Source organism: Curtobacterium sp. NPDC089185 (assembly GCF_040685235.1).
Classification (GTDB): Bacteria; Actinomycetota; Actinomycetes; order Actinomycetales; family Microbacteriaceae; genus Curtobacterium; species Curtobacterium citri.
The window spans coordinates 115,344-325,480 of record NZ_JBFBHK010000003.1; the positions used below are offsets into that span (position 1 = coordinate 115,344).

Annotated in this window: 202 protein-coding genes, 7 tRNA genes, 1 other RNA gene, 2 pseudogenes and 1 riboswitch (1 of these 213 only partly in view); of the genes and pseudogenes, 75 read left to right on the forward strand and 137 right to left on the reverse strand. The window is 72.4% G+C overall.

Features of this window, described 5'->3' with window-relative positions; genetic code table 11:
* The 7 genes from AB0N84_RS04065 to AB0N84_RS04095 all read right to left on the reverse strand — a co-directional run.
* Nucleotides 1–102: the start of a thymidine phosphorylase gene (locus AB0N84_RS04065; protein ID WP_363543919.1), read on the reverse strand. The gene continues 1,188 nt to the left of window position 1, outside the view; the window shows 102 of its 1,290 coding nt (coding positions 1–102); its start codon is at nucleotides 100–102; its stop codon lies beyond the left edge, outside the window.
* Nucleotide 103: 1 nt separating this feature from the next.
* A complete protein-coding gene (locus tag AB0N84_RS04070; RefSeq protein WP_363543921.1) occupies nucleotides 104–631 on the reverse strand; it encodes a cytidine deaminase in 528 nt (175 codons plus the stop codon).
* A 19-nt stretch (nucleotides 632–650) separates the two neighbouring features.
* Complete coding sequence (locus AB0N84_RS04075; protein WP_182046566.1) at nucleotides 651–1,940, reverse strand: ABC transporter permease; 1,290 nt, start codon at nucleotides 1,938–1,940, stop codon at nucleotides 651–653.
* Entirely contained in the window at nucleotides 1,937–3,187 is a 1,251-nt protein-coding gene (locus tag AB0N84_RS04080; RefSeq protein ID WP_182046605.1) for an ABC transporter permease, read from the reverse strand. The genes AB0N84_RS04075 and AB0N84_RS04080 overlap by 4 nt, the downstream gene beginning before the upstream one ends.
* Before the next feature lie 92 nt (nucleotides 3,188–3,279).
* Nucleotides 3,280–4,800, reverse strand: coding sequence for an ABC transporter ATP-binding protein (locus tag AB0N84_RS04085; protein WP_069712219.1), 1,521 nt, complete (start codon nucleotides 4,798–4,800; stop codon nucleotides 3,280–3,282).
* A 95-nt stretch (nucleotides 4,801–4,895) separates the two neighbouring features.
* Nucleotides 4,896–5,966, reverse strand: a complete 1,071-nt coding sequence (locus tag AB0N84_RS04090) for a BMP family ABC transporter substrate-binding protein (protein ID WP_182046567.1) — start codon at nucleotides 5,964–5,966, stop codon at nucleotides 4,896–4,898.
* A gap of 210 nt (nucleotides 5,967–6,176) precedes the next feature.
* Nucleotides 6,177–7,292, reverse strand: coding sequence for a mannose-1-phosphate guanylyltransferase (locus AB0N84_RS04095; RefSeq protein ID WP_182046568.1), 1,116 nt, complete (start codon nucleotides 7,290–7,292; stop codon nucleotides 6,177–6,179).
* Nucleotides 7,293–7,572: 280 nt separating this feature from the next.
* Between AB0N84_RS04095 and AB0N84_RS04100 the strand changes: the two genes are divergently transcribed.
* The 6 genes from AB0N84_RS04100 (at nucleotide 7,573) to AB0N84_RS04125 (ending at nucleotide 13,181) form a co-directional block, all read left to right on the forward strand.
* Nucleotides 7,573–8,811: a glycosyltransferase family 1 protein gene (locus AB0N84_RS04100; RefSeq protein ID WP_289457480.1), complete on the forward strand. Its 1,239-nt coding sequence runs from the start codon at nucleotides 7,573–7,575 to the stop codon at nucleotides 8,809–8,811.
* Between the two features lie 78 nt (nucleotides 8,812–8,889).
* Nucleotides 8,890–9,339, forward strand: coding sequence for a succinate dehydrogenase, cytochrome b556 subunit (sdhC, locus tag AB0N84_RS04105; protein WP_083263831.1), 450 nt, complete (start codon nucleotides 8,890–8,892; stop codon nucleotides 9,337–9,339).
* Between the two features lie 20 nt (nucleotides 9,340–9,359).
* A complete protein-coding gene (sdhD, locus tag AB0N84_RS04110) occupies nucleotides 9,360–9,806 on the forward strand; it encodes a succinate dehydrogenase, hydrophobic membrane anchor protein (protein WP_182046570.1) in 447 nt (148 codons plus the stop codon).
* 93 nt (nucleotides 9,807–9,899) lie between these two features.
* Nucleotides 9,900–11,693: a succinate dehydrogenase flavoprotein subunit gene (sdhA, locus tag AB0N84_RS04115; protein ID WP_069712215.1), complete on the forward strand. Its 1,794-nt coding sequence runs from the start codon at nucleotides 9,900–9,902 to the stop codon at nucleotides 11,691–11,693.
* Nucleotides 11,693–12,466 (forward strand): succinate dehydrogenase iron-sulfur subunit, encoded by a 774-nt coding sequence (locus AB0N84_RS04120; RefSeq protein ID WP_066655113.1) that lies wholly within the window; start codon nucleotides 11,693–11,695, stop codon nucleotides 12,464–12,466. Before sdhA ends, AB0N84_RS04120 begins: the two co-directional genes overlap by 1 nt.
* Nucleotides 12,467–12,536: 70 nt before the next feature.
* Complete coding sequence (locus AB0N84_RS04125) at nucleotides 12,537–13,181, forward strand: TNT domain-containing protein (RefSeq protein WP_182046571.1); 645 nt, start codon at nucleotides 12,537–12,539, stop codon at nucleotides 13,179–13,181.
* A 74-nt stretch (nucleotides 13,182–13,255) separates the two neighbouring features.
* On the opposite strand, the gene AB0N84_RS04130 is transcribed toward AB0N84_RS04125, so the two are convergent.
* The 3 genes from AB0N84_RS04130 to AB0N84_RS04140 all read right to left on the reverse strand — a co-directional run bounded on the left by AB0N84_RS04130 (nucleotide 13,256) and on the right by AB0N84_RS04140 (nucleotide 15,502).
* Complete coding sequence (locus AB0N84_RS04130) at nucleotides 13,256–13,864, reverse strand: DUF805 domain-containing protein (protein WP_363543926.1); 609 nt, start codon at nucleotides 13,862–13,864, stop codon at nucleotides 13,256–13,258.
* Entirely contained in the window at nucleotides 13,861–14,505 is a 645-nt protein-coding gene (locus AB0N84_RS04135; protein WP_363543928.1) for a DUF805 domain-containing protein, read from the reverse strand. The genes AB0N84_RS04130 and AB0N84_RS04135 overlap by 4 nt, the downstream gene beginning before the upstream one ends.
* Nucleotides 14,506–14,569: 64 nt before the next feature.
* Nucleotides 14,570–15,502: an NADP-dependent oxidoreductase gene (locus tag AB0N84_RS04140; RefSeq protein ID WP_182046572.1), complete on the reverse strand. Its 933-nt coding sequence runs from the start codon at nucleotides 15,500–15,502 to the stop codon at nucleotides 14,570–14,572.
* A gap of 52 nt (nucleotides 15,503–15,554) precedes the next feature.
* Here AB0N84_RS04140 and AB0N84_RS04145 point away from each other — a divergent pair, with 52 nt between their 5' ends.
* Complete coding sequence (locus tag AB0N84_RS04145) at nucleotides 15,555–16,235, forward strand: hypothetical protein (RefSeq protein ID WP_363543931.1); 681 nt, start codon at nucleotides 15,555–15,557, stop codon at nucleotides 16,233–16,235.
* 1,246 nt (nucleotides 16,236–17,481) lie between these two features.
* Here the strand turns inward: AB0N84_RS04145 and AB0N84_RS04150 are convergent.
* The 3 genes from AB0N84_RS04150 to AB0N84_RS04160 all read right to left on the reverse strand — a co-directional run bounded on the left by AB0N84_RS04150 (nucleotide 17,482) and on the right by AB0N84_RS04160 (nucleotide 18,413).
* Nucleotides 17,482–17,736, reverse strand: coding sequence for a hypothetical protein (locus AB0N84_RS04150; protein WP_363543934.1), 255 nt, complete (start codon nucleotides 17,734–17,736; stop codon nucleotides 17,482–17,484).
* A gap of 28 nt (nucleotides 17,737–17,764) precedes the next feature.
* Complete coding sequence (locus tag AB0N84_RS04155; RefSeq protein WP_363543937.1) at nucleotides 17,765–17,917, reverse strand: hypothetical protein; 153 nt, start codon at nucleotides 17,915–17,917, stop codon at nucleotides 17,765–17,767.
* A gap of 226 nt (nucleotides 17,918–18,143) precedes the next feature.
* Nucleotides 18,144–18,413: a hypothetical protein gene (locus tag AB0N84_RS04160; RefSeq protein ID WP_289457472.1), complete on the reverse strand. Its 270-nt coding sequence runs from the start codon at nucleotides 18,411–18,413 to the stop codon at nucleotides 18,144–18,146.
* A 583-nt stretch (nucleotides 18,414–18,996) separates the two neighbouring features.
* Between AB0N84_RS04160 and AB0N84_RS04165 the strand changes: the two genes are divergently transcribed.
* On the forward strand, nucleotides 18,997–19,638 hold the full coding sequence (locus AB0N84_RS04165; RefSeq protein ID WP_182046577.1) for a TNT domain-containing protein: 642 nt from the start codon (nucleotides 18,997–18,999) through the stop codon (nucleotides 19,636–19,638).
* 66 nt (nucleotides 19,639–19,704) lie between these two features.
* Here the strand turns inward: AB0N84_RS04165 and AB0N84_RS04170 are convergent, their stop codons facing one another.
* From AB0N84_RS04170 to AB0N84_RS04190, 5 genes are read right to left on the reverse strand one after another with little or no spacing between them, the layout of a single operon-like run.
* Nucleotides 19,705–20,265, reverse strand: coding sequence for a hypothetical protein (locus AB0N84_RS04170; protein WP_182046578.1), 561 nt, complete (start codon nucleotides 20,263–20,265; stop codon nucleotides 19,705–19,707).
* The gene (locus tag AB0N84_RS04175; RefSeq protein WP_363543942.1) at nucleotides 20,262–22,484 is read right to left on the reverse strand and encodes a TNT domain-containing protein; all 2,223 of its coding nucleotides are present in this window, start codon (nucleotides 22,482–22,484) and stop codon (nucleotides 20,262–20,264) included. The genes AB0N84_RS04170 and AB0N84_RS04175 overlap by 4 nt, the downstream gene beginning before the upstream one ends.
* A complete protein-coding gene (locus AB0N84_RS04180; RefSeq protein ID WP_363543945.1) occupies nucleotides 22,481–22,864 on the reverse strand; it encodes a DUF6507 family protein in 384 nt (127 codons plus the stop codon). The genes AB0N84_RS04175 and AB0N84_RS04180 overlap by 4 nt, the downstream gene beginning before the upstream one ends.
* A 1-nt stretch (nucleotide 22,865) precedes the next feature.
* Nucleotides 22,866–23,183, reverse strand: a complete 318-nt coding sequence (locus AB0N84_RS04185; protein WP_069712203.1) for a pore-forming ESAT-6 family protein — start codon at nucleotides 23,181–23,183, stop codon at nucleotides 22,866–22,868.
* Nucleotides 23,184–23,212: 29 nt separating this feature from the next.
* Complete coding sequence (locus AB0N84_RS04190; protein WP_069712202.1) at nucleotides 23,213–23,548, reverse strand: hypothetical protein; 336 nt, start codon at nucleotides 23,546–23,548, stop codon at nucleotides 23,213–23,215.
* A 159-nt stretch (nucleotides 23,549–23,707) separates the two neighbouring features.
* On the opposite strand from AB0N84_RS04190, the gene AB0N84_RS04195 reads away from it, so the two are divergent.
* Genes AB0N84_RS04195 through AB0N84_RS04230 form a run of 8 tightly spaced genes read left to right on the forward strand, consistent with a single transcriptional unit; the run spans nucleotide 23,708 to nucleotide 33,301 of the window.
* Nucleotides 23,708–24,799 (forward strand): FHA domain-containing protein, encoded by a 1,092-nt coding sequence (locus tag AB0N84_RS04195; RefSeq protein ID WP_363543948.1) that lies wholly within the window; start codon nucleotides 23,708–23,710, stop codon nucleotides 24,797–24,799.
* Nucleotides 24,796–25,917 carry a DUF6177 family protein gene (locus AB0N84_RS04200; RefSeq protein ID WP_182046582.1) on the forward strand — a complete coding sequence of 374 codons (1,122 nt, stop codon included), beginning with the start codon at nucleotides 24,796–24,798 and terminating at the stop codon, nucleotides 25,915–25,917. The genes AB0N84_RS04195 and AB0N84_RS04200 overlap by 4 nt, the downstream gene beginning before the upstream one ends.
* Complete coding sequence (locus tag AB0N84_RS04205) at nucleotides 25,901–26,149, forward strand: hypothetical protein (RefSeq protein WP_069712200.1); 249 nt, start codon at nucleotides 25,901–25,903, stop codon at nucleotides 26,147–26,149. The genes AB0N84_RS04200 and AB0N84_RS04205 overlap by 17 nt, the downstream gene beginning before the upstream one ends.
* Nucleotides 26,146–27,513 (forward strand): EsaB/YukD family protein, encoded by a 1,368-nt coding sequence (locus AB0N84_RS04210; protein WP_363543952.1) that lies wholly within the window; start codon nucleotides 26,146–26,148, stop codon nucleotides 27,511–27,513. The genes AB0N84_RS04205 and AB0N84_RS04210 overlap by 4 nt, the downstream gene beginning before the upstream one ends.
* Nucleotides 27,514–27,515: 2 nt before the next feature.
* Entirely contained in the window at nucleotides 27,516–28,355 is an 840-nt protein-coding gene (locus AB0N84_RS04215; RefSeq protein WP_289457467.1) for a hypothetical protein, read from the forward strand.
* Nucleotides 28,352–32,383 (forward strand): type VII secretion protein EccCa, encoded by a 4,032-nt coding sequence (gene eccCa, locus AB0N84_RS04220; protein ID WP_363543956.1) that lies wholly within the window; start codon nucleotides 28,352–28,354, stop codon nucleotides 32,381–32,383. The genes AB0N84_RS04215 and eccCa overlap by 4 nt, the downstream gene beginning before the upstream one ends.
* Nucleotides 32,373–32,720, forward strand: a complete 348-nt coding sequence (locus AB0N84_RS04225; protein WP_363543958.1) for a hypothetical protein — start codon at nucleotides 32,373–32,375, stop codon at nucleotides 32,718–32,720. Before eccCa ends, AB0N84_RS04225 begins: the two co-directional genes overlap by 11 nt.
* Nucleotides 32,717–33,301 (forward strand): hypothetical protein, encoded by a 585-nt coding sequence (locus tag AB0N84_RS04230; protein WP_289457464.1) that lies wholly within the window; start codon nucleotides 32,717–32,719, stop codon nucleotides 33,299–33,301. The genes AB0N84_RS04225 and AB0N84_RS04230 overlap by 4 nt, the downstream gene beginning before the upstream one ends.
* A 289-nt stretch (nucleotides 33,302–33,590) precedes the next feature.
* Here AB0N84_RS04230 and AB0N84_RS04235 read toward each other — a convergent pair whose 3' ends face one another.
* The 4 genes from AB0N84_RS04235 to ptsP all read right to left on the reverse strand — a co-directional run bounded on the left by AB0N84_RS04235 (nucleotide 33,591) and on the right by ptsP (nucleotide 38,541).
* Nucleotides 33,591–34,754 carry a mannitol-1-phosphate 5-dehydrogenase gene (locus AB0N84_RS04235; RefSeq protein ID WP_363543961.1) on the reverse strand — a complete coding sequence of 388 codons (1,164 nt, stop codon included), beginning with the start codon at nucleotides 34,752–34,754 and terminating at the stop codon, nucleotides 33,591–33,593.
* Nucleotides 34,751–35,188, reverse strand: a complete 438-nt coding sequence (locus AB0N84_RS04240) for a PTS sugar transporter subunit IIA (protein ID WP_022907882.1) — start codon at nucleotides 35,186–35,188, stop codon at nucleotides 34,751–34,753. The genes AB0N84_RS04235 and AB0N84_RS04240 overlap by 4 nt, the downstream gene beginning before the upstream one ends.
* A 75-nt stretch (nucleotides 35,189–35,263) precedes the next feature.
* Nucleotides 35,264–36,820, reverse strand: a complete 1,557-nt coding sequence (locus AB0N84_RS04245) for a PTS mannitol transporter subunit IICB (protein WP_182046590.1) — start codon at nucleotides 36,818–36,820, stop codon at nucleotides 35,264–35,266.
* A gap of 65 nt (nucleotides 36,821–36,885) precedes the next feature.
* Complete coding sequence (gene ptsP / locus AB0N84_RS04250; protein WP_363543966.1) at nucleotides 36,886–38,541, reverse strand: phosphoenolpyruvate--protein phosphotransferase; 1,656 nt, start codon at nucleotides 38,539–38,541, stop codon at nucleotides 36,886–36,888.
* Between the two features lie 283 nt (nucleotides 38,542–38,824).
* On the opposite strand from ptsP, the gene AB0N84_RS04255 reads away from it, so the two are divergent.
* From AB0N84_RS04255 to AB0N84_RS04295, 9 genes and pseudogenes are all read left to right on the forward strand, one after another.
* Entirely contained in the window at nucleotides 38,825–39,595 is a 771-nt protein-coding gene (locus AB0N84_RS04255) for a DeoR/GlpR family DNA-binding transcription regulator (protein WP_058728882.1), read from the forward strand.
* Between the two features lie 95 nt (nucleotides 39,596–39,690).
* Nucleotides 39,691–39,963: an HPr family phosphocarrier protein gene (locus tag AB0N84_RS04260; RefSeq protein ID WP_069712190.1), complete on the forward strand. Its 273-nt coding sequence runs from the start codon at nucleotides 39,691–39,693 to the stop codon at nucleotides 39,961–39,963.
* A gap of 122 nt (nucleotides 39,964–40,085) precedes the next feature.
* Nucleotides 40,086–40,928, forward strand: a complete 843-nt coding sequence (locus AB0N84_RS04265) for an exodeoxyribonuclease III (RefSeq protein WP_182046593.1) — start codon at nucleotides 40,086–40,088, stop codon at nucleotides 40,926–40,928.
* A 39-nt stretch (nucleotides 40,929–40,967) separates the two neighbouring features.
* The gene (gene trpS, locus AB0N84_RS04270) at nucleotides 40,968–41,978 is read left to right on the forward strand and encodes a tryptophan--tRNA ligase (protein ID WP_182046594.1); all 1,011 of its coding nucleotides are present in this window, start codon (nucleotides 40,968–40,970) and stop codon (nucleotides 41,976–41,978) included.
* A 2-nt stretch (nucleotides 41,979–41,980) separates the two neighbouring features.
* The gene (locus tag AB0N84_RS04275; RefSeq protein ID WP_363543970.1) at nucleotides 41,981–42,592 is read left to right on the forward strand and encodes a GNAT family N-acetyltransferase; all 612 of its coding nucleotides are present in this window, start codon (nucleotides 41,981–41,983) and stop codon (nucleotides 42,590–42,592) included.
* A gap of 120 nt (nucleotides 42,593–42,712) precedes the next feature.
* A complete protein-coding gene (gene ribD / locus AB0N84_RS04280; protein WP_363544172.1) occupies nucleotides 42,713–43,795 on the forward strand; it encodes a bifunctional diaminohydroxyphosphoribosylaminopyrimidine deaminase/5-amino-6-(5-phosphoribosylamino)uracil reductase RibD in 1,083 nt (360 codons plus the stop codon).
* A gap of 29 nt (nucleotides 43,796–43,824) precedes the next feature.
* A pseudogene (ribA, locus tag AB0N84_RS04285) lies at nucleotides 43,825–44,448 on the forward strand (GTP cyclohydrolase II); the annotation flags it as partial.
* Nucleotides 44,449–44,651: 203 nt separating this feature from the next.
* A complete protein-coding gene (locus tag AB0N84_RS04290) occupies nucleotides 44,652–46,070 on the forward strand; it encodes an MFS transporter (protein WP_363543972.1) in 1,419 nt (472 codons plus the stop codon).
* 172 nt (nucleotides 46,071–46,242) lie between these two features.
* Nucleotides 46,243–48,099, forward strand: a complete 1,857-nt coding sequence (locus AB0N84_RS04295; RefSeq protein WP_182046598.1) for an ABC transporter ATP-binding protein — start codon at nucleotides 46,243–46,245, stop codon at nucleotides 48,097–48,099.
* Between the two features lie 15 nt (nucleotides 48,100–48,114).
* On the opposite strand, the gene AB0N84_RS04300 is transcribed toward AB0N84_RS04295, so the two are convergent.
* The 4 genes from AB0N84_RS04300 to AB0N84_RS04315 form a co-directional block, all read right to left on the reverse strand.
* Nucleotides 48,115–49,542 (reverse strand): NAD-dependent succinate-semialdehyde dehydrogenase, encoded by a 1,428-nt coding sequence (locus tag AB0N84_RS04300; protein ID WP_259346144.1) that lies wholly within the window; start codon nucleotides 49,540–49,542, stop codon nucleotides 48,115–48,117.
* 122 nt (nucleotides 49,543–49,664) lie between these two features.
* A complete protein-coding gene (locus AB0N84_RS04305) occupies nucleotides 49,665–50,285 on the reverse strand; it encodes an isochorismatase family protein (protein WP_182046600.1) in 621 nt (206 codons plus the stop codon).
* Nucleotides 50,286–50,325: 40 nt separating this feature from the next.
* Complete coding sequence (dacB, locus tag AB0N84_RS04310) at nucleotides 50,326–51,822, reverse strand: D-alanyl-D-alanine carboxypeptidase/D-alanyl-D-alanine-endopeptidase (protein ID WP_363543975.1); 1,497 nt, start codon at nucleotides 51,820–51,822, stop codon at nucleotides 50,326–50,328.
* Nucleotides 51,823–51,880: 58 nt separating this feature from the next.
* Entirely contained in the window at nucleotides 51,881–52,891 is a 1,011-nt protein-coding gene (locus AB0N84_RS04315; RefSeq protein WP_363543978.1) for a Gfo/Idh/MocA family oxidoreductase, read from the reverse strand.
* A 165-nt stretch (nucleotides 52,892–53,056) separates the two neighbouring features.
* On the opposite strand from AB0N84_RS04315, the gene AB0N84_RS04320 reads away from it, so the two are divergent.
* Complete coding sequence (locus AB0N84_RS04320) at nucleotides 53,057–54,721, forward strand: HAD family acid phosphatase (RefSeq protein WP_363543980.1); 1,665 nt, start codon at nucleotides 53,057–53,059, stop codon at nucleotides 54,719–54,721.
* Nucleotides 54,722–54,873: 152 nt separating this feature from the next.
* Here AB0N84_RS04320 and AB0N84_RS04325 read toward each other — a convergent pair.
* The 9 genes from AB0N84_RS04325 to AB0N84_RS04365 form a co-directional block, all read right to left on the reverse strand.
* Nucleotides 54,874–54,946: transfer RNA gene (locus tag AB0N84_RS04325), tRNA-Thr, on the reverse strand.
* Nucleotides 54,947–54,990: 44 nt separating this feature from the next.
* The gene (locus tag AB0N84_RS04330; protein ID WP_182046018.1) at nucleotides 54,991–55,626 is read right to left on the reverse strand and encodes a TetR/AcrR family transcriptional regulator; all 636 of its coding nucleotides are present in this window, start codon (nucleotides 55,624–55,626) and stop codon (nucleotides 54,991–54,993) included.
* Between the two features lie 188 nt (nucleotides 55,627–55,814).
* On the reverse strand, nucleotides 55,815–56,957 hold the full coding sequence (locus tag AB0N84_RS04335; protein ID WP_289457452.1) for a DNA polymerase III subunit delta': 1,143 nt from the start codon (nucleotides 56,955–56,957) through the stop codon (nucleotides 55,815–55,817).
* Nucleotides 56,958–56,997: 40 nt separating this feature from the next.
* Nucleotides 56,998–57,648: a dTMP kinase gene (gene tmk, locus AB0N84_RS04340; RefSeq protein ID WP_289457451.1), complete on the reverse strand. Its 651-nt coding sequence runs from the start codon at nucleotides 57,646–57,648 to the stop codon at nucleotides 56,998–57,000.
* Nucleotides 57,645–60,419, reverse strand: a complete 2,775-nt coding sequence (topA, locus tag AB0N84_RS04345; RefSeq protein WP_182046030.1) for a type I DNA topoisomerase — start codon at nucleotides 60,417–60,419, stop codon at nucleotides 57,645–57,647. Before topA ends, tmk begins: the two co-directional genes overlap by 4 nt.
* 461 nt (nucleotides 60,420–60,880) lie before the next feature.
* Nucleotides 60,881–61,225, reverse strand: coding sequence for a TadE family type IV pilus minor pilin (locus AB0N84_RS04350; RefSeq protein ID WP_182046015.1), 345 nt, complete (start codon nucleotides 61,223–61,225; stop codon nucleotides 60,881–60,883).
* Nucleotides 61,222–61,491, reverse strand: coding sequence for a DUF4244 domain-containing protein (locus AB0N84_RS04355; protein ID WP_259346083.1), 270 nt, complete (start codon nucleotides 61,489–61,491; stop codon nucleotides 61,222–61,224). Before AB0N84_RS04355 ends, AB0N84_RS04350 begins: the two co-directional genes overlap by 4 nt.
* A gap of 84 nt (nucleotides 61,492–61,575) precedes the next feature.
* Nucleotides 61,576–62,361: a hypothetical protein gene (locus AB0N84_RS04360; protein ID WP_363543985.1), complete on the reverse strand. Its 786-nt coding sequence runs from the start codon at nucleotides 62,359–62,361 to the stop codon at nucleotides 61,576–61,578.
* Between the two features lie 92 nt (nucleotides 62,362–62,453).
* Nucleotides 62,454–63,587, reverse strand: coding sequence for an ATPase, T2SS/T4P/T4SS family (locus tag AB0N84_RS04365; protein WP_289457449.1), 1,134 nt, complete (start codon nucleotides 63,585–63,587; stop codon nucleotides 62,454–62,456).
* A gap of 553 nt (nucleotides 63,588–64,140) precedes the next feature.
* On the opposite strand from AB0N84_RS04365, the gene acs reads away from it, so the two are divergent.
* Nucleotides 64,141–66,093: an acetate--CoA ligase gene (acs, locus tag AB0N84_RS04370; RefSeq protein WP_289457448.1), complete on the forward strand. Its 1,953-nt coding sequence runs from the start codon at nucleotides 64,141–64,143 to the stop codon at nucleotides 66,091–66,093.
* Between the two features lie 78 nt (nucleotides 66,094–66,171).
* Here acs and AB0N84_RS04375 read toward each other — a convergent pair whose 3' ends face one another.
* Entirely contained in the window at nucleotides 66,172–66,633 is a 462-nt protein-coding gene (locus AB0N84_RS04375; protein ID WP_363543988.1) for a RidA family protein, read from the reverse strand.
* Nucleotides 66,630–66,788: a hypothetical protein gene (locus AB0N84_RS04380; RefSeq protein ID WP_182046010.1), complete on the reverse strand. Its 159-nt coding sequence runs from the start codon at nucleotides 66,786–66,788 to the stop codon at nucleotides 66,630–66,632. The genes AB0N84_RS04375 and AB0N84_RS04380 overlap by 4 nt, the downstream gene beginning before the upstream one ends.
* A gap of 50 nt (nucleotides 66,789–66,838) precedes the next feature.
* Here AB0N84_RS04380 and AB0N84_RS04385 point away from each other — a divergent pair, with 50 nt between their 5' ends.
* The 5 genes from AB0N84_RS04385 (at nucleotide 66,839) to AB0N84_RS04405 (ending at nucleotide 72,357) form a co-directional block, all read left to right on the forward strand.
* Entirely contained in the window at nucleotides 66,839–69,400 is a 2,562-nt protein-coding gene (locus AB0N84_RS04385; RefSeq protein ID WP_363543992.1) for a transglycosylase domain-containing protein, read from the forward strand.
* Complete coding sequence (locus tag AB0N84_RS04390; RefSeq protein WP_363543995.1) at nucleotides 69,397–70,353, forward strand: metallophosphoesterase; 957 nt, start codon at nucleotides 69,397–69,399, stop codon at nucleotides 70,351–70,353. The genes AB0N84_RS04385 and AB0N84_RS04390 overlap by 4 nt, the downstream gene beginning before the upstream one ends.
* A 109-nt stretch (nucleotides 70,354–70,462) precedes the next feature.
* Nucleotides 70,463–70,536, forward strand: a tRNA-Pro gene (locus tag AB0N84_RS04395).
* A 175-nt stretch (nucleotides 70,537–70,711) separates the two neighbouring features.
* Nucleotides 70,712–71,740 carry an ATP-binding protein gene (locus AB0N84_RS04400; RefSeq protein ID WP_363543998.1) on the forward strand — a complete coding sequence of 343 codons (1,029 nt, stop codon included), beginning with the start codon at nucleotides 70,712–70,714 and terminating at the stop codon, nucleotides 71,738–71,740.
* Entirely contained in the window at nucleotides 71,737–72,357 is a 621-nt protein-coding gene (locus tag AB0N84_RS04405; protein ID WP_289457443.1) for a response regulator transcription factor, read from the forward strand. Before AB0N84_RS04400 ends, AB0N84_RS04405 begins: the two co-directional genes overlap by 4 nt.
* A gap of 21 nt (nucleotides 72,358–72,378) precedes the next feature.
* Here the strand turns inward: AB0N84_RS04405 and AB0N84_RS04410 are convergent, their stop codons facing one another.
* The 12 genes from AB0N84_RS04410 to ffs form a co-directional block, all read right to left on the reverse strand.
* The gene (locus tag AB0N84_RS04410) at nucleotides 72,379–73,416 is read right to left on the reverse strand and encodes an LLM class flavin-dependent oxidoreductase (RefSeq protein WP_363544001.1); all 1,038 of its coding nucleotides are present in this window, start codon (nucleotides 73,414–73,416) and stop codon (nucleotides 72,379–72,381) included.
* Between the two features lie 94 nt (nucleotides 73,417–73,510).
* Nucleotides 73,511–74,146 carry a thymidine kinase gene (locus AB0N84_RS04415; protein ID WP_182046005.1) on the reverse strand — a complete coding sequence of 212 codons (636 nt, stop codon included), beginning with the start codon at nucleotides 74,144–74,146 and terminating at the stop codon, nucleotides 73,511–73,513.
* Nucleotides 74,146–74,847 (reverse strand): response regulator, encoded by a 702-nt coding sequence (locus AB0N84_RS04420; RefSeq protein WP_223246564.1) that lies wholly within the window; start codon nucleotides 74,845–74,847, stop codon nucleotides 74,146–74,148. Before AB0N84_RS04420 ends, AB0N84_RS04415 begins: the two co-directional genes overlap by 1 nt.
* Nucleotides 74,834–76,012: a hypothetical protein gene (locus AB0N84_RS04425; protein ID WP_363544003.1), complete on the reverse strand. Its 1,179-nt coding sequence runs from the start codon at nucleotides 76,010–76,012 to the stop codon at nucleotides 74,834–74,836. The genes AB0N84_RS04420 and AB0N84_RS04425 overlap by 14 nt, the downstream gene beginning before the upstream one ends.
* Nucleotides 76,009–77,247, reverse strand: coding sequence for an ATP-binding protein (locus AB0N84_RS04430; protein WP_363544005.1), 1,239 nt, complete (start codon nucleotides 77,245–77,247; stop codon nucleotides 76,009–76,011). The genes AB0N84_RS04425 and AB0N84_RS04430 overlap by 4 nt, the downstream gene beginning before the upstream one ends.
* A 158-nt stretch (nucleotides 77,248–77,405) precedes the next feature.
* Nucleotides 77,406–78,602, reverse strand: coding sequence for an Rv2578c family radical SAM protein (locus tag AB0N84_RS04435; RefSeq protein WP_289457439.1), 1,197 nt, complete (start codon nucleotides 78,600–78,602; stop codon nucleotides 77,406–77,408).
* Nucleotides 78,603–78,647: 45 nt separating this feature from the next.
* A complete protein-coding gene (locus AB0N84_RS04440; protein ID WP_289457438.1) occupies nucleotides 78,648–80,135 on the reverse strand; it encodes a malate:quinone oxidoreductase in 1,488 nt (495 codons plus the stop codon).
* A gap of 117 nt (nucleotides 80,136–80,252) precedes the next feature.
* On the reverse strand, nucleotides 80,253–81,302 hold the full coding sequence (locus AB0N84_RS04445; RefSeq protein ID WP_182046000.1) for an aspartate-semialdehyde dehydrogenase: 1,050 nt from the start codon (nucleotides 81,300–81,302) through the stop codon (nucleotides 80,253–80,255).
* A 70-nt stretch (nucleotides 81,303–81,372) separates the two neighbouring features.
* Nucleotides 81,373–82,638 (reverse strand): aspartate kinase, encoded by a 1,266-nt coding sequence (locus AB0N84_RS04450; protein WP_069712163.1) that lies wholly within the window; start codon nucleotides 82,636–82,638, stop codon nucleotides 81,373–81,375.
* A gap of 121 nt (nucleotides 82,639–82,759) precedes the next feature.
* On the reverse strand, nucleotides 82,760–83,359 hold the full coding sequence (gene recR / locus AB0N84_RS04455) for a recombination mediator RecR (RefSeq protein WP_069712162.1): 600 nt from the start codon (nucleotides 83,357–83,359) through the stop codon (nucleotides 82,760–82,762).
* Nucleotides 83,359–86,181 carry a DNA polymerase III subunit gamma and tau gene (locus AB0N84_RS04460; protein WP_363544011.1) on the reverse strand — a complete coding sequence of 941 codons (2,823 nt, stop codon included), beginning with the start codon at nucleotides 86,179–86,181 and terminating at the stop codon, nucleotides 83,359–83,361. Before AB0N84_RS04460 ends, recR begins: the two co-directional genes overlap by 1 nt.
* Nucleotides 86,182–86,287: 106 nt before the next feature.
* Nucleotides 86,288–86,384, reverse strand: an RNA gene (gene ffs, locus AB0N84_RS04465) — signal recognition particle sRNA small type.
* A 36-nt stretch (nucleotides 86,385–86,420) separates the two neighbouring features.
* Between ffs and AB0N84_RS04470 the strand changes: the two genes are divergently transcribed.
* Nucleotides 86,421–87,095: an SDR family oxidoreductase gene (locus AB0N84_RS04470; RefSeq protein ID WP_363544014.1), complete on the forward strand. Its 675-nt coding sequence runs from the start codon at nucleotides 86,421–86,423 to the stop codon at nucleotides 87,093–87,095.
* A gap of 124 nt (nucleotides 87,096–87,219) precedes the next feature.
* Here the strand turns inward: AB0N84_RS04470 and AB0N84_RS04475 are convergent, their stop codons facing one another.
* Together AB0N84_RS04475 and pta are read right to left on the reverse strand one after the other, a co-directional pair.
* A complete protein-coding gene (locus AB0N84_RS04475) occupies nucleotides 87,220–88,416 on the reverse strand; it encodes an acetate kinase (protein WP_363544175.1) in 1,197 nt (398 codons plus the stop codon).
* A gap of 52 nt (nucleotides 88,417–88,468) precedes the next feature.
* Nucleotides 88,469–90,577: a phosphate acetyltransferase gene (pta, locus tag AB0N84_RS04480; protein ID WP_289457434.1), complete on the reverse strand. Its 2,109-nt coding sequence runs from the start codon at nucleotides 90,575–90,577 to the stop codon at nucleotides 88,469–88,471.
* Between the two features lie 117 nt (nucleotides 90,578–90,694).
* Between pta and AB0N84_RS04485 the strand changes: the two genes are divergently transcribed.
* Nucleotides 90,695–90,779, forward strand: a tRNA-Ser gene (locus AB0N84_RS04485).
* 313 nt (nucleotides 90,780–91,092) lie between these two features.
* Nucleotides 91,093–91,737: a hypothetical protein gene (locus AB0N84_RS04490; RefSeq protein ID WP_182045996.1), complete on the forward strand. Its 645-nt coding sequence runs from the start codon at nucleotides 91,093–91,095 to the stop codon at nucleotides 91,735–91,737.
* Nucleotides 91,738–91,746: 9 nt separating this feature from the next.
* Here the strand turns inward: AB0N84_RS04490 and AB0N84_RS04495 are convergent, their stop codons facing one another.
* Both AB0N84_RS04495 and AB0N84_RS04500 read right to left on the reverse strand, forming a co-directional pair.
* Nucleotides 91,747–93,723, reverse strand: a complete 1,977-nt coding sequence (locus AB0N84_RS04495; RefSeq protein ID WP_363544018.1) for a helicase HerA-like domain-containing protein — start codon at nucleotides 93,721–93,723, stop codon at nucleotides 91,747–91,749.
* Between the two features lie 74 nt (nucleotides 93,724–93,797).
* A complete protein-coding gene (locus tag AB0N84_RS04500; protein ID WP_182045994.1) occupies nucleotides 93,798–95,054 on the reverse strand; it encodes a multidrug effflux MFS transporter in 1,257 nt (418 codons plus the stop codon).
* A gap of 266 nt (nucleotides 95,055–95,320) precedes the next feature.
* Here AB0N84_RS04500 and AB0N84_RS04505 point away from each other — a divergent pair, with 266 nt between their 5' ends.
* Entirely contained in the window at nucleotides 95,321–95,902 is a 582-nt protein-coding gene (locus AB0N84_RS04505) for a TetR/AcrR family transcriptional regulator (protein WP_069712156.1), read from the forward strand.
* 59 nt (nucleotides 95,903–95,961) lie between these two features.
* Here AB0N84_RS04505 and AB0N84_RS04510 read toward each other — a convergent pair whose 3' ends face one another.
* The 5 genes from AB0N84_RS04510 to AB0N84_RS04530 form a co-directional block, all read right to left on the reverse strand.
* Nucleotides 95,962–96,504, reverse strand: a complete 543-nt coding sequence (locus AB0N84_RS04510) for a hypothetical protein (RefSeq protein WP_363544022.1) — start codon at nucleotides 96,502–96,504, stop codon at nucleotides 95,962–95,964.
* A gap of 44 nt (nucleotides 96,505–96,548) precedes the next feature.
* On the reverse strand, nucleotides 96,549–97,937 hold the full coding sequence (locus AB0N84_RS04515; protein WP_363544025.1) for an MFS transporter: 1,389 nt from the start codon (nucleotides 97,935–97,937) through the stop codon (nucleotides 96,549–96,551).
* Nucleotides 97,938–98,059: 122 nt separating this feature from the next.
* Nucleotides 98,060–99,205, reverse strand: coding sequence for a cystathionine gamma-synthase (locus AB0N84_RS04520; protein ID WP_363544029.1), 1,146 nt, complete (start codon nucleotides 99,203–99,205; stop codon nucleotides 98,060–98,062).
* A 46-nt stretch (nucleotides 99,206–99,251) separates the two neighbouring features.
* Nucleotides 99,252–100,616, reverse strand: a complete 1,365-nt coding sequence (locus AB0N84_RS04525; RefSeq protein WP_363544032.1) for a cystathionine beta-synthase — start codon at nucleotides 100,614–100,616, stop codon at nucleotides 99,252–99,254.
* An 86-nt stretch (nucleotides 100,617–100,702) separates the two neighbouring features.
* A complete protein-coding gene (locus AB0N84_RS04530) occupies nucleotides 100,703–102,598 on the reverse strand; it encodes an ABC transporter ATP-binding protein (RefSeq protein WP_363544177.1) in 1,896 nt (631 codons plus the stop codon).
* A 117-nt stretch (nucleotides 102,599–102,715) separates the two neighbouring features.
* Between AB0N84_RS04530 and AB0N84_RS04535 the strand changes: the two genes are divergently transcribed.
* Together AB0N84_RS04535 and AB0N84_RS04540 are read left to right on the forward strand one after the other, a co-directional pair.
* Nucleotides 102,716–104,140: an amino acid permease gene (locus tag AB0N84_RS04535; protein ID WP_363544035.1), complete on the forward strand. Its 1,425-nt coding sequence runs from the start codon at nucleotides 102,716–102,718 to the stop codon at nucleotides 104,138–104,140.
* A gap of 267 nt (nucleotides 104,141–104,407) precedes the next feature.
* A complete protein-coding gene (locus AB0N84_RS04540) occupies nucleotides 104,408–105,235 on the forward strand; it encodes a hypothetical protein (RefSeq protein ID WP_363544038.1) in 828 nt (275 codons plus the stop codon).
* Nucleotides 105,236–105,382: 147 nt separating this feature from the next.
* On the opposite strand, the gene rplL is transcribed toward AB0N84_RS04540, so the two are convergent.
* The 4 genes from rplL to AB0N84_RS04560 form a co-directional block, all read right to left on the reverse strand.
* Nucleotides 105,383–105,766: a 50S ribosomal protein L7/L12 gene (gene rplL, locus AB0N84_RS04545; protein WP_069712149.1), complete on the reverse strand. Its 384-nt coding sequence runs from the start codon at nucleotides 105,764–105,766 to the stop codon at nucleotides 105,383–105,385.
* 51 nt (nucleotides 105,767–105,817) lie between these two features.
* A complete protein-coding gene (gene rplJ / locus AB0N84_RS04550) occupies nucleotides 105,818–106,333 on the reverse strand; it encodes a 50S ribosomal protein L10 (RefSeq protein ID WP_069712148.1) in 516 nt (171 codons plus the stop codon).
* Nucleotides 106,334–106,624: 291 nt separating this feature from the next.
* Nucleotides 106,625–108,085, reverse strand: coding sequence for an ATP-binding protein (locus AB0N84_RS04555; protein WP_363544042.1), 1,461 nt, complete (start codon nucleotides 108,083–108,085; stop codon nucleotides 106,625–106,627).
* A gap of 11 nt (nucleotides 108,086–108,096) precedes the next feature.
* A complete protein-coding gene (locus AB0N84_RS04560; RefSeq protein ID WP_182045986.1) occupies nucleotides 108,097–108,837 on the reverse strand; it encodes a response regulator transcription factor in 741 nt (246 codons plus the stop codon).
* Nucleotides 108,838–108,963: 126 nt separating this feature from the next.
* Here AB0N84_RS04560 and AB0N84_RS04565 point away from each other — a divergent pair, with 126 nt between their 5' ends.
* Genes AB0N84_RS04565 through AB0N84_RS04575 form a run of 3 tightly spaced genes read left to right on the forward strand, consistent with a single transcriptional unit; the run spans nucleotide 108,964 to nucleotide 112,093 of the window.
* Nucleotides 108,964–110,019, forward strand: a complete 1,056-nt coding sequence (locus AB0N84_RS04565) for an acyl-CoA dehydrogenase (RefSeq protein ID WP_363544045.1) — start codon at nucleotides 108,964–108,966, stop codon at nucleotides 110,017–110,019.
* Entirely contained in the window at nucleotides 110,016–111,365 is a 1,350-nt protein-coding gene (locus AB0N84_RS04570) for a bifunctional PIG-L family deacetylase/class I SAM-dependent methyltransferase (RefSeq protein WP_363544047.1), read from the forward strand. The genes AB0N84_RS04565 and AB0N84_RS04570 overlap by 4 nt, the downstream gene beginning before the upstream one ends.
* Nucleotides 111,362–112,093, forward strand: a complete 732-nt coding sequence (locus AB0N84_RS04575; protein ID WP_363544049.1) for a glycosyltransferase — start codon at nucleotides 111,362–111,364, stop codon at nucleotides 112,091–112,093. Before AB0N84_RS04570 ends, AB0N84_RS04575 begins: the two co-directional genes overlap by 4 nt.
* A gap of 39 nt (nucleotides 112,094–112,132) precedes the next feature.
* On the opposite strand, the gene AB0N84_RS04580 is transcribed toward AB0N84_RS04575, so the two are convergent.
* The 6 genes from AB0N84_RS04580 to AB0N84_RS04605 form a co-directional block, all read right to left on the reverse strand.
* Nucleotides 112,133–113,083 (reverse strand): biopolymer transporter Tol, encoded by a 951-nt coding sequence (locus AB0N84_RS04580; RefSeq protein ID WP_363544051.1) that lies wholly within the window; start codon nucleotides 113,081–113,083, stop codon nucleotides 112,133–112,135.
* Between the two features lie 112 nt (nucleotides 113,084–113,195).
* Nucleotides 113,196–114,035, reverse strand: coding sequence for a carbohydrate ABC transporter permease (locus AB0N84_RS04585; RefSeq protein WP_182045981.1), 840 nt, complete (start codon nucleotides 114,033–114,035; stop codon nucleotides 113,196–113,198).
* Nucleotides 114,028–115,023, reverse strand: a complete 996-nt coding sequence (locus tag AB0N84_RS04590) for a sugar ABC transporter permease (RefSeq protein WP_182045980.1) — start codon at nucleotides 115,021–115,023, stop codon at nucleotides 114,028–114,030. The genes AB0N84_RS04585 and AB0N84_RS04590 overlap by 8 nt, the downstream gene beginning before the upstream one ends.
* Before the next feature lie 173 nt (nucleotides 115,024–115,196).
* The gene (locus AB0N84_RS04595; RefSeq protein ID WP_182045979.1) at nucleotides 115,197–116,498 is read right to left on the reverse strand and encodes a sugar ABC transporter substrate-binding protein; all 1,302 of its coding nucleotides are present in this window, start codon (nucleotides 116,496–116,498) and stop codon (nucleotides 115,197–115,199) included.
* Between the two features lie 111 nt (nucleotides 116,499–116,609).
* Nucleotides 116,610–117,758, reverse strand: a complete 1,149-nt coding sequence (locus AB0N84_RS04600) for a Gfo/Idh/MocA family oxidoreductase (protein WP_363544054.1) — start codon at nucleotides 117,756–117,758, stop codon at nucleotides 116,610–116,612.
* A complete protein-coding gene (locus AB0N84_RS04605) occupies nucleotides 117,755–118,501 on the reverse strand; it encodes a sugar phosphate isomerase/epimerase (RefSeq protein WP_182045977.1) in 747 nt (248 codons plus the stop codon). Before AB0N84_RS04605 ends, AB0N84_RS04600 begins: the two co-directional genes overlap by 4 nt.
* A gap of 143 nt (nucleotides 118,502–118,644) precedes the next feature.
* On the opposite strand from AB0N84_RS04605, the gene AB0N84_RS04610 reads away from it, so the two are divergent.
* A complete protein-coding gene (locus AB0N84_RS04610) occupies nucleotides 118,645–119,856 on the forward strand; it encodes an ROK family protein (RefSeq protein ID WP_182045976.1) in 1,212 nt (403 codons plus the stop codon).
* A 59-nt stretch (nucleotides 119,857–119,915) separates the two neighbouring features.
* Nucleotides 119,916–120,617: a YqaJ viral recombinase family protein gene (locus AB0N84_RS04615; RefSeq protein WP_363544057.1), complete on the forward strand. Its 702-nt coding sequence runs from the start codon at nucleotides 119,916–119,918 to the stop codon at nucleotides 120,615–120,617.
* On the opposite strand, the gene AB0N84_RS04620 is transcribed toward AB0N84_RS04615, so the two are convergent.
* The 6 genes from AB0N84_RS04620 to AB0N84_RS04645 form a co-directional block, all read right to left on the reverse strand.
* Nucleotides 120,614–121,222, reverse strand: coding sequence for a Pr6Pr family membrane protein (locus tag AB0N84_RS04620; RefSeq protein ID WP_363544059.1), 609 nt, complete (start codon nucleotides 121,220–121,222; stop codon nucleotides 120,614–120,616). The two genes, AB0N84_RS04615 and AB0N84_RS04620, sit on opposite strands and share 4 nt — an antisense overlap.
* Nucleotides 121,223–121,307: 85 nt before the next feature.
* Nucleotides 121,308–121,997 (reverse strand): 50S ribosomal protein L1, encoded by a 690-nt coding sequence (rplA, locus tag AB0N84_RS04625; protein ID WP_069712137.1) that lies wholly within the window; start codon nucleotides 121,995–121,997, stop codon nucleotides 121,308–121,310.
* 89 nt (nucleotides 121,998–122,086) lie between these two features.
* Nucleotides 122,087–122,518 carry a 50S ribosomal protein L11 gene (rplK, locus tag AB0N84_RS04630; protein WP_017888638.1) on the reverse strand — a complete coding sequence of 144 codons (432 nt, stop codon included), beginning with the start codon at nucleotides 122,516–122,518 and terminating at the stop codon, nucleotides 122,087–122,089.
* Nucleotides 122,519–122,676: 158 nt separating this feature from the next.
* Nucleotides 122,677–123,729, reverse strand: coding sequence for a transcription termination/antitermination protein NusG (gene nusG / locus AB0N84_RS04635; protein ID WP_182045973.1), 1,053 nt, complete (start codon nucleotides 123,727–123,729; stop codon nucleotides 122,677–122,679).
* Between the two features lie 149 nt (nucleotides 123,730–123,878).
* A complete protein-coding gene (gene secE, locus AB0N84_RS04640) occupies nucleotides 123,879–124,157 on the reverse strand; it encodes a preprotein translocase subunit SecE (RefSeq protein WP_363544062.1) in 279 nt (92 codons plus the stop codon).
* Between the two features lie 21 nt (nucleotides 124,158–124,178).
* Nucleotides 124,179–124,251 (reverse strand) — tRNA-Trp (locus AB0N84_RS04645).
* A 129-nt stretch (nucleotides 124,252–124,380) separates the two neighbouring features.
* On the opposite strand from AB0N84_RS04645, the gene AB0N84_RS04650 reads away from it, so the two are divergent.
* The gene (locus AB0N84_RS04650) at nucleotides 124,381–125,631 is read left to right on the forward strand and encodes a pyridoxal phosphate-dependent aminotransferase (RefSeq protein ID WP_289457404.1); all 1,251 of its coding nucleotides are present in this window, start codon (nucleotides 124,381–124,383) and stop codon (nucleotides 125,629–125,631) included.
* Between the two features lie 85 nt (nucleotides 125,632–125,716).
* Here the strand turns inward: AB0N84_RS04650 and AB0N84_RS04655 are convergent, their stop codons facing one another.
* Genes AB0N84_RS04655 through AB0N84_RS04665 form a run of 3 tightly spaced genes read right to left on the reverse strand, consistent with a single transcriptional unit; the run spans nucleotide 125,717 to nucleotide 127,622 of the window.
* Nucleotides 125,717–126,736, reverse strand: coding sequence for a UDP-N-acetylmuramate dehydrogenase (locus tag AB0N84_RS04655; protein ID WP_363544064.1), 1,020 nt, complete (start codon nucleotides 126,734–126,736; stop codon nucleotides 125,717–125,719).
* 14 nt (nucleotides 126,737–126,750) lie between these two features.
* Entirely contained in the window at nucleotides 126,751–127,176 is a 426-nt protein-coding gene (locus AB0N84_RS04660; protein ID WP_182045971.1) for a MaoC/PaaZ C-terminal domain-containing protein, read from the reverse strand.
* The gene (locus tag AB0N84_RS04665) at nucleotides 127,173–127,622 is read right to left on the reverse strand and encodes a MaoC family dehydratase N-terminal domain-containing protein (protein ID WP_083263847.1); all 450 of its coding nucleotides are present in this window, start codon (nucleotides 127,620–127,622) and stop codon (nucleotides 127,173–127,175) included. The genes AB0N84_RS04660 and AB0N84_RS04665 overlap by 4 nt, the downstream gene beginning before the upstream one ends.
* Before the next feature lie 118 nt (nucleotides 127,623–127,740).
* Here AB0N84_RS04665 and AB0N84_RS04670 point away from each other — a divergent pair, with 118 nt between their 5' ends.
* On the forward strand, nucleotides 127,741–128,118 hold the full coding sequence (locus AB0N84_RS04670; protein WP_182045970.1) for a hypothetical protein: 378 nt from the start codon (nucleotides 127,741–127,743) through the stop codon (nucleotides 128,116–128,118).
* A 407-nt stretch (nucleotides 128,119–128,525) separates the two neighbouring features.
* Here the strand turns inward: AB0N84_RS04670 and AB0N84_RS04675 are convergent.
* The 5 genes from AB0N84_RS04675 to AB0N84_RS04695 all read right to left on the reverse strand — a co-directional run bounded on the left by AB0N84_RS04675 (nucleotide 128,526) and on the right by AB0N84_RS04695 (nucleotide 131,127).
* Nucleotides 128,526–128,602 (reverse strand) — tRNA-Met (locus tag AB0N84_RS04675).
* A 32-nt stretch (nucleotides 128,603–128,634) separates the two neighbouring features.
* Nucleotides 128,635–128,706 (reverse strand) — tRNA-Thr (locus AB0N84_RS04680).
* Between the two features lie 92 nt (nucleotides 128,707–128,798).
* On the reverse strand, nucleotides 128,799–129,974 hold the full coding sequence (locus tag AB0N84_RS04685) for a M23 family metallopeptidase (RefSeq protein WP_363544067.1): 1,176 nt from the start codon (nucleotides 129,972–129,974) through the stop codon (nucleotides 128,799–128,801).
* A gap of 144 nt (nucleotides 129,975–130,118) precedes the next feature.
* On the reverse strand, nucleotides 130,119–130,940 hold the full coding sequence (locus tag AB0N84_RS04690) for an inositol monophosphatase family protein (RefSeq protein WP_182045968.1): 822 nt from the start codon (nucleotides 130,938–130,940) through the stop codon (nucleotides 130,119–130,121).
* A gap of 105 nt (nucleotides 130,941–131,045) precedes the next feature.
* Nucleotides 131,046–131,127 (reverse strand) — tRNA-Tyr (locus AB0N84_RS04695).
* A gap of 162 nt (nucleotides 131,128–131,289) precedes the next feature.
* Here AB0N84_RS04695 and AB0N84_RS04700 point away from each other — a divergent pair.
* Both AB0N84_RS04700 and cls read left to right on the forward strand, forming a co-directional pair.
* Nucleotides 131,290–131,778 (forward strand): YajQ family cyclic di-GMP-binding protein, encoded by a 489-nt coding sequence (locus AB0N84_RS04700; protein WP_069712130.1) that lies wholly within the window; start codon nucleotides 131,290–131,292, stop codon nucleotides 131,776–131,778.
* Nucleotides 131,779–131,785: 7 nt separating this feature from the next.
* Entirely contained in the window at nucleotides 131,786–133,246 is a 1,461-nt protein-coding gene (gene cls / locus AB0N84_RS04705; RefSeq protein ID WP_069712129.1) for a cardiolipin synthase, read from the forward strand.
* A gap of 126 nt (nucleotides 133,247–133,372) precedes the next feature.
* Here the strand turns inward: cls and AB0N84_RS04710 are convergent, their stop codons facing one another.
* Genes AB0N84_RS04710 through AB0N84_RS04725 form a run of 4 tightly spaced genes read right to left on the reverse strand, consistent with a single transcriptional unit; the run spans nucleotide 133,373 to nucleotide 137,812 of the window.
* Nucleotides 133,373–134,491: a heparan-alpha-glucosaminide N-acetyltransferase domain-containing protein gene (locus AB0N84_RS04710; protein WP_363544070.1), complete on the reverse strand. Its 1,119-nt coding sequence runs from the start codon at nucleotides 134,489–134,491 to the stop codon at nucleotides 133,373–133,375.
* Nucleotides 134,492–134,501: 10 nt separating this feature from the next.
* Nucleotides 134,502–135,872, reverse strand: coding sequence for an FAD-dependent oxidoreductase (locus AB0N84_RS04715; protein ID WP_363544072.1), 1,371 nt, complete (start codon nucleotides 135,870–135,872; stop codon nucleotides 134,502–134,504).
* Nucleotides 135,873–135,912: 40 nt separating this feature from the next.
* Nucleotides 135,913–136,989, reverse strand: coding sequence for a polyprenyl synthetase family protein (locus AB0N84_RS04720; protein ID WP_363544074.1), 1,077 nt, complete (start codon nucleotides 136,987–136,989; stop codon nucleotides 135,913–135,915).
* Between the two features lie 31 nt (nucleotides 136,990–137,020).
* Nucleotides 137,021–137,812, reverse strand: coding sequence for a demethylmenaquinone methyltransferase (locus AB0N84_RS04725; RefSeq protein WP_069712126.1), 792 nt, complete (start codon nucleotides 137,810–137,812; stop codon nucleotides 137,021–137,023).
* 84 nt (nucleotides 137,813–137,896) lie between these two features.
* Here AB0N84_RS04725 and AB0N84_RS04730 point away from each other — a divergent pair, with 84 nt between their 5' ends.
* The gene (locus AB0N84_RS04730) at nucleotides 137,897–139,156 is read left to right on the forward strand and encodes an isochorismate synthase (protein WP_363544076.1); all 1,260 of its coding nucleotides are present in this window, start codon (nucleotides 137,897–137,899) and stop codon (nucleotides 139,154–139,156) included.
* Between the two features lie 60 nt (nucleotides 139,157–139,216).
* Here the strand turns inward: AB0N84_RS04730 and menD are convergent, their stop codons facing one another.
* Both menD and AB0N84_RS04740 read right to left on the reverse strand, forming a co-directional pair.
* Nucleotides 139,217–141,064: a 2-succinyl-5-enolpyruvyl-6-hydroxy-3-cyclohexene-1-carboxylic-acid synthase gene (gene menD / locus AB0N84_RS04735; RefSeq protein ID WP_363544078.1), complete on the reverse strand. Its 1,848-nt coding sequence runs from the start codon at nucleotides 141,062–141,064 to the stop codon at nucleotides 139,217–139,219.
* Nucleotides 140,949–141,314, reverse strand: coding sequence for a PLD nuclease N-terminal domain-containing protein (locus AB0N84_RS04740; protein WP_363544080.1), 366 nt, complete (start codon nucleotides 141,312–141,314; stop codon nucleotides 140,949–140,951). Before AB0N84_RS04740 ends, menD begins: the two co-directional genes overlap by 116 nt.
* 79 nt (nucleotides 141,315–141,393) lie before the next feature.
* Here AB0N84_RS04740 and AB0N84_RS04745 point away from each other — a divergent pair, with 79 nt between their 5' ends.
* The gene (locus AB0N84_RS04745; RefSeq protein ID WP_363544082.1) at nucleotides 141,394–141,762 is read left to right on the forward strand and encodes a DUF4229 domain-containing protein; all 369 of its coding nucleotides are present in this window, start codon (nucleotides 141,394–141,396) and stop codon (nucleotides 141,760–141,762) included.
* Between the two features lie 28 nt (nucleotides 141,763–141,790).
* Here the strand turns inward: AB0N84_RS04745 and AB0N84_RS04750 are convergent, their stop codons facing one another.
* From AB0N84_RS04750 to AB0N84_RS04765, 4 genes are read right to left on the reverse strand one after another with little or no spacing between them, the layout of a single operon-like run.
* Complete coding sequence (locus tag AB0N84_RS04750) at nucleotides 141,791–142,786, reverse strand: 1,4-dihydroxy-2-naphthoate polyprenyltransferase (protein ID WP_363544084.1); 996 nt, start codon at nucleotides 142,784–142,786, stop codon at nucleotides 141,791–141,793.
* Between the two features lie 24 nt (nucleotides 142,787–142,810).
* On the reverse strand, nucleotides 142,811–143,962 hold the full coding sequence (locus tag AB0N84_RS04755) for an AMP-binding protein (protein WP_363544086.1): 1,152 nt from the start codon (nucleotides 143,960–143,962) through the stop codon (nucleotides 142,811–142,813).
* A gap of 16 nt (nucleotides 143,963–143,978) precedes the next feature.
* Nucleotides 143,979–144,908 (reverse strand): 1,4-dihydroxy-2-naphthoyl-CoA synthase, encoded by a 930-nt coding sequence (locus AB0N84_RS04760; RefSeq protein ID WP_289457388.1) that lies wholly within the window; start codon nucleotides 144,906–144,908, stop codon nucleotides 143,979–143,981.
* Between the two features lie 56 nt (nucleotides 144,909–144,964).
* On the reverse strand, nucleotides 144,965–145,522 hold the full coding sequence (locus AB0N84_RS04765; RefSeq protein WP_363544089.1) for a hypothetical protein: 558 nt from the start codon (nucleotides 145,520–145,522) through the stop codon (nucleotides 144,965–144,967).
* 239 nt (nucleotides 145,523–145,761) lie between these two features.
* On the opposite strand from AB0N84_RS04765, the gene AB0N84_RS04770 reads away from it, so the two are divergent.
* A complete protein-coding gene (locus AB0N84_RS04770; protein WP_363544091.1) occupies nucleotides 145,762–146,742 on the forward strand; it encodes an o-succinylbenzoate synthase in 981 nt (326 codons plus the stop codon).
* A 71-nt stretch (nucleotides 146,743–146,813) separates the two neighbouring features.
* Here the strand turns inward: AB0N84_RS04770 and ccsB are convergent, their stop codons facing one another.
* From ccsB to AB0N84_RS04800, 6 genes are all read right to left on the reverse strand, one after another.
* Nucleotides 146,814–147,788, reverse strand: coding sequence for a c-type cytochrome biogenesis protein CcsB (ccsB, locus tag AB0N84_RS04775; protein WP_363544179.1), 975 nt, complete (start codon nucleotides 147,786–147,788; stop codon nucleotides 146,814–146,816).
* A 5-nt stretch (nucleotides 147,789–147,793) separates the two neighbouring features.
* Nucleotides 147,794–149,467, reverse strand: a complete 1,674-nt coding sequence (locus AB0N84_RS04780; RefSeq protein ID WP_363544181.1) for a cytochrome c biogenesis protein ResB — start codon at nucleotides 149,465–149,467, stop codon at nucleotides 147,794–147,796.
* A gap of 61 nt (nucleotides 149,468–149,528) precedes the next feature.
* A complete protein-coding gene (locus AB0N84_RS04785; RefSeq protein WP_182046021.1) occupies nucleotides 149,529–150,227 on the reverse strand; it encodes a cytochrome c biogenesis protein CcdA in 699 nt (232 codons plus the stop codon).
* Between the two features lie 45 nt (nucleotides 150,228–150,272).
* On the reverse strand, nucleotides 150,273–150,884 hold the full coding sequence (locus AB0N84_RS04790) for a TlpA disulfide reductase family protein (protein ID WP_363544093.1): 612 nt from the start codon (nucleotides 150,882–150,884) through the stop codon (nucleotides 150,273–150,275).
* Entirely contained in the window at nucleotides 150,884–151,540 is a 657-nt protein-coding gene (locus AB0N84_RS04795; protein ID WP_182045957.1) for a histidine phosphatase family protein, read from the reverse strand. The genes AB0N84_RS04790 and AB0N84_RS04795 overlap by 1 nt, the downstream gene beginning before the upstream one ends.
* An 80-nt stretch (nucleotides 151,541–151,620) precedes the next feature.
* Nucleotides 151,621–153,111 carry a SulP family inorganic anion transporter gene (locus AB0N84_RS04800; RefSeq protein ID WP_363544096.1) on the reverse strand — a complete coding sequence of 497 codons (1,491 nt, stop codon included), beginning with the start codon at nucleotides 153,109–153,111 and terminating at the stop codon, nucleotides 151,621–151,623.
* A 131-nt stretch (nucleotides 153,112–153,242) separates the two neighbouring features.
* On the opposite strand from AB0N84_RS04800, the gene AB0N84_RS04805 reads away from it, so the two are divergent.
* Entirely contained in the window at nucleotides 153,243–153,617 is a 375-nt protein-coding gene (locus tag AB0N84_RS04805; protein ID WP_363544183.1) for a MerR family transcriptional regulator, read from the forward strand.
* Here AB0N84_RS04805 and AB0N84_RS04810 read toward each other — a convergent pair.
* Together AB0N84_RS04810 and AB0N84_RS04815 are read right to left on the reverse strand one after the other, a co-directional pair.
* Nucleotides 153,614–153,832, reverse strand: a complete 219-nt coding sequence (locus tag AB0N84_RS04810; protein ID WP_363544098.1) for a hypothetical protein — start codon at nucleotides 153,830–153,832, stop codon at nucleotides 153,614–153,616. The two genes, AB0N84_RS04805 and AB0N84_RS04810, sit on opposite strands and share 4 nt — an antisense overlap.
* Nucleotides 153,786–154,166, reverse strand: a complete 381-nt coding sequence (locus tag AB0N84_RS04815; RefSeq protein WP_363544100.1) for a hypothetical protein — start codon at nucleotides 154,164–154,166, stop codon at nucleotides 153,786–153,788. Before AB0N84_RS04815 ends, AB0N84_RS04810 begins: the two co-directional genes overlap by 47 nt.
* A 141-nt stretch (nucleotides 154,167–154,307) precedes the next feature.
* Between AB0N84_RS04815 and aspS the strand changes: the two genes are divergently transcribed.
* On the forward strand, nucleotides 154,308–155,648 hold the full coding sequence (gene aspS, locus AB0N84_RS04820) for an aspartate--tRNA(Asn) ligase (RefSeq protein WP_363544102.1): 1,341 nt from the start codon (nucleotides 154,308–154,310) through the stop codon (nucleotides 155,646–155,648).
* Nucleotides 155,649–155,804: 156 nt separating this feature from the next.
* Here the strand turns inward: aspS and AB0N84_RS04825 are convergent, their stop codons facing one another.
* The 5 genes from AB0N84_RS04825 to AB0N84_RS04845 form a co-directional block, all read right to left on the reverse strand.
* Nucleotides 155,805–156,098, reverse strand: a complete 294-nt coding sequence (locus tag AB0N84_RS04825; RefSeq protein ID WP_289457376.1) for a Dabb family protein — start codon at nucleotides 156,096–156,098, stop codon at nucleotides 155,805–155,807.
* The gene (locus AB0N84_RS04830) at nucleotides 156,095–156,349 is read right to left on the reverse strand and encodes a glutaredoxin family protein (RefSeq protein ID WP_069712111.1); all 255 of its coding nucleotides are present in this window, start codon (nucleotides 156,347–156,349) and stop codon (nucleotides 156,095–156,097) included. Before AB0N84_RS04830 ends, AB0N84_RS04825 begins: the two co-directional genes overlap by 4 nt.
* A 78-nt stretch (nucleotides 156,350–156,427) precedes the next feature.
* A complete protein-coding gene (locus AB0N84_RS04835) occupies nucleotides 156,428–156,526 on the reverse strand; it encodes an AURKAIP1/COX24 domain-containing protein (RefSeq protein WP_003792170.1) in 99 nt (32 codons plus the stop codon).
* 112 nt (nucleotides 156,527–156,638) lie between these two features.
* Nucleotides 156,639–156,833, reverse strand: coding sequence for a helix-turn-helix domain-containing protein (locus tag AB0N84_RS04840; RefSeq protein ID WP_058729786.1), 195 nt, complete (start codon nucleotides 156,831–156,833; stop codon nucleotides 156,639–156,641).
* Nucleotides 156,834–156,966: 133 nt separating this feature from the next.
* Entirely contained in the window at nucleotides 156,967–157,482 is a 516-nt protein-coding gene (locus AB0N84_RS04845) for a metalloregulator ArsR/SmtB family transcription factor (RefSeq protein ID WP_363544105.1), read from the reverse strand.
* 73 nt (nucleotides 157,483–157,555) lie between these two features.
* On the opposite strand from AB0N84_RS04845, the gene AB0N84_RS04850 reads away from it, so the two are divergent.
* Both AB0N84_RS04850 and AB0N84_RS04855 read left to right on the forward strand, forming a co-directional pair.
* Nucleotides 157,556–158,989 carry a potassium transporter TrkG gene (locus AB0N84_RS04850; RefSeq protein WP_363544107.1) on the forward strand — a complete coding sequence of 478 codons (1,434 nt, stop codon included), beginning with the start codon at nucleotides 157,556–157,558 and terminating at the stop codon, nucleotides 158,987–158,989.
* Between the two features lie 40 nt (nucleotides 158,990–159,029).
* A complete protein-coding gene (locus AB0N84_RS04855) occupies nucleotides 159,030–159,686 on the forward strand; it encodes a TrkA family potassium uptake protein (RefSeq protein ID WP_141718877.1) in 657 nt (218 codons plus the stop codon).
* Nucleotides 159,687–159,773: 87 nt separating this feature from the next.
* On the opposite strand, the gene proC is transcribed toward AB0N84_RS04855, so the two are convergent.
* Nucleotides 159,774–160,604 (reverse strand): pyrroline-5-carboxylate reductase, encoded by an 831-nt coding sequence (gene proC / locus AB0N84_RS04860; RefSeq protein ID WP_289457368.1) that lies wholly within the window; start codon nucleotides 160,602–160,604, stop codon nucleotides 159,774–159,776.
* 41 nt (nucleotides 160,605–160,645) lie between these two features.
* On the opposite strand from proC, the gene AB0N84_RS04865 reads away from it, so the two are divergent.
* Entirely contained in the window at nucleotides 160,646–161,602 is a 957-nt protein-coding gene (locus AB0N84_RS04865) for a cation diffusion facilitator family transporter (RefSeq protein ID WP_182045948.1), read from the forward strand.
* A gap of 48 nt (nucleotides 161,603–161,650) precedes the next feature.
* Here the strand turns inward: AB0N84_RS04865 and AB0N84_RS04870 are convergent, their stop codons facing one another.
* Nucleotides 161,651–162,082, reverse strand: coding sequence for a nucleoside deaminase (locus AB0N84_RS04870; RefSeq protein WP_069712106.1), 432 nt, complete (start codon nucleotides 162,080–162,082; stop codon nucleotides 161,651–161,653).
* A 75-nt stretch (nucleotides 162,083–162,157) separates the two neighbouring features.
* Between AB0N84_RS04870 and upp the strand changes: the two genes are divergently transcribed.
* From upp to AB0N84_RS04895, 5 genes are all read left to right on the forward strand, one after another.
* Nucleotides 162,158–162,793, forward strand: a complete 636-nt coding sequence (upp, locus tag AB0N84_RS04875; RefSeq protein ID WP_069712105.1) for a uracil phosphoribosyltransferase — start codon at nucleotides 162,158–162,160, stop codon at nucleotides 162,791–162,793.
* A gap of 477 nt (nucleotides 162,794–163,270) precedes the next feature.
* A complete protein-coding gene (locus AB0N84_RS04880; protein ID WP_069712104.1) occupies nucleotides 163,271–164,041 on the forward strand; it encodes a winged helix-turn-helix domain-containing protein in 771 nt (256 codons plus the stop codon).
* 295 nt (nucleotides 164,042–164,336) lie between these two features.
* Nucleotides 164,337–164,837: a MarR family winged helix-turn-helix transcriptional regulator gene (locus AB0N84_RS04885; RefSeq protein WP_182045947.1), complete on the forward strand. Its 501-nt coding sequence runs from the start codon at nucleotides 164,337–164,339 to the stop codon at nucleotides 164,835–164,837.
* Entirely contained in the window at nucleotides 164,834–166,183 is a 1,350-nt protein-coding gene (locus AB0N84_RS04890; protein ID WP_289457365.1) for a deoxyribodipyrimidine photo-lyase, read from the forward strand. Before AB0N84_RS04885 ends, AB0N84_RS04890 begins: the two co-directional genes overlap by 4 nt.
* Nucleotides 166,180–167,661 carry a serine hydrolase domain-containing protein gene (locus AB0N84_RS04895; protein WP_363544112.1) on the forward strand — a complete coding sequence of 494 codons (1,482 nt, stop codon included), beginning with the start codon at nucleotides 166,180–166,182 and terminating at the stop codon, nucleotides 167,659–167,661. The genes AB0N84_RS04890 and AB0N84_RS04895 overlap by 4 nt, the downstream gene beginning before the upstream one ends.
* Before the next feature lie 57 nt (nucleotides 167,662–167,718).
* On the opposite strand, the gene AB0N84_RS04900 is transcribed toward AB0N84_RS04895, so the two are convergent.
* Nucleotides 167,719–168,690 (reverse strand): PfkB family carbohydrate kinase, encoded by a 972-nt coding sequence (locus AB0N84_RS04900; protein WP_363544114.1) that lies wholly within the window; start codon nucleotides 168,688–168,690, stop codon nucleotides 167,719–167,721.
* Nucleotides 168,691–168,811: 121 nt separating this feature from the next.
* Here AB0N84_RS04900 and AB0N84_RS04905 point away from each other — a divergent pair, with 121 nt between their 5' ends.
* The gene (locus AB0N84_RS04905; RefSeq protein WP_182045943.1) at nucleotides 168,812–169,384 is read left to right on the forward strand and encodes a hypothetical protein; all 573 of its coding nucleotides are present in this window, start codon (nucleotides 168,812–168,814) and stop codon (nucleotides 169,382–169,384) included.
* 93 nt (nucleotides 169,385–169,477) lie between these two features.
* On the opposite strand, the gene AB0N84_RS04910 is transcribed toward AB0N84_RS04905, so the two are convergent.
* The 5 genes from AB0N84_RS04910 to AB0N84_RS04930 form a co-directional block, all read right to left on the reverse strand.
* Nucleotides 169,478–170,092, reverse strand: a complete 615-nt coding sequence (locus AB0N84_RS04910; RefSeq protein ID WP_182045942.1) for a superoxide dismutase — start codon at nucleotides 170,090–170,092, stop codon at nucleotides 169,478–169,480.
* Between the two features lie 47 nt (nucleotides 170,093–170,139).
* The gene (locus AB0N84_RS04915) at nucleotides 170,140–170,649 is read right to left on the reverse strand and encodes a flavin reductase family protein (protein WP_069712098.1); all 510 of its coding nucleotides are present in this window, start codon (nucleotides 170,647–170,649) and stop codon (nucleotides 170,140–170,142) included.
* A 222-nt stretch (nucleotides 170,650–170,871) separates the two neighbouring features.
* Nucleotides 170,872–172,395, reverse strand: a complete 1,524-nt coding sequence (locus tag AB0N84_RS04920; RefSeq protein WP_363544117.1) for an MFS transporter — start codon at nucleotides 172,393–172,395, stop codon at nucleotides 170,872–170,874.
* Between the two features lie 202 nt (nucleotides 172,396–172,597).
* Nucleotides 172,598–173,689: a LacI family DNA-binding transcriptional regulator gene (locus tag AB0N84_RS04925; RefSeq protein ID WP_363544119.1), complete on the reverse strand. Its 1,092-nt coding sequence runs from the start codon at nucleotides 173,687–173,689 to the stop codon at nucleotides 172,598–172,600.
* Entirely contained in the window at nucleotides 173,668–175,701 is a 2,034-nt protein-coding gene (locus AB0N84_RS04930; protein ID WP_363544121.1) for an aldo/keto reductase, read from the reverse strand. Before AB0N84_RS04930 ends, AB0N84_RS04925 begins: the two co-directional genes overlap by 22 nt.
* A 136-nt stretch (nucleotides 175,702–175,837) precedes the next feature.
* On the opposite strand from AB0N84_RS04930, the gene AB0N84_RS04935 reads away from it, so the two are divergent.
* Both AB0N84_RS04935 and AB0N84_RS04940 read left to right on the forward strand, forming a co-directional pair.
* A complete protein-coding gene (locus AB0N84_RS04935; protein WP_069712096.1) occupies nucleotides 175,838–176,392 on the forward strand; it encodes a TetR/AcrR family transcriptional regulator in 555 nt (184 codons plus the stop codon).
* 91 nt (nucleotides 176,393–176,483) lie between these two features.
* The gene (locus AB0N84_RS04940) at nucleotides 176,484–176,654 is read left to right on the forward strand and encodes a hypothetical protein (protein WP_182048001.1); all 171 of its coding nucleotides are present in this window, start codon (nucleotides 176,484–176,486) and stop codon (nucleotides 176,652–176,654) included.
* A 176-nt stretch (nucleotides 176,655–176,830) separates the two neighbouring features.
* Here the strand turns inward: AB0N84_RS04940 and AB0N84_RS04945 are convergent, their stop codons facing one another.
* From AB0N84_RS04945 to AB0N84_RS04985, 9 genes and pseudogenes are all read right to left on the reverse strand, one after another.
* A complete protein-coding gene (locus AB0N84_RS04945) occupies nucleotides 176,831–177,418 on the reverse strand; it encodes a hypothetical protein (RefSeq protein WP_363544124.1) in 588 nt (195 codons plus the stop codon).
* Nucleotides 177,415–178,128, reverse strand: a complete 714-nt coding sequence (locus tag AB0N84_RS04950; RefSeq protein ID WP_363544126.1) for a TetR family transcriptional regulator — start codon at nucleotides 178,126–178,128, stop codon at nucleotides 177,415–177,417. The genes AB0N84_RS04945 and AB0N84_RS04950 overlap by 4 nt, the downstream gene beginning before the upstream one ends.
* Nucleotides 178,129–178,183: 55 nt before the next feature.
* Entirely contained in the window at nucleotides 178,184–178,663 is a 480-nt protein-coding gene (ribH, locus tag AB0N84_RS04955) for a 6,7-dimethyl-8-ribityllumazine synthase (RefSeq protein WP_363544128.1), read from the reverse strand.
* Between the two features lie 41 nt (nucleotides 178,664–178,704).
* A pseudogene (gene ribB, locus AB0N84_RS04960) lies at nucleotides 178,705–179,310 on the reverse strand (3,4-dihydroxy-2-butanone-4-phosphate synthase); the annotation flags it as partial.
* Nucleotides 179,311–179,351: 41 nt separating this feature from the next.
* Nucleotides 179,352–179,990: a riboflavin synthase gene (locus tag AB0N84_RS04965; protein WP_363544130.1), complete on the reverse strand. Its 639-nt coding sequence runs from the start codon at nucleotides 179,988–179,990 to the stop codon at nucleotides 179,352–179,354.
* An 81-nt stretch (nucleotides 179,991–180,071) separates the two neighbouring features.
* A riboswitch (FMN riboswitch) is annotated at nucleotides 180,072–180,205 on the reverse strand.
* Between the two features lie 268 nt (nucleotides 180,206–180,473).
* Nucleotides 180,474–182,918 carry a DUF2156 domain-containing protein gene (locus AB0N84_RS04970; protein WP_363544132.1) on the reverse strand — a complete coding sequence of 815 codons (2,445 nt, stop codon included), beginning with the start codon at nucleotides 182,916–182,918 and terminating at the stop codon, nucleotides 180,474–180,476.
* Complete coding sequence (locus tag AB0N84_RS04975; protein WP_363544134.1) at nucleotides 182,915–184,243, reverse strand: alpha/beta hydrolase-fold protein; 1,329 nt, start codon at nucleotides 184,241–184,243, stop codon at nucleotides 182,915–182,917. The genes AB0N84_RS04970 and AB0N84_RS04975 overlap by 4 nt, the downstream gene beginning before the upstream one ends.
* A 173-nt stretch (nucleotides 184,244–184,416) precedes the next feature.
* A complete protein-coding gene (locus AB0N84_RS04980) occupies nucleotides 184,417–186,120 on the reverse strand; it encodes a hypothetical protein (protein WP_363544136.1) in 1,704 nt (567 codons plus the stop codon).
* Nucleotides 186,121–186,206: 86 nt separating this feature from the next.
* Nucleotides 186,207–187,559, reverse strand: coding sequence for a hypothetical protein (locus AB0N84_RS04985; RefSeq protein WP_363544138.1), 1,353 nt, complete (start codon nucleotides 187,557–187,559; stop codon nucleotides 186,207–186,209).
* Nucleotides 187,560–187,670: 111 nt separating this feature from the next.
* Between AB0N84_RS04985 and AB0N84_RS04990 the strand changes: the two genes are divergently transcribed.
* Nucleotides 187,671–188,102 carry a GNAT family N-acetyltransferase gene (locus tag AB0N84_RS04990; protein WP_182048017.1) on the forward strand — a complete coding sequence of 144 codons (432 nt, stop codon included), beginning with the start codon at nucleotides 187,671–187,673 and terminating at the stop codon, nucleotides 188,100–188,102.
* Between the two features lie 25 nt (nucleotides 188,103–188,127).
* Here the strand turns inward: AB0N84_RS04990 and AB0N84_RS04995 are convergent, their stop codons facing one another.
* The 3 genes from AB0N84_RS04995 to AB0N84_RS05005 form a co-directional block, all read right to left on the reverse strand.
* Nucleotides 188,128–188,670: an Lrp/AsnC family transcriptional regulator gene (locus AB0N84_RS04995; protein WP_363544141.1), complete on the reverse strand. Its 543-nt coding sequence runs from the start codon at nucleotides 188,668–188,670 to the stop codon at nucleotides 188,128–188,130.
* A gap of 61 nt (nucleotides 188,671–188,731) precedes the next feature.
* Nucleotides 188,732–189,238, reverse strand: coding sequence for a hypothetical protein (locus AB0N84_RS05000; RefSeq protein ID WP_363544143.1), 507 nt, complete (start codon nucleotides 189,236–189,238; stop codon nucleotides 188,732–188,734).
* Nucleotides 189,239–189,253: 15 nt separating this feature from the next.
* A complete protein-coding gene (locus AB0N84_RS05005; RefSeq protein ID WP_182048020.1) occupies nucleotides 189,254–189,643 on the reverse strand; it encodes a DUF5997 family protein in 390 nt (129 codons plus the stop codon).
* Between the two features lie 33 nt (nucleotides 189,644–189,676).
* Between AB0N84_RS05005 and AB0N84_RS05010 the strand changes: the two genes are divergently transcribed.
* Both AB0N84_RS05010 and AB0N84_RS05015 read left to right on the forward strand, forming a co-directional pair.
* On the forward strand, nucleotides 189,677–190,456 hold the full coding sequence (locus AB0N84_RS05010) for a LysR family transcriptional regulator substrate-binding protein (RefSeq protein WP_363544145.1): 780 nt from the start codon (nucleotides 189,677–189,679) through the stop codon (nucleotides 190,454–190,456).
* Nucleotides 190,453–190,926 carry a GNAT family N-acetyltransferase gene (locus AB0N84_RS05015; protein WP_363544147.1) on the forward strand — a complete coding sequence of 158 codons (474 nt, stop codon included), beginning with the start codon at nucleotides 190,453–190,455 and terminating at the stop codon, nucleotides 190,924–190,926. Before AB0N84_RS05010 ends, AB0N84_RS05015 begins: the two co-directional genes overlap by 4 nt.
* Nucleotides 190,927–190,987: 61 nt before the next feature.
* On the opposite strand, the gene AB0N84_RS05020 is transcribed toward AB0N84_RS05015, so the two are convergent.
* Nucleotides 190,988–191,602 (reverse strand): DNA-3-methyladenine glycosylase I, encoded by a 615-nt coding sequence (locus AB0N84_RS05020; protein WP_363544149.1) that lies wholly within the window; start codon nucleotides 191,600–191,602, stop codon nucleotides 190,988–190,990.
* Between the two features lie 33 nt (nucleotides 191,603–191,635).
* Nucleotides 191,636–192,085, reverse strand: coding sequence for a VOC family protein (locus tag AB0N84_RS05025; RefSeq protein WP_259346278.1), 450 nt, complete (start codon nucleotides 192,083–192,085; stop codon nucleotides 191,636–191,638).
* Between the two features lie 77 nt (nucleotides 192,086–192,162).
* On the opposite strand from AB0N84_RS05025, the gene AB0N84_RS05030 reads away from it, so the two are divergent.
* Nucleotides 192,163–192,696, forward strand: coding sequence for a hypothetical protein (locus tag AB0N84_RS05030; protein WP_182048024.1), 534 nt, complete (start codon nucleotides 192,163–192,165; stop codon nucleotides 192,694–192,696).
* A gap of 234 nt (nucleotides 192,697–192,930) precedes the next feature.
* Here the strand turns inward: AB0N84_RS05030 and AB0N84_RS05035 are convergent, their stop codons facing one another.
* Nucleotides 192,931–193,257, reverse strand: a complete 327-nt coding sequence (locus AB0N84_RS05035; protein WP_069712085.1) for a hypothetical protein — start codon at nucleotides 193,255–193,257, stop codon at nucleotides 192,931–192,933.
* A 24-nt stretch (nucleotides 193,258–193,281) separates the two neighbouring features.
* Nucleotides 193,282–194,952, reverse strand: a complete 1,671-nt coding sequence (locus AB0N84_RS05040) for a sodium:solute symporter family protein (protein ID WP_363544152.1) — start codon at nucleotides 194,950–194,952, stop codon at nucleotides 193,282–193,284.
* 135 nt (nucleotides 194,953–195,087) lie between these two features.
* Between AB0N84_RS05040 and aroQ the strand changes: the two genes are divergently transcribed.
* The gene (gene aroQ / locus AB0N84_RS05045; protein ID WP_069712083.1) at nucleotides 195,088–195,573 is read left to right on the forward strand and encodes a type II 3-dehydroquinate dehydratase; all 486 of its coding nucleotides are present in this window, start codon (nucleotides 195,088–195,090) and stop codon (nucleotides 195,571–195,573) included.
* Between the two features lie 232 nt (nucleotides 195,574–195,805).
* Here the strand turns inward: aroQ and AB0N84_RS05050 are convergent, their stop codons facing one another.
* Nucleotides 195,806–196,402: an NAD(P)H-dependent oxidoreductase gene (locus tag AB0N84_RS05050; protein ID WP_182047786.1), complete on the reverse strand. Its 597-nt coding sequence runs from the start codon at nucleotides 196,400–196,402 to the stop codon at nucleotides 195,806–195,808.
* A gap of 87 nt (nucleotides 196,403–196,489) precedes the next feature.
* Here AB0N84_RS05050 and AB0N84_RS05055 point away from each other — a divergent pair, with 87 nt between their 5' ends.
* Nucleotides 196,490–196,981, forward strand: coding sequence for an MSMEG_6728 family protein (locus AB0N84_RS05055; protein WP_182047784.1), 492 nt, complete (start codon nucleotides 196,490–196,492; stop codon nucleotides 196,979–196,981).
* Between the two features lie 203 nt (nucleotides 196,982–197,184).
* Here the strand turns inward: AB0N84_RS05055 and AB0N84_RS05060 are convergent, their stop codons facing one another.
* From AB0N84_RS05060 to AB0N84_RS05085, 6 genes are all read right to left on the reverse strand, one after another.
* Nucleotides 197,185–197,457, reverse strand: a complete 273-nt coding sequence (locus tag AB0N84_RS05060; protein ID WP_182047782.1) for a hypothetical protein — start codon at nucleotides 197,455–197,457, stop codon at nucleotides 197,185–197,187.
* Nucleotides 197,458–197,526: 69 nt separating this feature from the next.
* Nucleotides 197,527–198,696, reverse strand: a complete 1,170-nt coding sequence (locus AB0N84_RS05065) for a cysteine desulfurase family protein (protein WP_182047780.1) — start codon at nucleotides 198,694–198,696, stop codon at nucleotides 197,527–197,529.
* Nucleotides 198,697–198,703: 7 nt separating this feature from the next.
* Entirely contained in the window at nucleotides 198,704–199,636 is a 933-nt protein-coding gene (gene nadC / locus AB0N84_RS05070) for a carboxylating nicotinate-nucleotide diphosphorylase (RefSeq protein ID WP_363544156.1), read from the reverse strand.
* Nucleotides 199,633–201,306 (reverse strand): FAD-binding protein, encoded by a 1,674-nt coding sequence (locus tag AB0N84_RS05075; protein WP_363544158.1) that lies wholly within the window; start codon nucleotides 201,304–201,306, stop codon nucleotides 199,633–199,635. The genes nadC and AB0N84_RS05075 overlap by 4 nt, the downstream gene beginning before the upstream one ends.
* A gap of 7 nt (nucleotides 201,307–201,313) precedes the next feature.
* A complete protein-coding gene (gene nadA, locus AB0N84_RS05080; protein WP_363544160.1) occupies nucleotides 201,314–202,585 on the reverse strand; it encodes a quinolinate synthase NadA in 1,272 nt (423 codons plus the stop codon).
* An 8-nt stretch (nucleotides 202,586–202,593) separates the two neighbouring features.
* Nucleotides 202,594–203,331 carry an NUDIX domain-containing protein gene (locus AB0N84_RS05085; protein WP_182047774.1) on the reverse strand — a complete coding sequence of 246 codons (738 nt, stop codon included), beginning with the start codon at nucleotides 203,329–203,331 and terminating at the stop codon, nucleotides 202,594–202,596.
* A gap of 130 nt (nucleotides 203,332–203,461) precedes the next feature.
* Here AB0N84_RS05085 and AB0N84_RS05090 point away from each other — a divergent pair, with 130 nt between their 5' ends.
* The 3 genes from AB0N84_RS05090 to AB0N84_RS05100 all read left to right on the forward strand — a co-directional run bounded on the left by AB0N84_RS05090 (nucleotide 203,462) and on the right by AB0N84_RS05100 (nucleotide 206,680).
* Nucleotides 203,462–203,743 (forward strand): acylphosphatase, encoded by a 282-nt coding sequence (locus AB0N84_RS05090; RefSeq protein WP_182047772.1) that lies wholly within the window; start codon nucleotides 203,462–203,464, stop codon nucleotides 203,741–203,743.
* A gap of 117 nt (nucleotides 203,744–203,860) precedes the next feature.
* On the forward strand, nucleotides 203,861–205,345 hold the full coding sequence (locus AB0N84_RS05095; protein WP_289457281.1) for an MDR family MFS transporter: 1,485 nt from the start codon (nucleotides 203,861–203,863) through the stop codon (nucleotides 205,343–205,345).
* 99 nt (nucleotides 205,346–205,444) lie between these two features.
* Nucleotides 205,445–206,680: an FAD-binding protein gene (locus AB0N84_RS05100; protein WP_363544163.1), complete on the forward strand. Its 1,236-nt coding sequence runs from the start codon at nucleotides 205,445–205,447 to the stop codon at nucleotides 206,678–206,680.
* Nucleotides 206,681–206,704: 24 nt separating this feature from the next.
* Here AB0N84_RS05100 and AB0N84_RS05105 read toward each other — a convergent pair whose 3' ends face one another.
* Entirely contained in the window at nucleotides 206,705–207,196 is a 492-nt protein-coding gene (locus AB0N84_RS05105; RefSeq protein ID WP_363544165.1) for a 2'-5' RNA ligase family protein, read from the reverse strand.
* Nucleotides 207,197–207,370: 174 nt separating this feature from the next.
* On the opposite strand from AB0N84_RS05105, the gene AB0N84_RS05110 reads away from it, so the two are divergent.
* The 3 genes from AB0N84_RS05110 to AB0N84_RS05120 all read left to right on the forward strand — a co-directional run bounded on the left by AB0N84_RS05110 (nucleotide 207,371) and on the right by AB0N84_RS05120 (nucleotide 210,026).
* On the forward strand, nucleotides 207,371–208,321 hold the full coding sequence (locus AB0N84_RS05110; RefSeq protein ID WP_363544167.1) for a MetQ/NlpA family ABC transporter substrate-binding protein: 951 nt from the start codon (nucleotides 207,371–207,373) through the stop codon (nucleotides 208,319–208,321).
* Nucleotides 208,321–209,361 (forward strand): methionine ABC transporter ATP-binding protein, encoded by a 1,041-nt coding sequence (locus AB0N84_RS05115; RefSeq protein ID WP_069712073.1) that lies wholly within the window; start codon nucleotides 208,321–208,323, stop codon nucleotides 209,359–209,361. Before AB0N84_RS05110 ends, AB0N84_RS05115 begins: the two co-directional genes overlap by 1 nt.
* A gap of 65 nt (nucleotides 209,362–209,426) precedes the next feature.
* A complete protein-coding gene (locus AB0N84_RS05120) occupies nucleotides 209,427–210,026 on the forward strand; it encodes an ABC transporter permease subunit (protein WP_083263845.1) in 600 nt (199 codons plus the stop codon).
* The last annotated feature ends 111 nt before the right edge of the window (nucleotides 210,027–210,137 follow it).

Sequence of the window (210,137 nt, forward strand, 5' to 3'; positions counted from 1 at the left end):
CGTGTAGGCGTCGACCAGCCAGTCGATCTCGGGCGTGCTCAGCGCGTCGCCGGAACGCTTCGTGCGGATGAGGTCGACGGTGTCGAACGGCTCGACGGCCATGTCAGTGCTCCTGCTGGTAGGTGGCGAGGGTGCGCGGCCCGAACGCGTCGGGCAGGACCTCGTCGATGGTGCGGATGCCCGAGACCGTCTCGAGCAGCATGCCCTCGGTCGAGTGCTCGAAGAGGAGCTGTCGGCAGCGTCCGCACGGCATGAGCGTCGCGCCGTCGCCGTCCACGCACGTGAACGCGACGAGCCTGCCGCCGCCGGTCATGTGCAGCTGCGAGACGAGCGAGCACTCGGCGCACAGGGTGACGCCGTAGGACGCGTTTTCGATGTTGCAGCCGGAGACGATCCGACCGTCGTCGGTGAGCGCCGCGGCGCCCACCGGGAACGACGAGTACGGCGCGTACGCCCGCCGCATCGCGGCGGTCGCGGCCTCCCGCAGGGCGGTCCAGTCGACGTCGACGCTCGCGTCGACGTCGACCTCGGTGTCGGCCTGGAGGGTCGTGGCCGGGTCCGTCCAGACCGGCTCGCCGGTCGCGCGGTCGGTGGTGACCCCCTGGTCACCCGTGTGGTCCGTGTCGGTCATGTGCCGTGCCTCCCGTCCGTCAGCTCTTGATGTACGGCTTGCCGGTGGCAGCCGGTCCCCGCGACTGTCCGACCAGGCCGGCGACCGCGAAGATCGTCACCACGTAGGGCAGCATGAGCAGGAACTCGCTCGGCACGGGCGAGTCGATCGCACCGAGGATGTTCTGCAGGTTCGACGCGAAGCCGAACAGCAGTGCCGCGAGCGTCGCACGGATCGGGTCCCACCGACCGAAGATCACGGCGGCGAGGGCGATGTAGCCCGCCCCCGCGGTCATGTCCTTCGTGAACGGTCCGACCGCGTCGAGCGTGAAGTACGCACCGCCCAGACCGGCGATCGCGCCGGCGAGCGAGACGTTCCAGAAGCGCGTGCGGGCGACGTTGATGCCGACCGTGTCCGCCGCCTGCGGGTGCTCGCCGACCGCGCGGAGGCGGAGGCCCCAACGGGTCTTGAACAGCGCGAAGGTGACGACCGCGACCGCGACGTAGGCCAGGTAGACCACGACGGTCTGCTCGAAGAAGACCGGGCCGATGACCGGGATCTGGTGCAGCAGCGGGATCTCGATCTTCGGGAAGCGGATGCCGATGTTCAGCGTCTGCTCGTTCGGCGACAGCACCTGCGAGTACAGGAAGCCGGTGAGGCCGGAGATGAACGCGTTGATGACGACACCGACGATCACCTGGTCGACCAGGTACTTGATGCTGAACGCCGCGAGGACGAACGACACCAGGACACCGGCGACGAGCGCACCGACGAGGCCGACCCACGCGGAGCCGGTGAGCGAGGCGATCATCGCCGACGTGAAGGCGCCGGCGAGGAACTGGCCCTCGATGGCGATGTTCACGACGCCGACCCGCTCGGAGATGACGCCGCCGAGGGCACCGAACACGAGCGGGACGCTCAGGCCGAGCGCACCGACGAGCAGGCCGGGCACGGGGATGGTGTCCCCCGCCGCCGACCACGTCAGGAAGCCGATGACGAAGAGGACCGCGAAGACCGCGGTGACCCAGAGCGGGACCCGGCGCGAGCCGCGGACCTCGACGACGGCGTACACCGTGACGAGGGCGAGCAGGACGATGACGACGATGCCCGTGCCGGTCGCCGGCAGGAGCACGTTCGGCAGCGCGAAGAAGTCGCCGCCGTTCGCGAGCCGGAACGTGGTGTCGCCGGAGCGGTGCAGGACGCCGAAGAACAGCACGGCCAGGACCGTGAAGACGGCGAAGCCGATCGGCGCCTTCCAGCTGCGGGTGGTCTCGACCGGACGGTCGGAGAGCGCGGGTGCGGATGCCGCGGTGGGGCTGATGGTGCTCATGCGGCGACCGCCTTCCGGGGGTTCTTCGCGCCACGGGCGCGGCGTCGGGCGCCCGGCTGCGGGATCCGGAAGATCGCGCGGACGAGGGGCGGAGCGGCGATGAAGAGGACGATGAGGGCCTGGATGACGCCGACGATGTCGATCGGGATGTCGTTCGCGGCCTGCATGGCGTAGCCGCCGTTCTTCAGGACACCGAACAGGATCGCCGCCCAGAAGACGCCCCACGGCTTGGAGCGGCCGAGCAGCGCGACCGTGATGGCGTCGAAGCCGATGCCGGCGTCGATGCCCGAGGTGAAGCCGGACGTGACGGCCCCCTGCACCTGGTAGGCGCCGGCGATGCCGACGAGCGCGCCGGAGATGACCATCACCCAGATCGTCAGGGCGGGCACGCTCATGCCGGCGACGCGGGCCGCACGCGGGTTCTCACCGATCGTGCGGAAGCGGAAGCCGAGCGACGACTTGTTGACGAGCCACCACACGACGACGACCGCGAGGAGGGCGACGACGAAGCCGAGGTCGATCCCGAAGCGCGGCCCGAACAGCGCCGGGAAGACGGCGCTCTCCTTCGTCGCGGGCGAGATCGGGTTCGAGCTGCCCGGTGCCTGCAGCAGCCCCGGGGTGCGGAGCAGGTAGCTCACCAGGTACAGCGCGACGTAGTTGAGCATGATCGTCAGGACGACCTCGTTGGCACCGGTGCGGGCCTTGAGGAGCCCGACGATGCCGCCCCAGATCGCGCCGCCGACGATGCCCGCGGCGACGGTGAGGGGGATGTGGACCACGGCGGGACCGTCGAACGAGAACCCGACCCAGCCGGCCGCCGCGGCGCCGACGAGGATCTGGCCCTGGCCGCCGATGTTGAACAGGCCGGCGCGGAACGACAGCGCGATGCCGAGACCGGCCGCGATCAGCGGTACGGCGTAGTCGACCGAGCGCGTGATCGGGGCGATCGCCTGCGCGAACGAGGCCGCACCGAAGTTGACGACCGATCCCTGGAACAGCGAGGAGTAGGCGCCGCCCACGGCCGTGCCGACCGCCCGGAAGGTGTCGGCGGGACGGGCGAAGAAGTAGCCGGCCGCGGCGCGGACGTTCTCGTCGGTGACGGCGATGAGGATGCCGCAGGCGACGAGCGCGAGCACGACGGCGAGGACCGTGACGAGCACGGACCCGTTGACGATGCTCTGCAGCGCGGTGCTCCAGCGGTCACCGCCGCCGGCGCGGCGCTCGGTGTCCTCCGCCGAGTCCGTCATGAGGTGCGGGGTGCCCTCGACGTCCTGCAGGCGGTCGTCGGTGGACGCCTCGGCCGGGGTCGCCGGCCGTGCGTCGTCTGGCGTGGGGGTGCTCACGCTGCCAGCTCCGTTCCTTCGGGGATCTCCCCGGCCATCATCAGGCCGAGGACGTCGCGCGGGGTGTCCGCGGGGACGATGCCGACGATGCCGCCGCGGTACATGACCGCGATCCGGTCGGCGAGCGCCACGACCTCGTCGAGCTCCGTGGAGACGACGATGACCGGGACGCCGGTGTCGCGGGTGGCGACGATGCGCTTGTGCACGAACTCGATCGACCCGACGTCGATGCCGCGCGTCGGCTGCGCCGCGACGAACAGCCGCAGCTCGCGGCTGAGCTCGCGGGCGAGGACGATCTTCTGCTGGTTGCCGCCGGACAGCCGGCCCGCCGCGGTGGTGCGGGACGGCGTGCGGATGTCGAACTCGGCGATCTTCTCGTCGGCGAACGCGTCGCGCTCGGCGGCCCGGATGGTGCCGGCTCGGACGAACTCGTCGTGGTCGGCGCGGTCGAGCATGAGGTTCTCGGCGATGGTGAACTCGCCGACCAGGCCGTCCTCCTTGCGGTCCTCGGGCACGAAGCCGACGCCGGCGTCGAGTACCTGCTTGACGGTGCGACCGGTGAGCTCCCGGCCGTCGAGCGTGATCCGCCCGGCGTGCACGGGCTCGAGCCCGATGATCGCCTCGGTGAGCTCGGTCTGGCCGTTGCCCTGCACCCCGGCGATGGCGAGGATCTCGCCGCGTCGTACGGAGAACGAGACGTCGTCCACGAGCACGACGCCCGAGGCGTCGGTCACGGTGACGCCGTCGACCACGAGGGCGTCCTCGCCCCCGGACGCCGGCGCCTTGTCGACGACGAGCGAGACCGCACGCCCGACCATGAGCGCGGCGAGCTCGTTGTTCGTGGCGGTCGGGGACGCCTCGCCCACGACCTTGCCGAGCCGGATGACGGTGATGCGGTCGGCGACCTCGCGCACCTCGCGGAGCTTGTGCGTGATGAAGACGATGGCGGTGCCGGCCGCACGGAGCTGGCGCATGATGCCCATCAGCTCGTCGGTCTCCTGCGGCGTGAGGACGGCGGTCGGCTCGTCGAAGACGAGCACCTTCGCGTCCCGCGAGAGCGCCTTGATGATCTCGACGCGCTGCTGCACGCCGACCGGCAGGTCCTCGACCCGGGCGTCGGGGTCGACGTCGAACCCGAAGCGGTCGCTGATGTCGCGGACGCGCTGCCGGGCGCCCGCCAGGTCGAGCCGACCGCCGAACGTGGTCTGCTCCTGGCCGAGCATGACGTTCTCGGCGACGGTGAACACCGGCACGAGCATGAAGTGCTGGTGGACCATGCCGATGCCCGAGCGCATGGCGTCGCCGGGACCGTCGAAGTCCTGCACGACGTCGTCGAGCAGGATCTCGCCCTCGTCCGCCTGGTACAGGCCGTAGAGCACGTTCATCAGGGTGGACTTGCCCGCACCGTTCTCACCGAGGAGACAGTGCACCTCACCGGGTTCGACGGTGAGGGAGATGTGGTCGTTGGCGACGAGCGGGCCGAACCGCTTCGTGATGCCGCGGAGTTCGAGCTTCATGGTGTCTACTGCGTTCCTGTTGGTCAGCACGCCACCCGTGGGCGGACGCGCGGAAACGCGGGCGGAGGATCGATCCCCCGCCCGCGTTCACCCGACTACTTGTTCGACTGGGTCTCGACCTTGATCGAGCCGTCGATGATGCCCGACTTGATCGTGTCGAGCTCGTCCTGCAGACCGGAGTCGACCTTCGACTCGTAGTCGTGGAACGGCGCGATGCCGACGCCGTCGTTCTTCAGGGTGCCGACGTACGGCTCCTTCGAGAACTTGTCGTCCGCCGCCTGCTCGACGACGTCCTTGACGGCCGGGCGCATGCCCTTCATCACCGAGGTGAAGGCGATGTCCTTGTAGCGGGGATCGGCCTCGTAGAGGTCGCTGTCCGCGCCGATGAGGACGGAGCCGTTGTTCGCGTCCTTGATCGCCTCGGCAGCCGACTGGTAGATCGGGCCACCGACCGGCAGGATCACGTCGGCGTCCTGGTCGAGGAGCGTCTGCGCAACGGACTTGGCCTGCGTGCCCGCCTCGAAGCCACCGGTGAAGGAGCCCTTGCCGGTCTCGACGTTCCAGCCGACGACCTTGACGTCCTTCTTCTTCTGCTCGTTGTAGTAGGCGACGCCGTCCGCGAAGCCGTCCATGAAGATGGTGACGGTCGGGATCTGCATGCCGCCGAAGGTGCCGACGACGCCGGTCTTCGAGTACGACGCGGCCGCGTAGCCGGCGAGGAACGCCGCCTGCGAGGTGTCGAAGGTGATCGGCTTGACGTTCTTGGCGTCGATCGAGTTGTCGTCGATGATCGCGAACTCGGTGTCCGGGTTCGCCGCGGCCTGCTTCTTCGTGGCGTCGGCGAGGTTGAAGCCGACCGTGATGATCAGGTTGCAGTTCTGGTTGACGAGCTGCTCGATGTTCGAGTCGTAGACCGTGGCGTCCTTCGACTCGGCCTTGTTCGAGTCGGCGCCGAGCTCCTTCGCCGCGTCGACCATGCCCTCGTAGCCGAGCTGGTTGAACGACTTGTCGTCGAAGCCGCCGGCGTCGGAGACCATGCAGGGGCGGAAGTCGGTCTTCTTCGCCGAGGCGGTGTCGGACGGGGCTGCCGAGCAGCCGGCCAGGACGGCCATGGTGCCGACGAGCGCGAGGCCGCTGAGCACGACCTGACGGGTACGAGATGTCACGGGTTGGTTCCTCCGGGGGGCGGTGCCCGGACCACGTGCTGTTCCGGGCGATCGTGGCGACAGTACACGACCGTCGAGCCGGTACAGAACGCCCCTGGAGGACTCCTGGGATCAGTTACGGGATCGCGACCCCGTCGAAACGCGCCCGTAACGCGGCGTCACTCCCGCGCCCCCACTCCGGGGGGTCCGGAGGCATTTCGTGGTGGAGCGCTACAGCACGTCGCCTCGACCGCTGATCTTCAGTGCGTCCACCACACCCTTGACCCGCTGCGCGTTCGCACTCGTCGTGACGAGCAGGGCGTCCGGGGTGTCGACGACGACGATGTCCTCGACCCCGATGAGCGAGATGAGCCGCTGGCTGTGGGCCACGACGATGCCGCTCGACGAGTCCGCGAGGATGCGTGCGCCGTCGCCGAGCACGGCGAGGTTGTTCGCCCGACCGCCGGACTGCAGCTTCGCGAGCGACGCGAAGTCGCCCACGTCGTCCCAGTCGAAGTCGCCGGGCACGACCGCCATGCGTCCGGCGGCCGCGGCCGGCTCGGCGACGGTGTAGTCGATCGCGATCTTCTCGAGCCCGGGCCAGACGGCGTCGACGACGGCCCCGCGGGACGAGGTGTCCCACGCAGCCGCGAGCTCCTCGATGCCCGCGAGCAGCTCGGGCTTCGTCCGGCCGATCTCGGCCAGCAGCACGTCGGCGCGGGCGATGAACATGCCGGCGTTCCAGAGGTAGTTGCCCTCCTCCAGGTACGCGGTGGCGGTCTCCAGGTCGGGCTTCTCGACGAACGACCGCACGGCGTGCACGGTCGCGGCGCCCTCGACCTCGAGCGCGACGCCGTCGGCGTGGATGTAGCCGAACCCGATCGCCGGCTCCGTCGGCGTGATGCCGATGGTGGCGATGTACCCGGCCCGGGCGGCGGCCACTGCTTCGCGCACGGAGCGGCGGAAGCCGCGGGCGTCCCCGATGACGTGGTCCGCCGCGAAGGACCCGATGACGACGTCGGGCTCCCGTCGGCGCAGGATCGCCGCCGCCAGGCCGATGGCCGCGGTGGAGTCCTTCGGCTCGCTCTCGAGCACCACGTTGTGGTCCGCGACGCCCGGCAGCTGCGCCTCGACCGCTGCGCGGTGCGCCCGGCCGGTGACGACCATGATCCGCTGGTCGCCGGCGAGCGGGGCGAGCCGGTCCCAGGTCTGCCGGAGGAGCGAGGCCCCGGAGCCGGTCAGGTCGTGCAGGAACTTGGGCGCGTCGGCGCGGGAGAGCGGCCACAGCCGGGAGCCGATGCCGCCGGCCGGGATGATCGCGTAGAAGTCCTCGAGTGCGTCTGCCACCCGCTCACCGTACCGGTGCGGCCGTCGGCCACCTGGACGTCCCCCGCACGTTCCCCGCACGCGTGGTGCGGGAGTCCGCAGACCGGCCGGACGCGACCCGGCCCGACGCGACCCCGGCCGACCCGACCCCGGCCCGACGGGACCCGTCGCTGACCGCACCCCGCGCGCCGGGCCCGCGCCGCGCCTCCCGGCCGCACCCGCCGTGTTCACCGCCTGCGCGCCGCGCGTTCACCCGCACCGCCCCGACCGGTCACGACGGCCGCGGACCATGGGCAGCACCATGAGCGCACGCAGCGTGGAGCGCGGCACGTCCCAGCGGACCGTCGCCGTCGTGACCGAGAGCTTCCTGCCCACCCTCAACGGCGTGACCACCAGTGTCCTGGCGGTCCTCGACCACCTGGAGCGCCGCGGCCACCGCGCGGTCGTCATCGCGCCGGACACCCCCGGCCTCGCACAGTTCCGCTCGAGGACCCGGGTCGAGCGGTACCGCTCCTTCGACGTCCACCGGGTGCCGGCGGTCGCGTACCGGCAGTTCCCGGTCGCCCTCCCCCACCCCGTGCTCGACACGATCCTGGCCGCCTCCGGCGCCGACGTGCTGCACGCGGCCAGCCCCTTCCTGCTGGGCGGACGCGCGATCACGGCAGCCGGGAGGCTCGGCATCCCCTCCGTCGCCGTCTTCCAGACCGACGTGGCCGGGTTCGCCCGCCGCAACGGCCTGACCGCGACCGTCCCGCTGGTCAGGAGGATCCTCGGTCGCATCCACGCCGGGGCGTCGCTGACGCTCGCCCCGTCCAGCGCGACCGCGGCGATGCTCGCCGAGGACGGCGTGCCCCGCGTCGCCCGCTGGGGCCGCGGTGTCGACACCGACCTGTTCCACCCGGACCGACGTCGCTCGGCGGCGGTGCGCGCGGCCCGTCGCCGGATCGCGCCCGGCGGCGAGACGATCGTCGGCTACGTCGGTCGGCTCGCACCCGAGAAGGAGGTCGAACGGCTCGCGGAGCTCGGCGGGATCCCCGGCGTCCGGATCGTGGTCGCCGGCGGCGGTCCGGCGCGGGCCTCCCTCGAGCGGCGGCTGCGCCACCTCGACGTCACCTTCACCGGCCCGTTGCGCGGGGAGGCCCTCGCCGACGCCTACGCGATGCTCGACGTCTTCGTGCACACAGGGCCCGCGGAGACGTTCGGACAGACCCTGCAGGAGGCGCACGCCAGCGGCCTGCCCGTGGTCGCCCCCGCAGCCGGCGGCCCGATCGACCTCGTCGCGCCCGGTCTCGACGGCGAGCTGTACGACCCGGACGCCCCGCAGGCCCTCCGCCGGGCCGTCCTCGGACTCCTCGGCGACCCGGACGCCGCCGCGCGCATGGGTTCCGCCGGACGGCTCCGGGTCGAGGGCACGACCTGGGAGGCCGTCGGCGACGAGCTCCTCGCACACCACGACACCGCCCGCACGATCGGCGCCGTGCCCACGGCGACGCGCGCGGTCCGTGCCGGGTGGGACGAGAGTGTCAGCGCACGCGCATAGGATGGGACGTGTTCCACACGAACACGAACGGCAAGGGCTCGCCGATCGGCGAGCCCGTCCTATGGGAGGGCCGAGCTCATGGCCGAGCAGACCGCAGGCGGGACGACGTTGGTCGAACCCAAGGTGACGATCGAGGCGCCCCGCGCCTCTCGGAAGCTGGAGGGGACGCTGTACCGCGGCTCCACGGGGATGTGGTCGTGGGTGCTGCACCGCATCACCGGTGTCGCGATCTACTTCTTCCTGCTCGTGCACATCCTCGACACCGCGCTCGTACGGCTGTCGCCCGAGGCGTACAACGCCGTGATCGGCACGTACAAGACGCCGATCATGAACCTCGGTGAGATCGCCCTCGTCATGGCGATCGTGTTCCACGCGCTCAACGGCCTGCGCATCATCCTGGTCGACTTCTGGTCGAAGGGCCCGCGGTACCAGCGCGCCATGTTCTGGATCGTCATGGTCGTGTGGGCCGTCCTCATCGCGGGCTTCCTCCCGCGCCAGCTCATGAACCTCGTCGCGGACTTCCAGTAGGCGAAGGGACGGAACCAGCCATGACCACACAGACCGTCGAGCCCCCGCGCTCCGCCGCCGCTGCCCGCCGCACCACCAACTGGGAGAAGTGGGGGTGGATCTACATGCGCGCCTCGGGCGTCCTGCTCGTCGTGCTCATCTTCGGCCACCTCTTCGTCAACATGGTCGCCGGCGAGGGCGTCAAGCAGATCGACTTCGCCTTCGTCGCCGGCAAGTGGGCCAACCCGTTCTGGCAGGTCTGGGACTCGCTGATGCTCGTCCTCGCCCTGGTGCACGGCTCCAACGGCATGCGGACGATCATCAACGACTACGTCGCGAAGCCCGCCGTCCGGAAGACCCTGCTGCTCGCGGTGCTCATCGCCTGCGTCGCGCTCGTCGTGCTGGGCCTGCTCGTCTGCTGGACCTTCGACCCGTGCCCCGCCGGCGCGGCCGCCGCGGACCTGCCGTCGTTCTGCCCCGCGCAGTAGCGCCCGCGCTGCAGCGAACGCACCAGCCGCCACGACCTCCGAGCACGCCGCGCACACCCCTGCCAGCGCGCTGACCCACCCTGAAAGGCCCCAGTGACCGAGACCACCGTCCACCACCACCAGCACGACATCGTCATCATCGGCGCAGGCGGCGCCGGCATGCGAGCCGCCATCGAGGCCGGCCCGAAGGCGAAGACGGCCGTCATCTCGAAGCTGTACCCGACGCGGTCGCACACGGGCGCGGCGCAGGGCGGCATGGCCGCCGCCCTCGCGAACGTCGAGGAGGACTCGTGGGAGTGGCACACCTTCGACACGATCAAGGGCGGTGACTACCTGGTCGACCAGGACGCCGCCGAGATCCTGGCGAAGGAGGCGATCGACGCCGTCATCGACCTCGAGAACATGGGGCTGCCGTTCAACCGCACGCCCGAGGGCAAGATCGACCAGCGGCGCTTCGGCGGGCACACCCGCGACCACGGCAAGGCCCCGGTGCGACGGGCCTGCTACGCGGCGGACCGCACGGGCCACATGATCCTGCAGACGCTGTTCCAGAACTGCGTGAAGCTCGGCGTCGAGTTCCACAACGAGTTCTACGCGCTCGACCTCGTCATGGTGGACGTCGTGGGCGAGGACGGCGTCACGCGCCAGCAGCCGGCCGGCGTCGTCGCGTTCGAGCTCGCGACCGGCGAGCTGCACGTGTTCCACGCCAAGGCCGTGATCTTCGCGACCGGCGGCTTCGGCAAGATGTACAAGACCACCTCGAACGCGCACACCCTGACCGGCGACGGCGTCGGCATCGTGTGGCGGAAGCGCCTGCCGCTCGAGGACATGGAGTTCTTCCAGTTCCACCCGACCGGCCTGGCCGGCCTCGGCATCCTGCTCACCGAGGGTGCCCGCGGTGAGGGCGCCATCCTCCGCAACGCCTCGGGCGAGCGCTTCATGGAGCGGTACGCCCCGACGATCAAGGACCTCGCACCGCGTGACATCGTCGCGCGCTGCATGGTGCAGGAGGTCGCCGAGGGTCGCGGCGCCGGACCGAACAAGGACTACGTCCTGCTCGACTGCACGCACCTGGGCGCCGAGGTCCTCGAGACCAAGCTCCCCGACATCACCGAGTTCGCCCGCACGTACCTGGGCGTCGACCCCGTCGTCGAGCCGGTCCCCGTCATGCCGACCGCGCACTACGCGATGGGCGGCATCCCGACGAACACCAAGGCCGAGGTGCTGTACGACAACACCACGGTCGTGCCCGGCCTCTACGCCGCCGGTGAGTGCGCCTGCGTGTCCGTCCACGGCTCGAACCGCCTCGGCACGAACTCGCTGCTCGACATCAACGTGTTCGGCAAGCGCTCCGGCAACAACGCCGCCGAGTGGGTGCAGACCGCCGAGTTCCTGCCCCTGCCCGAGGACCCGGCCGCCGGCGTTCGCGGCATGCTCGACCAGCTCCGCGCCTCGACCGGCACCGAGCGGATCGCGGTGCTCCGCAAGGAGCTGCAGGACGAGATGGACAAGAACGCCCAGGTGTTCCGCACCGACGAGTCCCTCGCGAAGATGACCGAGACGATCCACCAGCTGCGCGAGCGCTACCTGAACATCTCCGTGCAGGACAAGGGCAAGCGCTTCAACACGGACCTGCTCGAGGCGGTCGAGCTGGGCTTCCTGCTCGACCTGGCCGAGGTCGTCGTGTTCTCGGCGCGGAACCGCAAGGAGAGCCGCGGCGGCCACATGCGTGACGACTACCCGAAGCGCGACGACGAGAACTACATGCAGCACACCATGGCGTACCTGACGGGTGACCCGCACTCGTCGCTCGCCGACGACCACATCACGCTGGACTGGAAGCCCGTCGTGGTGACCCGGTACCAGCCGATGGAGAGGAAGTACTGATGACCGACACCCTGGTCTCCGACAGCCCGCGCACCGACACCGTGCAGAGCGCCCCTCCCGGTTCGTTCCCGGTCACGATCATCGTCCGCCGGTTCGACCCGGACGTCGACGACGAGCCGCGCTGGCAGGACTTCGACGTCATGATGCTCCCGACGGACCGCATCCTCGACGCGCTGCACCAGATCAAGTGGGAGCAGGACGGGTCGCTGACGTTCCGGCGCTCGTGCGCGCACGGCGTGTGCGGCTCGGACGCGATGCGCATCAACGGCCGCAACCGGCTCGCGTGCAAGACCCTGATCAAGGACCTCGACGTGTCGAAGCCGATCTACGTCGAGGCGATCAAGGGCCTGCCGCTCGAGAAGGACCTCGTCGTCGACATGGAGCCGTTCTTCCAGTCCTACCGCGAGGTCCAGCCGTTCCTGCAGGCGTCGAGCAAGCCGGAGAAGGGCAAGGAGCGCGTGCAGTCCGTCGCCGACCGCGCCCGCTTCGACGACACCACGAAGTGCATCCTCTGCGCCGCGTGCACCTCGTCGTGCCCGGTGTTCTGGACGGACGGGCAGTACTTCGGCCCGGCCGCGATCGTGAACGCGCACCGCTTCATCTTCGACTCCCGCGACGACTCCGCGAACGTGCGCCTCGACATCCTCAACGACAAGGAGGGCGTGTGGCGCTGCCGCACGACCTTCAACTGCACTGACGCGTGCCCGCGCGGCATCCAGGTGACGAAGGCGATCTCCGAGGTCAAGCAGGCAATCATGCGCGGCGGCGTGTGAGGCCTCCTCGCACCGCCTTCGCGGCGGCGTCTCGGCGAACGGCATGCAACCGGCCGGTAGGCTCGCGCGCATGACGTTCGCGGAGACCCGCCCCATCCTGGACCAGCTCGGCTACACGATCCGCTACGTGCAGCTCCCCGGCGAGACGCTCACCGAGCCGCCGGTCGAGGGGGCGCTCCGCGTCGTCCCCGCCGAGGAGCACGGTGACTTCGCGCTCGAGGTCGTCGACTACGGCACGGCCCGTCGTCTCGCCACGGCGCGCGGCGAGGCCGACGCGGTGGAGATGCTCCGCCGGTTCCTCAACCGGGCGTTCCCGGCTCCGCGGGACATCCCCCGGCACGAGCTCGACGGGTTCCGCGACCGTGCGGCGACCACGTACCCGCAGCTCGCGCAGCAGGTGGCGCAGGCCGGTCCGCAGGGGCTCACCATCCAGGTGCCGGCGGGTGTGCCCGTCGACCGCGTCGGCGGTCCGGACGGCTACCTCCTCCACCCGCTCGACACCCCGCTCCCCCAGCGGTCGCTGCCGCCGCACGTCGCGGCAGCGCCCGAGGTGCACCGCTACCTGGTGGAGCGGCCGTTCATGGTCACGGTCACGTTCGTCCAGCCCTGGTTCGACCAGCCGGGAGGCGCGCTCCGCTTCCAGACGGCCGACCGGTCCGTCACGGTGCGCGATCTCGTCGTGGACGGCTCCCTGGTCCGCCTCCGGGTGGTCTGAACGCCGCTCGACCCGCGACACGACGAAGCGGCCCACCCCTCTCGGGGCGGGCCGCTTCGTCGTGTCGCGGTCGGTCAGGCCGGCGGGCGGGGTGCGTCCGGCTGGTCGTACTGCGCCCCGGCGGGGCTCGGCTCGAGGCACCCGAACACGATGCCGGCGACCCCTGCCGCGAAGGAGATCAGCCAGAACGGCCCGGCGAGACCGGCGTCGTGCACGCGGCGCCACCCGAGGGCGAGGGACGGGATGAAGGTCGCGAGTCCCCACAGGCCGAGCAGTCCGAGGAACAGGAACGCGACGCCGGGGAACCCACCGGTCGAGGTCGTGGTCCCGTACTCGTCCGTCGTGGTGGCGTCGGACACCCAGACGATCAGCGAGGCGACGTACGCACCGAGCAGGACCACCACGACGATGGCGTTCGCCAGGTACCACCACCAGAACTCACTGCGGCTCGCGCGGCCGTCGAAGCGGGCGTACTTCTTCCAGAACCGGGTGAACGCGTCGAGGAATCCCGCTCCGTACCACGGCGCCCAGAGCGGCGGGGCTCCGCTCTCGTCCCGCGGGATCGGGAGCTGCTGCTGGTACTGCGGGTACGGCTGCGGGTAGGGCTGGCCGGACGGCTGCTGCTGGCCGGACTGCTGCGGCTGCTGGTACGGGTTCCGGTCGTGCTGCTCGCCGTTCGTCACCGCGATCCCTCCGGTCGGTCGAACCGGGCGCCCGCGGGCTTGGAGTCGAGCAGGTAGAGGACGAGGAGCGCGATGCCGCCGAAGAACGGGACCAGGCCGAGGAAGAAGAACGGACCCGCCAGGTTCGCGTCGTGCAGTCGTCGCCACGCCAGCGCGAGCGAGGGCAGCACGATCGCGAGGATCCACAGGGTCCCCACGTACCCCATGATCAGGTAGAGCGCGGACGGCTCGGTGACGACCGTCTCGACGCCGGACGGCGTCGTGTACGTCTCACGGCCGGACTGGGCGAAGCCGACGCCCCAGACCACTCCCAGCACGATCGAGATCCCGACGTTCCAGAGGTACACCCACCAGAACTCGCTCCGGCTCGCACGCCCGTCGAAGCGGACGTACTTCCTCCAGTAGCGCGCGTACGCCTGGACGAAGCCGATGCCGTACCAGGGCGCCCAGAGCGGAGGGCGCCCGTCCGACCCCACCGGCGCGGAGCGCTCGAACAGCGCCGCGTCCTGCGGTCGGTACTGCGGCGGCTGCTGGTACTGCGGCTGCTGGTACTGCGGCTGCTGGTACTGCGGCTGCTGGTACTGCGGTGCCGACGGTGGCTCGGTCGGTCCCGGTCGGTCGGACGGTCGTTGGTCGCTCACGTGATCCCCCTCGTGGTGTTCGGTCGTGCGACGTACCCGTCGAGTCAACCAGAACCGAGCACCCTCACGGGATCAGTGCGAGCTTCCCGCCCGGGTGCTGCGACTCGAGCACCTCGGCGGCGTCCTTCGCGTCGGCGAGCGGGAACGTGCGCGCGACGGGCACCTCGAGCTGGCCCGACGCGGCGAGGTCGATCAACCGCTGCCGGACCGAGTCCCGGAAGGCCTGGCTCTCCGGCTGCGAACCGCCCACGGCCGCGAACCCGTCCTGCTGCGCGCGGCCGAAGGCCGCGATCGTCACGATGCGGGACCGGTCCGCAACGAGTGCCAGCGAGACGTCGACGGCCTCGTCGGTCCCCACGCAGTCCAGGGCCACGTCGACACCGGAGGGTGCGAGGTCACGGATGCGCGCCTCCAGGCCGTCGCCGTACGCGACCCACTCGCCGCCGAAGCGGCGGACGGTGTCGGCGTTCCGCTCGGAGGCGGTGCCGATGACGCGCGTGCCGAGCGGACGGAGCAGCTGGAGGACGGCCACGCCCACCGCACCGGACGCACCGTGCACCAGGACGGTGTCGCGTCCCTCGGCGCGGGTGACGCGGATCATGTCGGCGGCGGTGGTGCCGGCGAGCAGCAGGTTCGCCGCCTGCGGGTGGTCGAGCGACGCGGGCTTGGCGAAGACGTCGGCGGCGGGGACGGTGATGCGCTCCGCCCAGCCGCCCTCGACGCGGAAGGCCAGGACCTCGTCGCCGACCGCTCCCCCACCCGACGCGATCTCGGTGTCGGGGCCGATCGCGCTGAGGACGCCGGAGACCTCGTACCCGACCGGGATCGGCAGGTCGGCCGGGTCGCCCTGGCGGGTGTGCTTCGTGTCGGCGGGGTTCATGCCGGCGGCGCGGACGTCGATCGTGACCTCGCCGGTGCCGGGGGCGGGCACCTCGGTGTCGACGTACTCGAGGACCTCGCTGCCGCCGAACTCGGGGGCGACCCAGTGCTTCGTCATGAGGGGGACGGTACGCCGCTATCCTGCTGGCGTGACGAGCCGCGATCGGGCCATGAGTCTCCAGTTCACGTTCCGGCACGACGGGGCGCTGCTCCTCGAGCTCATGCGGGACTGGTACGACGCCATCGACTCGACGGTCGTGCACGTCGACGACGAGGACCGGATCCGGGCAGTGCTCCGATGGTGGATCGCGTCTGCACCGCCGGTCGCGCAACGACGCGCATCGTTCCCCGCGTGGAAGAAGTTCGGATCCGGTCCGGCGTATGCCATCAGGGTCACGAAGGAACGCAGTGACGATGCGGTGCAGCTCGGCCAGGGCTCAGACGCCGCGTCGAGAGGCTTCGAGAAGTGCCTCGCACACGGGCCGGTGGACCCGACCTCGCCAGCGGCCGAGTCCTTCGTCGGTGCAGTCGCGCAGGGCGCGCCGCGGCTCTTCCGTACCGGCCAGCAGCGCGCCGAGAAGCGGCTGGCCGGCGGGATCTACGTGGAAGTCCTCCGCAGCTACCTCGAGGAGATGCAGCACTTCGTCGACGCCAGCGACCAGAACCACGCTTACCACGAGGTGCGGGCTGGCATCGGTTCGATCCTCGACGACGAGCGCTACCTGACGCTCTCGCCGCGGGGCGAGGTACGAGCGCTGTACGCGGCGCTGGTGGCGGAGCAGAGCAATCTGTACCAGTGGTACATGGATCTGGCGAAGGGCGGGAACCAGTGGTCCCGGGGCGCTCGCTGACCGAAGCTGCCCGTCGCCACACTCCGACGACAGGTTCTCCGTGGGCCGCTCAGATCAACGCTTCTCCTTACTCCGACGCCATTCGATGAGACTCACTGAAGCGTTCACCCGAGACACGAAGTCCTTCAAAGCCGACTCGTAGTCGGCGTGTTCGTGCACGGCTTCTTCCGACGCTCGTTCGTCGGTCGTCGAGACCACCCGACGCCCGTCAACCTCGTAGATGGATGACACATTCATGTCGTTGTGCGGGGCACGCAGCCAGTTGAAGCCGATTCCCGCGGACTCCGCCACGACCAAGTGTCGCGTTGCATCGATCTCGTCCGTGTGCCATGTCCTTCCTGGTCCAACTCGCGTGACAGGCCCAGTACTTCGAGCGTCTCTACCGGCAGGGGAAGCCTGATCTGGATCCCGCCGCCGGGACCGGCGAACCGGGCGGAGCCAGCAATCTCGCGCTGCAAGGTCGTCATGGCCGCAAGGTCATTCCTGGATCCTCCCCATCGGTCCCACTCTCGAAGGAGTTCAACAGTCTCGAGGAGGACCTGTCGTCCTCTCGAAAGGGTGCGCTTCCGACAGCAGAGCGGGTAGCGCGTCTCCGCTGAGCGGTGCCTTTCGCAGGCCGCACCGATCAGGAAGAACTCTGCACGATGTCGGCGGCAATGGCGTCGGCAAGCTCCCGGTCGATCACGTGCGAACCGCTGTTGCATGCGCGGGAGGCGCACGTACTTCTCCAAGGCCTCAGATTCATCGTCGAAGTACCGGATACCTTCCGCCGATCCGCGCTCCGACGTCACGTAGACCCTGAACTTGTTGTCGACCTCGTACACGACTACTCGATTCGGTGCCGCATGAGGGTCGGTGAACCACACGCCCGCACCAAGGCCCTCACGCGCGATCGGAGTTTCGCCTCAGCCCTGTTCACTGAATCCTCTCGATCAGTCCTAGCTCTCGAAGGAGTTCATTCGCTATCGACCGATCGAGGATCCCGAGTTTCTTGAGGTCGGTGACGATGGCGGAAGCAAGTGGATCGCTCTGCTTGAAGAATCGCAGGTGCAGTCCTCCGCCAGGACGCCCGAAAGACAGAACAATCTCACTAACGGTGACCCTTGCTTTCGTCCTCATCCCTTGAGCGCCAGGCTGCTCAGGATCAAGAAGCCGTCCTTCGGCACCCAGCTTGAGTGTCCTGAGCCGACCCCACCCACCGTCGCAGCGTGATCCGCCGCCTCGCCTCGCCTCGCCTCGCCTCGCGTCAGCGGACCACCCCGCTGGCGATCAACTCCTTGAGGTCGCGCAACAGCGTGATGAACATGTCGAGCGCTTCCGGCTCCTTCCCGTAATCTCGCGCTCCTACTTCCACCGCTCGTTCGTCCGTCGAGATGACTCGGAACCCGCCGCCCGTCTCGTAGATCGCGACGGCATCCGGCTCACCATTCGGTCGTCGGAACCAGATGGCACGCTCGAGACCCTCGCTCGCGATGATCTGCTTGGCTGAAGCCCGGTCCATGGTGTCCTCTCGTTGGCCTTCGCCGTTCTCAGAATTCTTCGATGAGTCCGAGCCGTCTCAGCAACTCGACCGTCATCGGCATCTCGACTTGGCGGCCGCCGCCGCGCGCACCGAAGCCTGGAGCGATCTCACCCTCCCACGCGCGCCCCAGGTCCTCGAACGAGGAGTTGAAGCGACGCATGATCCGGTCGACGTCGGCGCGAACTGCGTCCGGGGCCGCATCGTAGTAGTGCTCGATGTCCGAAAAGTCTCCGATGACGCGATATCGCCGGTACTGCGAAGGATCCTCAAGGTACGTCAGGGAGCGTTGATCGTACGTGTACGGCCCGGACGCGGGGGAGGATGGACCATCCCTTCCGGTGGCCGGTGCTGCTCACCGAGATCACCCAGGGTGGGCGTCGCCAGCCTCAACGACCAAGGAGCCTCTTGCGGAGTTCTCCGTACCGAACGAGCCCCTGGACACGGCTCACGAAGTCGTCCACGGCCGCTCGGCGGTCGACGTAGTCGTGCACGGATTCCTCCGTGGCCCGTTCGTCCGTCGTTGACACTCGCCAACCGTGGATCGTCTCGTAGATGCAGGCAGTGTTCACATCGTTCGAGGGCTGTTCCATCCAGCGGAAGGGCACGCCCGCGGCCTCCGCCGAGGAGAGCTCGCGCGTGGCGTCGATGTCATCCATGGGATTCCTTCTTCTCGTCATCAAGGGAGTTCGCGGAGTATGCCGAGGACCTGCAGGAACTCGACGGGCAGTGCGAGTTGCACTCGCACTGCACCTCCAGGAGAACCGAAGCGATCAACTGCTGCAAGCTCGCCTGGGTAGGTCTCGAGCGTCTCCAGGTCATCTGCGGTCTTGCCTCGACCTTGGAGGAATGCGTCAATCAGTTCCTTGTGGTCACCTTCGAGCGAATCGTACGCACCTCGGAGGTCACCGACACCGCGCGGGACTTCGTACTGGTGGTACTGCCGTCCATCTTCGAGGTGCCGAACTCGGGGGCGACCCAGTGCTTCGTCAGGAGGTGGACGGTGCGCCGCGAGTCTGCTTGCGTGAGGAACCTCCGTCGACCGCTTCGCGCGGGGAACGAGCCTCTGCGTGGCTGCGCGCTGCGTCGATGACCAACGAATGTCCTCGCCCCCAGGGTCCGCCGATTTCGTGAGCGCGCTCGTTCCCCAGAGCCGCGCCGGCAGCAGACCAGCCGCTCCGACGACGGCTGCCCGTTGCTGGGCTCGTTGGGTGACGTTTCAGCAGTCGCTACGCTGATCGGGTGGCATTCTCTTCGCTCCGCGAGCAACTCGATCGCTCCGGGTTCACCGCACGGTTCGTCGCGCTTCCCGGTGATGTCCTTGACGGGCCACCGTTGGAAGGGGCGCTCCGCATCGAGCCGTCCGAAGCTGGCTTCGAGTTGCAGTGCGTGGATTACGGCCAGGCGCGGCTGATCGGACGCGCAGAGGACGAGGACAGCGCAGCGGAGATGCTGCGGACCTTCCTCCGCCGGCCGATCCCTGCGCCCCGAGTGATGACACGCCGTGAACTCGACAGCCTCCGAGACTCGTCTGAGCGGTACCTCCCCGCACTGGCCGGACAGATCCAGTCCAGCGGCGGTGCGGTCCTCATTCAGCTCCCCCCAGGAATCCCCGTGGACCGAGTCGGTGGTCCCGACGGCTGGCTGCTCAACCCGTACGCTGCATCATTCGAATCGCGAGCGCTTCCGCCGACAGCGCTGTCACTACCCTCGACCGTGCACCCGTACGTGACGATGGACAACGTCCTCGTTCACGCTCAGATCACACTGCCCTGGTTCGGGCATCCCGGCGGCGCGATCCGCTTCTCGATCGCCGAGGGTGCAGAGACGATCCGTGACCTGCTCGTCAGCGGCGCGCTGCAGAGGATCGTGGTTCAGGACTGAACCGACGAGATCGCGATGCTTCCGTCACTCATGGCAGCATCGCGCTGTGCCGCGCGCTCCGGTGGATCAGCGGGACGACCGGGGCTCACAGCGCGAAGTAGGCGACACCGCGGCCGCGAACGCTGCGCGTGCATCGAGCTGGAGCGCGCAGTCTTCGATCTCATCCACGCGCATCCGCGCAACAGTCGAGAAGTGCAAGGCAGAGACGGTCGGGCTGGGGCCGCCGAATCGGGCGCAGCGTTCGATACCGGAAGCCGCCCAGGTGAGAAGGACACCGTCGCCGTCTGGTTGCAACGTGAACCCCTCCGACAGCTCATGCTCTTGGTCTGGAAGCCAGTGCGCGATGGGTAGGCCGAGGGCGTCACGGATGTACCCGCACGCGTCCGTGACGATCCAGCGTTCCGCGTCTGCGGCCGACTCGAAACGTGTACCGGTCAGCGCACCCGACCCCCGACTGCCACGCCATTCGATCACCTCGCCGTTCGACGGTGTGTATCGCTGCAGCGTTTCGTAGTCGCCGTACTGCACTCGCTGCGGCTCGCAGATGACGAGGTCGTTCCCCGCTCTCCGCAGCACGTCCTCAAGCAGGTCGAGGTCAACAAATTCCCCCGCTCCGTGCACCGTCATGACAGGATCCCTTCATTCTTGAGCTGCTTCACGGAGTAGAACTGCAGCGGATCTCCCGGCCTGAAGAACCGCACCTGCAGTCCACCGCCGGGATGTCCGAACGCCGGAGCGATCTTGCTGACCTCGATCTTCAGCCCCTTGCCTTCGAACGCGGCGGCATCGAAGTCGTACTTCGAGTACGCATCGCTGAGGTTGGACGGCGGCAACGCACGCTCTTCGAACGATGTCCCGGGGAAGGAGAAGAAGTTCCCGGACTCCTTGCCGAGCCGGTCCAGCTGCGAACCGTACTGCTGCACGAACAACTGCGGGTCCGTCCAGTCGACGCGGTGGCCGGCAACAGCTCCCGCGTTGCCCGGGTACTCCGGCGCGTAGGACTGGTACTGCCCGTTCCAGTCGATGTACCGGTCTTCCCAGTCATCCCGGGTGAGGTAGTTCCCGTCGGCGTCCTTGCCGTAGGCGCCGTTCGGGTTGCCCCAGTCATCGACGATGGCCCGGACCTCGTCGCTCATCCCGGAGCCCGTGTAGTTCGGGTCGTCCGGCGGTCGGTACTGCTCACCGAGATCACCCAGGTGAAGATGCGGCTGACCGTAATCGGCCCGCACTCCGTCCCCTCGGTTCGTGTCGTCGCGCTCCCAACCGGGTCCGCTGGCATCGTCGGAGAACACCGGGTCAGTGGACCGATCGTACTGGTGCGGGGGCGGCGGGTCGCCGGCTCCGGCATCAGTTCCGTGCTCACGGCCACCGGAGGATCCCCCGGACCCGTCCGTCGGCGCATCGGTCCCGTGACCACCGCCACCGCTCGATCCCGAGTCGGAGCCGCCGCCGTGGACCGCGGCGCTCTCACCGTGCCCGCCACCGACCAACGCCGGCTCGCGCACGGGTGCCGGCGCGTTCGACTCCACGCTGTCCGTGTGGGCGTGCGCATCAGCACCGACCGACGCGTCCGCGTTCCCCTCGGTCCGCACCGGAGGCCCATCGGCTCTGCTCTCCGCGTCGACGTGCGTCCCCTGCCGCCACTCCTTCAGGTTCGTCGTGAAGTCGGCGATCTTCGTCCTGAACCCGTCCGACACGTGTTCGAAGCCGCGTCCGAGCACCGACTTCAGATCGGTGAGCTTCGGCAGGACCTTCGTCAGGCCCTTCGACGCCCAGGCCCCGGCATCCGCGAGTTCGAGCAGCCGATCGGCCTTGCTGATCCCCGACGCGATCGATCCGACCCTGCCGGCGGTGCCGGCCTTGCCCGCGACGTTCGCCACGGGGATGAGGATCGATCCGACGTTCCAGAGGGACTCGCCGAACGCGGTCCCGGGGTCGTCAGCCCACTTGTCCCAGGCGACCGTGCCCTTTCCCATCGCCTTCCACGTCTCGCCGGCGAGGTCGCCGTCGCCCCACTCGCCGGTCTCCTTGTCGTAGCCGACCAGCCCACCGAGGCTCTGCCATGTGTCCGTGAAGTTGTCCGCGCTCCACTTCCAGTCGCGGATGCCGACCAGTTCGCCGAGCCCGCCGATGGTCCCCACGAGGACGCCGTCCCACACGACGCCCTTGACCATCTTCGGCAGGAACCACGTCGTCTTCTCCGCGCAGGACTCCTTGCGCGACTCCGCCGTCCCCCACGGCAGCTCGGTACCCATCGGGAGTTCGTCGTACCCGTAGCCCAGCGACTCGTTGCCCGCTGCACCGATGGCGTGCAGCGGCGGCAGGCCGTTGAGGGCGCGGATCGCGTTCGCGCACTTCCGCTCTGCCGCCTGGTACTCGACGACGCGGTTCGCCACCCCGTTGATGATGTCGTTGTTCTCGCCGTTGAGGGTCTCGTCCTGGTCCCACGACTCGGTCTGCGTGACCGGTCCGTCCATCGTCTGGAGCGTGACCGGCTGGAAGGCCGCGACGTCGCGCACCAGCTGCTCCGCGCGGACCTTGAACGCCTTGAGCTTCGCGACGATCGGGGTGACCTCGTCGACGAAGTCGTCGAGTGCGCCTGCGGCGGTGTCGAGGTCGTCCCCGAACGCGGTGCCCTGCGGTCCGATCGGGGTCATCACCGCGAAGAGCTCCTGGTCACTCGGCCCCTCGTACGAGCCGGAGATGCGCCCCCACGCGGTGACGATGTCCGCCGTCCCGTCACGGACCGCGGACGCGACCGTGCGGAGCTTCGTCGCGCCGCTCGTGATGCCACTGAGCACGACGTCGGTGTAGGGGATCGCCCCCGGCTCGACGACCGCGTTCACCGGTCGAACATCCCGTCGAAGGCGTCGAACTTCCCGTCCGAGGCAGCCGCGACCGCGTTCGCCTGCGCCGTCTCAGCACCCATCTCGTCGTCCCCCTGCACGATCGCCTGCGTGGCGCCCGCCGCGCCGTAGAGCGATGCCCTGATCCGGTCCTGGATCCCGGTCAGCGTGGCCTGCCGCTCCTCGAAGAACCCGGCGAGCGCCTCACCGATCACCTGGGACTGCGCCGCCGTCGCAGCGTCCTGCACGACCGCGCCGACGCCCTGCACGGATCCGTCCTCGGATCCGCCCAGAGCGTCGGTCATCGTCGTGCTCTTCGACGCGACGTCCTGCAGGACGGCCCCGACCCCCGCGGGGTCGACCCGCCAGCCGTCGACCACGTCAGCCGATGTTGCCGACGGCCGACTTCGCCTTGCTGATCGCCGACTGCGCCGACTCGTCGTTCGACTGCAGCGAGGAGCGCAGCGTGGCGATGATCTGCTTGACCTCGCCCGCGACGGTGTTCCACCGCTGTTCCTTGGCGTGGTACTCGTCCGACACCCCGTCGGCCTGGTAGTCCGCCATCGCGGCCTTGACGTCGGAGTCGCGCTGGGCGATGAGCGCCTCGAGCTGCGCCGCGACGGCGTTGAAGTTGTCCTGCGCGTTCTGCGACGCCGCCACGTCGTAGTCGCGACGATCTGCCTGGTTGCCACCGCTCATGGTGTGTCCTCCCTCTCCCCGGAGATCCGTCAGGCGCGACCGCTGAAGCGGGCCGCGTCGAAGTTGGAGCTGCCCTCGAGCGAGCTCGTGGACTGCGCCATGTCCTGGTCGCCCTCCTGGAAGGAGCGGTCCATGCCGGAGATGCCCTGCAGGACGCTCGCGAGGGCGCCGTTCAGCTCGTTGGCGATGGTGTCCGTCTCGGCCTTGAAGCGGTCGAAGGCGGCACGGCCGGCACCGTTGAACCGGCCCTGGAGCGGTTCGGCCGAGTCGGCGAGGCGACGGACGAGCGTGCCGAGGTCCCCCGAGGCACCGGACGTCTGCTTGGTCAGGTTGGTGAGGACCTGGGCCCCCATGGCGAACTTCATCGCGCATCCTCTCTGTCTGTTCCGTCATCCGTGCTCCGGACGACGGCTCTTCCCCCACCCCGTGAACGGGTGACAGCGAACGCCAACACCATAGTCCACAGGCCAGCACGAGTCACCCCCTCGGTCTGACATGATCGACGTGCCGATGGGAGGTGAGGCATGTCGTTCGTCGTCGAGACGGTCGTCCCCGTGACGACCTGCGGACGGTGCGGCGCGCCGTCGTCGCCCGGGCAACGGTTCTGCACCGACTGCGGTGCACTGCTCGGCCGTACGGTGAGCGGCGCCGAGCACGACGCACTGCGCGACGTGGTCGTCGCGACCACGGGAGCCGTCACCCTGGCCCGCCTGCTCGACGTCGTGACCTGCCTGCTCGGCGGTGCGCTCGGCGCACTCCTCCTCGTCCTCGCGCACGCGGTCGTGTCGCCGGCCGGACCCGTCGTGTCCCTCGTGGTGGGTGGAGTGGTGGGCGTCGTCGTGACGGCCGCGGTCGTGGTGGGCCGCGCCTCCAGGACGGGGCGTGGACCGGGTGGGCTGATCCTGCGGACCCGCGTCGTCGACGTCGACGACGCGCTGCCGGCCGGACCCTCCACGCAGGTGGGTCGTCTCCGACGTGGCCCGCACCACGTCGCCGCCGCCGGGCCCTGGGCCCGCGCGACCGGCACGCTGACCGCGTCCCTCCGTCGCGGACGTGATCCGCTGACGCCGTCGCTCCCGCCGCTCGGCACCGCCTTCGGCGCCGTCGCCGCGGCAGGGGTCCGCCCCGTCTCCGCACCGGCACACGACGCCGACGGCCGGACGGGAGGCCCGGGTGCGGCCCTCCACGACACCACCCGTCGCGCGGGTGCAGCGGACGGCACCACGGTCGGCCCCGCGACCGCCGCGTCGCCCGCGGCACCACCGACCGAGCCGGCGCCCGACGACGCCGTCGTGCTGCGCTTCGACTCGGGTACCGTGCACTGGTTCCACGGCACGTGCGTCGTCGGGCGCAACCCCGAGGCCGAGCCCGGCATCGCGGTCGTCGCGGTGCCCGACCTCTCGCGCACCCTGTCCAAGACGCACGTCGCCCTCGTGCAGTCGGGCAGCGGACTCCTCGTCCGCGACCTCGGTTCCACGAACGGCACGTCGGTGGTCCGCGTGGACTCCTCCTTCGAGGACCTCGTGGCCGGGGTCGACCTGGCCGTGTCGGCGGGCACGACCGTGCGCATCGGCGACCACGCGTTCGTCGTGGACCGGATCGGGAGCCCCTCGTGACCGCGTGGCTCGACCGACCCCGCCGGAAGGACGCCCGGGACGACCGGCCCGAGGCCCCGCACCCGCTGGTGGACTCGGCGGGTGACGGGAGCATCCGTACCGAGAGCCGTGCCGCCGTCGTCCGGCTCGGCCGCGCCCAGGCAGACCTGCTCGGACGGGCGGCGACCGAGGGGGCTCGCCCCGTGCTCGTCACCGACGGACTGTCCGTGCTGACCGAGGCCTACCGCCAGGCGCTGACCGACGCGGGCGGCGCGTGGGCGGTCCGCGGCGACGACGGCCTGCGCAACGGGCTCGACGGCGGACGGCTCGAGCACTTCACCGACGCCCTGCGGCTGCCGCCGCCGACGAGCGTCGAGGACGTCGCGGTCGGGTTCCTCCGGCCGCAGGAGCTCCGCACCGAACAGCTCGTCGTGTCGGTCTCCGTCCGACACCGTGCCGCTGCGGAGACCGTGCTCGGCACGACCGCCGAGCTGCTCGCGACCGAGCTCGCCGGCGGGGCACCGTCGGGATGGGGCACCCACGAGCCGGCCGGACGCCCGTGGGACCGTCGCGCCCTCACGGAGGCGGCGCGGAGTCGCATGCCGGACCCGACCCGGCTGGTGGTCGTCGGCTCCGCGGACGCGCCCGTCGCCCTCACCGTCACGGCCCAGCGCACCGACCTCGGCGTCGAGGAGCTCACGACCGGGCTCCTGGCGGTCGGACCGGTCGGCGGGGACGTGACGGCCGTCCGGGTCGCCGCGGTGCCGCAGGTGCTCGGCCGGCTCGCCGCCGCGCAGCTGCCGCTCTTCGCGCTCGTCCTCCGCCGCCCCGGGCGTGCGGACCTCGCCCAGGCACCGCGCCTGGCCGCCGCCCCGCGTCCCGTCGCGATGCTGCTCGGTGCCCCGGCAGTGCGGGACCTCGGCCTCGACGTCGAGGTGTTCCGCGAGCGCTTCGGCGCGATCGTGGCGGGCAAGCCCCGGATCCCCGCGCTCGTCCTGCCGTTCGGTCGACGCGACGGTGCGGACGCCGTCGAGGAGCTGGCCGCGGTCGTCGAGCACGTCGGCGCGGACCGGGTGGCCGATGCGGTCGGCCTGGACGACCGCACGAGGGAAGAGGTACGCCGTGCCACGGAACAGTGACGCCGTCCTGCTCGAGAGCGTCGCGACGCACCGACGCCGGCTGCGGCAGGCGTTCGTGCTCGGCCGTCTCGCCGACCGACGGGTCGTGAACGACAACGTGAAGCGCTTCGTCGGCAGCATCGTGCTCGCCGCGGTCGTCGGCGTCGGGTGCCTCGGGTACTCCTTCGTCACGAACGCGCTCGCCGAGCAGGCCGCCGCCCAGCAACGACAGCAACAGGAGATCGTCAAGTGACCGACTTCACCCGGGTGACCGTCGTCGGGGTCGGGCGTCGTGCCGACGTCGTCGTCGCCTCCGACGAGCCCTTCGCCGGACTGCTGCCGCGGTTCGTCGACATCCTCGACGAGCCCGTGGCGGACAGCGCGCAGCCGGTGGCGATCGTGCGCGTGACCGGGGAGGAGGTCTCCCTCGCCGAGGACGCCGCCGCGCAGGAGATCGCCGACGGCGAGGTCCTGCACCTGGTCCGTCGCGCGGACGTACCGCCGCCGCCCGAGGTGTCCGACGTGACCGACGCCGTGGCCGACTCGCTCGGCCGTCGGCAGGACGGCTGGGGCGACGCCGCGCGTCAGGCCGTCGCCGCCGTGGCCCTCGGGGCGTCGGCGTCCGTGGCCGGGCTGCTGCTCGTGGCCGTCTCCACCGTCGCGAGCATCCGTGCGGCGCTGGCCGGCGGGTCGGCGTCGCCGGCGGTGGTGCCCGCGGTGCTCGTCGTGCTCGGCGTGGTCCTGGCGCTGGCGGCGGTCGTCGCCGGCCGCGCGGGCGCTCGGTGGACCGGCATCGCCTGCACCGCCGCGGCGACCGGCCTCGGCCTGCCGCTGGGACTCGCCGTCGGGCCGCTCGTCGGTCGTGACGGCGACGGTCCGGCGATGACCGCTGCGGTGGTGCTCGTCTGGGTGTGGCTCGCGCTCGGACTCGGCCTCGGGGTCGGAGCGCGGAACCGCTCGGTCGGGGTCGCGTCGGTCGTCGGTGTCGTGCTGCCCGCACTCGGCATGGTCACGTGGACCACACCGGCCCCGCAGGCGGCCGGTTGGGGTGTCGTCGCGGTCGCCGCCGTCGCGGTGTGCGGCCTGCTGCCCGCCCTCGCGATGTCGTCGGCGGGACTGACCGGACTCGACGACCAGGTCGGTTCCGGCACCAGGGTGCAGCGCGAGCGCGTCGTCCGGGCCCTCGACGACTCCTACCGCGCGCTCGACTGGACGACCGCCGCGGTCGCCGCACCGCTGGCGCTGTCCGGCGCAGCGCTCCTGGCCGACGGCGACCCGGCGGCCGTCGGGCTCGGGACGGCGACGGTGCTCGTGGCGGCCCTGCGCACCCGCGCGTTCCCGCTCGCGCTGCAGGGCGTGCTGCTCTGGAGCGCCGTGCTCGTCGCCGCGGTCCTCGGACTCGTCGCACACGCCGTCACGCACCCGGTCCTCGTGCTCGCGCTCCTGGCGGGCGTCGCCGTCCTCGGTGCGGTGCTCGCCGGCGTCCGACCGGCGGCGCACACCCGGGCTCGGCTGCGCTCGGCCGGCAACGTCCTCGAGACGATCGCGGTGGTCGTCCTGCTCCCCCTGCTGCTCGGGACCTTCGGGCTGTTCGAGGCACTCCTGGAGACGTTCTGACGATGCGACTCATCGACGACGTGGTGCCCGCGCTCGGCCGGGCGTTCTTCGGCAGTGTCGCCGGCGGCGCACGCGAGCTCGACGACGCCCACCGCGCGATCTGCCAGGGCGTCCCCACGAGCCGCCGCATCGCCTTCGCCTCGCTGCGCGGGGGCACCGGCTGCTCGGCCACCGCGGCCGCGGTCGCGACGGTGCTCGCCCGTCGGCGCCCCGGACGTGTCCTCGGCGTCGACGGCGCGGCCGGGTCCCGGTCCTTCGCGGCGTACGCGGGATCGCCCGACACGGACCCGACGCCCGCGTCGGACCGCCGCCGGGTGGCACGCACGTCGTGGGACGCCCTCGACGGTCTGCCCGTCACCCCGGCGGGCCTGCACGTGCTCCGCACCGGCGACCCGCGCAGCCCGTCACGACAGGCCTCGCCGTCCGAGTGGGCGGCGGCGGTCGACCCGATCGCACGCTTCTTCGACGTCGTCGTCGGCGACTGGGGATCGCGGTCCCCCTTCGTCGACCTCGGGTCGGTGGCGGCGGACGCACACGTGGTCGCCCTCGTGACCGGTGCCGACCGCGCCGGCATCGAGGAGGGCGTCGCCCACGCCGAGGCCGTCCGACGGCACGCCGAGGGCACGCGCGTCCTCGTCGTCCCGGTGGACACCACGGGGACGGGCCTCCGCGCGGCCCGGACGGCGGCGGGCTGGCCGGGGCACGAGGTCCACCCCGTGGCGTCGGACCCGTCGCGCGCCGGCGGAACCCGACCCGCAGCCGTCCGCACGGCCCTCGTCCACCTGACCGCGGCCCTCGTCGACGCCGCCGTCGGTCGCCCCGCTCCGGAGGCACACCGGTGAACCGCATCGTGCACCGCCCCGCCCGCGTGTCCACGCCGCTCGTGCGACCGGAGGCCGAGCAGCTGGCACCGCCGCCGCAGCTCCCCGAGGGTCCGAGCGGCGGCCTGCCGCTGCAGTCCCTGCTCCCCGTCGTCGGCGCGGTGTCGTCCGTGGTGATGATGGTGGTGCTCCGCGGCAACAACCCGGTGCTCATGGTCGTCGCGGCGCTCGTCTTCGTCGTCGCCCTCGTCGGCGGACTCGGCATGGCCTTCACGCAGCGCGGCAACGCCGTCCGCAACCGTCGGACGCAGCGCGAGCGGTACCTCGACCACCTCGAGGAGCTCCGCGGCGACCTCCGTGCACGGACGACGGCGGTCCGTGAGCGGGCCGAGCACGTCGACCCGGCGCCGGAGACGCTGCCGCGCGTGGTCGCCGACCCCGCACGCCTCTGGGAGCGCCGGCGGACGCACGGCGACTTCCTGCGCGTCCGGGTCGGCTCCGGTGACGTCGGCTGGCTCGACCTCGTGGTCCCGCCGGACCAGAACCCGGTGCAGCCGCTCGACCCGCTGATGCTCGCCGAGCTCGAACAGGTCGCCGAGCACTACGGCACGGTCCACGCGATGCCCATCACCGTCCGTCTCGACGAGGCCGGCGACGTCTCGGTGGTCGGCGACCGGCAGGCCGTGCTCGCCGTCGCCCGGGCGCTGACGGTCCAGCTCGCGGCGCTGCACTCCCCCGAGGACCTCCACCTCGCCGCGGCCTTCAGCGAGGAGCACGCCGAGGACTGGGCCTGGTTCGACCTGCTGCCGCACGCCCGCATGGACCGGACCTTCGACGGACCGGTGCGTGCCCGCCGGGTCGCGCCGGACGTCCCCTCGCTGGCGCGCGTCCTCGGTGGCGAGCTCGGCGAACGGGCCCGCTCGGCGGCGATGTGGCGACGGTCCGGCAACGCCGGACGCCGCAGCGACCTGCCGCGTCTGGTGGTCGTCGCCGACGAGCACGGCGGCGTCGCCGTACCGCTCGCGCTGCCCGAGGGCGAGACCCGGCCGGAGGACCTGCGGGTCACCGTCGTGCACCTGGTCGCGGACCGACTCCACGAGCCGTCCGACGTCCGTGTCCGCATCACGGCGACGAGCCGCCCGGCAGACGACGCAGCCCGCGAGCGGACGACCCTCGAGATCGTCGATGCGCGGGACGTCGAGGAGGGCGAACCCGCTCCCGTCCAGCCGGCGGTCTGCGACCCGGTGTCCCCGTCCCTCGCGACCGCCGTGGCCCGCGCACTCGCGCCGCTGCGCCTGTCCGCCGACGCCGAGGAGCGCGCCGAGTCGGCGACCGCGCTCGGCGTGCAGGACCTGCTCGGCGTGACCGATGTCACCGCCGTCGACCCGGACCGCACCTGGCGTCCGCGCACCCCGCGGGACTTCCTCCGGGTGCCGATCGGCGTCGACGACTTCGGCGCCCCGCTGCTGCTCGACCTCAAGGAGTCGGCCCAGCTCGGCATGGGGCCGCACGGCATCTGCATCGGCGCGACCGGCTCCGGCAAGAGCGAGATGCTCCGGACGCTCGTCCTCGGCCTGGCGGTGTCGCACCCGCCGGAGGACCTCGCGATGATCCTCGTCGACTACAAGGGCGGCGCCGCGTTCGCGCCGTTCGCCCGGCTGCCCCACGTCGCCGGCCTCATCGACAACCTCGCCGACGACCCCCAGCTCACCCGTCGGGCCCGGGCGTCGATCGCCGGCGAGGTCCGGCGACGCCAGGAGCTGCTCCGCGACGCGGGCTCCTCGCCGTCGATCACCCACTACCGCGAGCTGCGCACCCGTCGCCCGGACCTCCCGCCGATGCCGCACCTGCTCCTCGTGATCGACGAGTTCGGCGAGCTCCTCACCGCCGAGCCGGAGTTCGTCGACCTGCTCCTCATGATCGGCCGCATCGGTCGGTCGATCGGCGTGCACCTGCTCCTGTCGAGCCAGCGCATCGAGGCGGGGAAGCTCCGTGGGCTCGACACCTACCTGTCGTACCGGCTCGGTCTCCGCACGTTCTCGGAGGCCGAGAGCCAGGTCGTGCTCGACACCGGCGACGCCTTCCACCTGCCGGCCGTCCCCGGCTACGGGTACCTGAAGGTCGACACGAGCGTCTACACGCGCTTCCGGTCGGGCTACGTCTCCGGCCCCGTCGACGAGGCCGTCCCCACCGCGGTGATCGCGACGCAGGACGACGCCCCCGAGCCCTTCGAGCTCCCCGTCCACAACACCGTCGCCGCCGAGGACGACGGCCCGGTCGAGGCCGTGCTCGAGACGCCCGATGTCGGTCGGAGCGTCGTGGACGAGGTGGTGGAACGCCTCGCCCGTGCCGACCGCGCGACCGCCCCCGTCTGGCTCCCCCCGCTCCCCGACCGGCTGGCGCTCGGCGCGGTGCTCGACCCGCAGGCCCCGACCGACCCCGCGGGACTCGCCGTGCCGATCGGCCTCCTCGACGACCCCGCCCGACAGCGGCAGCGCCCGTGGGTGCTCGACCTCACGCAGGGCGGCGGCCACGTCGCCGTGATCGGTGCGCCGGGCTCCGGCCGGACCACGTTCCTCCGCACCGTCGCGGCGTCCGTCGCGCTGACCACGACACCCCGTCAGGTGAGCGTGTACGGGATGGACCTCTCCGGGGGTGGGCTCGGGCGGCTCGAGGGCTTCCCGCACGTCGGTGGCGTCGCCACGCGAGCCGACCGCAACCGGCTCCTGCGCCTCGTCGAGGAGCTCCAGGCGATGATCCGCCTCCGCGAGCGCGTGTTCCGCGACCACGGCATCGACTCGCTCGCGATGCTCCGCACCCGGCACGCCGCCGGTCGCGTCCCGGAGCTCGGCTCGGCGGACGTCGTGCTGCTCGTCGACGGGTACGGCGCGATGCGCACGGAGTTCGAGGAGCTCGAGGACGCCTTCGGCGACCTGCTGCAGCGCGGTGGGAGCTTCGGCATCCACGTCGTGCTCGGCCTCACGCGGTGGAACGAGCTGCGCCTGGCCAACCAACCGCTCGTCGGGCAGCGCTTCGAGCTCCGCCTCAACGACCCGGCCGACTCCACCATCGCCCGCGCCGCGGCCGCGACCCTGAAGTCCGGCGAGCCGGGCCGCGTCCTCACGGGCGACGAGCGGTTCGGCCAGGTGGCGCTGCCGGTGCTCGACGACGTCGACGACGACGCCGTCGGAGACGCCCTCGAGGCGCTCGCCCGACGCGTGGCGGACAGCTGGGGCGGCCCGGCTGCGGCGCCGATCCGACTGCTCCCGGAGTCGTTCGACCCCGCGGAGCTGCCCGACCCGCTCGCCGTGCCCGACGCGGTCCCCTTCGCGCTCCGGCAGGACACCATGGAGTTCGTCGCGTTCGACCCCGCGCAGGACCAGCACCTGCTGGTGTTCGGGGACACCCGGAGCGGCAAGACCTCGCTGCTCCGCGGGCTCGCCGCCGGGTTCGTGGAGCGCGCCACGCCGGACGAGCTCGTGCTGGCGTTCATGGACGTCCGCGGTGCGGCCGCCGCGGGCACGCCGGACGAGTTCCTCGGCGGGCATGCCGCCAACGGCCGCGACGCCCGGGGCCTCGCAGCGGCCATCGCGGCAGAGCTCGAGCAGCGCGCCGCCGGGACCTCGACGGGCCCGCGGCCCCGCATCGTGGTGCTCGTGGACGACTACGACATCGTGGCGTCCGCCGGCACCGACCCGCTCGCTCCCCTGGTGCCCTACCTGCCGTCCGCGCGCGACCTCGGTCTGCACCTCGTGCTGACCCGACCGGTCGCCGGTGCGGCGCGCGCCGTGTACGACTCCGTGCTGCAGTCCGTGCGCGACTCCGGCGCGGCCGGACTGGTGCTCAGCGGCGAGCGGTCGGAGGGGCAGGTGTTCCCCAAGGTGTACGCCGAGCAGTTCCCGCCGGGACGCGGCCGACTGGTCCGTCGCGGGACGCCGCCGCGGATCGTGCAGGTCGCCCACTTCCCCGCGGCGGCACCCGAGGCTGCCGGTGCGACCGGTGCCGCGACCACCGTCCTCGACCCGAAGGGAGCGGCCGATGCCCCGTGACCTGCTCGTGCTCTCCACCACGGCGCCGTCGCTCGTGGACTTCGTGAACGCCGGCGCCTCGGTCGACCCGGAACTGCGCGTCCGGTCGCTGGACGGCGACGCCGTGGTCGAGGTCGTCGACGACCACGGCACCGCGCACGTCAGCGTGCAGCACCCGGAACGTGTCGACAACCAGGAGGAGGTCCGTCGCCTCGCGCCGTGGACCACGCTGCGGGCGCCGCTGTGGTGGACCGAGGCCTGGGCGCCCTGGGGCGCGCACGGCGAGGTCGGCGTCACGATCGCTCGGGCCCTCGCGGCCGAGGTCGACGGCGAACTGCTCGTGGAGGACGGCTCGTGACCGGACTCCCCCCGGTCCCCGGCACCCGCCGGGCAGCCGTCCAGCGCGCTCGCACCGTGCTCGTCGCCGGGGTGTCCGGCGGAACGGGCACGACGACGGTCGCCGCCCTCCTCGTCGACGCGGCCGGTGCACGGCGCGGTGCGGTCGTGCAGGCCTCGGACCACTCCGGCGGCGAGCTCGCGTCACGGCTGCCCCGGCTCGACCCGGCGACCACGCGCGACGCGGTGCACGACGCCGGCGCGCACGTGCTCCCCGCCGCACACCTGGCGGCGGCACCGGAGAACGCGCTCGTGGTCGTCGGACGCGCGTCCGACGAGGGTGCAGCGGACGCCGTCGCCGCGCTCGACACCGCCGCCACGGCCGACCCGTCGCTGCCCGCCCGCACGGTCGTCGTCCTCGTGGACCGCACGGCACGCGGTACCGCACCGGACCTCGGCACGCTGCGTGCCCGCGGCGTCGGCGCGGTCGTGGTCCTGCGGCGGGACCCGGCGCTCGGCCGCCCCGGCCGCATCGACCCCGGGCGACTCGCCCGTGCGACGGTCGAGGCCGCCGGGGCGGTCCTCACCGCACTCCGCTGGTGACGGCCGCCCTCGACGAGGGCCTCCCGACGCCGGCGTCTCCACGAGACGCCCGCAGGTCACCGAGACGCCGCGACGAGTGGCGGCGTCCCGCGCAGCGGACGGCGTCCCGCCGAGCGGACGGCGTCTCAGCGAGTGGCGGCATCCCGCCGAGCTGACGGCGTCCCGCGCAGCAGGGTGACCACGAACCGACGGGAGGCGGGGGGGGCGCCCGCCCCCCCCCCCCCCCCCCGCCGGGGGGGGGGGGGCCCGCCGCCCCCGCGCCTCCCGTCCGTCCGTGAGGATGGCGACGCTAGGAGCGCGCCGCGCGCACCCGGTCGGCGAACGCCGCGTGCAGCGGGTGCTCCGCAGCGAGCCCGGTGATCTCCGTCACGACGTCGGCGTCCGAGCGGTCGGAGCGCAGCAGCTGCTGCAGCTCGACGCTCTGCTCGTCGTCCGCGACGTCGAAGCGCAGGGCCGCACCCATCGCGTCGAGCAGCGCCGTCGGCTCGGTGCCGTCCTCGGCCAGGGCCGCCGCGGGCGAGACGAACCGCTCGTCACGCGACAGCTTGCGGAGCGGCTGCCGGCCGACACGGGTCACGGTGTCCGGCAGGTGCGGGTTCTCGAAGCGGCCGATGATGGCCTGGACGTACGAGCGGTGCACCTCGGGGTCGAGCTCGTGCCGACGGACGAGCAGGTCGCTCGTCTCGGCGAGCACGGACTCGAGCGCCGACCGGACCGCGGGGATCGCGATCGCGTCCGAGATCTTGTCCGCCCCGGCGAGGAAGCCGTGGTACGCGACGGTGGCGTGCCCGGTGTTCACCGTGAAGAGCTTGCGCTCGATCGACGCGGCCAGCCCGTCGACGTAGTGCGCGCCGGGGATCTCCGGCTCGTCCCCGCCGAAGGGGGTGCGGTCGATCGCCCACTCGAAGTAGGTCTCGACCGTCACGTCGAGGCCACCGTCCGCGGGCTGCTGCGGGACGATGCGGTCGACGGCGGTGTTCGCGAAGACCGCCTTGGCGAGCGCGGCGTCGCGCTGCTCCTCGGGGAGTGCGGCGACGATGAACTCGCGCAGCCGGTCGGTCGCGTTGATCGCGTTCTCGCACGCCATCACGGCGAGGGGAGCGGCGTCCACGTCGCGGGCGACGAGCCCGCGGGCGATGACGGGCGCGATGAACTTCAGGACGGTCGGGCCGACCGCGCAGGTCACGACGTCGGCGGCGGCCACCTCGGCGACCACCCCGTCCTCGTCCTGCGCGCTGTTGACGGCGCGGAAGGCCGTGACCTCGTGGTCCTGGGCGCCCTGCCCGACCTCGTGCACGGTGTACGAGTCGGCTGCCGCGAGGGCGTCGATCAGCGGGGCGGCGACGTCGGCGAAGACGACCTCGTACCCGGCCTCGTGGAGCAGGAGCCCGACGAAGCCGCGGCCGATGTTCCCCGCGCCGAAGTGGACGGCGGTGCGCGTTCCGGTGGTCACTCGTTGACCTCGCCGAGGATCGACAGGATCGCCGCCGTGTCCGGGGCGTCGGTGAGCTTCTGGACCTCGTCCTCGTCGGAGAACACGATCGCGATCTTGGACAGGATGTCGAGGTGCTCGTTGTTCACGCCGGCGATGCCGACGACGAAGCGCACGGGGTTGCCGTCCCAGTCGATCGGGGTGGCGTAGCGGATGAACGACAGGGCGGACGACTTGATGGCGTCCTTCGCGTCGTTGGTGCCGTGCGGGATCGCGAGGAAGTTGCCCATGTACGTCGAGACGCTCTTCTCACGCTCGAGCATCGCCGGGTAGTAGTCCGCCGTGACCGCGCCTGCAGCCTCGAGGATCTCGGCCGCCTCCTTCATCGCCTCCGACTTCGTCGGGGCGGTGTCCTCGGTGTGGATGCGGATCTGGCTCTCCTGCAGGACGGGCATGGGGGTTCTCCTTGCTGATCGCGGACGTGGTGGAGGGGGCGGACCGTGGTCCGCCCCCTCCGATACTGCACTTCGTTACTGGTTCTTGAGCTGCTCGACGACCTGGTCGTACTGCGGCGCATTCATGAAGTTGCCGACCGACACGTGCTGTGCGCCCGGGTTCTTCTGCTTGGCGCGGTCGGTGAGCTCCTCCTGCGTGATGATGAGGTCCTCGGTGCCGTCGAGGTTCGCGATCGCCTTGTTGACGACCGTGACGCCCTCGATGCCCGCCTTCTTGACCTTGTTCCGCAGGACGCTGGCACCCATGGCGCTCGAGCCCATGCCGGCGTCGCACGCGAACACGACGTTCTCGACGCGGGTCGCCGTGGTGGTCGACGCCGATCCGACGCCACCGAGCGAGGCCTCGGCCTCCTCCTCGTTGGCCGGGGAGTTGTTGCCGAGCAGACCCGAGGTCGCGGCGTTGACGTCGCGGCCCTTGTTGGCCTGGAGCTTCGCCATCGCGGCGCTCATGTCGCCGCCGTTGTTCGCCAGGTCGCGCTTGCGGCTGGCGAGCAGGAAGAAGGACGCCACCGCGAACGAGACCGCCGCGGAGAGGACCACCGAGAGGATGACGCCGACGTAGCTGTCCTTCGCCGTGGCGGTGAGGACGGCGATGATCGATCCGGGCGAGGCCGGGGCGACGAGGCCGGACTGGAAGGCGACGTTCGTGGCGACACCGGTCGCGCCACCGAGGATGACGGCGAGGAACAGCACCGGCTTCTGCAGCACGTACGGGAAGTAGATCTCGTGGATGCCACCGAAGAACTGGATGAGGATCGCGCCGGGAGCGGTCGAGCGGGCGATGCCGACACCGAAGAAGGTGAAGGCGAGCAGGATGCCGAGACCGGGGCCGGGGTTCGCCTCGAGCAGGAAGAGGATGCTCTTGCCGGACTCCTGGACCTGCTGGGCACCGAGCTGGTCGAGCACGCCGTGGTTGATGGCGTTGTTGAGGAAGAAGACCTTCGCCGGCTCGATGATGACGCTGGCGAGCGGCAGCAGGGAGCTGTCGACGAGGAACTTCACCGCGGCGCCGAGGCCCTCGGCGATGAGCTTGAACAGCGGGGCCAGCCAGAAGAAGCCGACGAGCGCGAGCGCGAAGCCGAGGATGCCGGCCGCGTAGTTGTTCACGAGCATCTCGAAGCCGGGCTTGATCTTGCCGTCCCAGATCTTGTCGATCTGCTTGATGAGGTACGCACCGAGCGGACCGCAGATCATCGCACCGAGGATCATGATCGTGCCGTTGGCGCCGATGATGACACCCATCGCCATGATCGAGCCCACGACGGCACCGCGGGTCTCGTAGATCATCCGGCCGCCCTGGAAGGCGATCGCGAGCGGGATCAGGTAGGTGAGGATCGGGCCGACGAGACCGATGTTGGCCACGCCGTCCGTCTCGCCGAAGCCGCCGAGGACGCCGACCGGCGTCCACCCGGTCTCGATGAAGAAGGCGGTGATGAGGCCCCACGCGATGAAGATCGCGATGTTCGGCATCACCATGCCGGAGAGGAACGTGCCGAACTTCTGGACGGCGACGCGTGCGCCGCCCCGCGACTTCGCGGGTGCGTCGGGCGCTGCAACGGACGACGTTGTCATGTGCCTGGCTTTCTGTGATGGGTGCTGCAGTGGTGGAGGGGTGTGGTGCTGCTGTGGTGCTGCGGCTAGGCGGCGTGCGCAGCTGCCGCGGCGGTCTTGGCCGCCGCCGCGGTGCTCGCGGCGAGTGCCGCCTTCGCCATCTCGCGGGCCTGCTCGAGCGTGTGCTGGCCGAGCTCGGCGCGCACGTCGGCCAGGGCCGCGGGGGTCATGGACAGGGTGGTGGCGCCGAGGCCGACGAGCACGACGGCGAGCAGCGGGTCGGCCGCGGCCTCACCGCAGATGCCGACGGCCTTGCCCGCGTCGGCGCCGGCCGCCCCGAGCTGCGCGACGAGGCGCAGGACGGCGGGGTGCCACGGGTCCTGGTAGGACGCGACGGTGCCGAGCATGCGGTCGGCGGCCATCGTGTACTGGGTCAGGTCGTTCGTGCCGATCGACACGAAGTCGGCGGTCGTGAGGACCTGCTCGGCCATCAGCGCGAGCGAGGGCACCTCGGCCATGACACCCGCGGTGCGGATGCCGAGCTCGCGGGCCAGGTCGACGAAGTACTCGGTCTCCTCGGCGTCGGCGACCATCGGCGCCATCACCCAGAGGTCCGCCTCGGTCGCGGCGTCGGCCTGCGCCAGCGCGGTGAGCTGGTCGCGCAGGACCTCCTCGTGGTTGCGGAGCGCCCGGAGACCGCGGCGACCGAGCGCCGGATTCTCCTCGTCCTTGTCCGTGAGGAACGGCAGCGGCTTGTCGGCACCGGCGTCGAGCGCACGGACGACCACCTTCTTGCCGGGGAACGCCTCGAGCAGCTGGCGGTACGACTCGGTCTGCTGCGCGACGGTCGGTGCCGTCGGCGAGTCGAGGAAGAGGAACTCGGTGCGGAAGAGCCCCACGCCCTCCGCACCGAGAGCGACGGCGCCCGCGGCGTCGGCGGGGCTGCCGAGGTTCGCGAGCAGCGGGACCAGGTGGCCGTCGGCCGTGGCCCCGGCGGTGAGCGGTGCGGCCGCGACGGCGAGACGGTCGGCGATCCGACGCTCGACGTCGGCGACGAGCTCGGCGGACGGCTCGGTCACGACGGTGCCGGCGGCCGCGTCCACGACGACGGGGGTGCCGTCGACGAGACCGTCGGCCCCGGTGACCCCGACGATCGCGGTGATGCCCTTGGCGCGGGCGAGGATCGCGGTGTGCGAGGTCGGGCCGCCGTCACGGGTGACGAGCGCGAGGACCTTGTCGAGGTCGAGCAGCGCGGTGTCGGCGGGGGCGAGGTCGCGGGCGACGAGCACGAACGGCGTGTCCGACTCGGGCACGCCCGGCGCGGGGACGCCGCGGAGCTTGGCGACGATGCGCTGGGCGACGTCGTCGAGGTCGGCGGCGCGCTCCCCCATGTAGCCGCCCATGCCGACGAGCAGGTCACGGAACTGGCCGAACGCCTCGAACACCGCGCGCTCGGCGTTCGTGCCGCCGTCGATGCGGGCGTGCACGTCGTCGAGGAGGGTCGGGTCCTGCGCCATCAGCGCCTGGGCCTCGAGCACCGCCTGGGCGTCGCCACCGGCGAGCTGCCCGCGCTTGTTGAGGTCCTCCGCCACGACCGCGAGGGCGTCGTGCACGGACTGCTTCGCGTCGTCCGCCGAACCCTCGAGCGGGGCCGTCGACGGTGCGCCGAGCGGGTCCGCCATCCGGAGCACGGGGCCGTGGGCGACGCCACGGCCGACGCCGGTGCCGAGCAGTTCGGACATTCGAGACTCCTTCATCTCACGCGGAGGTGCTTGGGGGTGCGAGCCGCGCGACGAATCGGGTCCGACCGCGGCGGCGTGCGATCACACTACCCCGATCCACGTTGACAAACAAACACATCCGGGGATAAAAATGCAGAAACAGGTGCCCGTTTGCGTCCGGCGGACGAACCGAACGGGCACGCTCCGCCGTGATCGTGTCCGAGCCGGTCCGTTCCGGCCCGACCGAGCAGCCCCGAGCGAGCAGCCCGACCGTTCCACCCCGACCGCGAGACGACGAGGTCCGATGTACGCACCAGAGCGCCACCAGCGCATCGTCGAGCGCGCCCGCTCGCAGGGGCGCGTCGACGTGAAGGACCTCGCCGAGCTGCTCGAGGTCACCCCGGAGACGATCCGGCGCGACCTCACGAGCCTCGAGCGGCGTGGGCTGGTCCGGCGCGCCCACGGCGGCGCGATCCCGGTCGAACGGATCACGCTGCACCCGGGCGTCGGCGACCGCGGCGGCATCAACCAGGCCGAGAAGATGGTGATCGCCGAGGCGGCCCTCGCCGAGCTGCCGGAGAACGGCTCGGTCATGATCGACGCGGGCACCTCGACGATCTGCCTGGCCGAGATGCTGCCCACCGACCGCGGCCTGACGGTCGTCACGCACTCGCTGCCCGTGGCCATGGCGGTCGCGAACCGGTCCGGCATCGACCTGCACCTGCTCGGCGGCAACATCCGCAGCGACTCGCTCGCCGGCGTCGGCACCTGGACCCACCAGCTGATCGGGATGGTCAGCGTCGACGTGGCGTTCATCAGCATCAACGGGATCACCCCCGAGCGCGGACTGACCACGCACAACATGGCCGAGGCGGCCGTCAAGAGCGCGATGATCAAGTCCGCCCGTCGCAGCATCCTGCTCGCCGACCACACGAAGTTCGGTCGCGAGGAGTTCGGGCGCGTCGCCCCGCTCGCCGCGATCGACACGATCATCACCGACCCCGGCGTGAACGCCGACCTCGTGCGCGAGGTCGAGGCCGCCGGCACCGAGGTCCTCTGGCCCGGCCGCGACTGACCGGACCACGGTCCGTCCCGCCCGGACAGCCCCCCGGAACCGCCCACCTCGCGCTCGCTAGCATGAGCGAACCACCCGTCGACAGGAGTCAACGCATGTCCGAAGCCACCCGCACCGTCACCGTCGCCAGCGCGTCCGGCCTGCACGCCCGCCCCGCGTCCCTCTTCGTGCAGACCGTCACCGCGTCCGGCCACCAGGTGACGATCGCCAAGGGCGACAAGACCGGCAACGCGGGCAGCATCCTCGCCCTCCTCGGTCTCGGCATCGAGAACGGCGACGAGGTCACCCTCACGGTGACCGGCGACGACGCCGACGCGACCGCGGACAGCCTGGTCGAGTTCCTGCAGACGGACCACGACGCGGCCTGAGCAGACCGGTCGCGCGACGCGACCACCTGACGGACGGGAGGCGCGGTGCCAGCGGGCACCGCGCCTCCCGTCCGTCACGGGTGCGGCCGGGCCTGTCCCCGCGCGTCGGTAGGGTGGTCGGCATGACACGCCTGCGCCTCGCATCCGTCAACGTGAACGGCGTCCGCGCCGCGTTCCGGAAGGGCATGGGCGACTGGCTCGACACGCGCGAGGTCGACGTGCTGGCCCTGCAGGAGGTCCGCGCATCGAGCGACGACCTGGCCGGGCTCCTCGGCGACGAGTGGGACATCGTGCACGACCCCGCCACGGCGAAGGGCCGCGCGGGTGTCGCGATCGCCTCGCGCCACCGTGCGCACATCCACCGCGTCGAACTGGGTCCGACGGACTTCGACTCCGCCGGACGCTGGATCGAGGCCGACTACGAGCTCGACGGCACCACCGTCACGGTCGTGTCCTGCTACGTGCACTCGGGCGAGGTCGACACCCCGAAGCAGGACGAGAAGTGGAAGTTCCTCGACGCGATGACCGAGCGGCTGCCGGCGCTGCGCGCGCACAACCCGCTCGCGGTCGTCGTCGGCGACCTCAACGTCGGGCACGACCAGCGGGACATCAAGAACTGGAAGGGCAACGTCAAGCGCGCCGGGTTCCTCCCGCGCGAACGTGCCTACTTCTCGCGGTTCTTCGGGACCGAGGGCGAACCCGTCGAGGGCGCGGACGGCTCGACCGGCCCGGGCCTCGGCTGGGTGGACGTCGGACGCGACCAGGCCGGTGACGTCGACGGGCCCTACACGTGGTGGTCGTGGCGCGGCCAGGCGTTCGACAACGACAGCGGCTGGCGCATCGACTACCAGGTGGCCACCCCCGACCTCGCCGCGAAGGTCACGCAGTACACGGTCGACCGCGCCGCGGCGTACGACCAGCGATGGTCCGACCACGCTCCCGTGGTCGTCGACTACGAGCTCTGACCCGCTCCCCCTCCGCTCTCGCAGTACAGGAACAGCACCATGACCACGACGCGCATCTTCTCCGGCATCCAGCCCTCGGCCGGGTCCCTCCACCTCGGCAACTACGTCGGGGCGCTCATGCAGTGGCGCGACCTGCAGGACGACCACGACGCCATCTACTGCGTGGTCGACATGCACGCGATCACGTCGCCGCAGGACCCCACGGAGCTCCGGGCGAGCACGCGCGCGACCGCGGCGCAGTACATCGCGTCCGGCATCGATCCGACCAAGTCGACCCTGTTCGTGCAGTCCCACGTGCCGGCGCACGCCGAGCTCGCATGGGTGCTCAACACCCTGACGGGGTTCGGCGAGGCCAGCCGGATGACCCAGTTCAAGGACAAGTCAGCACGCCAGGGCGCCGAGGCGGCCTCGGTCGGCCTGTTCACCTACCCGATCCTGATGGCGGCGGACATCCTGCTGTACGACACGGCGGTCGTGCCGGTCGGTGACGACCAGCGCCAGCACGTCGAGCTGACGCGCGACCTCGCCACCCGGTTCAACTCGCGCTTCGGCGACACCTTCGTCGTCCCGAAGGCACAGATCGGCACCGAGACCGCCCGGATCTACGACCTGCAGGACCCGACGAGCAAGATGAGCAAGTCCGCGGCGTCGGACAACGGGCTGATCCGCCTGCTCGACGACCCGAAGCGCACCGCGAAGAAGATCCGGTCGGCCGTCACCGACACCGAGCGCGAGATCCGGGCCGACCGTCAGGCCAAGCCCGGTGTGACCAACCTGCTCGCGATCCTCTCGGCGTTCACGCGCACCCCGGTCGCGTCGCTCGAGGAGCAGTTCGTGGGCAAGGGCTACGGCGACCTCAAGGGTGCGGTGGCGGACGCCGTCGTCGCCGAGCTCGAGCCGGTGCGCGCCCGGACGCTGGAACTGCTCGACGACCCGGCCGAGCTGGACCGGCTGCTCGCCGTCGGTGCGGACCGTGCCGAGGCGATCGCGCAGGCCACCCTCGCCCGCGTGTACGACCGCATCGGCTTCGTGCCGCGCCGCCGCGCCTGACGATGCTCCCCCTGACGCTGTCGTCGGACCGGGTGCGCCTGACGGTGCCCACCCGGGCCGACACGGCTGCGATCACCGAGGGGTGCCAGGACCCGGCCGTGGTCCGGTGGACGACCGTCCCGACGCCGTACACCGAGCGCGAGGCGCAGACCTTCGTGGACGCGCTCGTCGGCCCCGGCTGGGCGTCCGACCGCGAGTACACGTGGGGCATCCGGCGGGCCGGCTCGGACTGGCTCGTCGGCGTGGTCTCCTTCCGCACCGAGCACCGTGACCTCGGCTTCTGGCTCGCGCCCGCCGCCCGGGGTGCCGGGATCATGCACGAGGCCGTCGAACTCGTGGTCGCGTGGGCGTTCGACCGCGGCGCCCCCGACGTGTACTGGGAGTGCTACGAGGGCAACGTCGGGTCGGCGTCGGTCGCCCGCTCGGCGGGGTTCTCCTTCACCGGCACCGGGACCGCCCGCATCCCCGCCCGTGACGGCGGGCCGACGGTGGCGTGGACGGGGCTGCGTCGCGCCGACGGTGCACCGGCGTCGGAGCTGCCCTGGCCGGCTGCGTCGTTCCCGGACGGCACCGAGGGACCGGAGCACGCGGGCGTGCACCGGGGCGGTCGCTGACACGCGCGGGCGTTCGCTGACAGGGGACCACCGGGTGACGGGTCACCGACGGCCGGTCGGTAGTGTCGGAGCGTGACCACGAACCCCGATCCGTCGGTCCGACCCGCAGAGGGCCGAGCGATGCGCCGCGCGCTCGAGCTCGCCGCGCTCGGGCCGGCCGTCGGCGACCACGCCCGGGTCGGCGCGGTGATCCTCTCCCCCGCCGGCGACGTCCTGGGCGAGGGCTGGCACCGGGGCGCCGGCACCCCGCACGCCGAGGTCGCCGCGATGGCCGAGGTGCCCGCCGAGCAGCTCCGCGGTGCCACCGCGGTGGTCACCCTCGAGCCCTGCAACCACGTCGGCCGCACCGGACCGTGCGCCCTGGCCCTGATCGAGGCCGGCGTCGGACGGGTCGTCTACGCGGTCGACGACCCGGGCGAGCACGCGCACGGCGGGGCCGACCGGTTGCGCGCGGCCGGGGTCGACGTCGTGTCCGGCCTGCTCGCCGACGAGGCCGAGGCCTTCCTCGAGCGCTGGCTCCTCTCCGTCCGCACCGGACGCCCGTGGGTGACCGTGAAGTGGGCGTCGAGCCTGGACGGACGCGTCGCCGCGGCCGACGGCACGAGTCGCTGGATCACCGGGGCGGCCGCACGGCAGCACGTCCACGAGCAGCGGGCCGCGCACGACGCGATCCTCGTCGGCACCGGGACGGTGCTCGCCGACGATCCGAGCCTGACGGCGCGCGGCGACGCGGGCGAGCTCCTCGCCGACCAGCCCCTCCCCGTCGTGGTCGGCGACCGCGCGGTGCCCGACACCGCCGCCGTCCGACAGCACCCGCGCGGCCTGCTCGCGCTCCCGGGGCACGACCTCGCGGACGCGCTCCGCACCCTGCGCGACCACGGCGTCCACTCGGTGTTCGTCGAGGGCGGTCCGACGGTCGCCTCGGCGCTCATCGCGGACGGCCTGGTCGACGAGGTGCTCGTCTACCTCGCCCCGGTCCTGCTCGGCGGCCCCCGGGTCGCGATCGGCGACGTCGGGGTGGGAAGCATCGGCGACCGCCGCCAGTTGGACGTGACGTCCACCACCAGCCTGGGCCCCGACCTCCTGGTCCGCGCTCGTCCCCACCGCCCCCGGACCGGCTCCGGCCGGCCGGCGGAGGGGACCGCGCCCACCGGAGCGGCGACGACAGCAGACCAGGCACAGAACGACCGGAGCACCGCATGACCGACGCCCTCACCTCCCCCACCCCGGGCAGCCCGGTGCACTTCGAGGTCGCGACCGACGTCCCGACGACGCACGGGACGTTCGAGATGCGCGCCTACCGCGACCTCGTGACGAGTGCCGAGCACGTCGCGATCATCGCTCCCGCGCCCGACGGGTCGGCACCGGGCGACGACGCCCTGGTCCGCGTGCACTCGGAGTGCCTGACCGGCGAGGCGTTCGGATCCCTGAAGTGCGAGTGCGGCCCGCAGCTCGATGCCGCGCTCGACACGATCGCCGCCGAGGGCGGTGTCGTGGTGTACCTGCGTGGTCAGGAGGGCCGCGGCATCGGGCTCATCAACAAGCTCAAGGCGTACCGCCTGCAGGAGGACGGGCTCGACACCCTCGACGCGAACCTCGCGCTCGGGCTGCCGGCGGACTCCCGCGAGTACGGCGGAGCCGCCGGGATCCTCGCCGACCTCGGCATCACGCGCGTCCGACTGCTGTCGAACAACCCGGAGAAGCGCCGCCAGCTCGAGGAGCACGGCATCACCGTGTCCGCGCTCGTGCCGCTCGTCGTCGGGATCTCCGCGCAAAACGCCGGGTACCTGGACACGAAGCGTGACCGCATGGGCCACCAGCTGCCCCCGCACCTCGAGGCCGACACCACCAGCTGAGCGCAGGGCACGCACCGGGGACCCTCGGTGGATTCGCAGGTGGACGACATCTGTCGTACGCTGGGTGCTCCGTCACGAGCGGGACCACCCACCGAACGCACCCGACCGAGAGACGCGCCACCCCGCGCGGACCGGTCGGTGTCCGCAGCTTCGGCAGCCACCGCCGCGCTCGAGAGAGCGCTCCCCTCGGAGTCCCCCGCACCATGTCCGCCGCACCGGCACCCACGTCCGCCCCCACCCCGGCATCCGCGCCGGCCGAGAACCCCCGGTCCCGCGTCGTCATCGCGAGCCTGGTCGGCACCTCGATCGAGTTCTACGACTTCTACGTCTACGCGACCGCCGCCGTCCTGGTCTTCCCCGCGCTGTTCTTCCCGAACGAGGACCCGACGGCCTCGCAGCTGTCGTCCTTCGTGACCTTCGCGCTCGCCTTCTTCGCCCGCCCGGTGGGGTCGATCCTGTTCGGCCACTTCGGCGACCGCGTCGGCCGCAAGGCCACCCTCGTCGCGTCGCTCCTCGTCATGGGGACCGCGACCTTCCTCATCGGCTGCCTGCCGACCTTCGGCACCATCGGCATCTGGGCACCCGTCCTGCTCGCCGTGATGCGCTTCGCCCAGGGCGTCGGACTCGGCGGCGAGTGGTCCGGGGCCGCACTGCTCGCGACGGAGAACGCGCCGAAGGGCAAGCGCGGCGTGTTCGGGTCGATGCCGCAGCTCGGCGCCCCGATCGGCTTCCTGCTCGCCAACGGCCTGTTCATCGCGATCAACGCCGCGATGCCCGCCGGCGCGGACGGCACCCCGAACGCCGACTTCCAGGCGTGGGGCTGGCGCATCCCGTTCCTGCTCTCCGCGGTGCTCGTCATCGTCGGGCTCTACGTCCGGTTCAAGCTCGTCGAGTCGACCGTCTTCCGCGGCGTGCAGGAGACCGGCAGCGTCGCGAAGCTCCCGCTCGGCCGGGTGTTCCGGACCTCGTGGAAGGCCGTCATCGTCGGCACCTTCGGCATGGTCGCCACGTACGTCCTCTTCTACTTCATGACGACCTTCACGCTGAACTACGGCACCACCGGTGCCGAGGCGGGACCGCTCGTGCCGAAGATCGGCCTCGGCTACAGCCGCGGCGAGTTCCTCACGCTGCTCATGATCGGCGTCGTGTTCTTCGGCATCTTCACGCCGATCGCGGGCTGGCTGGCGGACAAGTACGGCCGTCGCCGCACCCTCATCCCCACGACGATCGGCATCGCGCTGTTCGGCCTGACGTTCCAGCTGTGGTTCGCCGCGTCGACGGGACCGATCACGGTGGTCACGTTCCTCGTCGTCGGGCTGTCGCTCATGGGCCTGACCTTCGGCCCGATGGGGGCGCTGCTGCCGGAGCTCTTCCCGACGAACGTCCGCTACACCGGCTCGGCGATCGCCTACAACGTCGCGTCGATCCTCGGGGCGTCGCTCGCGCCCACGATCGCCCTGGCGCTCTGGCGGCCGGACGGGAACATCTTCCTCGTCGGCCTGTACCTGACGATCGCCGCGGTCGTGACGCTCGTCGCCCTGCTGTTCGTGCGCGAGACGAAGAGCCGCGGGCTCGCGGACGCAGACGCAGACGCGACCGCAGCCACGGACGTGCGCGCCTGACGGGTCGCCCAGGCGACCACCCGCCGGACGGGAGGCGCGGTGCCGGCTGGTACCGCGCCTCCCGTTCCGTCGTCCCCAGCACCACGGACGGCGCAGCACGCACCCACGTGACGGTGGGAGACTGGACGACGGCCGCCAGCACACCCCGCACGGGCGGCAGGAACCAGGAACGATGAGCCTCCCCTTCGTACGACGCAAGCAGTCCGACGGCCCCCGCGCGAGCTTCGGACGACTGCTGACCTACCTGTTCGAGAACAAGCCCGCGATGGTCGTCATCATCGTGCTGAGCGTCCTCGGAGCCGGCGCCTCGCTCGCGCAGCCGCTGCTCGTCAACCAGGTCGTCACCGCCGTGCAGCGCGGTGACACGCTCTCGGTCCTGGTCTGGGTGCTCGTCGCGCTCGTCCTCGTGTCGGGCGTCCTGAACGGCGTCCAGCACTTCCTGCTCCAGCGCGCCGGCGAGGGCGTGGTGCTCTCCACCCGTCGCAAGCTCATCGCGCGCATCCTCAACCTGCCGATCTCCGAGTTCGACACCCGGCGTACCGGCGACCTGGTGTCCCGGGTCGGCAGCGACACCACCCTCCTGCGGGCCGTGCTGACGCAGGGGCTCATCGAGTCGATCGGCGGCGCACTGACGTTCGTCGGCGCCGTCATCGCGATGGCGGTCATCGATCCGCTGCTCCTCGGCATCACGGTCGTCATCGTGCTCGTCGCGATCGTCGTCGTCGGCGGGCTCAGCCGGCGCATCCGCGTGGCGTCGAAGCGCGCGCAGGAGAAGGTCGGTGACCTCACCGCCGCGGTCGAACGCGGCATCGGCGCCGTCCGCACGATCCGCGCCGCCGGTGCCACCGAGCGCGAGGTCCGCGAGGTCGACGGCCACGCCACCGAGGCCTACCGCCGCGGTCTCGACATCGCCCGGATGTCGGCGTTCGTCGTCCCGGTCGCGAGCATCGTCCTGCAGGTCGCGTTCATCGCCGTCCTCGGCGTCGGCGGGGCGCAGGTCGCCGCGGGCACCATCACGATCGCCACCCTCATCACCTTCATCCTGCTGCTCTTCATGATGGTCATGCCGCTCGGCCAGGCCCTCGGCGCGGTCGTCGCCGTCGCGCAGGCCCTCGGGGCGCTCGGCCGCATCGAGGAGGTCCTGCACCTGCCGACCGAGGACCAGGACGACGCCGCGGTCCGGGTCGCCGCAGCGATCGAGACCGACGACGCGATCGCGTTCGAGCACGTCACGTTCCGGTACGCGCGTGCGGCCGACGCGTCGGGTGCGGACGGCGCGACGGGCGCGGACGGCGCGACGGGCCGGTCGGGAGGCCCGGGTGCCGTCGACGACGCACCCGCCGCCGGCGACGTGGTGCTGGACGACGTGTCGTTCCGGGTCCCGCGCGGCGCGCGCGTCGCGCTGGTCGGCCCGTCGGGCGCCGGGAAGTCGACGACCCTCGCCCTGATCGAGCGGTTCTACGACCCGACCGACGGGGTCATCCGGCTCGGCGGTGTCGACGTCCGCGGGCTCGACCGCGCCGAGCTCCGCGCACAGATCGGGTACGTCGAGCAGGACGCTCCGGTGCTCGCGGGCACGATCCGGGCGAACCTGCTCCTCGGCTCGCCCGACGCCTCCGAGGAGGACTGCGTCCGCGTGCTGGAGGCGGTCAACCTCGGCGAGGTGCTGCACCGCGACCCCCGGGGCCTCGACGCGCAGGTCGGCGAGGACGGCGTCATGCTGTCCGGTGGTGAGCGGCAGCGACTCGCGATCGCCCGCGCGCTGCTGGCCGCTCCCCCGATCCTGCTGCTCGACGAGTCGACGTCGTCCCTCGACGGCGTGAACGAGCAGAAGATGCGGCTCGCGATCGACGCCGTCGCCGAGGACCGCACCCTGCTCGTCATCGCGCACCGGCTGTCCACCGTCGTGGACTCGGACGTCATCGTCGTGCTCGAGCACGGCCGGGTCGTCGGCACGGGCACGCACTCCGAGCTCGTGCAGTCGACCCCGCTCTACCGGGACCTCGCGAAGCACCAGCTGCTCGTCTGACCCCGGCCCTGCGGGTCAGGCGGCGAAGGGGTCCGGGGTCAGGACGTAGACCGACTCCAGGTACTCCTCGATGCCCTCGTGCGAGCCCTCGCGACCGAGGCCCGACGACTTCACGCCGCCGAACGGGAACGCGGCGTTCGACACGACGCCCGTGTTCAGGCCGAGCATGCCCGTCTCGAGGCGTTCGGCGAGCCGCTGGCCCCGCCGGAAGTCCGTCGTGAAGGCGTAGGCGACGAGCCCGTACTCGGTGTCGTTCGCGAGCCGGATGCCCTCCTCCTCGGTCGTGAAGCGCGTGATCGACACGACCGGTCCGAAGATCTCCGTGGTGAGGATGTCCGACCCGGGCTGCACCTCGTCGAGCACGGTCGGCGCGTAGAACGTGCCCGGGCGGTCGACGCGCTGCCCACCGGTCACGAGGGTCGCGCCCCGCTCCACCGCGTCGTCGACGAGCCCAGCGGCCTTGTCCACCGCACGGTCGTCGATGAGCGGGCCGAGCGTCGTGCCGTCCTCGGTACCCCGGCCGACCCGGAGCTCCTCGACCTTCGCGGTGAGGGCCGCGGTGAACGCGTCGGCGATGCCCTCCTGCACGAAGAAGCGGTTGGCGGCCGTGCAGGCCTCGCCCACGTTGCGGAACTTCGCCTGCATCGCGGCGGCGACCGCCTCGTCGAGGTCGGCGTCGTCGAACACGAGCAGCGGGGCGTTGCCGCCGAGCTCCATGCTCGTCTTCAGCACGTTGTCGGCCGCCTGCTTGAGGAGGGCCGACCCGACCGGGGTCGACCCCGTGAAGGTGAGCTTGCGGAGCCGGCGGTCGGCGATGATCGGCTCGGACAGTGCCTTCGCGTCGCGCGACGGCACCACGTTGAGCACGCCGTCCGGCAGACCCGCCCGCCGGAACAGCTCGACCAGGAAGAGCGTCGTCAGCGGGGTCAGGTCGGCGGGCTTCAGCACGACCGTGCAGCCGGCGGCGAGCGCGGGCCCGATCTTCCGGGTGGCCATCGCGAGCGGGAAGTTCCACGGCGTGATCGCGTAGACCGGTCCGACCGGACGGCGGAGGACGATGCCGCGGCCCGTCCCCTCGGGGTTCGTGCGGTAGTCGCCGTGGATGCGGACGGCCTCCTCGGAGAACCACCGGAGGAACTCGCCGCCGTACACGACCTCGCCCCGCGACTCCGCGAGCGGCTTGCCCATCTCGAGCGTCATCAGGGCGGCGAGGTCGTCCTCGTGCTCGTGGACCAGGTCGAAGGCACGGCGCAGGACGTCCGAGCGCGTCCGCGGCGCGGTCGAGGCCCAGCCCTCCTGCGCGGCCACGGCGGCGTCGAGGGCGGCGATGCCGTCCTCGGGCGTCGCGTCGGCGACCTCGGCGAGGACCGCGCCGGTGCTCGGGTCACGGACGGGGAATGTCGCGCCGCCGCTCGCGGGGCGCCACGAGCCGCCGATGTACAGGCCGGTGGGGACGTCGGCGACCGAGACGTGCTCGTCGCGGACGGTCGTGGTGGTGCTGGTGGTGCTGGTGGTGCTGGTGGTGCTGGTGGTGCTGGTGGTGCTGGTGGTGCTGGTGGTGCTGGTCACAGTACTGCTCCTCCGGGGCTCGCGAGCCCCTCGTCCGTGTCGCTGCGGTCGACGTGTCCGCCGGCCGCGCTGATCTCGGCCAGGGCACGCGCGCTCCGCTCGGGGTCGACGCCCGCCACGAGGTCCTCGTACACCGCGACGTCGAAGCCGGCCGCACGCGCGTCGAGCGCCGACGCCCGGACGCAGTGGTCCGTGGCGATCCCGACGACGTCGACCGTGGTCACGCGTCGGTCCGCGAGCAGGTCCGGCAGGGTCGTGCCGTCCTCCGTGGACGCCTGGAACGCCGAGTAGTCGGGACGCCCACGGCCCTTGAACACGTGGACGTCGACGACGCTCGTGTCGAGGTCGGGGTGGTAGTCCGCCCCGGGCGTGCCGCCGACGCAGTGCACCGGCCACGTGTCGACGTAGTCGGGTCCCTCGGGGCCGGCGAAGTGTCCGCCGTTGTCGTCGTCCCCGTGGTGCCAGTCCCGCGAGGCGACGATCAGGTCGTACTCGTCGGCGTGGCGGCGGAGGTAGACGGTGATGCGCTCCGCGACGGCAGCGCCCCCGTCGACACCGAGTGCACCGCCCTCCGTGAAGTCGTTCTGGACGTCGACGACGAGCAGTGCCCTGGCCATGTCCCCATCCTGCACCCCGAGCCTCCGGGCGCGGTGAGGCTCAGGACGAGGTCAGGCTGCCGCCGCAGGAGTACGTCGCCGCGGTCACGGCGTCGAGCGCCGGCAGGGCGGCCGCTCGCGACGAACCGATGGCGTAGAAGGCGAAGGTCAGCCGGGTGCCGTCCGCGGCGTCGATGTACCCGCCCAGCGTGTTCGCGCTGTCGATCCAGCCCGTCTTCGCGTGCACCTTGCCGCGGGCGACCGCGTTCGCGCCCGTGAAGCGGCTCGACAGCGTGCCGGACACCCCCGCGACCGGCAGCGACTCGGCGAGCACCCCGAGGCCCTTCGCGCCCGCGGCGACCTGCACCATGAGGTGGGCGACGAACGCCGGCGACACCGCGTTCGACGCGCTCTCCCCCGAGCCGTCCCGGATCACGATGCCGGCCGGGTCGAGCCCGTAGCCCGCCAGGGCCCGCTGGTACACCCCGGTCAGGGACGCAGCGGAACCGCCCGCGCCGGACTCCCGCGACGAGACCCGGGCGAGCATCTCCGCGAGGGTGTTGTCGGAGTTCGGGATCATCTGCCCGATCAGCGTCGAGACGGGCTGCGACGACACCGACGCGATCGTGTCCGAGCTCGTCGTCGCACGGTGGACGACCTGCGCGTTCCCGGCACCGACGACCCCGGCGGCCGCCAGCGCGGTCCGGAACGCCGCACCGGCGCGGCCGACCGGGTCGGTGGAGCGCGGCGACGTGGCCGCGGCGGGGTTCGCACGGTCGCCGTCGACCATCAGCGCGGTGACCCGCGGCTGGTAGCCGATCGTCCGCTCGGTCTCCGGCCAGGTCGGGTCCCACGCGTCGGCGTCGTCCCAGTAGCTGTCGTCCGCGACGATCGTCGTGACGGGGGCGTCGCCGAGCGCCGCCTTCACCTGCTGGGCGAGCTGCGCCAGGGTCGGGGCGCCCGGGTAGACGGTGCCGTTGCCGGCCGACAGCGTCGCGTCGCCGTGCCCGACCAGGGCGATCGTGCCGTCCGCCTCCTTCGTCACGGTGGTCGGGATGCGGTGGTCACCGCCCAGCACGGCCAGCGCGGTGGCGCTCGTGAGCGTCTTCATGACGCTGCCGGTCTGGGCGGCCTCCGTGCCCTTCCTCGAGAACAGTGTCTCGCCGGTCGCCGCGTCCATCACGAAGCCCTCGAAGTCGCCGAGACCCGCGGCGGACGCGGCGGAGTCGATCGTGCACGTGCGGAGTGCCGACGGACCCGCGGGGTCGGCGGGGACGGCCCGGGCGTCCGGGGTCGGCGTCGCGCTCGGGGTCCGCGACGCACGCGGCGTCGCCGGGGCGGAGGACGCGCTCGCGTCGACGGTCGGCGCCGCGGCCGGGCGCGACGGCATGGTCGCGGCGGCGACCGCGACGGCCCCGCCGGAGCCGAGCACCAGGACGCCGGCCAGGCCGCCCGCGATCCACGGCACGGGACGTCGGGCCGCCGAACGGCGCACGGCGGCGGCCGCGTCGCGGAGGCGCGTCGGGAGGGACTTCGACGAGGGCTGCTGGTCGGACATCGCGAACGATCCTACGGAACCCGGCCACGGGCCTCCAGACACGATCCGCGACCGGGGGTCAGGCGACGGAGGCGGGAGCCGGACCGTCCTCGTCGTCGGCCGCGTAGCGGACGCCGACCTGGCGTCGGGCCTCGTCCATCACCGCCATGACGGCCACCGTCTCCTCGGGGTCCATCGGGCCGCCCTCGTGCGTGCCCGAGGTGATCATCTCCTCGAACGCGCGGGCCTCGTGCGCGTACCCGGCGAGCTGCTCGCGGGAGTCGTACTCCTCGACGACCGCGCCGTCCCGGTCCCGCAGTCGCCAGGTCGTCGGGGTGTACCAGGTGTCGTCGAGGTCGATGCGGCCGTCCTCGCCGATCACCGAGGCGGTGTTCGGGCTCCGGAGGTCGAGGGCGAAGTGCACCGTCGACTGCGCACCGCCCTCGTGCGTGAGCACGAGACCCACCTGCGTGTCGACGCCCTGGTCGCTCAGCGTGCCCGCGGCGGTCACGGCCGTCGGAACTCCGAGGACGTCGACCGCGAACGAGATCGGGTAGACGCCGAGGTCGAGCATCGCGCCGCCGCCCAGCGCGGGGTCGTTGAGGCGGTGGTGGGGGTCGCTCGGCAGGGCCTGGTGGTGCGACGCCTCGACGAGTCGCGGTCGGCCGATCCGCCCCTCGGCGATCAGCTCGCGGATCATCCGCATCTGCGGGAGGAACCGGGTCCACATCGCCTCCATGACGGCGACGTCGGCGCGACGCGCCGCGTCGACGACCCGGCGGGCCTCGGCTGCGGTGATCGTGAACGCCTTCTCGACGAGCACGTGCTTGCCCGCGGCGATCGCGAGGAGGGCGTCCTCGGCGTGCCGCGAGTGGGGCGTGGCGACGTAGACCGCGTCGACCCCCTCGTCGGCCACCAGGTCCTCGTAGGAACCGTGGGCGCGGGCGATGCCGTGCTCGGCGGCGAAGGCCTCGGCGCTCGCACGCGTGCGGCTGCCCACCGCGACGAACTCGATCCCCGCGGCGGTGCAGTCCACCACGAAGGAGCGGGCGATGCCGCCCGTGCCGATGACTCCCCAGCGAACCGTCATGGCCCCTGTCTACCAGCGGTCGGCCCCGCGCCGTCCGCGGGACCGCTTCCCGGGCAGTACTCGCTTCCCGTGCGGACCCACATGGACCGCTCGGCGCACGGCCAGTTAGCGTGCTCGTGTCCCCCGACCGGGGGCGTTCCCCGACTCGAAGGTGATCCCGTCTCCATGCGCCGATCAGTCCTCACCGCCGTCGCCACGAGCGCGGCCGTCCTGCTCACGACGACGCTCGTCGGCGCCGGCCCCGCCGCAGCCCACGGCTGGGGTCCGCCCGGGCACGACCACGGGCACGACACCGCTCTCACGCCCCGCACGCAGTTCACGATGGCTGCCGACGGCTCCTCCGGCGCGACGCAGGGCGGTGATGGCATCCCGAACATCGACTCGGTGAAGAAGACCATCGCGACGTACTACGGCGACCCCGGCACCGGGATCGCGGACGAGACCGACTCGCCCTACATCCGCGAGATGCGCTCGATCGTCGACCGTGAGACGCGCCAGCTCCGCCGCATGCACGACACCGCCGTCCGGCACGGGCAGCGTCCGGCCATCGTGCTCGACGCCGACGACACGACGCTCTGGACGTACGACATTGAGGTCGCGGACATGCACTTCGTCTTCGACCCCGCCCGCCAGGACGAGTGGGTGCAGGACGAACGCTTCGCCGCCACGCCCTCGATGGTCGGCTTCGTGAACCGTGCCCAGGCGATGGGGTTCACCGTCTTCGGGCTCACCGGTCGCAACGACGACCAGAAGACCGCCACCGTGCAGAACCTGACCAAGGTCGGCTACACCGCGTTCGCCCCGGACCGGTTCTTCACGAAGTGGACCGGCGTCGGCGCCTCGCAGCAGCCGTCGTACATCACGTGCGCCACCGCGAAGTGCACGACGGCCGAGTACAAGGCCCTGACGCGCAAGCACATCGAACAGGACCTCGGCTACGACATCACGCTGAACGTCGGCGACCAGTGGAGCGACCTGCAGGGCGGGTACGCGGACCGCTCCCTGAAGCTGCCGAACCCCACCTACTTCCTCCCCTCCGCCGACCTCCCCGGCGTGTCCGAGCCACGGCTGACCCCGCGCACGCGGTTCACCATGGCGGCGGACGGCTCGTCCGGCGCGACGCAGGGCGGTGAGGGCATCCCGAACATCGACTCGGTCAAGAAGACCATCGCGACGTACTACGGCGACCCCGGCACCGGGATCGCGGACAAGACCGACTCGCCCTACATCCGCGAGATGCGCTCGATCGTCGCGCGACAGGCGCCCGTCGTCGCCGCCCAGTGCTCCGTCGCGAGCCGTCAGCACCGCAACCCCGCGATCGTGCTCGACGCCGACGACACGACGCTCTGGACCTACGACATGGAGGTCGCGGACATGCACTTCGTCTTCGACCCCGCGCTGCAGGACGAGTGGGTGCAGGACGAGCGCTTCCCGGCCACCCCGTCGATGACCTCGCTCGTGTCCGTGGCCGAGCGCTCCGGCTGCACGATCATCGGGCTCACCGGCCGCAACGACGGCCAGGAGGAGGCGACCATCGCCGACCTGAACAAGGTCGGCTACCCGCAGTTCAGCGCCACGAAGCGCGGCACCGAGACGTACTACACGAAGTGGACCGGTGTCGGCGCCTCGCAGCAGCCGTCGTACGTCACGTGCGCCGCGGCGAAGTGCACCACCATCGAGTACAAGGCGCAGACCCGGGCGCACATCGAGTCTCGTGCCGGCGGTCGGTACGACGTCGTCGCGAACTTCGGCGACCAGTACAGCGACCTCATCGGTGGGTCGGCGGACCGGAGCGTCAAGCTGCCGAACCCCACCTACTACCTGCCGTGACCACCCGTGCCCCTGCCGGACGCCTCGGTCCGGCAGGGGCCCGGCGCAGGGCTCCCGTGTGCGCCGGACGGGTCGGCCTGAAGGGTCGGCCTGACGGGTCGAAACGACGGAACCCCCGGTCGGACATCGTCCGACCGGGGGTTCCGGTTGTGAGCCGCCTGTCGGAATCGAACCGACGACCTATTCATTACGAGTGAATCGCTCTGCCGACTGAGCTAAGGCGGCGGACGCTCCGTTCCCGGAGCGGCACGGGTAACGACTATACAGGTTCAGACGAGCGAACGCGAAACGAGCGCGCCGAGCTCGTCGAAGGAGCGCTGCAGCTCGTCCACGAGGAGCGTCTCGGAGCCGCCGTCGGACCACTCCCACCAGGCGTGCCGGAGCGCCGCGAGCGCGACCACCGACGCCAGGCGTGCCCGCCTCCGGAGCACCTCCGGTGCCTCGTCGACGTCCGCCCCGGTCGCCGTGAGTCGTTCGGTGACGGCGTCCTCGATCTGCGCCTGGAACTCCTTCATCGATGCCATCCGCCTGCTGAACAGCTCGGGCGCGGCACGGAGCACCTGCTGGCGCTCGGCGAGCAGCTCGCGGTCGTCGACGAGCTCCTCGGCCGCGTGCACGAGCAACACCCCGAGGTCGGACAGCAGCTCCCCGGTCGGTCCCCCCGCCCGGAAGGCGTCGAGCGCCGGCCCCGCGGGCAGCGTCGGGTCGTCGCCGAGCAGCGCCTGCTCCTTGCTCGGGAAGTAGTTGAAGAAGGTGCGCGGCGAGACGTCCACCCGGCGGGCGATCTCGTCCACGGTGACCGCCGGCCAGCCGGACTCGATCGCGATCCGGAGAGCCGCCTGCTGGATCGCGAGACGGGTGGCGCGGCGCTTGCGTTCACGCAGGCCGGGTGCAGCGTCGGGCATGGCGCGATCTTCTCACGGCCGGTGCAGCAGCCGGCTGCGGGTGTGCGCAGGCTGCCGGGTTCGGACGGTGGAGACCGACCCGCCGGGGTCGGACGACAGCGGCGGGTCGGCCGGGAGGCGCGTGGTCGGCCCGTCGGGGACGCCTGCGTCCGTCGGTGCCCCCGTCGGGCGACGGGGCGATCCGTCCGTCAGCGGGTCGCGCGGGCGATCGTGACGAGCAGCGCCTCGAGTGCCAGCAGAGCGGCGACGTTCGCCGCGATCCGCTGCCGTGCCAGGGCGACGGCGTCGAGCACCTCGAGGGCAGCGGCGGGCGGGACGACCTCGAGCGCGCGGTCGAGCTGGTCGCGCATCGCGAGGTTCACGGGTTCGGCCGGCGCGCCGAGACCGAGCAGGAGCAGGTCGCGGTACAGCGAGGACACGTCGACGAGGATGCGGTCGAGGCCGTCGCGGAGGCTCCGGGTCGCCCGGCGCTTCTGGTCCTCCTCGAGTGCGCGGAGCTGCGACCGCAGCGCGGGCGGCACGGTCCCGCCCGGTGCCACTCCGAGTGAGCGGAGTGCGGCGTCGCGTTCCTCGCTGTCCCGTTCCACGGTGATCGCCTTGGCGTCCTCGTCGGCCACGGCGAGCAGGTCCGCAGCGGCCATCACCGCGTCGCCCACCGAGCGGATGCCGAGCACCGTCTCGAGCGTCCGTCGACGGCGGCCACGGGCGTCCTCGCTCGTCGCCAGGCGTTGTGCCATGCCGATGTGGCTCTGGGCCTGCCGGGCGGCGTCGGTGGCGAGGTCCCGGTCCACCCCGGTGCGGGCGACGATGAGGTCCGCGACGGACGCCACGTCCGGCACGCGCAGGCGCACCGAACGGACCCGCGACCGGATCGTGGGCAGCAGGTCCGCCTCGCTCGGGGCGCAGAGGATCCAGACCGTGCGCTCCGGCGGTTCCTCGAGCGCCTTGAGCAGCAGGTTCGAGGTGCGCTCGGTCATGCGGTCGGCGTCCTCGATGATGACGACGCGGTAGCGACCGACCGACGGCGAGTAGTGCGACGACGTGACGAGGTGCCGGATCTCGTCGATGGTGATGATCACGCGTTGCGTGGTCAGCACGGAGACGTCCGGGTGGGTCCGTGCCGCGATCTGCTGCAGGGTGTGGTCGTCGTCGGCGCCCGAGCCGACCAGCGCGGCCGCGAACGCCGCCGCGACGTTGGACCGACCGGACCCGGGCGGGCCGGTGATGAGCCACGAGTGGGTCATCCCACCCGTGGCCTCGGGGCCCTCGGCCGCGCTGCGCAGCGCGGCGACCGCCTCGTCCTGCCCGGTCAGGCCGTCCCACACGCTCACGGGGTCATCCTCGCAGCAGCCTCCGTCACGCGGGCGGTCGTCACGATGCGCTCGGGTCCGGGGCCGGGATCCCGACGAGCGCGCCGACGGCGGTGCGCACGGCGCGTTGGACGTCCTCGGCAGGAGCCGACGCGTCGACGACCAGGAACCGGGCCGGTTCCGCGGCGGCCGCGTCGAGGAACGCGCCGCGGACGGTCTCGTGGAAGGCGGCGGCCTCGGACTCGAGCCGGTCGAAGGTGTCGCCCCGCGCCGCGGCCACACGGGCGCGGCCGACCGTGACGTCGAGGTCGAGCAGCACGGTCAGGTCAGGCGCGAGGCCGTCGGCGGCCCACTCCGACACCGATCGGATGCGGTCGGCCCCGAGGCCCCTCGCGACGCCCTGGTAGGCCACGGAGGAGTCGATGTAGCGGTCCTGCAGCACGACCTCGCCGCGCTCGAGGGCCGGCCGGACGACCGTCTCCACGTGGTGGGCACGGTCGGCCGCGTAGAGCAGGGCCTCCGCACGCGGGGCGACGTGGCCCCGCTCGTGCAGCACCATCTCGCGGATGCGCTGCCCGAGGTCCGTGCCCCCGGGCTCACGCGTCCGCACGACCGTCCGACCGCTGGCCTCGAGCCAGTCGGTGAGCAGTGCGGCCTGGGTGGTCTTGCCCGCGCCGTCACCGCCCTCGAGGGTGATGAACCGTCCGGTCACTTCTTCTTGGCCGGCGCCTTGCGGGCCGGGGCCTTCTTCTTCACCGGACCCTTGGCGCGCTTGTCGGCGATGAGCTGCACGGCGCGCGCGTGGTCGACCGTCTCGATGTCCTCGCCGCGCGGGATGGTCGCGTTCGTCTCGCCGTCGGTGACGTACGGACCGAAGCGGCCGTCCTTCATCTTGATCGGCTTGCCGGACACCGGGTCGGCGTCGAACTCCTTGAGCGCGGCACTCGCGGTCCGCTTCGCACCGTACTTCGGCTGCGCGAACAGCTCGATCGCGCCGGGGAGGTCGACGTCGAAGATCGCGTCCTCGCTCGGCAGCGTCCGGGTGTCGGTGCCCTTCTTGATGTACGGGCCGTAGCGACCGTTCTGCGCCGTGATGTCCTCGCCGGACTCCGGGTCCTTCCCGACGACGCGGGGCAGGTCGAGGAGCTTGAGCGCGGTCTCCAGGTCCACCGTCTGCGGATCCATCGACTTGAACAGGGACGCGGTGCGCTCCTTGGGCGCCGCGGCCTTCTTCGTCGTCTTCTTCGCGGGGGCCTTCGCCGTGGTCTTCGAGGCGGCCTTCGTCGTGGTCGACGTCGGAGCCTGCTCGGCGGCAGCCTCGACGACCTCGCCGGTGGACGGGTCGACCGTCGGCTCCGGCTCCGGGGTGCGCTCCGTCACGTAGGGGCCGAAGCGGCCGTCCTTCGCGAGGACCTCCTTGCCGGTCTCGGGGTTGATGCCGACGACGCGGTCCCCGACGACGGGCGCGTCGACGAGCTCCTGCGCCTTCTCGACGGTGAGCTCGTCGGGCGCGAGGTCCTCGGGCACGTTGACGCGCCGGGGCTTCTCCGGGTCGTCGCTCGGGACCTCGATGTACGGGCCGTAGCGGCCGATGCGCAGGGTGAGACCGGGCGCGAGCTCGACCGAGTTGATGTCGCGCGCGTCGATCTCGCCGAGGTTGTCGATGACCGTCCGGAGCCCACGGTGGTCGTCACCGCCGAAGTAGAACCCCTTGAGCCAGTCGATGCGGTCGGCGTCGCCGCTCGCGATCCGGTCGAGGTCTTCCTCCATCCCGGCGGTGAAGTCGTACTGCACGAGGTCGCCGAAGTGGTCTTCGAGCAACCGGACCACGCTGAACGCGATCCAGTTCGGCACGAGGGCGCTCCCCCGCTGGGTGACGTACCCGCGGTCCATGATCGTCGAGATGATCGCCGCGTACGTCGACGGACGACCGATCCCGAGCTCCTCGAGCGTCTTCACGAGGCTGGCCTCGGTGTAGCGCGGCGGCGCCGACGTGTCGTGCCCCTTCGCCTCGACGTCGCTCACGCCGAGGTGGTCGCCCTCGGCCATCTGCGGGAGCTTGGCGTCGCCGTTGTCCCCGCCGTGGCGGTCCTCGTCGCGGCCCTCTTCGTAGGCGTTGAGGAACCCGCGGAAGGTGATGACGGTGCCGGACGCCGTGAACTCGGCGTCGGTGCCGGTGGCGGTCGCGGCGATGCCGGCGACCGGCTCCGTCGACGTGATGCCGAGCACGACCGACGCGGTCGAGCCCTTGGCGTCCGCCATCTGCGAGGCGACCGTGCGCTTCCAGATGAGGTCGTAGAGCCGCCAGTCGTTGCCGCGCAGCACGCCCTCCATCTCGGACGGGGTGCGGAAGGTGTCACCGGCGGGGCGGATCGCCTCGTGCGCCTCCTGCGCGTTCTTGCTCTTGCCCGCGTAGCTGCGCGGCTTCTCCGGGATCGTCTCCGGGCCGTACAGCGCGGAAGCCTGCTTGCGGGCCGCGGTGACGGCCTGCTGCGACAGGGACGACGAGTCCGTTCGCATGTAGGTGATGTGGCCGTTCTCGTAGAGCGACTGGGCCACGCTCATGGTCTGGCGCGCGGAGAACCGGAGCTTGCGCGCGGCCTCCTGCTGCAGCGTCGACGTCGTGAAGGGCGCGGCGGGTCGACGCGTGTACGGCTTCGACTCGACGCTCCGCACGACCGCGTCGCCGGCGCCCTCGAGCACCGCAGTCAGGGCGGCGGCGGACGCCTCGTCGAGACGGACGGCCTCACCCTTGAGCGCACCGCGGTCGTCGAAGTCGCGTCCGGAGGCGACCCGTGTGCCCTGCAGGCGGGCGAGCCGCGCGGTGAAGGCGGTGTCGCCGACCTTCTCGAAACGGGCGGACAGGTCCCAGTAGTTCGCGGAGACGAAGGCGAGCCGCTCGCGCTCCCGGTCGACGACGAGACGGGTCGCCGCGGACTGCACGCGACCCGCCGAGAGTCCGGGGCCGACCTTGCGCCAGAGCACCGGCGAGACCTCGTACCCGTAGAGACGGTCGAGGATGCGGCGGGTCTCCTGCGCGTCGACCAGCGCGGTGTCGAGCTCGCGGGTGGCCTCCTTCGCGCGCTGGATGGCCTCCTTGGTGATCTCGTGGAACACCATGCGCTTGACCGGCACCTTGGGCTTGAGCACCTGCAGGAGGTGCCACGCGATGGCCTCGCCCTCGCGGTCCTCATCGGTTGCGAGGAAGAGCTCGTCGGCTTCCTTCAGCGCCCGCTTGAGCTCGGTGACCGTCTTCTTCTTCGCGTCGGAGACGACGTAGTAGGGCTCGAAGCCGTTGTCGACGTCGACCGAGAACTTGCCGAGCGAACCCTTCTTGAGCTCGGCGGGCAGGTTCTTGGGCTCGACGAGGTCACGGATGTGTCCGACGGACGCCTGGACCTCGTATCCGTCACCGAGGTATTGCGCGATCGTCTTCGCCTTCGCGGGGCTCTCGACGATCACGAGCTTCTTCGTGCCTGGCACGTGTCTCCTTGATCGATGGTGCGTGCCGGCCCTGGACGCCAGCGGAGTCCGGGTCGACCGGGACGACGGTGACCGGGGGCCGACGTGCACACCATACACACCCTGTTCGGACGTGCTGGTCGCCGGACCGGCGACGGCGACCGCGCTCACGGCGAACGGTCCCGGGGCGACGACGACCCGCACGCGGGCGGTCGCCGACCGTGTGGCGCAGGAGCCGAGCGCCGCGCCGTTCGCGGCCGCCACCCGGCCGGCCGTGGCGCAGGGCGTCCCCGCGACCCGACCGACCAGCACCGCCGCCGCGGCGAGCGCAGCGGCGTCGGCCGCGGTGCGTGCCCGGACGTCGCCGACGCGCATCCGCGCCGCTCCCAGGGCCGCCGTGGCCACGACGAGGACGACGGCCACGGCGGCGACGAGCAGGACGGTCGCCGTCCCGTGGTCGTGCCGTGCTCGTGCACCGGCGGTCACCGCCCGCCCTCCGCGGCACAGCCGGTCGCCCGGAGCGGCAGGAGGGCGAACGGCCCGGGAGCGGCCGCCCGGAGATCGACGCACACGAGGCCGTCCGAGCGGCGGATCGACGACGACGCCCCGGGCGCGCCGGACGACACCGCGGTCGCGGCCGCCCCGTCGTCCCCGCGCCCGAGGGCCCGCGCTGCGGCACCGGCGGTGTCCTGGAGTCGCCCGGCTCGGTCGGCGAGCACGACGCCCGCGACGAGCGACACCAGGACCAGGGTGACGACGGGCAGCGCGACCGCGAACTCGACGGTCACGCTCCCCCGGTCGCCCTGCCCGCGGTCGGAGGCGATCACGGGACCAGCGCCCCGCGGACCAGGTCGGTCAGGACCTGCTGGACCTCGCCCGAGCGCATCACCGCGACGAGGACGCCCGCGAAGGCGACCGCGGCGAGGATGACCACGGCGTACTCCGCCGTCGCCGATCCGCGGTCGCCGGCGAGCCGGCTGCGGACCGCCCGCTCCCAGCGCCGCCCGGCGCGGACGCGGACGCGCCGCCGCTCCCGCTCCCGCTCCCGCCCTCGGCCTGTCGCGGTCCGTCGTGCTGCCCTGGTGTCGGTCATCCCGTTCCCCTCTCTCCTGTCGTGCTCCAACGGTCGTGCACCGCGGCGGCCCGCACCCCGTCGATGCGTCGGTCTGTGGACGCCTCACCCGAGTCCGCCGACGGTGGAGGACAGGACCCCGACCACGACGGGCACGACCCCGACCAGGACGAACGCCGGCAGCACGCAGGTGCCGAGCGGCAGCACGAGCCGCACCGCCAGCCGCTCCGCCCCGGCCAGTCCCGCCGCGGCCGCGTCGTCGCGGACGTCCTCCGCCGCTGCACGCAGCAGTCCCGCCGCCGGTACCCCCGCCCGTCGCCCCAGGTCGAGCGCCTCCCGCAGCCGTGCGGCGACCTCCGGCCCGGGCTCGGTCGGCAGGCCGGCGTCGGCGAGCGCCGCACGCACGGTCTCCTCGGCCGTCTGCCACGACCCGCCCCCGGTCAGCGCCACCGCCCACGCGTCCAGCTCGATCCCGGGGATCCGTCCTTCGGGGACGGTACGGAGCACGAGGAGCCGTGTCCAGCGTCGACCGACCGCGACGAGGCCGGCGGCGAGGGCCGAGCACGCCCAGCCGACCGGCCGCGTCAGCAGGACCTCGGCCGCGCCGGCGTCCCACGCCCAGCCGAGCCCGAGACCCAGGAGCGGCAGCGCGAGCACGACGCGCGCACTCGTCCGGGGCCCGGCGAGCGCGACGCGCACCGCTCGGTCCGCCGCGGCGCTCCTGCGCATCGCGGCCGAGAGCGCGCGGAGCGCCTCGGCGGACGGCGCCCCGCTCCGGGCCGCGACGTCGAGGACGACCCGCACGTCCCGCCACGCCGGATCCGCGGACGCCGGACGGCCCCCGACGAGTGCCCAGGCGCGGGGTGCCGGGACCCCCGCGGCGACGAGCACGGCGACGCGGTCGAGGACCCGCGCGGCCGCCGACGCGTCGTCGGTGCCCGGGACCCGACCAGGAGGACCGCGACGCGCAGCCGGCCGGCCGGTCACACCCGGCCGACGCCCCGGACCGGACGTACGGCGAGCCGAGCGTCGCCGTCGACCACGCAGGAGCCCACCGCGGCGAGACCCCGCCTCGACCCCGAGCGTTCGAGGTGCACGACGAGGTCCACCGCGCTCACCACCTGCCGGGCGAGCGCCTCCGGCCCGAGCCCGGCGAGTGCACCGAGGGCCTCGAGCCGGGCCGCGACGTCCTGCAGGCCGTTGGCGTGCAGCGTCCCCGCACCGCCGTCGTGCCCGGTGTTGAGGGCGGACAGCAGTTCCCGCACCTCCGCGCCCCGGCACTCGCCCACCACGAGCCGGTCCGGCCGCATGCGCAGCGCCTCCCGCACCAGCCGGTCGAGCCCGATCGCGCCCACGCCCTCCGCGTTCGCCTGCCGCGCCTCGAGCGCGACGACGTGCGGGTGGTCGACGCGGAGCTCCGCGACGTCCTCGACGGTGACGATGCGCTCGTCGTGCGGGACCGCCGCCAGCATCGCCGCCAGCACCGTCGTCTTGCCGCTGCCGGTGGCGCCCGTGACGAGCACGTTCCGCCGCTCGGCCACCGCGCGCTCAAGCACCGCGCGCGGGACGGCCCGGAACGCACCGCGGCGTTCGAGGGACGCGAGCGTCGGTCGGTCCGGCGACGGGAGCCGCACCGACAGTGCGGTGCCGCCCACCGAGACCGGCGCGAGCACGACGTGCACCCGGACGCCGTCGCCGTGCCGGACGTCGGCGCACGGTGTCGTCTCGTCGACGTGTCGTCCGCCGAGGGCCACGAGTTCCGCGGCGAGCGCCCGGACACGCCGCTCGGGCAGGTCCGGTGGGACGCGCTCGAGGCCGCGCCCCCGGTCCACCCACGTTCCGCGACCGCCGACGACGAGGACGTCCGTGGTGGCGGCGTCCGTGACGAGCGCGGCGAGTTCCTCGAACGCCGCGGCGTCCACCGCCCTGCGGCCCCGGGTGGGGAGCCGGTGTGCGCCCGGCAGGAACGGCTCGTCGACCACGGACGCCAGGTGCGCGGCGGGCGGACGGCGGACGGGCACGGCGGGCGGAGACGACCCGGCCGCGGCCCGGTCGAGCGGGAGCCCGCCGTCCGGGGACCGACGGGACCTGGGGAGCTCGGCTCGGTGACGGTGCATGGCGACGACGGTAGGGCGGCGGCGTGCTCGGGTGTCCGCCGTCTGCGCACCCTTGTTGGTAGCGGCGACCATCCACACCAACGGCGGGTTTTGTACCCCGCGACGGAATCCCGTACCCCGTTCGGCTCCGGCCCCGTCAGCACGTCGCGCGACCGTCTCCCGGCCCGGTCCGCAGAACGCCGCACCGTCCCGATCACGACCGCTCGGGGCAACGTCTGCAACGAGCGCGTGGACAGGTCTGTCCACGGTTCGGCACCAGCACGCGGATCGCTGCGACCCTGCCCGGAGCACTCCGCGACACCCGTCGGACAAAAAGAAGAGGCGGCACCGGTTGGGGGGAACTGGTGCCGCCTTGACATCGGTGGATTGGGGGGAATCCGACCCGGTGCCGCCGGAAACGAGTCCGGCAGGAACCACTGTACCCCATGAACACCCGTGCTCGGCAACCCCCGCGACCGGATGTCCGAGCGGCGCCCGCCCGGGTCGCTGCGGCGCGCCGACCGAGGGGTAGTCTCCGACTGCACCCCTGCCGCACCGACGCGAGAGGACACCGATGTCCACACCGATCCGGGCCGACGAACGCCACGACGACGGCCCCACCTTCGCCCCCACCGCGGCCTTCGTCGCCGACGCCGTCGCCGGCGAGGACCTGCACACGGCCGCCACCGCCGACCGCGAGGCCTTCTGGGCCGACCAGGCACGCAGCCTGCTGGACTGGCGGACACCGTTCACCCGGACGCTCGACTGGTCCGACGCCCCGTTCGCCAGGTGGTTCGACGACGGCGAGCTCAACGTCGCCGAGAACTGCCTGGACCGCCACGTCCGCGCCGGCAACGGGGACCGGGTCGCGATCCACTTCGAGGGCGCCCCCGGCGACACCCGCCGCATCACCTACGCGGAGCTCACCGCCGAGGTGCACCGCGCCGCGAACATGCTGACCGACCTCGGCGTCGAGCAGGGCGACCGCGTGGTCGTCTACATGCCGCTCGTGCCCGAGGCCGTCGTCACGATGCTCGCCGTCGCCCGCATCGGCGCGGTGCACTCCGTCGTCTTCGGCGGCTTCAGCGCCGAGAGCCTCCGCGCCCGTATCGAGGACGCCGGCGCGAAGCTCGTCGTCACCGCCGACGGCGGCTGGCGACGCGGAGCGGTCTCGCCGCTCAAGCCCGCGGTCGACGAAGCCCTGACCGGCGCGGGCACGGACACCGTCGAGCACGTCCTCGTCGTCAAGCGCGGCGGCAACGACATCGCCTGGACCGACCGCGACCTGTGGTGGCACGACGAACTGGCGAAGGCCGCTCCCGAGCACGAGGCGCAGGCGTTCCCCGCCGAGACGCCCCTGTTCATCCTCTACACCTCGGGCACGACCGGGAAGCCGAAGGGCATCGTGCACACCTCCGGCGGCTACCTGACCCAGGCCGCGTACACGCACCGGAACGTGTTCGACATGCACCCGGAGAAGGACGTCTACTGGTGCACCGCCGACATCGGGTGGATCACCGGACACTCCTACGTCGTCTACGGCCCGCTCGCGAACGGCGTCACGCAGGTGCTCTACGAGGGCACGCCCGACGAGCCGCAGCCCGGTCGCTGGTGGGACATCGTCGACTCCTACGGCGTCACGGTCCTCTACACCGCGCCGACCGCCGTCCGCGCCGCCATGAAGGCCGGCCGGCAGATCCCCGAGGCCCGCAGCCTCGAGTCGCTCCGCCTGCTCGGCAGCGTCGGCGAGCCGATCAACCCCGAGGCCTGGCAGTGGTACCGCCAGGTCATCGGGCACGACCGCACGCCGATCGTCGACACCTGGTGGCAGACCGAGACCGGCGCGATCATGATCTCGGCACTGCCCGGCGTCACGAAGCTCAAGCCCGGCGCCGCGCAGACCCCGCTGCCGGGGATCGTCGCCGAGATCGTCGACGAGGAGGGCCACCGCGTCGACCCGGGCGAGAGCGGCTACCTCACCGTCACCGAGCCGTGGCCGTCGATGGCCCGTGGCATCTGGGGCGATCCGGACCGCTTCGTCGAGACCTACTGGGACCGCTTCCCCGGTCGCTACTTCGCGGGCGACGGCGCACGCCTCGACGGACAGGGCGACATCTGGGTGCAGGGACGCGTCGACGACGTCATGAACGTGTCGGGCCACCGCCTCTCGACCGCGGAGATCGAGTCGGCACTCGTCGGTCACGAGGGCGTGGCCGAGGCGGCCGTCGTCGGCGCGGCCGACGAGACCACCGGTCAGGCCGTCGTCGCGTTCGTCATCCTGACCGCCGAGGCGGCGGAGGGCGTCGACCGCGACGCGGTCGCGAAGGAGCTGCGCGACTGGGTCGGCAAGCGGATCGGCGCGATCGCGAAGCCGCGGCAGGTGGTCGTGGTCCCGGAGCTGCCGAAGACCCGCTCCGGCAAGATCATGCGGCGCCTGCTCCGCGACGCGGCCGAGGGCCGCCGCATCGGCGACACGACCACGCTCGCCGACCCGACGATCATGGCGACCATCGCGGAACTCATGTGACGCGCGGAACGTGGGCAGGGCCTCCAGTCCGTCCGAACTGGAGGCCCTGCCCACGTGACCTGGATCGCTGACGGTCCGTCAGTCGGTCAGCTCCACGACCAGCTCGACCTCGACCGGCGCGTCCAGCGGCAGCACCGCGACGCCCACCGCACTGCGCGCGTGGACGCCGGCATCCCCGAGGACCTCCCCGACGAGGGTGGATGCCCCGTTCGCGACGCCGGGCTGCCCGGTGAACGACGGGTCGGACGCGACGAAGACCGTGACCTTCACGACGCGCGCGACGCGGTCGAGCGACCCGGCCACGGACGCGACGGCCGCCAGCGCGTTCAGGGCGGCGACCCGGGCCTGGGCGGTCGCGGTGTCCGCGTCGACCCCGGCCCCGACCTTGCCGGTGACAGGCAGCGCACCGTCGACGAAGGGCAACTGGCCGGCCGTGTACACGTACTTCCCGGTGGCGACGGCGGGCACGTAGGCGGCAACGGGCGCCGCGACGCCGGGGAGCTCGATGCCGAGCTCCGCGAGCCGGTCGGCGACGCTCACGCGTCGGCCTTCGGGCGCTTCAGGTAGGCGACGAGGCCGCCCTCGGGGCCGCTGACGACCTGGACCAGTTCCCACCCCTCGGAACCGAAGTTGTTCAGGATCGCGGCCGTGTTGTGGATGAACAACGGAGCGGTGAAGTACTCCCACTGAGTCATGCGGTTCCTTGCCAGCCTTTCAGTCGTGGGCGTCGTTTAGGCTGCATCCTATGTCTGCCCAGAAGTCTGCCTCGCGGACCAAGCCCGTCTCCGCGATCGGCGCCTTCGTCGGTTTCGTCGGTTTCAGTGCGCTCGCTGGTCTGCTGGTCACGATCGGGGTCACCCCGGCCATCGCCGTCGCCGGTGTCACGACCACCTCGACGATCGGCGTGTTCGAGTCGCTGCCGGAGTACATCGAGATCGGTGACCTCCCGCAGCGCAACGAGATCTACGCCTACGCCAACGGCAAGCCGGTCAAGCTCGCGACGGTCTACGACCAGAACCGCGAGGAGCTCAAGTACGACCAGATCAGCGACCAGCTGAAGAACGCCGCCATCGACGGCGAGGACAAGCGCTTCTGGGACCACGGTGGCGTGGACATGACCTCGCTCGTGCGCGCCGGTGTGGGCAGCATCGCCGGCGGGCTCGGCGAGTCCGGCGGTGGCTCGACGCTCACGATGCAGCTCGTGCGCAACATCAAGATGCAGCAGGCCCTCGAGCTCCCCACGCAGGAGGAGCGCGAGAAGGCGTACAACGACGCCGTCGAGCAGACCATCCCCCGCAAGCTCGAGGAGATGAAGCTCGCGATCGGCCTGGCGAAGAAGTACTCGCACGAGGAGATCCTCACCGGGTACCTCAACATCGCCTACTTCGGCGACCAGACGTACGGCGTGCAGGCCGCCGCGCAGCACTACTTCAACAAGTCGGCGACCGACCTCACGCCGGCCGAGGCCGCGTCGATCCTCGCGATCGTGCAGTCCCCGAACACGCGCAACCTGGCGTCGGAGAAGAACTACGAGGCCAACAAGGCCCGCCGCGACGTCATCCTCAAGTCGATGTACGCGCAGAAGCACCTGTCCAAGGCCGACTTCGACCAGGCGATCGCATCGAACCCGAAGGACTACGTCCACCTCACCGAGCCGAACCAGGGCTGCCAGTCGGCCGCGGGCAACGGGGCGCAGTTCTTCTGCGACTACGCGGTGAAGGTCGTGAAGAAGATGTCGCAGCTCGGCGGCACCCAGAAGGAACGTGACCAGGCCTGGCGCAACGGTGGCTACACCATCCAGACGAGCCTCGACATCAACCTGAACGGGCAGCAGAAGGACCTGCTGAACACGTACGACCCGAAGACCGAGTCGCGCCTGCAGCTCGGCAGCGCGCTCAACTCGGTCGAGGCGTCGACCGGTCGCATCCTGACGATGGCCCAGAACAAGGACTACGACCAGTCGCTGCAGTCGCCGCCCACCGCGACGTCGATCAACTACAGCGTCGACAAGGAGTACGGCGGGTCCATCGGCTTCCAGGTCGGCTCGACCTACAAGGTCTTCACGCTGCTCGACTGGCTGAAGGCCGGGCACGGTCTCAACGAGAGCGTCAACGGCACGCCGCACAACACCTCGCAGTGGACGCAGTGCGGGTCGACGATCACGTCGCCCTGGGCGCCGAAGAACGACTCCGCGGGTGAGAACGGCAGCTTCACGGTCGCCCGCGCGACCGCGCTCTCCGTGAACGCCGCGTTCGCCTCGATGGCCGCGAAGCTCGACCTCTGCGACATCCGGCAGACCGCGCAGGACCTCGGCGTGCACTCCGCCGACGAGAAGACGGAGCTGAACGCGTACCCGTCCTCGATCCTCGGCACGAACAACATCGCGCCCCTGACGATGGCCTCGGCGTACGCGACCATCGCCAACGGCGGGACCTACTGCGCGCCCATCGCGATCGACCAGATCACGGACGCCACGGGCAAGAAGCTCGGCGGCCAGACGAAGCAGTGCAAGCAGGTGCTCGACCCGGCCGTCGCCGCGACCGCCGCGTTCGCCATGCGTGGGACGATCCAGTACGGCACCGCCGTGGGGGCGCAGACGCCGGACGGCACGCAGCTCTTCGCCAAGACCGGCACCACGGACGACGCGGACCAGATCTGGCTCGTCGGCGGGAGCTCGAAGGTCGCCACCGCCTACTGGCAGGGGAACACCGACGGCGCGAAGAACAACCTGCGGCACTACTACTCGGGTGCCGGCTACGGCTCGTACGCCGGTCAGCGTGCGCACGTCTGGCAGCAGGCGATGATCCCGATCAACCAGCTGCACCCGGCGGACCCGTTCCCGGCACCGTCCCAGACCGCCCTGCGCGGCAACTCGCTCAACGTCCCCGACGTGAAGGGCAAGACCGCGGACGAGGCACGGGCGACGCTCGCCGGCGCCGGCTTCACCTACGTCGACGGCGGCACGCAGCCCGGTGGGGGCGCTCCCGGCACCGTCTCGTCGACCTCACCGGGAGCGGGGACGCTCCTGTCGCAGGGTTCGAGCGTCACCGTCTACACGACGGACGGCACGCAGACGACCGTGCCCGACGTCGCCGGCAAGTCCTTCGACGAGGCGCGCGGACTCCTGCAGCAGGCCGGCTTCGCGAAGGTGTCGACGACGAACCGCTACGCCAAGGGCGACGACGGCAAGAAGTGCACCGTGGCGAACGTCCGGCCCCAGGTCGGCGCGGCCGCGAGCAAGGACACCACCGTGTCGCTGCAGCTGTTCGGTGACCAGGACGGCAAGGCGCCGAAGGAGTGCCGGTGAGTCGGGGCCGCGCCGCGCTGGGGGTCATCGCAGCGGGCGCGGCCGTCGGAGCGGCGACGGCGACGTGGGGTTCCCTCGTCGAGCGTCGCCGCTTCGGCATCCGCTGGGAGACCGTGCCCGTGCTTCCCGAGGGCTCGCGTGACGTCACCGTCCTGCACCTCTCCGACATCCACATGGCGCCGTGGCAGGCCGACAAGCAGCAGTGGCTGCGCGACCTCAGCCTGGTCGAGCCGGACTTCGTGGTGAACACCGGCGACAACCTCGGTCACGAGACGGCGAACGCGGCGGTCGAGTACGCGCTCGAGCCCTTCCGCGGCATCCCGGGTGCCTTCGCGCACGGGTCGAACGACTTCTACGGCCCCTCGCCCCGGAACCCCTTCAAGTACTTCACCGGGCCGAGCAGCACGCACTCCGACCGGCGCCCGGTCGGCCTCGACATCGACCGGCAGACGGCGTTCTTCGAGTCGCTCGGCTGGCTCGACGTCAACGACCAGGCGCACGCGATCGAACTCCGGGGATCGCGGTTCGAGCTCTTCGGCACCTCGGACGCGCACCGCGACTGGGACCGGCTCGACCTCCTGCCGACGAACGTCGACGAGATGCGCAGCACCGTGCCGTGGACCGAGGACGAGGACGGCCCCGCCCCGGTCGCGATCGGGATCACCCACGCGCCGTACCGCAGGGTCCTCGACGCCTTCGTCGACCAGGGTGCGGACATCGTCTTCGCCGGGCACACCCACGGCGGACAGGTGCAGGTGCCGGGCGTGGGCGCGCTCGTCACGAACTCGGACCTCCCCCGCCGTTACGTGAGCGGTCTGCACCAGTGGCAGCACCGCGGGCACTGGTCGTGGCTCGAGGTCTCCGCGGGGATCGGCACGTCCATCTACGCCCCGGTGCGGTTCTCCTGCCGCCCGGAAGCCGTCGTCGTGACCCTGACCGCGAAGACCGCCTGAGCCCGGCACCGACCGGTGCGACGCGCCCGGGTGTTCGCTCGATGGTCGTGAGCACCCTCGAACGTCCGGTAGACTTTCCTGGTCGCTCCGGTTCGGGGCGATCACACCGCGGGGTGTGGCGCAGCTTGGTAGCGCGCCTCGTTCGGGACGAGGAGGTCGCAGGTTCAAATCCTGTCACCCCGACACTGTGTTGAGACAGTGATGAAGCCCGGGTCCTCGGACCCGGGCTTCTGTTCTTCCCGGGCTCCTGGACTGCCCCGGATCATCGCCGGATCCGCGGTCCCTCCTGTGTCCGTCGACACACACCGCTGTCCCGACCGCTGCTGCGCTGCACTCCCCCGCTACGCTCGCAAGCGTCATGACGATCCCCGCCCCGCTCGCCGCCGTCCTCTCGGAGATCGGTGCCCGCTTCCCCCACCTCGCCGACGACCCGGTGATGGCCCGGAGCCTGCTCGAGAACGTCACGTCGATGGTGGCCGAGGCGCACGAGCGCTACGCCTCGGGTGACGGCGTCGGGAGCATCGTCAGCGACCGCTACCTCGACCCGGACCACCTGGCCACGGGGGCGCTGCACGCCGAGCACGCCCAGCACCCCGCCGGGGCGATGCTCGCCGCCGAGATGCTGTTCGACGCGTACCTGCCGGTCTTCGTGGACGAGGTCGGCGCCAGCACCACCGCCGAGGTCCTGCGGGCGACACGGGCGTTGCACGCCGGGGTGTGGAGCCGCTTCCCGGCCGGCGCCATCGCCTACACCGAGGCACTCCGGCAACGGGTGACGACGGCGAACCTCGACTCGCGGACGCAGATCGCGCGGGACCTCCACGACCGCGTCGCCCACGGGGTCCTCGCCGGCCTGCAGCGGCTCGACCTCGTGCTGCTCACCGACCCACCGCCACCGGAACGCTCCGAGCAGCTCGAGGGCGCCGCGCGCCTGCTGCGTGCCGCGTTGACGGACGTCCAGGACCTCGCGGTGACGCTGCACGCACGCGTCGGCGACGACCGGCTCGACGACGCCCTGCGACGGCACGTCGACGACCTCTTCCCGGGCGACGACCGCCTGACCGTCACCACGACGGGCGTCGGTGGCACGCTGCCGAACTGGAAGGCCGAGGAGGCCCTCACGATCCTGCTCGAAGCGCTCACCAACCGCCGGAAGCACGCACCGGGATCCACCGCGTCCGTGAGCTTCGCGTGGTCCGAGACGGCCGTGGTCGTGACCGTCCGCGACGACGGACCCGGCTTCACGCCCGGCTCGGGCGCGGACGGCCGGCTCGGCCAGCAGACCATGCGCGAGCGCGCCGGGGTGCTCGGCGCACGACTCGACGTCGAGAGTGCGCCCGGAGCGGGCACCACCGTCCGCCTGACCGTCCCGCGGGGGTCGATGTGACCGGCATCACCCACGTCGCACTGGTCGACGACCACCGGCTGTTCCGGGAGGGGCTCGCGACGATCCTGTCGTCCGTCCCGACCATCCGCGTGGTCGCGCACGGCGAGCGACCGTCCGACGTGCTCGACTCCCCCGAGGCGAACGCGATCGACGTCCTCCTGCTGGACGTCGAGCTCGACGGCCCGCCCGCACGCACCACCATCGCGACCGTCCGGCGGAACCACCCGCGGATCGCCGTGGTGGTGCTCACGATGCACCGGGACGCCGTGCTCCGCCGCGCGCTGCTCGACGCGGGCGCCGTCGACTTCCTGACGAAGGACACACCGAGCCGCGAGCTCGTCGACCGCATCGTCCGAGCGACCCGCACCGACGCCGCACCGGTGACCTTCCCGGTCGACCTGGTGACCGACGCCCGGGCCGGCTCACCGCTGAGCGACCGCGAGCTCGAGGTGCTCCGTCTCGTGGCCGCAGCCCGGTCCAACGCCGAGATCGCCGCCGAGCTCGGTCTCGCGGTCGGCACCGTCAAGCGGCACGTCTACAACGTGTTCCGCAAGCTCGACGTGGGCACGCGGGTCGCCGCCATCACCGCTGCGGCACGGCTCGGCCTGCTCGCCTGACGGCACCACGCGAGCGCGACGTCAGACGGTCGCGCCCGCCGGGACCAGCCGGCCCTCGGCCTGCAGCGACGCGACGACCTCGAGCGCCTGGTGCCGGTACCGGGCCTGCGCCGCACCCGGTGCCACGATCACGCCGTCGGCACCGGTGGACGCGACGAGCTCGTTGATCTTCGCCGCGACCTGCTCCCGCGTCCCGTACGCCTGGCGCTCGGTCCGCGCGGCGATGAACCGACGCTCGAGGTCCGAGAACTCGTACGCGCGCGCCTCGTCCATCGACACCGGCTCGGGCTTCGCGCCCTGCCGCATCCGGATGAACGAGATCATGCCGGGAGCGCTCTGCTCGTCGACGATCGCGGGGTCCTCGTCGGTCACGACCTGCACGCCGATGAGCGCGTTCGGCGTCTGCCGGAAGCGCGACGGGCGGAACGAGTCGCGGTACAGCGCGAGGGCCGCCTCGGTGTTGTCGGAGGCGAAGTGGTGCGCGAAGGCGAACGAGACACCGAGGGCACCGGCGACCTGCGCGCTGTAGCCGGAGGACCCGAGCAGCCAGAACTCCGGCACGTCGCCGTAGCCCGGCACGGCCCGGATGCGCGAGAGCGGGTTCGCCTCGTCCATGCCGGTGAAGAAGCCGATCAGGTCGGCGAGCTGCTGGGGGAAGTCGTCGACGTCGAGGCGGTCCGTCCGGCGCAGGGCCATCGCGGTCGCCCCGTCGGTCCCGGGTGCGCGGCCGATGCCGAGGTCGACCCGGTCGCCGTAGAGCGCCCGCAGCGTGCCGAACTGCTCCGCCACGACGAGCGGCGCGTGGTTCGGCAGCATGACCCCGCCGGAGCCGATGCGGATCCGCGAGGTCGCGGCACCCACGGCGCTGAGCAGCACCGCCGGCGCCGAGGACGTGATGCCGGGCATGCCGTGGTGCTCCGCGACCCAGATGCGCTCGTAGCCAAGGCGCTCCGCGTGGACCGCGGTGTCGATGGTGCCCTGCAGGGCCTCGGTGTTCGTCTGGCCGTACTCACGCGTGGCCAGGTCGAGGACGGACAGGTGCAGGGTTGCGTCGCTCATGCGGGGCACAACCGACGCCGGGGCGCGCACATTCCGCGACGGGAGGCGCGTGGCGGGCCCGCCACGCGCCTCCCGTCCGGTCACACGGTCGCGCTCAGTGCGCGAGCGCACCGTCCAGCCGCCCACCCGACTCCGTCAGGTAGCAGTTCGCGCAGAGCGACTCGTAGGTGACACCCGCTCCGTCGATCGCGACCTGCGAGCCGTCGAAGACGAACCGCCCGTCGACCTTCCGCGGGTTGAACACCGCCTTGCGTCCGCACCGGCAGATCGTCTTGAGCTCCTCGAGGGAGTGCGCGATCTCCAGCAGCCGGGCGCTCCCCGGGAACGCCTCGGTGCGGAAGTCGGTCCGGATGCCGTACGCGAGCACCGGGACGTCGTCGAGCACGGCGATCCGGAGCAGGTCGTCGACCTGTCGCGGTGTGAGGAACTGTGCCTCGTCGACGAGGACGCAGCTGACCGGCCGGACCATGCCGTCGAGACGAGCCGACTCCGGGTCGGTCGCACCGGCGTCCGCGACGGCCGCACGGACGTCGTCGTCCGGCGCGAACACGACGTCCACCGCCCGCGTCACCCCGAGGCGCGACACGATCTCGCGGTCACCCTTGGTGTCCACCGACGGCTTCGCGAGCAGGACCCGCTGCCCGCGCTCCTCGTAGTTGTAGGCAGCCTGCAGGAGCCCGGTGCTCTTGCCGCTGTTCATGGCGCCGTACCGGAAGTAGAGCTTCGCCACTACGCGAGGAACCCGTCCTCGGCCGCACGGCGGATGAGGTCGGACTTCTTCGACGCGGGCCGACCGACCTTGCTGTACTTCTCGCGGACCCGACGCAGGTACGTCTTCGCGGTCTCGTACTGCACGTTCATCTGCGCGGCGACCTCGTTCGTCGAGTAGCCCGACACGTACAGGCGCAGCGCTTCTTCCTCACCGGCGCTGAGCTTCGGCCGCTGGTGCGCGTTCGCCCCGGTCGGCAGCGGACGCCAGTCGCGCTGGACCGGGGTCTCGCGGGACACGCCCATGACCTCGCGCGCCACGTCCATGACCTCGCGCATGGGCAGCGACTTCGACAGGAACGCCGCGGCGCCGGCGGCCAGCGCGCGGTCACGGGACTCGCGGCTGTCGACGCTCGACAGGACGATGACCTTCGCGCCCGCGGCCCGGCAGGTGCGCACCCGCGCCTCGATCGACACCGGCTCCTTGAGCTGGAAGTCGAGGAACACCAGGTCCGTCGGGAAGTTCTCGCTGTGCACCATCTCGAGCCACGTGTGGGCCGTCAGGGCGAGGTCGAAGTCGAAGGCGTTCACGGCGATCCAGCTCGACAGGCTGTCGAGCAGCACCTCGTGGTCGTCGAGGATCGCCAGCCGCACGCGTCGGGTGCCGGCCTGCGGGAGCGGGGACCCGCCCTCCGTGGTCCGGGTCGGATCAGTGCTGGTCATAGGAGAACCTTAGTGCGAGGGACGATGGTCGGACCGCGACGTCGAGGTCGTGGAAGGTCACGCGGAGCACCGCGAAGTAGGGGTCGAAGGTGCGGTGGATGCCCACGTCGGAGTCGTCGACGGCGAGCTCCATGCGGACGGCGACGCGGCCGGCGGGAGCACCGGGCTCGTCGGCACGGCGGACCGTCGCGCGGAAGCGGGCGGGGTCGACCGTCGCCGCCCCGAGCGCCGCGCGCAGGAAGGTGCGGACGACCGTGCGCTGGTCGGCGTCGAGCGTCGCGATGAGCCCGTCCGGGTCGTCCACGGCCTCCGCCGGACCGCCGTCGACCACGACCGCGTACTCGAACCACGTCCGGTCGGCGTCCGCGACCATCGCCCGGCGGATGCCGTCGGCGATCGCACGGGCACGGGCGCGGTCGGCGTCGGTGATCACCTCGCGGGTGCGGAGCTCGGCGAAGAACGGCGCGACGTCGCGCGCGAGGATTACCGAGCGGTCCTGCTGCACGCTCGCGGCGATGCCGTCGCGCTCCGCGCGGGCCACCGAGTACGAACCGGCACGGATCTGCACCCGCTCGGCCAGGCCGCCGAAGGTCCACGCGAACACCACGGCCGCAGCGGTGAGCACGAGCGTCGGTGCCGCCGCGAGGAAGGCGGCCACCGCCACGGGCACCTGGTGCGGGAACACCGACGCGGAGACGCCCCAGGTCGCCGCGTCGACGGCGGCGAGCACGAGCCCGCCGACGGCGAGGTCGCGCCACGGGCGGTAGGGCGCGACGACGACGATCCCGGTCGCGGTCAGCAGGCACATGAAGTCGTTCAGGGCGTTCCGGTCAGGACCCCACTGGGCGGCGACGCTCGACACGGTCGCGACGGCGAGCAGGGCAACGTGGACGACGTACGCCCACCGCGGGAACGGCGCCCGGAAGGGTGAGGACGCGGTGACGACCACCGCTCCCGAGGAGGCGAGGACCAGCACGGTGAGCGCACTGAGCGTCGGGCTGCCGGGGACGTCACGGTCGAGCAGCGACACGAGCAGCGCCCACAGGACCCCACCGGCGCCGAGCACGACCGCGAGGGGCCGCGACCCCATGGCGCCGAGGGGGTCGTACTGCTGGGCGGTCCGGGAGCCCCGCGCGGCGGCGCGCACGACGTCGACGCGGCTCACCGGGTGTTCCCCCGGTCGGACTCGCCGGTCACGGCAAAGGCGTCCACCGTGTCCGCTCCAGCGGCCGGGTACGGCACGGACATCATCACGCTCGTGCCTGACCCGGGCGAGGACCACACCTGCACGTCACCGCCGACCCGGCCGATGCGCTCGCGGACCGATCCGCGCAGGCCCATCCGGTCGGCCCCGGTCTCCTGCTCGTCGAACCCGCGGCCGTCGTCGACCACCATCACGGTGCACGAGGCGCCGTCGTCGAACACGCTGACCTCCGCGGCATCGGTGCCCGCGTGCTTCCGCACGTTCGACAGGCACTGGCCGACCGCGCGGAGCATCGCCGTCGACCCGGCGGCGTCCAACCGGCCCAGGGCACTCGTGTCCCCGGTGACCGCGACCCGCAGGCCCTCGGTCCGGTGCTCGTCGACCATCGCGTCGAACGCCGTCGTCGTGGCGTCCGGGTCCGCGTCGGCACCGGTGTCCGGCGCGGCGAGCCACTGCCGCCCGGTGAGCATCGCGACGTCGGTCTCGACGGTCCGGGCGAGCTGGGCGTCCATCGGGCCGTCCGGGGCGAGGGCGATGGCACCGAGGTGGTTGAGGACCGTGTCGTGCAGGATGGCGGCGGCCTCGGCCTCGACCCCCGCGCGGTAGGCCGAGACGTGCTCCTCACGCGCGGAGCGGAGGAGTTCGGGCTGCACGCGCTCCGACCGGGCGGTGTTGCGGCTCGTGAACAGCACGAGTGCGACCACGAACCCGAGCGTGATCCACGCGAGGACGAGCGGCCTCGGGGGTGCGTCGGCCTGGAGCACCGCGAGTGAGGTCGCGAGCCGGCCGACCAGGAACCCGCCGAACGACCAGAGCACGACCCGGCCGGCCACGGCCCCCGCGCCGCCGACGAGGACGAGCGGGATCACCGCCAGCGAGAGAAGGTAGCTCGACACCCAGGCCGTCGGGACCTCGCGCTGCACGACGGTCGTGAACCACCAGGTGCACACGCCGCCGACGGCGAGGAACGCCACGGCGGAGCGCCAGGTGCCGAACTGCACGTGCACACCGATCATCGCGAGCATCGGCAGCAGCGCGAGCACCGCCCCGGCGACGCGGACGTCCGGCTCGGCCAGCCGGTAGAGCAGCAGGGTGACGGCGGCGGCGACGACGGACCCCACGGCAGCGGCGTGGAACGCCCGCACGGTCGACCACGCGTTCACTCGCGGTGCGAGGTGCGTGGGGATGCCGAGCACGGGTCCGTGGTCCTTCCGGGAGTCGTCCGGCCGCCGGTCTACACGAGCACCCGCGGGGCGATCGTGTACCCCGAATCGAGCGCGGTCCGGCGACCTGTCCGATGCTACCGCCGATCACCGACACGAGGTGTCCCCCGGACGCGGATCGCGGATGCTGCTCAGAAGAGCGTCGGCACCGCCTGCCCCGCAGCGGTCCGGGCCGCACCGGCGCGACGGTCCCAGTCCGGGTCGGCACGCTTGAGCGGTGAGGACGTCGGTCGGGACTGCTCGTCGAGGGACACGGGCACGCGGTACCCGTTCGTGATGGCCGGAGCCGCCCCGGCGTGCGCCGGCTCCGCCGTGGGGACCAGGTGCGCCTGGCGGTCACTGAACCCCATCGAACCCGTCGCCGGGTCGACCCGGCCGAGGCCGAGCCCGTGGTCGCGGAGGATCGGCCGTACCCGCTCGGCGAGCCAGCGCCGGTAGTCGGTCGGCGCGTAGGTGTTGTCGAGGTACATCGACCGGTAGCGCGCGACCAGGTCGGGACGGGTCCGGTCGAGCCAGGAGAACCACCACGGCTTCACACCCGGACGCAGGTGGAGCGCGGAGTACATCACGCTCGACGCGCCGGCGTCGGCCGCGCGCCCGATCGCGTCGTCGAGGTGCGCCCGCGTGTCCGTGATGAACGGCAGGACCGGCATGAGGAACACCGAGCACTCGAGCCCGGCGTCACGGATCGCCCGGACCGTGGCCAACCGCGCGGCCGTCGTCGGCGTCCCGGGCTCGACCTGCTGCTGCAGTTCGTCGTCGTAGACCGCGATCGACATCGCCAGGTCGACCGGCACCGAGCGGGCCGCCTCGACCAGGACCGGCAGGTCCCGACGCAGCAGGGTGCCCTTGGTGAGGATGCTGAACGGCGTACCCGACTCGGCGAGGGCGCGGATGACGCCCGGCATCAACCGGTACCGCCCCTCGGCCCGCTGGTAGGGATCGGTGTTCGTGCCGAGCGCCACCGGGTGCCGGTCCCAGCTCGGGCGGCGGAGCTCACGGCGCAGGACGTCGGCGACGTTCGTCTTCACCACGATCTGCTGGTCGAAGTCGGCGCCGCCGTCGAACTCGAGGTAGGTGTGCGTCGGCCGCGCGAAGCAGTACACGCACGCGTGGCTGCAGCCGCGGTACGGGTTGATCGTCCACCCGTAGGTGCCGCTGCCGTCGGCCGCCGGCACACGGTTCAGCGCGCTCTTCGCGAGGACCTCGTGGAACGTGACGCCCGCGAACTCCGGGGTCGTGACGCTCCGGACGAGTCCGCTGTTCGACTCGAGACCCGGCAGCGCGTCACCGCGCTCCGCTCCGATCGCCTGTCCGCTCCACCGCATCGCCCCATTCGAACACACGTTCGAACGGAGGGCAAGCCGGGTTCCTCAGTGGTGCAGCCCGAGGACCTTCGCCGTGCGCGCGAGCGTCTCGTCCGCCAGTCGTGCGTCCGATCCGAGATCCGTGCCGTACGTCGGGACCATGGTGCGCACCGTCGGCGCCCACCCGTCCCAGCGGTCCGGGAAGCACCGCTGCAGCATCGCGAGCATGATCGGCACCGCCGTGGACGCGCCCGGGCTCGCACCGAGCAGACCCGCGATGGAGCCGTCGGCCGAGGTGATGACCTCGGTCCCGAACTGCAGCACGCCGCCCTTCTCACGATCCGGCTTGATGACCTGCACCCGCTGCCCGGCCGTGATGCGGTGCCAGTTGTCCGGCTCCGCGGTGGGCATGAAGTCGCGGAGCGCCTCGAACTTGGTCTGCTTCGAGGCCATCAGCTGCCCCACCAGGTAGCGCACGAGGTCGAAGTTCGAGAACGCGACGCTGAGCATCGGCCGCAGGTTGTGCGGCCGGATCGACCGGAACAGGTCGAGGACCGACCCCTGCTTGAGGAACTTCGGGCTGAACCCGGCGTACGGGCCGAACATCAGCGAGGCAGAGCCGTCCACGATGCGGGTGTCGAGGTGCGGGACCGACATCGGGGGTGCGCCGACACTGGCCTTGCCGTAGACCTTCGCGGCGTGCTTCTGCACGACCTCGGGCTCGTCGGTGCGGAGGAACTCGCCGGACACCGGGAAGCCGCCGTAGCCGCGGATCTCCGGGATGCCCGACTGCTGGAGCAGGTGCAGGGCACCGCCACCGGCGCCGACGAAGACGAACTTCGCCGCGATGCGCTGGGTCGAGCGGCCGATCTCGTTCCGGACGTCGAGGACCCATCCCTCGGTCACCTTCGACCGTGTGATCTTCCGCACCTGGTGCGACGGCTCGAACTCGACGCCGGCGATCTCGAGCTCGTCGAAGAGCTGCTGCGTGAGGGACCCGAAGTCGACGTCCGACCCGGCCGCCGAGTAGGTCGCCGCGATCGGCTGGTCCTTCTTGCGACCCGGGATGAGCGCGGGCGCCCACTTCCGGATCTGCGCCGGGTCGTCGGAGTACTCGATGCCCGCGAAGAGCGGGTGGTCCTTGAGCGCCTCGTACCGCTTCCGCATGTACTCGACGTTGTCCGCGCCCCACACGAAGGAGATGTGCGGGGTCGGGTTGATGAAGTTCGACGGCTGCGGCAAGGCGCCGGTCTCGACCAGGTGCGCCCAGAACTGCCGTGAGACCTGGAACTGCTCGTTGACCGTGACCGCCTTGGCGATGTCGACGTGGCCGTCGGGCATCTCCGGCGTGTAGTTCAGCTCGCAGAGTGCCGAGTGCCCCGTCCCGGCGTTGTTCCACGGGTTCGAGGACTCCTGCGCGACGGACCCGAGCCGCTCGTAGACGCGGATCTTCCAGGTCGGTTCGAGGCGGTGGATGATGGCGCCGAGCGTGGCGCTCATGATCCCTCCCCCGACCAGGACGACGTCGATCGGGTCCACCTGCTTCACTGCCACCCGTCGATCCTACCGGCGCACCGCTGACAGGTGGGCGCACGACGGACTGGAGGCGCGGTGCCGACCGGCACCGCGCCTCCCGTCCGTCGGGTGGTCGCGATCGCGACCCGGACCCGCCTACGCGGCGACGGTGCGCCGCGCGAGGATGGTCTCCGCGATCTGCACCGCGTTGAGCGCGGCGCCCTTGCGGAGGTTGTCGTTGCTGACGAACAGCGCCAGGCCGTGCCCCTCGGGCGCGGACTGGTCGGCGCGGATGCGGCCGACGAAGGACGGGTCCTGGCCGGCGGCCTGCAGCGGCGTCGGCACGTCGGACAGCTCGACCCCGGGGGCCGACGCGAGGATCTCGGTGGCGCGCTCGGGCGACAGCGGCTCCGCGAACTCGGCGTGCACCGAGATCGAGTGCCCGGTGAAGACCGGCACGCGGACGCACGTCCCGGCGACGAGCAGGTCCGGCAGCTCGAGGATCTTGCGGCTCTCGTTGCGGAGCTTCTTCTCCTCGTCGGTCTCGCCCAGACCGTCCTCGACGATCGAGCCGGCGAGCGGGACGACGTCGAACGCGATCGGGCGGACGTACTTGACCGGCTCGGGGAAGGTCACGGCCGACCCGTCGTGCGTCAGCGCAGCGGTGTCCTGCTCGAGCGCCGCACGGGCCTGGCCCAGCAGTTCCTCGACCCCGGCGAGCCCGGAGCCCGAGACCGCCTGGTACGTGGTGGCCACCAGCCGACGGAGTCCGGCCTCGGTGTCGAGCACCTTCAGCACGGGCATGATCGCCATGGTCGTGCAGTTCGGGTTCGCGATGATGCCCTTCGGGGCCTCGTCGATCGCGTGCGGGTTGACCTCACTGACGACCAGCGGCACGTCGGGATCCATCCGCCACGCGCTCGAGTTGTCGACCACGAGGGCCCCGGCCGCCGCGAAGCGGGGCGCCAGCGCGCGCGATGCCGTCGCACCAGCCGAGAACAGTGCGATGTCGATGCCCGAGGGATCGGCGGTCTCGGAGTCCTCGACGACGACCTCCTCGCCGCGGAACGGCAGGGTCGTGCCGGCGGACCGGGCGCTCGCGAAGAACCGGACCCGGTCGGCCGGGAACGCGCGCTCCTCGAGGAGACGACGCATGACGGCGCCGACCTGGCCGGTGGCGCCGACGACGGCGACGGTGGTGCTCATGTGGTGCTCCTGCTCGTGGGTCGTGCCGTGCGTGCTCGTGGGCCGCGTCGGTGCGTGCTGGGGGCGCTGCTCAGCGGCCGGTGCCGGCGTAGACGACGGCTTCCTGGTCGGCGTCGAGGCCGAACGCCTGGTGCACGACCCGCATGGCCTCGTTCAGGGTGTCGGCGCGGGTGACGACCGAGATGCGGATCTCCGAGGTGGAGATCATCTCGATGTTGATCGAGGCCTCGTGCAGGGCGCGGAAGAGCGCCGCGGAGACCCCCGCGTTCGTGCGCATGCCCGCGCCGACCAGGGCGAGCTTGCCGATCTGGTCGTCGTACTGGATGCCCTCGTACCCGATGTCGGCCTTCGCGACCTCGAGCGCCGTCAGGACGCCCTGGCCCTGGTCCTTCGGCAGCGTGAAGGAGATGTCCGTGCGGCCGGTGACGGCCTCGGACACGTTCTGCACGATCATGTCGATGTTCGCACCGGCGCGGGCCACGATCGTGAAGATCTCGGCGGCCTTGCCGGGGGTGTCGGGCACGCCGACGACGGTGATCTTGCCCTCGGAGAGGTCTCCGGCGATCCCGGTGATGATCGGTTCTTCCACGGTTTCCCCCTCGGCAGGGTTGTAGACGATGGTGCCCTCGGCGTTGCTGAACGAGGAGCGGACGTGCAGGGTGACGCCGTGCCGTCGGGCGTACTCGACGGCACGGATGTAGAGGACCTTGGCGCCGGACGCGGCGAGCTCGAGCATCTCCTCGCTCGTGATCCGATCGACCTTCTGCGCCTTCGGCACGACGCGGGGGTCCGCGGTGAAGATGCCGTCGACGTCGGTGTAGATCTCGCACACGTCGGCGTCGAGCGCGGCGGCGAGGGCGACGGCGGTCGTGTCCGACCCGCCGCGTCCGAGCGTCGTGATCTCGCCCGTGGTGCGGTTGAAGCCCTGGAACCCGGCGACGATCGCGACGTGTCCGGCATCGAGCGCCTCGCGCACGCGCTTCGGGGTGACGTCGACGATGCGGGCCTTGCCGTGCTGGGCGTCGGTGAGCATGCCGGCCTGGCTGCCCGTGTACGAGGACGCCTCGACCCCCAGGCTCTTGATCGCCATCGCGAGCAGCGCCATCGAGATGCGCTCCCCCGCCGTGAGCAGCATGTCGAGCTCACGACCGGCCGGGATCGGGGTCACGGAGTGCGCGAGGTCGACGAGCTCGTCGGTGGTGTCGCCCATCGCCGAGACCGCCACGACCACGTCGTTGCCGGCCTTCTTCGTCTGGACGATCCGCTTCGCCACGCGCTTGATGCTCTCGGCGTCCGCGACGGACGATCCACCGAACTTCTGCACGATCAGGGCCACTGGCTGGTACTCCCGGGGACGACGGTTCCGCGACGGTCACGCGGTCTGACAATGCTAGAGGGTGTTCCGCGGATGTTGCGTGCGAGCGGGCACCGACGCAACGATCCTGCGTGGCCCGGGGTCAGTTCCCGACCACGCGACGGCCCTCGAAGGCGCGTCCGAGGGTCACCTCGTCGGCGTACTCCAGGTCGCCGCCGACCGGCAGGCCGGAGGCGAGACGGGTGGTGCGGATGCCCATCGGGACGAGCAGACGGCTGAGGTAGGTCGCCGTCGCCTCACCCTCGAGGTTCGGGTCGGTCGCGATGATCACCTCGTCCACGGTGCCGTCCGCCAGCCGCGTCATGAGCTGCTGGATGCGCAGGTCGTCCGGACCGACGCCGTCGATCGGGCTGATCGCGCCGCCGAGCACGTGGTAGAGCCCGCGGAACTCGCGGGTGCGCTCGATCGCGGCGACGTCCTTCGCCTCCTCCACGACGCAGATGACGGCCGGCGAGCGTCGGGGATCGCGGCAGATGCTGCACTGAACGTTCTCGGTGACGTTGCCACAGATCTCGCAGAAGCGGACCTTCTCCTTGACCTCGGCCAGGAGCTCGGACAGCCGTGCGGGGTCGAACGACTCGGTCTGCAGGATGTGGAACGCGATCCGCTGCGCCGACTTCGGCCCGATGCCGGGGAGCCGGCCGAACTCGTCGATGAGGTCCTGGACGATGCCGTCGTACATCAGGCGCCTTCCTCGTGCAGGGCGGTCTCCTCGATGAACTGCGCACCGAGGATCTCACGGACGACGGCCTCGCCGTAGCGGCCCGCGACCGGGGCGCGCCGGACCTGTGGCGGGGCCGTCCGCTGCTGGGCCGGGGCGGTCCGCTGCGGTGCGGTGGCCGCCTGGGGGCGGTCGTGCGTCGGGCTGCCCTGGCCCGGGGCGCGGGTCGACGGCGCGGGGGTCGACGGTGCTGCGGATCCGGCACCCGGGTCGGGGAACGGGGCGCCGTCGTCGTACGGCTCGTCGTCCAGCGGGTAGTCGTCGACCGGGACCTCGGTGCTCGTTCCTGCTGCAGGGCTCGATGCTGCTCCCTGGCCGGACACCACAGGAGCCGACGTCGCGGGAGCTGCCTCGGCGGTGTCCGGTGCCGTGCCCGCCGCCGCGCCGGTCGTCCCGGTCGCGGGCTGCTCGCTCGGTGCTCCGGTCCGCGGGCGCGCTGCTGCTCCGCCGAGTGCCGAGGCCGGTCGCAGCTGTGCCGCGAGGGCCGCGTCGGCAGCCGGGTCCGACACCGGTGTGACCGGTGCGACGGGCTCCCCCGTGTCGGTGGTGCCGAACGGTGCGGACCAGCCCGGCTCGAGGTGCTCCGGGACCGCGCCCGCGGTCGGGTCGGTCGCGGGGATGGTCGCGACCGCCCAGTCGGTGACGGGCCCCGTCGACGCGGGTGCCGTCGTCGGGGCGGTGTGCTGCGGCTCGGACTGCGTCGGTCGCTGCTGCTGGGGTGCCTGCTGCGTCGGTGCCTGCTGCGTCGGCGCCTGCTGCGGCGCCGCCTGCTGCGGTGCCGGACGGTCCGAGGTCACCGACGGCGCGTCCTGTCGCGGAGCCGGTCGCTGCTGCGGCGCCTCCTGCCGGGGTGCGGCCTGCTGCGGGGCCGCCGGCTGCGGTGCCGACTGCGGTGCCGCCTGCGGTCGGCCCGCCTGCTGCTGCTGCCCCGGGCCGCGCGCCACGAACTTCACGCGCAGGCCGAGCACCTCGATGATCGCCGAGCGCAGGAGCTCGCTCACGCTCGTCGACGGGTCGGACATCTCCTTGAAGGACGCCACGTCCTGCTGGCTCGGGAAGGTCAGCGTGAGCACGTCCTCACGGAGCGCGGTCACCTGCGCGGTGACCACGACGGACCAGGCCGACCGTCGGGAGCGCTGGACGTGCTCGACGACCTCGGGCCAGGCGTCCTTGAGCTGCTGGAAGCCCACCGGGGTGACCGGACGCACGACGGGTTCGTCCCCGACGGCGGTCCCCTGCCCGGTGGACGAGGCGTTCGCCGTCCCGGAGGGCTCGTGCCGTTCGGGTGCCGACGCTTCCGGTTCCTCCGCGGGCTGCCGGGCGGCGGCCGGTGCTGCGGGCGCGCTCGGTGCCTTCGCACCCGGCGCCACCGCTGCCCACGAGGCGGCGGCGTCGCGCACGGCCGTCCCCGGATCGTCCGACCCGGACGATGCAGGCGCCGCGGCAGCCGGAGCGGTGGTCTGCTGCTGCGCGGGAGCCGTCCGCACAGCGGGAGCGGTCCGTGGCGCGGCCGACGGCCCGGGCTCCGGGGCACCCGGACGTGTGGACGGCACAACGGCGCGCGCGGCAGCAGCACCGGCACCGGCGTCCGTCGTCGTCCCCTCGTGCCCGCTGACCTCGCCGACACCCACCCGGCGCTCGAGCCGCTCGACCCGCGCGAGCGCGCCGCGCTGCGTGTCGTCCGCCTCGGGCACCAGCATCCGCGCCGTCATCAGCTCGAGGTGGAGTCGCGGTGAGGTGGCGCCGGTCATGTCCGTCAGGGCCTTGTTGGCGATGTCGGCGGACCGCGAGAGGGCGGTCGCGCCGAACACGCCCGCCTGCCGCGTCATGGTGTCGAGTTCCTCGGGCGAGATGCCGCGCAGCACGGCGGCGGCGCTCTCGTTCGTCGCCGCGACGACGATCAGGTCGCGGAGGCGCTCCAGCAGGTCCTCCACGAAGCGTCGCGGGTCCTGGCCGGTCTGCACGACGCGGTCGATCGCGGCGAAGGCGGACGCCGGGTCGGCGACGGCGAGCGCGTCGACCACGTCGTCGAGGAGCGCGGCATCGGTGTAGCCGAGCAGTGCGACCGCCCGCTCGTACGCGATCGCACCGTCCTCGCTGCCCGCCATGAGCTGATCGAGCAGCGACAGGGTGTCGCGGACCGACCCGCCGCCGGCCCGCACGACGAGCGGCAGGACGCCGGGCGCGACCGAGACGGACTCCTGCGCGCAGAGCTGCTCGATGTACTCGAGCATCGTCGCCGGCGGGACGAGTCGGAACGGGTAGTGGTGGGTGCGGGACCGGATGGTGCCGATCACCTTCTCCGGCTCGGTGGTCGCGAAGATGAACTTGACGTGCTCCGGCGGTTCCTCGACGAGCTTGAGCAGCGCGTTGAAGCCCTGCGGCGTCACCATGTGCGCCTCGTCGAGGATGAAGATCTTGTAGCGGTCGCGAGCCGGTGCGAAGACGGCGCGGTCGCGCAGGTCACGGGCGTCGTCGACACCGTTGTGGCTCGCGGCGTCGATCTCGATCACGTCGAGCGACCCACCGCCACCGCGCGCGAGTTCCACGCAGCTCGGGCACACACCACACGGCGTGTCCGTGGGGCCCTCGGCACAGTTCAGGCACCGCGCGAGGATGCGCGCGGACGTCGTCTTGCCGCACCCGCGCGGTCCGCTGAACAGGTAGGCGTGGTTCACGCGGTTCGTCCGGAGCGCGGTCCGCAGCGGGTCGGTGACCTGCGACTGCCCGATCAGCTCGGCGAAGTTCTCGGGCCGGTAACGGCGATACAGGGCGGTGACCACGCGACAAGGGTAGCCGGGACAGCCGACAGCGCGACGCCTGCGCGACGACCTGTGGAGGCCGTGCACGACGTGGTCTCGCCGCGGTACGGCGATGAGGTCCCGGGAATGCAAAGACTCCTCACGCACCCGCCAGAGCCCGGTTACCCTTGCTGCGTTTCCGCCCTGGGGGAGTTGGCCTGGATGGCGTCACGTGAGGAGCCTCCGGAAGCATACCGGACGCGACGGGCAGTATCGGACACATGAAGATCGCCATCGCCGGAGGACACGGTCAGATCGCCCTGCTCCTCGCCCGACTCGTCACCGATGCCGGACACGACGCCGTCTCGATCATCCGGAACCCCGCGCACGTGACCGACGTCGAGCAGCAGGGCGCCACCGCGATGGTCGTCGACCTCGAGCAGGTGGACGACGACGAGCTCGCGCTGCGCCTCCGCGGTGTCGACGCCGTGGTCTTCGCCGCCGGTGCCGGCCCGAACAGCGGCGCGGAGCGCAAGGAGACCGTCGACCGGGATGCCGCGATCACCCTCGCCGACGCGGCCGAGCGGATCGGCATCCAGCGCTACGTGATGATCTCGGCGATGGGTGCCGACGCCTACGACCGCGAGCGGGCCGTCGTCCCGGCGCAGACCGAGGCGGACGTGTTCCAGGTGTACCTGCGCGCGAAGTCCGAAGCCGACGCGAACATCCGCATGCGGAACCTGCGGTGGACGATCATCCGCCCGGGCGGGCTGCTCGACACCCCGCCGCAGGGCACGGTCGCCGTCGGCCGGACGGTGCCGCGGGGATCGATCCCCCGCGCGGACGTCGCTGCACTCGTGCTGCACGCCCTGCTCGACGACGCCGCGGTCGGCGTGCAGTTCGAGGTCACGAGCGGGGACACGCCGATCCCGGCCGCCCTGCAGGCCATGAGCTGACCCGGGCGGCCCGCGCCTCGGCGGGACACGCCGTCCGAGCGACGAGACACTGCCGGATCCGGGGGCGTCTCGCGCACTCGGCGGCGTCTCGCCCACCGGACGGCGTCCCGCACCCGGCAGCGCCCTACAGCGCGACCGCCGCCGACTGCCGAGCGATCTCGAGCTCCTCGTTCGTCGGGATGACGAGCACCGCGACCCGCGAGCCGTCCGTGGAGATGCGCCGTGCCTCCTTCGAGTGCAGCTCGTTCCGGTCGGCGTCGACCTCGATCCCGAGGTGCTCGAGGCCGGCGAGCACGCGCCGACGCAGCAGGGCGTTGTTCTCCCCCACGCCCGCGGTGAAGACGACCGCGTCGAGCCCGCCGAGCTGTGCCGTGTAGGCGCCGACGTAGCGACGGATCCGGTGCCGGTACACGGCGAGCGCCGCCTCCGCGTCCTCGTCGCCGGCGAGCGCCGCGTCCTGCACGTCCCGCATGTCGCCGTTGCCCGTGAGCCCGAGCAGCCCGGACTCCTTGTTGAGCATGGTGTCCAGCTCGTCGAAGCCGAGCCCGGCCTCGCGGTGCAGGTGGATCAGCACGGCGGGGTCGAGGTCGCCGGAACGGGTGCCCATCACGAGCCCCTCGAGCGGCGTGAGGCCCATGGACGTCTCGATGGACCGCCCACCGTCGACGGCCGCCGCCGAGGCACCGTTGCCGAGGTGCAGCACGATGGTCTTCAGCTCCGCCAGCGGCCGGTCGAGGAACACCGCGGCCTGCTCGGAGACGTACTTGTGGCTCGTCCCGTGCATGCCGTAGCGGCGGATGCGGTACCGCTCGGCCAGGTCCGCGGGGATCGCGTACGTGTACGCGTGCGGCAGCATGGTCTGGTGGAAGGCGGTGTCGAACACGGCGACGTGCGGCACGTCCGAGAAGACCCGCTGCGCGGCCCGGATGCCCTCGAGGTTCGCGGGGTTGTGCAGCGGCGCCAGGCTGCTCAGCTCGTCGATCTGCCGCTCCACGTCCTCCGTCACGACGGTCGCGCGGTCGAAGGTGGTCCCGCCGTGCACGACGCGGTGCCCGACCACGGCCGGCGGGTGCTCGTCGAACGACGGTCCGACCTTCGCGAAGGCGTCGATCATCGCCTGGAAGCCGGCGGCGTGGTCGGGCACGTCGGCCGCGTCGTTCGACGAGGTCTCCCCCGTCACGGCGTTCGTGTGCTTCCAGGCGCCCGACGACTCCCCGATGCGCTCGACCAGGCCCGAGGCGAGCGTGCGCTCGCCCTCGAGCTCGATGAGCTGGTACTTGAACGAACTCGAACCGGAGTTCACGACGAGGGCTGCGGTCACGTGGGTGGTCACTTTCTGGATCGGACGGGAGGCACGGTGCGGGTCCCCGGGGTCAGGCTGCGTCCGTCGCGGTGCCGGCCTGGATGGCCGTGATGGCGACGGTGTTGACGATGTCGCTGACGAGCGCACCGCGGGAGAGGTCGTTGATGGGCTTGCGCAGGCCCTGCAGCACGGGACCGATGGCGACGGCACCGGCCGAGCGCTGCACGGCCTTGTACGTGTTGTTGCCGGTGTTGAGGTCCGGGAACACGAAGACCGTCGCGCGGCCGGCGACCGGCGAGTCCGGCATCTTGGTGCGGGCGACGGTCGGGTCGGCGGCGGCGTCGTACTGGATCGGTCCCTCGACGAGCAGGTCCGGACGGCGCTCGCGCACGAAGGCGGTGCCGGCGCGCACCTTGTCGACGTCCGCCCCGGTGCCGCTGTCGCCCGTCGAGTAGCTGAGCATCGCCACGCGGGGGTCGATGCCGAACTGCGACGCGGTCTCGGCCGACGAGATCGCGATGTCCGCGAGCTGCTCGCTCGTCGGGTCCGGGATCACCGCGCAGTCGCCGTAGACGAGCACGCGGTCCGCGAGGGCCATGAGGAAGACGCTCGACACGATGGACGTGTCCGGACGGGTCTTGATGATCTCGAAGGACGGGCGGATCGTGTGCGCCGTGGTGTGCTTCGCACCCGAGACCATGCCGTCGGCGAGCCCGAGCTGCACCATGAGCGTGCCGAAGTAGGACACGTCGGTGACGGTGTCGCGTGCGAGTTCGATGGACATGCCCTTGTGCGCCCGCAGCCGCGTGTACTCCGCCGCGAACCGCTCCCGCAGCTCGGGGTCGAAGGGGCTGACGATCCGGGCGCCCTCGAGGTCGAGGCCGAGCTCCGTCGCCCGGGCACGCACCGCCGCCGGCTCGCCGAGGACCGTGAGCGCGCAGACCTGCCGTGCGAGCAACGTGGACGCAGCACGGAGGATGCGGTCGTCGTCGCCCTCCGGCAGCACGATGTGCTTGCCGTACCCACGGGCCCGGTCGAGCAGGCCGTGCTCGAACATGAGCGGTGTGACGACCCCGGACGGCGTCAGCTGCAGACGGTCCCGCAGGGCGTCCGCGTCGACGTGCTGCTCGAAGAGCGCCAGCGCGAGGTCGGCCTTCCGCGGCGAGTCGGCCGCGAGCCGACCGCGGGTGTGGGTGATGCGCAGCGCGGTGTCGTAGGTGCCGAGGTCGTTCCGCGCGATCGGCAGCGAGCTCGACAGGCCCTCGAGCAGGCGCGTGATCTGCGGCGACGTCTCGAACCCGCCGTTGAGGATCACGCCCGCCAGGCTCGGGAACGTCTCGGACTGGTTCGCGAGGACGGTCGCCAGGAGCACGTCGCTGCGGTCCCCGGGGACGACGACGATGCCGCCCTCGATCAACCGCGGGAGGACGTTCTCCATGCTCATGCCGGCGACGACCGTGCCCAGTGCCTCGCGGTCGAGCAGGGCCTCGTCCCCGCGCACGAGCGTGGCGCCGGTCGCCTCGAGGAGTGCCCGCACCGTCGGCGCCACGAGCACGCGGTCCTCGGGGATGGCCCACACCGGCGTGTCCGGGTGGTCGTCGCGCACGGCGGTCTCGACGCTCTGCACGATGGCCGGGAGGGCGTCCGGGTCGGCCCGGTTCACCACGACGCCGAGCAGCTGCGCGTGCGCCGCCCGGAGCTCGCTCGTCGTGACGTCGGCGACCTGCGCCATCGCGTCGGGCGTCCGGACCCCGCGCTCCGCCGCGTCGCGACCCCCGAGCACGAGCAGGACGGGTGCACCGAGGTTCGCGGCGACCTTCGCGTTGAACGACAGCTCCGTGGGGCTGCCGACGTCCGTGTAGTCCGACCCGAGCACGACGACCGCGTCACACTGCCGCTCGACCTCGGCGAACCGGGACAGGATCGTGCCGAGGGCGGCGTCCGGGTCCGCGTGCACGTCGTCGTAGGTGACGCCCACGGCCTCGTCGTAGGACAGCCCGACCGCGCTGTGCTGCAGCAGGAGCTCGAGCACGTAGTCCGGCTCGACGACCGACCGGGCGACCGGGCGGAACACCCCGACCCGTCCCACCGAGCGTGCGAGGGTCTCGAGGACACCGAGGGCGACGGTGCTCTTGCCCGTGTGTCCTTCTGCTGACGTGATGTAGATGCGGGTCGACACCCCTCCAGGCTAGTCGGGCGGGTGTCGGGCGCTCTGGGAACCCGACGATCTGTGGAGGGTGTGGTCATCCGCACGCTCCGGAACCTGTACCATGGGGTGTCGTCGCGAGACGGCACTGGAGAATTCGCCTAGTGGCCTATGGCGCACGCTTGGAAAGCGTGTTGGGTGCAAGCCCTCGGGGGTTCGAATCCCCCATTCTCCGCAGAACGACTGGCACGACAGCAAGCACCGTCAGCAAGCACCGACAGCAGGCACCGACAGGCGCGTCCGGATCCCGGACGCGCCTGTCCTGCTTCCCGGTCCCCCACCTGCCCGACCACGACGCCCCCCGTCGCACCGGTCCTGGCCGGGAAACGCTCATCGGGGGTGGAACGCGCTGTCCTCCACCCCCGTTCGCCCCTATCCTGAGCAGACGGTCGCCCCCGGGACGGGGCGGTCGCGGTGCAGCGGACGGCAGGGGCGTCGTCCGCGGCAGGACTCTCGCCTGCCCGCGCCCGAGGGGTGAGGAGACCCACGTGGGGGAAGCGACGATGCCGACCGCAGGACGACTGCGGACGCCCGTCTTCGACGTCCTGCTCCGTCCGCGGCGGTCGCTGGTCCGCTCGACGGTGCTGAGCGTCGTGTGCTCCGCCGTCCCGCTGGCGGTGGCCCTGGCCTGGGTGTCGCTGCCGGTGCGGTGGTGGACCCTCGTCGTCCCGGTCGTCCTGGTCCTCGCCGTGCTCGTCTGCGCGCTGTTCGTCCGGCTCGGGCAGGCGTACCTCGGCATCGACGCGCAGTCGGTCGTCCTCCGCGCGGTCCTCACGCCGAACCGGCACGTCGCCCGCGACCGGCTCCACCGGCTCGTGGTCGCGACGACCTACGGCGCCTCCGCCGACCGCACCACGCGGGAGCTCCTGGCGTTCGACGCCGAGGGCGGCCACCTGTTCCGGATGCGCGGCGACGTCTGGGGCGAGTCCGCCCTCGACCGGGTGCTCGAGGCCCTCGACCTCCCCGTCGAGCACGACCGTCGTCCCGTCCACACGCGCGAGCTCGCACGCCGCTGGCCGGCGAGCCGCACCTGGTACGAGCGTCGTGCCGGTGTGCTCGTGGTGGCCCTGCTCACCGTCGGGATCGGTGTCGCCCTCCTGGCCGTCGAGACCGTGGAGCTCCTGGCCCGCTGACACGGGTCCTCAGCGACGCCGCCGGAGCGTCGAGAAGATCCCGCGCACGACCTCCTTCGCGATCGCGCCGCCGATCCCCGGACCGAGCAGGTCGGCCAACGGGTCGTCGGTCACCCGCCTGGTACGCGTCCGCGTGGACGAGCGCGACCGCCGCGCGGTCGCAGCCCGCTCGGCCCGCTCGAACTCCCGCTGCGTCCGCTCGACCTCGGCCTGGGCCGCCGCACGCTCCCGCTCGTCGCGCCGCGCCTGCGCGGCCGCCTCCTTCGCCGCCGCGGCGGCGGCACGTGCCGCCTCCTGCTCCGCCTCGGCCTGCGCCTGGGCTGCAGCGGCCTCCGCTGCGGCTGCCTCCATCCGGGCCGCGAGGATCTCGCGGGCCGACTCGGGGTCGACCGCGGTGCCGTAGGTGGCGAGCAGCGGGGAGGAGGCGACCCGTGCCTCCAGGACGGACGACGGCAGGGGGGCCATCGATCCCTGCGGAGCGCGCAGTCGCGTCCACGCGACCGGTGTCGGCGCACCGCGCTCGTCCATCACCGTGACGATCGCCTCGCCCGTGGCGAGCGACGTCAGCACCTCCGCCAGGTCGTAGTCGCTCGTCGGGAAGGTCGACACCGTCGCCCTGAGCGCCTTCGCGTCGTCCGGCGTGTGCGCCCGGAGCTGGTGCTGCACGCGCGACCCGAGCTGCGCGAGCACGTCGTCCGGCAGGTCCTTCGGTGTCTGCGTCACGAAGACGATGCCGACGCCCTTCGACCGGATGAGCCGGACCGTCCGCACGACCTGCTCGGTGAAGTCGTCCGACGCGCCGCTGAAGAGCAGGTGCGCCTCGTCGAAGAAGAACACGAGCTTCGGCTTCTCGGTGTCGCCGACCTCCGGGAGCTCGTTGAACAGGTCCGCGAGCAGCCACATGAGGAAGGTCGAGAAGACCTCCGGCTGGTCCTGCACGCCGGGGACCTCGAGCAGGTTCACGATCCCGCGTCCGTCGGCGGCCGTGCGGAGGAACACCTGCGTGTCGACCTCAGGCGCCCCGAAGAACCGGTCGGCCCCCTTGTCCGCGAAGGTCACGAGTTCGCGGAGGATCACGCCGGCCGTCTGCTTCGACAGGCCACCGAGCTCGGCCAGCTCGGCCTTGCCCGCGTCGCTGACGAGGAAGGTCAGCACGGCACGGAGGTCGGCCAGGTCGACCAGGGGCAGTCCGGCGCGCTCGGCGTGGTGGAACACGAGACCGAGCGACGACTCCTGCGTCTCGTTGAGCCCGAGGACCTTCGACAGCAGCAGCGGACCGAACCCCGAGACCGTGGCACGGATCGGCACGCCGACGCCCTGTCCGCCGAGGGACCAGAACTCCGCCTGGCTCGCCAGGCCCTCCCACCGCTGGCCGATGCCGGCCGTCCGTGCGAGCAGCTTGTCGTTCGGCTGTCCCGCCTCGGCGAGCCCGGACAGGTCCCCCTTCACGTCGGCGGCGAAGACGGGGACGCCGGTAGCCGCGATCTGCTCGGCGAGCACCTGCAGTGTGCGGGTCTTGCCGGTCCCGGTGGCGCCCGCCACGAGGCCGTGGCGGTTGAGCATCGCGAGCGGGATCCGCACCGGCACGTCGGGCAGGGGTGCGCCGTTGACGAGGGCGCCGAGCTCGAGGGCGGTCCCCTCCAGGGCGTAGCCGGCACGGACGGCGGCGACCGCCTCGGGGCCGAGGGGACCGGACGGCGCGGGCGCGGACGGCGCGGGCGCGGACGGCGGGGTGTCGGCCGGAGCGGTGTCCGGTGTTGCGGTGCTGCCGGGAGGCTCGGTGCCCGTCCCCGACGTCGGCTCCGGCTCGCGGGTGGCCGGGTCGACGCTCGGCGCGGCCGGCTCCGCGGTGTCGGCCGCCTGCTGCAGCGCGGCGGCGAGTTCCTCGGCTCGACGAGCTGCCTCGTCGGCGAGCCGACGCGCCTCCTCCGCCGCGGCCTGCGCCGCCGCTGCCGCCGCCCGTGCCTGCTCCACCGCGTCGCTCATGCCCGCAGCCTACGGACGCAGCGACGACCCGGTCCGGTCTCGGCGGTCGGCCAGCGCGTCAGTGCTGCGGTCGGTCAGTGCGAGAGCGCCGGGACCGTCCTCGGCCGCACGACGACCCACAGCACGAGGACCGCGACCGCCGCGGTGCAGCCCATCACCGCGGCCATCGGGGTCGCGGCGTCGATGCCGATGATGCCCACGATCGGCGACACGAGGCCGGCGACGCCGAAGTTCAGGGCACCGAGGAGCGACGCGGCGGTGCCGGCCTCCTTGCCGTGCGCGGCGAGCCCGATCACCTGCACGAGCGGGAAGGTGAAGCCGCAGGCGGCGATGAAGAACCACAGCGGCACGAGGACGCCGACGAGTCCGGCACCGAGCTGGTCGAGGACGACGATCGCCGCCGCCGACACGAACAGCGTCGCCGTCGAGCAGGCCAGGATCCACTGCGGGCCGACCCGCTGCGCGAGCCGCGAGGACACCTGCACCCCGACCACGACACCGATCGAGTTCACCGCGAAGAGCAGCCCGTACTGCTGGGCGTCGAGCCCGTAGACGGTCTGGAAGAGGAACGGCGACGCGCTGAGGTACGAGAACAGGCCGCTGAAGACCATCGCGCCGATGAGCGCGACCCCCACGAAGATCCGGTCGGAGAGCAGCGCGCGGTAGCGCTGCCCGATCGTGGAGTGCCCGGCCTCGTGCCGGCGGGCCTTCGGCAGCGTCTCGACGATGAGCAGGGACGAGGCGATCACGACCGCGGCGCCGTAGCAGGCGAGGAAGACGAAGACCCCGCGCCAGCTGACGAACTGCAGCATCTGCGAGCCGATGAGCGGTGCGAGGATCGGCGCGAGGCCGTTCACCATCGCCAGGCGCGACAGCATCCGCACGAGCGGCTTGCCGCCGAACAGGTCGCGCACGGTCGCCATCGCGACGACGCCGCCCGCGGCCGCCCCCATGCCCTGCAGCACGCGGAAGAGCGCGAGGACCTCGACGTCCGGCGCGAGCGCGGCACCGACGGACGCGGCGACGTGCACCGTGGTCGCCACGATGAGCGGGAGCCGTCGGCCGACCTTGTCGCTCCACGGACCGACGAGCAGCTGCCCGACGGCGAAGCCCAGGGTGGTCGCCGTCAGCGTGAGCTGCACCGCCCCCTCGCTGATGCCGAACTCGCGCTCGAGCGACGGGAACGCCGGCAGGTAGAGGTCGATGGTGAACGGCCCGAGCGCGGTGAGCGCGCCGAGCACGAAGACGTAGACGAGTCGCTGACGCCGGGTGAGGGCGTCACCGGGGTGCAGCACGACGCGGAGCGATCCGGTGGTGGCGGGCGCGGTCACGAGCGGTCCTTCACGGGAGGAGGGGTGCAGGAGAGACGGGTGCGGGGCTCGTCACGTGACTCGGCAACGGCTGCGTCGACGCGGGTCGAATCGATTCGGCCCCGGAACCATCGTAGGGCCTGCACGCCCGCTCGTGGAACGCCCACCGACGGAGGGGCCCGTCACACTGCGCTCTCCGACCCGTCCGCGCGGTCGGCGTGCGGTAGCGTCGGACTGCTCGGGCACGCGTCGGTGACCGGGCCGACGCAACAGAAGGGGGTGGTGTCGTGGTCGACGCCCGCATCCTGCACACGACGGCAGCGCTGCGCGAGGCGATCCTCCGACTCGCCGCCGATCGCCCCGTGTCCCGGATCACCGTCGCCGACGTCACCCGCGCCGCGGGGATCAACCGCGCCACCTTCTACTCGCACGCCGTCTCCCCCGGGTCCCTGCTCGCCGACGTGCTCACGCCGGAGCTCGACCGGATCCGCGAGGAGGACGTCGAGGCCCGCCGCACCGCCGCCGCACGCGGAGCCGACACGGACGAGCTCGCCGCGATCACCCGACGGGGCATCGACGCCGTCGTCGAACACGTCGTCGCGCACCGCGACATCTACGCGCGGGGGCTCCCGGACACCGAGGACGCCTCGCTGCACCGGCTGCTCGTCGAGCACTTCACGGTGTCGAGCGCGCAGCACATCCGCGAGCTCGACGCCGCGGCCCGCCCGGCGATGCTCGACGACGTCGCCGCAGGGTTCGTCGCACAGGGCTTCGTCGGCGCGATCGGCGCCTGGCTCGCCGGACCACGGCGCTCCCGCAAGGCCCTCGTCGAGACGATCACGCTGTCGTTCCCGGCGTGGTGGCACTGACCGACCGTCGTCCCGCCTGAGCGGCACCGTCCCCGGGCTCGGGCACTGGCGCGCCCGTATCAGTCGTCCGCGTCCGGCTGCTCGCCGCGCTGCAGTGACCGGACCACGTCGACCGCGGTGCGCGCGGTCGCGCCGGGGTCGTCTGACGTCGTCACCCGGTGGTCGGCCGAGACGCCGTCGCCCCCGGTCCCGCTCGCCGGCACCGCGTCGCCGAGCGAGACGACGACCACGCCGGCGTCGTGCGCCGTCTGCACCGCACCTGCGAGCGACCCCGCGTCGACGGCGCGGACCAGCAGCGCCTTCGCCCCGTCGCGGACGAGCCCGTCGACGGCCTGCCGCTGCGCCGTCGCGGCGTCCGGCCGGGGCGCCACACGGACGTCCGGCCGGAAGCCCGCGTCACCGAGCCCGTCCTCGAGGTCTGCCGCGAGCGCGTCGTCGCCCGGCGCGAGCACCACACCGACCACGGCGTTCCGGTCGAAGCCACCGTCGGAGCTCGTCAGGTCCGTGCTGCGCACGGGTGTGGGTGCCGCGGTCGTCGCACCCTGACACCCGGTGAGGGCGAGGGCGGCGCCCACCAGGACGGCGACGACGGTGATGCGCACTCCGGTCCTCCACTCGGTCGGTGTGCCACGCTACCGCCGGGACGTCAGCTCCGTGCGGGCCCCGCCGCGGGTGCCGGCACCGGACCGAGCCGGTGGACGGCGACGGCCGCCACGAGCGCGATGCCCGTCATCGCGACGAACACGAGCGGGAACGACCAGTCGCCGTCCGCTCCCCCGCTCCCCACGAACAGCAGGCCCGTGACCGCGAGCCCGACCACGCTGCCGGACGCGTCGGCGATGGTCAGCGCGGAACTCGCGAACCCGTCGTCGCCCTCGCGGGAGAAGCGCAGCGTGAGCATCGAGAGCCGCGGGTACATCGCGCCCATGCCCGCGCCGCCGACGAACCACCCGGCGACGAGCACCGCCCACGGCAGGTCCCAGAGCGCGACGGCGAGCGCCGTCAGCAGGCTCACCAGGACGAGCGCGAGCCCGGCGCGGAAGGTCCGGGCCGCGGTCAGGCGGTCCTCCCCGAGCCGCCCGTGCAGCCAGCTCGCGCCGGCCCAGCTCAGCGCCGCGACGGTGAGCGCCAGCCCCGCGGCCGACGCCGACAGCCCGTGGCGTTCCTGCAGCAGGAACGGCACGTACGCCTCGCTGCCGAAGAACGCCGCCGCGACGAGCCCGCGCAGCAGCACCACCGACGGCAGGCCGGGCGCGGCGCGGAAGGTCCCCGTCGGCAGCAGGGGCCGCAGCGCCGCCCAGGCCCCGACGACGCCGATCACGACCGCGGCGATCCGCGCCCCGACCCCGAGGTCCGGCGCCACGTTGAGCAGCAGGATCGCCACCGCCGCCCCCACCGACCAGGCGATCCGGCCGCGCTGCCACGCCGGACGACGCTCGACGGGCGGGGCGTGCAGGCGCGAGAGTGTCGGCACGAGCAGCGCGAACGCGACCAGTGCGATGACGAGCGCCCCGGCGAAGACCCAGTGCCACCCCCACACCTCGGTCACGATGCCGGCGAGCGCGGGTCCGATCAGCGCGGGCACCACCCACGCGGCCGCGAACCCGGCGAACACGGGGCCGTGCAGCTCCGCCGGGAAGATGCGGGCGACGAGCACGTACAGCACGACGTCGACGGCCCCGGCGCCGAACCCCTCGACCAGGCGCCCGACGAGGAAGACCTCCATCGTCGGTGCGAGCATCACCACGGCCGTGCCGATCGCGAAGAACGCGGCGGACACCCAGGCGACGATGCGGCCGCCCGAGCGGTCCGACCAGTTGCCGGCCAGCACCATGCCGGGCACCCCGGCGGCGAGCGGCGCGGCGAACGCGAGCGCGTAGAGGGTCTGCCCGTCGAGGTCGCGACTGATCTCCGGCATCACCGTGGTCATCGCCAGGTTCTGGAACGCGGCGACCCCGACGATCGCGACCATGCCGAGCGTCGCGAGGGCGTACCGCCCACCGAGGATCCCCGACCTCGTCGCCACGCTGCTCACCGGACCAGCCTAGGGGCCGGCACCGACGGTCCGACGGGCACCACGACGGACGGGAGGCGCCCCACCGGTCCGGTGGAGCGCCTCCCGTCCGTCGCCCTGTCGGTGCACGGCCCGTGGCCGCGTCAGCGGGACAGCGCCTGCAGCACGTCGGCGACGAGGTCGCCGCGGTCCTCGATGCCCACCGACAGCCGGACCACGTTCTCCGGCACCGCGAGCTCGGTCCCCTTCACCGACGCGTGCGTCATCTCGCTCGGGTACCCGATGAGCGACTCGACGCCGCCCAGGGACTCGGCGAGCGTGAAGACCTCGGTCGACTCGACGAACCGCTTCGCGGCCTCCGGCCCGCCCGTGAGGGCGACGGACAGCATGCCGCCGAAGCCGCTCATCTGCTTCGCCGCGACCTCGTGCCCGGGGTGGTCGGCGAGGCCCGGGTAGTACACGCGCTCGACACCCGGAGCGGACACCAGGGCCTCCGCCACGGCCTGCGCGTTCGACGAGTGGCGCTCCATGCGCACCGGGAGCGTCTTGATGCCGCGGGTGGTCAGGAACGCGTCGAAGGGCGAGCCGATCGCGCCCGCACCGAACTGCAGGAAGCCGACCTGCTCGGCGAACTCCTGGTCACGCAGCACGACGGCACCGCCGACCACGTCGGAGTGGCCGCCCAGGTACTTCGTCGTCGAGTAGGACACCGCATCGGCACCGAGCGACAGCGGCCGCTGCAGGTACGGCGAGGCGAAGGTGTTGTCGACGACGACGAGCGCGCCGGCCTCGTGCCCGACCTCGGACAGGAGCGTGATGTCGGCGATCTTCATGAGCGGGTTCGTGGGCGTCTCGACCCACAGGACCGTCTTCGCCGGGGCGCCCTCGAGCGCGGCGCGGACCCGGTCGACGTCGCTCATGTCGACCACCACGAGCTCGACACCCCACGGCACGTGCAGCCGGTTCACCAGGCGGTGCGTGCCGCCGTAGACGTCGTTGCCCATCACGACCCGGGAGCCGGGCTCCAGGTACGCGCGGAGCAGGGCGTCCTCGGCAGCGAGGCCGGACGCGAACGAGTACGCCGCGACGCCCCCGTCGAGGTCGGCGAGCAGGGTCTGCAGGGCGTCCCGCGTGGGGTTGCCCCCGCGGGAGTACTCGTAGCCGTTCCGCATGTTGCCGACGCCGTCCTGCACGTAGGTGCTGGTGACGTGGATGGGCGGGATGACGGCGCCGGTGGTGGCGTCGGGGTCCTGGCCGGCGTGGACGGCGCGGGTGGCGAACTCGGTCATGCGTGCTTCGGTTCCTCGGGGGTCGGGGGTCACTCGGCGAGCGGGGTCACTCGGAGAGGGAGGTCAGGAGGTCGTGACGGGTCAGGACCGTCACGGGCTTGCCGTCGTCGACGACCAGGAGCGCGTCGACCGTCTCGAGCGCACGGCGGGCCGCCGACAGCGACTCCCCCACGCCGATGAGCGGCAGCGGGTCGCCGACGGAGCCGCTGACCGCGTCGGTCATGGCGACGACGCCGGTGAAGACCTGCTCGAGCAGGTCCTTCTCGGCGACCGCACCGACGACCTCGCCGATGACGACGGGCGGTTCGGCGCTGAGGACGGGCATCTGCGAGACGCCGTACGTCGACATGATCTCGACCACGTCGCGGACCGTGTCCGACGGGTGCGCGTGCACGAGGTCCGGCAGGCGGCCGTCCTTGCCGGCGACGACCGACCCGACGGTCCGGGCGTCGTCGGTCTCGGCGAAGCCGTACGAGCGCATCCAGCGGTCGTTGAAGATCTTGCCGAGGTAGCCACGTCCGCCGTCGGGCAGGAGCACCACGACGACGTCGTCCTCGGTCAGGTCGCGGGCGGCGCGCAGTGCGGCGACGACGGCCATGCCGCTCGAACCACCGACCAGCAGCCCTTCCTCGCGCGCCAGGCGACGGGTCATGGCGAACGACTCCGCGTCGTTCACCGCGATGATCTCGTCCGGCACCTCGGGGTCGTAGGCGGGCGGCCAGATGTCCTCGCCGACGCCCTCGACCAGGTACGGCCGGCCGGAGCCGCCGGAGTAGACGGAACCCTCGGGGTCGGCGCCGACGATCCTGACGCCGCCGTCCGACACCTCCTTGAGGAACCGGCCGGCACCGGTGATCGTGCCGCCGGTGCCGACGCCGGCGACGAAGTGCGTGAGACGCCCCTCGGTGTCGCGCCAGATCTCCGGACCGGTCGTCTCGTAGTGGCTGCGCGGGCCGTTCGGGTTCGCGTACTGGTTCGGCTTCCAGGCGCCCGGGATCTCCTCCGCCAGGCGGTCCGACACCGAGTAGTAGGACTCCGGGTCGTCGGGTGCCACGGCGGTCGGGGTGACGACGATCTCGGCACCGTAGGCGGTCAGGACGTTCCGCTTGTCCTCGCCGACCTTGTCGGGCAGGACGAACACGCAGCGGTAGCCGCGCTGCTGGGCGACGAGCGCGAGCCCGACCCCGGTGTTGCCGGACGTCGGCTCGACGATGGTGCCGCCCGGACGCAGCTCACCGGATGCCTCGGCGGCGTCGATGATCCTCGTCGCGATCCGGTCCTTCGCGGAGCCACCGGGGTTCAGGTACTCCACCTTCACGAGGACGGTGGCCCGGATCCCCTCGGTGACACGGTTCAGGCGGACGAGCGGGGTGTCGCCGACGAGGTCGACGACGGAGTTCGCGTAACGCACGCCGCAGAGTCTAGGCGGCACCCCCGGCGGTGCGCCGGGATGCGACGCCGGATTGCGCGGCGGTCCCTCGGTCGTCGGCGCGCAGCTCAGCGCCCGGCGTCGACGGGCGCGTCCTGCTGGTGGAAGGCGTCCTGCTGGTGGAAGAGGGACGCGTAGACGCCGTCGCGCGCGAGCAGCTCGTCGTGCGACCCCCGCTCGACGATCTGCCCGTGGTCGAGCACGAAGATGACGTCGGCGTCGCGGACCGTCGACAGCCGGTGCGCGATCGAGATCGTGGTCCGTCCGGCGGCAGCGGTGTCGAGCGCGGTCTGCACGACGTGCTCGGAGATCGAGTCGAGCGCGCTCGTCGCCTCGTCGAGCACGAGCACCGGCGGGTCCTTGAGCAGCACCCGCGCGATCGCGATGCGCTGCTTCTCGCCGCCGGAGAGCCGGTAGCCGCGCTCCCCCACGACGGTGTCGTAGCCGTCCGGGAAGGAGGCGATCGTGTCGTGGATGTTCGCGGCCCGCGCGGCCCGCTCCAGCTCGGCGGCGGTCGCGTCCGGCTTGGCGTACCGGAGGTTGTCGCCGATCGTCGCGTGGAACAGGTACGTCTCCTGGCTGACGATGCCGACGTGTCGCATCAGGTCCTCGTGCTCGAGGTCGCGCACGTCCTGCCCGGCGAAGCGCACCGAGCCCGCCGACGCCTCGTACAGCCGCGGCACCAGGTACGAGATCGTCGTCTTGCCCGCGCCCGAGGGACCGACGAATGCGGCGAACTGGCCGGGCTCGAGGTCGAAGGAGACCCCGCGGAGCGTCGGCTTGTCCGGCTCGCCGTCGGGGTAGGCGAAGGTGACGTCCTCGAACGCCACGTGCCCGACCCGACGCTCGTCGACCTTCTGGGCGGTGGGCGCGTCGGTGATCGCCGGCCGCAGGTCGAGGTACTCGAAGATGCGGGCGAACAGCGCGCCCGAGGTCTGCAGGTCGAGGACCACGCGGAGCAGGCCGACCGTCGGGAACAGCAGCCGCGACTGCACCGTGGTGAAGGCCACGATCGTGCCGGCGGTGATGGGGACGTCGCCGATGATGAGGTACGCGGCGACGACGTAGATGACCGCGGGGATGATCGACAGGAAGACCTGGACGATGGCGAAGAACCACTGTCCGGACATCTGCTGGCGCACCTGCAGCTGGATCTGGTTCCGGTTCTCGTCCCCGTAGCGCTGCGTCTCGCTGCGCTGCTGGTTGAAGGACTTGGCGAGCAGGATGCCGGAGACGCTGAGGGCCTCCTGGGTGATCGCGGTCATGTCCGACAGCGACTCCTGCGTCTGCCCCGCGATGCGCGCGCGGACCTGACCGACCCGACGCTGCGCGATGACCAGGAGCGGCAGCAGGACCACCGCGACGATCGTCATCTGCCAGCTGAGCAGGAGCATCGCGACCACGGCGGCGATGACCGTGACGGTGTTGCCGAGCACGGACGAGATCGTGTTGTTCAGCACGCTCGCGACCCCGCCGACGTCGTTCTGCAGACGCGACTGGATCACACCGGTCTTCGTGCGCGTGAAGAACGCCAGTTCCATGCGCTGCAGGTGGGCGAACAACCGCATGCGCATCGCGCCCATGACCTTGTTGCCCACCGTCGCGGTCAGGTACGTCTGCCAGATGCCGACCCCGGCGCTCGCGATCCAGAGGGCCACCATGCCGCCGACGAGCTCGAGCAGCACGGGGACGTCCGGCCGTCCCGAGGGCGGGAACAGCCCGCGGTCGAACGCCTGCTGGGTGAGCAGCGGGGGGATGACCGACAGAGCGGCGCCGACCAGGACGAGGGCCACCGTGAGGACGATCGCGCGGCGGTGCGGCACGAACAGGCCGGCGATGCGGCGGACCAGGTGCGGGATGCGCGGCGCCTCGGCGTTCGCGGCTCGCTGCGCCTGGACGTCCCCGCTCGAGATGCGCCCGCCGCCGCGCGGACCGCCTCCACCGACCCGCGCGCCGTGCCCCATGCTCATGCGCCCAACCTAGACCCGGCTCCGGACACCGGCGGTGTGCGACGTATTTGACCCCGTTCAGGGGCCGTGCCACCATCAGCAGTCCCCTTCCCCCGCTCCACCAGAGGTCCCATGACGTCCGCGCCCACCCGCCCCACGTCCCTCCGTCAGCAGCTCGCGCGGCGCAAGCCGATCGAGCAGCTGCAGGCCGAGGCCGCGCGCGGGGTGGACGGCGCACCGCTCCGCCGGTCGCTCGGCGTGTGGCACCTCACGATGATCAGCGTCGGCGCGACCCTCGGCACCGGCATCCTCGTGGTGCTCGGCACCGCGGTCCCGCTGGCCGGCCCGGCGGTCTGGATCTCGTTCGTGCTCGCGGGCGTCGCGGCCCTGCTCTCGGCGCTCTCCTACGCCGAGATGGCCGGCGCCGTGCCGACCTCGGGCTCGAGCTACTCCTACACCTACGCGACCATGGGCGAGGGCATCGCGTGGGTCTGCGGGTGGTGCCTCGTCCTCGAGTACGCCGTCTCGGTCGCCGCGGTCGCCGTCGGCGCGAGCGAGTACGTCGACGAGACCCTGCGCGTCTTCGGGCTGCACCTGCCGACAACCATCGCCGCACCACCCGGGGACGGCGGCGTCGTCAACCTTCCGGCGGCGGTCCTGGTGCTCCTCGCCACGGCGGTCCTGCTGCCCGGCGCGCGGGAGAGCGCCTGGGTGAACACGCTGATGGTCGTCGTGAAGATCGCCCTGCTCGTCTTCTTCGTCGTCGTGGCGTTCACGGCGTTCCGGGCGCAGAACTTCGAACCGCTCGCGCCGATGGGTGCCGCCGGGGTGACGGCCGCGGCCTCCCGTCTGTTCTTCTCGTACATCGGGTTCGACGCCGCGTCGACCGCCGGCGAGGAGGCGAAGGACCCCCGCCGCGACCTCCCCCGCGCCATCATCGGCTCGATCGCGCTCATCACCGCGCTGTACATCCTCGTCGCGATCGCCGCGATCGGGGCCCGTGCCTGGACGTCGTTCTCGTCCGACGAGGCCTCGCTCGTCCGCATCGTGGTCGACGTCACCGGCCGGCCGTGGGTCGCCCTGGTCTTCTCCGTCGGTGCGGTCGTCGCGATCGCGAGCGTCGTGCTCACCGTGCTCTACGGGCAGACCCGCATCCTGCTCACCATGGCCCGGGACGGCCTGGTGCCGAAGCTGTTCGGCCGGGTCTCGCACCGGACCGGCACGCCCGTCGCCGGCACCCTGGTGGTCGGCGTCGTCGTCACCGTGGTCGCCGCCCTGGTGCCGCTCGGCGAACTCGCCGACGCCACGAGCATCGGCACGCTCGTCGCCTTCGCGCTCGTGAACGTCTCGGTGCTCGTCCTGCGCCGCAGCCGACCGGACCTCGAGCGCTCGTACCGGGTGCCGCTGTTCCCGGTCGTCCCGGTCCTCGGCACGCTCTGCTGCGTCCTGCTCGCGGTGTTCCTCGGCGCCGGGACGTGGATCGCGTTCGGCGTGTGGATGCTCGTCGGCGCCGCGCTCTACCTGGCCTACGGCCGCCGCCACAGCACGCTGCGCTGACGCGCTGCCGGCGGCCGAGCCTCGTCTCAGCGGACACTTTCGCAGTCCCGAAGCCGCGAAAGTGTCCGCTGACACGAGCCTCGCGATCCCTCCCCACGCGCGAGTCGCAGCGTCGCCGTCCACAAGTCGGCCGACGCGTACCCGGGCGAGCCTGCTCTGCACGACCGTGGCGGAATGCGACACCACCGAGAACGTCCGGCGCTCCTCCGCGCCGAGGACGACGCATCGTCCCGGACGCTGCGGCGGCAGCACCGTGCGGGTTCAGTCGTGCGACTGCGCGCGGGCGTGTACATCGCCCGATCGTCATGGGAGCAGCTCGACGCGAGCGACCGGCACCTCGTCCGGGCCTGGGCCGTGGCCCCGGCGGTCCCGTCCGGCGGCGTCTTCTCGCACCTCACCGCGGCGCTGATCCACGGCTGGCCGGTCATCGGTCCCGTCCCCGAACGCGTCCACGTGACCGTCCCCGCCCTGGACACGACCGTCCACCGCGCGGGCCTCGTGCTGCACGCGCCCGGGATCGGACCGTTCGACCTCGCTCGCGCCCGGTTCGACGGGGTCGCGGTCACCGCTCCGACGACCACCGCCTCGGCCGTCGCGCGTTCAGCGCCCGTCCACGTCGCCGCCGTGGCCGTGGACGGGGCCGTGCGGACGGGCGCACTCGACGTCGCCGCCGTCGAAGCCGCGCTGCCGCCCGGCTCACACCGAGGCTCGAGGCGAGCCCGCGTGGTGCTCGCAGCGCTCGACGCCCGACACGAGTCCGTCGGCGAGTCGTACACCGCGGTCCGACTGGTCGAGAGCGGGTTCACCGCGGTCGTGCCGCAACACGAGTTCCGCCACGGTCGTGGTATCGATCGCGTGGACTTCTGGCTCCCGGAGACCGGCGTCGTCGTCGAGTTCGACGGCAAGCAGAAGTACGTGGACCGTGCGATGCTCGCCGGCCGTGATCCGGCAGAGGTGGTCTGGCAGGAGAAGCTGCGCGAGGACCGGATCCGACGACGACAGGAGGTGCGTGCCGTCGTCCGGGTGACCTGGTGGCACCTGGAGCGGCTCGACCGCTTCCAGGCCCTGCTCCGCTCGCACGACGTGTTCGGCTGAGACGAGACTCGCCTGGACGGACACTTTCGCGGTCCTCGAAGCACGAAAGTGTCCGCAGAGCCGAGTCTCGCGCCCACGCCCCCGCCCCGCACACGACGAAGGCCGCCGCCCCGAGGGGCAGCGGCCTTCGTGACCAGAAGGAACGAACTACGCGAGCTCGACCGTGGCGCCAGCAGCCTCGAGGGACTCCTTGGCCTTGTCAGCGGTCTCCTTGTTGACACCCTCGAGCACCTTGGCGTCGGGGGTCTCCACGAGCGCCTTGGCCTCGCCGAGGCCGAGCGACGTGAGGCCACGGACCTCCTTGATGACCTGGATCTTCTTGTCACCGGCCGACTTGAGCACGACGTCGAACTCGGTCTTCTCCTCGACCTCCTCGGCGGGGGCAGCAGCGCCACCGGCCGCGGCGACCGCGACGGGGGCAGCAGCGGTGACCTCGAAGACCTCCTCGAACTTCTTCACGAAGTCCGAGAGCTCGATGAGCGTGAGCTCCTTGAAGGCCTCGATGAGCTCGTCCTGCGAAAGCTTCGCCATGATTTTCTCCTACTACTAGCTAGAACGTGTGGTTGATGAACGCGTGCCTGGTCAGGCCGCGGACTCCTGCTTCTCGCGGAGGGCGTCCACGGTGCGGACGGCCTGCGAGAGGGGTGCCTGGAACAGGTACGCAGCACCGAACAGCGAGGCCTTGAAGGCGCCGGCGAGCTTGCCGAGCAGGACTTCACGGGACTCGAGGTCGGCGAGCTTGTCCACCTCGGTCGCGGTGAGCGGGTTACCGTCGAAGTAACCGCCCTTCACCACGAGCTGGGGGTTCGCCTTGGCGAATGCACGCAGCGACTTCGCGACGGCGACGGTGTCACCGTGGACGAAGGCGAGAGCGGACGGACCGGCGAGCTCGTCGTCGAACGACGAGATGCCGGCGTTGTTCGCCGCGATCTTGGTCAGCGTGTTCTTCACCACGGCGTACGTGGCGTGCTCACGGATCGAGTTGCGGAGCTCCTTGAGCTGCGCGACCGTGAGACCGCGGTACTCGGTGAGCAGGACGGCGTTCGAGCTCTGGAATGCATCCGTGAGCTCGGCGACCGCAGCTTCCTTGTTCGCCATGGTTCTCCTTGGGGGTTTCTTGCCGGCTAGCCCCAGGTCGATGACTGTGACGAGCACAGTCCACACACGAAAAAAGCTCCGGCGCAGAGGCTCGGAGCTGCTCCCCCGCGAACGGGAGGAGTGGTTCTGAACACCTGCGCTGGACTCCCCACGGGTGAGGACCTTCGGTCTGCGCGCAAGCGCACAGACGACCGGCGGTCTTTGGCTTCGAAGAAGGTACCACAGGATCCGGACCGCGACCAACCGTCGGACGGGAGGCACGGTGCGGGCCCGCCCCGCACCTCCCGTCCGTCACGCGGTCGGGACCGCCGTCGCCGAGCCGTCGGCGGTCGCCACCGCCGGCCGTGTGGTCGGCAGGTGCACCGTGAACACGGTGTCCCCCGGCACGCTCGCCACCGCGACCCGACCGCCGTGCGCCTGCACGACCGCGTCCACGATGGCCAGGCCGAGCCCCGTCGACCCCGCGCTCCGCGACCGCGAGCTGTCCGCCCGGGCGAACCGCTCGAAGAGCTTCGGCAGGAACTCCGGGTCGATCCCCTGCCCGTCGTCGCGCACGGTCAGGTCGACCCCGTCCGCGACCCGGTGGATGCCCACGGTGATCCGGGTGCCCTCCGGGGTGTGCGTCCGGGCGTTCGTCACGAGGTTCACGACCACCTGGTGCAACCGCGCGGCGTCCCCGGGCACGACGACGGGCTCGGACGGCACGTCGAGCGCGATGACGTGGTCGGGCGATGCAGCGTGCGCGTCGTTCACGGCGTCGAGGACCAGACCGGTCAGGTCGACGTCGGCGAACTGGACCTCGCGGCCCTCGTCGAGCCGCGCGAGGAGCAGCAGGTCCTCGACCATGCTCGTCATCCGGACCGACTCGGACTCGATCCGGCTCATGGCGTACACGACGTCCGGCGGCAGGTCGGCCCCCATCCGGCGGGTGAGCTCGGCGTACCCGCGGACCGACGCGAGCGGGGTGCGCAGCTCGTGCGAGGCGTCCGCGACGAACTGCCGGACCTTTTGTTCGGAGCGCTCACGCGCCTGCATCGCCCCGGCGATGTGCCCGAGCATCCGGTTGAACGCGGTGCCGACGCGGCCGACCTCGGTCCGGGGATCGGTGTCGGGGACGCGCACGCCGTCGAGGGTCTCGCTGCGCTCCAGCGGCATCCGCGCGACGGCCGACGCGGTCTCGGCGACGCGGTCGAGCGGCCGGAGGGAACGACGGACCGCGGCCGCGGCCACCGCCGACGCGGCGAGCAGGGCGACGGCGGTGACGACGAGCACGACGCCGAGGAGCTTCCAGACGCTCTCGTAGACGGGTGCCATCGGCAGGCCGACGACGAGCACGGCGGGTCCGACCGGGGCGGCCGTGACGCGGTAGCGGCCGAGCTCGCTGCCGAGGTCGACCGTGTGCGCCGCACCGTCGACCGTCACCTCGCCGAGCGGCCGGGCGGCGGCGCTCGAGATCCGGTCCACGTCGCCGGCGTTGTCGAGCACGCTGCCGACCGCCGCGTTGCCGTTCAGGAAGTAGACGGTCAGGGTGCCCGCGGCCTGTCCGGAGGGCCGCCCGATCTCGAGGCTCGGGCCGTTCGGGCCCTGGTTCTGCAGGGACTTCTGCGCCCGGCTCGTGGCGTACTGCAGCTGCTGGTCGATCGCCGACCGCTGGATGGAGAACAGCGCGATGATGCTCCCGGCACCGATCACCGCGCTCACGGCGACGACCAGCGCCACCGTGCTCAGGACGAGCCGTCGACGGAGGGTCACGTCGCCGCCCCTCAGGACGTCGGCTTGATGACGTACCCGACGCCCCGCACCGTGTGGATCATCGGGGTCTCGCCGGCGTCGATCTTCTTGCGCAGGTAGGAGATGTAGATCTCCACGACGCTGGACTTGCCGCCGAAGTCGTAGGACCACACGCGGTCGAGGATCTGCGCCTTGCTCAGCACCCGCCGCGGGTTCCGCATGAGGAAGCGCAGGAGCTCGAACTCGGTCGCGGTCAGCTCGACGGGCCGCCCGGCGCGGGAGACCTCGTACGACTCCTCGTCGAGCACGAGGTCACCGACCACGATGCGGGAGTCGCCGGCCTCGGACACCGAGATCTGCGAGCGGCGGATGAGTCCGCGGAGCCGGGCCACGACCTCCTCGAGCGAGAACGGCTTCGTGACGTAGTCGTCGCCGCCCGCCGTGAGGCCCGTGACGCGGTCCTCGACGGAGTCCTTCGCGGTGAGGAAGAGCACCGGGGTGTCGTCGTCGGCCTGTCGGAGCCTGCTGAGGACCTGGAGGCCGTCGAGGTCCGGCATCATCACGTCGAGCACCATCGCGTCGGGCTTCCACTCGCGCGCGGTGGCGAGGGCGTCCTGCCCACCGTTCGCGCTCTTCACGTCCCACCCCTCGTACCGGAGCGCCATCGAGAGCAGGTCCGTCAGGCTGGCCTCGTCGTCGACGACGAGGATGCGCAACGGGGTGCCGTCGAGGCGGGTGAGACGTGGGGCTGCGGCGGGCTGGGAGATGGTCACGTCTTCGAGTATCGAGGGATTCCTATGAGGCGTCTGTGGAGCGCCCCTCTGCGTTCTGTGGATCGCACGACAGGAGCCGGAGGAGTCCGGGTACGCCCTCGGCACGCACCCCGTAGCGTCGGGGTCATGCTGCGTTCCCCCGCCTGGCCACCGTCCGCTGCGGCGGTCCGGACCGCGGACGTCGAGGCGTCTGCCGGGAGGCCCGGTGCGACCCCGTCCGAGCGGCTCACCGTCGCGCGGACCCTCGCGTCCACCACCCCGCTCCTGACCTCCGGCACCGCCGGTGCCGTCCTCGCCACGCTGGCGGCGGTCGCCGCAGCGGACGTCGCGACGGCCCGCACCGTCGAGCCGCACCTCGACGCGCTCGGCATCCTCGCCCAGGCCGGGGTCCCCGTGCCCGACGACTCGACGTGGGGAGTGTTCGCCGCGGAGGCCCCCGGCCTCCGACTCGAGGCGACGAGGGACTCCTCGGGCGGCGTGCGGCTGCACGGGGTCAAGCCGTGGTGCTCGCTCGCCTCGTCGCTGTCCCACGCCCTCGTCACCGCGCACGTCGGCGACGAGCGGCAGCTGTTCGCGGTCGACCTGCGGCAGCCGGGCGTCACGGTGCACGACGAGTCGTGGGTCGCGCGCGGGATGCCCGACGTGCCGAGCGGGCCGGTCGAGCTCGACGGTGTCGCCGCGGAGCCGGTCGGCGACCCGGGGTGGTACCTCACCCGACCGGGCTTCGCCTGGGGCGGGATCGGCGTCGCTGCCTGCTGGTGGGGCGGTGCGGTGGGCCTGGCCCGGCTGCTGCGCGCGACCGCCGCGGCCCGTCCGTCGTCCGAGCTGCTGCAGGAGGCCCTCGGCGCCACCGTCCTCGACCTCGCCGACGCGGAGGACGCCCTCGCGACGGCGGCGGCCCGCATCGACGGCAGCGCGCACGGTGCGGACACCGACCCCGGTGCTGACACCGACCCCGACTGGTCGCTCCTGGCGCAGGTCACCCGCTCCCGGGTGCGCCGCGCGGTCGACGCCGTGCTGCAGCGTGTCGTGTCCACCGTCGGACCGGCACCGCTGACCCGGGACGTCGAGGTCGCCGCCCGCGTCGCCGACCTCGGGCTCTACGTGCTGCAGGACCACGGGGCCCGGGACACCGCCCGGGTCGGCCGGATCGTCGTCGAGCGCGGCGGTGTCGCGTGGTGAGCTTCGACCACCGGGAGCCCGGCACGGACCCCGCGGCGTGGACGGCGTTCCTGGCGGCCGTCCCCCCGACGCCCGTCGACCTGCGCGGTGTCGGCGCGGTCGTGGTCGTCGCGCCGCACCCCGACGACGAGACGCTCGGCGCCGGTGGGCTCGTCGCGGTGGCCGCGGACGCCGGGATCCCGGTGCACGTCCTGCTCGTCACCCGCGGGGAGCGCTCCCACCCGGACTCCCCCACGACCACACCCGAGGAGCTCGCGCCGCGACGGTCCCACGAGTTCCGCGCGGCGCTGCGCACCCTGCACCCCGCGGCGAGCGCCACCGAGCTGGACGTGCCGGACGGCGGCCTCCGCGAGCACGTCGACGTGCTCCGGACGGCCCTGGAGCACCGGCTCGCCGGGGCACCACGCCCGACGCTCGTGGTGGCCCCCTGGCGGGGCGACGGGCACCGTGACCACCGCATCGCCGGCGAGGTCGCCGAGCAGGTCGTCGCCGCGACCCCCGGCACCGACCTGCTCGCCTACCCGGTCTGGGCCTGGCACTGGGACGACCCCGCGGCCCCGGTGGCGCCGTGGGACCGGGCACGCGCGCTGCCGCTCGACGCCGACGTGCGCGACCGGAAGGCCCGGGCGCTCGCGGCGTACCCGTCGCAGACCGAGCCCCTGTCGGACGCCCCCGGGGACGAGCCGATCGTCGACGACCGGCACGCCGCACACCACCTGCGGGCCGAGGAGTGGTTCTTCGCACCGCTGCGGTCCCGGTCGGCGGAGTCGTTCGACGCGCACTACGCCCGGAAGCCCGAGGGGTGGGACTTCGACGGCTCCTGGTACGAGCAGCGGAAGCGCGCCGTCACCCTCGCGGCGCTGCCCCGTCCGCGGTTCCGCTCGGCCCTGGAGCTCGGCTGCGCGACCGGTGTCCTCACGGCGGCGCTCACCGAGCGGGCCGACCGCGTGACCGGCACCGACGTCGCGGCCGCCGCGATCGAGCAGGCACGCCGACGCGCTCCGGCCGCCCGGTTCGAGCAGGCCGCCTTCCCCGCCGAGTGGCCGTCCGGCCGGTGGGACCTCGTGGTCCTCTCCGAGGTCGGCTACTACCTGTCGCCGGACGACCTCGACCGGACCGTCGACCGCGTGCTCGACTCGCTCGACGACGACGGCGTCCTCGTCGCCTGCCACTGGCGGCACCCCGACGACGAGGCGGTGACCGACGGCGACACCGTCGACGCGCGCATCGCGGCCCGGTGGCCGCGCCCGGCGATCGTCCACCACGTCGAGGACGACTTCGTGCTCAGCGTGTTCCCCGGACCGTCGGTCGTGTCGGTCGCCCGGGCGCAGGGACTCGTCCGGTGAGCACCGCCCGCATCGACGTCGTGGTCCCGGTGCACGACGAGGAGGACTCGGTCGGCCGGTCGCTCGACGCACTGTCGGCGGCGGTCACGTCGCTCGCGCGCGACCGCCCCGGCGTCGCCGTCGGCGTGACGCTCGTGCTCGACGGCTGCACCGACGGCACCGCGGCGGTCGTCGACCGTGCGCGCCGGACCGACCCGACGTGGTCCGGTGGTGCCCTGCACGTCCGGACCTCCGCGCACGTGGGCGTCGGCCGTGCCCGTGCCCTCGGGACCGCGCACGCGCGGCTCCTCGCCGACGGGGTCGTCCCCGGCCGCCACTGGTTCGCGCACACCGACGCCGACTCCCGTGTGCACCGCGACTGGCTCGTGCAGCAGGTCGACGCGATGCTCGCCGGGGCGCACGTGCTCGTCGGCGCGGTCGTCCCCGACCCGGACGACCTCGACCCGGTCGTCCTCGAACGCTGGCGTCGGGCGCACCCGCCGGGGGCCACCCTCGGGCACGTGCACGGCGCCAACCTCGGCGTCCGGGCGGACGCCGACGCCGCCCTCGGCGGGTTCGACCCCGTCCCGGAGCACGAGGACGTCCGGCTGGTCGAGCGCGCCCGGGCGCTCGGTCTCGACGTCCGTGCCACGACCGAGCTGCCGGTGGTCACGAGCGGGCGCTTCGCCGGCCGCACCCCCGGCGGCTACGCCGAGCACCTCCGCCGCACCTACGGCGACGCCGTCTGATCCTCCCCCTCCGCAGGACGGGGCGGGACGGGGTCGGCGTCAGGCGACCGGGTAGTCGCAGTACGCGAACCAGCGCGAGCCCGGCGACCACGGCGGCACGTTGACGGTGCCCTGTCCGCCGTCGAGCGCGACGAGCGTCTCCGGCACGACGGCGATCCGTGCGCCGCGGACGAGCGACCCCGGGAGCAGGCGCAGCTCCACCCGGTGGTCGGCCGGGTGACCCTGCACGCCCGGCTCGTACGACAGGTAGAGCAGGTGCGCCCCGTCCGGGGAGACGTGCGGGAACCAGTTCACCCGGTCGTCCCCGGTGATCTGGACGAGGGTGTCCACGACGGCGTCGCCGGCCCCCGGTCGCAGCCACGCGAGCTGCGCCGTCCCCGGGGTGAAGCGCTCGGTGTTGAACACGACGACGTCCCCCACGACGGTGCAGCCGTCGTCGGGGTGCTCGTCGCGCGTCAGGAACGTCGTCGCCCCCGAGGCCGGGTCGACCAGGGCGACGTCGGTCGTCCAGACGCCCTCCGGCGTGCGCTCCCCCACGATCGCGGCGAGCGCCGAGCCGTCCGGGGCCACGCCGTGCAGGTAGTACTTCCGGACCACGGGCAGCACGGCGGCGGTGTCGGTGATGCGGTCCGCCGCCCCGCCGTCGGGCAGGGGCACCCGGTACAGCTCGCCGTCGCGGGCGCTCACCACGACGGACTCCCCCGAGGGGTCGAGCACGTGGTCGTTGTTGATCTCGTCGACCCCGGGCATCGGCACCCGCACGAGTGCGGTCTCGTCGAGCACGGTACCGCTGCCCGGCGCCGGCGGCGTCAGGAGCCAGAGGTCTCCGTCCCCGTTCAGCACGAGCGTGCCGTCCGCGCGCACGTTCGGTGCCTCCACGAGCACCGAGCGCGACTCGAACACGAGCCGGCTCGTCCGCGACGCGACGTCGTACACGTGCACACGGCTGGTCTGTCCGGGCAGCAGCTGGCGCCCGCGGTCCCCTGTCATGCGTCCATCCTGTCGGTCGTCGATCGGGCGAGGCTCGGACAGGCGGACATCTTCGCGGGCATGTCGCCGCGAAGATGTCCGCCGAGCCGAGCCTCGGGCACGCAGCCTCCGCCTACTTCACCGCACCCGCGGTCAGGCCGGCCACGAACTGGCGCTGCACGATGAGGAACGCGACCACGACCGGGATCGACACCACGAGCGACGCCGCCATGATCTGGTTCCAGTACACGTTCGTCTGCGTGGAGTACTGCTGCAGGCCGTTCGCGAGCAGCTGCCCGTCGCCGTTCGTCATGACCGAGGCGAAGAGCACCTCGCCCCACGCCGTCATGAACGAGTAGATCCCGACGGCCACCAGGCCCGGGCGGGCCGAGGGCAGGATGACGCGGAACAGCGCTCCCATCGGGCCGGAGCCGTCGACCATCGCGGCCTCGTCGAGCTCGCGCGGGATCGTCTCGAAGTACCCGGAGAGCATCCAGATCGAGAACGGCAGCGTGAACGTCAGGTAGGTGATGATCAGGCCGAGCCACGAGCCGACGAGCTGGATGCCGAGCGCGTTGCCGAGGTTCGTGAAGATGAGGAACAGCGGCAGCAGGAACAGCACGCCGGGGAACATCTGCGTCGAGAGCACCGCCGTGGTGAACGTGCTCTTGCCCTTGAAGTTCCACCGCGAGACGCCGTAGGCGGCGAACGTCGCGATGATGAGCGAGAAGACGGTCGCCACGGTGCAGACGACGAGCGAGTTGACGAAGTACTTCGCCAGCGGGACGGTCGACCACATGTCGATGAACGGCTGGAAGGTGATGTTCGTCGGGATCCACGTGAAGTTGTTCTGCACGTCGCCGAGCGGCTTCATGGCCGTGGTGACCATGACGTAGAGCGGGACGACCGTGAAGAGCGTCAGCAGGACGATCGTGACGATCTTGAACGACTTGGCGCCGAGTGTCTCACGCACGGACGGACCTCCGGTTGGTCACGGCCAGGTAGATGCCGGTGACGATGAGCAGGAAGAGCAGGAGCAGGACGCTCATCGCGGCCCCGGAGCCGAAGTTCCAGGTGATGAACGACGCGTTGTAGATGTGGAAGCTGAGGAGGTCGGCGGCCGGCGGCTGCGCGGTCGAACCGAACAGCACGAACGGCGTGTTGAAGTCGTTGAACGTCCACAGGAACATCACGAGCACGAGCGTCACGTTGACCGGACGGACCATCGGGAGCGTGATGGAGCGCCACTGCCGGAACGCCTTCGCCCCGTCGACCGAGGCGGCCTCGTAGACGTCGTTCGGCACGGACTGCAGACCCGCCATGAGCATCAGGAACGCGAACGGCCACGTCTTCCAGATCGCCACGACGACGACCGAGACGAACGCGTTGCTGCCGATGAGCCAGAAGGGGCCCTGTCCGCCGAACAGCCCGAGCTGGTCGACGAGGACGTGGTTCACCGCGCCGGAGTCGCGCTGGAGCATGAACTTCCAGGTGATGATGCCGGCGTACATCGGCAGTGCGTAGGGCACGAGGAACAGCGTGCGGAACAGCCCCTGTCCCTTGAACGGCTTCTGCAGCGCGACGGCGGCGGCCATGCCGAAGGTCCACGAGAGCGCCACGACGATGATCGTGTAGCCGCAGGTGATCAGGAACGAGTTGAGGACGCCCTGGCCGATCGCCTGGTCGAAGTCGACCGCGACCGAGTAGTTGCGGAGGCCCGCGAACGGCGCTGCGCCCCAGTTCGCGATGAAGTACTTGGTGAGCTGGACGAACGAGATCCAGATGCCGGTGAGCATCGGCACGATGTGGATGAGCAGTTCGAAGAGGATCGCGGGCGCGACCAGCGCGTACGGCAACCAGTGGCGCTTGGGCTTGCGCCCCGGCTGCGGCCCCGAGAGCGTCGGGGCCTTCGTGCGGGTCAGGTCGATGCGCTCGGATTCGGGCAGGACCGAGGTGGTCATGGGTGGGGGCCTTCCGGCAGGAGGGGGATCGGTGCTTCGCGACCCGGGACCGTGGCAGCGGTCGGGAGGCGCGGCGTGCGTGAGCCGATGCGCTCACCCCCGGCACGGGGCCGGGTGCGGGAGGAGGAGGCCCGGACGCGTCCTGGCGGACGCGACCCGGGCCTCCAGGCCGACTAGCCGACCGACTGCGAGACCTGGTCCTGCGCGGTCTGCAGCGCGGTCTTGATGTCGCTGTCCGACACCGTGCCGCCGGTCGCGATCTTGGCGAACATGTCGTTCATCGCCTTGCCGACCGTCGACTCGAACTGGTCCTCGGCGGGCACCAGCGGGAGCGGCTTCGCCTTGTTGTTGTAGATGTCGAGGAACGTCTTCGTCTGCTCGTCGGTGACCGAGTCGGCAGCGGAGGCGAGCACCGGCAGTGCCGAGTACGGCTTGTCGAGCGTGGTCTGGGTCTCCTCGCTCGTCATGAACTTGACGAACTTCAGCGCACCGTCCTTGTTCTTCGTGTTCTTGAAGATCGACAGGTTGATGCCGGCCGGGAAGGACGCGATGTCCTCCGCACCCTGCGGCGCCGGGAAGGGCACCACACCGAAGTCGTCGGCGGACATGCCGTTCGACGTGATCGTCGCGTTGGCGTTGTTCTGCGTCAGCATCATCGCGGCCTTCTTGTTCGCGAAGTCCGAGACCGCCTGCGTGCCGTTGTCGTACTGGGCGTTCGAGGTGTTGACGACCTTGTCCGACTGCATCAGGTCGAGGTAGCGCTTGATGCCGTCGACGTTCGCCTTCTGGGTGAACGTCGGCTTGCCGTCCTTGTCGAACCACTCGCCGCCGTTCTGCGCCGAGTTGATGAACGCGAAGTGCGCGTTCTCGGTGTACGAGCCACCGGCGATGGTGAAGCCGTAGGTGTCACCCGAGGTCAGCTTCTTCGCGTCCGCCGTCAGGTCCTCCCACGAGGTCGGGGCCTCGAGACCGGCGTCCTTGAACATCTGCTTGTTGTAGTAGAGCCCGTACGCGAGGCCGTAGAGCGGGACGCTCGTGACGGTCTTGCCCGGAGCGCCACCGGTGGACAGCGCGACCTTGCCGAACTTGTCGGCGCCGCCGATCGCCTGCATCTCCGAGTCGCCGAAGTCCTGGAAGGCGCCGGTGGCCTGGAGCGAGGTCGCCCAGGTGTTGCCGATGTTGACCACGTCGGGGCCCTGGCCCGAGGTGACGGCGGTGGTGATCTTCGTCTGCAGGTCGTTCCAGCCGATGACCTGGAGGTTCACCTTGATCCCGGTCTCCTTGGTGAACTTCTCGAGGACGGGGGTGAGCACCTCCTTGTCGTTCTGCAGGGACGTGCCCTGGTTCGACGCCCAGTACGTGAGCGTCTTCGAGTCGCCGGAGGATCCGGACGACCCGGAGGAGCAGGCCGCCAGACCGGTCACGGTGAGTGCCGCGGCCGCGGTGATGGCCAGTGCGCGGATGGCAGTGCGCATGACTCTCTACTTTCTCGTCGTTGAGATGGTGCTGAGGGTGGTGCTGCTGTGTCGGGTGCGGGGTGCAGCCGGTCCCGCGTGCGGACCGCGACGGTGCGGTCCGCGGGCGGGTCAGAGGGTCTGCTCCGCGGGGTCCCAACCCTCGGGGAGGGTCGGGGAGGGCTCGACCGTGCTCTCGACGAGCACGGTCTCACCACGTTCGGCGGCCTCGGCGATGGAGACCATCACGTCGAGGACGTGGAAGGCGAGGGCACCGGGGACCCGGTTCTCCCGCCCGGCACGGATCGAGCGGGCGAGGTCGACCACGCCCGTCCCGCGGGTGTACGTCGACCCGACGGCCGGGATCGTCTCGGGGCCGTCGGCACCGTGCGCGTAGAGCTCGGTGTCGCCGTCGAAGTCGTTCGGGTCCGGGAACACGACGGTGCCCTGCTCCCCCGCGATCTCGACGAAGCCGGTCCGGCCCCGGTCGGACTCGAACGAGAACACGCTCTGCGCGCTCGCGCCGCTGGCGAACTGGATGAGCGCGGAGTGGTTCGTCGGCACGTCGACGGGGAACTCGGTGCCCGCCTTCGGGCCGGAGCCGATCGTGCGCGTGGCACGGGACTTCGACGCGGTGGCCGTGACCTTCTCGACCGGACCGAAGACCTGCACGAGCGTGGTGATGTAGTACGGGCCGATGTCGAACAGCGGACCCGCGCCGTACGCGAACAGGAACTCGGGGCTCGGGTGCCACGACTCCGGGCCGGGGCTCTGGAAGAGCGTCAGACCGTTGAGCGGGGCGCCGATCCGGCCGTCGCGGATCGTGCGGAGCGCGGTCTGCAGGCCGGCACCGAGGAAGGTGTCCGGTGCGACGCTGACGGTCTTGCCTGCAGCGGCCGCGGCGTCGCGGAGCTGCGCGGCGCTCGTGCGGTCGAGCGCGTAGGGCTTCTCCCCCCACACGTGCTTGCCGGCGGCCAGCACCTGCAGCGCGACCTCGACGTGGGCGGCGGGGATGGTCAGGTTGACGACGATCTCGATGTCGTCGTCGGCCAGGAGCTGCTCGACGGTGCCCGACGAGGGGACGCCCCACTTCTCGGCCTGGGCGGCCGCGCGGTCGAGGTCGATGTCGGCGATGAACCGGACCTCGACGTCGGCGAACACGGTGAGGTTCGACAGGTACTGGTCGGAGATGACGCCGGCGCCGATGACGCCGACCCCGACCGGACCGGTGCGCTGCGTGGTCGTCCCCTGCTCGGCTGCCGCCGTGGTGGTGTCGGTCATGCGCGGACGCCCTCGAGGAACGTGTACGAGTCGGTGACGGCCTGGAAGACGTCGCCCTCGTGGTCGTCGAGCTCGACGACGTGCTGCGCGTCCGGTGCCGCGGCGACGATGTCCCGGATCGGCATGACGCCGTTGCCCACGGCGACCTGCCGCTTGTCGTCGTGCGAGCCGTCGCCGTCCTTGACGTGCAGGAACCGCACCTTGTCGCCGTACCGGCCGATGACCGCGACCGGGTCGTCGCCGCCGACCGTGACCCAGTAGGTGTCGAGTTCGAGCACGACGTCGTCGGACAGGGCGTCCGCGAACACCTGGTAGGCGCTGACCCCGTCGATGCGGTTCGAGAACTCGAACGCGTGGTTGTGGTAGCCGAGCACGAGCCCGTGGTCGGCGGCACGGGGGGCGAGGGCACTGAGCTCGCGGGCGATCGCCTCGACGTCCTCGCGGGTCGTCCAGCGGGCCTCGTCGATGTGCGGGTCGATGAGCGTCTGCATCCCGATCGTCGTGCTGGCGTGCATGATGCGCTCGAGGTCCTGCTCGCCGGCGTCCAGCAGCCGGGCGTGCCCGCTCGGTGCCTGCAGGCCGGCGTCGGCCAGGGCGTCGCGCAGTTCCTCGGCGTGCTCGACGTAGCCGAAGGCCTCGACGTTCGTGTAGCCGATGGAGGCGATGCGGCGGAGCGTGCCGGGCAGGTCTGCCGAGAGGGCGTCGCGCACCGTGTAGAGCTGGACCGAGAGGGGTTGGGTCACCAGGGGTTCTCCTCGTCGAGATGGTGGATCGTCACTGATCGAGGGGAACACTATGGCCGCTTCTGTCGGCGGTCAAGCAGAAGTTGCGAGCTCCTCGACAACCTTCGTTGCGTGGCGCGATCGATGTGTGCTTCACTCCCGGCATGGTCGACTTCACCCGGACGGCAGCGTCGCCTCCGGTCGGGACGAGCGAGCTCTTCCAGATCCTCCGCGACGGCGTGCCGCGGACCCGGGCGGAGCTGGCCGCCCTGACGGGACTCGCGCGCTCGACGATCGCCGTGCGCCTCGACGCCCTCATCGACGTCGGACTCGTCGGACCGGTCGAGACGGCAGCGTCCACCGGTGGTCGCCCGCCCGCGCGGGTCGCGCTGGTGCCGGGCGCCCGACTCGTGGTCGCCGCCGACCTCGGAGCCTCGCACGGACGCGTCGCGGTGACGGACCTCACCGCCACCACCCTCGCCGTGCGCGAGGCCCGCATCGACATCGCCGCCGGCCCCGTCCCGACGCTCACGTGGCTCGTCGAGACGGTGGACGTGCTGCTCGACGAGGTCGGTCGGTCGCGCGACGACGTCATCGCGATCGGCATCGGCGTCCCCGGTCCGGTCGAGTTCTCCACCGGACGCCCGGCGAACCCGCCGATCATGCCCGGGTGGGACGGCTTCGACGTCCCCGGGTGGCTCCGCGGACACGTCGCGGCCCACGTCCTGCTCGACAACGACGTCAACATCGCGGCGCTCGGGGAGCGCCAGCACGGCTGGCCGGACGTCGACCACCTGCTCTTCGTGAAGGTCGCCACGGGCATCGGCTCCGGGATCGTCTCGGACGGCCAGCTCCGCCGCGGCGCGCAGGGCACCGCCGGCGACATCGGGCACGTCCGGGTCTCGCGCGCCGGGGACGTGCCGTGCCACTGCGGCAACACCGGCTGCCTCGAGGCCGTGGCGTCCGGCCCCGCCATCGCCCGTGCCCTGCGGGCGAAGGGCCACGACGTGCACACGAGCGGCGACGTCATCGACCTGGTGAACCGGGCCGAGCTCGACGCCATCGGCGCGGTGCGGCAGGCGGGCCGCGACATCGGCGAGGTCCTCGCCACCTGCGTGTCGCTGGTCAACCCGTCGGTCATCACGCTCGGCGGGTCCATCACGCGCGCCGGGGAGCACCTGCTCGCCGGCGTCCGCGAGGTCGTCTACGCCCGCTCCACGCCCCTCGCCACCGAGCACCTCGTGATCGCGCAGTCGCGTGCCGGCTCCGTCGCCGCACTGCAGGGCGCGGCAGCACTGGCGATCGGCTACGCGCTCTCCCCCGCCGGGGTCGACGAGCTCGTGGCGTACGCCGAGGGACGCGCGCTCGTCTCCTGACGGCGGAAGGAGCGCGCGTCGGTTACCACCGTGTCGGCGCGCGGGGTGAGAATCGTCGGGTGACGATCGTGCAGCCCACCCTGTGGGGCGACCTGGACCCCGGCCTGGAGGAGGGCCCCGTGCCCGCCTCGCCGGTCACGTCCGGTACGCGGTCCGCCGCGGCCTCCGGTGCGTTCACCGCGCTCCGCGGGCACACCGACCGCATCGTCGCGCACTCGTCGGACCGCGTCGCCTGGCTGCGCGCCCGCGCGATGGGCATCACCGCGACCGACGTCGCCCGGCTCGCCTCGCTCCGCGCCGTCGAGGCCGTCGTCGCCGACAAGCGCTACGGCTCCCGGTTCTCCGGCAACGCGTTCACCGAGCACGGCAAGGACCGCGAACCGGTGATCGCCGCCTGGGTCGCGGCGACGCACGGCATCGAGCCCTCGGCCCACCTGTTCCACGCGAGCACGAACCGCGCGCACCTCGCCACACCGGACGGGGTCGGGTACGACGCCTCGCAGCGGCTCGTCCTCGCCGAGATCAAGACCACCGGCAAGGGCTGGCGCAGCATCCCGCGGCACTACCTGCGCCAGGTGTGGTGGCAGCAGTACGTGCTCGGCGCCGACCGCACCCTGTTCGTCTGGGAGCGTCACGACGAGTTCGTCCCGGTCGCCGATGAACCCGAGTGCCGGTGGGTCGACCGCGACGACGACCAGATCCGCGGACTCGTCCAGCTCGCCGACCTGGTGCTCGACAAGCTGCGGGCGTTCCGCGTCTAGACCCGCAGGGTCCGCAGGCGGCTGATCCCGATCACGAGGATGCCCGTGAGCGCGATGAACACCGCGATCCCGAGGCAGTACAGCGCGACCACGCCGTAGCCGAGGGACGGCGACAGGAACGGGTACGGCACCCAGCCGTCGGTCGCGCCGCGGACCAGCACGACGACGAGCCACACGGCCGGGTAGACCAGGAACCACCAGACGTGCCGGAGCCGGAGCCGGGCACGGTCGGAGAAGAGCAGCCAGTCGAGCACGACCCAGACCGGCACGACCCGGTGCAGCACGTCGTTCGACCACGACACCGACGTCGAGACGTCGACGTTCGTGAGCAGGGTGTTGTACACGATGCCCGTCGTGGCGATGTACACCGTCGCCGCCCCGCGCAGCAGGCTCACGCCGAGGTCGGCGCGCTTCCGACGGGCGGCGGACACGAGGGCGACGGCGAAGGCGACCGCCACGATCACGTTCGACTGGATGGTGAAGTACCCGAAGAAGTTGAACGGCGAGTACTGCGGCGTGCGCATGCTGACGAGCCACTGCGCCACGATCGCGACGACGACGAGGATGACCACGACGAGGCGCAGGGAGTTCACGAGGGTCCGCACGCACCCACGCTATCCGGCCCGGGCCCGGGAACGCAGGAAGGCCCGCACCGTGGTCGGTGCGGGCCTCCTGGGACTGATCAGTGGATCAGATGGCGTTGACGTCGAGCGGGATGCCCGGTCCGAAGGTCGTCGAGACGGCGCCCTTCGTGATGTAGCGGCCCTTCGAGGCGCTCGGCTTGAGGCGGACGATCTCCTCGAGCGCGGTCGAGATGTTCTCGTCGAGCTGCTCCGGGGTGAACGAGGCCTTGCCGACGACGAAGTGCACGTTGGCGTGCTTGTCGACGCGGAACTCGATCTTGCCGCCCTTGATGTCGCCGACGGCCTGCGCCACGTTCGGCGTCACGGTGCCGGTCTTCGGGTTCGGCATGAGGCCACGCGGGCCGAGCACCTTGCCCAGACGACCGACCTTGCCCATGAGGTCCGGCGTCGCGACGGCGGAGTCGAAGGCGGTGTAGCCCTCGGCGACCTTCGCGATGAGCTCGTCGCCACCGACCTCGTCGGCGCCGGCGGCGATGGCGGCCTCGGCCGCAGCGCCCACGGCGAAGACGATGACGCGGGCGGTCTTGCCCGTGCCGTGCGGCAGGATGACCGTGCCGCGGACCATCTGGTCAGCCTTGCGCGGGTCGACGCCGAGCTTCAGCGCGACCTCGACGGTGGAGTCGGTCTTCGCCGAACCGGTCTCCTTCGCGAGGGCGACTGCCTCGCTCGGGGTGTAGAACTTGTCGGCCTCGATCTTCGCGGCCGCGGCCTGGTAGGCCTTGGACTTCTTCGCCATGGTGTTCTCCTTGCAGAGCTACGTGGTTGACGAGCCGGCGAGGCTCTCCCACGGAAGGGGTGAGGGGGTGTGCCTGGTCAGGCGGAGACTTACGCCTCGACCGTGATGCCCATCGAGCGCGCGGTGCCGGCGATGATCTTCGCGGCCTGCTCGATGTCGTTGGCGTTCAGGTCGGCCTGCTTGGTCTCGGCGATCTGACGGACCTGGTCCATCGAGATCTTCGCGACCTTGACCGTGTGCGGGGTCGACGACCCCTTCTGCACGCCCGCAGCCTTCTTGATGAGCTCGGCAGCCGGCGGGGTCTTGAGGACGAACGTGAACGAACGGTCCTCGTAGACGGTGATCTCGACCGGCACGACGTTGCCACGCTGCGACTCGGTCGCGGCGTTGTACGCCTTGCAGAACTCCATGATGTTCACGCCGTGCTGACCGAGCGCAGGACCGATCGGCGGGGCCGGGTTGGCGGCGCCCGCGTTGATCTGCAGCTTGATCAGGCCCGTGACCTTCTTCTTCGGTGCCATGGTGTGCTTCCTCCTGGAATCGAACGCACGGGGTCCCGTGCACTCTCCCGCTGGTCCGGCGGATCCGGACCGCGGTGAAGCCCCGCACGCTGGGCGCGCGGGGCCAAACCTCAGTAGTCTACCCGATCCTCCAGACCGGGTCGACGGGTGGGGACGACCTAGAGCTTCGTGACCTGGTCGAAGCTGAGCTCGACGGGGGTCTCGCGCTCGAACAGCGAGACGAGGACGGTGAGCTTGCCGCTCTCCGGCTTGATCTCGGAGATCGAACCCGGCAGGCCCGCGAACGAGCCCTCCTTGATGGTGATGGTCTCGCCGATCTCGAAGTCGACCTCGGCCTGCGGCTGCGCCTGCACGGCACCGCCGGACTTGCCGCCGCCCTTGGTCGGGGCCGCCTCGGCGACCTGGACCAGCGACTTCAGCATGCCGAACGCCTCGTCGAAGCGGAGCGGGGTGGGGTTGTGCGCGTTGCCGACGAAGCCGGTGACACCCGGCGTGTGGCGCACGACAGACCACGAGTCCTCGTCGAGGTCCATGCGGACGAGCACGTACGAGGGGATCCGGACGCGGGTGACCAGCTTGCGCTGCCCGTTCTTGATCTCGACGACGTCCTCCATCGGGACCTCGACCTGGTAGATGTAGTCCTCCATCGACATCGAGACCATGCGGTTCTCGATGTTCGACTTCACGCGGCGCTCGAAGCCCGCGTAGGAGTGGATGACGTACCACTTGCCCGGCTTCATCCGCAGCTCGGCCTTGAAGGCCTCGTACGGGTCGACCTCGGCGGGCTCCTCGTCGGCGTCGTCTGCATCGAGGGCCTCGTCGGCGGCGAGCGTCTCGTTCGCCTCGGCGGCGGCGGCGTCCTCGAGCTCGGACTCCTCCTCGTCCTCGACCGCCTCGACGGCGGCCTCGGCCTCGTCGGCGGAGTCGATCTCGAGCGCGTCGTCCACGACGGCGTCGGCCTCGGGGTCGCGGGACTCGGCCAGGGCCGTCAGGGCCTCGTCGATCGAGGTGTCGACCGTGCCGTCGTCGGGCTCGTCGCTCAGGCCGAGGGAGTCGTCGTCCTCGTCCTCGACGGAGATCGCACGCTCCTCGGCGGACTCGACCGAACGGGCCTCTGCGGTCTCGACGTCGCCTTCCTGGTTCTCCTCGACCTCGGAGGACTGCTCGGCAGCCGTGGCGAGGTCGATGTCGTCGCGGGAGTAGTCAGACACTGCGGTTCTTTCCGTTCGGTGGTGCGGATCGGGTGGTCGGCCGGAGCGGTGCGCATCGGTCGACGTCTCGGTGGCGACCGTACTCCTGTCGGGATCCGGTCAGGCCAGCCGCCGTCGGACCGACCACCATCGGGCCGGCCGCCGTCGGGTCAGACCGTGGGACCGTTGCCGAAGACGTAACCGACGCCGAGACCGAAGACGAAGTCGAGGATCGAGACGAGGATCATCATGACGACGACGAAGACGAGCACGACGCCGGTGTAGCTGAAGAGCTCCTTGCGCGTCGGCGTGACGACCTTGCGGAGCTCGCCGACGACCTGGCGGATGAAGAGCGCGATGGCGGCGAACGGCCCTCCGCGCGCGGCGCGGTCGGCCTTCGCCTTCGCGACGACGTCGTCCGTCGTCGTCTCCATGTCCTTGCTCGCCAACTTCACACCTTCCGGAACTTGCAGGGCGGACAGGACTCGAACCTGCAACCTGCGGTTTTGGAGACCGCTGCTCTACCAATTGAGCCACCGCCCTAGAGGGGACGAACCCCTCGGGGCACGGAGCGAGACCGTTCCGTGCGCCGGTGGTCGAGTGTACGGGAGTCCGTCACACGCTGTCCACTCGGCCCCCGCCACGGCGTGCCGCGTCGGTAGGCTGGGGACCGTGAGCACCGCAGCCCCCGGCCCCGAGTCCACCGCCCCCGAGTCCGCGACCACCGACCACCCGCGCATCGCCTCGCGCATCGCCGCGATCGCGGAGTCGGCGACCCTCAAGGTCGATGCCAAGGCCAAGGCGCTCAAGGCCGCCGGCCGCCCGGTCGTCTCGTTCGCCGCGGGCGAGCCCGACTTCGCGACCCCGCAGCACGTCGTCGAGGCGGCCGTCCTCGCCGTGCAGGACCCGGCCAACCACCGGTACACGCCGGCCACGGGTCTGCCGGAACTCAAGCGCGCCGTCGCCGAGAAGACCGCGCGCGAGTCCGGCGTGACGGTCGACCCCGCGCAGGTCATCGTGACGAACGGCGGCAAGCAGGCCGTCTACCAGGCGTTCCAGACCGTCGTCGACACCGGGGACGAGGTCCTGCTCCCCGCGCCGTACTGGACCACGTACCCGGAGGCGATCCGGCTCGCGGGCGGCACCCCGGTCGAGGTCTTCGCCGGCAGCGACCAGGAGTACCTGGTCACCGTCGAGCAGCTCGAAGCCGCCCGGACGCCCCGCACCAAGGCCCTGCTGTTCTGCTCGCCGTCGAACCCCACCGGGTCGGTGTACTCCGCCGAGCAGACCCGGGCGATCGGCGAGTGGGCGCTCGAGCACGGCATCTGGGTGATCAGCGACGAGATCTACCAGGACCTGGTCTACGACGACGTCCGGTTCACCGGCATCCTCGAGGCGGTCCCCGCCCTCGCCGACACCACCATCCTGGTGAACGGCGTCGCGAAGACCTACGCGATGACCGGCTGGCGCGTCGGCTGGTTCATCGGCCCGGCCGACGCCGTGAAGGCCGCGTCGAACCTGCAGTCGCACCTGTCGTCGAACGTCGCGAACGTGTCGCAGCGTGCGGCGATCGCCGCGCTCACCGGTCCGCAGGAGCCGGTCGCGGCCATGCGCGAGGCGTTCGACCGCCGTCGCCGCGCGATCGTCGAGGGGCTCAACGCGATCCCGGGCTTCGTCACGCCGACGCCGAAGGGCGCCTTCTACGTCTACCCGGACGTCACCGCGCTGCTCGGTCGCGAGTGGGCCGGCACGACCCCGACCACGACCCTCGAGCTGGCCGACCTGATCCTCGAACACGCCGAGGTCGCGGTGGTCCCGGGCGAGGCGTTCGGCCCGTCGGGCTACCTCCGCCTGTCGTACGCGCTGGGCGACGACGACATCGCCGAGGGCGTGCGTCGCCTGGCGGCGTTCTTCTCCGCGTGACACGGACGACGGCCCGCCTCCGGCAGGGGGCGGGCCGTCGGTCTGCGCCGTCGTCCTGCCGGGAGGCGCGTGACCGGCCCGGTGGTCAGCTCGCGGCGAGCAGGTCGCCGACCACGACGGGCTCCGGCACCAGGGATACCCCGAAGCGGTTGAGCACCGTCACCTGCACGTAGCGGGCCAGCTCCGCGACCTGCGCAGCCGTCGCGTCACCGCGGTTCGTCAGCGCGAGGGTGTGCTTCGAGGAGATCGCGGCGCGCGACCCGGGCACCGCGTACCCGCGGTGCACCCCGGCGTGCTCGATGAGCCAGGCGGCGCTGAGCTTGACGTCGTCGCCGGCCGGCCACCGGGGTGCCTCGGTCGGCAGCGTCTCGGCGAAGGCCGCGGACACGATCGGGTTCGTGAAGAACGACCCCGCGCTCCACGTGTCCGGGTCGGCGTCGTCGAGCACCATCCCCTTCGAGGACCGCAGGCGCAGCACCGTCCGCCGGATCGTGAGCGGGTCGACGGGCGTGCCGAGCTCGACGCCGAGCGACCCGGCGAGCTGGGCGTAACGGACCGGGACACCGGCGTCCGCCGCGGCCCCGAGCCGGAACTCCACGGTCAGCACGACCCCGCGCCGCCCGTGCTTCAGGGTCGAGGTGCGGTAGCCGAGCGCCAGCTCGGCCGCGTCCACCCACGCGCGGTCCCCCGTCGACGCGTCGAGGAACTCGATCCGGGTGAGCACGTCGGAGAGCTCGACCCCGTAGGCGCCGATGTTCTGCACGGGGGCGGCACCGACCGTGCCCGGGATGCCGCTCAGTGCCTCCAGGCCGGTCCAGCCGTTCTCGACGGACGTGGCGACGAACCGGTCCCACGGCTCACCGGCCGCGACGCGGACGGTGACGCCGTCGTCGTCGGGATCGGCCTCGAGCCCGTGCGTGCGGACGAGCACGACCGTGCCGGCGAAGCCGTCGTCGGCGACGAGCAGGTTGCTGCCGCCGCCCACGACCAGCCACTCGTCGTCCTGCCACGCGGTGTGCGCGTGGGCGACGAGTTCCTCGGTCGTGTCGGCGGTCAGGAGCGTCGCGGCGGGTCCGCCCACGCGGAACGTGGTCAGGTCGGCCAACCGCGTCGACACGGTCAGCGGAACACCACCGTGACCTGCGCCTTGCCGAGCACGGTCTGCCCGGCGGCGGTCACGGTCAGGTCGATGCGCTGCGGACGACCCTGGTCGTCGACCGTGCCGACCTTGGCGACGACGCCGACGGTGGCGCCCTGCTCCGGGTCGACCACGACGGGGCGGGTGAACCGGACGCCGTAGCGCGCGACCCACCCGGTGTCGCCGAGCCACTCGGCGACCGGCTGCACGGCGAGGCCCATGGTGAGCATGCCGTGCGCGAGGACGCCGGGGAGCCCGACCGACGCGGCGACGTCGTCGCGGTAGTGGATCGGGTTGAAGTCGCCCGAGGCGCCGGCGTAGCGGACGAGGGCGTCGCGGGTCAGGTGGACCTCGCGCTCGGCGACGACGGTGCCGACCTCGAGCGCGGTGGCGGGTGCGGCGGTCATGCGTCGTCTCCTCGGACCACGAGGGTGGAGGTCGCCGTGACGACGTGCTCCCCCGTGGCGTCGTCCATCGTGCTCTCGGCCGTCACCATGGCGTTGCCGCCGAGGGTCTTGACGCTCGTCACCGTGAGGGTCGCGGTGAGCTCGTCGCCCGCCACGATCGGTCGGTCGTACGTGAAGGACTGCTCGCCGTGCACGACGCGCGAGAAGTCGATGCCGGCGTCGGGCTCGGCGAGGAGTTGCGCGAGGGTGGCCTCCTGCACGACGACGGCGAAGGTCGGCGGCGCGACGACGTCGGCGTACCCGGCGGCACGGGCGGCCTCGGGCTCGTGGTGGATCGGGTTCGTCGCGAACACGGCGCGCGAGAACTCACGCACCTTCTCGCGACCGACCAGGTAGGGCTGGGCCGGCGGGAACGTCCTGCCGACGAGCTCGGGGTTCACTGACACGGACGGCAGTCTACCGAGCGCCCGCGACACGCCCCCGGTCGTGAGGTTGCATCGGCTATGCTCGTCGCACGGCTTCCGGGGGGAGGTCGGGGAGGACTCCGGGTTCGGGGAGGAACACATGGAGCACACGACGCAGTACGCCGTCCACACGGGAGACCGCTGCACCGCCATGGAGGTCGCCGGTGCGGCGCTCCGGCAGAGCGGCCACCGGGTCGAGTCGACCGGGGGCACGATCACGGCGACGACGGGGAACCGCCTGCTGACCATCCTGCTCGGGGCGATGGTGCACCCGTCGCGGGAGTTCCGGCGGTACGAGCTGTCGACGACCGTCACGGGGACCTCGACCACGATCACGCTCCGCCACGCGCAGCACGCCACGGCGGTGTCCGGCGGCAGCATCGGCGCGGGACGGCGGCGCACCGCGTGGCGGCAGGTCTCGACGACGCTGGAGCGGGCGCTCCGCGCCGCCGGGCTGCTGACCACTCCCACGCGCTGAGGGGCGGCGGGGCGGGCCGGTGCGGCGCTGTGCGGCTCCGGCGCCCCTGGCGAGTTCGGGCGTGCCTGGCGGGATCGGGCGTACCTGGTCGCAACGGACGACCAGGCATGCCCGGTTCCGCTCGGTACCGCGCCTGTCATGGGAAGGAACGGGCAGCGGGAGCGGGCCCGGCCGTGCTGTCGTCACGGGAGTGCGGGCGGTCTCCGAGCGCTCCGGCGCTTCTGGCGAGATCGGGCGTACTCGGCGGATTCGGGCGTACCTGATCGCCACGGACGACCAGGCATGCCCGGTTCCGCTCGGTACCGCGCCTGTCATGGGAAGGAACGGGCAGCGGGAGCGCCGGGCGCAGCGGGAGGGCGGACGCGCCCGGGAACGACGAAAGCCCGGCGAACTGATCGCCGGGCCCGTGGTAGCGAGGACGGGACTTGAACCCGTGACCCCACGATTATGAGTCGTGTGCTCTAACCAACTGAGCTACCCCGCCAGAGATCCGGAGCGACTGCCGCTCCGGGTCGGAGCCCCGAGTCAGGATTGAACTGACGACCCCTTCCTTACCATGGAAGTGCTCTACCACTGAGCTATCGGGGCGAGTGCCGCTCGGCGGCACCACACGAGAGTAGCAGACGCGCGGCGGTGGTCAGGAACCGGGCGTGACGCCCGGGCGTGCCGCCGCTCCCCCGCTAGTTCGCGTTGGCGCGGAGCCAGGTCAGCGGGTCCACCGGGACACCGTCGACGTGGATCTCCAGGTGCAGGTGCGGGCCCGTCGAGTTGCCCGTCGAGCCGACCTCGCCGAGCTCGTCGCCGACGGCGACCTGCTGCCCGGTGACGACCTTGAACGTGCCGTCCTTCATGTGCCCGTAGACGCTGACGAACTGCTTGCCGTCGACGTCGTGCTGCACCCAGACGTCGTTGCCGAAGCCGCCGTCGTGCGCCTGCACCTTGATGACCGTGCCCGCGGCGACGGACCGGATGGGCGTGCCCTCGCCCGGGGCGAAGTCGACGCCCATGTGGTTCGTCGAGCAGAACGAGCAGCCCTCGACCTGCCGACCGCCGAAGCCCGACGTGATCGGGACCCCCGTGAGGAACGGCCACTGGATCGTGCCGTTCGGGTCGTTGGAGAACGAGGACGAGTCGACGTTGGCGTACTGCGTGGCCGCGGTCACGGAGTACTGGTCGCGCGCGGTCTCCGCGTCGCCGGCGGCCTGTCCGACGCTGAGCGACTGGGCGTCGCCCGCGGTCGTGCGGAGGGCGGTCGTGTCCGCCGGCGGGACCCAGAGCGCCTGCGCCGGCAGGGACGTCGAGACGACGAGCCCGGCGGCGAAGAGGAGTGCGCCGACGGCCGTCACGCGCGAGGCGGTCCGCCGGAAGGACACGCCCCGGTCGACGTGCGGAGCTGCCGCGGGTGCCTTCGGCGTGGCCGGGATGTGCCGGGTGGCCCGGTCGACGTGCACGGCGGCGGCGGCCCGGGACGCACGCGGCGGTCGGTCGGCTGAGGGCGCGCGTCCGGTCCCGCGACGCGCCCGCTCGGGCGCCGGGGCGACGGACGTCGGCGTGTGCGTCGCATCGGCCGCCGGGACCGCGTCGAGCACCGGCGCCACGTCCGGCGAGACCGGGGCCGGCGGCGTCACGGCGCCCGCCGAGGGGGCGGGGCGGACGGGCGAGGCCGGCGCGAGATCGATCGGCGAGACCGGGGCGGCAGGCGTCACCGGCGCGGCGGGACCGTCGATGGACGGCTGTACCGCGGCCGCAGCAGCCCGTCGCTCCGCTTCGATGCGTGCACGTCGGGTGAGGTGCACCACCGGCTGGGGACCGGTCGTGACGTCGGGCGAGGTGAGCGTTCGGGGAGCGTGGGGCATGTGTTCGGTGGAGATCCTGATCGGGGCGCGAGGCGCTCGTTGGTAACGAGCAGGTAACGGGACTGCAGCACGCTAGCAGGGGCCGCCGCGCGCCGCCAGTCGGGTGCACGTCGGTGCAGTGCCCAGAGGGAGAGCCGTCGGCGGTCAGCCCCCGAGGACGTCGGCCTCGAGCCGCCGGACCAGGGCCTCGAGCTCGTCGGCCACCGCGGGGGCGGCGAACAGGAAGGAGCGGGTGCCGCCGGCCTCCCACACGCGGACGACCGCACCGGCCTCGGCCGCCACGACCGCACCGGCCGCCATGTCCCACGGGTTGATGCCGCGCTCGTAGTACGCGTCGACCGTCCCGGCCCCGACCGCGCAGCAGTCGAGCGAGGCCGCTCCGGCACGCCGGACGTCGCGGACCTCTCCGATGAGCCCCGCCAGGACCGCGACCTGCTCGCGCCGCCGGTCGGCCGTGTAGCCGAAACCGGTCGCGACGAGCGTCTCCGCCAGCGACGCCGGAGCGGCGACCCGGAGCGGTGCGCCGTCGCGCGTCGCACCCTCGCCGCGGGCCGCCCGGAAGACGGTGCCGGTCGCGGGGACCACGACCACCCCGGCGAGTGCCTCCCAGGTCGTCGGGTCGGCACTCCCCCGCACGACGCCGATGCTGACGCCGTACTGCTCGCTGCCGTACAGGTAGTTGACCGTGCCGTCGATCGGGTCGACCACCCACGTGATGCCCGTGGTCCCCGCGCCCGACCCGGACTCCTCGCCGTGGAAGCCGTCGTCGGGTCGCGCCTCGGCGATGCGGGACCGGACGAGTGCCTCGACCTCACGGTCGGCGGCCGTGACCACGTCGACGATGCTCGACTTCCGGTCCGCGACCTCGACGCCCTCGGCCCGGCGGCGGGCGGCGAGGGCCGCGGCCTCCCGGGCGATCGACTCGGCGAGGTCGGCGAACTGCGTGGGCGTCAGCATGTCGGACATGCGACCAGCCTGCCCGAACGACGTCGTGCTCGCCGGGATCGCAACCGGTGGAACGAGAACAGCCCCGTCCGATCCGGACGGGGCTGTTCGATCCGTTGCGGACCGTGGCAAGTGAGGGATTCGAACCCCCGAAGGCTACGCCGGCTGATTTACAGTCAGATCCCTTTGGCCGCTTGGGTAACTTGCCGTGTGCGCACCCAGCCGGTGTGATCACCAACCGAAGGCGCGGTGAAGAGCATAGCCGATCCCGGAGGGTGCTCGTGACCACAGGGGGACGTGACGAGGCGCTCGTCCACAGCCGCCGGGAGTGACCGAACCGGGCCCGGCGTGCGCCGTTAGGCTGTCCGGCATGGCAGACAGTTCCTTCGACGTGGTCAGCAAGGTCGACAAGATGGAGGCGGAGAACGCCCTCAACCAGGCCGCCAAGGAGATCGAGCAGCGGTACGACTTCAAGGGCGCCGACGCGTCCATCGCCTTCAGCGGCGAGGACGTGCTCATCAAGGCGAACTCCGAGGAGCGCGCCAAGGCCGTCCTCGACGTGCTGCAGAGCAAGGCGATCAAGCGGAACATCTCGCTCAAGAGCCTCGACGCCGGCGACCCGTACCCCTCGGGCAAGGAGTACCGCATCGAGGTGAAGTTCAAGAACGGCATCGAGCAGGACGTCGCGAAGAAGATCGGAGCGTTCCTCCGGGCGAACGCGCCGAAGACCGTCAAGAACCAGATCCAGGGCGACGAGCTGCGCGTCTCCTCCAAGAGCCGCGACGACCTGCAGAACACGATCCAGCTCCTCAAGGGTGAAGAGTTCGACGTGCCGCTGCAGTTCATCAACTTCCGCTAGCGCCCCCGTGGAGCACTGGCTCGGCGTCGCGATCACCGTTCTCCTGGTCCTGCTGGACCTGGCGATCCGTGTCTTCTCGATCATCTACGTCCCGTACAACCGGAAGCCGCAGACCGCGACGGCCTGGCTGCTCGCGATCTTCCTCATCCCGTACATCGGGTTCATCGTCTTCCTGATCATCGGGTCGACGAAGCTCCCCCGGGCACGACGCGAGAAGCAGACCGAGATCAACGCGTACATCCTCGAGCAGACCGAGGGCATCGAGCGCGTGCGTCGCGACCACCCGTGGCCGCCGTGGCTGGAGAGCATCACGAAGCTCAACCGCGGGCTCGGCGCGATGCCCCTCGTGGGCGGCAACTCGGCCGAGCTCTACCCGGACTCGTACGAGTCGGTGCAGGAGATGACGCGGGAGATCGACCGGGCGCGGCGCTTCGTGCACGTCGAGTTCTACATCGCGACGCTCGACGACACGACCCGGCCGTACTTCGAGGCACTGGCCCGGGCGCAGGCCCGCGGGGTCACGGTCCGGTTCCTCCTCGACCACTGGGCGAGCCGCGGGTACCCGGGCTTCAAGGACACCCTCGCGTTCCTCGACCGCGCGGGCATCGAGTGGCACCTCATGCTCCCGCTGCAGCCGCTCCAGGGGAAGTTCCAGCGCCCGGACCTCCGCAACCACCGGAAGATCATGGTGATCGACGGGTCGGTGGCCTTCACCGGGTCCCAGAACCTGATCGACCCGTCGTACGACCTGAAGTCCCACATCGAGCGGGGCATGGTCTACAAGGACCTGTTCGCCCGGTTCGAGGGCCCGGTCGTCGCCGGCCTCAACGCCCTGTTCGTCACCGACTGGTACAGCGAGACCGACGAGCTCCTGCTCCGCGAGAGCGATCCCGTGCAGCGCGCGGACCGCGGGGACGCCCTCGACTGCCAGGTGGTCCCGTCGGGCCCCGGCTTCGACGGCGAGAACAACCTGCGCCTCTTCAACGCCCTGCTCTACGCCGCGCAGGAGAAGGTGTCGATCACCTCGCCGTACTTCGTGCCGGACGACTCGATGCTCTACGCCATCACGACGACGGCGCAGCGCGGGGTCGAGGTCGAGCTGTTCGTCGGCGAGATGGGCGACCACGCCATGACGTGGCACGCCCAGCGGTCGTACTACGAGGAACTCATGCGCGCCGGGGTCCGGATCTGGCTGTACCGCGCACCGACGATCCTGCACGCGAAGCACTTCACGATCGACGACGACGTGTCCGTGATCGGGTCGAGCAACATGGACATGCGGTCCTTCAGCCTCAACCTCGAGGTGTCGGTGATGGTGCGCGGCCGCCGGTTCGTCGACGCCCTCCGCGAGGTCCAGGACGCCTACAAGGAGGCGTCCTTCGAGCTCACGCTCGACTCGTGGCTCGAACGACCGCGCCGGTCCCAGGTGCTCGACAACATCGCGCGCCTGACCGCCGCCCTGCAGTAGCGTCCGGCCGGGAGGCACCTGCGCGCGTCCGTCACGCGGGTCGCGGGACGACGTGCCCGCCTGACGGCGTGGGACGGCGTGCCCACGGACGACGCGGGACGACGTGCCCACGGACGACGCGGGTCGTCAGCGCGGCGCCGTGACGACGTCCGCGACCCAGGCGACGAGGCGTTCGAGCGGGCCCCGTCCGAGGAACGCCCGCCACGTCATCGCGAACAGGACCGACCCGATCGCGAACCAGGCCCACGCGGCACCGGAGTCCGGGTACCCGGGCAGGCAGGCGATGACGACGATGTGGCCCGCGTAGACCGTCAGCGGCATCGAGCCGACCGCAGCGAGGGGGTACGCGATGCGCGCGACCAGCCGCCCGCGGCCGTCGACGAGCAGTGTGCAGAGGGCGACCACCGCGACGGCGACCCCCGCCGTCCCGACGACGTCGACGATCGACGACGAGTGGGCCCGCGGCGACAGGAACAGCTGCGCCAGCGCCGCCGACGGCGAGCTGCCGTCCGGCGCGTACGGCACGCCGGGGAAGGCCAGCCCGGTGCTCGCGGGCACCGGGGCGAGCGCGTTCCCGACGGCGTACGCGGCGGCGGCGGCCACCGTGCCGGACGCGAGGAGCGCGACCTGCGCACGCCGTGCCTCCAGACCGACCCGGGCGACCGCGAGTCCGACCAGCACGTACGCCAGGAAGGTGACCACGGGGTAGACGAGGCCCAACTGGACCTCCCACGTGCCGGCGCCCGCGTAGAGGGGCGCGACGGCGATCGCCACGAGTGGTGAGACCACCGCGCAGACGACAGCGAGCAGGACGAGCCAGACCGGGCGCACCCGGAGGACCGGCAGCACGAGCAGGAAGAGCGCCCCGTAGGTGGGCAGGATGACGTAGATCGGCGTCTCGAGCGCCATCAGGGCCAACCCGATCGCCACCACGACGATCGCGCGGACCGCGAGCCGGGCGCGGACCAGTCCGATCGCCGGCGGCCCGGGCGGACTGGTCCGACCGCTGGTGAGGCCGACCGAGACACCCGCGAGCACCGCGAACAGCGTCGAGGGCCGGCCGTGGGCGACGGCGGACCACGTGCCCGGGTCGGACCAGTCGACCTCGTCGGCGATCCCGCCGATGTGCGCGGCCATCATGCCGAGCAGCGCGAGCGCGCGCGCGACGTCGACCCCCTGCAGGCGTCCGGGAGCGACGAGCACGCCCCGCATCGCGGTGGACGGTGCGGGGCGTGCGGTGGTCATCGTGCGGCGCTCAGCTCGTCGCCGAGCCGACCCGACGCAGCGAGACGTCGACCATCTCGTCGCGCGGCACGACCTTGATGCGCTCCCGCCCCTCGGGGGCACCGAGCGCCTGTTCGTGCTCGTCGAGGGCGTGCCAGCCGGCGAGGTCGGTGAAGTCGACACCGCGGTCCCGGAGCAGCGCGGGGACGGCCTCGGGCGAGGGGTCCGCCGGGGTCCACCAGGACGCCTGGTCGTTCACGATGTGCTGCACGGTCTCCATCGCGTCGGACTTCGTGTGGCCGATCAGCCCGACCGGTCCGCGCTTGATCCACCCCGTGGCGTACACGCCGGGCACCTGGGAGCCGTCCTCGTCGAGCACCTGTCCCCCACGGTTCGGGATGACGCCGGTGCGCGCGTCGAACGGGACACCGGGCAGCGGTGACCCGAAGTAGCCGACGGCGCGGTAGACGGCCTGCACGGCGAGCTCGCGCACCTCGCCGGTGCCCTCGACCCCGCCCTGCCCGTCCGGTCGGGTCCGCTCGTACCGGATCGCGGTGACGTGGCCGTCCTCGCCGACGAACTCGAGCGGCTTCGCCCAGAAGTGCAGGTGGAGCCGGCGGCTCGCCCGGCCGACCTCGCGCGTGCGCCACTGCTCCAGGACCCGGTTCATCACCATGACCTGCTTGTTCGTCTGGATCGCCGTCAGCGATGCCTCGTCGTGGTCGAAGTCCTCGTCGTACACGACCATGTCGACGTCGCGGAGCTCGCCGAGTTCGCGGAGCTCGAGCGGCGTGAACTTCACCTGCGCCGGACCGCGGCGGCCGAAGACGTGCACGTCGGTGACGGGCGACGCCTTGAGCCCCTCGTACACGTTCGCGGGGATCTCGGTGGGGAGCAGGTCGTCGGCGTGCTTCGCCAGGATGCGCGAGACGTCGAGGGCGACGTTGCCGTTGCCGATCACCGCGACGCTCGACGCCGTCAGCGGCCAGGTGCGCGGGACGTCGGGGTGGCCGTCGAACCAGCTCACGAAGTCGGCCGCACCGTACGAGCCCTCGAGCTCGACGCCCGGGACGTCGAGCTCGGCGTCCTTGATCGCCCCCGTGGAGAACAGCACGGCGTGGTAGTGCTGCTTGAGGTCGTCGAGCGTGATGTCCTCGCCGAAGCGCACGTTGCCGAAGAGCCGGACGACCCCGCGGTCGAGCACGTCGCGCAGTGCGTTGACGATGCCCTTGATCCGCGGGTGGTCGGGTGCCACGCCGTAGCGGACCAGGCCGTACGGCGCCGGCAGCTGCTCGAAGAGGTCGATCGACACGTCGGTGCCGTGGGCCTCGCGCAGCAGGATGTCGGCGGCGTAGATCCCGGCGGGACCGGCGCCGACGATGGCGAGTCGGAGGGTTGGCACGGATGGCTCCAGTTCGTTCGGGCGGGATGCTCCCGGTGGGTCAGCGGCTGCGTTCGACGACGGACTCGGCGAACCGGGTCAGCGCCCGCTTCACGGTGCCGCCGGGCAGCGGTTCCAGGGCCGCGACGGCCTCCTCCGCCCAGCGCACGGCGACGGCCCGGGTGGCCGTGGTCGCCTCGTGCTCGCGCAGGGCGGCGACGGCGGACTGGTACGGCGACGAGTCGACGGCGTCGTCGGGCGCGTCCTTGACGTCGTGCTCGATCCGGGCGACCAGCGCCGCGGCACCGTCGTCGCGCGAGGCGAGCCGGCGGAGCTGCAGCAGCGGCAGCGTGTCCACGCCAGCGCGCAGGTCGTTGCCGGCGATCTTGCCGGTGCGGGCTCCGGCCGGAGCGAGGTCGATGACGTCGTCGACGAGCTGGAAGGCCACGCCGACCTTCTCGCCGAACGTCCCGACCGCGTCGAGCCATGCCCGGTCCGCACCCGAGAACATCACGCCGGCGCGGGCCGCGGTCGCGATGAGCGACCCGGTCTTGTCGCTGAGCACCTGGATGTAGTGCTCGACCGGGTCGTCGTCGGGCTGCGGGCCGGTGGTCTCGTGCAGCTGCCCCATGCAGAGGCGCTGGAACGTCTCCGCCTGCATGCGGATGCCCTCGGTGCCGAGGTCGGCCGTGATGAGGCTGGCCCGGGCGAAGAGGAGGTCCCCCGTGAGGATGGCCACGTTGTTGCCGTAGGTCACGTGCGCGGCGGGGACGCCGCGGCGCACCGGCGCCTCGTCCATGACGTCGTCGTGGTACAACGAGGCCAGGTGCGTGGTCTCGATGCTCACGGCGGCCTTGACCACCGCGTCGGTCACGCCCTCGCCGAGCTGCGCGATGAGCAGCGTGAGGGTCGGACGGATCCGCTTGCCACCGGCGGAGAGCAGGTAGCGGCTCGTGGTGTCGGCCAGCGTGTCGGTCGACCGCATCGCCTCCTCGAGGCCCCGCTCGACGAGCTCGAGCCCGTCGTCGACCGCGGCGATGAAGCGTCGCTCGGACGGCGTGGCGAACAGTCGCTCGCCGATGCCCAGCGAGGCGCGGAGGCTCGGTGCGCGGCGTGCGACCGGGACGCTCGGGTTCAAGTGCTGCTCCGTGTTCGGGGTCGAGGACCGGTCAGGCGTCGGTCGGGTCGACGCTCGGCTGCTCACCGGTGTGCTGGTGCTCACGGCGTGCCCGGGCCCGTCGGGCGACGGACTCGCGGACGGTGCCCTCGACCGGCTTGCGCCCGCGGTGCAGGGCCACGATCCCGGCCGTCAGGTTTCGGTGCGCGACCATCGTGAAGCCGACGCCGCGCAGCCACTGGCTGAGGACGTGCTGGTCGGGCCACGCCTCGATGGACTCGGCGAGGTAGCGGTAGGCGGCCGGGTTGCTGCTCGACAGCCGCGCGATGCCGGGGAGCACGCGCTTGAGGTACGTGCCGTAGCCGAAGCGCAGGAGCGTCATCGGCGGCGTGGAGAACTCGCAGATCACGACGCGGCCACCGGGCTTGAGCACCCGGAGCATCTCGGTGATCGCCTGCATCGGGTCGTTGACGTTCCGCAGCCCGAAGGAGATGGTGACGGCGTCGAACGTGTCGTCGTCGAAGGGCAGCTGCTCGGCGTCGCCCTCGACGAAGGTGATCTCGGGGTGCCGCTCGCGTCCGACGGCGATCATGCCGGCCGACAGGTCGAGCGCGGTGACCTCCGCGCCCTTCTTCGCCAGGGCCGCGGCGCTCGTGCCCGTCCCGGCGGCGATGTCGAGGACACGCTCCCCCGGCTGCGGGTCGACCGCACGCACCGTCGCGACGCGCCACAGCGGGGCGTTGCCCGCCGACAGGATGTCGTTCGTGAGGTCGTACTTCGCGGCGACGTCGTCGAACATTGCCGCCACCTCGTCCGGCCGCTTGCTCAGGTCCGCTCTGCTCACCGCACCATCCTAGAGGTCCCGGGCCGACGGTGGCCGGACGCCCGGCCGGGGTCCGGCCACCGGCCGCGCGCGTACGATCGGTCCGTGACCCGAACCACCACGGCGGCCCCCTCGCTCACGGTCTCGACCCGGATCCTCGACGACCCGGGGGACGTCCTCCGCCACACCCTGCGGGACACCCCGTTGGCGTTCGTCCGGGGCGGCGACGGCATCGTCGGGATCGGCGAGGCCCTCCGCTTCACGTTCTCGGGTCCGGACCGCATGCGCCGGGCGTCCGCCGTCTGGCGCGACCTCGTCGGCAGCGCCCGGGTGGACGACCCGGTGCAGCTGCGCGGGACCGGTCTCGTCGCGTTCGGGTCGTTCACGTTCGCCGACGACTCCGCCGAGGAGAGCGTGCTCGTCGTCCCGCGGGTCGTCATCGGCAAGCGGCGCGGGAAGGCGTGGCTCACCGCGGTCGACACGACCCCGGACCCCGAGCCCCTGGCGTTCTCCCGCACCTCGGCCCCGGTGCCGAGCGTCGGCGGCCACGTGTCGGTCGCCCTCCGACCGGGGAGCATCGACGAGGACGCCTACGCCGCCGCGGTCGCCGACGCCGTCCGCCGGATCGCCGCCGGCGAGGCCGACAAGGTCGTCCTCGCCCGCGACCTCGTGGGCACGCTGCCGCCCGGTGCCGACCGGCGCGCGGTCCTGCTGGACCTGGCGGCGGCCTACCCGCAGTGCGTGACGTTCGCCGTCGACGGGCTGGTCGGGGCGACGCCGGAGACCCTGGCGCGCACCGACGGCACCGAGCTGTCCGCGCGGGTGCTCGCCGGGAGCGCGGCCCGCGGGACCGACCCGGCGTCGGACCGTGCGGCCGCCGAGGCACTGGCGTCGAGCGCGAAGGACGTCGAGGAGCACGGCTTCGCGATCGCGAGCCTGCTGAAGGCGCTCCGGCCGATCGCGACCGACCTCCGCGCCGACCCGGAGCCCTTCCGCCTGCAGCTGCCGAACCTCTGGCACCTCGCCACCGACGTACGCGCGACCCTGCCGGTCGGGACCACGTCGCTCGACGTCGCGGACGCCCTCCACCCGACGGCAGCCGTGGCGGGCACCCCGACGGACGTCGCGGTGCGGCTCGTCGCGGAGCTCGAGGGCGTCGACCGCGGCCGCTACGCGGGACCGGTCGGCTGGCTCGGGGCGAACGGCGACGGCGAGTGGATGCTCGCGCTCCGCAGCGCCCGGATCGACGCCGACGGGACGGTCCGGGCATGGGCCGGTGCGGGGATCGTCGCCGGTTCGGACCCGGCGCGCGAGGTCGCCGAGACCGCCCTCAAGTTCCGTCCGGTGCGCGACGCCCTGGCCTGACGCAACGCACCGCAACGCACCGCACCGCACCGACCCGACGCAACCGACGCCGGCCGCCCGTCAGTCGGTCAGCGGCACCTCGACCACGAGTCGCTGCGCCGGGTCGGTGAGCACGGCCTCCAGGTCGCCCCAGGTGGTCGCGCGCCGGTACTCCCAACCGAGTCCGGTGACGACCCGCTCGACGTCGACGTGCTGCGGCGTGGTCATCATCCGGCGCATGTCCTCGTCCGGCGTGGTGCGTGCGACCTCGAGCCCGCGGAAGATCGCGCCGCCGGCGTCGTTGCCGACGACGACCTGCACGCGGTGCGTCCGCTCCTCGGTCCCGGTGACGAACGCACCGAGGTCGTGCAGGAACGTCAGGTCACCGACGAGCACCCGCGTGGTGCCGACCGAGTCCGCCGTCCGCTCCAGGGCCGCGGCGATGCCGAGCGCCGTCGACACTGTGCCGTCGATCCCCGCGAGGCCGCGGTTGGCGTGCACGCGGAGCTTCTTGCCCGCGACGTGCGCGTCCGCGACGCGGATGAGCTGCGACGCCCCGAGCACGAGCCGGTCGTGCGGCCAGGTGACGCCCCACACGGCCTCGACCAGCATCGTGCGGTCGACGGCCCGGCGACGCAGTGCGACCTCGTCGCGCAGGAAGCGGTTCCGCTCCGCGCGGTCGCCCGAGCGCTTCGCGTCGAGGTCGGGACCGGCGTCGCCGTCGCCGAGCACCGCCCGGCTCGTCGTCACCCACCGGCCGACCCACGCGCGGTGTGCCGGGGTGGTCCGGCCGGTCACGCGGACGTCGGACACGAACGTGGTCGCCGCGTCCGGACGGGAGGCGCGTGCCGGGTCGTACGGGTCGGCTCCCGCCCCGCGGACCACGATCGTCTCGACGTCGGGTCGCTGCAGGAGCGCGGGGACCTCCCGGCTGAGCGTGGGGTGGCCGAGCACGACGGCGCGGCGGACCGCACCGCCGAGCTCCGCGTCACGGAGCAGGTCGCGGTAGGCCACGACCAGGTTCCGGCCGAAGCGCGCACCGCTCGAGACCTCCGCCAGCAGCGGCGCACCGAGCTCCCACGCGATGCGCTCGGCGTCCGGCCCGGCGTCGTGCCCGGCGATCACGACGGTCGCGGGCTCGTCGTCCGGCGTCAGCTCGACGACCGGGAGTCCGGCGTGCACCCGGCGCTGCGCGTGTTCGAGGTCGACCTCGTCGTCCGGCACGCCGTCGACGTCCTCGGCGCGGAGGCCGGCAGAGAGCGGTTCACGGAAGGCGACGTCGAGCTGCACGGGCCCGGGCTGGCCGGTGTGCCCCGCGGCGACCGCGACGGCCTCGCGCGCCAGCGAGCGCACCGCGTCGACGTCGACGCTGCCGGCCGTGGGTGCCTGGACGTCGCGCACGAAGGAGACGGCCGGTCCGAAGAGTCCGGGCTGCACGGTCGTCTGGTTGCTGCCGATGCCCCGGAGCTCGGTCGGCCGGTCGGCGCTCAGCACGATCATCGGCACGCCGGAGTGGTGCGCCTCGAGCACGGCCGGGTGCAGGTTCGCCACCGCGGTACCGGAGGTGGTGACGACGGCGGCGGGCCGACCGGACTCGACGGCGAGCCCGAGCGCGAAGAACCCCGCGGTCCGTTCGTCGAGCCGGACGTGCACGGTCACGCCGCCCGCGCGCTCGAGCGCGACCGCGGCCAGGGCGAGCGCCTGCGAGCGGGAGCCCGGACTGACCACGACGTCGGTGACGCCCGCGCGCGCGAGCTCCTGCAGCAGCGCCAGGGCGAAGTCGGTCGCCGGGCTGCCCGATCCGGCGGACCCGTCAGCGATCGGCGGTGCTGCCGTCGTCGCGTTCGTCCCGCTCGCGGAGTCGGTCTTCGAGGTCTCGGAGGGTTGCGTCGTCCTGGTCCGTTCCGGTGCGGGGTGACCCGGGGGCACGGGGGCCACCGAGGAAGTCGGGGTCGTCTTCGGGACCACGGTACCGGGGCGTCGGTCCGGGCGTCGCCGGGGCACGGCCGAGCACGAACCAGAGCAGTCCGCCGAGGACCGGCAGGACGATCACGAGCAGGATCCACCAGCCGCGACGCAGTGAGCGGATGCGTTCCCGGGGCATGGTCGCGCAGTCGATGGCCGAGTACACCGTGAACGCCACGGCGGCGACGGCGAGGACCAACCAGAGACGGACCATCCCAGGAGCCTACGGACTGCGCCTGGGACGTACCTGCCGGTCAGCCGTTCCCCCACCGCGGGTTCCGTAGACTCGTCGGGTGAAAGCGTGGCTCGTCTACACCCTTGCCCGACTCGGCATCTTCGCCGCGGCGCTGGCCGTCCTGCTCGTCATCGGCCTGCGGTGGTACTGGGCGGCGATCGGTGCGGCCCTGATCGGTCTGCTCGTGTCCTACATCGCCCTGCCGGGGCTGCGCGGCCGGGTGACGTCGAGCATCGCGTCGCGTCGCGCCCGACCGGAGCACGACGCGGACTCCGACTTCGAGGACGGCTTCGTCGACGCCGCGGACTCGGACGCCGCTGACACCGCCGCCGCTGACACCGCCGCTGCCGAGCACGCCGCGCCGGCCACGCGTCCGGTCTCCGACGCCGAGCGTCACCGCGTCCGTCACGAGCGCGACGAGGACTGACCCGGCACCCGACGGCAGGACCGAGCGGCTACGGCAGGAGCACGAGCGTCAGGCCGAGCACGACACCGAACGCCAGCGACGCGAACGACGACAGCTGCAGCGCGGTGACGAGCTCGCGGGGCTTCCGCGTGGAGACGCCGATGACGAGCGCCGGCAACGCCAGCAGCAGTGAGAAGTAGGCGAACCCGGTGCGGAAGTAGAGCAGGACGAACCAGAGCAGCACGACGTACGGCAGCATGAGGAACAGGCCGTACAGCACCCGGGCGACCGGACGTCCGACCACGACGGCGAGCGTCCGCTTGCCGGCCAGTCGGTCCTCGTCGATGTCGCGGATGTTGTTCACCATGAGCACGGCGCAGGCGAAGAAGCCGGCCGCGACCGCCGCTGCCCAGCCGCTCGTGGTGACCTCGCGGATCTGCACGTACTGCGTCCCGAGCACCGCGACCAGGCCGAAGAAGACGAAGACGAAGACCTCGCCGAGCGCGTTGTACCCGTACGGCTTCTTCCCGCCGGTGTAGAACCACGCGGCGACGATCGCGGCCGCGCCGACGACCAGCAACCACCACAGCCCGGTGAGCGCGACGATGACCAGGCCGGCGAGCGCCGCGAGTCCGAAGAACGTCAGCGCGACGGTGAGGACCGTGCGGGGCTTCGCGAGCCCGGCCCCGGTCAGACGCGCCGGTCCTACGCGGAACTCGTCGGTCCCCCGGACACCGTCGGAGTAGTCGTTGCTGTAGTTCACACCGATCTGCAGGAAGAGTGCGACACCGAGGGCGAGGAGCGCGACCGCCAGGCGGTGGTCGTGCCCGAGGTAGGACCCGAAGTCGCCCGGCTCGCCGGAGTCGACGAACGCGACACCGGTGCCGAGCACGACCGGGACGACACCGAGCGTCAGCGTGCGGAGCCGGGCACCGCCGATCCAGTCACGAGCGGTCGCCCGCTGCTTGCCGCGCTGCGGTCGGGCGGCCTTCGCGGGGTTGCCGCTGCGGCCCTTGGTCCGGTTCGTGTTCTTCGTACGTGCCACGGCCGACCATCGTATCCGCGCTCGCTACGCCGGCGGTGCACCGTCGGGGTCGGCGAGCACGCGGACGGCCCGTCGGTCGGGCTTCCCCGTGCCGAGCATCGGCACCGCGTCGACGACGAGGACGTCCGCCGGTCGGGCAGCCCGCCCGAGGAGCTCCCCGACGTGCGCGCGGACGGTGTCGAGGTCGAGCGGCTGCTCCGTGACGACGACCGGCACCTCGCCCCACTCCCCCGACGTCCGACGCGTCACGACCGCGGCGTCCTGCCCGGGGAGCTCGCGGACCCGCCGTTCGACCGCGCCGAGCGGCACCTTCTCGCCGCCCGACACGATGACGTCGTCGAGTCGGCCGAGCACCCGGAGCCGGCCGTCGTCGTCGAACGCCGCGGCGTCGCCGGTCCGGTACCAGCGGAGCCCGTCCCGCTCGGTGAACGTGCGGGCGGTGCGGTCCGGGTCGTCGAGGTACCCCTCGGCGAGCATCGGGCCGGCGAGCTCGAGCGCCCCGTCGACGAGTCCGGCGCGGACGGTGCCGAAGGGGGTGCCGTCGTAGACGCAGCCGCCGCTCGTCTCGCTCGCCCCGTAGGTGGTGACCACCCGGATGCCCGCCTCGAGCGCCCGCCGGCGGAGCGGTGCCGGGGTCGCCTGACCGCCCACGAGGACGGCGTCGAAGCGGGTCGCCGCGGCCCGGGCACGCGGATCGTCGAGCACGCGGGCGAGCTGCACCGGGACGAGCGAGGTGTAGCGCCGCGGGGCCTCGGGACCGACGTCGAGCCGGTCGACCGCGTCGGCGAACGCGGCGGCCTCGAAGTGACCGGGTGGCACCACGACGGGCGAGGTGCCCGAGGCGATCGACCGCGTCAGGACGTTGAGGCCCGCGATGTAGTGCGTCGGCAGCGCGAGCACCCAGCGCCCCGGGCCGCCGAGTGCGGCGTCGGCCGAGGCGGCTCCGGCGAGGAGCGCATCGGCGGACAGCGCCACACGCTTGCCGGTGCCGGTCGACCCGCTCGTCTCGACGACCAGGGCGACCCGCTGCGCGACGTGGGACGGTGGCGGCGTCGGCAGCGCCGGGGTGTCCACCGCGACCGGCAGGAGTGCGGGGCCGCCGGCGAGGGCGGCCTCCAGTCCGCGCAGCACGGCCGTCGGGTCCGACGCGCCCAGCGCGACCAGCGGACGGGTCACCGCAGGTCCCCGGGCCTCAGTAGTGCCACGGGAAGGCGGTCCAGTCGGGCTCGCGCTTCTGGAGGAAGGAGTCGCGCCCCTCGACCGCCTCGTCCGTGCCGTAGGCGAGCCGCGTCGCCTCGCCCGCGAAGACCTGCTGACCGACCATGCCGTCGTCGACCGCGTTGAAGGCGTACTTCAGCATCCGGATCGCCGTCGGCGACTTGCCGAGGATCGTCTCACCCCAGCGGAGCGCCTCGCGCTCGAGGTCGGCGTGCGGCACGACCTTGTTCACCGCACCCATCTCGTACGCCCGCTGCGCGGAGTACTCCTCCGCCAGGAAGAAGACCTCGCGCGCGAGCTTCTGCCCGATCTGCCGGGCGTAGTACGCGCTGCCGTAGCCGCCGTCGAAGGACCCGACGTCGGCGTCGGTCTGCTTGAAGCGCCCGTGCTCGGCGCTCGCGATGGTGAGGTCGCAGATCGCGTGCAGGGAGTGCCCGCCACCAGCGGCCCAGCCGGGCACGACCGCGACGACGACCTTCGGCATCATCCGGATGAGGCGCTGGACCTCGAGGATGTGCAGGCGGCCCATCGAGGCCTGCGCGGCGGCCGGGTCGACCCCCTCGGGCGGAGCGCCCTCGTCGCCGACGTACTGGTAGCCGCTCCGGCCGCGGATGCGCTGGTCGCCGCCGGAGCAGAACGCCCAGCCGCCGTCCTTCGGGCTCGGACCGTTGCCGGTGAGCAGGACGACGCCGACGCGCGGGTCCTGCCGGGCGTCGTCGAGGGCGCGGTACAGCTCGTCGACCGTGCGGGGACGGAAGGCGTTGCGGACCTCCGGGCGGTCGAACGCGACCCGGACGATGCCCTGCGAGACGTGCTTGTGGTACGTGATGTCGGTGAACTGCGCCGCGACCGGGGCCTCGGTCCAGACGTCGGGGTCGAAGAGGTCGGAGACGGGAGCAGCCATGCCTCCACCGTACCGCCGGCGGATCACGTGCCACCGGTGCCACCGGCGCCACCGGGCTACATGCCGGTGAGTGCCTCCGGCGCGACGACGACGAGCAGCACGATGAGGATCACCGGGTTCGCGAAGAACGCCAGCACCACCCCGACCGCGCCGTACCACCGGCCGAAGGAGCCGACCGCGGCGATGAAGCCGAGCACCGCGGCGATGAGCGTGAGGAACACGACCACGAAGCAGATGCCGAACGCGAAGGTGGTGTCGCCGCCCATGAACACCGCGAAGGCGCTGGCGTCGACCGCGGCGGACACCACCGCGAGACCGAGCGCGATCTTGCCGATGACCGGGTTGCGGCGCCGACGGCTCTGCGCGAGGGTCCGGGTGTCCACCGAGCCCCGCTGCAGCATCCGCTCGAAGTCGCCGTTCGCAGCGGTCGTGCCCGAGGTTCCTCGTCCGCGGGGCGACGCCGCAACCCCCTCGGCCCGCTGCGGGGTGCGTTGGGCCGGACCACGCGGAGCGGCGGCACGCTGCGGGGCTGCGGGACGCTGCGGCGCGGTGCGCTGGGCTGCGGCGCGCTGGGCGGCTGCTCGCCGGGCAGCCGCTCGCTGCTGGGCGGTCACGGGGTCGTCCGACGTCGGGCGGCCGGTTCGCTGGCCACGCTGCTGCGGATCCGACGCCACCGGCCCTCCCTCTCCTCGGTCGCCACACGTCCGTGCCGCGAGCTGCCGCGGCACCGCCGACGCTGGGCCGACCGGTGCATGCTAGTGCCCGGCCCTGGCGGTCGGCTCCGAGGTGTCGGCGCGAGCGCTGGGTGCCGTCGCGGTGGCACCGACCCCGACCGCGCGGGTGATGATGGGGTGTGCTCCCCGACCTCGACGACCTGACCGCCGACGCCCACGTCGTGGCCCTGCCGATGCGCGTGCGGTTCCGTGGCATCACCGTCCGCGAGGCCCTCGTCCTCCGCGGTCCCGTCGGCTGGACGGAGTTCTCGCCGTTCGTCGAGTACGACGACGCCGAGGCCGCCGCATGGCTCCGCGCCTCGGTCGACTTCGGGTGGACCGACCACGAGCCGGCCGCGGACTCGGTGCCCGTCAACGCCACCGTGCCCGCGGTCGCCCCCGACGAGGTCGCCGGGCTCCTCGCCCGCTACCCCGGCTGCACGACCGCGAAGGTCAAGGTCGCCGAACCCGGCACGACCGTCGACGACGACGTCGCCCGGGTGGCGGAGGTCCGCCGGGTGATGGGAGCCGACGCGGACGTCCGGGTGGACGCGAACGGTCTCTGGAGCGTCGACGAGGCCACCCGGGCCCTCGAGCGACTCGCGCCCCACGGCCTGCAGTACGCCGAGCAGCCCTGTCGGACCGTGCCGGAGCTCGCGGCCCTGCGCTCGCGCACCGCCGGGCTCGGCGTGCCGATCGCCGCGGACGAGAGCGTGCGGAAGGCCGCCGACCCCCTCGCCGTCGCGCGCGCGGGAGCCGCCGACGTGCTCGTCGTGAAGGCGCAGCCGCTCGGCGGCGTGACCGCGGCGCAGGCCGTGGTCGCGGACGCGGGCCTGCCCTGCGTGGTGTCCAGCGCGCTGGACACGTCGGTCGGACTCGGCATCGGGGCGTTCCTCGCGGCGGCGGCGATGACCCCGGGCTACGCGGCCGGGCTCGGGACGGCGGCGATGTTCGCGTCCGACGTCACCGCGTCACCGCTGCTGCCCGTCGCCGGGCGGGTGCCGGTCCGGCGCGTCGAGGTCTCGCGGGACCTGCTGGAGCGGAACGCGGCGTCGCCCGAACGGACGGCGTGGTGGCTGGCGCGGCTCGCGCGCGTGTACGCGCTGCTCGCCGCGGCCTGACGACGGACGGGAGGCGCGGTGCCAGCTGGCACCGCGCCTCCCGTCCGTCGTGTCGTGACGTGGTCAGCGACTCACAGACCCGAGTAGCTGTGCAGGCCCTTGAAGAAGACGTTGACGACGGAGAAGTTGAACATCACCGCGGCGAAGCCGATGAGCGCCAGCCACGACGAGCGGGCCCCGCGCCAGCCGCGCGTCGCGCGAGCGTGGATGTACCCGGCGTAGACGACCCAGATGATGAATGTCCAGACCTCCTTGGTGTCCCAGCCCCAGTAGCGGCCCCACGCACGCTCGGCCCAGACGGCGCCGGCGATGAGCGTGAAGGTCCACAGCACGAAGCCGACCAGGACGACCCGGTAGGTCAAGACCTCGAGCCGGTCGGCGTCCGGCAGCGTCTCCATGAAGCGGAGCTGCTTGGACACCGGGCGGCCCTGCCGGTAGGTCTGCACGAGCTGCGCCACCGCGAGCCCGGCGCCGAGCGCGAAGAACCCGGTACCGGCGATCGCCACGAAGACGTGGATGACGAGCCAGTAGGACTGGAGCGCGGGCTGCAGCGGGACGACCGGGACCCAGTAGTTCACGGTCGCGATGCCGAGCAGGATGATCGTCAGGCCCGTGATGAAGACGCCGAGGAACTTCAGGTTCTGCCAGAGCTGCACCAGCAGGAAGATCAGCGTGATGAGCGCCGTGCCGGTCAGCGAGAACTCGAACATGTTGCCCCACGGCACACGGTCGGCGGCGATGCCCCGCAGCACGGTGGCCGCGACGTGCAGCACCAGCGCGAGGATCGTCATCGCCATGCCGACCCGCTCGAACTTCGTGCCGCCGCCGCCCGACCGACCGGAGGTGGTGCCGACCTTCTCGAGCACGACGGTCCCGCCCTGGACGGTCGCGACGGTCCGCTCCTCGGGCGCTGCTGCACCGGCAGCCGCCGTCACCTCACCCGCGCGCTTGGCCATGTCGAGCGCGAACGAGATGAACGCGATGACGTAGACCGCCATGGCCGAGTACGTCAGCACGACCGAGTAGGTCGCCAGGTTCGTCGTCATGTCGTTCACGCAGGAATCCTAACTCCGAGGTCCGACAGGTGCCGGCGGGCGATGTCGTCGACGGCGCGCTCGAGGTTGGGGTCCTCGCCTCGCGCCAGGCCGGCGTACTCCAGGTCGTACTCGCCGTGCTCCGCGCCGCGGCGCGGGACGGCCTTCACCCACACGCGGCGGCGCGGGACGAACAGCGACACGAGCAGGCCGAGGGTGGAGAGCAGCGCGAAGCCCGCGACGTACGCCTGCGACGGGTCGTGGTGCACGTCGAGCGAGACGTAGCGCTTCACCCCGTCGAACGTGATCGAACCGGTGCCGTCGGGCAGGGTCGTCGTCTGACCGGGCTTGAGCTCGATGCTCGCCGTCGACGACTGCCGTCCGGCGATCTGCTCGAGGCCGCTGGTGTCGAGCGAGTACACGCTCTGCGGGACCCCGCTGTCGAGCCCGAGGTCGCCGCGGTAGACCTGCAGCGTCAGGAGCGGGTTCTGCGCGTCCGGGTAGGCGCTCGCGAACGCCCCGGTCGAGAGCTTCGACGCCGTCGGGTAGAAGAAGCCGACCATGCCGAGCTGCGACGGCTTCGCGTCGGGCACCTTGAGCACACCCGTCGACGTGTAGTTCGCGTCCTCCGGCAGGAAGGGCACGACGTCCTGGAACGCGACGTTGCCCTGCCCGTCGCGGACGGTGACCTGCATGGCGTAGCCGTTGCCGAGCAGGTAGACGTTCGTGCCGCCGACGGCGAGCGGGTCGTTCACCCCGATGCGGCTGGTCTTCGCGGCCTGCCCCTTCTCCTGGCTCGTGACGGTCGCCGAGTAGTCGAGCGCCTGCCCGAGGGCGTCGAGGTTCTTCTCCTCGTACGTCGTCGTGAACTTGTCGAGCGTCAGGTTGTAGCCCTGCAGGTCCGTCTGCCGGAACCACCGACCCGGGTTGAACGAGTCGTAGGAGCCGAGCACGTTCGAGAACGTCTGCCCCTCGACGAGCAGTCGCTGGCCCGTGTAGCTGAAGCCGCCGCCCATGCCCACCGCGACGAGCACCCCGACGAGTGCCGCGTGGAACACGAGGTTGCCGGTCTCGCGCAGGTAGCCGCGCTCCGCGCTCACCGAGTCGCCGAACCGCTCGACGCGGTAGCCGGAGCGCTTCAGGAGCGCCATGGCACGCGTCACGGCGTGGTCGACGGACGGGAGGCCCGTGGCCGCGTCCGTCGCACCGCTCGCGCGGGTGGCGGGTGCGGTCAGCGCGTCGGCGTCCACCGGCACGGACCGGTAGCCCGCCAGGCGGCCGAGCCGCACCGGTGTCCGCGGCGGGCGCGTCCGGAGCGCCTGCCAGTGGTGCTTCGTCCGCGGGACGATGCAGCCGATGAGCGAGACGAAGAGCAGCAGGTAGATCGCCGAGAACCACACCGAGGTGTAGGTGTCGAAGACCTGGAGCGCGTCGAGCACCGGGAAGAGCTGCGGGTGGTCCGACTTGTACTGAACCACACCGTTCGGGTCCGCCGTGCGCTGCGGGACGAGCGAGCCCGGGATGGCCGCGAGGGCGAGCAGCATGAGCAGGAACAGCGCCGTGCGCATGCTCGTCAGCTGCCGCCAGGCGAAGCGCAGCGACCCGACGAAGCCGAGCTTCGGCTGGGTCACGCCCCCGTCGTCGCCGGAGGCCGCCGGGGCTGCGCTGTCGACGTGGTCGGACGGCCGCATCGGGTCGCCGCCGGAGGTCGTGTCGTCGACCGGCGCCGGACCGGCGGGCGTGGTGTCGTGCTCAGACCGCGGGGACAAAGCTCTGGATCACCGCCCCGACGCTCGACATGACGGCCGACCAGATGCCGGTGACCATGAGCAGACCGATGACGATCAGGATTGCTCCTCCGATGATGTTGACGGTGCGCATGTGGCGCTTCACGGCGCGGATCGCACCGGTCGCCCAGCCCGCACCGAGGGCGACGAGGACGAACGGGATCCCGAGGCCGAGGCAGTACGCGACGCCGAGCCACATGCCCTGCCACGCGCTGCCCGATTGGACGCTGAGCAGGTTGATCGCGGCCAGGGTCGGTCCGAGGCACGGGGTCCAGCCGAGCCCGAACACGATGCCGAGCAGCGGGGCGCCGACGAGCCCGGTCGCGGGCGTCCACGACGGCTTGATCGTGCGCTGCAGGAACGTGAACCGACCGACGAACACGAGGCCCATCGCGATCACGACGACGCCGAGCACCTGCGTGATGAGGTCACGCCAGCGGACCAGCCAGAACCCGAGCGCGCCGAACACCGTGGTGTACGCCACGAACACGGCGGTGAAGCCGAGCACGAACAGGAGCACCCCGAGCACGACCCGGCCGCGACGCTGCCCGCCCTCGGCGATGCCGCCGACGTACCCGAGGTAGCCGGGCACCAGGGGCAGCACGCACGGGGACAGGAACGAGACGAGCCCGGCGAGTGCGGCGACGGGGAGCGCCACCAGCATCTGGCCGCTCAGGATCGCGTCGGCGAAGGGGTTGCCGGGCACGGGTCAGGACGCCTTGCCGGAGAGCTCGTCGGTGACCAGGGTGTCGAGGATGCTCTTCCCGTCGATCGCACCGAGGACGCGTGCGGCAACCCGGCCCTGCTTGTCGAGGACGATCGTCGCCGGCACCGCGTTCGGGGCGATCTGGCCGGACAGCGCCAGCTGCACCGTGCCGTCGCGGGCGTCGAGCACGGTCGGGTAGTCGACGCCGAAGGTGCGCTCGAACGCCGCCGCCGTCCCTTCCTCGTCACGGACGTTGACGCCGACGAAGGCCACGTCGTCGTCCGCGTGCTCGTCGTGCACCTGGTTGAGGTACTTCGCCTCGGCACGGCACGGCGGGCAGCCGGCGTACCAGAAGTTGAGGACGACGACCTTGCCGCGCAGGGCCTTCGCTGAGACGGTGTCGCCGTCGGTGTCCTTCGTCGTGAAGTCCACCGGGTCTGTCCGCTTGTCCACAGCGACCTCGGTCACCGCGCCGGTACCGGAAATGTAGTTCTGGGTCGTCCCGCTGCCGTACTGCTCGGACAGCTTGTCGTTCGACGACGAGCACCCGGCGAGCGCCAGGGCTGCGATCACCGCCGTCGCCGCGAGGGTGGCGAACCGGGTCCGGGTGGGCATCAGACTGCTCCTTCGTCGACGGCGGACACGCGCAGGGACTGCGCCGGGTCCGCGTACCCGACCTCGGTGAAGCGACCGGACGAGGTGGCGGGCACACGCTCGAGGGTCGTGATGCTGGAGAGGTCGCACCGTCGCTTGCGCGGGTCGTGCCAGAGCGGCTCCCCCGCGAGCTTGCGGTGCACGGTCCAGATGGGCAGCTGGTGGCTGACGAGGACGACGTCGCCGCCGTCCGTGCTCTCCCACGCCGACGTGACCGCGGCGAGCATCCGGGACGCGATGGACTCGTACGCCTCGCCCCAGCTCGGGCGGAACGGGTTCGCGATCCACGGCCACTCGGTCGGGCGGCCCACCGAGCGCTTGGTGAAGCCGGGCCGCTGCCCCTCGTAGCGGTTGGTCGGCTCGATGAGTCGTTCGTCGAGCGTGACGTCGAGCCCGTACGCGGCAGCCCACGGTGCGGCGGACTCCTGCGTGCGCTGGAGCGGCGAGGCGACGATCCGGCGGACGTCGACCCCGGCGTCGTGCCACGCGGTCGCCGAGGCGGCGGCCATCCGGGTGCCGAGCTCGCTCAGGCCGAAGCCGGGCAGTCGGCCGTAGAGCACTCGCCCCGGGTTGTGGACCTCGCCGTGCCGGACGAGGTGGATCCGTGTCGCGGGCATGGGTTCCAGTGTAGGTCGCTCCACCGACCTCACCCGCCCCACAGCGGATCCACGGCATGTGCGACCGTTCAGCCCCGCCGTCAGTCGAGACGGCCGGTCAACCTGCCGTGCAGGGCGACGGAGCCGGTGTTCAGGTTCACCACCTCGACGGTCGAGCCGTGCCGCGCGTACCGCTGCTCGATGCCGTCGAGCGCCGCGACCGTGCTCGCGTCGAAGACGTGGGCGTCGGACATGTCGACGACGACGTGCTGCGGGTCCTCGGCGTAGGAGAAGCGGGTGACGAGGTCGTTGGACGAGGCGAAGAACAGCGCACCGCGGACCCGGTAGCGCACCGTGTGCTCGTCGACCGGCTCGCGCACGACCGAGACGACGTGGGCTGCCCGCCGGGCGAAGACGAGCGCGGCCACCACGACGCCCACGATCACCCCGGTGGCGAGGTTGTCCGTCGCGACGACGACCACGACGGTGATCACCATGACCGCGGTCTCGCCGAGCGGCATCCGGCCGAGGGTGCGCGGTCGGACGCTGTGCCAGTCGAAGGTCGCGACGCACACCATCAGCATGACGGCGGTCAGGGCGGCCATCGGGATCTGGGCGACCAGGTCGTGGAGCACGATCGTCAGCACCAGCACCGAGGCACCCGCCGCGAAGGTCGACACCCGTGTCCGCGCCCCCGCGGTCTTCACGTTGATGACGGTCTGCCCGATCATCGCGCACCCGCCGGTCCCCCCGAAGAAGGCCGAGGCGATGTTCGCGATCCCCTGGCCCCACGACTCGCGCCACGCGCTCGACCGGGTCTCGGTGAGCGAGTCCACGAGCTGCGCGGTGAGGAGCGTCTCGATGAGCCCGACGATCGCGACGCCGAACGCGTACGGTGCGACGATCTGCAGGGTCTCGAGGGACAGGGGCACGGTGATGCCGCCGAAGCCGGGCAGCGCGGTGGGCAGGGACCCCTCGTCGCCGACGGTCGGGACCGCGACCCCGAAGACGATCGTGATCGCGGTGACCACGACGACCGCGATCAGCGGCGCGGGGACGGCCCTGGTGAGGAACGGGAAGCCGATGATGATGCCCACGCCGAGCGCGGTGAGCGGCCACACCACGAACGGGACGTCGGGTCCGAGCAGGTTCGGCAGCTGCGCGGTGAAGATGAGGATGGCCAGGGCGTTCACGAATGCGACGTTGACGCTGCGCGGGATGAACCGCATGAGCCGGGCCACGCCGAGGAACCCGAGCACGACCTGGAACACGCCGCCGAGCACCACGGCGGGGACGAGGTAGGCGACGCCGTGGTCGCGGACGAGCGGTGCGATGACGAGTGCGACGGAGCCCGCCGCCGCGGAGATCATCGCCGGGCGGCCGCCCACGATCGAGATCACGACCGCGATCACCACGCTCGAGAACAGCCCGACGGCCGGATCGACGCCGGCCACGACCGAGAACGAGATCGCTTCGGGGATGAGGGCGAGCGCGGTGACGACACCGGCGAGGACCTCGCGCGTGAACAGGCGGGGTGACCGGAGTGCACTGAGGACGCTGGGTGCCGCGGGGGCGTGGGGTGCGATGGACATCGCGGGAAACCCTACCCTGACGTGAGGGTAGGGTTGCCGCAGGGACCCGGGGACAGCCGGGAGGAAGGTCTGCGAGCATGACGTCCGTGAGCACCACCGAGCCAGGCGACGCGACCGAGAGCGCCGACACCATGCACATCGGCGAGCTCGCCGAGCGCGCCGGCATGTCCCTCCGCACCATCCGCCACTACGACGAGGTCGGCCTGCTCGTGCCCAGTGGACGGACCACCGGCGGGTTCCGCGTCTACACGATCGGGGACCTCGAACGGCTGCTCGTGATCCGACGCATGAAGCCACTCGGCTTCACGCTCGACGAGATGGCGGAACTCCTGCGCGTGGTCGACGCGCTCGCCACGGCCGACCCGGAGGGCCGCACGGCCCTCGCCGCCCGTCTCGACGGGTACCTCGACGACGCCCGCGCCCGGCACGCGAAGCTCGTGGAACGCGCGGGCATGGCCGAGGAGTTCATCGGCACGCTCGGCACCCTGCGCGCCTCGCTCCCCTAGTTCCGGCGGTCCACCTGCAGTTCACCGGACTCGATGAGCCGAGCCCGCTCGCGTTGCGCCGCCCGGAGTTCGTCGCGCCACCGGAGCAGGTCGTCGTGGACCCGGATGATCCGTCGGGCCTCCCAGGGTCGGAAGCGGTACTGCCGCCGGATCAGCTGCCGCCACTCTTCACGATCGCGTTCGATGAGCGCGACCACCGGGTCTTCCACTGCCATCTGCGTTCCCTTCCGTGATGAGATCGAGCACGATCTTGCCGATCGCGGCGTCGCCGGCGCGAAGGATCTGCATTCTGGACATCGCCCGAGCACTGAAGCGACCGATCTCGGCGCGGCCGACATCCGCATCACAGACCTGCTCGACCGTCCACACGAACCGCGCCCAGGCCCGGTCGCGTTCCTCCCGCGCCACGTCCCGCCGCCACCGCAGCACGGCCCACAGCCCGCCGACCAGTGCGCCGACCAGCGTCAGCGCCGACCCGACCGCCGCGGCCAACACCGCCGCCACCGCGGCGGGTGGCCAGGCCGCGAGTCCCACTCCCGTCGCCGTCATCCGGGACCCCCTCTCGACTCGCGACCCGACCACGCAGACGACGGTACGGATCCGCCGGACCCGACCCAGGCCTCCCGGCCGTGTCTGTGGAGACGACCCACGAAAGCAGCCCCTGTTGAGGAGGCCGTAGACTCGACGACCGTGATCGAACGCACCCGCATCGCCGACCTCGCCGCCCTCCCCGACGGCCCCGTTGCCGTCGCCGGCTGGGTGGAGACCGTCCGCGACCAGAAGAAGGTCCAGTTCGTCGTGCTCCGCGACGAGACCGGCGCCGCCCAGCTCGTCAACCCGGCGACGCGCGAGGCCGAGGACGGTGACGACGACGCCCAGGCACGGCTCACCATCACGAACGACATCTCCGGGCTCGCCCACGGCACCTTCGTGCACGTCCGCGGGACGCTGAAGCACGACGAGCGCGTGAAGCTCGGCGGGCTCGAGGTGAAGGTCGGCTCGCTCGAGGTGGTCAGCGCCGCGAAGCCGGAGACGCCCATCGCGGACGACTCCTCGCTCGACAAGCGCCTCGACTGGCGCTTCCTCGACCTGCGCAACCGCAAGCAGAACCTGATCTTCCGCATCCAGACCACGATGGAGCACGCGTTCCGCACCTACTGGGTCGAGCGCGACTACATCGAGATCCACACCCCGAAGCTCATGGCGTCGGCGTCCGAGTCGCGCGCCGAGCTCTTCCAGCTCGAGTACTTCGAGACGACCGCCTACCTGGCGCAGTCGCCGCAGAACTTCAAGCAGATGGCGCAGCCCGCCGGCTTCGGCGCGGTGTTCGAGATCGCCGACGCCTTCCGCGCGGACCCGTCCTTCACGAGCCGCCACGCCACCGAGTTCACGAGCGTCGACGCCGAGATCTCGTGGGTCGAGTCGCACCACGACGTGATGGCGATGCACGAGGAGCTCCTCGTCGCCGGGTTCACCGCGGTCAAGGAGAAGTACGGCAAGGAGATCGAGGAGGTCTTCGGCTTCGAGTTCGTCGTGCCGACCGCCCCGTTCCCCCGCGTGACGCTCGCCGAGGCCCGGAAGATCGTCGCCGACAGCGGACACGACGTCGTGCGGGCGGACGGCGACCTCGACCCCGAGGGCGAGCGCCGCGTGAGCGCGTGGGCGAAGGAGACGCACGGCTCCGAGTTCGTGTTCGTGACCGACTACGACGCCACGATCCGGCCGTACTACCACATGCGGCACGCCGACGACCCGACGCTGACGAACAGCTACGACCTGCTGTTCAACGGCGCGGAGATCTCGACGGGCGCCCAGCGCGAGCACCGTGTGGAGACCCTCGAGGCGCAGGCCGTCGAGAAGGGTCTCGACCCGGAGGAGCTCGGCTGGTACCTCGACTTCTTCCGGTACGGCGTCCCGCCGCACGGCGGGTTCGGCATGGGACTGGCGCGCGTGCTCATGCTCGCGCTGCACGAGCCGTCGATCCGCGAGGTCACGTACCTGTTCCGCGGCCCGACGCGCCTGACCCCGTAGACAGCGGGCGCGGCGCGACCTGCCGTCGCACAACAGGAAGCGGCTCGAACCGGGGAATCCCGTGGTTCGAGCCGCTTTCCGTTGTGCGGAGCGCGCAGCGGCGCAGCGGCGCAGCGCGGCCGTCGCAGCCCGAGGCCGCCGGCCGGGAGGCGCGCCTCACCCCTCCCAGTCGATGGCGGCCCGCCCCGTGACGAGTTCGCGGATCTGCGCGGCCGCAGCCTGGTGCTCCGGGTGGAACTGGTACTCGTCGAGCCCGGCGAGGTCGTCGAACGTCGCGACCACCGCGACGTCCTGGTTCTTCCCCGGGTAGGCGACGTTCTCGACCACCTCGAGCGAGCGGATCGACCCGATCGTGCCGACGAGGCCGGTCAGCAGCTCGCGGATGCGCGTGGTGACCTCCACGCGGTCGAGGTCCTCGCGGACGGTCCAGGAGACGACGTGGTGGATCATGCGCGGGCCTCCGCCTGCTCGAGGGCACGACGGAGCCGGTCGGCGTCGACGTGCCAGTTGCTGTGGACCCGGCCGTCGACGAGCACGACCGGGATGTCCTCGGCGTACTCCTCGCGCAGCGCGTCGTCGTCGAGGATCGACCGCTCCTCGAGGGTCGCGCCGGGGTGCGCCGCCACGACCTGCTCGACGACCGGTCGGGCGTCGTCGCAGAGGTGGCAGCCGGGCTTCGTCAGGAACGTCACGGCGGGCATGGCTCCATTATGACCATTCCGGGGAACACGAAAGCCCCGGCGGACCGGGGCTTCGGGTGCAAGTACTGGACTTGGCGCTTACTTCTTGTTGCGACGCTGGTGACGCGTCTTGCGAAGGAGCTTGCGGTGCTTCTTCTTCGCCATGCGCTTGCGACGCTTCTTGATGACAGAACCCATAGTGGACCTCGCTCGGAACGATGCTGATGTGTGGACACCGGGCCCGAAGAGACCGCGGAAAATCAACCCGGCCGAGTCTAGCGGAGCGCAGCGGTCCTGTCGAACGAGCCGCTCAGCCGACGTCGGCGATGCCGCCGCGCAGGAGCTCGGCGACCGCCGACTCGGGCACGCGGAACGAGCGGCCGAACCGGATCGCAGGGAGCTCGCCGGCGTGGACCATGCGGTAGACCGTCATCTTCGAGACGCGCATCATCTCGGCGACCTCAGCGACGGTGAGGAAGCGCACGTCGTCGAAACTGCCGGTCATGGTCCGCCTTCGGGTGGCCGTGCGCGTTCGGTTGGGCGCACGGATCGGTGTGACCTGTGTGGTCAGGGGTAACTGTAGGGGCGCGTGGGACCGCGTGTCCAGGAGACTCCGAGCGGACGCACGACCGGGTGCGTCAGTCGTCCTCGCCCTTGCGCGTGAAGCGCTTGCGGCTCCGGTCGACGACACGCTCCCAGCCCTGCTGCGCGCCCGTGAACGCCGCGGTCGCGCGGTGCGACGCCTCGGCCATCACCCGTCCGAGCTCGGTCCCGACCTCGATCCCGGACCGGCTCGGCGTGCCCGTCCGGCGGAACGACACCGGCTGGCCGTCGAGCGTCCAGGACGTCGTTGCCGGGGTGCCGTCGGCGTCGACGGCGCCGGTGAACGGCACGACCCACTCCTCGAGCCGCACGAGCGGTTCCGGGTCGAGGCGGTAGAAGCGGTGCTGCCCCTCCTCGCGACTCGACACCAGCCCGTGGTCGCGCAGGACCCGGAGGTGCTTGGACACGGTCGGCTGGCTGACGCCGATCTTCGCCACGAGCTGGCCGACGCTGAGCTCCCCGCCGGTCGCGTCCGACCCGTACGCCGTGAGCAGGGCGCCGAGCAGCTCCCGCCGGGTCGGGTCCGCCACGACGGTGAAGATGTCGGCCATGCGGCAAGGCTAGCCGCGCCGTCACGGATGTACCATGACCGCTGTCCGACGCCCATGTCCCCGGAGGCATACGATGCTCGACCGCACCGAGGCGCTCCCGCCGCAGGTGAGCGACTCCCGGCGGCAGGCTGGCCGGATCGCCGCCGTCCTCCGGTCGTCGCCGTCGCGGCTCGCGATCCTGGTCTTCGTCGCGCTGATCCTCGTCTTCACCGTGCTGTTCATGACCCCGCTGGCCTCGGCTGACGGCACCACGACGCACTTCGCGGACGCCCTCTTCACCGCGGCGTCGGTGGTGTGCGTGACCGGTCTCGCGACGGTCGACATGGCCACGCACTGGTCCGTGTTCGGCAAGGTCCTCATCGTGGTCGGGACGCAGATCGGCGCCGTCGGCGTGCTGACCTTCGCGTCCATCCTCGGGCTCGTCGTCACGCGGCGGCTCGGCCTGCGCGCGAAGCTCATCGCCGCGGGCGACTCGAACCCGCTCCGCACCCACAGCGGCGCGGTGCCCGAGGGACAGGCCGTCCGCCTCGGCGAGGTCGGCACCCTGCTCCTGACCGTGGCCGTCAGCACCCTGACCATCGAGGCCGCCGTCGGCCTGCTCCTCCTGCCGTCGGTGCTCGTCGCGGGCTACCCCTTCTGGACGGCGGTCGGCGACTCCTTCTACTACGCCGCGATGGCGTTCACGAACACGGGCTTCTCGCCGAACGCCGAGGGGCTGGCGCCGTTCGCGAACGACTACTGGTTCCTCACCCTGCTCATGGTGGCGGTCTTCGCCGGGTCCATCGGGTTCCCGGTGATCCGGGCGCTGACCAAGCAGTTGCGCACCCCGCGACGCTGGCCCATCCACGTCAAGCTGACGCTGACCACGAGCGCCGTGCTGCTCGCCCTCGGCGCCGTGGTCTACACCGCGCTGGAGGCGTCGAACCCCCGGACCCTCGGCGACGCGGGAGCGGGGCACACGGCGTTCCAGGCGCTCTTCTTCTCGATGATGACCCGGTCCGGCGGGTTCGCGACGATCGACGTCGAGCAGATGCACGGCGCGAGCCTGCTCGTGACCGACATGCTCATGTTCATCGGCGGTGGATCGGCGTCGACGGCGGGCGGCATCAAGGTGACCACCCTCGCCGTGCTGTTCCTCGCCGCCGTCGCCGAGGCCCGCGGACGCCGGAGCATGGAGGCGTTCGGGCGCCGGATCCCGAGCGACGTGCTCCGCGTGGCCGTGGCCGTCGTGCTCTGGGGCGCGACCATCGTCGCCGTCATGACGATCGTGCTGCTGCAGATCACGGGCGACTCCCTCGACCGGGTGCTCTTCGAGGTCATCTCGGCCTTCGCCACCTGCGGACTGAGCTCCGGCATCTCCGCCGAGCTGCCGGAGGCCGGCAAGTACGTGCTCGCGGCCACGATGTTCCTGGGCCGGGTCGGTACAGTGACGATCGCCGCCGCGCTCGCCGCCAGTCAGAGCCGGCAGTTGTTCCGCCGTCCCGAGGAGAGGCCGATCGTTGGCTGACCGCCGTCCCCGCAGTGCACCCCACCCCGCCACCGGAGCCGTGAGCCACGACGCGCCCGTGCTCGTCCTCGGTCTCGGCCGGTTCGGCGCCGCGACCGCTGGGCAGCTCGAGCGCCAGCACCGCGAGGTGCTCGTCGTCGACACCGACGCGGGGCTCGTGCAGAAGTGGTCGGACCGGGTCACCCACGCGGTGCAGGCGGATGCGACCGACATCGACGCCCTCCGGCAGATCGGCGCGCAGGACTTCGCCATCGCCGTCGTCGCGGTCGGCTCGCACCTCGAGTCGAGCGTGCTCATCACGTCGAACCTCGTCGACCTCGGCATCCCGCAGATCTGGGCGAAGGCCGTCAGCCGCTCGCACGGCACGATCCTGTCGCGGATCGGGGCGAACCACGTCGTCTACCCCGAGCGCGAGGCCGGCGAGCGGACCGCGCACCTCGTGTCCGGTCGGATGCTCGACTTCATCGAGTTCGACGACGACTTCGCCGTGGTGAAGATGTTCCCGCCGCGTGCCGTGCGCGGCAAGGACCTCGCCACGACCGTCATCCGCACGCGGCACGGGCTCACCGTGCTCGGCATCAAGTCACCGGGTCGCGCCTTCGTGCCGGCGACGCCGGAGAGCGTCATCGGCGAGGACGACGTCATCATCGTCTCGGGGACCGAGACGGACCTCGAGCGGTTCGCGGCGCTCGAGTAGCGACCGCGAACGCACGGGCGGACGGACGGGAGGCACGGTGCGGGCCCGCACCGCGCCTCCCGTCCGTCGGTCGGCCACCGCGGCCCGTCACGACGCGGCGATCTCCTCGGCACGCGCGATCGCCGCGTGCGACGCGCGTGTGAAGGTGCCGGCCAGGTCGGCGTCCTGCAGGACGGCGATCGCCCGCTCGGTGGTGCCCTTCGGGCTGGTCACCGCGCGTCGGAGGTCGGCGGGCTCGCGTCCCGACGCGGCGAGGAGCTCGACCGCGCCCCGCAGCGTGCCCTGGACCATGACCGCCGCCTGCTCCGGCGTGAAGCCGAGGCCCTCGGCGGCCTGCTGCCACTGCTCGACGAGCAGGAAGACGTAGGCCGGGCCGGAACCCGACACGGCGGAGAGGGCGTCCAGTCGCGCCTCGGGCACCTCGATGACCTGTCCGGAGGCGGTGAAGACGGACGAGGCGAGGGCGACCGCTCCGGCGTCGGCGGTCGAGCCCGCGCTGATGCCGGTCACGCCGTGCCCGACGCCGATCGGGGTGTTCGGCAGGGCCCGGACCACGCGCACGCCGGCGGGCACGCGGGCTTCCATCGACGCGGTGGTGGTGCCGACCGCGACGCTGACCACCACGGCGCCCGGGTGCAGGGACGCGGCGACCTCGTCGAGGACCTCGCCGACCAGGTACGGCTTCACGCCGAGCACGACGAGTCCGGCGTCGCGGACCGCCGCCCGGTTCGCATCGGGGTCGGTCTCCGTGGCCGCGGCGTCCAGCCCACGACCGCGCCAGGCCGCCGCGGAGCCCTCGGACCGGGTGGTGAGCGTCACGGTCGCGGGGTCGAGGCCGGCCGCGAGGAGACCGTCGAGGACACTGCCGGACATCGACCCGACGCCGAGCATGGCGGTGCGGGGCAGTTCGATCGTCATGCTCCCGACCCTATCCACCGCCCGCGCCTAGGATCGGTGCCGTGAGCGCATCAGGAGGCACGCGGGCGATCTTCGCCGCACTGGCCGCGAACATCGGCATCGCGATCGTGAAGTTCGTCGCGGCGGCGATCAGCGGGTCGGCGGCGATGCTGGCCGAGGGCGTGCACTCCCTCGCCGACTCGGTGAACCAGCTCCTGCTCCTGCTCGGCGGGCGCCGTGCGCGCCGTGCCGCGGACGAGGAGCACCCGTTCGGCCACGGTCGCGAGCGCTACGTGTACGCCTTCGTCGTCTCGATCATCCTGTTCAGCATCGGTGGGGTCTTCTCGCTGTACGAGGGCATCGAGAAGCTCCGCGAGCCGCACCCGCTGACGAACTGGTGGCTCCCGGTCGCCGTGCTCGTGATCGCGATCGGGCTCGAGGGCTTCTCGCTCCGCACCGCCCTGCGCGAGGCGCGACCGCAGAAGGGCTCCCAGTCGTGGGTGCAGTTCGTGCGTCGCGCGAAGGCTCCCGAGCTCCCCGTCGTCATGCTCGAGGACACCGCTGCGCTGACCGGCCTGGTGTTCGCCTTGCTCGGCGTCGGCCTGACCGTCGTCACCGGCGACGGCGTGTTCGACGCGATCGGCACGATCCTCATCGCCCTGCTGCTCATCGCCGTGGCCGTCGTGCTCGGCATCGAGACGAAGAGCCTGCTCGTCGGCGAGGGTGCGACCGCCGCCGACGTCGAGCGGATCAAGGCCGCCGTGCTCGACGGGCCCGAGGTCGACTCGATCGTGCACCTGAAGACCCTGTACCTCGGGCCCGACGAGCTGATGGTGGGCATGAAGGTGGCCGTCGACGGCGACCGGCGGCTCGGCGACGTGGCGGCCGGGATCGACACCGTGGAGCAGCGGGTCCGGGAGGCCGTGCCGATCGCCCGCGTCATCTACATCGAGCCCGACGTGCTCCGGACCGGGCCCCGGCCACCGACCGAGGCGATCGTCATCCGCGCGGCCGACTGAGGGCTCGGCGTCGGTCTGTCGGCGCCGCTCGCGCCGGCGCCGCTCGCGTCAGCGCCGCTCGCGGAAGAACGCGTCGAGCAGGTCGGCGCACGCCTGCTCCCGGACCCCCGCCACGACCTCGGCGCGGTGGGGCAGGCGGCGGTCCCGCGCGATGTCGTACAGGCTGCCGCTGGCGCCCGCCTTCGGGTCCCAGGCACCGAAGACGATCCGCGGGACGCGTGCGGCCAGGGCGGCGCCCGCGCACATCAGGCACGGCTCGAGCGTGACGACCAGGGTGTGCTCCGCCAGGTGCCGGTCCCCCGTGACCGCCGCAGCGGCGCGGAGCGCGAGCACCTCGGCGTGCGCGGTGGGGTCCTGGCGAGCCTCGCGCTCGTTCCGCCCCACGGCGACGACCGCACCCGAGGCGTCGACGACGACGGCACCGACCGGCACGTCACCGGTCACCAGGCACGCGCGGGCCTCGTCGAGCGCGCGGTCCATCGCGGCGGTCCAGGGGCGGGCGGCTGGGTGTTCCACGCGTCGATCCTGCCCCATCGGCACGGTACGCTCGACTCCATGCGAGTCCACGTCGCCGACCACCCGCTCATCACCCACAAGCTCTCGGTGCTCCGCGACCGGACCACACCCTCCCCGACCTTCCGGGCCCTCACCGAGGAGCTCGTCACGCTCCTCGCGTACGAGGCGACGCGGAACGTCCGGGTGACGGCCACGCCGATCGACACCCCGGTCGCGCACACGATGGGCGTCTCGATCGCGAAGCCCCGCCCGCTCGTCGTCCCGATCCTCCGCGCCGGCCTCGGCATGCTCGAGGGCATGGTCAAGCTCGTCCCGACCGCTGAGGTCGGGTTCCTCGGCATGGCGCGCAACGAGGAGACGCTCGAGCCGCAGACGTACGCGGAGCGGCTGCCCGACGACCTGTCCGGCCGCCAGTGCTTCGTCCTCGACCCGATGCTCGCGACCGGCGGCACGCTCGCCGCGGCGATCGACTTCCTGTTCGACCGCGGTGCCGAGGAGGTCACGTGCGTGTGCATCCTGGGCGCCCCCGAGGGCCTCGCGATGGTGGAGCAGGCCGTCGGCGACCGCAACGTGTCGATCGTCCTCGGCGCGCTCGACGAGAAGCTCGACGAGAACGGCTACATCGTCCCCGGTCTCGGCGACGCCGGCGACCGCCTCTACGGCCTGGCCGAGTAGCACCGCTTCCCCTCGACGCCGTCGTCCCGCGATCGCCCGCGCCGGGACGACGGCGTCGTCGCGCGCGGCCTGTCCACTCCGCCGCCACCGTCCGGTCGGACGGTTGACACCGCGTTGGTATACCGCCGATACTCGTGGCATGACTGCAACCGTGCCCACCCGAGTCCTCTGCGAGGCCCTGGGGACCGCCGGCACGATGATGCCGGCGACGGCGGTCATGCGTTGTCGAATGTGTGCCTGATCGGTACCCGTTCCAGCCGGATCCCCCGCGACACCACCCCGGTCGCGAGCGTGTGATCCCCGGGTGACGCCACCTCGTCGACGCGCAGGCATCGCGTCCGACGTGCCGGTCACCCTCCCGGAGGCCCCGGTCCACCGCAGGACCGCAGGGCGACACGGCGATCAGCCGTACCCGGACCGACGCATTCGACACCGCCGCGTTGCACCGCACCGCGACCACCCGCCCGGAGAACCACCATGTCGCTCACCATCGCCCAGCCCCGCACCACGCTCCGCACCGCCCCCGCTGCGCCGACCGACCTCGGCACGGTGACGCCGATCCGGGCTCGACGGCAGCCGGTGGCCCCGCCGGTGCCGACCGGCGTCCCGACCAGCCCGGTCGTCGCGCCGCAGCGGAACCGCGCGCTGCCCGAGGGCACCGAGGCCCGCGGCTTCGCGCTCTACGTGGGCATCGACGAGGCAGCGGCCGCGGCCGCCGGCACGACCCTCGCGGCCGTGGTCGAGCAGCTCAAGGCACTGACGGCACAGCTCGTCCCCTCGTCGGAGACGTACGCGGCCGTCGCGGTCGCCGCGGAGGGGTCCGGGGGCCGTGACGTCGACGTCGTCCGCCTCGCCCTGCAGGACCGGTCCGCGGTCGCCGCTCGGAAGCAGGCGGAGAAGCCCGAGCCCGAGGAGACCGGTGTCGTGATCGACATCTCGCGCAAGCGCGTGACCCTCGACGGTGAGGCCGCTCCCCTGACGTACAAGGAGTTCGAGCTGCTGCAGTTCCTCGTGCTGCGCGAGGGCCAGACGGTCGACCGTGCCGCCATCATCGACGGCCTGTGGTCCGACGACGAGGACGAGACCCCGAACGAGCGCACGATCGACGTGCACGTGCGACGGCTGCGGTCGAAGCTCGGTGCGTTCGAGGAGATCGTGCGCACGGTCCGGGGCGTCGGGTACCGCTTCGACCGCCACGCGGACGTCGCCGTGCGGTACGCGTCCACCCCGTCGCCCGACCTCTTCTGACCCGCTGAGCAGACGGTCAGCGAACTCGCAGCGATCGGTTCCAGGACACGCTGGCGCACCGTTACCGCGTCGTTATACAGTCGTCCCTGCAGGCAGTGTTTGCTGTGGCACGGCCTGCGGAATGTGATTGCAGGACACTCTTGGTGCAAGGGAAGAGGCCGGTCGCCCAGAAGGCGACCGGCCTCTGTCGTTCCCGAGGGCTCCCCCGTGTCCCCCACGGGCGGTCCACGCTCCGCGCGGTGTCCCCGCCCGTCGGTAGTGTGGCTGGACCGCACGACCGAGAGGGACGACGACCGTGGACGACGCACGCCGCAGCGACAAGGCGACCGCCGTCGCGGCCTGGGAGGCACTCTTCCGCGCGCAGGTGACCGTGATGCGCGCACTCAACGCCGACTTCCCGGGCGGTGAGATCTCCTTCAACGAGTACGACGTGTGCTTCAACCTGTCGACGCAGCCCGGCCGACGCTGCCGGATGCGCGACCTCACCGGTCACCTCCTGCTCACCCAGCCGAGCGTGAGCCGTCTGGTCGAGCGACTCGCCTCGCGCGGGATCGTCGAGAAGCAGCCCGACCCGAACGACGCACGCGGCGTCGTGGTCGCCCTCACGGCCCACGGCTTCGACGTCTACCGCTCGGTGGCGGTGCAGCACGCCCGGACCATCGCGGACCAGGTCGGTGCCGGACTCGACGACGACGAGCTCCGCACCCTCACCGAGCTCTGCACCAAGCTGCGCGTGGCGGCCGGGGGTCCCGACCGCGACCGCCGTCCGCGCGCCGTCGAGGCGGTGTCGGCATGACCGGTGCGATCGTCTGGCTCCGCGAGGACCTCCGTCTCGCCGACAACCCGGCACTCCGAGCCGCGATCGACCACGGCGGCCCCGTGACCGTCGTCGTCGTGCTCGACGAGGAGTCTCCGGGCATCCGGCCGGTCGGTGCCGCCAGCCGGTGGTGGCTGCACCACTCCCTCGCCGCGCTGGACGCGGAGCTGCGCGACCGGCACTCCCGGCTCGTGCTGCGCCGTGGTCCTGCCGCACGCGTCATCCCCGAGCTCGTCGCCCAAGCCGACGCCGACGCCGTGTACTGGAACCGGCGCTACGGCAAGGTGGAGCGCGACCTCGACGCGGGCATCAAGAGCGCCCTGACCGACGACGGCACCGAAGCCCACAGCTTCGCGGCGAACCTGCTCTGGGAGCCGTGGACGGTCATGACGGGCCAGGGCGAACCCTTCAAGGTCTTCTCGCCGTTCTGGCGGGCCGCCCAGGCGATGCCCGAGCCGCGGCACCCGCTGCCGAAGCCGCGCGACCTGCCCGCCCCGGCCGACGTGGCGTCGGACGACCTCGACGACTGGGCGCTCCTGCCGACGAAGCCGGACTGGGCCGGCGGGCTGCGCGACGCCTGGGAGCCCGGCGAGGCCGGCGCGCACCGGAAGCTCGAGCAGTTCGTCCACGATGCGCTCGAGGACTACGACCAGCGCGACGAACCGGCCATGGCGGCGACGAGCGACCTCTCCCCGCACCTCCGGTGGGGCGAGGTGAGTCCGTACCAGGTGTGGCACCGCCTGCACGGCGAGCTCGAGCCCGCCCAGCGGCGACAGGCCCCGGCGTTCCTCCGGCAGCTCGCCTGGCGCGAGTTCAACTGGAACGAGTACTTCCACTGCGACGACATCGCGACGGTCAACGTGCGCCGCGAGTTCGACGCCTTCCCCTGGCGCGACGTGGACGAGGACGAGCTCGACCGCTGGCGGCACGGCCGCACCGGCTTCGACCTGGTGGACGCGGGCATGCGTGAGCTGTGGTCCTCCGGCGCGATGCACAACCGCGTCCGGCTGGCCGCGGCGAGCTTCCTCGTCAAGAACCTGCTCGTGGACTGGCGCATCGGCGAGCAGTGGTTCTGGGACACCCTGGTGGACGCGGACCCCGCGAACAACGCCGGCAACTGGCAGTGGGTGGCCGGGTCGGGCTTCGACGCCGCACCGTACTTCCGCGTGTTCAACCCCGACCGCCAGCTCGAGCGCTTCGACCCGCACCGCGAGTACGTGCGGCGGTGGGTGCCGGCGGACGAGGACCGACCGGAGCCCATGGTCGACCTGAAGGCCACGCGGCAGCGCGCCCTCGACGCCTACGCCGAGATGCGCCGGACGTGACGGTCTCCCCCGCGGTCCTCGCGGTCATCGACGCGCGGTTCCGTTCCCGGGTCGAGGACGGCACCACGCCGAGCAGCGTGTGGGGTGTCCTCGACCGGAGCGGCCTGATCGCGTCCGGAGGCCACGGCGACCGCGGCGACGGTCGGGCGCCGGACGCGGACACGGTCTACCGCATCGCCTCGTGCACGAAGAGCTTCACCGCGGCCACCCTGCTGACGCTCGTCGCCGAGGGACGGGTCGACCTCGACAGCCCCGTGACCGACGCGGTCCCGGCCTTCGCGGCCGTCACGCTGCCCTCCCCCGACGCGCCCGTCCCGACCCTGCGGATGCTGCTGACGATGTCCGGCGGCCTGCCGACGGACGACCCCTGGGCGGACCGGCAGGAGTCGATCACGGACGACGACCTCGACGCGGTGCTCCGCGGCGGGCTGCTCTTCGACTCCGTCCCGGGCACGCGCTTCGCCTACTCGAACACGGGCTACGCGCTGATCGGGCGAGCGATCGCCCACGCCGCCGGCGTCCCGTACGCGCAGGCGGTGACCGAGCGGGTGCTGACGCCGCTCGGGCTCGACGCCACCGTGTTCAGCGCCGCCGAGGCACGCGGGTACGTCGTGACGGGCCAGCGGGACGACGACGGTTCCTGGACCCCGCAGCCGATGACCGGCCCGGGCGCGTTCTCGGCGATCGGCGGCCTGTTCTCGACGGTCCGAGACCTCGCCCGCTGGGCCCGGCACCTGGCGTCCGCGTCCGGTGCCGACCCCGAACCCGGCCCGGTGACACCGGCGGACCGCCGCGCGGCGCAGCAGGCCCTGCGGGTCGTCCCGCCGTCGGTCGTCCCCGCCGCGCGCCGAGCGACCGCGTACGGCTTCGGGCTGTTCGTCGAGCAGGACCCGCGGTACGGCGAGATCGTGTCGCACTCCGGCGGCTACCCCGGCTTCTCCGCGCACATGCGGTGGTCGGTCGAGCACGGTCTCGGCGTCGTGGCGTTCGAGAACGCGACGCAGGCGAAGGTGTCCGCACCCGCGGAGCAGGCGCTCGACGAGCTCCTCGCGGACCTGCCGATGGACGTCGACGTCGAAACCGCGAGGGTGCAGCGGGCGGCAGCGGTCCCGGGGGTGCGCCGCACGGTCGACGCCGTGCGAGCGGCTCGCGAGGCGGTCTCGGCGCTGCTGCGCGGGTGGGCCGCCGACGACGTGGACGACGCGACGGTCGCCGCCCTCGGTGCCGCGGTCTGCACCCCGAACGTCCCGATGGACCGGCCGTGGGCGGCCCGCCGTCGTGCGCTGCTCGAGGCCGTGCGGACCGTCGGGGCCGACCTCGACGCCGCGCCGCTCGAGGAGCGCTCGACGGTCCCGTCGCAGCTCCGGTGGTGGCTCCCCGGCACCGCGGGACGACTCCGGGTCGAGATCCGCCTCGCCCCGCTCGCCGCCGGGCGCGTGCAGACCCTGCTGGTGACCGCCGAACCCACCGAACGGTAGCCGCAGGACGAGCAGTGACACCCGACGACGAGCGGTGACACCGGACGGCGAGCCCCGCTAGACCGGCGGGCGCGCCCCGACCACCCCGAGCGCGAGGGACGCGACGCGGACGCCCTCGCGGGCGGCGGACGCCACGCGGACGCGGTCCGTCGCCCAGGCGCGGAGGAACCCCGCGGCGAAGGCGTCCCCCGCCCCCGTGGTGTCGACGACCGTCGTGGCCGGCGCGGTGACGCGCAGCGGAGCCCGACCCCGTCGGCCGACCAGTGCGCCGTCGGCCCCGGTCGTCACGACCACGAGCGGCACCGCCTCGGTGAGCCGGCGCAGGGCCTCCGGCAGGTCCTCGGCCCCGCCCAGGGCGCGCGCCTCGGCGGCGTTCGGGAACAGGACGTCCACACCGGTCAGCGCGGACAGCACGTCCTCGGCGCCGACCGCGCGCACGACGGCCGTCGAGGACGGGTCCAGCGAGACGCGTGCCCCTCCCGATCGCGCGCGTGCGACGAGTCCGGCGATGCGCGCCGGACCGCCACCGAGCAGGGCCGCCCCGGTGAGGTGGACGATGTCCGCGCGGGACACCAGGTCGTCGCCGACGTCGTCGGCCCGGAGGTCGCCGCTCGCCGCCGGGTCCGACATGCTGGTCCGTCCCGCGGTGCTCCGGACCGACACGAGCGCTCCGGTGGGGACGCAGGCGTCGTACCGCAGGTGCGGCCGGACGCCGGCGTCGGTCAGGGCCCGCCCGTGCCGCACCACGTCGTCGACCCCGACCCGGGCGACGAGGTCGACCTCCGCGCCGAGCCACCCCAGCCAGCTCCCGGCGCCCCCACCGGCACCGGCCGGCTGGTGCCGGATCAGCGCGGCCGGGTCGTGAGCACCCACCGTGGTGACGGTGGTCTCGACGAGGACCCCGTCGAGCACGTCGCCGACCACCAGGAAGCGCTTGCCGCGGCCGCGACGCCGTCCCGCCACCCGTCGTCCGTCGGCGCCCACCGCGGGCCGTGACGGCACCGGGACGCGCTCGGGAGACGGTGACACGTCCGACACGGTACACGAACATGAGCAAAGCTCCGAAACACGCACCGTACTGATCCGCTAACATTTCAGAAGATCACCTCGGCGGACACGCCGCCGCCACTCGAGACCGCCCGGAGGGACCATGCCCAGGAGGCCCGACCCCACGCTCAAGCCCGCGATCATCGCGAAGGTCGCGCGTCACCTGCAGGACACCAAGGTCGAGGACGCCTCGGTGCGGAGCCTCGGCCGTGTCCTGGGCACGAGCGCCTACCCGATCGTCTACCACTTCGGCTCGCGCGACGCCCTGGTCGACGCCGTCGTGGACCACCTGTGTGCCGACGAGGACCGGCTGCTGGCACCGGACGCCGACCCCGACGCGCTCGCCGAGCACCTCCTCGCCGTCTACGGCCGGCTCGGCACCCCGGAACGCCTGCTCGCGGTCCGGCTGACCTTCGAGCTCGGCTGCGTCGAGGGGCTCGACGGCCGTGACCGCCAGCGTCGGCTCCACCGCCACCGGGTCGCCGAACTGACCGCGTGGTGTCGTACCCACGGGTACTGCGACGCCGAGGCGGACCGCGCCGCGCGGGCTGCGGTCGACGCCGCACGCGGCGCGCAGTGGTCGGCGCTGGTCGACCCCGAGCACGCGGACGTCGACACCGCCCTGCTCGCCGTCGCCCGGGGGCTCGCCGCCGACGTCCGACTGGCGGCCGCCTGACCGGGACGGCACGGACGACGGACGGGAGGCGCGGTACCGACCGGCACCGCGCCTCCCGTCCGTCGGTCGGTCACCGCGGTGACCGACGTCGCGTCACAGGGTGACGAACGACTGCGACTTGGCGTTCGCGAAGCGGGCCGCGACGTTCTCCCAGTCGACGATGTTCCACACGGCCTTGACGTAGTCCGCCTTGACGTTGAGGTAGTCGAGGTAGAAGGCGTGCTCCCACATGTCGAGCATGAAGATCGGGACGACGCCGAGCGGCACGTTCGCCTGCTGGTCGAAGAGCTGGAAGGTGACGAGCTTCTGGCCGACCTGGTCCCACGCGAGGACGGACCAACCGGAGCCCTGGATGCCGTTGGCGACGGCGGCGAACTGTGCCTGGAACGTCGAGAACGAGCCGAAGAACTCGTCGATCGCCGCGGCGAGCTCGCCCTCGGGGACCTTGGTGTCCGGGCCGAGGTTGGTCCAGAAGATCGAGTGGTTGACGTGGCCACCGAGGTGGAACGCCAGGTCCTTCTCGAGCTTGTTGACCGCACCGAAGTTGCCGGACTCGCGCGCCTCGCCGAGCTGCTCGAGCGCGGTGTTCGCGCCGGTCACGTAGGCCTGGTGGTGCTTGTCGTGGTGCAGCTGCATGATCTTGCCGCTGATGTGCGGCTCGAGCGCGGCGTAGTCGTACGGCAGCTCGGGCAGGGTGTACTCGGCCATGGCGAGGTCCTTTCGATCGGTGGTGGTCTGACGTGGTCCCGCGGCGCTCAGGAGAGCCGGGAACGTTCGGAGAGGGAGTGGAACTCCCGGTTGTGGTAGACGAGCGGCTCGCCGTGGGCCTGGCCGACGACGATGTCGAGGACCTCGGCGACGACGACGGTGGACGAGCCGATCTCGGTCGTCGACCGGGGGCGGCAGCGCAGGGCCGTCGCGGCGCCGGGGAGGTAACGCTCGCCGGACGGCAGGGTGCCCCACATCGGGTCGTCGGCTGCCGGGCTGCCCGTGGCGGCGAAGCGCTTCGCGAGCCCGACGCTCAGCGAGTCGACGAGGTGCACGACGAAGACGTCGGCGCCCAGGACGACCCCGGCGGACCCGGACTTCGTCGACAGCGAGAACACGAGGACGGGCGGGTCCACCGCGACGCTCGCGACGCTGGAGGCGGTCAGGCCGGTGGGTCCGTCGGGCCCTTCGGCGGTGATGACGGCGACGCCGGCGGGGTGGCCGCGGAAGGCGGCCTTGTAGGCGTCGGCGGTCGTCGCGGGTGCTTCGTCGGGCATGGCAGTCGTGGGGATCCTCCGGGTGGGGTCGGCCGCGGCTGCGCGGCCATCTCCCAACGTAGGACCTCGACAGGGGTCCGCGTCAGCGATTCCCAGGTTCGTCCGATCCCGGGCGCGCCGCGCGACCGGGCCGACCGCGCCGCGCGACCGGGCCTGGCGCGCCGCGAGACCCGACCGCGCCGCCTCGGTCGGACCAGGCCTGCCTCGGTCGGACCGGTCCCGTCAGTCCCGCCGCAGCATGACCACGGAGGCCGCCGCTGCGACGAGCATGAGCACCGCTGCGACACCGGCCGTGATCGTGACGCCGGAGTCGAACGCCGCCCGGGCGCTCTCCAGGAGCGCCTGCCCCGCTGCCCCGCCGAGGTCGGTCGCCGCGGAGACCGCGCCGCCGAGGGTCTCCTGGGCGGCGGTCCGCGCCGAGCCGCTGAGACCGTCCGGGACCACCACGTGCGTCCGGTACGCCGTCGCGAGGATCGTCCCGAGCACGGCCGTGCCGAGCACCGCGCCGATCTCGTACGCCGTCTCGGACACCGCCGACGCTGCTCCCGCCTTGTCCGCGGGGGCCGTCGAGATGATCAGGTCGTTCGTCACCGTCTCGGACGCGCCGATGCCGATGCCGAGCAGCACGAACGCGACGGCCAGCGCGACGATCGTCGCGTCGTGTCCGAGCAGGGACACCATCGCGTACGCGGCGGCCGAGAACGTCAGGGAGACCGCGACCACCCAACGCGGAGCGACCCGGGCGACGACCGGCACGACCACCAGGCCGGCGACGACGGTCAGGACCGAGCCCGGCACGAGCACCAGCCCGGAGGTGAACGGGTCGAGCCCGGCGACGAGCTGCAGGTGCTGGGCGACGAAGAACAGGAAGCCGGTGAGCGAGAACATCGCCGCCATGTTCATGAGCACGCTGCCGGTGAACGCGGTGCTCCGGAACAGCCGGAGGTCGAGCATCGGCGTGCGCGAGCGCAGCTGCCGGCGGACGAACGCGGTGCCGCAGAGGACGCCGACCGCGAGCATCGCGATCGCGAGCCCGCGCTCGTCGGGGTGCACGACGGACTTGATCGCCCACGCCGTCGGCGCGAGGGCACCGAGCGACAGGAGCATGCTCGGCACGTCCACCGGGCCGGGCGCGGGGTCGCGGGACTCCGGCACGAAGAAGGGCACACCGACGAGCATGAGCACGAGGATCGGGACGGCGACGAGGAACACCGCACCCCAGTGGAAGTGCGCGAGCAGGGTGCCGCCGACGAGCGGGCCGAGGGCGTTGCCGGCGGCGAACATCGTCGACCAGACGGCGAGCGCCATGCGCCGCTCCCCCGCGTCGACGAAGACGTTCCGGATGATCGAGAGCGTCGCCGGCATGAGCATGGCGCCGAAGACGCCCATCACGGCGCGCGCGGCGACGAGCATCCAGGCCTCGGTCGCGAAGGCCGCGGCGACCGAGAGCAGCGCGAACCCGGTGGCACCGACGACGAGGATCCGGCGGCGCCCGAGGCGGTCGCCGATGCTGCCCATCACCACGAGCAGGCCGGCGAGCACGAGCGGGTAGGCGTCGACGATCCAGAGCTGGGTCGTCGCGCTCGGGTCGAGGGCGCGCGCGATGGTCGGCAGTGCGAAGCTCAGCACCGTGTTGTCCACGGAGATGAGCAGCACCGGCAGCATGAGCACGGCGAGGGCCGCGAACCGTCGGGCGCGGCTGCCGGTGACGGCGGTGGCGACGGGGCTGGTGAGCAGAGCGGACACGGTGACTCCCTGGGGAACGAGCCGGACCAGGTCGACGGCGGAGCAGACGAGACGGGACGCGGAAGTCGACACGCGCCCCGTCAGGACTCCGTCAGTGTACCGTCTGGACGGTCATGGTTGCAAGTGCAACCACCGCCGGTCGGGAGGCCCGTGCCGGGCCCGTCACGCGCCTCCCGTCCGCCGTCCGCCCACCCGGGAGCCGTCAGGCGGACTCGCGCAGGAGCAGCCGGTGCCGGACCGTGCGCTGCACCGCCGCACCGGAGCGCGGCAGCTCACCGGCGAGCATGCCGAGGGCGAGGTCGAGCGCCTCACCGGCGACCACGTCGAGGTCGACGCCCAGCGTCGTCAGGGTCGGCGAAACGAGCGTGCCCGTCGCGAGCCCGTCCACCCCGACGACCCGGACCGTCCCCGGGACGTCGACACCGGCGCGTCGGCAGGCCGCGAGCACACCGAGCGCCATCACGTCGTTGAAGGCGAGGACGGCGTCGAGTCGACGGAACCGGTCGAGCGCGCGGGCGGTCATGGCGGCACCGAGCTCGGCGGTCGGGGCGTCCGCGATCGCCACCTCGGGCAGATACCCGCGGCGGCGGAGCGCGTCGAGCATGAGGCGCCCACGGCTGCTCGGGCGCCCGCTCTCCGACGCGTCGACGATCACGGGGTGCCGGACACCGGTGCGCACCAGGTGGTCGGCGAGCTCCTCGATCGCCGCGGTGGGGTCGATGCGGACCGCGGCACGGAGCACCTCGCCGGCGGGGTCGAGCTCCACGACCGGCACCGAGCCGAGTCGCTCGATCCACTCCGGAGCGCGCGCGCCGAGGTAGCCGACGACCACGTCCGTCTGCACGCCGAGCGCCTGCACCGCCCGGTCCGAGTCGCCGGCGAGCCCGACGTCCGCGAGCATCACGTTCCACCCTCGCCCCGCCGCGAGGCCGAGCACGGCGGCGGCGAGTTCCGGCGAGTAGGGGTTGCGGAGGTCGTTCACGACGAGCCCGAGCTGCCGGTCACCGCCCGTCACGAGCCCGCGGCCGAAGCGCGAGGGGCGGTAGTCCAGGGCCGCGGCCGCCGCGAGCACCCGTTCCTTCGTCGCCGCGCTGATGCCGTACAGGCCGTTCATCGCGCGCGTCACCGTCTGCCGGGACACCCCGGCCGCCGCGGCGACGTCGTGGATGGTGGCGCGGACGGCCGGCGGTCCGACGGTGTCCGGCGGACGCCGGAGCGACGCGGGCGCGGCCGTCACGGCCCCGCCCGCGTCGCCGACGTCGGCGCTCCCGCTCAGTCGCGCAGGTCCAGCCACGCGACCTGCTCCGGGCTGAGCTCCACCGACAGGCCGGTCATCGACGACCGCGCCTCGGCGATGGTGCGCGGGCCGAACAGCGGGAAGGTCGGGAACGGCTGGTGCAGCACGTACGCCAGGGCGATGGCCGTGGCCGGGACGCCGTACCGCTCCCCGAGCTCGCGGGCTCGGCGGAGCCGCTCGAAGTTCGCGTCGGAGTAGTAGCAGCGCACGAGCTCGGCGTCGCTGGTGTCCCCGGGGGCGGCCCGTCCGGTGAAGAAGCCGCGCGCCTGCGACGACCACGGCAGCAGCGGGACCTGGCGCTCCTCGAGCCACCGCTTCGACGCGGGGTCGGTCGCGTGCTCGCAGCCGTCCCACGGCACGTCGTACGCCTCGGCGAGCCCGAAGTGGTTGCTGAGGACCTCGAAGCCGTGCTTGCCGTTCGCCGCCGCGTACGCGTTCGCCTCGTCGAAGCGGGCGAGTGTCCAGTTCGATCCGCCGAACACCCGGATGCGCCCGGCACGGCGGTGTTCGTCGAGCACGTCGACGAACTCCCCGACCGGGACGTCCGGGTTGTCGCGGTGCATCATGTAGATGTCCGCGTGGTCGGTGCCCTGCCGTTCCAGGCTCTCCAGCAGCTGCCGGGTGAGGGACTCCGGGTCGCAGAACGGGGTGTGCGCGCCCTTCGTGATGACCACGACGTCGTCGCGGATGCCGCGGTTCGCGATCCACCGGCCGAGCCGACCCTCGAGGACCCCGCCGCCGTAGATGTACCCGGTGTCGAAGACGTTGCCGCCCTGCTCGAAGAACATGTCGAAGACCGCGCTGGCGTGGGCCAGGTCGGGCTGGTTGTCGACGCCCATGACGAGGCGCGACATGCGCTTCCCGACGCCGGGGACCTCGCCGTACCGCATCGGGGCGTCGTCCCGCACGCGCAGAGGGCGGCCGCTCACCGTGGGGACGTCGGCGGTCTCGGCCTCGAACGGGTAGCGGAGGCCGATCGCGGCGCGCCAGCGGTCGAGCGTCCGGGCTGTGGCGAGCGTCTCGTCGAGCGTCATCTGCGCAGCCTCGACGGCACCGGCTGCCAGCGCCGCCGTCGTTGCGTCGGCCTCGAGCGCGTAGGGCTGCGCGCCGGCGAACGACAGCGTGCGGGGGTCCTCGTCGACGGTGCTGACCACGATCATCGGGTCCTCGGACAGGGTCCACGGGTCGGTCAGGACGATGCGCCCCCGCGTGCCGTGCACCGTGACGGCGTTGTCGTCCTGCACCCGGACACCGGTGCGCACCGAGGCGGTGATGCCGGTCCGGTAGGTCAGGTGCGCCACCGTCCACTCGTCGACGCCGGTGGGGCCGAGGGTGCCGGTCGCCGTCAGCTCGACGGGTTCCGCCACGGCGACACCGGTCGCGGCCTGGACCACCGCGGCCGCCATGGTGACGGGGTACCCGCCGACGTCGAGGATCCCGCCGCCGGCGGTCGCGACGTCGAACAGCCGTCCGGTGCGCTCCCCCGCGCGGAACGCGAAGGACGCGTCCACGTGGGTGACCTCGCCGACCGTACCCTCGCGGACCAGGTCGAGCAGGGCCGCGGTCTGCGGGTGGAACCGGTACATGAACGCCTCGACGAGGGGCAGACCCGCCTGACGTGCGGCGTCGACGAGCGCCATCGCCGTGCCGTGGTTCGGCGCCAGCGGCTTCTCGCAGAGCACGGCCTTGCCGGCGGCCAGCGCACGGAGCACCAGGTCGGCGTGGCCGGTGTGCACGGTCGAGACGTAGACCGCGTCCACCGCCTCGTCGGCGAGCACCGTGTCGTACTCACCGGCGCGGACGTCGGCGAAGCCGTGGTCGGCGGCCTCGTCGGCGAAGGCCCGGGCGCGCTCGGTGGCGGAGCTGCCCGCGGCGACGAGGGTGCCCGTGCTCGCGGGCAGCTGGGAGAGGAAGCGGCGGGCGATGCCGCCGGGGCCGAGGACGGCCCAGCCGGGGGCGGGAGCACCGGCGGGTGGCGTGGTCGAGGGGGTCGCGGTCTGCGCTGACATGCGGATCCTGTTCGTGTCGTGAACCTTCACGGTCATGGCGACGCTAGCCGGGCAGGTGCAGCGGGACAAGGCGTTCGTGAACGTTCACGGAACCAGGCGGTCGTCACGGTCCGGACGGTTCCCTAGACTCGTCCGCATGGCAAGTGCCCGCGACCGCGTCCTGGACAGCTTCGTCGCCATCGTGTGCGAGGAAGGCGAGCGTCCGGCGACCCTCGACGCCGTCGCCGCGCGGGCCGGTGTCTCGAAGGGCGGACTGCTGTACCACTTCGGGTCGAAGGCCGCGCTGGTCGAGGGACTCTGCGAGCGTCTGTCGGACCTCTCCGCGATCGACGTCGAGCGCATGCGCGAGGCCGAGGACGGTGCGCCGCGCTACTTCGTCCGCAACTGCCTCTACGTCGGCAGCGAGCTCGACCTCGCCCTGCTCGCGGCGAGCCGCCTCCAGCAGGCCGGGTACGAGGAGGCCGGGCGGACGCTCGACGAGACCGAGAACGCCTGGCTCGAGACCCTGGTCGACGCCCTCGGCGACGTCCCCACCGCGCAGGCCGTGAAGCTGCTCGGCGACGGGCTCTACCACCAGGCCTCGCTCGGCGCCGCGATCGCGACCGACGTGCGGCCGCACCGTGCCAGCGTCGACATGGAGGCCCTGCTCGCGGTGGTCGACCGGCTCATCGCGACCCGTCCGGGTGCGTGAACCCACCGTCCTCGCGGTGCGCGTGAACCGGTCCCGCCCGACCTGGGGATAGACTGGTCCCGATCCACCCGCTCGAACCGGAGGTACCACCGTGGCCCGCGTCGTCGCCGCTTTCTTCTCGATCCTGCTGCTGCTGGTGTCGATGTACCTCTTCGGGTTCGCGTTCCAGGTGCAGTCCGGCCAGGCCTTCGTCTTCATGGGCGGCGTGCTCCTCATGTGCCTCTCCTTCTTCCTGCCGATCCACGTCTTCGGCAAGAAGTAGCCGGCAGCACGACCACGACGGCCCCGCACCTCCTCCGAGGTGCGGGGCCGTCCGTCGTCCCCCGGCGCCGTCGTCCCCCGGCGCCGTCGTCGGGTCGAACCACGGAACCGACATCGAACCACCCCCCACAGCTGGTTCGATGTCGGTTCCGCGGTTCGACACCGGCGCGGATCGCGTCAGACGAGCGGCTCCGGCGCCGGCCCCGCTGCGTCCCGCCGACGGGCACCCCGCAGCTGACCGCGCCGAGCGAGCGCTCCCGCCACGCCGGCAGCGAGCCCCATCGGCAGCGCCGTACCCACGGACGCCAGGGGGTCGCCGTACCCGTCCGACAGCAGGATCGCCACGACGGCGGTCGAGGCGACCGCGAGCACCGCGGCGGTCAGTGCCGTCCAGGCCACGTGCGCCCGGTCCGACCGCACCCGGCGGAGCCGACGTCCGACGACCCACGTCACCGGGAGCGACAGGACGGACGCGACGAAGGCCGGGACCGCCGAGAACAGCGGCACGAGGACGATCCACCACAGGGTCGACGTCGCGTCCGACACGGTGACGTCGCCCCCGACGAGCACCCCCACGAGACCGACGACCGTCGGCAGGATGCTGAGCACGGGCAGGACGGCGAGGACCAGCCACCCGTACGCACGCGCCTCGAGCGCGATCGAGTCCTCCAGGGTCCAGGTGCGGCCCACCCCGGGGCCGGTGCCGGCCGCCCCGGCCAGAGGGTCCGCGACGGTCCGACCCACCTGCTCGCCGTCGCCGCTCATGCGTCCCGCCCCGCGACGATCCCGACGATGCGGGTCACCGAACGCCGGAACGGCCGGACGCGCAGCATCGGCAGCGCGAAGCGCAGGATCCCCAGTGCCGCGTCCACCAGGCGGTCGGTGCGACGTTGCCCCGGCGAGCCGTCGTACACCCAGAAGAGCGTGACGAGCAGGTACGCCGTCCACAGTGCCCGCGGCAGGTCGGCCTGCAGCTCCTCGGGCACCCGGTTCCGCGTCTGCGTGACAGCCCGTTCGAAGAGCCCGAGGACGACGTCCCGCGCCGGGGCCGACTCGGCCGAGAACGGGTTGTTCGGCGACCCTGGCGCGATCGCGGTGGTGAGGAACTGCGGCGCGATCGCGTGCCAGGACGACAGGTTGTCCAGCCCCGTGCGGACGACGATCCCCACGCGGTCCGTCAGATCCTCGACCCCCTCGAGTGCGGGCGTCGCGAGGGCGACGTGCTCGTGCTGCACCTCGACGTAGAGCTCCTGGACGAGGTGGTCCTTCGTCGGGAAGTGGTAGTACGCGTTCCCGACCGAGAGCCCGGCCTCGGCCGCGATGCCCCGCATCGTCGTGCCGTCGTAGCCCTGCTCGCGGAACGACCGCAATGCCACCTCGCGGATGCGCCCGCGCGTGCGGTCACGCTTGGTGACCGCCTCCCCCTGCTTTTCGAACATGTTCAAAAAATACACCGGGGCGCTGTCGGTGTCCACGGACGACGAAGCGCCCCGCACCACGGGTCCGTGGTGCGGGGCGCTTCGTCGTCGGTCAGGCGAGCTGGCGCAGGCTCCGCAGCACGACCGCGGTCGCGATCGCCGCGTGCGCGGCCTCGGCGCCCTTGTCCTCCTTCGACCCGGGGAGCCCCGCACGGTCGAGGCCCTGCTGCTCGTCGTCGAGGGTGAGCACCCCGAAGCCGACCGGCTTGCCGCTCTCGAGGGCGACCGTGGTCAGGCCGCTCGTCGCCGCGCTCGAGACGTAGTCGAAGTGGGGCGTCCCGCCGCGGATGATCACACCGAGGGCGACCACCGCGTCGAACCCGGCCTCGAGCGCGGCCTTCGCGACGACCGGCAGCTCGAAGCTGCCCGGCACGGGGACGACCTGCGCCGTGGCCCCGAGGCGCTCGACCTCGCGCTGTGCACCGGCGAGGAGGCCCCCGGCGATCGTCTCGTGCCACTGTCCGGCGACGATCGCGACCCGGATGCCCGAGCCGTCAACGTGGTCGCGCTCCGCTGCTCCTGCTCCGCTCATGCTGTGGTTCCCTCCTGGGGCGCGGACGACGCCGCTGCCCGGTCGGCCGCGTCGAGCCAGTCGACGAGTGCGGCGATGGTGATGACGGGCACGCCCTCGCGTGCCCCGAGTGCGACGAGGCCCGGCAGACGCATCATCTCGCCGTCCTCGCCGACGATCTCGCAGATCGCCGCCGCGGGCCGGAGCCCGGCTGCGGTGACGAGCTCGATCGCGGCCTCGGTGTGCCCGGCGCGTTCACGGACGCCGCCCGGACGGGCCCGCAGCGGCACGACGTGCCCGGGGCGGTGCAGGTCGTCACGGACCGACGAGGGGTCCGCGAGCACGCGGAGTGTCCGTGCCCGGTCGTGCGCGCTGATGCCGGTCGTCACGCCGACCGCGGCGTCGACGGTCACCGTGTACGCCGTGCCGCGGACGTCCTCGTTGTGGGCCACCATCGGCGGCAGGTCGAGGGCGTCGGCGATCTCGGCGCTCACCGGAGCGCAGATGAACCCGGACGAGTGCGCGACCGTCCACGCGACCCACTCGGGGCTCGCGAGCTCGGCGGCGAGGATCACGTCGCCCTCGTTCTCGCGGTGCTCGTCGTCGGCGACGATGACCGGGCGTCCCGCGGCGATGGCGGCGACCGCGTCGTCGATGCTCGACAGCACCGGGCCGCCCGTCTGCGCGACGGACGGGGTCCCGACGGCGGTCACCGTGCCTCCAGGACGGGCGCCCCGGCCTCGAGCCGCAGCATGCGGCGGACGTGCCGGGCGAGGACGTCGGTCTCGACGTTCACCCGGTCCCCCGGCACCCGCGACCCGAGCGTGGTCGCCTCGAGCGTCTCGGGGATCAGGCTGACCTCGAACCACGCTTCGGCGGGCGCGGTGGCCTCGTCCGAGACGGCACTGACGGTGAGCGAGACGCCGTCGATCGCCACGGAGCCCTTGTCGACGACGAGCGGGCTGAGGTCCGGCGCCAACGAGAAGCGCACGCGGCGCCACCCGTCGCCGTCGGCGGTGGCGAGCACGGTCGCGGTACCGTCCACGTGCCCCTGCACGATGTGCCCGCCGAGCCGGTCGCCGACGGACGCGGCGCGCTCGAGGTTCAGGCGGTCCCCGACCGTGAGCGTGCCGTGCGCGCTCATGTCGAGCGTCTGCTTCATGACGAAGGCGGTGAAGGTGTCGGCGGTCTGCTCGACCACGGTCAGGCAGACCCCGCTCGTGGCGATGGAGTCGCCGTGACGGGCGTCGGCGACGACCTTCGGGCCGTGCACGGTGAGCGCGACGGAGTCGCCCTGCTGCTCGACGGCGGTGACGGTGCCGAGTTCCTCGATGATGCCGGTGAACACTGGTGTCCTCTCAACGGGACTCCGGGGCGCTCGACGGTCGTCGGCAACAGCGGACGGGGACGACGGATCGTCCCTGCCCGCCAGCGCCACCTCTCATCCGGACTCTCACCGTCGGTCCCGGGATCCCACCGGGTCAGCATCGGTCGGGTCGGAACCCGTCGTCAGCTCGTGGACTGTCACCACCGGTTCGGACTTGCACCGACCCCGGAGCGCTTGCGTGACTGAAATGATACCCCACACCCCCGGGGCGCGTCCGCGGGCGTTGCGTCGGGTGACACGGACCGCGTGGCGGACGGGAGGCGCGGGGCGGGCCCGCCCCGCGCCTCCCGTCCGTCGCTCCCGCCCCGGCGCCGCACCCGTACCGGGATGCCGCACCGGCAGCGAGACGCCGCGCACGCGGCGGGACGCCCCCGGATGAGGCGGCGTCTCGCGCCACGAGGCGTGCCGGTCGGACGCCGGCGTCCCGCGCGACCGCAGCCCGGCTCAGCCCCGCCCGCGCACCAGCGCGACGGCCTGCCGCAGGGACAGGTCCGGCAGGTACGCCCGCACCACCGCGACGCCGATCGCGGGCAGCGCCACCGGGTCCGGGTACGCCAGCACGAGGGGGTGCAGGTCCGGGCCGAACTTCGCCTTGAACCGGAGCAGCGACCGGAAGCCGTAGACCGGCTCGAGGACGCCGCCCACCAGGTCGAGCAGGTCCTGCACGCCGTCGGCGGTCGGCGCGCCCTCGGCCGACTGCGCGAGCGGCGCGGCGGACAGGCTGAGGCGTTCCACCCCGTCCTCGCGCATCCGGTCCGCCGCGCTCGCGACGAGGAACTCCATGACGCCGTTCGGTGCCGCGTTCGTCCGGCGCATCACGTCGAGCGTCCATCCGACGACCCGGCCGGCCCGGTGGCTCGGCAGCCAGCTGGTCACCGCGAGCACGGTGCCCTCGGGGTCGAGCGCCACGAGCGTCCGCACCGCCGGGTCCCGCATCTCGTCGACGCCGCCGAGCGTGAAGCCCATCTCGGGCAGCTCCCGCTCCGACACCCACTCCTCGGAGATCGCCTCGATCTGCCGGACCGTCGACACGGGCAGGTCCTGCCACGACGACCAGAGGGCGGTGGTGCCCTCGCGCCCGGCCTTGTTCACCGCGGTGCGGACGTCCTGCTTCTTCTTCCCGGTCGTCGTCCAGGTGCGGGGGTCCAGGTCGGCGTCCTCCGCGACCGGCAGCGTGCCCCAGCCCTGCGCGGTCAGGGTTGCCGCGGACTCGGCACCGATGCCGTAGAAGACCGCCGTCCAGCCGTGGTCGTCGCACCACCGGGCGAACGCCGTCATGGCCGCGTCACGCGCGTCCGGCCACCCGAACGGCCCGCCGACGGTCACCGCGACGCGTCCGTTGCGCCGGAACGCGACACCGGCGCGACCGTCGTCGGAGAACCAGTACGCGTTGCCCTGCCACGTCGTCATCCAGCCGAAGGTGTCCCCGCCCGCCGCCTCGAGCAGCGTCCGGGCGCGGAGTCGGCTCTCGTGCAGGCCGTCGGCGTCGGCGTCGGCGTCGACCGCACCGGTGGGCCGGACCGCCGCGGCGGCGACGACCAGCCACAGCACCGGCCCGGCGGCGCCGAGCACGAACCGGAGGGCGGGGTCGAGCGCGGGCAGTCGGTCCCAGGTCACGACCGGGGAGAGCGGCCCGAGGGCGGCGACCACGAGCCGCAGGGGGTCGGCGACGGCGCGCGGCGACGAGGCCGTCGTGACGAGCACGACGGTCGTGACGATCACGAGTGCGGCGACCACCACGACCAGGAAGGTCACCACGCGGCGCCGCGCCGGCAGGACGGTGAAGGACCGGCGGAGCAGCACGAGGACGAGCGCTGTGGCCAGCGGGACGACGACGGATGCGACCACCGAGACCGAGACGACGAAGCGGTTCTCCGTGCCGTGCAGCTCGGCCATCCGCGACGGCAGGACGCTGTAGGTCACGGCGGCCGCGACCGCCAGCACGGTGTCGACGACGACCGCGAGCCACACGGCGAAGCGGCTCCCGCGGAACAGTCCGAGCCCGGCGACGACGAGCACGAGGAGCGGCGCGACGGCGAGCACGAGCGTCCACGGGTCGGTGGCGCGGTAGGCCAGCAGACCACGCAGGCACTCCCCCGTCACACCGTTCTCCGAGCAGCCGCGCACCGGCGTCACCGGTCCCGTGCCGACGACCGCGGCGAGCGGTGCGAGCAGGCCGACGCGGGCGCGGGAGAGGAGTGCGATGACGGGACCGATCGCCGACACGAGGACGACGGTCCCGAGCAGCACCCGGGTCTCGCGGTGCGAACTGCGCGTCCACCCGAGCCGTGCGGGCCCCCGGCGGAGGAGGTCGCCGAGGAGCCACCCGGCGGCCACCGCGAGCGCGGCGGAGAGGTCCGCCACGTGTCCCGCGTAGAGGAGCAGCGCGGCGACGACCGCCACGGCGTTGACCCGGATGCGTCGGCGCCAGAGCGGCCCCGCGAAGGCGCTCGCCGTGACGATCGTCCCGAGGATCGCCGTCCACGGGTCGAAGCTGGTCGCGCGGCCGACGAGGAGCGCACCGACCTGGTGGCCGTCCCGGTCGAACAGGGCGGTCAGCGCCGCCAGGCCCGTCCCGACGACCGTCGTGGCGACGAAGGCCAGGACGGTCCGGCGGTACCCCATCAGCCGCTCGGCGGCACCGACGAAGGCGACGACACCGGCGAGCGTGAGGACCAGGGCGAGCGCCCCGGTGGTCACGGCGAAGACCCGGAACGGTCCGAAGTGGACGGCGTCGACGGACCCGGTGTGCCCGACGACGCGGATGACGAGGCCGGCGATCGAGGTCACGAGCACGAGGACCGCGACCACCGCCGTGACCGGGTACCCGCGGACGGCGCGCAGGGCGCGGGTCCAGGTCCTCGTCGGAGTCGGTGTGTCCGTGCTCACAGTGCCCCCTCCTGCTGCGGCAGACCGAGGTGTGCCAGCACGGCGGGCAGCCCGTTGGCGAGCACGTACCGCACGGTGTTCCAGTCGTGGGCCGAGCCCGGCGAGACGATGAGCTGCGTCTGCTGGCCAGCGCGCTCCGCGGCGGCGCGGAGCGTCTCGGTCGACGCCCGGTACGGGGCGTCGTCCTGACCGTAGCCGAAGACGGTGAGGTGGTCGTGGTACGGCGCGTGCGCCGCCATGATCGCGACGGGGGCCGCCGCCCGGTACGCAGCCGACGAGCCGCCGAAGGCCAGCTGGGTGCTCAGCTGCGCGTTGCCCGTGATCGGGGCGAGCTCGCTCGAGATGGCCAGGGCGCTGCCGAACACGTCGGGGTGGGCGGTCGAGAACTGCATCGCACAGGTCGCCCCCTGCGAGAACCCGAGGATGCCCCAGGCGTTGGGGCCGCTCTCCACGGGGAGGTGGTGCTCGATCCACTGCACCGTGTCCGTCATCACGTAGGTGGCGCTGCGCCCGAGGCGCCGGGAGTCGACGCACATCGGGTTCCGGTTCGGAGCGGCGAGCTGGTCCGGCGACACCACGATCGGCCCGAGGCCGTGGTGGGCGGCGGCGTAGCGGTCGAGGAAGGAACCGAGGTCGCCCGTCTGGAACATGTCCGCCGGCTGCCCGGGCTGCCCGGACAGGGCGATCAGGACGGGCAGCTCCGGCGGGTGCGCGACCCGGGCGGCCGGAGGCAGCCAGACGACGGCCTTCCGCGCCCGGAAGTGCGACACGGTGCCCGGGATCTTGACGCTGACGGTCTCGCCCGCTCGCGGCATGCCGGCCGGCGCGTGCCAGTCCGCCAGGTCCACCGGCTGGCCGGCGGTGCCGTGCGTGGACACCGGGATCGTGACCGACCGGTACGGATCCGTGGCGACGGCCTGCTCCACGTTCTTGTAGAAGCCGAAGTCGACGTTCACCCCGAGACCGGCGGAGAGCAGCAGGGCTGCGGCCGCGCCGACCGCGAGCACCCGTGCGAGCCAACGGCCCTGCACCGCGACCACGACCAGGAGGGCGACGCCGGCGAAGGCGAACGCCACCCACATGCGCGTGACCGGGGTGAAGGCCACACCGAAGTCGTCCTGCACGTCACCCGTCCACCAGACCGTGACGAGACCGATGGCCGCACCGACCACGGCACCGCCGACCCGGAACGCCGCGCGTCGACTCCGGTGCCGCTCGCGGGTCGGACCGACGAGCACCCATAGCGCGAGGACCGCGGCCAGGACGTACACGGGGACGAGCAGCCGGAGGCCGGTGATCGGGATGCGCAGGAGTTCGTGGAGCACGCTCTCATCGTGGCGCTGCACCACTGCCGGAGACCCTCGGAAGCGCTTCCACTGCGCACAGGTTGGACACCGAGTGCTCCCAGGCAGGGCCCAGCAGGTCCTCAAGCGGACCGGCGGCGCACGCACGGGTCGGAGGGGCACCGCGGACGGTGCCCCTCCGACCGGTCAGGCCGTCAGACGGTGCGACGGCGGAGGACCAGCGCGGCCGCCCCGAGGAGCAGCAGCAGGAGCGCCGCGGCCGCGGGGACCGCGGGCGAGCCGCTACCGGTGTACGCGAGTGCCGACGGCGCCCCCGAGGTGGCGACGGCGACGGTGTCCACCGCGGCCGGCCGGGAGGCACTGGTCGCCACGACCGCGCCGGTGCCGGTGACGCCGGTGGTCGTCGCTGCGCCGGTGGCCGCTGCACCGCCGGAGCTCACCACGGGTGTCGTGGTCGCCGGCGTGGGGGTGTCGCCGCCGACGGTGGCGTCACCGGGCGTCGTGGTGGTGGGGTCCGTCACCGGGTCCGTGCCGGTCTCGGGGTCAGTGCCCGTGCCCGGGTCCGTGCCCGTACCGGGGTCCGTGCCCGTGCCCGGGTCCGTGCCGGTCCCGGGGTCCGAGCCGGGGTCCGTGCCCGGGTCCGTGCCGGTACCCGGGGTCGTGCCCGTACCCGGGTCCGTGGTGCTCGTGCCGTCACCGACGATGCCGATGCCGTTGCCGCCGACCGAGATCGGGACGCTGACGACCGGGGTCACCTGCGTGCCGGAGCCCACACCGCCCGAACCCGACGTCGTGCCACCCGCAGACGGGGCCGAGGACCCCGCACCGACCGTCGGCGCCGTACCCGTCGCCGTGCCGTCACCGACGACGCCGATGCCGTTGCCGCCGACCGAGATCGGGACGCTGATGACCGGGGTCACCTGCGTGCCGGAGCCCACACCGTCCGAACCCGACGTCGTACCACCGGCCGACGGGGCCGAGGACCCCGCACCGGCCGTCGGCGCCGTACCCGTCGCCGTACCGTCACCGAGCAGCCCGATGCCGTTGCCACCGATCGTCACCGGCACCGACACCACCGGCGAGACCTGCGTCCCCGAGGCCACACCGTCCGAACCCGACGTCGTACCACCCGCAGACGGGGCCGAGGACCGCGCACCGGACGTCGGCGCCGTACCCGTCGCCGTACCGTCACCGAGCAGCCCGATGCCGTTGCCACCGATCGTCACCGGAACCGACACCACCGGCGAGACCTGCGTCCCCGAGGCCACACCGTCCGAACCCGACGTCGTCCCACCGGTCGACGAGGCCGAGGACCCCGCACCGGCGTCGGTCGCGGGCGGCGTCGACGTGGCGCCGGCGTCACCTGCGACGGCGACCGCGTTGCCCGTGGCCGTCACCGGAGCGGTCACGGCACCGACCACCTGCGTCCCGGAGGCCACGGCGTCCGTGCCGGACGTCGCAGGAGCAGGAGCAGGAGCAGGAGCGGGGGCTGCAGCCGGAGCAGCAGGAGCAGCGGCCGGAGCCGTCGCCGCGGCGTCGCCGGCGACGGCGACCGCGTTGCCCGTCGCCTGGACGGGAGCGGTCGCGACGGGCGCGACCTGCGTCCCCGAGGCGACGCCGCCCGCACCGGACGTCACCGGTGCGGCGGACGCGGCCGGAGCCGGGGCAGGGGCGGGGGCAGCCGCCGGAGCAGCGGTCCCGGACACGGCGTCACCGAGCACCCCGAGGGCGTTCCCGGTGACGGACACCGGCACGCTGACGGCCGGAGCCACCTGGGTGCCGGACAGGATGCCGTCCGCACCGGAGGTGGTCGCGGCGTTCGCGGCCGCTGTCCCTCCGAGCGTCAGGCCTCCGACGAAGAGGGTGAACCACAGCCCTCTCGAGACGTACTTGTTCATGGTCGTTCCTCACTGATCGAGATCTGGTCCGACCGCGATGGCGGTCGGGTGGTGCGTGCCTGCCGTGACGGACAGGCGCACCGACCTCAGTCAGGAGCGACGTCGTGGTCGCCGACGACCGACGCGGGGACCACGTCGTCGGCGAGGGTGCCGCGCGACCCCGCGGCGAGGGAGAACCGGACCACGGCGGTGCCGTCGACGCCGACGGGCGCAGCGCCCGCCGAGCCGGAGGACGACCCGCCGGCGGTGCCGGAGGCTTCGGGGCCGACCGGGAGGCCGTGGTGGCCGTCACCGTCCGCCGGCACGAGCAGGGCACGCCCGCCGAAGGTCGCCGCGGAGCCGGTGACGGCGCTCGCGGCCGGTGCCGCGACGACGGTCGCCACGCCGCCCGTCCGCACGGCGGTCGCACGTTCCTGCGGGGCTGCCGGGTGCGCCTCGGAGGAGGCGGCTCGCGGCAGCGCGACGTCGCCGGCAGCCGGACCGGTGGGTCCGGCAGGAGCTGCCACGGGTGGTGTCACCGGGCCGCCCACCGGGGTCGGGGCGACGTCGGGGACGCCGGTCGCGCCTCCCGGCAGGACGGGCGAGGGCGACCCGGGCAGGACCGGCGGCAGCGTCCCGGGCAGGACCGGCCCGACCGGGACGGGCAGGACCGCCTCGACGGGCGGCAGCACCTGCTCGACCGTGCCGGGGAGGTCGCCGACGGTGCCGCCGACACCGCCGACCACGTCGTCGACGAGGTCCGTCACCGGGGCGGTGACGGCACCGACCGTGTCGTCGCCGAGCAGGTCGCCGGTCACCGGCAGGGCGCCGACGACCTCGTCGACGGTCGCGATGACGCCGCTGACGGGCCGTCCGTCGGTGACCCCGCGGACGGCGTCGGTGACGGGACGGACCACGCCGGTGACGGCGTCGGTGAGCGGCCGGGAGGCACTGCCCCCGCCCGTCGCGCCGGTCCCCGTCGCGGGGACGGCCGGCTGCGTCGCGGTCGGCGCGTGGTCGACGGCGGGTGCCGGCGCGGGGACGGTCGGCGTGGCGTGCACGGGGGCCGGACGGACCGGGACGGTGTGCGACGGAGCCGGTGCCGCGGCTGGTGCGGGTGCTGGTGCGCTCGGAGCGTGGACCGCGACCGGCGGTGCGGCCGGTGCCGAGGCAGCCGGTGCCGGAGCCGGAGCGGGTGCCGGTGGTGCGACGACCCCGCGGACCGGTGCCACGGCCGACCCGAGGGTCGTCCCGACGCCGTCGGCCGCGCCCTGCACGGTGCCGCCGACGTCCTGCACGAGCCCGCCCACGAGCCCGCGGTGCTGGGCCGGGCCCTCCGCGGCGGACGCGGGACGGGCACCGAAGAGCAGCGACAGCAGCACGAGCGCAGCGGCGACCCCGACGCCGACGAAGGCGGTCCGGAGCAGCGCGCGCCAGGGGTCGCGCAACGGCTGGTCCATGCGCTCACCTCCTGATCTCGGCTGCGCACGTAGAGTGGTTGACCGGCACTGTACGCCGAACCCCACCGGACCGCACCCGGTCTCGGGAGGAACTCTCAGGAAAGGCCGGACGTGGTCTCGATCTTCAACGCCCCGACACGCAACCTCGACATCGTGACGCTGCACGAGATCCTCCGCCTGCGGCAGGACGTCTTCGTCGTCGAGCAGGAGTGCGCGTACGCGGACATCGACGGCCGCGACCTCGAGCCGGGCACGCTGCAGTTCTGGGCCGGTCAGGGCTCGGTCGACGCCACCCTGCGACTCCTGCGCGAGGAGGACGGCACCGAGCGCATCGGTCGCGTCGCCACCGCACGGCACGCCCGGTCGCAGGGCCTCGGCGCGCAGCTCATGGAGGCCGCGATCGCCGAGTCGCGCTCCGGGTCGATCGCGATCAACGCGCAGGCGCACCTCGAGCAGTGGTACGCCCGGTTCGGCTTCGTCCGGTCCGGCGACGACTTCCTCGAGGACGCCATCCCGCACGTGCCGATGACCCGCACGCGCTAGACGACCGGACGTGCGCGGGCGGCGCTCAGGCCCGCCAGCGCCGGAGCTCGTCGAACGACCGTCCCTGGTGCGCGCGGTCGGCGACGAGCCGTTCGAAGACGATGTTCGTCTGCGTCGTCGCGACGGCCGGGTCGCCGCTCAGCTCGTCGGCGACGAAGTCCCGCAGCTGCTCGGTCGACGTGCACGCGATGTGCACGAGGAAGTCCTTGTCGCCCGCCAGGAACGACACGTCCTGCACCACGGGGACCCGCAGCAGGCGCTTCGCGAAGTCACGCAGCTCGTGTCGCGCGGCCGCGTGCACCCGCACGGACACCATGGCCTCGATCGCGAAGCCGAGCTTCGCGACGTCGACGTCCGCCCGGTACCCGCGGATGAGCCCGGCGTCCTCGAGCGCCCGGACCCGCGTCAGGCACGTGGAGGGCGCGACCCCGACCGCGGCCGCCAGGCGGTTGTTCGGCATGCGGGCGTCGGCCGCGAGCGTCCAGAGGATGCGCTCGTCGACCTCGTCGAGGCGCGGCGCGGCGGGCCGTGGCACGGCATCAGGGCGGCGGACGGGACGATCGGACACGTCCCGACGGTACCGCGGGACGTGGCTGCGCGGGACGCCGCTGCAAGGGACGCCGCTCCCGCTACATCGCCAGCGTCATGCCGATCACCGCGACGGTCATGGCGAACACCTCGCCGCTCCGGACGGCGCGACGGTCCTCGCGTCCCCACTCGTGGCGCAGCAGCCACCCGCTGAACGCGCAGTACCCGACCACCCCGGCGCCGAGCACCGCCGAGAGCGCGATCCCGTGCCCGGCGTGACCGTCGGTCAGCCCGGTGGCGTGCCCCATCAGGAGCATGCCCGCCATCACGACCGACGACAGCGCACGGTGGACGTCCATCGGCTCGGCACGGCGCCCGTCCGCACGTCGACGACGCACGACCGGCAGCGGGGCCAGCAGGAGGAGCACCGCGGCGGCGAGCAGGGTCCAGGACGCCCCGGCGTCCACGACCGGCATGAGCATCGCCACGAGCATCACCGCGGCGGGGACGATGACGCCGGGACGGGGACGGTAGCGGTCACCGACGATGCAGCACACCGAGGCGAACTGCGGCACGACGAGCATCGCGTCGGCGACGGTCTCGTGCACGGTGGTCCCGCTCGGTCAGTCCTGGGCGCGAGCGGCGGCCTTGTCGGCTCGCTGCTGCTTCACGCGGGCGTTCTCGCTGTGCACCTCGGCCTGGGTGGCGCGCTCGCGGACGAGCCACTCGGGCATCTCCTGCAGCAGCGCCTTGATCTCCGCGGTCGTCAGCGGCTCGTCGACCCCGGCGCGGGTGAGGCCCGAGATGGAGATGCCGAGCTTCTGCGCGACGACGGGACGGGGGTGCGGTCCCTCGCGGCGGAGCTCCTCGAGCCATGCCGGCGGCTCGGTGCGGAGCTCGTCGAAGGCCGTCCGCGTGACGGGGCCCTCGCGGAACGACTCCGGGGCGGCCGCCAGCAGGATGCCGAGCTTCTTCGCAGCCGTCTCGGCCTTCATCGTCTGTTCCTGCGCCATGGGTACCAGGGTACGGCCCCTACACTCGGTTGCATGACCGCGGCCCTCACCATCGCCTTCGTCCCGGGGGTCTCCCCCGCGAAGTGGGTCCGGGTCTGGCGGGACCGCTTCCCGGACACCACCCTCGGCCTGCTCCCGATCGGTCCGGACGAGGTCGACGAGGCCCTGACCGGGGAGGCCGACATGGCCTTCGCGCGGATGCCCGTCGGCGCGCACCTCAACAGCATCCCGCTCTGGACCGAGACCGCGGTCGTCGCGATGCCGAAGGACTCCCCCCTCGCCGACGCCGAGACGGTCACCGACGCCGACCTGGCAACGGTGCACGTCGTCGACGCCGGCCCCGTCCCCGCGGACGTCCCCGCCGCACTCGACCTGGTCGAGGCGAACGTCGGCGTCGTGGTGCTCCCCCAATCGCTCTTCCGCGCCGCGAGCCGCAAGGACCTGGTCGCCCGCCCGCTGCAGGGCTCGGCCGGCACGCGGGTCGCGCTGGTCTGGCGGGACACCGACGCCTCCGACACGACGGAGGAGTTCATCGGCGTGGTGCGCGGGCGGACCGCGAACAGCTCGCGGGCAGCCCAGGACCGGCCGGGAGGCCCGTCCCGCGCCGACGACGACGGCGCACGCGGGCAGCGTGCCGGTTCCGGCGCCGGTGCCGGCCGCGCGACCGGCGCCGGCGGCAAGGCCACCGCGAAGCAGGCGTCCGGTGGCAAGGCCGGCGGCAAGGGCGCGCGCAAGCCCCGCGGCTCCGGCCGTCCCGGCACGCAGCGACTCGGCAACGGCAAGCCGAAGCGCGGCTCAAAGGGCAACCGGTGACCGGCACTCGGCTCGTCCCGATGCCGGCCGAGCGGGTCCCCGCCTGGCTCGACCGGACGATGACCGAGTACGTCGCCTCGCGGATGCGGTCCGGCGAGAGCCGCACGCGGGCCGAGGCCAATGCCCAGGGGTCCCGCGACCGCTGGTTCCCGGGTGGCGCTCCCCTGCCGGACCACTTCGTCTGGGACGTGCTCGACGACGACGACGCGGTCGTCGGGTACCTGTGGATCGGCCCGTTCTCGGCCGAGGCCGCCACGGAGTGGTGGGTGTTCGACGTCGAGATCGACGCCGCCCACCGCCGGAACGGACACGCCCGACGAGCGCTCGAGGCCGGACAGCGGGTCGCTCGCGAGCACGGCGCGACGAGCATCGGGCTCAACGTGTTCGGCTACAACACGGGCGCGCAGGACCTGTACGAGCAGCTCGGCTACCGCGTCACCTCGACGCAGATGCAGCTGCCGCTGACCTGATCGCGCGAGGCACCCGGACCGCCTCCGGGCACCCCGACCGCCTCCGGGCATCCGGACCGCGTCAGTGCCAGACGCCGGAGGTGCCGCGCCGGTGACTGCCGACGAGGTGCGTGTCGACGATCCCCAGCGCCTCCATGAGCGCGTGCATCGTCGTCGGCCCCACGAAGGCGAACCCCCGCGCGCGGAGTGCCTTCGAGAGCGCCGTCGACGCGTCGCTCGTGGTCGGCACCTCGGCGGCCGTGCGGGGTGCGGGTGTGGCATCGGGCCGGAACGACCACACGAGGTCGGCCAGACCGCCGTCCGCGCGGAGCGCCACCGTCGCCGCCGCGTTCGTGATCGTCGCGCGGATCTTCGCCCGGTTCCGGACGATGCCGGCGTCGCCCAGCAGGCGCTCGACGTCGTGCCCGTCGAACCGCGCCACGACGTCCGGGTCGAAGTCGGCGAAGGCCGCGCGGAACGCCGGGCGCTTCGCGAGGATCGTGCGCCAGGACAGGCCGGACTGGAACGCCTCGAGGGAGAGCCGTTCGAACACGCCCCGTTCGTCGTGGACGGGCATGCCCCACTCGGTGTCGTAGTAGTCGCGGAGCATCGGGTCGGCCGCCGCCCAGACGGGGCGCGCGAGTCCGTCGGGCCCGGTCACCAGGTCGGACGGGGCGGTCGCGGGGTCGGTGCTCACCGCTCCATCCTGGCGGTGACCGCCGACGCGGCGCTACTCGTCCTCCGTGCCGCCCTGGCCCGCCGCTCCGCCCATCGCCTGCTGGTCCATCCAGACGTACTCCCACCGGTGGCCGTCCGGGTCGGTGAAGCTGCGCTGGTACATGACCCCGAGGTCGACCTCCGGCCGGTCCTCGTCCCCGCCGTTCATCACGGCCGCGTCGACGATGCGGTGCACCTCGTCCTTCGACGCGGCGCTCAGCGAGTTGATGACCTCGATCGTGCCCGGGTCGGCGATGGCCTTGTCGGTGAACTCCTGGAACTTCGCATGGGTGAGGAGCATCACGTACACCGTGTCGCTCACGACCATGCACGCGGCGGTCTCGTCGGTGAACTCGGGGTTCGTCGCGTAGCCGAGCGCCTCGTAGAAGGCGACGGCCCGGTCGAGGTCGGCAACGGGCAGGTTGATGAACACCATCTGGTCCACGGTGGTTCCCTTCGTCACCACCAACCTGGCCCTGCAGTGCCCGGTGTGCAACTGTTCGGGCTCGCTCGGGGACTGGAATGTCGTACGCTACCGGGATGCTCCACGCGTTCGTCGACGAGTCGGAACCGGGCGGCGGCCTCGATCACACCACCTACGTCCTCGCCGCCGTCCTCCTGCTGCACGAAGCGCTCGACGATGCTCGCCGTGACGTCGAGACGGCCCGACCGCCGCGGATGCGCAAGTTGCACTGGTACGAGGCCCTCACCACGCAGCGGATCTCGTGGCTCGACCTCCTCCGCCACGCCGTGGAGGTCCTGGTCATCCGGTACGACGGCGCTCCCGCCCATCCCGAGCGACGACGGCGTCGGTGCCTCGAGCGGCTCGTCCACGAACTCGACGTCCGCGGGGTCACCGAACTGGTCCTCGAATCGCGCGGCCCGCAGCTGGATCGGAACGATCGGAAGGTGTTCGATGCGTTCCGCACCCGTGGTCTCGGTCGCTCGGTCCGTCACGGACATCGCCGAGGGATCGACGAACCCCTCCTGGCGCTCGCGGACGTCGTCTGCGGCGCGCACGCGACCGGCACGACGGGCACCGGACACGACTTCCGGGAGATCACCGTCAGCTGAGGCCTGCAAGCCGAGCGTGCCAGCGGGGCGAACGAGGCCGGACAGCGCAGACCCCCGGACAGCGCAGATCCCCGGGCCCCGCGCTGGCTGCAGGTAATCCGGGGATCACTTCCGACGGAGAACACTCCGCCGACATGTCAATGCTACTGACGGTCAGCCGCGGCCGTCAACCCACACCGCGGCGGACGTGAGGCGCGCTGCGGACCCGCACCGCGCCTCCCGTCCGACCTGCTGTCAGGCGGGGTCGCGCCCCTCGCCGGCGGCGCGCTGATCGGCTTCGGCCTCGGCCTGGCCGATGATGTCCTCCGCCGGTACCGGGTTCAGCCGGTCCCAGAGGAAGAACAGCAGGCCGCCGACGAGCAGCGACAGTCCCACCCACAGGTTGATGTGGATGCCGCCGGTCTTCTGCGGGTCAGTGTCCCAGTGGACGATGCCGACGATGGTGGTGATGACGCCGTAGAGCACGAACAGGCCGCCGAGGATGCGGCGCAGGTCGAGTCGTCGGGTGGAGCGGACGAGGGCTGCCTGCTCCTCGGTCAGCGCGGTGGTGTTCTCACGCACGGTGGTTCTCCTTCGGGTCCGGGCCTAGAGGAACGGCAGGTAGAGGGCGACGCACAGCACCAGGGCGACGGTGCCGAGCAGGGCGGGCGAGCGGTACCAGGCGGTGTCGGTCGCGACGGCCCCGGCGGTCATGTCGATCTTGCCGACGCCGTAGACCAGACCGCCGAGCTCCGACACGTCCTTCGGCTTGGTCGCGAGCGAGACGAGGACCCCGACGACGAGCACCGTGACGAACGAGATGATCGCGCCGTACATCGTCTCGGCGGTCGCCGTCGAGAAGAGCGACGGGTTCACCAGGTACGCGATCCAGGTGATGGTCGGCGTCACGATGCCGAGCACGTAGCCCCACAGTGCGCCCTGCGTGGTCATCCGCTTCCAGAGCAGGCCGAGGATGAATACGCCGAAGAGCGGCGCGTTGAAGAACGAGAACAGGGTCTGCATGTAGGTCATGATGTTGCCGGCCTGTGCGGCGAGGAACGCCGTGCCGATGCCGATCACCACGCCGACGACGGTGACCCAGCGGCCGGTCGTCAGGTAGTGCACGTCGGGCATGTTCGGCTTGATGTAGCGCTGCCAGATGTCGTACGTGAAGACGGTGTTGAACGAGGACACGTTCGCCGCCATGCCCGCCATGAACGAGGCGAGGAGGCCCGTCACGGCGATGCCGAGCACACCGGTCGGCAGGTACATCTGGATGAGCTTCGGGATGGCGTCGTTGTAGGTCAGCTCCCCCGAGGCGAACTGGTTGCCGACGACCGCCGCGGCGATGAGGCCGGGGATGACGACGATGAACGGGATGAACAGCTTCGGGATCGCGGCGATGAGCGGCGTCCGTCGGGCGGCGGACATGTTCTTCGCCGAGAACGCCCGCTGCACCTCGGTGAAGTTCGTCGTCCAGTAGCCGAAGGACAGCACGAAGCCGAGGCCGAGCACGATGGCGAGCCAGTTCGCGCCGATCGGGTTCGTGACGTCGCCGATGCCGGTGCCGGCCCAGGTCTGCAGGTGCTGCACGCCCTGGGTCTCCTTGATCGCCTCGGTGAGGCCACCCCAGCCGCCGACGCGGTGCAGGCCGACGATCGTCAGCGGCACGAGGCCCGCGATGATCACGAAGAACTGCATGACCTCGTTGTAGATCGCGCTCGAGAGCCCGCCGAGGGTGATGTAGGCGAGCACGAAGGCCGCCGACACGAGGATGGCGAGCCACTCCGGCCAGCCGAGCATCGCCTCGATGACGATCGCCATGGCGTAGAGGTTGATGCCCGCGATGAGCACGTTCGACACTGCGAACGCGATCGCGTTCACCAGGTGCGGCGCCTTGCCGAAGCGGCGGAGCATGAACTCCGGCACCGAGCGCACCTTCGACCCGTAGTAGAACGGCATCATCACGAGGCCGAGGAACACCATCGCCGGCACGGCGCCGATGAGGTAGTAGTGCAGCGTCGCCATGCCGATCTGCGCGCCGTTGGCGGCCATGCCGAGGATCTCGGTCGCGCCGAGGTTCGCGGACACGAACGCCAGGCCCGTGATCCAGGCGGGCATCGACCTGCCGGACAGGAAGAAGTCCATGCTCGTGCGCACCTGGCGCCTGGCCGTGAACCCGATGCCGATGACCACCGCGAAGTACACGATGATCATCAGGTAGTCGACCCAGCCCAGTTCGAGCCGGATCCCGTTGGTCGCCGCAGCGAGAACCATGCGATCTCCACATCAGTGTGTTGCAGTCGGCAACTGCGCCGACCCGGACGGAGACGTTACACGCGATGTGACCGTTCACACACCTCGGCCGTCGCCCGCCGTCCCGCGTCCGGCGCGCTCGGTAGGCTCTCCCCCATGAGCGAGCCGGCCACCGACACCACGACACGCCCGCGGCGGATCCTCGTCCTGAACGGGCCGAACCTCGACGTCCTCGGGCGGCGCGATCCCGCGCAGTACGGCACCGTGACGCTCGCCGAGCTCGAGGCGATCGTGCACACCGAGGCGGCGGTGCACGAGCTCGAGGCCGACTTCCGCCAGACCAACCGCGAGGGCGAGCTCGTCGAGTGGCTGCACGAGGCGCTCGACCACTTCGCCGGCGTCGTGATCAACCCGGCGGCCTACGCCCACACCTCGGTGGCGCTGCACGACGCGGTCGAGGCCCTCGACGTCCCCGTCGTCGAGGTGCACCTGTCGAACACGTGGAAGCGCGAGCCGTTCCGGCACGTCGACCACGTGGCGACGGCCGCGACGGCCGTGATCGTCGGCGCGGGCGCCGACGGCTACCGCCTGGCGGTCGCGCACGTGGCGTCGCTCGTCAGCACGGACGCGCAGCCGGAGTGAGCCGCGCCGGACGGGAGGCGCGTGGCGGCCCCGCCACGCGCCTCCCGTCCGCCGCCGCGCAGCGGCCGGCCCGCGTGCCGTGAGCGGGCACGATCCGTCACGCTCGACGCCCGTCGGCGACGGGAACCGACCGCACCGCGACCGACCGGCGGCGTGTCCTGCCCGCTCGCGCAGGCGGGCCGGTGGCGAACGGCTGGTGGCGTCCGGCCCCCGGGCGGCGAGGAGTCGGCGGCTAGAAGTCGGCGGGGCGGCGCACGTCGTCGGCGCCGACCGCCGCGAAGCCCCCGCGCACGATCGGCAGCGCGCGACGCACGGCCTGGTCGATCCGCAGCTCGAGGTCGACGCTCGTGATGTCGTAGCCGCCCTCGTGCTTGGTGAAGTCCCGCTCGTTGCCGAACACGCCGAGCGGCAGCGTCGTCGACTGGAAGAAGCCGAACAAGGGACGCATCTGGTGCTCGACGAGCAGCGCGTGCCGGTCGCTGCCGCCCGTCGCGGTCAGGAGCACCGGGGTGTCGACGAGGTCGTACTGCCCCACCCAGTCGAAGAAGAGCTTGAACGCGCCGGAGTACGCGGCGCGGAACGCGGGGCTGCCGACGACCAGGACGTCCGCCGCCTCGACCGCCTCGAGCGCGCGACGGGTGCGCTCGGACATCGCCTCACGCGACCAGGCGGCACCGAGGTCGGCGAGCAGCGGTCCGATCTCCACGGTCTCGGTGCGGGCGTCCGGCAGGTCCTCCGCCAGCCGCGCCACGGTCGCCGCCACGAGGGTCGACGTCCGCGAGGGGTCCGAGGGGCTGCCGCTGACTCCGACGACGCGTGCTCCGATCATGCGTCCGATGCTCACACGGCGATCGGGAGCGTGCCCGGGTGTGACGACTTGTGTCGCGTGCCAGCGGCCGCGGGTAGCGTCCGGGAGATGCAGACCTTCCTGCCGTACGCCGACTTCCGCGCCTCCGCCGAGGTGCTCGACGACAAGCGGTTGGGGAAGCAACGCGTCGAGACGCTGCAGGTGATGCGCGCCCTGACCCTGCCGGGCTACGGGTGGCAGCACCACCCCGTGACCGCGATGTGGCGCGGCTACCGGCCGGCGCTCATGGCGTACCAGGACGCGACCTGCCGGGTCTGGCTCGAGCGCGGCCACGTCGACACCTGCCTGGAGAAGACGCTGCTCGACCTCGGGCGCATCCCGGAGGACCTGGCGGCGTACGAACGTGGCGACTACGCCGTGCCGCCGTGGAACGCCGACCCGGCCGTGCACCGGTCGCACCGGTCGAAGCTCGTGCAGAAGGCACCGGAGCACTACCGGCCGCTGTTCCCGGACGTGCCCGACGACCTCGACTACCTCTGGCCGGGGACGCCCGTGCCGCCGTCGGGTGCGTCCGCGGCACCGCGGCCCGTCGTGGACTGACAGGGGGGTGCGGCGCCGGTCAGGGTCCGGCGCAGCGTCCACGACGGGCGCGGCGTCCGCGACGGGGCGCGACGACAGGGGAACGTCGCGCCCCGCGCGCCGGACGCGGTCAGGGGAACCGCGTCCGGTCAGCAGCACCGTGGGCCCCTCGGGGGTCGGGGCCGTCCGGTGCTGGTCTCGGGTGTCCTACCTTCGGGGGTGTCCTACCCTCGGGGGTGTCCGGTGTCCCCTCGGTAGCGGTCCGACTCGATCGGCGCGGCCATCGGCCGTCGGGGCGCCGTCGGTCGGAGCATCGGGAGCAGTGCGCTGGCGACGGTCGCGAGCGCGCCGACGGCCGCGACGACCCCCAGCGGAGCGGCGCCGAGGTCGTGCTGCGCAGCGAGGGCGAGCGCGACGACGGTCGCGGGTGCCGGCAGGAGCTGGACCACCCGGAAGTGGTCCTCCTGCCCGGTCCGGGTCACGATCACGTCTGCCATGTCCCCATCCTTGCGGACACGACTTGTCGGCAGAAGGGGGGACACGCCCCCAACTGTGGAGTAGAACGTCTAGTACGCCCCGCCGAGCGCTCGGACGGTGTGGACCGCGTCCGCGACCGCGGCGACGACGACCGGGACGTCGTCGTCCGTGAGCTCCGCGTCGAACGTGAGCCGGAGCGCGGTGCGCGCGGTCTCGTCGTCGAGGCCGATCGCCGTGAGGACGTGGGACGCCTCCGCGCTGCCGGCGGCGCAGGCGCTCCCCGACGAGGAGACGACGTCGCGCTGTTCGAGTTCGAGCAGCACGGTCTCGCCGTTCACCGCCGCCGGACCCCCGGGCACCCCCGGGAAGCAGAACGACGCGTGTCCGGGCAGCCGCCGTACGGGCGAGCCGGTGAGCACCGCGCCCGGGACGGTCCCGGTGACCCCGTCGACGATCGCGTCCCGGGTGGCCGTCGCGCGGGCGGACGCCGTGTCGCGCTCGGTCGCCGCGAGCGTCACCGCGGTCGCGAGGGCGACGGCACCCGCGACGTCCTCGGTGCCGGACCGCCTCCCCCGTTCCTGTCCGCCGCCGTGCAGGAGCGGCTCGAGCGGGACCCCGCCGCGGAGCGCGAGCACGCCCGTGCCCTTCGGGGCCCCGAGCTTGTGCCCCGAGAACGAGAGCGCGTCGACGCCGAGCCGGTCGAGCCCGATCGGCAGCCACGGGGCGCTCTGCACGGCGTCGGTGTGGAAGCGGGCGCCGACGTCGTGCGCCACGGCGGCGAGCGCGGGGAGGTCCTGCACGGTCCCGATCTCGTTGTCGGCGTGCGCGATCGACACGAGGGTGGTGTCGGCACGGAGTGCGGCCGCCAGCACCGCCGGCGCGACGAGTCCGTCGCGGTCGACCGGTAGGACCGTGACGCTGAAGCCGTGGTACCGCTCGAGGTACCGGCAGCTCTCGAGCACCGCCTCGTGCTCGATCGCGCTCGTGACGACGTGTCGGCCACGGGGTGCGGCGAGGGCGATGCCCTTCACGGCGGTGTTCGCGCCCTCGGTGCCGCCGGTGGTGAAGACGACCTCGCCGGGACGGCAGCCGAGGAACGCCGCGACCGCGGCCCGGGCGTCGGCGAGCCCGCGTGCCGCGGCGTCGCCCACGCCGTGGGTCGACGACGGGTTGCCGAACACCCCGGTCAGGTACGGCCACGCCGCCTCGAGCACCTCGCGGCGCACCGGCGTGGTAGCGGCACGGTCCAGGTAGAACACGTGCGGGTCAGGCGGGGTCGACGGGGGCAGCGGCGTCCACCCGGACGTCGAGCCCGAGGTCGAGCGCCCGTGCCGAGTGCGTCAGCGCCCCGACGGAGACGACGTCGACGCCGGTCCGGGCGATGCGCCCCACGGTCTCGAGCGACACCCCGCCCGAGGCCTCGACGAGCGCCCGCCCGGCCACGAGCCGCACGCCCTCGACCAGCTGCTCCGGCGTGAAGTTGTCGAGCATGATCGTGTCGACGCCGGCGGCGACCACTGCCTCGACCTGGTCGAGCCGGTCGACCTCGACCTCGAGGTGCACCGTGTGCCCGAGTCGACGTCGAGCCTCGGTGATCGCGTCGCCGATCGCCGTCCCGCCTGCGAGCAGGACCGCCAGGTGGTTGTCCTTGGCGAGAACCGCGTCGGACAGCGAGTTCCGGTGGTTGTGCCCGCCGCCGCACCGCACCGCGTAGCGCTCCAGGGCGCGGAGCCCCGGCGTGGTCTTCCGGGTGTCGGCGATGCGCACGCCCGTGCCGGCCACGGCGTCGACGTGGCGCGCGGTCACGGTCGCGATCCCGGACAGTCGCTGGACGAGGTTGAGCGCCACCCGTTCCGCGCGGAGCACGGAGCGCGCCGAGCCGTGCACCGTCGCCAGGACCTGACCTGCGGCGAACGCCGTGCCGTCGGCGACGTGCAGCTCCGTCCGGACCGTCGGGTCGACGGCCTGGACGACCGCCGCGAACACCCCGCCGCCGGACAGCACGCCGGGCTCCCGTGCCGCGAGCACCGCGGTCGCGGTGGCATCGGCCGGGATGAGCGTCTCGCTGGTGACGTCACCCCAGGGCGCGTCCTCCTCGAGCGCCGTCTCGATGACCCGGCGCAGGGCGTGCGGCGGGACGGTCCCGGGGTCGGTGGTGGTGACGGTCGCCGAGACGGTGTCGGGTGCGGTGCTGGTCATGCGGGGACTCCCTGCGGGGTGGTCGTGGTGGTGGCGGCCCGTCGCGCCCGCCCGCCCGGGCGCTGCGCCCGGACCCAGGCGGTGCTGACCGGCGCCGACGGTTCGGTGTCGGGGTGGTCGGTGCGGGCGTGCGCCCCGCGCGACTCGGTTCGTGCCTCGGCGGCCAGGGCGGTGAGCCGCGCCAGGTCGAGCAGCGCCCGGTCCTCGTGGTCGCGGACGGTGCGCGGAGCGGGCGTGACGAGCGCCTCGAGCGCGCGTCGCGCGGCCGCCAGTCCCGCGGCGTCACGGAGCAGGCCGACCCGCTCCGTCATCTCGGTCTGGACCACCCGGCGGACGTCGGTGTCGTCGGTGCCGCGCGCCGCGCCTCCCGGCAGACGGTGTGCCGGACGGGAGGCACGGGGCACGCCCGCCCCGTCCGTCGCGTCGACCTGCACCCGCTGCACGGGCAGCGCCGCGTCACCGCGCAGGCGCAGGCGGGCCGGACGCGGTGCGCCGAGCGCGTCCGCCGCTCGGACGCCGAAGACCAGTCCCTCGAGCAGGGAGTTCGACGCGAGCCGGTTGGCGCCGTGGACGCCGGTGCACGCGGCCTCCCCGACGGCGAGGAGCCCGGGCAGGCTCGTCCGTCCCTCGGCGTCGGTCACGATCCCGCCCATGGCGTAGTGCGCGGCGGGTGCGACCGGGACGCCCTCCCGCGTCCAGTCCCAGCCCGCTTCGCGGACGGCGCGTGTGAGGCCCGGGAAGCGCGCGACCAGGTGGTCGGCGTCGATCCCGGTGGCGTCGAGGAGCACGGGCGCGCCGCCCTGGTCGCGCACGGCGGCCGCGATCCCGCGGGCGACGACGTCCCGCGGGGCGAGCTCGGCGTCGGGGTGCACCGCGGTCATGAACCGTCGGCCGCTCGCGTCGCGGAGCACGGCACCCTCGCCGCGGACCGCCTCGGACACGAGCCCACCGCCCGGCACCGCGAGGCGCGTCGGGTGGAACTGCACGAACTCGAGGTCCGCGACGAGCGCACCGGCACGCCAGGCCGCGGCCGTGCCGTCCCCGGTCGCGACGAGCGGGTTGGTCGTCTCGCGGTACAGGTGCCCTGCTCCCCCGGACGCCACCACGACGGCGTCGGCGGCGATGCGCTGCAGCTCGCCGAACAGGTCGAGGACGTCGACCCCGACGACCGCTCCGTCGCGGACGACCAGGTCGGTCAGGCACGTGCGCTCGAGGACGGTGACGTGCTGCCGGTGGAGCGCGGCGACGAGCGTCCGTTCGATCGCGGCCCCGGTGGCGTCGCCGTCGGCGTGCACGACGCGCCAGCGCCCGTGCGCCGCCTCGCGCCCGCGGGCCAGGTCGTCGCCGTGGCGGTCCAGGCTCGCGGGGTCGTCCGTGCGGTCGAACGGCACGCCGAGGGACAGCAGGTCGCGGACCCGCGCCGGACCGTCGGCGCACAGGACGTCGACCGCGCGCCGGTCCGCCGAGGCTGCGGCCGCGACGTGCGTGTCCGCGGCGTGCAGCGCGACCGAGTCGTCGGCCCCGAGGGCCACGGCGACCCCGCCCTGCGCGTACCGGGTCGCACCGTCCGCGAGCAGGCCCTTCGTCACCACGGTGACGTCGTGGCGGACGCTCGCGCGGATCGCGGCGGTGAGCCCGGCGATGCCGGACCCGACGATGACGACGTGCACGGTGGCCCTAGCCGCGCGGCTTCGCGGCGAGCATGCGTTCGAGCGCCACCCGGGCGTCCGCCTGCACGTCGGCCGGCACGACGATCTCGTTGAGGACCTCGCCCCGCACGAGCCCCTCGAGCACCCAGGCGAGGTAGCCCGGGTGGATGCGGTACATCGTCGAGCACGGGCACACGACGGGGTCGAGGCAGAAGATCGTGTGCTGCGGGAACTCGGCGGCGAGCCGGTTCACCATGTTGACCTCGGTGCCGATCGCGAAGGTCGTCGGCTCGGTGGCCGCGGCGACGGTCTTCCGGATCAGGTCGGTGCTGCCGGCGACGTCCGCCGCGTCGACGACGGCCATCGGGCACTCCGGGTGCACGACGACCCGGACGCCCGGGTGCTCGCGCCGCGCCTGCTCGATCTGGTCGACGGTGAAGCGGCGGTGGACCGAGCAGAAGCCGTGCCAGAGGATCACCTGCGCGTCGAGCAGCCCGGCGGCCTCGTTCCCACCCCCGGGCAGGCGCGGGTTCCACATCGGCATCCGGTCGGTGCTGATCCCCATGGCCTTGGCGGTGTTCCGGCCGAGGTGCTGGTCGGGGAAGAAGAGGACCCGCTGGCCCCGCTCGAACGCCCACTCGAGCACGGTGGCCGCGTTCGACGACGTGCACACGATCCCGCCGTTGCGACCGCAGAAGGCCTTGAGGTCGGCGGCGGAGTTCATGTACGTCACCGGGACGACGGGGACGCGACCGTCGGCGTCGGGTTCCGTGCCGTAGAGCGCGGTGAGCTCGGCCCACGCGGCCTCGACGCTGTCGATGTCGGCCATGTCGGCCATCGAGCAGCCCGCGGCGAGGTTCGGCAGCACGACCCGCTGGTCGTCGCGCGCGAGGATGTCGGCCGTCTCCGCCATGAAGTGGACGCCGCAGAACACGATGGTCTCGGCGTCGGGCTTCGTCAGGGCCGCGTTCGCGAGCTGGAAGGAGTCGCCGAGGAAGTCGGCGTGCCGCACCACCTCGTCGCGCTGGTAGAAGTGCCCGAGCACGACGACCCGGTCGCCGAGCGTCGCCTTCGCCCGCTCGATCCGCTCGTGCAGCTCCTCGTCGCTCGCCCGGCGGTACTCGTCGGGGATGACGCCCTGGCGGGGCGCGGTGGTCGGGATGACGTCGGACATCGACGAGCCCGGGCCGTAGCCGGGCCGGGCGTCGACGTCCCAGGTCGGCATCGCGAGGTCGGGCGTGCAGGTGCTGCCGGCGGCCCGGCCGTTCGAGATGCGGTCGATGGTGGTCGCGATGGACACGGTGGTTCCTATCGGGTCGGGGAACCCGCGGGGAGCGGGGTCGTCAGCGGACCGTTGTCGGCGTACGCCAGGTCGGGGTTCGAGCGGTAGAGCCGTGCGGGTCGGTGCCGACCGCCGCTCGTCGTCTCGTCGGTGGGCAGCACGGCGTCGCCCTGAGCGACCTGCCGCCGGAAGTTCGCCGGGTCGAGCGTTCGCCCGAGCACCGCCTCGTACACGCCGCGGAGCTCGGCCAGGGTGAAGCGGTCGCCGAGGAACGCCTGGGCGATCCGCGAGTACGACACCTTGTTGCGCAGGCGCCAGAGGGCGTACGCGACGATGCGGTCGTGGTCGAAGGCGAGGGGCGGGTGCTCGTCGGCGAGGAACCAGCGCACGTTCCAGTCGTCGGGCACGGAGTCGGCCTCGTCCGGGTGCACGAGGGCCCAGTAGACGACGGACACGACGCGCGACGGCGACCGGTCGACGTCGCCGAAGGCGTAGAGCTGCTCGAGGTAGCGCGGCTGGACGTTCGTGGTCTCCCGGAGGCGTGCCGCCGCGCTGTCCTCGAGGCCCTCGTCCGGTCGCACCCAGCCGCCCGGGAGCGCCCACGACCCGTCGAACGGCTCCGCGACGCGGCGCACGAGCGGCATCCAGAGCGCGGGCTCGCCGGTGTCGGGGTGCGGGCGGAGGGCGACGATCACGGTGGACACAGCGACGCGGATCCCGGCGGTGGCGCCGTCGTCGGTGTGCGCGTCGGCGGTGGTCGTCATGCGGAGCTCGTCCCGTGTTCAGGTCATGCTGACCCGAAGTCTTCGGGTTGCTGCGACACTATCACCGGTTTCACGAGGACGAAACAGGACGGCAAACTCCGGGGACAGCAGCACGCCTAGCATCGGCGACATGACGACGGTGACGAGGGTGCACGCCGTGGTGTCGGGATCGGTCCAGGGGGTCGGGTTCCGGTACTGGACGGCCCGGAAGGCGGACGGGCTCGAGCTCGTCGGCTACGCGAGGAACCTGTTCGACGGGACGGTCGAGGTCGAGGCGGAGGGTCCGTCCGAGGCGGTCGACGCCCTCATGGCGTTCCTCCGCACCGGGCCGCCGTCCGCCGAGGTCACCGACGTCGCCCTGCGGAGCGTCGTCCCGCACGGGGACGGCGACGGGTTCGCGATCCTGCGCTGACGGGCGTTCACGAACCCGACACCCGGAAGCGGAATACTCGCATCCGTTCAGGTGGTTGCCCTGTCTGCGCCACGCGCGCCCCTCGTCAGCTGCACCCCGATCCACCAGGAGCCCCGCATGACCCAGGCCGTCGATTCCGCACCCCGCACGGGGAGCGTCTCGCAGCCCTCCGCCGGCGAGACCCGACTCGTGATCGGGCTGCTGCTCGTCTCGGCGTTCGTCGTCATCCTCAACGAGACGATCATGGGTGTGGCCCTGCCGCGCCTGATGGAGGACCTCGGCATCTCGGCCGCCACCGGCCAGTGGCTCACGACGGGCTTCCTGCTGACGATGGCGGTCGTCATCCCCGTGACCGGCTTCCTGCTGCAGCGCTTCAGCACGCGGCAGGTCTTCATCGCGGCCATGGCCCTCTTCTCGGCCGGCACGCTCGTCGCGCTCCTGGCCCCCGGGTTCGGCATGCTCCTGGTCGGCCGGATCGTGCAGGCCAGCGGCACCGCGATCATGATGCCGCTCCTCATGACGACCGTGCTCAACCTCGTCGAGCCCGCCCACCGCGGCCGCATCATGGGCAACATCTCGATCGTCATCTCGGTGGCGCCGGCCATCGGTCCGACGATCTCCGGCCTGATCCTCAACGCGTTCTCGTGGCGGTGGCTGTTCGGCTTCGTCCTGCCGATCGCCGTCGCGGCGCTGCTGCTCGGTGCCCTGAAGGTCCGCAACGTCACGACGCCGCGGCGCGCGCCGCTCGACGTCCTGTCCGTCGTGCTGTCCGCCGTCGCGTTCGGCGGGATCGTCTTCGGCCTGTCCAGCTTCGGCGAGGCCGGGTCGACCGGGCCGCTCGTGCCGGTCCTGGCGCTCGTCGTCGGCTTCGCCGCGCTGGCGGTCTTCGTCCTGCGCCAGACGCGCCTGCAGCGCACCGACAGCGCCCTGCTCGACCTCCGCACCTTCCGCACCAAGGGCTTCACGGTGCCGATCGTGGCGATGGGCCTGAGCTTCATGGCGATGTTCGGCACGCTCATCCTGCTGCCGATCTACCTCGAGCGCGTCCTCGGGCTCGAGGTCCTGCAGGTCGGGCTCCTGCTGCTGCCGGGCGGTCTGATCATGGGGCTGCTCTCCCCCGTCGTCGGCCGGATCTACGACCGCCGCGGCCCGCGGGTCCTGCTCGTCCCGGGCTCGATCATCATCAGCGCGGTGCTCTGGGCACTCTCCACCGTCGGCACGGACACGAGCGTGTGGTTCGTCCTCGGTGCCCACGTCGTGCTGAGCATCGGCCTCGCGCTGACCTTCACGCCGCTGTTCACCGCCGCGCTCGGCGGCCTGCCGCCCCGCCTGTACTCGCACGGCAGCGCGGTGCTCGGCACCACCCAGCAGCTCGCCGGCGCGGCCGGGACCGCGCTGTTCGTCACACTCCTCACCGTCGGTGCGGCGACGGCCGGAGCGGACGCCGACGCGGCCGGGGTCACGGCGGCGACAGCCTCCGGCGTGCAGACCGCGTTCCTGGTGGGCGCCGTCATCTCGCTGTTCGGCATCCTGACCTCGTCGCTGGTGCGCCGCCCGGCGACGCCCGAGGGCGCGCCCGCCGGCGCTCCCGCGATGCACTGAGACCACGAGCAGGGCTGCGCACCGGCACAGCCCGACCACGCGCGGCCCACGGTGCCCCGTCGTCGACGACGTGGCATCGTGGGCCGCATGCGGTCGACGATGCCTGAGCTGAACTGGTCCGGTACGGTCACCTACTCGGCGGAACGGGTCGTACGACCGCGCACCGTCGACGAGGCCGCGGAGCTCGTCGCGCGATCCCGCAGGGTGCACGGCCTCGGCACCCGGCACTCGTTCAACGACGTCGCCGACACCACCGGCGTGCTGCTCGACCTGACCGGCATCCCCACCGACCTCGTGGTCGACACCGCCGCCGGCACCGCGACGATGGGCGCCGGCACCCGGTACGGCGTCGTCGCGCCCGACCTGGACGCCGCCGGGGTCGCCCTGCACAACACGGGTTCGCTCCCGCACATCTCGATCGGCGGCGCGATCGCCACCGGGACGCACGGTTCCGGCACGCGGCTCGGGTCGCTCAGCACGGCGGTGCGGTCCCTCGAGGTGCTCGGGGGCGACGGTGAGCGACGCTCGGTCGCGCGCGGCGACGAGGGCTTCGACGGTGCCGTCCTGCACCTCGGGCTGCTCGGCATCGTCACCCGCGTCGAGGTGGACGTCGAACCCGCCTACCGGATGCGCCAGGACACCTACGGCCCGATCCCCTGGGACCGCTTCGTCGCGAACGTCGCCGACGTGCACGCCGCCGCCTACTCGGTCTGCTCGTACACCGTCTTCGGGGACGAGGTCAGCGAGGTCCTGCTGAAGTCCCGCGTCCCCGACGGCGCCGAGGACGTCGCCGTCCCCGACGCCCTGCTCGGCGCACCCCGGTTGCCCGGGCGCCCCGCGGACGGACACCACACCGCACGGGACGGCTCGGTGGGCCCCTGGTGGGACCGGCTGCCGCACTTCCCCATCGACTCGGTGCCGAGCGTCGGGTCCGAGGTGCAGAGCGAGCACTTCGTCCCCCTGCGGCACGCGGCCGCGGCGCTCGAAGCCGTCCGCGGGCTCGCCGACCGGATCCAGCCGCACCTGCACGTCTCGGAGCTCCGGACGATGGCCGCGGACCCGGCGTGGCTCAGCCCGACGCAGGGCGAGGACGTGCTGTGCATCGCGTTCACGTGGAAGAAGCACCCGGACGCGGTCGCGGCGCTGCTGCCCGACCTGGAGGCACGGCTCGCCCCGTTCGGCGGGCGCCCGCACTGGGGCAAGATGAGCTCGCTCGACGCCGACGCGGTCGAGGCGCTCTGGCCGCGGCTGCCGGACTTCCGCCGGCTCGTCGCGGCGGCCGACCCGGACCGGACGTTCGCGTCCGCGTTCGGCGAGCGGGTCCTGCGGACCTGAGCCGGGCCTCCCGGCCGACGCCGCTCACGCGACGGGGGTGACGGTCTTCGTCTCCCCGTCCCAGTGGCGCACCCCGCCGACCGCCAGGGTCTCCGGCAGCGGTGCGGACCGGAGCGCGGCGACCGCCGCGGGCAGGTCGACGTCGCGCACCCGCCGCGCGAACGTGAGGTGCGGCGACCACGCGCCGGGCAGGGACGTCTCGACCGCGCCCGGCGCACCGCGGTGCACCGCGGCGTGGAACGCGGCGAGCGCCGGGTCGACGACCACCGCGCGCACGAGCACCGACCGGTCCGGGCCGGCAGGGAACAGCAGCACGCCGCCGAGCCGCAGGGTCGTCGGGACCGGCACGTCGAACCCCTCGGGCACGGGCAGGTCGTTCCCGGCCGCGAGGGTCACGTGCGGACTGTTCGTCCCGGAACGCCCGAGGCTCGGCAGGTCCGCCGCGGTGAGGGCCTGCCACGCGGCGCGCACGGCGTCGTCGGAGTCGGGGTCGAGGACGAGTTCGATGCTGCGCACGGTCCGAGTCAACCAAGCCGTGCTGCGTCCGGACCTTCCCCGTCAGCGGCTGTGGAGAACCCGCCGTGATGTAACACGGCGGAACGGACTCGTCGCCCGGGGCCGACGCCCGACACACTCGATGACAGGCCGCGGACCACCGCGACCCCACAGCACGGCCCACGAGGAGCACCCATGTCCGCAGCACCCGTCCTGCCCCAGAAGCCGAAGGGCAAGCGCCCCGTCGGCTGGATCATCGCCGCGACGGTGGTCGTCGTGGCGATCGTCGTCGCCGTCGTCGTGGCCGCCGTCCGCTCGGGCGGGTCCGGTGGGAGCGCCGCCGGCAGTGGCACGCAGGAGACCGTGACGATCGGGGTCGCCGACAAGTCGCTCGGCTACTGGAGCACGTACACGAAGCTGGCGAAGGACGAGCTCGGCGTCACGGTGAAGCTCACGAACTTCTCCGACTACTCGCTGCCGAACCCGGCGCTCAAGGACGGCCAGCTGGACATCAACCAGTTCCAGCACATCCAGTACCTCGCGGACTACAACGTCACCTCGGACGACGACCTGCAGCCGATCGGCTCGACGGCCGTCTACCCGCTGCCGCTCTACGCAACCGACTACAAGGAGCCGAGCGAGCTGCCGGCGAACGCGAAGGTCGCGATCCCGAACGACTCGATCAACCAGGCCCGCGCGCTGCTCATCCTGCAGTCCGCGAAGCTCCTCGAGCTCAAGGACGGTGGCAACGCCTTCTCGACCACGACCGACATCGAGTCGTCGAAGGTCGACGTCCAGCCGCTCGACGCGTCGCAGACCGCGAACGCCCTGCAGCAGGGCTCCGTCGCCGCCGCCGTGGTGAACAACAACTTCGCCACCGCTGCGAAGCTGCCGACGAGCGACATCATCTTCCAGGACGACCCCGCCAGCGCGAGCGCCGCCCCCTACGTCAACGTCTTCGCCGTGCGGAACGCCGACAAGGACAACGAGACCTACCTGAAGCTCGCCGAGCTGTTCCAGGACAGCGCCGTGCAGCAGGCCTTCAAGAAGGACCTGCCCGAGGCGGTCGCCCGCGACGAGAGCGCCACGAAGCTCCAGAGCGAGCTCGCCGAGGTCGAGCAGGACGCGAAGGCGGCCAAGCAGTAGTGCCGGTCCTCGTCGAACTCCGCGGCGTCTCGAAGCACTACCGCCGCGCCGACACCGGCGAGACCGTGGTGGCCGTCGAGGACGTCTCCCTGGACGTGCACCAGGGAGAGGTCCTCGGCGTCATCGGGTACTCCGGTGCCGGCAAGTCCACGCTCGTCCGGCTCGTCAACGCCCTCGAGCTGCCCACCTCGGGCAGCGTCACCGTCGGCGGCCAGGAGCTCACCGCGATCCCCGAGCGGGACCGTCGGCTCGCCCGCCGAAAGATCGGCATGATCTTCCAGCAGTTCAACCTCTTCCGGTCGCGCACGATCGCGGGCAACGTCGCGTACCCGCTCAAGGTCGCGGGCGTCGGCAAGGAGGAGCGCGACCGTCGCGTGGCCGAGCTCCTGGACTTCGTCGGTCTGCTCGACCGTGCGTACGCCTACCCGGAGCAGCTGTCCGGCGGCCAGAAGCAGCGCGTCGGCATCGCCCGCGCGCTCGCGTCGAACCCCGAGCTGCTGCTCGCCGACGAGGCGACGAGTGCCCTCGACCCGGACACCACGTCCGAGGTCCTCGCGCTCCTCCGCCGCGTCAACCGGGAGCTCGGCGTCACGATCATCGTCATCACGCACGAGATGGACGCGGTCCGGCAGATCGCCGACCGGGTCGCCGTGATGGAGCAGGGCCGCGTCGTCGAGGTCGGTGACGTCTACGACGTCTTCGCCAACCCGGGGACGGGCGCCTCGCAGCGGTTCGTCCGGACCGCCCTGCACGACCGCCCCTCCGCCGAGCAGCTCGCGCGGCTGCGCGAGCACCACCACGGGCGGCTCGTCACGGTGCAGATCACCGACGAGGTCGGGCTGCAGAACCGGATCGACGCCGCCTTCCGCGCGGCCGGCGTCAGCGCCGAGCTCGTCTTCGGCGGGGTCGGCGAGATCCGCGAGCGGCGCATCGGCTCGCTCACCTACGAGTTGACCGCCGACGACCCGGCGGCGGTGGACCGGGCGATCGGAGCCCTGCGCGACGGACGGGTGACCGTCGACGAGGAGGTGGCGGCGTGAACGGCTTCCAGAGCGTGATCGACACGTCCGACGTGTTCTTCGCCGCGATCCGCGACACCCTCGTGATGACGCTGGTGTCCCTCGTGTTCGCGGGCGTCATCGGGCTCGCCCTCGGGCTCGTCCTGTACGCGACCCGTCCGGGCAACCTGCTCGGCAACCGCGCGGTGTACACGATCGTCAACGTCCTCGTGAACATCGTCCGGCCGATCCCGTTCGTGATCTTCCTGGCCGCGATCGCGCCGCTGTCGCGCGTCGCCGTGCAGACCACGATCGGCGTGCCCGCGGTGACCTTCGCGATCTCGCTCGCGGCGTCGTTCGCGGTGTCGCGGATCGTCGAGCAGAACCTGCTCGCGGTCGACCCCGGCGTGGTCGAGGCCGCGCGGGCATCCGGTGCGCACCCGGTGTCGATCCTGCTGACGGTGCTCATCCCCGAGGGCGTGGGGCCGCTCATCCTCGGCTACACGTTCATCTTCGTGGGCATCGTCGACATGACCGCGCAGGGGGCGCTCATCGGCGGCGGCGGGCTCGGCGAGTACGCGATCGTGTACGGCTCGCAGCGGTACGACTGGTGGATCGTCTACGTGTCGGTGGCGGCGATCGTGGTGATCGTGCAGCTCGGGCAGTTCGTCGGGAACCGGCTGGCGCGGGCGACGCTGCGCCGCTGACGCGACGCGATCGGGCGACGGACGGGAGGCGCGGTGCCGGCGGGCCCCCCCCCCCCCCGCCCGCGGCGGGGGGGGGGGGGGGGTGCAGGCCGGGGGCCCGTTTGCGGTTGG

Coding starts and splice junctions, on each gene's coding strand:
- AB0N84_RS04195 (WP_363543948.1), top strand. CDS start 23,708: ATGTCGTTCGTCGTCGAGACGGTCGTCCCCGTGACGACCTGCGGACGG.
- AB0N84_RS05100 (WP_363544163.1), top strand. CDS start 205,445: ATGCCTGAGCTGAACTGGTCCGGTACGGTCACCTACTCGGCGGAACGG.
- AB0N84_RS04870 (WP_069712106.1), bottom strand. CDS start 162,082: ATGGACCGCGCGCTCGACGAGGCCCGCGCGTGCCTGGTGACCGGTGAC.
- AB0N84_RS04825 (WP_289457376.1), bottom strand. CDS start 156,098: ATGATCCACCACGTCGTCTCCTGGACCGTCCGCGAGGACCTCGACCGC.
- AB0N84_RS04320 (WP_363543980.1), top strand. CDS start 53,057: ATGCGCCGATCAGTCCTCACCGCCGTCGCCACGAGCGCGGCCGTCCTG.
- AB0N84_RS04590 (WP_182045980.1), bottom strand. CDS start 115,023: ATGACCACCTCGGTCCTGCCCGAATCCGAGCGCATCGACCTGACCCGC.
- AB0N84_RS04380 (WP_182046010.1), bottom strand. CDS start 66,788: ATGACTCAGTGGGAGTACTTCACCGCTCCGTTGTTCATCCACAACACG.
- AB0N84_RS05030 (WP_182048024.1), top strand. CDS start 192,163: ATGCTCCACGCGTTCGTCGACGAGTCGGAACCGGGCGGCGGCCTCGAT.
- AB0N84_RS04315 (WP_363543978.1), bottom strand. CDS start 52,891: ATGACGGTTCGCTGGGGAGTCATCGGCACGGGCGGCATCGCCCGCTCC.
- AB0N84_RS05120 (WP_083263845.1), top strand. CDS start 209,427: ATGACGCTGGTGTCCCTCGTGTTCGCGGGCGTCATCGGGCTCGCCCTC.
- AB0N84_RS04710 (WP_363544070.1), bottom strand. CDS start 134,491: ATGACCACCGCACGCCCCGCACCGTCCACCGCGATGCGGGGCGTGCTC.
- AB0N84_RS05085 (WP_182047774.1), bottom strand. CDS start 203,331: ATGACGACCACCGCCGACGCGCACACCGACGACGGCGCCACCGCCGGG.
- AB0N84_RS04690 (WP_182045968.1), bottom strand. CDS start 130,940: ATGTCCGACATGCTGACGCCCACGCAGTTCGCCGACCTCGCCGAGTCG.
- AB0N84_RS04535 (WP_363544035.1), top strand. CDS start 102,716: ATGACGTCCGCGCCCACCCGCCCCACGTCCCTCCGTCAGCAGCTCGCG.
- AB0N84_RS04610 (WP_182045976.1), top strand. CDS start 118,645: ATGGTCGACTTCACCCGGACGGCAGCGTCGCCTCCGGTCGGGACGAGC.
- AB0N84_RS04945 (WP_363544124.1), bottom strand. CDS start 177,418: ATGAGCGGCGACGGCGAGCAGGTGGGTCGGACCGTCGCGGACCCTCTG.
- AB0N84_RS04155 (WP_363543937.1), bottom strand. CDS start 17,917: ATGCGTCGCTTCAACTCCTCGTTCGAGGACCTGGGGCGCGCGTGGGAG.
- AB0N84_RS04910 (WP_182045942.1), bottom strand. CDS start 170,092: ATGGCCGAGTACACCCTGCCCGAGCTGCCGTACGACTACGCCGCGCTC.
- AB0N84_RS04075 (WP_182046566.1), bottom strand. CDS start 1,940: ATGAGCACCATCAGCCCCACCGCGGCATCCGCACCCGCGCTCTCCGAC.
- rplJ (WP_069712148.1), bottom strand. CDS start 106,333: ATGGCGAACAAGGAAGCTGCGGTCGCCGAGCTCACGGATGCATTCCAG.
- AB0N84_RS04530 (WP_363544177.1), bottom strand. CDS start 102,598: ATGGGGCACGGCGCGCGGGTCGGTGGAGGCGGTCCGCGCGGCGGCGGG.
- AB0N84_RS05040 (WP_363544152.1), bottom strand. CDS start 194,952: ATGGTTCTCGCTGCGGCGACCAACGGGATCCGGCTCGAACTGGGCTGG.
- dacB (WP_363543975.1), bottom strand. CDS start 51,822: ATGTCCGACCAGCAGCCCTCGTCGAAGTCCCTCCCGACGCGCCTCCGC.
- AB0N84_RS04660 (WP_182045971.1), bottom strand. CDS start 127,176: ATGACCGCCGCACCCGCCACCGCGCTCGAGGTCGGCACCGTCGTCGCC.
- AB0N84_RS05090 (WP_182047772.1), top strand. CDS start 203,462: ATGACGACGGTGACGAGGGTGCACGCCGTGGTGTCGGGATCGGTCCAG.
- rplL (WP_069712149.1), bottom strand. CDS start 105,766: ATGGCGAAGCTTTCGCAGGACGAGCTCATCGAGGCCTTCAAGGAGCTC.
- AB0N84_RS04600 (WP_363544054.1), bottom strand. CDS start 117,758: ATGACCGACACCACCACGGCGGCAGCCGAGCAGGGGACGACCACGCAG.
- AB0N84_RS04160 (WP_289457472.1), bottom strand. CDS start 18,413: ATGGATGACATCGACGCCACGCGCGAGCTCTCCTCGGCGGAGGCCGCG.
- AB0N84_RS04815 (WP_363544100.1), bottom strand. CDS start 154,166: ATGACGGCGACGGGAGTGGGACTCGCGGCCTGGCCACCCGCCGCGGTG.
- AB0N84_RS04295 (WP_182046598.1), top strand. CDS start 46,243: ATGAGCCTCCCCTTCGTACGACGCAAGCAGTCCGACGGCCCCCGCGCG.
- AB0N84_RS04260 (WP_069712190.1), top strand. CDS start 39,691: ATGTCCGAAGCCACCCGCACCGTCACCGTCGCCAGCGCGTCCGGCCTG.
- AB0N84_RS04840 (WP_058729786.1), bottom strand. CDS start 156,833: ATGACCGGCAGTTTCGACGACGTGCGCTTCCTCACCGTCGCTGAGGTC.
- AB0N84_RS04880 (WP_069712104.1), top strand. CDS start 163,271: ATGTCGCTCACCATCGCCCAGCCCCGCACCACGCTCCGCACCGCCCCC.
- AB0N84_RS04445 (WP_182046000.1), bottom strand. CDS start 81,302: ATGAGCACCACCGTCGCCGTCGTCGGCGCCACCGGCCAGGTCGGCGCC.
- sdhD (WP_182046570.1), top strand. CDS start 9,360: ATGACCACACAGACCGTCGAGCCCCCGCGCTCCGCCGCCGCTGCCCGC.
- AB0N84_RS04595 (WP_182045979.1), bottom strand. CDS start 116,498: ATGCGCACTGCCATCCGCGCACTGGCCATCACCGCGGCCGCGGCACTC.
- AB0N84_RS04420 (WP_223246564.1), bottom strand. CDS start 74,847: ATGACCAGCACTGATCCGACCCGGACCACGGAGGGCGGGTCCCCGCTC.
- AB0N84_RS04935 (WP_069712096.1), top strand. CDS start 175,838: ATGGCAAGTGCCCGCGACCGCGTCCTGGACAGCTTCGTCGCCATCGTG.
- AB0N84_RS04145 (WP_363543931.1), top strand. CDS start 15,555: ATGAGTCTCCAGTTCACGTTCCGGCACGACGGGGCGCTGCTCCTCGAG.
- AB0N84_RS04905 (WP_182045943.1), top strand. CDS start 168,812: ATGCCCAGGAGGCCCGACCCCACGCTCAAGCCCGCGATCATCGCGAAG.
- AB0N84_RS04290 (WP_363543972.1), top strand. CDS start 44,652: ATGTCCGCCGCACCGGCACCCACGTCCGCCCCCACCCCGGCATCCGCG.
- ribH (WP_363544128.1), bottom strand. CDS start 178,663: ATGAGCGGAGCAGGAGCAGCGGAGCGCGACCACGTTGACGGCTCGGGC.
- AB0N84_RS04785 (WP_182046021.1), bottom strand. CDS start 150,227: ATGCTGGTGGCGCTCCCCGTCGCCGCACTCGCCGGGCTCGTCTCGTTC.
- AB0N84_RS04520 (WP_363544029.1), bottom strand. CDS start 99,205: ATGACCGAGTTCGCCACCCGCGCCGTCCACGCCGGCCAGGACCCCGAC.
- AB0N84_RS04800 (WP_363544096.1), bottom strand. CDS start 153,111: ATGTCCATCGCACCCCACGCCCCCGCGGCACCCAGCGTCCTCAGTGCA.
- AB0N84_RS04890 (WP_289457365.1), top strand. CDS start 164,834: ATGACCGGTGCGATCGTCTGGCTCCGCGAGGACCTCCGTCTCGCCGAC.
- ribD (WP_363544172.1), top strand. CDS start 42,713: ATGCGCCGCGCGCTCGAGCTCGCCGCGCTCGGGCCGGCCGTCGGCGAC.
- AB0N84_RS04830 (WP_069712111.1), bottom strand. CDS start 156,349: ATGCCCGCCGTGACGTTCCTGACGAAGCCCGGCTGCCACCTCTGCGAC.
- AB0N84_RS04930 (WP_363544121.1), bottom strand. CDS start 175,701: ATGTCAGCGCAGACCGCGACCCCCTCGACCACGCCACCCGCCGGTGCT.
- AB0N84_RS04070 (WP_363543921.1), bottom strand. CDS start 631: ATGACCGACACGGACCACACGGGTGACCAGGGGGTCACCACCGACCGC.
- AB0N84_RS04330 (WP_182046018.1), bottom strand. CDS start 55,626: ATGCCCGACGCTGCACCCGGCCTGCGTGAACGCAAGCGCCGCGCCACC.
- AB0N84_RS05095 (WP_289457281.1), top strand. CDS start 203,861: ATGACCCAGGCCGTCGATTCCGCACCCCGCACGGGGAGCGTCTCGCAG.
- AB0N84_RS04190 (WP_069712202.1), bottom strand. CDS start 23,548: ATGAAGTTCGCCATGGGGGCCCAGGTCCTCACCAACCTGACCAAGCAG.
- AB0N84_RS04580 (WP_363544051.1), bottom strand. CDS start 113,083: ATGACAGGGGACCGCGGGCGCCAGCTGCTGCCCGGACAGACCAGCCGT.
- AB0N84_RS04365 (WP_289457449.1), bottom strand. CDS start 63,587: ATGCACCGTCACCGAGCCGAGCTCCCCAGGTCCCGTCGGTCCCCGGAC.
- AB0N84_RS04305 (WP_182046600.1), bottom strand. CDS start 50,285: ATGGCCAGGGCACTGCTCGTCGTCGACGTCCAGAACGACTTCACGGAG.
- proC (WP_289457368.1), bottom strand. CDS start 160,604: ATGACGATCGAACTGCCCCGCACCGCCATGCTCGGCGTCGGGTCGATG.
- AB0N84_RS05060 (WP_182047782.1), bottom strand. CDS start 197,457: ATGGCAGACGTGATCGTGACCCGGACCGGGCAGGAGGACCACTTCCGG.
- AB0N84_RS05050 (WP_182047786.1), bottom strand. CDS start 196,402: ATGATCGGAGCACGCGTCGTCGGAGTCAGCGGCAGCCCCTCGGACCCC.
- AB0N84_RS04805 (WP_363544183.1), top strand. CDS start 153,243: ATGCACATCGGCGAGCTCGCCGAGCGCGCCGGCATGTCCCTCCGCACC.
- AB0N84_RS04400 (WP_363543998.1), top strand. CDS start 70,712: ATGACGATCCCCGCCCCGCTCGCCGCCGTCCTCTCGGAGATCGGTGCC.
- AB0N84_RS04120 (WP_066655113.1), top strand. CDS start 11,693: ATGACCGACACCCTGGTCTCCGACAGCCCGCGCACCGACACCGTGCAG.
- AB0N84_RS04790 (WP_363544093.1), bottom strand. CDS start 150,884: ATGCCCACCCGGACCCGGTTCGCCACCCTCGCGGCGACGGCGGTGATC.
- AB0N84_RS04355 (WP_259346083.1), bottom strand. CDS start 61,491: ATGACCGACACCAGGGCAGCACGACGGACCGCGACAGGCCGAGGGCGG.
- AB0N84_RS05110 (WP_363544167.1), top strand. CDS start 207,371: ATGTCCGCAGCACCCGTCCTGCCCCAGAAGCCGAAGGGCAAGCGCCCC.
- AB0N84_RS04410 (WP_363544001.1), bottom strand. CDS start 73,416: ATGAGCGACGCAACCCTGCACCTGTCCGTCCTCGACCTGGCCACGCGT.
- AB0N84_RS04150 (WP_363543934.1), bottom strand. CDS start 17,736: ATGGACCGGGCTTCAGCCAAGCAGATCATCGCGAGCGAGGGTCTCGAG.
- AB0N84_RS05055 (WP_182047784.1), top strand. CDS start 196,490: ATGCAGACCTTCCTGCCGTACGCCGACTTCCGCGCCTCCGCCGAGGTG.
- AB0N84_RS04240 (WP_022907882.1), bottom strand. CDS start 35,188: ATGCCCGTCCTGCAGGAGAGCCAGATCCGCATCCACACCGAGGACACC.
- AB0N84_RS04085 (WP_069712219.1), bottom strand. CDS start 4,800: ATGAAGCTCGAACTCCGCGGCATCACGAAGCGGTTCGGCCCGCTCGTC.
- AB0N84_RS04700 (WP_069712130.1), top strand. CDS start 131,290: ATGGCAGACAGTTCCTTCGACGTGGTCAGCAAGGTCGACAAGATGGAG.
- AB0N84_RS04215 (WP_289457467.1), top strand. CDS start 27,516: ATGCGACTCATCGACGACGTGGTGCCCGCGCTCGGCCGGGCGTTCTTC.
- AB0N84_RS04740 (WP_363544080.1), bottom strand. CDS start 141,314: ATGGTCCGTCTCTGGTTGGTCCTCGCCGTCGCCGCCGTGGCGTTCACG.
- AB0N84_RS05005 (WP_182048020.1), bottom strand. CDS start 189,643: ATGGCGCAGGAACAGACGATGAAGGCCGAGACGGCTGCGAAGAAGCTC.
- recR (WP_069712162.1), bottom strand. CDS start 83,359: ATGTACGACGGCATCGTCCAGGACCTCATCGACGAGTTCGGCCGGCTC.
- AB0N84_RS05010 (WP_363544145.1), top strand. CDS start 189,677: ATGACCGCGGCCCTCACCATCGCCTTCGTCCCGGGGGTCTCCCCCGCG.
- ccsB (WP_363544179.1), bottom strand. CDS start 147,788: ATGACGACGAACCTGGCGACCTACTCGGTCGTGCTGACGTACTCGGCC.
- AB0N84_RS04495 (WP_363544018.1), bottom strand. CDS start 93,723: ATGAGCGACGCGGTGGAGCAGGCACGGGCGGCGGCAGCGGCGGCGCAG.
- AB0N84_RS04470 (WP_363544014.1), top strand. CDS start 86,421: ATGAAGATCGCCATCGCCGGAGGACACGGTCAGATCGCCCTGCTCCTC.
- upp (WP_069712105.1), top strand. CDS start 162,158: ATGCGAGTCCACGTCGCCGACCACCCGCTCATCACCCACAAGCTCTCG.
- AB0N84_RS04980 (WP_363544136.1), bottom strand. CDS start 186,120: ATGAACAAGTACGTCTCGAGAGGGCTGTGGTTCACCCTCTTCGTCGGA.
- AB0N84_RS04385 (WP_363543992.1), top strand. CDS start 66,839: ATGTCTGCCCAGAAGTCTGCCTCGCGGACCAAGCCCGTCTCCGCGATC.
- AB0N84_RS04170 (WP_182046578.1), bottom strand. CDS start 20,265: ATGACGGTGCACGGAGCGGGGGAATTTGTTGACCTCGACCTGCTTGAG.
- nadC (WP_363544156.1), bottom strand. CDS start 199,636: ATGACCAGCACCGCACCCGACACCGTCTCGGCGACCGTCACCACCACC.
- AB0N84_RS04100 (WP_289457480.1), top strand. CDS start 7,573: ATGAGCGCACGCAGCGTGGAGCGCGGCACGTCCCAGCGGACCGTCGCC.
- AB0N84_RS04275 (WP_363543970.1), top strand. CDS start 41,981: ATGCTCCCCCTGACGCTGTCGTCGGACCGGGTGCGCCTGACGGTGCCC.
- AB0N84_RS04565 (WP_363544045.1), top strand. CDS start 108,964: ATGCTGCGTTCCCCCGCCTGGCCACCGTCCGCTGCGGCGGTCCGGACC.
- AB0N84_RS04185 (WP_069712203.1), bottom strand. CDS start 23,183: ATGAGCGGTGGCAACCAGGCAGATCGTCGCGACTACGACGTGGCGGCG.
- AB0N84_RS04795 (WP_182045957.1), bottom strand. CDS start 151,540: ATGCCCGCGACACGGATCCACCTCGTCCGGCACGGCGAGGTCCACAAC.
- AB0N84_RS04225 (WP_363543958.1), top strand. CDS start 32,373: ATGCCCCGTGACCTGCTCGTGCTCTCCACCACGGCGCCGTCGCTCGTG.
- aroQ (WP_069712083.1), top strand. CDS start 195,088: ATGAGCGAGCCGGCCACCGACACCACGACACGCCCGCGGCGGATCCTC.
- acs (WP_289457448.1), top strand. CDS start 64,141: ATGTCCACACCGATCCGGGCCGACGAACGCCACGACGACGGCCCCACC.
- sdhC (WP_083263831.1), top strand. CDS start 8,890: ATGGCCGAGCAGACCGCAGGCGGGACGACGTTGGTCGAACCCAAGGTG.
- AB0N84_RS04835 (WP_003792170.1), bottom strand. CDS start 156,526: ATGGGTTCTGTCATCAAGAAGCGTCGCAAGCGCATGGCGAAGAAGAAG.
- AB0N84_RS04670 (WP_182045970.1), top strand. CDS start 127,741: ATGGAGCACACGACGCAGTACGCCGTCCACACGGGAGACCGCTGCACC.
- AB0N84_RS04850 (WP_363544107.1), top strand. CDS start 157,556: ATGCTCGACCGCACCGAGGCGCTCCCGCCGCAGGTGAGCGACTCCCGG.
- ptsP (WP_363543966.1), bottom strand. CDS start 38,541: ATGTCCGAACTGCTCGGCACCGGCGTCGGCCGTGGCGTCGCCCACGGC.
- AB0N84_RS04245 (WP_182046590.1), bottom strand. CDS start 36,820: ATGACAACGTCGTCCGTTGCAGCGCCCGACGCACCCGCGAAGTCGCGG.
- AB0N84_RS04140 (WP_182046572.1), bottom strand. CDS start 15,502: ATGACGAAGCACTGGGTCGCCCCCGAGTTCGGCGGCAGCGAGGTCCTC.
- trpS (WP_182046594.1), top strand. CDS start 40,968: ATGACCACGACGCGCATCTTCTCCGGCATCCAGCCCTCGGCCGGGTCC.
- rplK (WP_017888638.1), bottom strand. CDS start 122,518: ATGGCACCGAAGAAGAAGGTCACGGGCCTGATCAAGCTGCAGATCAAC.
- AB0N84_RS04915 (WP_069712098.1), bottom strand. CDS start 170,649: ATGCCCGACGAAGCACCCGCGACGACCGCCGACGCCTACAAGGCCGCC.
- AB0N84_RS04810 (WP_363544098.1), bottom strand. CDS start 153,832: ATGGCAGTGGAAGACCCGGTGGTCGCGCTCATCGAACGCGATCGTGAA.
- rplA (WP_069712137.1), bottom strand. CDS start 121,997: ATGGCGAAGAAGTCCAAGGCCTACCAGGCCGCGGCCGCGAAGATCGAG.
- AB0N84_RS04685 (WP_363544067.1), bottom strand. CDS start 129,974: ATGCCCCACGCTCCCCGAACGCTCACCTCGCCCGACGTCACGACCGGT.
- AB0N84_RS04435 (WP_289457439.1), bottom strand. CDS start 78,602: ATGCGGTGGAGCGGACAGGCGATCGGAGCGGAGCGCGGTGACGCGCTG.
- AB0N84_RS04985 (WP_363544138.1), bottom strand. CDS start 187,559: ATGGACCAGCCGTTGCGCGACCCCTGGCGCGCGCTGCTCCGGACCGCC.
- AB0N84_RS04265 (WP_182046593.1), top strand. CDS start 40,086: ATGACACGCCTGCGCCTCGCATCCGTCAACGTGAACGGCGTCCGCGCC.
- AB0N84_RS04125 (WP_182046571.1), top strand. CDS start 12,537: ATGACGTTCGCGGAGACCCGCCCCATCCTGGACCAGCTCGGCTACACG.
- AB0N84_RS04845 (WP_363544105.1), bottom strand. CDS start 157,482: ATGGCCGACATCTTCACCGTCGTGGCGGACCCGACCCGGCGGGAGCTG.
- AB0N84_RS04255 (WP_058728882.1), top strand. CDS start 38,825: ATGTACGCACCAGAGCGCCACCAGCGCATCGTCGAGCGCGCCCGCTCG.
- AB0N84_RS04780 (WP_363544181.1), bottom strand. CDS start 149,467: ATGCGGCCGTCCGACCACGTCGACAGCGCAGCCCCGGCGGCCTCCGGC.
- AB0N84_RS04080 (WP_182046605.1), bottom strand. CDS start 3,187: ATGACGGACTCGGCGGAGGACACCGAGCGCCGCGCCGGCGGCGGTGAC.
- AB0N84_RS04760 (WP_289457388.1), bottom strand. CDS start 144,908: ATGGCTGCTCCCGTCTCCGACCTCTTCGACCCCGACGTCTGGACCGAG.